The sequence below is a fragment of the Patescibacteria group bacterium genome (assembly GCA_018819405.1).
Lineage (GTDB): Bacteria > Patescibacteriota > Patescibacteriia > UBA1558 > GWA2-36-10 > XYD1-37-29.
The window spans coordinates 1-230,686 of the sequence record JAHJQF010000001.1 but is presented as its reverse complement, the minus strand read 5'-3'; the positions used below and the strand labels follow the sequence as shown (position 1 = coordinate 230,686).

The 230,686-nt window shown below is 37.0% G+C and carries 208 protein-coding genes and 14 tRNA genes (1 of these 222 cut by a window edge); 140 read left to right on the top strand and 82 right to left on the bottom strand.

Going from position 1 to position 230,686, the window contains the following annotated elements; genetic code table 11:
• From KKH39_01110 to KKH39_01100, 3 genes are all read right to left on the bottom strand, one after another.
• Positions 1 to 186, bottom strand: the 5' end (the start) of a protein-coding gene (locus KKH39_01110) for an Hsp20/alpha crystallin family protein (GenBank protein ID MBU1202631.1). 258 nt of this gene lie to the left of the window's left edge; the window shows 186 of its 444 coding nt (coding positions 1–186); the start codon lies at positions 184 to 186; its stop codon lies off the left edge, out of view.
• A 436-nt stretch (positions 187 to 622) separates the two neighbouring features.
• A tRNA-Val gene (locus KKH39_01105) sits at positions 623 to 699 on the bottom strand.
• Positions 700 to 711: 12 nt separating this feature from the next.
• A tRNA-Leu gene (locus tag KKH39_01100) sits at positions 712 to 798 on the bottom strand.
• Positions 799 to 974: 176 nt separating this feature from the next.
• Between KKH39_01100 and KKH39_01095 the strand changes: the two genes are divergently transcribed.
• A complete protein-coding gene (locus tag KKH39_01095) occupies positions 975 to 1,520 on the top strand; it encodes a hypothetical protein (GenBank protein ID MBU1202630.1) in 546 nt (181 codons plus the stop codon).
• Between the two features lie 66 nt (positions 1,521 to 1,586).
• Here KKH39_01095 and trpB read toward each other — a convergent pair whose 3' ends face one another.
• A complete protein-coding gene (gene trpB, locus KKH39_01090; protein ID MBU1202629.1) occupies positions 1,587 to 2,786 on the bottom strand; it encodes a tryptophan synthase subunit beta in 1,200 nt (399 codons plus the stop codon).
• 262 nt (positions 2,787 to 3,048) lie between these two features.
• On the opposite strand from trpB, the gene KKH39_01085 reads away from it, so the two are divergent.
• On the top strand, positions 3,049 to 3,615 hold the full coding sequence (locus KKH39_01085) for a YdcF family protein (protein MBU1202628.1): 567 nt from the start codon (positions 3,049 to 3,051) through the stop codon (positions 3,613 to 3,615).
• Here the strand turns inward: KKH39_01085 and KKH39_01080 are convergent.
• The 4 genes from KKH39_01080 to ssb form a co-directional block, all read right to left on the bottom strand.
• Entirely contained in the window at positions 3,606 to 6,098 is a 2,493-nt protein-coding gene (locus tag KKH39_01080; protein MBU1202627.1) for a lamin tail domain-containing protein, read from the bottom strand. The genes KKH39_01085 and KKH39_01080 overlap by 10 nt on opposite strands.
• Before the next feature lie 88 nt (positions 6,099 to 6,186).
• Positions 6,187 to 6,684, bottom strand: coding sequence for a hypothetical protein (locus KKH39_01075; protein ID MBU1202626.1), 498 nt, complete (start codon positions 6,682 to 6,684; stop codon positions 6,187 to 6,189).
• An 80-nt stretch (positions 6,685 to 6,764) separates the two neighbouring features.
• Positions 6,765 to 7,448: a C39 family peptidase gene (locus tag KKH39_01070; protein MBU1202625.1), complete on the bottom strand. Its 684-nt coding sequence runs from the start codon at positions 7,446 to 7,448 to the stop codon at positions 6,765 to 6,767.
• Between the two features lie 244 nt (positions 7,449 to 7,692).
• Positions 7,693 to 8,124, bottom strand: a complete 432-nt coding sequence (gene ssb, locus KKH39_01065) for a single-stranded DNA-binding protein (GenBank protein ID MBU1202624.1) — start codon at positions 8,122 to 8,124, stop codon at positions 7,693 to 7,695.
• Positions 8,125 to 8,413: 289 nt separating this feature from the next.
• Here ssb and KKH39_01060 point away from each other — a divergent pair, with 289 nt between their 5' ends.
• On the top strand, positions 8,414 to 8,758 hold the full coding sequence (locus KKH39_01060; GenBank protein MBU1202623.1) for a hypothetical protein: 345 nt from the start codon (positions 8,414 to 8,416) through the stop codon (positions 8,756 to 8,758).
• Here the strand turns inward: KKH39_01060 and KKH39_01055 are convergent.
• Positions 8,755 to 9,366, bottom strand: coding sequence for a ribonuclease HII (locus tag KKH39_01055; GenBank protein ID MBU1202622.1), 612 nt, complete (start codon positions 9,364 to 9,366; stop codon positions 8,755 to 8,757). The genes KKH39_01060 and KKH39_01055 overlap by 4 nt on opposite strands.
• Positions 9,367 to 9,400: 34 nt before the next feature.
• Between KKH39_01055 and KKH39_01050 the strand changes: the two genes are divergently transcribed.
• Entirely contained in the window at positions 9,401 to 10,024 is a 624-nt protein-coding gene (locus KKH39_01050; protein ID MBU1202621.1) for a hypothetical protein, read from the top strand.
• Positions 10,025 to 10,481: 457 nt separating this feature from the next.
• On the opposite strand, the gene KKH39_01045 is transcribed toward KKH39_01050, so the two are convergent.
• The 7 genes from KKH39_01045 to KKH39_01015 form a co-directional block, all read right to left on the bottom strand.
• Positions 10,482 to 11,711: a Glu/Leu/Phe/Val dehydrogenase gene (locus KKH39_01045; protein ID MBU1202620.1), complete on the bottom strand. Its 1,230-nt coding sequence runs from the start codon at positions 11,709 to 11,711 to the stop codon at positions 10,482 to 10,484.
• A 131-nt stretch (positions 11,712 to 11,842) separates the two neighbouring features.
• Entirely contained in the window at positions 11,843 to 12,796 is a 954-nt protein-coding gene (locus KKH39_01040) for an FAD-dependent oxidoreductase (GenBank protein ID MBU1202619.1), read from the bottom strand.
• Positions 12,797 to 12,802: 6 nt separating this feature from the next.
• Positions 12,803 to 13,126, bottom strand: a complete 324-nt coding sequence (gene trxA / locus KKH39_01035; GenBank protein MBU1202618.1) for a thioredoxin — start codon at positions 13,124 to 13,126, stop codon at positions 12,803 to 12,805.
• Between the two features lie 34 nt (positions 13,127 to 13,160).
• Positions 13,161 to 13,421 (bottom strand): metal-sensitive transcriptional regulator, encoded by a 261-nt coding sequence (locus KKH39_01030; GenBank protein ID MBU1202617.1) that lies wholly within the window; start codon positions 13,419 to 13,421, stop codon positions 13,161 to 13,163.
• Positions 13,422 to 14,146: 725 nt separating this feature from the next.
• Positions 14,147 to 15,109, bottom strand: a complete 963-nt coding sequence (locus tag KKH39_01025; GenBank protein ID MBU1202616.1) for a hemolysin family protein — start codon at positions 15,107 to 15,109, stop codon at positions 14,147 to 14,149.
• Positions 15,110 to 15,241: 132 nt separating this feature from the next.
• Positions 15,242 to 15,316, bottom strand: a tRNA-Arg gene (locus KKH39_01020).
• 85 nt (positions 15,317 to 15,401) lie between these two features.
• Positions 15,402 to 15,971: a hypothetical protein gene (locus tag KKH39_01015; GenBank protein ID MBU1202615.1), complete on the bottom strand. Its 570-nt coding sequence runs from the start codon at positions 15,969 to 15,971 to the stop codon at positions 15,402 to 15,404.
• 164 nt (positions 15,972 to 16,135) lie between these two features.
• On the opposite strand from KKH39_01015, the gene KKH39_01010 reads away from it, so the two are divergent.
• Both KKH39_01010 and KKH39_01005 read left to right on the top strand, forming a co-directional pair.
• A complete protein-coding gene (locus tag KKH39_01010; GenBank protein MBU1202614.1) occupies positions 16,136 to 16,561 on the top strand; it encodes a polymer-forming cytoskeletal protein in 426 nt (141 codons plus the stop codon).
• Between the two features lie 22 nt (positions 16,562 to 16,583).
• Positions 16,584 to 17,327, top strand: coding sequence for a hypothetical protein (locus KKH39_01005; GenBank protein MBU1202613.1), 744 nt, complete (start codon positions 16,584 to 16,586; stop codon positions 17,325 to 17,327).
• A 78-nt stretch (positions 17,328 to 17,405) separates the two neighbouring features.
• Here the strand turns inward: KKH39_01005 and KKH39_01000 are convergent, their stop codons facing one another.
• From KKH39_01000 to rpmH, 4 genes are read right to left on the bottom strand one after another with little or no spacing between them, the layout of a single operon-like run.
• Positions 17,406 to 18,149, bottom strand: coding sequence for a YidC/Oxa1 family membrane protein insertase (locus KKH39_01000; GenBank protein ID MBU1202612.1), 744 nt, complete (start codon positions 18,147 to 18,149; stop codon positions 17,406 to 17,408).
• 14 nt (positions 18,150 to 18,163) lie between these two features.
• Entirely contained in the window at positions 18,164 to 18,397 is a 234-nt protein-coding gene (gene yidD / locus KKH39_00995) for a membrane protein insertion efficiency factor YidD (protein ID MBU1202611.1), read from the bottom strand.
• Positions 18,369 to 18,749, bottom strand: a complete 381-nt coding sequence (rnpA, locus tag KKH39_00990) for a ribonuclease P protein component (GenBank protein MBU1202610.1) — start codon at positions 18,747 to 18,749, stop codon at positions 18,369 to 18,371. Before rnpA ends, yidD begins: the two co-directional genes overlap by 29 nt.
• 24 nt (positions 18,750 to 18,773) lie before the next feature.
• A complete protein-coding gene (rpmH, locus tag KKH39_00985; GenBank protein ID MBU1202609.1) occupies positions 18,774 to 18,911 on the bottom strand; it encodes a 50S ribosomal protein L34 in 138 nt (45 codons plus the stop codon).
• A gap of 208 nt (positions 18,912 to 19,119) precedes the next feature.
• On the opposite strand from rpmH, the gene dnaA reads away from it, so the two are divergent.
• The 3 genes from dnaA to KKH39_00970 all read left to right on the top strand — a co-directional run bounded on the left by dnaA (position 19,120) and on the right by KKH39_00970 (position 22,273).
• On the top strand, positions 19,120 to 20,502 hold the full coding sequence (gene dnaA, locus KKH39_00980) for a chromosomal replication initiator protein DnaA (GenBank protein ID MBU1202608.1): 1,383 nt from the start codon (positions 19,120 to 19,122) through the stop codon (positions 20,500 to 20,502).
• A 297-nt stretch (positions 20,503 to 20,799) separates the two neighbouring features.
• A complete protein-coding gene (gene dnaN / locus KKH39_00975; protein ID MBU1202607.1) occupies positions 20,800 to 21,900 on the top strand; it encodes a DNA polymerase III subunit beta in 1,101 nt (366 codons plus the stop codon).
• Positions 21,901 to 21,904: 4 nt separating this feature from the next.
• A complete protein-coding gene (locus tag KKH39_00970) occupies positions 21,905 to 22,273 on the top strand; it encodes a hypothetical protein (GenBank protein MBU1202606.1) in 369 nt (122 codons plus the stop codon).
• Between the two features lie 1,132 nt (positions 22,274 to 23,405).
• Here the strand turns inward: KKH39_00970 and KKH39_00965 are convergent.
• Positions 23,406 to 24,185 carry a hypothetical protein gene (locus KKH39_00965; protein ID MBU1202605.1) on the bottom strand — a complete coding sequence of 260 codons (780 nt, stop codon included), beginning with the start codon at positions 24,183 to 24,185 and terminating at the stop codon, positions 23,406 to 23,408.
• 137 nt (positions 24,186 to 24,322) lie between these two features.
• Between KKH39_00965 and ruvA the strand changes: the two genes are divergently transcribed.
• The 19 genes from ruvA to KKH39_00870 all read left to right on the top strand — a co-directional run bounded on the left by ruvA (position 24,323) and on the right by KKH39_00870 (position 48,295).
• On the top strand, positions 24,323 to 24,889 hold the full coding sequence (ruvA, locus tag KKH39_00960; GenBank protein MBU1202604.1) for a Holliday junction branch migration protein RuvA: 567 nt from the start codon (positions 24,323 to 24,325) through the stop codon (positions 24,887 to 24,889).
• Positions 24,886 to 25,890, top strand: a complete 1,005-nt coding sequence (locus tag KKH39_00955) for a peptidoglycan bridge formation glycyltransferase FemA/FemB family protein (GenBank protein ID MBU1202603.1) — start codon at positions 24,886 to 24,888, stop codon at positions 25,888 to 25,890. Before ruvA ends, KKH39_00955 begins: the two co-directional genes overlap by 4 nt.
• Before the next feature lie 21 nt (positions 25,891 to 25,911).
• Positions 25,912 to 26,628 carry an NTP transferase domain-containing protein gene (locus KKH39_00950; protein ID MBU1202602.1) on the top strand — a complete coding sequence of 239 codons (717 nt, stop codon included), beginning with the start codon at positions 25,912 to 25,914 and terminating at the stop codon, positions 26,626 to 26,628.
• A gap of 13 nt (positions 26,629 to 26,641) precedes the next feature.
• Positions 26,642 to 27,928 carry a UDP-N-acetylmuramoyl-L-alanyl-D-glutamate--2,6-diaminopimelate ligase gene (locus tag KKH39_00945; protein ID MBU1202601.1) on the top strand — a complete coding sequence of 429 codons (1,287 nt, stop codon included), beginning with the start codon at positions 26,642 to 26,644 and terminating at the stop codon, positions 27,926 to 27,928.
• A 169-nt stretch (positions 27,929 to 28,097) separates the two neighbouring features.
• A complete protein-coding gene (locus KKH39_00940) occupies positions 28,098 to 28,520 on the top strand; it encodes a prepilin-type N-terminal cleavage/methylation domain-containing protein (GenBank protein ID MBU1202600.1) in 423 nt (140 codons plus the stop codon).
• A 535-nt stretch (positions 28,521 to 29,055) separates the two neighbouring features.
• Complete coding sequence (locus KKH39_00935; GenBank protein MBU1202599.1) at positions 29,056 to 32,499, top strand: DNA-directed RNA polymerase subunit beta; 3,444 nt, start codon at positions 29,056 to 29,058, stop codon at positions 32,497 to 32,499.
• Between the two features lie 26 nt (positions 32,500 to 32,525).
• Complete coding sequence (rpoC, locus tag KKH39_00930; protein ID MBU1202598.1) at positions 32,526 to 36,404, top strand: DNA-directed RNA polymerase subunit beta'; 3,879 nt, start codon at positions 32,526 to 32,528, stop codon at positions 36,402 to 36,404.
• Between the two features lie 123 nt (positions 36,405 to 36,527).
• Entirely contained in the window at positions 36,528 to 38,756 is a 2,229-nt protein-coding gene (locus KKH39_00925) for a DNA translocase FtsK (protein ID MBU1202597.1), read from the top strand.
• Positions 38,757 to 38,771: 15 nt separating this feature from the next.
• Positions 38,772 to 39,449: a helix-turn-helix domain-containing protein gene (locus tag KKH39_00920; protein ID MBU1202596.1), complete on the top strand. Its 678-nt coding sequence runs from the start codon at positions 38,772 to 38,774 to the stop codon at positions 39,447 to 39,449.
• A 70-nt stretch (positions 39,450 to 39,519) separates the two neighbouring features.
• On the top strand, positions 39,520 to 40,527 hold the full coding sequence (gene recA, locus KKH39_00915; GenBank protein MBU1202595.1) for a recombinase RecA: 1,008 nt from the start codon (positions 39,520 to 39,522) through the stop codon (positions 40,525 to 40,527).
• A gap of 136 nt (positions 40,528 to 40,663) precedes the next feature.
• Positions 40,664 to 42,088: a flippase gene (locus KKH39_00910; protein ID MBU1202594.1), complete on the top strand. Its 1,425-nt coding sequence runs from the start codon at positions 40,664 to 40,666 to the stop codon at positions 42,086 to 42,088.
• A complete protein-coding gene (locus KKH39_00905; GenBank protein MBU1202593.1) occupies positions 42,089 to 43,390 on the top strand; it encodes an O-antigen ligase family protein in 1,302 nt (433 codons plus the stop codon).
• On the top strand, positions 43,365 to 44,039 hold the full coding sequence (locus KKH39_00900) for a hypothetical protein (GenBank protein ID MBU1202592.1): 675 nt from the start codon (positions 43,365 to 43,367) through the stop codon (positions 44,037 to 44,039). Before KKH39_00905 ends, KKH39_00900 begins: the two co-directional genes overlap by 26 nt.
• A 122-nt stretch (positions 44,040 to 44,161) precedes the next feature.
• Positions 44,162 to 45,034, top strand: coding sequence for a UTP--glucose-1-phosphate uridylyltransferase (locus KKH39_00895; protein MBU1202591.1), 873 nt, complete (start codon positions 44,162 to 44,164; stop codon positions 45,032 to 45,034).
• Positions 45,031 to 46,404 (top strand): extracellular solute-binding protein, encoded by a 1,374-nt coding sequence (locus KKH39_00890; GenBank protein MBU1202590.1) that lies wholly within the window; start codon positions 45,031 to 45,033, stop codon positions 46,402 to 46,404. Before KKH39_00895 ends, KKH39_00890 begins: the two co-directional genes overlap by 4 nt.
• Positions 46,401 to 47,036, top strand: a complete 636-nt coding sequence (locus KKH39_00885) for a pilin (protein ID MBU1202589.1) — start codon at positions 46,401 to 46,403, stop codon at positions 47,034 to 47,036. Before KKH39_00890 ends, KKH39_00885 begins: the two co-directional genes overlap by 4 nt.
• Positions 47,037 to 47,077: 41 nt before the next feature.
• The gene (locus KKH39_00880; protein ID MBU1202588.1) at positions 47,078 to 47,398 is read left to right on the top strand and encodes a pilin; all 321 of its coding nucleotides are present in this window, start codon (positions 47,078 to 47,080) and stop codon (positions 47,396 to 47,398) included.
• Between the two features lie 84 nt (positions 47,399 to 47,482).
• A complete protein-coding gene (locus KKH39_00875; GenBank protein MBU1202587.1) occupies positions 47,483 to 47,833 on the top strand; it encodes a pilin in 351 nt (116 codons plus the stop codon).
• Between the two features lie 66 nt (positions 47,834 to 47,899).
• On the top strand, positions 47,900 to 48,295 hold the full coding sequence (locus KKH39_00870) for a pilin (GenBank protein MBU1202586.1): 396 nt from the start codon (positions 47,900 to 47,902) through the stop codon (positions 48,293 to 48,295).
• A gap of 65 nt (positions 48,296 to 48,360) precedes the next feature.
• Here KKH39_00870 and KKH39_00865 read toward each other — a convergent pair whose 3' ends face one another.
• A complete protein-coding gene (locus KKH39_00865; GenBank protein ID MBU1202585.1) occupies positions 48,361 to 49,131 on the bottom strand; it encodes a hypothetical protein in 771 nt (256 codons plus the stop codon).
• 139 nt (positions 49,132 to 49,270) lie between these two features.
• On the opposite strand from KKH39_00865, the gene KKH39_00860 reads away from it, so the two are divergent.
• The gene (locus KKH39_00860; protein MBU1202584.1) at positions 49,271 to 51,145 is read left to right on the top strand and encodes a DUF2079 domain-containing protein; all 1,875 of its coding nucleotides are present in this window, start codon (positions 49,271 to 49,273) and stop codon (positions 51,143 to 51,145) included.
• Here the strand turns inward: KKH39_00860 and KKH39_00855 are convergent.
• A complete protein-coding gene (locus KKH39_00855; GenBank protein MBU1202583.1) occupies positions 51,140 to 52,708 on the bottom strand; it encodes a hypothetical protein in 1,569 nt (522 codons plus the stop codon). The genes KKH39_00860 and KKH39_00855 overlap by 6 nt on opposite strands.
• 262 nt (positions 52,709 to 52,970) lie before the next feature.
• Between KKH39_00855 and KKH39_00850 the strand changes: the two genes are divergently transcribed.
• The 8 genes from KKH39_00850 to galT are packed head-to-tail and all read left to right on the top strand — an operon-like array spanning position 52,971 to position 60,969.
• The gene (locus KKH39_00850; protein ID MBU1202582.1) at positions 52,971 to 53,675 is read left to right on the top strand and encodes a YebC/PmpR family DNA-binding transcriptional regulator; all 705 of its coding nucleotides are present in this window, start codon (positions 52,971 to 52,973) and stop codon (positions 53,673 to 53,675) included.
• Positions 53,675 to 54,169, top strand: a complete 495-nt coding sequence (ruvC, locus tag KKH39_00845) for a crossover junction endodeoxyribonuclease RuvC (protein MBU1202581.1) — start codon at positions 53,675 to 53,677, stop codon at positions 54,167 to 54,169. Before KKH39_00850 ends, ruvC begins: the two co-directional genes overlap by 1 nt.
• Positions 54,169 to 55,653 (top strand): glycogen synthase, encoded by a 1,485-nt coding sequence (locus tag KKH39_00840; protein MBU1202580.1) that lies wholly within the window; start codon positions 54,169 to 54,171, stop codon positions 55,651 to 55,653. Before ruvC ends, KKH39_00840 begins: the two co-directional genes overlap by 1 nt.
• A gap of 34 nt (positions 55,654 to 55,687) precedes the next feature.
• Positions 55,688 to 56,863, top strand: a complete 1,176-nt coding sequence (locus KKH39_00835; GenBank protein ID MBU1202579.1) for a polysaccharide deacetylase family protein — start codon at positions 55,688 to 55,690, stop codon at positions 56,861 to 56,863.
• 20 nt (positions 56,864 to 56,883) lie between these two features.
• Positions 56,884 to 57,966: an aminoglycoside phosphotransferase family protein gene (locus tag KKH39_00830; protein MBU1202578.1), complete on the top strand. Its 1,083-nt coding sequence runs from the start codon at positions 56,884 to 56,886 to the stop codon at positions 57,964 to 57,966.
• Positions 57,959 to 58,537 carry a hypothetical protein gene (locus KKH39_00825; protein ID MBU1202577.1) on the top strand — a complete coding sequence of 193 codons (579 nt, stop codon included), beginning with the start codon at positions 57,959 to 57,961 and terminating at the stop codon, positions 58,535 to 58,537. The genes KKH39_00830 and KKH39_00825 overlap by 8 nt, the downstream gene beginning before the upstream one ends.
• A 2-nt stretch (positions 58,538 to 58,539) precedes the next feature.
• On the top strand, positions 58,540 to 60,003 hold the full coding sequence (locus KKH39_00820; protein MBU1202576.1) for a glycogen synthase: 1,464 nt from the start codon (positions 58,540 to 58,542) through the stop codon (positions 60,001 to 60,003).
• A gap of 24 nt (positions 60,004 to 60,027) precedes the next feature.
• Positions 60,028 to 60,969, top strand: coding sequence for a galactose-1-phosphate uridylyltransferase (gene galT / locus KKH39_00815; GenBank protein MBU1202575.1), 942 nt, complete (start codon positions 60,028 to 60,030; stop codon positions 60,967 to 60,969).
• Between the two features lie 91 nt (positions 60,970 to 61,060).
• Here galT and KKH39_00810 read toward each other — a convergent pair whose 3' ends face one another.
• A complete protein-coding gene (locus tag KKH39_00810) occupies positions 61,061 to 61,411 on the bottom strand; it encodes a hypothetical protein (GenBank protein ID MBU1202574.1) in 351 nt (116 codons plus the stop codon).
• 30 nt (positions 61,412 to 61,441) lie between these two features.
• On the bottom strand, positions 61,442 to 62,638 hold the full coding sequence (locus KKH39_00805) for a tyrosine--tRNA ligase (protein MBU1202573.1): 1,197 nt from the start codon (positions 62,636 to 62,638) through the stop codon (positions 61,442 to 61,444).
• Positions 62,639 to 62,968: 330 nt separating this feature from the next.
• Between KKH39_00805 and KKH39_00800 the strand changes: the two genes are divergently transcribed.
• The 4 genes from KKH39_00800 to KKH39_00785 all read left to right on the top strand — a co-directional run bounded on the left by KKH39_00800 (position 62,969) and on the right by KKH39_00785 (position 68,366).
• Positions 62,969 to 65,902, top strand: a complete 2,934-nt coding sequence (locus KKH39_00800) for a PBP1A family penicillin-binding protein (GenBank protein MBU1202572.1) — start codon at positions 62,969 to 62,971, stop codon at positions 65,900 to 65,902.
• A gap of 5 nt (positions 65,903 to 65,907) precedes the next feature.
• A complete protein-coding gene (truB, locus tag KKH39_00795) occupies positions 65,908 to 67,011 on the top strand; it encodes a tRNA pseudouridine(55) synthase TruB (protein ID MBU1202571.1) in 1,104 nt (367 codons plus the stop codon).
• A 121-nt stretch (positions 67,012 to 67,132) separates the two neighbouring features.
• The gene (rpsT, locus tag KKH39_00790; protein MBU1202570.1) at positions 67,133 to 67,444 is read left to right on the top strand and encodes a 30S ribosomal protein S20; all 312 of its coding nucleotides are present in this window, start codon (positions 67,133 to 67,135) and stop codon (positions 67,442 to 67,444) included.
• Positions 67,445 to 67,613: 169 nt separating this feature from the next.
• Positions 67,614 to 68,366, top strand: a complete 753-nt coding sequence (locus tag KKH39_00785; GenBank protein ID MBU1202569.1) for a DNA alkylation repair protein — start codon at positions 67,614 to 67,616, stop codon at positions 68,364 to 68,366.
• Between the two features lie 335 nt (positions 68,367 to 68,701).
• On the opposite strand, the gene holA is transcribed toward KKH39_00785, so the two are convergent.
• Positions 68,702 to 69,652 carry a DNA polymerase III subunit delta gene (gene holA / locus KKH39_00780; protein ID MBU1202568.1) on the bottom strand — a complete coding sequence of 317 codons (951 nt, stop codon included), beginning with the start codon at positions 69,650 to 69,652 and terminating at the stop codon, positions 68,702 to 68,704.
• Entirely contained in the window at positions 69,653 to 72,382 is a 2,730-nt protein-coding gene (gene polA / locus KKH39_00775; protein MBU1202567.1) for a DNA polymerase I, read from the bottom strand.
• Positions 72,383 to 72,488: 106 nt separating this feature from the next.
• Here polA and KKH39_00770 point away from each other — a divergent pair.
• Both KKH39_00770 and KKH39_00765 read left to right on the top strand, forming a co-directional pair.
• Positions 72,489 to 72,565 (top strand) — tRNA-Gly (locus KKH39_00770).
• 16 nt (positions 72,566 to 72,581) lie between these two features.
• Positions 72,582 to 72,667: transfer RNA gene (locus tag KKH39_00765), tRNA-Leu, on the top strand.
• A 144-nt stretch (positions 72,668 to 72,811) separates the two neighbouring features.
• Here KKH39_00765 and KKH39_00760 read toward each other — a convergent pair.
• The 8 genes from KKH39_00760 to KKH39_00725 all read right to left on the bottom strand — a co-directional run bounded on the left by KKH39_00760 (position 72,812) and on the right by KKH39_00725 (position 80,243).
• Positions 72,812 to 72,886, bottom strand: a tRNA-Cys gene (locus tag KKH39_00760).
• Between the two features lie 31 nt (positions 72,887 to 72,917).
• Entirely contained in the window at positions 72,918 to 73,703 is a 786-nt protein-coding gene (locus tag KKH39_00755; GenBank protein MBU1202566.1) for an inositol monophosphatase, read from the bottom strand.
• A gap of 84 nt (positions 73,704 to 73,787) precedes the next feature.
• Positions 73,788 to 75,068, bottom strand: a complete 1,281-nt coding sequence (gene tig, locus KKH39_00750; GenBank protein MBU1202565.1) for a trigger factor — start codon at positions 75,066 to 75,068, stop codon at positions 73,788 to 73,790.
• A 6-nt stretch (positions 75,069 to 75,074) separates the two neighbouring features.
• On the bottom strand, positions 75,075 to 77,126 hold the full coding sequence (locus tag KKH39_00745) for a sodium-translocating pyrophosphatase (GenBank protein ID MBU1202564.1): 2,052 nt from the start codon (positions 77,124 to 77,126) through the stop codon (positions 75,075 to 75,077).
• 17 nt (positions 77,127 to 77,143) lie between these two features.
• Complete coding sequence (gene nusA, locus KKH39_00740) at positions 77,144 to 78,385, bottom strand: transcription termination factor NusA (protein ID MBU1202563.1); 1,242 nt, start codon at positions 78,383 to 78,385, stop codon at positions 77,144 to 77,146.
• A 148-nt stretch (positions 78,386 to 78,533) separates the two neighbouring features.
• Positions 78,534 to 78,878 (bottom strand): YraN family protein, encoded by a 345-nt coding sequence (locus KKH39_00735; protein MBU1202562.1) that lies wholly within the window; start codon positions 78,876 to 78,878, stop codon positions 78,534 to 78,536.
• Between the two features lie 43 nt (positions 78,879 to 78,921).
• Positions 78,922 to 79,329 carry a hypothetical protein gene (locus tag KKH39_00730; protein MBU1202561.1) on the bottom strand — a complete coding sequence of 136 codons (408 nt, stop codon included), beginning with the start codon at positions 79,327 to 79,329 and terminating at the stop codon, positions 78,922 to 78,924.
• Positions 79,330 to 79,427: 98 nt separating this feature from the next.
• Entirely contained in the window at positions 79,428 to 80,243 is an 816-nt protein-coding gene (locus KKH39_00725; GenBank protein ID MBU1202560.1) for a class I SAM-dependent methyltransferase, read from the bottom strand.
• A gap of 100 nt (positions 80,244 to 80,343) precedes the next feature.
• On the opposite strand from KKH39_00725, the gene KKH39_00720 reads away from it, so the two are divergent.
• From KKH39_00720 to KKH39_00710, 3 genes are read left to right on the top strand one after another with little or no spacing between them, the layout of a single operon-like run.
• Positions 80,344 to 80,892, top strand: coding sequence for a CDP-archaeol synthase (locus tag KKH39_00720; GenBank protein MBU1202559.1), 549 nt, complete (start codon positions 80,344 to 80,346; stop codon positions 80,890 to 80,892).
• 5 nt (positions 80,893 to 80,897) lie between these two features.
• The gene (locus KKH39_00715) at positions 80,898 to 81,842 is read left to right on the top strand and encodes a glycosyltransferase family 2 protein (GenBank protein MBU1202558.1); all 945 of its coding nucleotides are present in this window, start codon (positions 80,898 to 80,900) and stop codon (positions 81,840 to 81,842) included.
• Positions 81,839 to 83,158, top strand: coding sequence for a hypothetical protein (locus tag KKH39_00710; protein MBU1202557.1), 1,320 nt, complete (start codon positions 81,839 to 81,841; stop codon positions 83,156 to 83,158). Before KKH39_00715 ends, KKH39_00710 begins: the two co-directional genes overlap by 4 nt.
• 67 nt (positions 83,159 to 83,225) lie before the next feature.
• Here KKH39_00710 and KKH39_00705 read toward each other — a convergent pair whose 3' ends face one another.
• From KKH39_00705 to KKH39_00680, 6 genes are all read right to left on the bottom strand, one after another.
• Entirely contained in the window at positions 83,226 to 83,423 is a 198-nt protein-coding gene (locus KKH39_00705; protein ID MBU1202556.1) for a cold shock domain-containing protein, read from the bottom strand.
• 300 nt (positions 83,424 to 83,723) lie between these two features.
• Positions 83,724 to 83,798: transfer RNA gene (locus tag KKH39_00700), tRNA-Glu, on the bottom strand.
• 61 nt (positions 83,799 to 83,859) lie between these two features.
• Positions 83,860 to 84,261, bottom strand: coding sequence for a hypothetical protein (locus KKH39_00695; GenBank protein ID MBU1202555.1), 402 nt, complete (start codon positions 84,259 to 84,261; stop codon positions 83,860 to 83,862).
• 17 nt (positions 84,262 to 84,278) lie between these two features.
• Entirely contained in the window at positions 84,279 to 86,078 is a 1,800-nt protein-coding gene (gene glmS, locus KKH39_00690) for a glutamine--fructose-6-phosphate transaminase (isomerizing) (protein ID MBU1202554.1), read from the bottom strand.
• Between the two features lie 4 nt (positions 86,079 to 86,082).
• Positions 86,083 to 87,135, bottom strand: coding sequence for an acyltransferase (locus KKH39_00685; protein ID MBU1202553.1), 1,053 nt, complete (start codon positions 87,133 to 87,135; stop codon positions 86,083 to 86,085).
• Between the two features lie 7 nt (positions 87,136 to 87,142).
• Positions 87,143 to 87,766, bottom strand: coding sequence for an NAD(P)H-dependent oxidoreductase (locus KKH39_00680; GenBank protein ID MBU1202552.1), 624 nt, complete (start codon positions 87,764 to 87,766; stop codon positions 87,143 to 87,145).
• Positions 87,767 to 87,864: 98 nt separating this feature from the next.
• On the opposite strand from KKH39_00680, the gene KKH39_00675 reads away from it, so the two are divergent.
• From KKH39_00675 to KKH39_00665, 3 genes are read left to right on the top strand one after another with little or no spacing between them, the layout of a single operon-like run.
• Positions 87,865 to 88,050 carry a DUF5320 domain-containing protein gene (locus tag KKH39_00675; protein MBU1202551.1) on the top strand — a complete coding sequence of 62 codons (186 nt, stop codon included), beginning with the start codon at positions 87,865 to 87,867 and terminating at the stop codon, positions 88,048 to 88,050.
• 38 nt (positions 88,051 to 88,088) lie between these two features.
• The gene (locus KKH39_00670; protein MBU1202550.1) at positions 88,089 to 88,394 is read left to right on the top strand and encodes a DUF134 domain-containing protein; all 306 of its coding nucleotides are present in this window, start codon (positions 88,089 to 88,091) and stop codon (positions 88,392 to 88,394) included.
• Positions 88,395 to 88,398: 4 nt separating this feature from the next.
• Positions 88,399 to 89,598 carry a hypothetical protein gene (locus tag KKH39_00665; protein ID MBU1202549.1) on the top strand — a complete coding sequence of 400 codons (1,200 nt, stop codon included), beginning with the start codon at positions 88,399 to 88,401 and terminating at the stop codon, positions 89,596 to 89,598.
• A gap of 36 nt (positions 89,599 to 89,634) precedes the next feature.
• Here the strand turns inward: KKH39_00665 and KKH39_00660 are convergent, their stop codons facing one another.
• Positions 89,635 to 91,050, bottom strand: a complete 1,416-nt coding sequence (locus KKH39_00660; GenBank protein MBU1202548.1) for a fibronectin type III domain-containing protein — start codon at positions 91,048 to 91,050, stop codon at positions 89,635 to 89,637.
• A gap of 75 nt (positions 91,051 to 91,125) precedes the next feature.
• Positions 91,126 to 91,770 carry a tRNA (guanosine(46)-N7)-methyltransferase TrmB gene (gene trmB, locus KKH39_00655; GenBank protein MBU1202547.1) on the bottom strand — a complete coding sequence of 215 codons (645 nt, stop codon included), beginning with the start codon at positions 91,768 to 91,770 and terminating at the stop codon, positions 91,126 to 91,128.
• A gap of 45 nt (positions 91,771 to 91,815) precedes the next feature.
• On the opposite strand from trmB, the gene KKH39_00650 reads away from it, so the two are divergent.
• A complete protein-coding gene (locus KKH39_00650) occupies positions 91,816 to 92,097 on the top strand; it encodes a hypothetical protein (GenBank protein MBU1202546.1) in 282 nt (93 codons plus the stop codon).
• Positions 92,098 to 92,163: 66 nt separating this feature from the next.
• Here the strand turns inward: KKH39_00650 and KKH39_00645 are convergent, their stop codons facing one another.
• Both KKH39_00645 and KKH39_00640 read right to left on the bottom strand, forming a co-directional pair.
• Positions 92,164 to 92,670 carry a cupin domain-containing protein gene (locus tag KKH39_00645; GenBank protein ID MBU1202545.1) on the bottom strand — a complete coding sequence of 169 codons (507 nt, stop codon included), beginning with the start codon at positions 92,668 to 92,670 and terminating at the stop codon, positions 92,164 to 92,166.
• Positions 92,671 to 92,806: 136 nt separating this feature from the next.
• Entirely contained in the window at positions 92,807 to 94,165 is a 1,359-nt protein-coding gene (locus KKH39_00640; protein MBU1202544.1) for a hypothetical protein, read from the bottom strand.
• A 284-nt stretch (positions 94,166 to 94,449) separates the two neighbouring features.
• Here KKH39_00640 and tsaD point away from each other — a divergent pair, with 284 nt between their 5' ends.
• The 3 genes from tsaD (at position 94,450) to KKH39_00625 (ending at position 98,913) form a co-directional block, all read left to right on the top strand.
• The gene (gene tsaD / locus KKH39_00635) at positions 94,450 to 95,502 is read left to right on the top strand and encodes a tRNA (adenosine(37)-N6)-threonylcarbamoyltransferase complex transferase subunit TsaD (GenBank protein MBU1202543.1); all 1,053 of its coding nucleotides are present in this window, start codon (positions 94,450 to 94,452) and stop codon (positions 95,500 to 95,502) included.
• Between the two features lie 82 nt (positions 95,503 to 95,584).
• On the top strand, positions 95,585 to 96,076 hold the full coding sequence (gene tsaE, locus KKH39_00630; protein MBU1202542.1) for a tRNA (adenosine(37)-N6)-threonylcarbamoyltransferase complex ATPase subunit type 1 TsaE: 492 nt from the start codon (positions 95,585 to 95,587) through the stop codon (positions 96,074 to 96,076).
• The gene (locus tag KKH39_00625; GenBank protein ID MBU1202541.1) at positions 96,061 to 98,913 is read left to right on the top strand and encodes a class I tRNA ligase family protein; all 2,853 of its coding nucleotides are present in this window, start codon (positions 96,061 to 96,063) and stop codon (positions 98,911 to 98,913) included. The genes tsaE and KKH39_00625 overlap by 16 nt, the downstream gene beginning before the upstream one ends.
• Positions 98,914 to 98,955: 42 nt before the next feature.
• Here the strand turns inward: KKH39_00625 and KKH39_00620 are convergent, their stop codons facing one another.
• The 4 genes from KKH39_00620 to KKH39_00605 all read right to left on the bottom strand — a co-directional run bounded on the left by KKH39_00620 (position 98,956) and on the right by KKH39_00605 (position 105,036).
• Positions 98,956 to 100,689, bottom strand: coding sequence for a GspE/PulE family protein (locus KKH39_00620; GenBank protein MBU1202540.1), 1,734 nt, complete (start codon positions 100,687 to 100,689; stop codon positions 98,956 to 98,958).
• Positions 100,690 to 100,819: 130 nt separating this feature from the next.
• Positions 100,820 to 101,779 carry a hypothetical protein gene (locus tag KKH39_00615; GenBank protein ID MBU1202539.1) on the bottom strand — a complete coding sequence of 320 codons (960 nt, stop codon included), beginning with the start codon at positions 101,777 to 101,779 and terminating at the stop codon, positions 100,820 to 100,822.
• Positions 101,780 to 101,885: 106 nt separating this feature from the next.
• Complete coding sequence (ftsH, locus tag KKH39_00610) at positions 101,886 to 103,694, bottom strand: ATP-dependent zinc metalloprotease FtsH (GenBank protein MBU1202538.1); 1,809 nt, start codon at positions 103,692 to 103,694, stop codon at positions 101,886 to 101,888.
• Between the two features lie 52 nt (positions 103,695 to 103,746).
• Positions 103,747 to 105,036 (bottom strand): S1 RNA-binding domain-containing protein, encoded by a 1,290-nt coding sequence (locus KKH39_00605; protein MBU1202537.1) that lies wholly within the window; start codon positions 105,034 to 105,036, stop codon positions 103,747 to 103,749.
• A gap of 375 nt (positions 105,037 to 105,411) precedes the next feature.
• Between KKH39_00605 and KKH39_00600 the strand changes: the two genes are divergently transcribed.
• The 6 genes from KKH39_00600 (at position 105,412) to queA (ending at position 112,272) form a co-directional block, all read left to right on the top strand.
• A complete protein-coding gene (locus KKH39_00600) occupies positions 105,412 to 106,017 on the top strand; it encodes an MBL fold metallo-hydrolase (protein MBU1202536.1) in 606 nt (201 codons plus the stop codon).
• The gene (locus tag KKH39_00595; protein MBU1202535.1) at positions 106,014 to 106,718 is read left to right on the top strand and encodes a hypothetical protein; all 705 of its coding nucleotides are present in this window, start codon (positions 106,014 to 106,016) and stop codon (positions 106,716 to 106,718) included. Before KKH39_00600 ends, KKH39_00595 begins: the two co-directional genes overlap by 4 nt.
• Before the next feature lie 24 nt (positions 106,719 to 106,742).
• Positions 106,743 to 109,268 (top strand): DNA gyrase subunit A, encoded by a 2,526-nt coding sequence (gene gyrA / locus KKH39_00590; GenBank protein ID MBU1202534.1) that lies wholly within the window; start codon positions 106,743 to 106,745, stop codon positions 109,266 to 109,268.
• Positions 109,269 to 109,277: 9 nt separating this feature from the next.
• A complete protein-coding gene (gene ruvB, locus KKH39_00585; protein ID MBU1202533.1) occupies positions 109,278 to 110,294 on the top strand; it encodes a Holliday junction branch migration DNA helicase RuvB in 1,017 nt (338 codons plus the stop codon).
• A gap of 1 nt (position 110,295) precedes the next feature.
• Positions 110,296 to 110,832: an epoxyqueuosine reductase QueH gene (locus tag KKH39_00580; protein MBU1202532.1), complete on the top strand. Its 537-nt coding sequence runs from the start codon at positions 110,296 to 110,298 to the stop codon at positions 110,830 to 110,832.
• 402 nt (positions 110,833 to 111,234) lie between these two features.
• The gene (gene queA / locus KKH39_00575; GenBank protein ID MBU1202531.1) at positions 111,235 to 112,272 is read left to right on the top strand and encodes a tRNA preQ1(34) S-adenosylmethionine ribosyltransferase-isomerase QueA; all 1,038 of its coding nucleotides are present in this window, start codon (positions 111,235 to 111,237) and stop codon (positions 112,270 to 112,272) included.
• 110 nt (positions 112,273 to 112,382) lie between these two features.
• Here queA and KKH39_00570 read toward each other — a convergent pair whose 3' ends face one another.
• Positions 112,383 to 114,260, bottom strand: a complete 1,878-nt coding sequence (locus KKH39_00570; GenBank protein MBU1202530.1) for a hypothetical protein — start codon at positions 114,258 to 114,260, stop codon at positions 112,383 to 112,385.
• A gap of 565 nt (positions 114,261 to 114,825) precedes the next feature.
• Between KKH39_00570 and KKH39_00565 the strand changes: the two genes are divergently transcribed.
• The gene (locus KKH39_00565; GenBank protein MBU1202529.1) at positions 114,826 to 115,908 is read left to right on the top strand and encodes a UDP-N-acetylglucosamine 2-epimerase; all 1,083 of its coding nucleotides are present in this window, start codon (positions 114,826 to 114,828) and stop codon (positions 115,906 to 115,908) included.
• Here KKH39_00565 and KKH39_00560 read toward each other — a convergent pair.
• Positions 115,880 to 116,860, bottom strand: coding sequence for a glycosyltransferase family 2 protein (locus KKH39_00560; protein ID MBU1202528.1), 981 nt, complete (start codon positions 116,858 to 116,860; stop codon positions 115,880 to 115,882). The two genes, KKH39_00565 and KKH39_00560, sit on opposite strands and share 29 nt — an antisense overlap.
• Positions 116,861 to 116,972: 112 nt before the next feature.
• Between KKH39_00560 and KKH39_00555 the strand changes: the two genes are divergently transcribed.
• Entirely contained in the window at positions 116,973 to 118,694 is a 1,722-nt protein-coding gene (locus KKH39_00555; protein ID MBU1202527.1) for a hypothetical protein, read from the top strand.
• Between the two features lie 24 nt (positions 118,695 to 118,718).
• On the top strand, positions 118,719 to 120,431 hold the full coding sequence (locus KKH39_00550; GenBank protein ID MBU1202526.1) for a hypothetical protein: 1,713 nt from the start codon (positions 118,719 to 118,721) through the stop codon (positions 120,429 to 120,431).
• A gap of 2 nt (positions 120,432 to 120,433) precedes the next feature.
• On the opposite strand, the gene ychF is transcribed toward KKH39_00550, so the two are convergent.
• Positions 120,434 to 121,495, bottom strand: coding sequence for a redox-regulated ATPase YchF (ychF, locus tag KKH39_00545; protein MBU1202525.1), 1,062 nt, complete (start codon positions 121,493 to 121,495; stop codon positions 120,434 to 120,436).
• Positions 121,496 to 121,570: 75 nt separating this feature from the next.
• Between ychF and KKH39_00540 the strand changes: the two genes are divergently transcribed.
• Both KKH39_00540 and KKH39_00535 read left to right on the top strand, forming a co-directional pair.
• A complete protein-coding gene (locus tag KKH39_00540) occupies positions 121,571 to 123,571 on the top strand; it encodes an ATP-dependent helicase (GenBank protein ID MBU1202524.1) in 2,001 nt (666 codons plus the stop codon).
• A 123-nt stretch (positions 123,572 to 123,694) separates the two neighbouring features.
• Positions 123,695 to 124,486, top strand: a complete 792-nt coding sequence (locus KKH39_00535) for a ribonuclease H-like domain-containing protein (GenBank protein MBU1202523.1) — start codon at positions 123,695 to 123,697, stop codon at positions 124,484 to 124,486.
• A 49-nt stretch (positions 124,487 to 124,535) separates the two neighbouring features.
• On the opposite strand, the gene KKH39_00530 is transcribed toward KKH39_00535, so the two are convergent.
• Positions 124,536 to 125,291 (bottom strand): helix-turn-helix domain-containing protein, encoded by a 756-nt coding sequence (locus KKH39_00530; GenBank protein MBU1202522.1) that lies wholly within the window; start codon positions 125,289 to 125,291, stop codon positions 124,536 to 124,538.
• 183 nt (positions 125,292 to 125,474) lie between these two features.
• Between KKH39_00530 and KKH39_00525 the strand changes: the two genes are divergently transcribed.
• Positions 125,475 to 126,101, top strand: a complete 627-nt coding sequence (locus KKH39_00525; protein MBU1202521.1) for a hypothetical protein — start codon at positions 125,475 to 125,477, stop codon at positions 126,099 to 126,101.
• A gap of 63 nt (positions 126,102 to 126,164) precedes the next feature.
• Here KKH39_00525 and KKH39_00520 read toward each other — a convergent pair whose 3' ends face one another.
• The 5 genes from KKH39_00520 to KKH39_00500 form a co-directional block, all read right to left on the bottom strand.
• Positions 126,165 to 126,998: a bifunctional 5,10-methylenetetrahydrofolate dehydrogenase/5,10-methenyltetrahydrofolate cyclohydrolase gene (locus KKH39_00520; GenBank protein ID MBU1202520.1), complete on the bottom strand. Its 834-nt coding sequence runs from the start codon at positions 126,996 to 126,998 to the stop codon at positions 126,165 to 126,167.
• Positions 126,999 to 127,095: 97 nt separating this feature from the next.
• Positions 127,096 to 128,358, bottom strand: coding sequence for a serine hydroxymethyltransferase (locus KKH39_00515; protein MBU1202519.1), 1,263 nt, complete (start codon positions 128,356 to 128,358; stop codon positions 127,096 to 127,098).
• A gap of 241 nt (positions 128,359 to 128,599) precedes the next feature.
• Positions 128,600 to 129,049 carry a hypothetical protein gene (locus KKH39_00510; GenBank protein MBU1202518.1) on the bottom strand — a complete coding sequence of 150 codons (450 nt, stop codon included), beginning with the start codon at positions 129,047 to 129,049 and terminating at the stop codon, positions 128,600 to 128,602.
• A gap of 1 nt (position 129,050) precedes the next feature.
• Positions 129,051 to 129,338: a hypothetical protein gene (locus tag KKH39_00505; GenBank protein MBU1202517.1), complete on the bottom strand. Its 288-nt coding sequence runs from the start codon at positions 129,336 to 129,338 to the stop codon at positions 129,051 to 129,053.
• A gap of 68 nt (positions 129,339 to 129,406) precedes the next feature.
• On the bottom strand, positions 129,407 to 131,047 hold the full coding sequence (locus tag KKH39_00500) for a tRNA uridine(34) 5-carboxymethylaminomethyl modification radical SAM/GNAT enzyme Elp3 (protein ID MBU1202516.1): 1,641 nt from the start codon (positions 131,045 to 131,047) through the stop codon (positions 129,407 to 129,409).
• Between KKH39_00500 and KKH39_00495 the strand changes: the two genes are divergently transcribed.
• From KKH39_00495 to KKH39_00465, 7 genes are all read left to right on the top strand, one after another.
• A complete protein-coding gene (locus tag KKH39_00495) occupies positions 131,046 to 131,720 on the top strand; it encodes a class I SAM-dependent methyltransferase (protein ID MBU1202515.1) in 675 nt (224 codons plus the stop codon). The two genes, KKH39_00500 and KKH39_00495, sit on opposite strands and share 2 nt — an antisense overlap.
• A gap of 108 nt (positions 131,721 to 131,828) precedes the next feature.
• Positions 131,829 to 132,965: a hypothetical protein gene (locus tag KKH39_00490; GenBank protein ID MBU1202514.1), complete on the top strand. Its 1,137-nt coding sequence runs from the start codon at positions 131,829 to 131,831 to the stop codon at positions 132,963 to 132,965.
• A complete protein-coding gene (locus KKH39_00485) occupies positions 132,966 to 134,369 on the top strand; it encodes a phosphomannomutase/phosphoglucomutase (GenBank protein ID MBU1202513.1) in 1,404 nt (467 codons plus the stop codon).
• Between the two features lie 18 nt (positions 134,370 to 134,387).
• A complete protein-coding gene (locus KKH39_00480) occupies positions 134,388 to 135,137 on the top strand; it encodes a slipin family protein (GenBank protein MBU1202512.1) in 750 nt (249 codons plus the stop codon).
• A gap of 3 nt (positions 135,138 to 135,140) precedes the next feature.
• Entirely contained in the window at positions 135,141 to 135,944 is an 804-nt protein-coding gene (gene murI, locus KKH39_00475) for a glutamate racemase (protein ID MBU1202511.1), read from the top strand.
• An 18-nt stretch (positions 135,945 to 135,962) separates the two neighbouring features.
• A complete protein-coding gene (locus KKH39_00470) occupies positions 135,963 to 136,883 on the top strand; it encodes an L-lactate dehydrogenase (GenBank protein ID MBU1202510.1) in 921 nt (306 codons plus the stop codon).
• A 208-nt stretch (positions 136,884 to 137,091) separates the two neighbouring features.
• Positions 137,092 to 137,781 carry a hypothetical protein gene (locus tag KKH39_00465; GenBank protein ID MBU1202509.1) on the top strand — a complete coding sequence of 230 codons (690 nt, stop codon included), beginning with the start codon at positions 137,092 to 137,094 and terminating at the stop codon, positions 137,779 to 137,781.
• 144 nt (positions 137,782 to 137,925) lie between these two features.
• Here KKH39_00465 and trpS (KKH39_00460) read toward each other — a convergent pair whose 3' ends face one another.
• The 5 genes from trpS (KKH39_00460) to secG form a co-directional block, all read right to left on the bottom strand.
• Positions 137,926 to 138,879 (bottom strand): tryptophan--tRNA ligase, encoded by a 954-nt coding sequence (gene trpS / locus KKH39_00460; GenBank protein ID MBU1202508.1) that lies wholly within the window; start codon positions 138,877 to 138,879, stop codon positions 137,926 to 137,928.
• 170 nt (positions 138,880 to 139,049) lie between these two features.
• Positions 139,050 to 139,640, bottom strand: coding sequence for a hypothetical protein (locus KKH39_00455; GenBank protein MBU1202507.1), 591 nt, complete (start codon positions 139,638 to 139,640; stop codon positions 139,050 to 139,052).
• A 154-nt stretch (positions 139,641 to 139,794) separates the two neighbouring features.
• Positions 139,795 to 141,717 (bottom strand): ribonuclease J, encoded by a 1,923-nt coding sequence (locus KKH39_00450; protein ID MBU1202506.1) that lies wholly within the window; start codon positions 141,715 to 141,717, stop codon positions 139,795 to 139,797.
• Positions 141,718 to 141,741: 24 nt separating this feature from the next.
• Positions 141,742 to 143,595 carry an ABC transporter substrate-binding protein gene (locus KKH39_00445; protein ID MBU1202505.1) on the bottom strand — a complete coding sequence of 618 codons (1,854 nt, stop codon included), beginning with the start codon at positions 143,593 to 143,595 and terminating at the stop codon, positions 141,742 to 141,744.
• Positions 143,596 to 143,802: 207 nt separating this feature from the next.
• Positions 143,803 to 144,021: a preprotein translocase subunit SecG gene (secG, locus tag KKH39_00440; protein MBU1202504.1), complete on the bottom strand. Its 219-nt coding sequence runs from the start codon at positions 144,019 to 144,021 to the stop codon at positions 143,803 to 143,805.
• A 165-nt stretch (positions 144,022 to 144,186) separates the two neighbouring features.
• Here secG and uvrA point away from each other — a divergent pair, with 165 nt between their 5' ends.
• From uvrA to KKH39_00350, 18 genes are all read left to right on the top strand, one after another.
• The gene (gene uvrA, locus KKH39_00435; protein ID MBU1202503.1) at positions 144,187 to 147,033 is read left to right on the top strand and encodes an excinuclease ABC subunit UvrA; all 2,847 of its coding nucleotides are present in this window, start codon (positions 144,187 to 144,189) and stop codon (positions 147,031 to 147,033) included.
• A gap of 134 nt (positions 147,034 to 147,167) precedes the next feature.
• Positions 147,168 to 148,127 (top strand): hypothetical protein, encoded by a 960-nt coding sequence (locus KKH39_00430; protein ID MBU1202502.1) that lies wholly within the window; start codon positions 147,168 to 147,170, stop codon positions 148,125 to 148,127.
• Positions 148,108 to 149,406 carry an O-antigen ligase family protein gene (locus KKH39_00425; GenBank protein ID MBU1202501.1) on the top strand — a complete coding sequence of 433 codons (1,299 nt, stop codon included), beginning with the start codon at positions 148,108 to 148,110 and terminating at the stop codon, positions 149,404 to 149,406. The genes KKH39_00430 and KKH39_00425 overlap by 20 nt, the downstream gene beginning before the upstream one ends.
• Positions 149,407 to 149,513: 107 nt before the next feature.
• Positions 149,514 to 149,789, top strand: a complete 276-nt coding sequence (locus KKH39_00420) for a co-chaperone GroES (GenBank protein ID MBU1202500.1) — start codon at positions 149,514 to 149,516, stop codon at positions 149,787 to 149,789.
• A 111-nt stretch (positions 149,790 to 149,900) separates the two neighbouring features.
• A complete protein-coding gene (groL, locus tag KKH39_00415; GenBank protein ID MBU1202499.1) occupies positions 149,901 to 151,532 on the top strand; it encodes a chaperonin GroEL in 1,632 nt (543 codons plus the stop codon).
• Positions 151,533 to 151,627: 95 nt separating this feature from the next.
• Positions 151,628 to 153,529 carry a hypothetical protein gene (locus tag KKH39_00410; protein ID MBU1202498.1) on the top strand — a complete coding sequence of 634 codons (1,902 nt, stop codon included), beginning with the start codon at positions 151,628 to 151,630 and terminating at the stop codon, positions 153,527 to 153,529.
• Between the two features lie 92 nt (positions 153,530 to 153,621).
• On the top strand, positions 153,622 to 155,403 hold the full coding sequence (locus KKH39_00405; protein MBU1202497.1) for a hypothetical protein: 1,782 nt from the start codon (positions 153,622 to 153,624) through the stop codon (positions 155,401 to 155,403).
• A 102-nt stretch (positions 155,404 to 155,505) separates the two neighbouring features.
• Positions 155,506 to 156,042: a hypothetical protein gene (locus KKH39_00400; protein MBU1202496.1), complete on the top strand. Its 537-nt coding sequence runs from the start codon at positions 155,506 to 155,508 to the stop codon at positions 156,040 to 156,042.
• Positions 156,043 to 156,054: 12 nt separating this feature from the next.
• Complete coding sequence (locus KKH39_00395) at positions 156,055 to 156,363, top strand: hypothetical protein (GenBank protein MBU1202495.1); 309 nt, start codon at positions 156,055 to 156,057, stop codon at positions 156,361 to 156,363.
• 77 nt (positions 156,364 to 156,440) lie between these two features.
• Entirely contained in the window at positions 156,441 to 158,849 is a 2,409-nt protein-coding gene (gene ppsA, locus KKH39_00390; protein MBU1202494.1) for a phosphoenolpyruvate synthase, read from the top strand.
• Between the two features lie 330 nt (positions 158,850 to 159,179).
• Positions 159,180 to 159,270, top strand: a tRNA-Ser gene (locus tag KKH39_00385).
• A 234-nt stretch (positions 159,271 to 159,504) separates the two neighbouring features.
• Positions 159,505 to 160,524, top strand: a complete 1,020-nt coding sequence (gene trpS, locus KKH39_00380; protein MBU1202493.1) for a tryptophan--tRNA ligase — start codon at positions 159,505 to 159,507, stop codon at positions 160,522 to 160,524.
• Positions 160,525 to 160,535: 11 nt separating this feature from the next.
• Positions 160,536 to 161,624 carry a hypothetical protein gene (locus KKH39_00375; GenBank protein ID MBU1202492.1) on the top strand — a complete coding sequence of 363 codons (1,089 nt, stop codon included), beginning with the start codon at positions 160,536 to 160,538 and terminating at the stop codon, positions 161,622 to 161,624.
• Between the two features lie 19 nt (positions 161,625 to 161,643).
• Positions 161,644 to 162,444: a hypothetical protein gene (locus KKH39_00370; protein MBU1202491.1), complete on the top strand. Its 801-nt coding sequence runs from the start codon at positions 161,644 to 161,646 to the stop codon at positions 162,442 to 162,444.
• Positions 162,445 to 162,463: 19 nt separating this feature from the next.
• Complete coding sequence (locus tag KKH39_00365; GenBank protein ID MBU1202490.1) at positions 162,464 to 163,510, top strand: hypothetical protein; 1,047 nt, start codon at positions 162,464 to 162,466, stop codon at positions 163,508 to 163,510.
• A gap of 82 nt (positions 163,511 to 163,592) precedes the next feature.
• Positions 163,593 to 164,222 (top strand): hypothetical protein, encoded by a 630-nt coding sequence (locus KKH39_00360; GenBank protein ID MBU1202489.1) that lies wholly within the window; start codon positions 163,593 to 163,595, stop codon positions 164,220 to 164,222.
• 94 nt (positions 164,223 to 164,316) lie between these two features.
• Entirely contained in the window at positions 164,317 to 164,907 is a 591-nt protein-coding gene (locus KKH39_00355; protein ID MBU1202488.1) for a Type 1 glutamine amidotransferase-like domain-containing protein, read from the top strand.
• A gap of 424 nt (positions 164,908 to 165,331) precedes the next feature.
• Entirely contained in the window at positions 165,332 to 165,850 is a 519-nt protein-coding gene (locus KKH39_00350) for a hypothetical protein (GenBank protein MBU1202487.1), read from the top strand.
• Here KKH39_00350 and KKH39_00345 read toward each other — a convergent pair.
• Both KKH39_00345 and KKH39_00340 read right to left on the bottom strand, forming a co-directional pair.
• Positions 165,795 to 167,669, bottom strand: a complete 1,875-nt coding sequence (locus tag KKH39_00345) for a M23 family metallopeptidase (protein ID MBU1202486.1) — start codon at positions 167,667 to 167,669, stop codon at positions 165,795 to 165,797. The genes KKH39_00350 and KKH39_00345 overlap by 56 nt on opposite strands.
• Positions 167,670 to 167,899: 230 nt before the next feature.
• Positions 167,900 to 168,565 (bottom strand): hypothetical protein, encoded by a 666-nt coding sequence (locus KKH39_00340; protein ID MBU1202485.1) that lies wholly within the window; start codon positions 168,563 to 168,565, stop codon positions 167,900 to 167,902.
• 323 nt (positions 168,566 to 168,888) lie between these two features.
• On the opposite strand from KKH39_00340, the gene KKH39_00335 reads away from it, so the two are divergent.
• From KKH39_00335 to KKH39_00215, 25 genes are all read left to right on the top strand, one after another.
• A complete protein-coding gene (locus KKH39_00335; GenBank protein MBU1202484.1) occupies positions 168,889 to 169,464 on the top strand; it encodes a hypothetical protein in 576 nt (191 codons plus the stop codon).
• A gap of 8 nt (positions 169,465 to 169,472) precedes the next feature.
• Positions 169,473 to 169,970 (top strand): cysteine hydrolase, encoded by a 498-nt coding sequence (locus KKH39_00330; GenBank protein MBU1202483.1) that lies wholly within the window; start codon positions 169,473 to 169,475, stop codon positions 169,968 to 169,970.
• Positions 169,971 to 170,178: 208 nt separating this feature from the next.
• Complete coding sequence (locus tag KKH39_00325) at positions 170,179 to 170,922, top strand: SDR family oxidoreductase (GenBank protein ID MBU1202482.1); 744 nt, start codon at positions 170,179 to 170,181, stop codon at positions 170,920 to 170,922.
• Between the two features lie 9 nt (positions 170,923 to 170,931).
• Positions 170,932 to 171,906: an HD domain-containing protein gene (locus KKH39_00320; protein MBU1202481.1), complete on the top strand. Its 975-nt coding sequence runs from the start codon at positions 170,932 to 170,934 to the stop codon at positions 171,904 to 171,906.
• Positions 171,907 to 171,945: 39 nt separating this feature from the next.
• Positions 171,946 to 172,344 carry a cupin domain-containing protein gene (locus KKH39_00315; GenBank protein ID MBU1202480.1) on the top strand — a complete coding sequence of 133 codons (399 nt, stop codon included), beginning with the start codon at positions 171,946 to 171,948 and terminating at the stop codon, positions 172,342 to 172,344.
• 44 nt (positions 172,345 to 172,388) lie between these two features.
• Positions 172,389 to 172,799 (top strand): peptide-methionine (R)-S-oxide reductase MsrB, encoded by a 411-nt coding sequence (gene msrB, locus KKH39_00310; protein ID MBU1202479.1) that lies wholly within the window; start codon positions 172,389 to 172,391, stop codon positions 172,797 to 172,799.
• A 253-nt stretch (positions 172,800 to 173,052) separates the two neighbouring features.
• Positions 173,053 to 173,997 (top strand): carbohydrate kinase family protein, encoded by a 945-nt coding sequence (locus KKH39_00305; GenBank protein ID MBU1202478.1) that lies wholly within the window; start codon positions 173,053 to 173,055, stop codon positions 173,995 to 173,997.
• Between the two features lie 2 nt (positions 173,998 to 173,999).
• Positions 174,000 to 175,256, top strand: a complete 1,257-nt coding sequence (gene ahcY, locus KKH39_00300; protein MBU1202477.1) for an adenosylhomocysteinase — start codon at positions 174,000 to 174,002, stop codon at positions 175,254 to 175,256.
• A gap of 3 nt (positions 175,257 to 175,259) precedes the next feature.
• The gene (locus KKH39_00295) at positions 175,260 to 175,976 is read left to right on the top strand and encodes a VIT1/CCC1 transporter family protein (GenBank protein MBU1202476.1); all 717 of its coding nucleotides are present in this window, start codon (positions 175,260 to 175,262) and stop codon (positions 175,974 to 175,976) included.
• 4 nt (positions 175,977 to 175,980) lie between these two features.
• Positions 175,981 to 176,211, top strand: a complete 231-nt coding sequence (locus KKH39_00290; GenBank protein ID MBU1202475.1) for a hypothetical protein — start codon at positions 175,981 to 175,983, stop codon at positions 176,209 to 176,211.
• An 11-nt stretch (positions 176,212 to 176,222) separates the two neighbouring features.
• Positions 176,223 to 177,164, top strand: a complete 942-nt coding sequence (locus KKH39_00285; protein MBU1202474.1) for a hypothetical protein — start codon at positions 176,223 to 176,225, stop codon at positions 177,162 to 177,164.
• Complete coding sequence (locus tag KKH39_00280) at positions 177,165 to 177,623, top strand: methylated-DNA--[protein]-cysteine S-methyltransferase (protein MBU1202473.1); 459 nt, start codon at positions 177,165 to 177,167, stop codon at positions 177,621 to 177,623.
• A gap of 349 nt (positions 177,624 to 177,972) precedes the next feature.
• Positions 177,973 to 179,763, top strand: coding sequence for a DNA primase (dnaG, locus tag KKH39_00275; protein MBU1202472.1), 1,791 nt, complete (start codon positions 177,973 to 177,975; stop codon positions 179,761 to 179,763).
• Positions 179,764 to 179,766: 3 nt separating this feature from the next.
• Positions 179,767 to 181,080, top strand: coding sequence for an RNA polymerase sigma factor RpoD (rpoD, locus tag KKH39_00270; protein ID MBU1202471.1), 1,314 nt, complete (start codon positions 179,767 to 179,769; stop codon positions 181,078 to 181,080).
• A gap of 27 nt (positions 181,081 to 181,107) precedes the next feature.
• A complete protein-coding gene (locus tag KKH39_00265) occupies positions 181,108 to 181,563 on the top strand; it encodes a hypothetical protein (protein MBU1202470.1) in 456 nt (151 codons plus the stop codon).
• A gap of 3 nt (positions 181,564 to 181,566) precedes the next feature.
• Entirely contained in the window at positions 181,567 to 183,219 is a 1,653-nt protein-coding gene (locus tag KKH39_00260) for a glucosyltransferase domain-containing protein (protein MBU1202469.1), read from the top strand.
• Positions 183,220 to 183,693: 474 nt separating this feature from the next.
• Positions 183,694 to 183,780: transfer RNA gene (locus tag KKH39_00255), tRNA-Leu, on the top strand.
• A gap of 93 nt (positions 183,781 to 183,873) precedes the next feature.
• Positions 183,874 to 183,950, top strand: a tRNA-Ala gene (locus KKH39_00250).
• A 48-nt stretch (positions 183,951 to 183,998) separates the two neighbouring features.
• Positions 183,999 to 184,075, top strand: a tRNA-Pro gene (locus KKH39_00245).
• Positions 184,076 to 184,098: 23 nt separating this feature from the next.
• A tRNA-Met gene (locus KKH39_00240) sits at positions 184,099 to 184,174 on the top strand.
• A 20-nt stretch (positions 184,175 to 184,194) separates the two neighbouring features.
• Positions 184,195 to 184,271: transfer RNA gene (locus KKH39_00235), tRNA-Met, on the top strand.
• Between the two features lie 19 nt (positions 184,272 to 184,290).
• Positions 184,291 to 184,542 carry a GIY-YIG nuclease family protein gene (locus tag KKH39_00230; protein ID MBU1202468.1) on the top strand — a complete coding sequence of 84 codons (252 nt, stop codon included), beginning with the start codon at positions 184,291 to 184,293 and terminating at the stop codon, positions 184,540 to 184,542.
• A gap of 66 nt (positions 184,543 to 184,608) precedes the next feature.
• Complete coding sequence (locus tag KKH39_00225) at positions 184,609 to 184,857, top strand: GIY-YIG nuclease family protein (protein ID MBU1202467.1); 249 nt, start codon at positions 184,609 to 184,611, stop codon at positions 184,855 to 184,857.
• Positions 184,848 to 184,922: transfer RNA gene (locus KKH39_00220), tRNA-Asn, on the top strand. The genes KKH39_00225 and KKH39_00220 overlap by 10 nt, the downstream gene beginning before the upstream one ends.
• A 133-nt stretch (positions 184,923 to 185,055) precedes the next feature.
• A complete protein-coding gene (locus tag KKH39_00215) occupies positions 185,056 to 185,466 on the top strand; it encodes a hypothetical protein (protein ID MBU1202466.1) in 411 nt (136 codons plus the stop codon).
• Positions 185,467 to 185,574: 108 nt separating this feature from the next.
• Here the strand turns inward: KKH39_00215 and KKH39_00210 are convergent, their stop codons facing one another.
• Entirely contained in the window at positions 185,575 to 186,516 is a 942-nt protein-coding gene (locus KKH39_00210; protein ID MBU1202465.1) for a hypothetical protein, read from the bottom strand.
• 6 nt (positions 186,517 to 186,522) lie between these two features.
• A complete protein-coding gene (locus tag KKH39_00205; GenBank protein MBU1202464.1) occupies positions 186,523 to 186,741 on the bottom strand; it encodes a hypothetical protein in 219 nt (72 codons plus the stop codon).
• 97 nt (positions 186,742 to 186,838) lie between these two features.
• Between KKH39_00205 and KKH39_00200 the strand changes: the two genes are divergently transcribed.
• The gene (locus tag KKH39_00200) at positions 186,839 to 187,012 is read left to right on the top strand and encodes a hypothetical protein (GenBank protein ID MBU1202463.1); all 174 of its coding nucleotides are present in this window, start codon (positions 186,839 to 186,841) and stop codon (positions 187,010 to 187,012) included.
• Positions 187,013 to 187,061: 49 nt separating this feature from the next.
• Here the strand turns inward: KKH39_00200 and KKH39_00195 are convergent, their stop codons facing one another.
• Complete coding sequence (locus KKH39_00195) at positions 187,062 to 187,826, bottom strand: C39 family peptidase (protein ID MBU1202462.1); 765 nt, start codon at positions 187,824 to 187,826, stop codon at positions 187,062 to 187,064.
• Between the two features lie 106 nt (positions 187,827 to 187,932).
• Between KKH39_00195 and KKH39_00190 the strand changes: the two genes are divergently transcribed.
• The 3 genes from KKH39_00190 to KKH39_00180 all read left to right on the top strand — a co-directional run bounded on the left by KKH39_00190 (position 187,933) and on the right by KKH39_00180 (position 192,824).
• Positions 187,933 to 190,416 (top strand): DUF3160 domain-containing protein, encoded by a 2,484-nt coding sequence (locus KKH39_00190; protein ID MBU1202461.1) that lies wholly within the window; start codon positions 187,933 to 187,935, stop codon positions 190,414 to 190,416.
• A complete protein-coding gene (amrB, locus tag KKH39_00185; GenBank protein ID MBU1202460.1) occupies positions 190,417 to 192,171 on the top strand; it encodes an AmmeMemoRadiSam system protein B in 1,755 nt (584 codons plus the stop codon).
• 131 nt (positions 192,172 to 192,302) lie between these two features.
• The gene (locus tag KKH39_00180) at positions 192,303 to 192,824 is read left to right on the top strand and encodes a hypothetical protein (GenBank protein ID MBU1202459.1); all 522 of its coding nucleotides are present in this window, start codon (positions 192,303 to 192,305) and stop codon (positions 192,822 to 192,824) included.
• 54 nt (positions 192,825 to 192,878) lie between these two features.
• Here KKH39_00180 and KKH39_00175 read toward each other — a convergent pair whose 3' ends face one another.
• From KKH39_00175 to KKH39_00160, 4 genes are read right to left on the bottom strand one after another with little or no spacing between them, the layout of a single operon-like run.
• Positions 192,879 to 193,628, bottom strand: a complete 750-nt coding sequence (locus tag KKH39_00175) for a site-specific DNA-methyltransferase (GenBank protein MBU1202458.1) — start codon at positions 193,626 to 193,628, stop codon at positions 192,879 to 192,881.
• Between the two features lie 4 nt (positions 193,629 to 193,632).
• Positions 193,633 to 194,169: a hypothetical protein gene (locus KKH39_00170; GenBank protein ID MBU1202457.1), complete on the bottom strand. Its 537-nt coding sequence runs from the start codon at positions 194,167 to 194,169 to the stop codon at positions 193,633 to 193,635.
• Positions 194,166 to 195,794, bottom strand: a complete 1,629-nt coding sequence (locus KKH39_00165) for a DUF262 domain-containing HNH endonuclease family protein (protein ID MBU1202456.1) — start codon at positions 195,792 to 195,794, stop codon at positions 194,166 to 194,168. The genes KKH39_00170 and KKH39_00165 overlap by 4 nt, the downstream gene beginning before the upstream one ends.
• A gap of 4 nt (positions 195,795 to 195,798) precedes the next feature.
• On the bottom strand, positions 195,799 to 196,758 hold the full coding sequence (locus KKH39_00160) for a DNA adenine methylase (protein ID MBU1202455.1): 960 nt from the start codon (positions 196,756 to 196,758) through the stop codon (positions 195,799 to 195,801).
• A gap of 278 nt (positions 196,759 to 197,036) precedes the next feature.
• On the opposite strand from KKH39_00160, the gene KKH39_00155 reads away from it, so the two are divergent.
• On the top strand, positions 197,037 to 197,237 hold the full coding sequence (locus tag KKH39_00155) for an HNH endonuclease (GenBank protein MBU1202454.1): 201 nt from the start codon (positions 197,037 to 197,039) through the stop codon (positions 197,235 to 197,237).
• A gap of 19 nt (positions 197,238 to 197,256) precedes the next feature.
• On the opposite strand, the gene KKH39_00150 is transcribed toward KKH39_00155, so the two are convergent.
• The gene (locus KKH39_00150) at positions 197,257 to 198,117 is read right to left on the bottom strand and encodes a transglutaminase-like domain-containing protein (protein MBU1202453.1); all 861 of its coding nucleotides are present in this window, start codon (positions 198,115 to 198,117) and stop codon (positions 197,257 to 197,259) included.
• Positions 198,118 to 198,198: 81 nt separating this feature from the next.
• Between KKH39_00150 and typA the strand changes: the two genes are divergently transcribed.
• Both typA and msrA read left to right on the top strand, forming a co-directional pair.
• Positions 198,199 to 199,995 carry a translational GTPase TypA gene (typA, locus tag KKH39_00145; protein ID MBU1202452.1) on the top strand — a complete coding sequence of 599 codons (1,797 nt, stop codon included), beginning with the start codon at positions 198,199 to 198,201 and terminating at the stop codon, positions 199,993 to 199,995.
• Positions 199,996 to 200,037: 42 nt separating this feature from the next.
• Positions 200,038 to 200,571 (top strand): peptide-methionine (S)-S-oxide reductase MsrA, encoded by a 534-nt coding sequence (gene msrA / locus KKH39_00140; protein ID MBU1202451.1) that lies wholly within the window; start codon positions 200,038 to 200,040, stop codon positions 200,569 to 200,571.
• A gap of 58 nt (positions 200,572 to 200,629) precedes the next feature.
• On the opposite strand, the gene KKH39_00135 is transcribed toward msrA, so the two are convergent.
• Entirely contained in the window at positions 200,630 to 200,827 is a 198-nt protein-coding gene (locus tag KKH39_00135) for a hypothetical protein (GenBank protein ID MBU1202450.1), read from the bottom strand.
• Between the two features lie 182 nt (positions 200,828 to 201,009).
• Here KKH39_00135 and KKH39_00130 point away from each other — a divergent pair, with 182 nt between their 5' ends.
• Entirely contained in the window at positions 201,010 to 202,194 is a 1,185-nt protein-coding gene (locus KKH39_00130) for an MFS transporter (GenBank protein MBU1202449.1), read from the top strand.
• A gap of 80 nt (positions 202,195 to 202,274) precedes the next feature.
• Here KKH39_00130 and KKH39_00125 read toward each other — a convergent pair whose 3' ends face one another.
• Positions 202,275 to 202,496: a hypothetical protein gene (locus KKH39_00125; protein ID MBU1202448.1), complete on the bottom strand. Its 222-nt coding sequence runs from the start codon at positions 202,494 to 202,496 to the stop codon at positions 202,275 to 202,277.
• Positions 202,497 to 202,704: 208 nt separating this feature from the next.
• Between KKH39_00125 and KKH39_00120 the strand changes: the two genes are divergently transcribed.
• The 3 genes from KKH39_00120 to xth are packed head-to-tail and all read left to right on the top strand — an operon-like array spanning position 202,705 to position 204,851.
• A complete protein-coding gene (locus KKH39_00120) occupies positions 202,705 to 202,974 on the top strand; it encodes an acylphosphatase (protein MBU1202447.1) in 270 nt (89 codons plus the stop codon).
• Positions 202,975 to 203,018: 44 nt separating this feature from the next.
• Positions 203,019 to 204,086: a mechanosensitive ion channel family protein gene (locus KKH39_00115; GenBank protein ID MBU1202446.1), complete on the top strand. Its 1,068-nt coding sequence runs from the start codon at positions 203,019 to 203,021 to the stop codon at positions 204,084 to 204,086.
• A gap of 3 nt (positions 204,087 to 204,089) precedes the next feature.
• Positions 204,090 to 204,851, top strand: a complete 762-nt coding sequence (gene xth, locus KKH39_00110; GenBank protein MBU1202445.1) for an exodeoxyribonuclease III — start codon at positions 204,090 to 204,092, stop codon at positions 204,849 to 204,851.
• Between the two features lie 55 nt (positions 204,852 to 204,906).
• Here xth and KKH39_00105 read toward each other — a convergent pair whose 3' ends face one another.
• Positions 204,907 to 205,227 carry a hypothetical protein gene (locus KKH39_00105; protein ID MBU1202444.1) on the bottom strand — a complete coding sequence of 107 codons (321 nt, stop codon included), beginning with the start codon at positions 205,225 to 205,227 and terminating at the stop codon, positions 204,907 to 204,909.
• A 75-nt stretch (positions 205,228 to 205,302) separates the two neighbouring features.
• On the bottom strand, positions 205,303 to 206,448 hold the full coding sequence (locus KKH39_00100) for a putative glycoside hydrolase (protein ID MBU1202443.1): 1,146 nt from the start codon (positions 206,446 to 206,448) through the stop codon (positions 205,303 to 205,305).
• 71 nt (positions 206,449 to 206,519) lie between these two features.
• Between KKH39_00100 and KKH39_00095 the strand changes: the two genes are divergently transcribed.
• The 4 genes from KKH39_00095 to KKH39_00080 all read left to right on the top strand — a co-directional run bounded on the left by KKH39_00095 (position 206,520) and on the right by KKH39_00080 (position 209,720).
• Positions 206,520 to 207,749 (top strand): M23 family metallopeptidase, encoded by a 1,230-nt coding sequence (locus KKH39_00095; GenBank protein ID MBU1202442.1) that lies wholly within the window; start codon positions 206,520 to 206,522, stop codon positions 207,747 to 207,749.
• An 18-nt stretch (positions 207,750 to 207,767) separates the two neighbouring features.
• A complete protein-coding gene (locus tag KKH39_00090; protein ID MBU1202441.1) occupies positions 207,768 to 208,007 on the top strand; it encodes a hypothetical protein in 240 nt (79 codons plus the stop codon).
• A 24-nt stretch (positions 208,008 to 208,031) separates the two neighbouring features.
• Positions 208,032 to 208,793: an AAA family ATPase gene (locus tag KKH39_00085; GenBank protein MBU1202440.1), complete on the top strand. Its 762-nt coding sequence runs from the start codon at positions 208,032 to 208,034 to the stop codon at positions 208,791 to 208,793.
• A 72-nt stretch (positions 208,794 to 208,865) separates the two neighbouring features.
• Positions 208,866 to 209,720, top strand: coding sequence for a ParB/RepB/Spo0J family partition protein (locus KKH39_00080; GenBank protein MBU1202439.1), 855 nt, complete (start codon positions 208,866 to 208,868; stop codon positions 209,718 to 209,720).
• A 47-nt stretch (positions 209,721 to 209,767) separates the two neighbouring features.
• Here KKH39_00080 and KKH39_00075 read toward each other — a convergent pair whose 3' ends face one another.
• The 5 genes from KKH39_00075 to dprA all read right to left on the bottom strand — a co-directional run bounded on the left by KKH39_00075 (position 209,768) and on the right by dprA (position 216,683).
• Positions 209,768 to 211,165, bottom strand: coding sequence for a RelA/SpoT family protein (locus tag KKH39_00075; protein ID MBU1202438.1), 1,398 nt, complete (start codon positions 211,163 to 211,165; stop codon positions 209,768 to 209,770).
• A 190-nt stretch (positions 211,166 to 211,355) separates the two neighbouring features.
• A complete protein-coding gene (gene topA, locus KKH39_00070; protein MBU1202437.1) occupies positions 211,356 to 213,578 on the bottom strand; it encodes a type I DNA topoisomerase in 2,223 nt (740 codons plus the stop codon).
• Positions 213,579 to 213,626: 48 nt separating this feature from the next.
• Positions 213,627 to 214,931, bottom strand: a complete 1,305-nt coding sequence (locus KKH39_00065) for a hypothetical protein (GenBank protein MBU1202436.1) — start codon at positions 214,929 to 214,931, stop codon at positions 213,627 to 213,629.
• Complete coding sequence (locus KKH39_00060) at positions 214,924 to 215,616, bottom strand: queuosine precursor transporter (GenBank protein MBU1202435.1); 693 nt, start codon at positions 215,614 to 215,616, stop codon at positions 214,924 to 214,926. Before KKH39_00060 ends, KKH39_00065 begins: the two co-directional genes overlap by 8 nt.
• Positions 215,607 to 216,683 (bottom strand): DNA-processing protein DprA, encoded by a 1,077-nt coding sequence (gene dprA, locus KKH39_00055; protein MBU1202434.1) that lies wholly within the window; start codon positions 216,681 to 216,683, stop codon positions 215,607 to 215,609. Before dprA ends, KKH39_00060 begins: the two co-directional genes overlap by 10 nt.
• A gap of 128 nt (positions 216,684 to 216,811) precedes the next feature.
• On the opposite strand from dprA, the gene KKH39_00050 reads away from it, so the two are divergent.
• The 10 genes from KKH39_00050 to KKH39_00005 form a co-directional block, all read left to right on the top strand.
• Positions 216,812 to 217,339 (top strand): hypothetical protein, encoded by a 528-nt coding sequence (locus KKH39_00050; GenBank protein ID MBU1202433.1) that lies wholly within the window; start codon positions 216,812 to 216,814, stop codon positions 217,337 to 217,339.
• Between the two features lie 145 nt (positions 217,340 to 217,484).
• Positions 217,485 to 218,138 carry a hypothetical protein gene (locus KKH39_00045; GenBank protein ID MBU1202432.1) on the top strand — a complete coding sequence of 218 codons (654 nt, stop codon included), beginning with the start codon at positions 217,485 to 217,487 and terminating at the stop codon, positions 218,136 to 218,138.
• 366 nt (positions 218,139 to 218,504) lie between these two features.
• Positions 218,505 to 219,143 (top strand): hypothetical protein, encoded by a 639-nt coding sequence (locus KKH39_00040; protein MBU1202431.1) that lies wholly within the window; start codon positions 218,505 to 218,507, stop codon positions 219,141 to 219,143.
• Positions 219,144 to 219,389: 246 nt separating this feature from the next.
• The gene (locus KKH39_00035) at positions 219,390 to 222,734 is read left to right on the top strand and encodes a PKD domain-containing protein (protein ID MBU1202430.1); all 3,345 of its coding nucleotides are present in this window, start codon (positions 219,390 to 219,392) and stop codon (positions 222,732 to 222,734) included.
• A 143-nt stretch (positions 222,735 to 222,877) separates the two neighbouring features.
• The gene (locus KKH39_00030; protein MBU1202429.1) at positions 222,878 to 223,117 is read left to right on the top strand and encodes a MerR family transcriptional regulator; all 240 of its coding nucleotides are present in this window, start codon (positions 222,878 to 222,880) and stop codon (positions 223,115 to 223,117) included.
• 233 nt (positions 223,118 to 223,350) lie between these two features.
• Positions 223,351 to 226,314 carry an isoleucine--tRNA ligase gene (gene ileS / locus KKH39_00025; protein MBU1202428.1) on the top strand — a complete coding sequence of 988 codons (2,964 nt, stop codon included), beginning with the start codon at positions 223,351 to 223,353 and terminating at the stop codon, positions 226,312 to 226,314.
• A gap of 3 nt (positions 226,315 to 226,317) precedes the next feature.
• Entirely contained in the window at positions 226,318 to 227,016 is a 699-nt protein-coding gene (gene recO / locus KKH39_00020) for a DNA repair protein RecO (protein MBU1202427.1), read from the top strand.
• Positions 227,009 to 228,850 (top strand): hypothetical protein, encoded by a 1,842-nt coding sequence (locus tag KKH39_00015; GenBank protein ID MBU1202426.1) that lies wholly within the window; start codon positions 227,009 to 227,011, stop codon positions 228,848 to 228,850. The genes recO and KKH39_00015 overlap by 8 nt, the downstream gene beginning before the upstream one ends.
• 7 nt (positions 228,851 to 228,857) lie before the next feature.
• Positions 228,858 to 230,027, top strand: a complete 1,170-nt coding sequence (gene tgt / locus KKH39_00010) for a tRNA guanosine(34) transglycosylase Tgt (GenBank protein MBU1202425.1) — start codon at positions 228,858 to 228,860, stop codon at positions 230,025 to 230,027.
• Between the two features lie 3 nt (positions 230,028 to 230,030).
• Positions 230,031 to 230,686: hypothetical protein (locus KKH39_00005; GenBank protein MBU1202424.1), on the top strand; the 656-nt coding region annotated here is incomplete at its 3' end.

The following is a 230,686-nucleotide window of genomic DNA, read 5'->3' as shown; positions in this document are numbered from 1 at the left end:
CACACCAGCAATTGTAGATTTGATGTAAATATTATTTCTATCTTGATAGACATCTACTGAAAGCTGTCCTTCTTCCTCCAACTCATCATCATAAACATCTTCCACATCTTCAAAATCAGCATCGTCCTCTTCAAGCTCCTGGTTTTCCAAAATTTCCACTTCTTTTTTATTTTTCTTTTTTAGCATCTTTTTATTTTTAAGCTATTAAAAGTACTTATATTATATGATTTATAAGGATGTTTGTAAAGAAAGAGCCCTTTACAAAATAACAAAATAATTATATATTATGCTATACTAAAAATATAAGCGTACAATCCACAACACCAATCCAAAATATAGATTCAAAGCGCAATGGTGCGCTTGATTATAAAAAAGGAGCGGGGTATCAGATGAAGGGGTGACCTAACAGGGAAATAGCAAATCTCTTCGAGACAAAGAGCTCTAGCCAGGGAATGTCATTTACTGGCTGGAGCTTTTCTTTTTGTAAACAAAAAACAGACTGCCTAATATCTGCTATATATAATCCCCCAACTACGATCGGAGCATTTGACCTTGGCTTTTTCTATGCATTATTATGGTCGAAGACCATAAGCGAAGTTCTGCAAAGTAGAACGGAGTCGAATGGTGGGTATGAGAGGACTCGAACCTCTGACCTCTACAATGTCAATGTAGCGCTCTAACCAGCTGAGCTACACACCCAATATTTCAATATGGTACCGGGGAGAGGACTCGAACCTCCACACCCTTTCGGATACTAGCTCCTAAGGCTAGCGTGTCTACCAATTCCACCACCCCGGCACAAAAAATAAATTATATAATAATAACAAAGCTGATTTTACAATAATATATCTATTTAGTCAATAATTTTATATCATTATAATATTGATAATTTAGTTATTTTGTGATATAATACTATGATATATTTTTCTGATTTCCCCCGTGTCACTGTCCACTCTCTCAGGAGGAAATGTCCAATGAAGTCGCTCTTTTTCATCACTGTCGTCTGCTTACTGCTGACCGCCCTGCCGACCCTAGCTCAGTCAGGACAACCTGGCCAGCCCAAGCTGAGCAACCTGCCCGATGAAAATTTCATCAGCGAATGCGAAGACTGGTTCCTCGGCCGTTACGGCGAGGACTTCTCGCAGGCCTTTGCCGCCCGCTTCGGCTACGGCACTGGTACACTGACCGACCCCGGCGGAGAGCAACACTCCTTCACCTGGTTTGCCTTCACCAACACCGACGCCTACCTGCAGTTCTACGTGAACTGCAACATCAACCAGGCGGTGGCCAGGGAGCTGCGTAGCATTATCGACGACTTGGGACGCAAATGGGAAACTATTTGCTTCGGAGAAAACAACTGCTGGATTAGCACCAGCAACTGTTGGATGCTAAACGATGCTGACGAGGCTCGTTCGAAAAATTACCACTACATGCACGTCAGTCTAGGCTTGACCATCGCCAAGATGGTCGAGAACACCAACTTCATCAACAACATGACCGTCGTCGGCTACTACCAGTAGCCAAGCTGCTAGGATAGTAGAGTTGCTCAATAGCAATTCTACTATCCTATATTTTTTATTCAAAAATTAAATGCCCAACTTTTTAACTACAAAATCTATATCTTTATCTCCCCGACCAGAAAGATTAACCAAAATATTTTTTCCTTTACCTAGCTGCTTGGACAGCTTCCTGGCAAAAGCCACGGCGTGAGCGCTTTCTAGAGCCGGAATAATTCCTTCTAATTTTGACAGCTCCATAAAAGAATCTAGACATTCTTTATCACTAGCCAATTCATATTTTATCCTTTTGATATCTTTCAAAAAACTATGTTGTGGACCAACACCGGGATAATCAAGTCCCGAAGCAATTGAGTAAACTGGCTCTGGTTGTCTTTTTTTATCTTGAAGCAAATAAGTATACATGCCATGGATATTTCCCGGCTTGCCCAGAGTCAAGGTAGCAGCATGATCGCCAGGATTGAGAGAGCGACCGCTTGGCTCTACTCCATAAATATCAATTTTTTCATCTTCTAGATAGGCCGAAAAAAGACCAATAGCATTACTACCTCCTCCCACGCAAGCAACCAGAGCATCGGGATCCTTGCCGACTAAATCTTGAAATTGTTCTTTGGCTTCCTCTCCTACTATTCTCTGAAAATCTCTGACCATCATTGGAAAAGGATGAGGACCTACTACCGAACCAATACCAAAAAATGTATTTTGTGGATCTTTAACAAATTCATTAAAAGCGCTGTCTACTGCATCTTTGAGTGTCTTGGTGCCCATCTTAACTGGCACAACTTTTGCTCCCAAAATTTTCATTCGGATTACATTGGGAGCTTGTTTGGCAATATCAATTTCCCCCATATGTATTTCACAAGGAATACCAAGCACTGCCGCGGCAGTGGCTAGTGCCACTCCATGCTGGCCAGCTCCAGTCTCGGCTAATAGTTTTTTCTTGCCCATGCGTTTGGCAATGAGCGCCTCTCCCAAAGTATGATTTATCTTGTGCGCACCAGTGTGATTGAGATCTTCTCTTTTAAAGTAAATTTGGGCGCCACCTATTTTTTTAGTCAGATTTTTAGCATAGTAAATTGGGCTAGGACGACCCACATAATTTTTTAAAAGATATTTTAATTCATCCTGAAAATCTTTTTCATCTTTTATCTTTAAATAAAAATCAGCTATTTCATCAAAAATTGGCTTAAGCTCTGGAGGAATTATCTGACCACCATACTCGCCAAAATACCCATTTTTATCGGGATTAATATCATATTTTTTATTCATATTATTATAATTTAAATTAATAAAAAAATCGCCTGTGAAACCGACGATATCAAAAACTTTTTAAATACACAAAAAATCAACTGATACGCCAGCTTCTAAAATCTTTCCACCAAGCTAAATTGTGCATTAAATAATTACTCATATTTTCATATTAAAAGTTATTGGCTTTTTTGTCAAACTAGTTGACTTATTAAATATTTTGATTTAGTATAAGCAGTTCGCTATTTGATATTTTCCCAGACCTCGAAAGGAGGTGAAAGACATGAAATTCTGGAAGTGGTTTGAAAGACGTTTTGCTGTTACCGACGACGTACTACCCCCTACACCGGCCGATGTAATCATCTGCATCGGAATCGATGTATTCAAAGACGGCTACAGTGCCAGCCCCTCATCCAGAGAAGTGGCCTACAAAGGTCGTGAACTTTTTTCCCAAGGCTACGGCCGCAACATCCTTGTTTCAGGAGGCTACCACTTCAAGGGGCTCAGTGAAGCCAGAGCTATAGCCGTCATTCTGGAAAAAGGTGTGCCTACTGGTAACGTTTTCCTAGATGAAATTGCTGACCGTACTTGGTTCAACGCTTCAGAATCTCTCAAGCACATGCAAGCTCACGACTGGCAAACAGCCGTGGTTGTTGCCCACCCCTGGCACGCCCGTCGTGTCAAAGCCACTTTCAAGAAACGTTGGAAAAACAGCGACTACAGTTTCGCTGTTGTCAAAGCCCGATCCGCCTATGGAAACGGATCACAAAAAAGGCTGGACAATTTCTGGCTCTTTCTTTTCTGGGACACTCTAGCCTTTGTCTTTTCCAAATTCAAAGGCTACGTGTGAGAGCGTTCGGTCAGACCGGACGCTCTTTTCTTTTTGACAAAAGCTATCAAACCCAAAATAAAAATAGCTACTATTAATAAAAATAAAATATTTTTTACACTCTTGCCTCTATTATCAACTACCGCCTGATTTGTCGAGCTGACAATTCTCATTTCTTCGTCTACACTCTCGGATATTTTTTCTCCCAAGACCTCTTGCGATACCAAAATATCGTCAATAGTAAAAGGCGTCATCTTAAAACCACTGTCTGTTTCTGACAATATCCCCGAGGCTATTACTTCACTGCCTTTTTTTATTTCCAAATCCGCTAGAGAAAAAGTAGTATATACTCTGATGTTTGACTCGCCACCTTCTTCTGTTGACAAATAAATATTTTTACCACTTTTTTTGACCACTATTCCTTTGACGCTGACAAAACTACCCAAAAAATCACTGTCCAAATCATCTGTACTAATTGGCTCTGGTTTTTTAAAGTTTATTTTTTGATCATTGGACCAGATCTGATCAGCTGATTTTATTTTTATCCGTGGCAAATCATCAAGATTGGATATTTGTCCTCTTAGTGTAGCCACTTGACCAGCTGATAAGGCTGGCCAGTCTTTATAATAATTATAAATTTCTACAAGCTCAGCAAAATTAATTTTTTCTCCGTCAAAATCTGCCAGATAAACACTGCGCGTATTTTTATCCGCCTTATTTAATACCACACCCTGTATCAAAACATCATTATTTTTTTCCAAATTTTTTATTTCCAAAACCTGGTACATTATTTCCGGTTCTGGGATATTTAAGTTTGGACTAGCTGGTGTGGGGCTAGCTACAAACCATTCGCTGTTTTCCATGTCCCAGGCATAAGTTTTATCTTCCGGTATTTTTTCATACATTACTTCCTGCCAAATTTTTCCGTCCGGCCTTATCAAACGGACAGAGTCCGAAGAATTGTTCAAAGTTATTTTACTATCTTGTCTGTAAACAATTAAAAAGCTATTAGCCTTTATGGTTGTGGTAGCAAATTGATATGGCTTGGACCCTCCCTCTGCATCGTCTATGCTCCAGTCAAACAAATTTATATCATTATCCGTAGCATTGTACAGCTCAATCCATTCATTATCATCACTGCCTTTGGGATTGGGCATTATTTCTGAAATTATCAAATCATCCTCAACCAAATTTGTTTCAAAAATTTTTTCTTCACTTTGTACCTTCTCTACTTCCGTAATATCCTGACTTGTCTCATTTATAGGATAAATATCTATGACAAATTCTGCCCTATCACCAAGTCCCTCAGGATCAGTTACGGTCAATACTATTGTATAATGTCCAGCTTGTTCAAATTTGTGAGTCAAGCTGGCCTTGGAGCTGGTCTGACCATCCCCAAAATCCCAGAAATAGTCCAAATCTTCCCCTTCTGGGTCACTAGAGTTTTCCCCCGAAAAACTAATCTTTTGGCTAATATTAAAAGTTCCTTCTGCCAAAATCTGGGCAATTGGAGCCTGATTTTCTACTATTTGATTGGCTTGGCCAGGAGTAGGATTTTTGGTCCAGACAAAACCACTATCACTTCTGGCATAGCTTCTATTTTCCAAAGCCGGACCATTATACTCTACTCTTTCTTGTAGTATTTCTTCTGGCGTATATAGCCTGACCGAGTCTGTACCAGAATTATTCAAAGATATGCCACTTATATTTTTATAAACCACTAAATAGCTATTTGGTAACAGCCCTAAATCAATACCCGCGTCTTGATCTAATGTAAAGCGCCGGCTAGAATCATCGCCTAGTACAAAGCCAGATAGGTCAATTATTTCTGGGCCTAGATTATACAATTCAATCCATTCATTGTCGTCGCTACCTTCTGGATTAGGTAAAAATTCTGAAATTACAATCTGCGACCAATAATTTATTTCTGGTTCACTATCCTGACTAGGCTCATCTGTTTCACATTCTTGGTTGGCAACACCAGGACTACCTCCTAACAAACAGGATTGTTGCCATGTCTCTAAAATTTTCTCCAGAGAAAAGCCATCGCCCCCTCCCCAACTAGCATCATAAAAACTTTCTATTAAATACGACTGACCATTGTCAAAACTCAGCCCAATAGTAGAACTACTATTTGGCAAACTCATCACTGTATCAAAAACAGTACCATTAAAATCTGGATAATCAACTAAAAAATTCTCAGCGTTGTCGGCCAAAACAAAATATTCTTGAGAAGCAATAGTAGTGGTGCCTTGATATAGATTAATATTATGATTAGCCCCATCAAAAAATCTCCAGGTACTGCTAGCTACCACATCTTCCTGTCCAGAATTAAAAATTTCAATCCACTCATGACCACTATCAGCACCAGAGGCGTCATACATTATCTCTGAAAATAGCAAATCGCTTTCACTGGCTTCAACTTTTAAAGTCAGCGTGAAAAAACAAATTAGAATCGTCCAAAGGACGGCCCCGATAAACGGGAAAATCACTTTTCTTTGCATATTTAGTTTTTAATTATAATTATTACACAAATTTTAAAGTCACTAACATATTATTAAGAATTTCTCTATTTTCTTCACTATGCTATTTCTATTTAAAAAAATTTATAATTGTTTCTTCTGTTTCTATACACTTCATAAACTCCTGATAATTTGGGGCGTCTGGCTCGGGCATCGCGCCAGTGCTACAACCTTGCTTCCACAATAGCTTATCTTTATAAGCGTGAAGTGGATAAGTCCCGCCAGCATTACAAAATGCCTCTGGCTCAATAGTATTAAAACTCAAAAATTTTTTGTTACTCCAATTATAATAATTTGGTGTTATTATTGTCAGTAGTCCGCCCGGCAACTTCAAACTCTTTATACTACCCTGCTCCGTCAGTAAAAGAAATTTATTAAATTCTTCATTGGGACAAGATTTGTCAAATGATTTTTCATTTGGATCAATTATTTCTTGATACAAAGTAAAATTTTCTACCATCTCTATTGTATTGTTTTTCTTTTTCTTGACTAACAAAAAATAAATAATAACTAAAATAATTATTATCAAAAAAATTATTAAAATTTTTAGTGCTTTTTTTCTACTCATAAAATATATTTAAACTATAAATAATTATATCATAATAAAGATATGGGGGGCGAGTTAAAAATTTGACTCGCCCCACTAGGCTAACGCGAGACAGAAAAATATGTTCTGCCTTGAGTTGCCCAAGAGGCATCAAAAGCGGCTATGGAATAGCTGCGATGATTGCCACGGGAAGAGCCCGGATCATTGATGATCACGTTGCCATTCCAGCCAACTACAATGGCCCAATGAGGATACCCACCGCTTGAAACCAAGTTGCCGCTCTTGATCATCACCCCGACTACACAAGGTTTACCGCTAGCAACTATATTGATCAGTTGCTCTAGCGTACTGCAAGCGGGATATGAAGTGCGCAATTTATGTTTCTGTTCCAGTAGCGTTTTCAATCGATAAATTGAGGTATCGCAACCATTGGCCCGATTATAGCAAGAATTGCCAGTATAGTTTGCCAACCAGACATTCTGAGCTGTAATTTGACTTGAGTTGACTGGGCTATTATTAAAATAGCCACCCAACATGACAGCACAAGTCTGCCCACAGTTTTTGGTGTTGAGCCAATCTCCAGGCGGAACCTGCGTGAGAAACGGAACCCTGAGCGAGAATGAATAGGGTGGATAAGCTTTCTCCGCCTGCTCACTTGGGCTGGCAACGACTTGCTCCACCTCAACGGGAGACACCACTCCCGCTTCCTCGCGATCACAGCCAATAAGCCAAAAAGTGACCATGGCCATAATCAACAAGCTGAGCCAACACACTTTACCTTTCATGACCCTCTCCTTTTGTTTTGTGGGAACCGGTGACCAAAAACTAGAATGGACTAGTGCTGTTTTCCTCCTTTGGTTTTGTCAATGAACATCGTGGTTAGCTTTTTGCACGAACACAAAAAACTAACCTAGGACAATTTAGCTCTCCCACCAAAAAGATGCTCCCTGAGACAGAAAAATCGCTTTCTTCTAATTGTCTTATTGAAGGCCTGAAGATACAGGCAAACTTCAGACCTTGAAAAGACAATTAATTATCGTCTAGCTCTATAGTCTGTACATCAACATCCTCTCTAGCTGTTTCGTCACCAGTAACAGTTTTTTTGTTGCTGCCACCTAGCATTATCAAATCACTAGCCACAATCTCTGTGGTATATCTTTTGTTTTTATTTTTATCTTCCCAAGAACGATTTTGCAAACGCCCTTCCAAAAAAACCTTGGAGCCTTTTTTTAGGTAGGTATTGATAATATCTGCCAAGTGCCCCCAAGCCACAGCCCGGTGAAAATCAGCCCTGGTCTTTTTTTCTTTGCTTTGCTGATCACGCCAAACATAATTGGTCGCAATCTTAAATACTGCTAGATTTTGCCCGGAGGGCAATGTCCTGGCCTCTGGATCGGCTACTAAATTGCCGATTAGACTTACTTTGTTTAAGTCCATAATCACTTTTCCTTTCCTATCCACATATTGTGGAATTACTAATAAATATTGACAAATCTCTCAATTTGTCGTATGATTCTGTTGAGACTAACCTAGTTAGCTCTCAAAATCGCTTTTCTTCGCAAAAGCCCCCACAATGTGGGGGCTTTTGTATGTATAGCCGTCTCTCAAAAAATAGACGGCTTTATTTGTTCTTCTATCTTACAACAAATTTATTTTGTCTGTCAAGAACTTGCTCAAATATTTTTTCTATGTTAATAAATATTAGTGTCCTGCCCACTTCGTACAACAAACTTTCAGACAGGAGAAAAACATGCACCGTCTAGTAATAATAGAAAGCCCCTTTGCCGGCACTCCCGAGGAAGTACAAGCCAACATTCGCTACGCTAGAGCTTGTGTCCTTGATTGTCTCAAACGCGGTGAAGCTCCTTATGCCTCGCACCTACTCTATACCCAAGAAGGCATCTTAGACGATACTGTACCCGAACAAAGAAGACTTGGTATTGAAGCCGGCTTGGCTTGGGGACACCAAGCTCAAGCCACTGTAGTCTATATTGATCGAGGTATTTCCGACGGTATGATCCAAGGTATCATCCGAGCAATCAAAGAAGGTCGCGTAGTAGAACCTCGCTCTCTCAACGGAGCAGGCTCCAACTAAATCTTAGCCCTTGTAGTATCAAAATACGCAAGGGCTGAATTTTTTAGAAAGCTTTTTCTATGAATTGGTGACAAGCCATGTCTAGAGATTGCTTCAAAATGTCTTCGAGTACCATAGCCTTTGTGCAGCCCAAATTCATAATGCGGATAATTTTTATCTATATCCATCATCAATCTATCACGATATACCTTAGCCAATATCGAAGCAGCAGCAATTTCTTTGAATTGACTTTCACCAGACTTAAAAAAATTTATATTTTTCAAAACTGTTTCCCCTCCCCCCACATAATCAGCCACCACATCATTTGTTTTACCAAAATATTTTCCTAAATCTTCTACAATATCGTGAAATAAAAGTATATTGGCTCTTTGAATGCCATATTTATCTATAAAATTATTATCATACATCCTGACTGACCAAATAAAATTTTTGATAATTGGTAAAAATAAATCCTCTCGCCTCTTGAGGCTAAGTTTTTTACTATCATCTACTAAATCCAAAATTTGCTTTTCCCTTTTTGAGCCACGAAAGATTATACCAGCCGCTACTATTGGTCCAGCCAGTGGCCCGCGACCAGCCTCGTCTATTCCGATGATATATTTTGACATAATAAAATTATATAATTTTTGACAGAAAAAAGAAATGCTGGGTATAATTAAGATGGAAGTCGCGAACATTGACACCAAGGAGGGAATGATGGCTCAACTGGACAAAAATTACCTTATAATCTTGCCCCTGACTGACGGTTACGATCACCTCAGAGAACTAGACCAGGAGGAAACACTTGTTTTTTCTGATGAAGAAAAAACTACCCAAGATACTAGCTGCCCGCCAGACTGGTTTGACCTGGAAGAATGCGGTCTACCGATTTTTCCGGAAGACACTTATGACCGTAATCTAAACGGTCTAGACGACCTCATTGCTATAGAACCCAGTATGGATGAGGTATTGGAAATGTTTGTAGAGTCCATAAGTGATCCCGAAACAAAATCGGAAATGACTGCTCAAATAATGGCCAGAGATTATTTGCTAGAAATATACCAACCCCCAAGCGAGCTAGACTTTCTCTACGAATTTGACCTTGGCCAAGCCTTTGCCAACTGTCCCAAAGTTGTCTGCCTCAAAAGCTACCTTATATTTCACTGTCTAGACGATCTGCCGGAGACCAGTGAAAACGGATTCCACTTATTGCAAGGTTTTGATCTAGATAAGGTGCTGACCAGCAATCCATTTGCTGTCACTTGTCGGCAAGACCTACCATCATAAAAACACCGAACCTCTCCACGGAAGCTCGGTGTTTTACTTTTGACAAAAAATATAAGGCTGGTTATAATCTTATAACTGACTACCACTATTATCTTTAAGGAGGTGCCCTATGGGCGGTTGTTTTGGAACCGGCGATTGGTACGAAACCGAAGGCAGAGATGATCTCGCCGGCATTCCAATCATGGGATCTAATGGACTTCATCACCCAATCCCGAGGAGGCTCCCCATGAGCAGGTGCCAGTGTGGCAAGGAAAGTTGCAACGAAAGTTGCGGATGTTTCCAGTCGAAGAAAGAGCCTCTCTATGAGGCTGCCCCACCGCAGCAGGATCCCCGTGATCCCCGCCCCCGCCAGGATCCCGAGCCCGAACCGGACAACAACTAGGCGCCACCACAAGCGCCGCAACAAAAAAGCACCCCTTGCCATGTCTTGGGGTGCTTCTTCTTTTTATATAAAAATTTAATTTCTTACTTTACTAGCTGCTTCTATGCGACGAAGAGCCGAAATAAAAGCGGCTGTCCTTAAATCAGTTTTATATTCTTTGGACATCTCTAGTATTGTCTGAAAAGACGGAATCATCCTTTCTTTGAGTTCACTATCTACTTCTTCTTCGCTCCAGTAGTTGTTAGAAATATTTTGTAACCATTCAAAATAAGATACTGTCACCCCACCAGCATTAGCTAGTACATCTGGAATCAACATAATACCTTTTTCAAACATTATTTCATCAGCTTCAGGAGTAGTCGGACCATTAGCCAATTCCAACACAATCTTGGCTTTGATGTCGTTGGCATTATCTTTGCTGATTTGGTTTTCAAGTGCAGCTGGCACTATCACATCAACATCCAGTGCAAAGAATTCTTTGATATTTATATCTTTGGTACCAGCTAATCCAGCCAAAGAACCTTTGTCTTTTTTATAATTTTCAGCTTCATCAATATCAATGCCTTTGTCATTGTAGACAATGGACTTGGAATCAGCCAAAGCTACTACCTTATATCCTGCCTCATGCAAAAGATGAGCCATAGTTGCTCCGGCATTACCAAAACCCTGGATAGCTACTTTAGTTTTTTTTGCTTCCAAGCCAAGTTCTTTTATTGCTTCCGTCAGGACATAGAATCCACCCATAGCCGTAGAAGTACCGCGTCCTTTTGAGCCGCCATATTCTAGAGGCTTGCCAGTTACTACGCCTAGACTGGCCTTGCCTTCCAATTGAGAAAATTCATCAGCCATCCAAGCCATAATTTGTGGAGTGGTATAAACATCTGGAGCAGGCACATCTTTTTCTGGCCCAATCACTGAGCGAAAGGCTCTAATCCAAGCCCGAGATAATCTTTCAATTTCTGAAACTGACAAAGATTTTGGATCTACTATCACTCCCCCTTTGCCACCGCCCATAGGGATGCCAACTACCGAAGTCTTAATAGTCATCCAAAAAGCCAATGCTTTTACTTCGTCCAAATCAACTTGGGGATGAAAGCGAATTCCTCCTTTGTATGGTCCGCGAGCAGAATTGTACTGTACTCTATAGGCCTGAAAAATTCTAAGACTTCCGTCATCCATTTTGACAGGTAAAGAAGCCATTACTACCCTTTCTGGAGAAGACAATCTCGACAACACGTCTTTGTCGAGGTTCATAAGCTTTGAGGCTTTTTCCAGTTGCCTCATTGCATTATCATAAGCATTCATAACTATACATTGTCATCCCGGACTTGATCCGGGATCTACTTAATGATTAAAATAATCGACTAAATCCTGAAGTGCCCACCTGCCACCACACTGCCATCAGGCATGTCGGGCAGGAATTCAGGATGACTTGGCTATTTCTTTGGTGTCCAGTCAGGGACTATCGGCTTATCACCCTGCAAATATTTGTAAGCTTGCAAGGCTGCTTTGGATCCTTCCCCGGCTGAAATCACCGCTTGTTTATAAGTAATATCAGTAATATCACCAGCCGCAAAAATACCTTTAATATTAGTCTCATTGTCACGGCTAATAATAATTTCTTTTCTGTTTGTCATGTCCAAACCAAGATTGTCCAACCAACCCGTCTTGGCCACATGACCAATCTCTACAAAAATACCTTCTACCTCTATTTCTTTTTGCTGACCATCTGCGGTCTCATAAACCAACTTCTCCACCCTGTCTGTGCCTTTGACTTCTTTGGCCGCGGCATTGAAAATAATTTCTACATTTTCGGCATTGTTGACGTGGTCAATCAAAACCTGCTCACCGCGAAAAGCATCTTTGCGAACCAACATATACACCTTTTTGGCTAGCTTGGAAGAATACTCCGCAGCATCAAGAGCTGAATTACCCCCACCTACTACCACTACATTTTTGCCTCTATACAATGGCCCGTCACAAGTAGCGCAGTAGCTGACACCTCGGCCGGTCAATTCTTTTTCACCCGGCACATCCAATGTACGCGGTGTAAGACCAAAACATAAAATAATTGTTCTAGCGCCAAGCTTTTTACCAGTGCTAGTTTCCAGCAAAAAATTATTGCCGTCTTTGGTTATTTTTTCTGCTCCTTCAAACAAAAATTCTACACCGGTCTTAGCCGCCTGCTCTTGAAATTTTTGTGACAATTCCAAACCGCCAATTGTATTAAAACCAGGATAGTTTTCTACATCATCAGTCAAAGCAAGCTGACCGCCAACATCTTTGGAAATGACTAGGGTCTTGAGAGCACGACGAGAAGTATAAATTGCCGCTGTCAGTCCTGCTGGGCCAGCCCCGACAATTATTACATCATAATTTTGTTCTGCCATAATTATTTATGAATGTTTTTTTATAAGATCTAGAAGGACTTCTTTGCTTTGAAGACCAACCATATTTTCTACTACTTCACCGTTTTTAAAAATTTTTAAAGTCGGGATACTCATCACGCTAAAAGCCTGAGCAGTAGCACTATTTTGATCAACATCTAATTTGGCTACTTTTACACCTTCTTTATCTTTTAGCTCATTGGCTACCTCTTCTATAATCGGTCCCTGCATTTTGCATGGTCCGCACCAAGGCGCCCAAAAATCTACTAAGACTACACCTGAAAATGATTTGACTTCTTTTTCAAAAGTCTGATCTGTAAGTTCTAATGGCATATTTTTTATTATTAATTATTTTACAATTAAATTATTATTTTAAATCAAATAAGATATTAATTAATTTGGACAATTGTTTTTTATCAATCACCTTTTTACCATCATAACATCCACTGACTTTATCGTCCACCAAAAGCTTACTTAGAGAATCCATAGACGCCCTAGCTGCTTTTACTACTCGAATGATTTCTTCAATATCACGTTTTTCATTGTACATTTTTTCTACCGACCGAATCTGGCCTTCAATCCTATGAAGTTGAGAAATTATTTTTTCTGGACAACAAGCTTTTTTCATTGATTTAGCTAAATACTTATATACCCTATGGGGGTATACTATCATATTGTCCAAAATGTGTCAAGAAAATAAGTCTGCCCCAGTTCCCCGCCTGCCGTGCCGGCTATGGCGGGCAGGCAAACACTGGAGCTTATTTATTGTCTAAGGTTAACTAAACACCACGTCCCGCCCCGTAGCGACAGACCACTGTTCTATTTCAGCCCTGATATGATACTATCCCTTCAAAACTAAACTATCCTCACCCAATACTTGATATTGAGGTCTGTCGATTATGGGGTCAAATAAAATAGCCCCACCAACCGAAGTCAGTGGGGCCAGCAGGGAAGAAGTTCCTCCGAGTATGTCCTCGGACACCCTCCGTAAAGGATGCTGGGCGCGAACCCCTTACCCTAGCTCTCTCACTCAAAAATTACCATAAAGAACTAAATTCTGACTATAAGGTCAAATTACGCTTTAGCTTTCACGGCTTTGACTTTTATAGCCACAGCAGCCAAATCAGATATCCTTTTTATCCAAACTAGACGCTAGGGCCATATTGGCCAAGATATTTCAAAGAATCCTTTTCTTATATATCTTTTTATGAGGATTGTCAAGAAAATAGCTACGCCCCAGTGTAGCTCACAAGTGTTTGTTTATTGTCTGAGAGGCCAAATAGCTCCGTAGCGGCCTATTTAATTTGGCTAATATTTGTGTATTAACTTTATTTCTCTTGGAAACGGCTATTTCTAATCATCGTCCTCATCAAAGATGTCTCCCACAATGTGCTCCAAAATATCCTCCATAGTAATCAAACCAATCAAATCATCCCCTCTTAAAACTAAGGCCATGTGGCTTTTACGGCGTCTCATTTTATTAAAAATAATGTTAATTTTGGTCTTTTCTTTTACTTTTATAACTGGTTTTACAAATTTTTCCAAGGTTTCTTCGCGTTTCTCACTATTTAAAACTCTCATTATTTCTTTGACGTGCACATAGCCAATAATATTATCCTTTTGATTATGATAAACCGGATATCTGCTGTGTCCATCTTGGGCCACAAAATAAGCTACCTGATCAACATCGGCATCATCATTTAAAACAGCCATGCGATATCGTGGTGTCATTATTTCTTTGGCACTTATATCATTGAACTCCAAAATATTCATAATCATCTCGTGCTCAGCAAAATCAAGTGCCCCTTGTTCTACTGCTAAACGACTAAAAGCCCTAAACTCCCCTTCTGAAACTATTTTTTTGCCCCTGCCTCTGGTCAAAAAATGCAACATTTTCTCTAAAATTAGCACTATTGGATACAAAATAATTTGCAGAGTATATATGGCCGGCGCAAAAAACAAGGCTACTCGCGTAGCGTGAATTTGAAAATAAGCCTTGGGATACATTTCTCCAAAAACGAGAATAAGGACTGTCATAGCTCCAGTTGCCAGACCAACCCCCAAATCACCAAAAACTTTAACAGCTGCCACAGTAGCTAAAGAAGCCGCACCAATATTTACCAAATTATTACCCAATAAAACTACTACTAACAACCTATTTTTATTTTCCAATAATTTCTGCAATAAATTCGCATTTGGTTTTTTCGCCATTACCAACTCTTTTACCTTTGATGAAGACAAAGAAAATAAAGCAATCTCCATACCAGAAAACCATGAAGATAAGATAAGTAAGATTAATAGTACAAAAAATGTCATATATTAAAAATAGCCCAAAAAAGGCTTTTAAAAATTAGCTTGTTTTAGATATTTTATTAGGACTGGGCTCGTCCAAGTTTTTCATATTTATATAATAGCAGATCTTTTCTAATAATTAAAGCCTTGACTATCTGGTGACCCCACCAGGAATCGAACCTGGATCTAGAACTTAGGAGGTTCTTGTTTTATCCATTAAACTATGGGGTCTAAATAAAAATCTTATTTTTTACTTATTCTTTTCTTTTTGTCTAATTTTAGTTTATAAAATGTGTCGTGATACGATTTTTATCCTTTACTTTTCTCTGACTTGAGCAAAGATTTTTTTAAACATTTTATAATTTTCTTCAAGCTCATTCTTACAAATTTCTAAAGACAAAATATTATATTTTTCATCCATTTTAGCCTCGACAGCGGCCAGTGTTTCTAAAAAACTAACTTGTCTTTCACTGACTAATAAATGAAAATATATAAATATGCCTCTTGGCGTCAAAAAACGATAACTATCAGCATTAGCACAGAGCTCAGCCTCCGGACAAGTGAATTCTACGTCTTTATGGTGAGCAGCCACACAATTTATAATATTTTCTTTCTTTTTCTCATCAATATTATAATTAGCCAAAAAATCTCGGCTAGCCTCAACACTCATAGCAACGTGCTCGCTGATCCTTCCTTCTGACAAGGCTTGTCCGAGCCTTATGTCCATAAGAGCTATACCGACTAAAACAGTCTCTATCTCAAGATTTAATTTTTTGGCTAACTCTAGAGCTTTTTTCTCTGATATTTCAAAAAGCTCAATAGCTGGGCTACCATATTGATTTATTTGTTCAATAGCATAATTTCTAGCATCCTTTATTAAGCCCATATTTTAACTAGTATATTTTTAAAAACGTAGTTATTCTAATATATAAGGTATAAAATGTCTATACTAAGGCTTTGATCAGGGGTTTTATCTCTTTACATTAATGCTCGAATTGGCTACTATTAAGGGACAGAAACTACCTAAAATTTAATTATAATATAAAATCTATGTTTTCTAAAAATCAATCAGTTGCCCCAAACTCAAAGAGTATTGAAACCATTATTGGCCCTTCAGTCAAAGTAGAGGGAGATTTTAAAGGCGAAGGGGATTTGGTCATAGAAGGTATTTTGGTAGGTAACTTACAAACCAAAAATAACCTAAAAATAGGCCAAAATGCTGTAGTTGATGCCAATATCAAGGCCAACAATGCCTTTATTTCCGGTAAGGTTAGAGGAAATATTAATGTTAAAGGAAAGCTGGAAATAACCGGTACGGCCATGATTTTGGGCGACATCAAGGCTCAAATTATTTCCATTGAAAGTGGCGCACTACTCAAAGGCACTCTGGATATGCCAATTGGCAATATTTCCACTGAAGAGCCCAAAGAAAATAAAAAGGCCGAGCCAATTAGAAAAGAAGAAAACGAGAAATAAAAATTTCTAGGAGCCAAGCTTTATGTATCTTTATATTTATGACTCCTTTCTGAGCGACAAAAAATATAGCGACCTTTTGGTAAAAATTGAAAAGAGATTGACTGACCTAGGCATCAAAGGAAAGATTGCTAGGTTGTCAGTTCTCAAAAATATGAAAGAGATGATTACTGATGGTGTCAAAGAGGGAGTACAAACTGTCGTAGCGATTGGAAACGCTCAAACTTTTGCCAAGGTCATCAATGTGGTGGCTGATTTGGATGTTACACTCGGACTGATACCAATTGATAACGACAACCCTATTGCCAAGACGCTGGGTATACCTCCCAAAATCTTGGCTTGTGACGTTTTGGCTTCACGCATTATAAAAAAAATAGACCTAGGAAAAATAAATAATTATTATTTTGTAAATACTGCTCAAATTGAAAGCGGTGATGTCACAATAGAGTACAATGACTATAAAGTCTCTCCCGTCACTGAAAAAAGCAAAATAACTTTATACAATTTTTCCGATGAAAAAAATTCTTATTCTTCTCCGATTGATGGAATACTAGAAGCAGTGATTACTCCCATACGCTCTGGAGTGTTTGGTAAAAAGAAAATAGAGGAGACAGTGCTACAATTTACCAAAATAAAAATCGGCTCTCTAGCCGAAGACCAAGTTGCTATTGTAACTGATGATCAGGTGATTATGAAAACTCCAGCTGAGATAAAAGTAATCCCGGAAAAATTAAAAATCATAGTCGGTAGCGACCGAACCTTTGCCTAAAAACTATCATATTACTATAAGAAAAAACCCTTTAAATAAAGGGTTTTTTATATATTTATAAAATATTGAACAAATATTTTATTCTTTTTTTTCACTAGTATTTTCGACTGTTTTTTCATCACTAGTTTTAGCTTTACGAGTGCCCAAAACAATGTATTGTTGAACAATAGAAAATATAGTTGTCAGTAACCAATAAAATGTCAAACCAGCTGGAAAACTAGAACCAATAAAAATTGTAATCACAGGAAATATATACAACATCTGTCCGCTCATACCAGCCATGACCGAGCTGCTGCCTGGTCTTTTTTTGGCCATCATCATTTTAGATTGCCAAAACTGAGCCAAACCAGCCAACACTGCCAGCAAAATACTTTTTTCTGCTAGATTAAAAAATCCAAAAGCTAAAGGATTGAGTACACCGGGGTTAGTAACAAAAGAATACAAGACATCTGTGGCGTGCTCATCAGTCAGGCCATTGAAGAAAACTCTATAGATGGCAAAAAGAAATGGCAACTGAATGACCATTGGCAGACAAGACGAAAGGGGATTGACTCCTCTTTTTTTGTAAAGTGCCATCAGCTCCGGACCCATCTTTTCTTTGTCCGCTTTATATTTTTCTTTGAGCTCTTCTATCTCCGGTTGTAAGGTGGCCAATTCTTTTTGAGCTTTGATAGATTTTTTGGAAGGGATATAAAGAAGCAGTCTGATGATCAAAGTCAAAATAATAATTGCCAGACCCAAATCATGGCCAGGAATACTATTGTATATATAAACCAAAAGATTGAAAATTGGTTCGTAGAAAAATTTGTTAAAAATCCACATGAAAGTTATTTTAATTATTTTACTGGATCATGGCCACCGCTTGATAAGGGATTGCATCTTATAACCCGCCAAACAGCTTTTGATCCACCTTTTAAAAGTCCATATTTATCTATAGCCTGATAGCCATATTCGCTACAATGCGGGTAAAATCGGCAATAACCATGAGGATAAAACACCTTAAACCAGCCCGTGTCCGGAGATAAAGTCTTTTGATAAAGCCTAATTAGTTTTAAAACTAGTTTTTTTATCATTTTGACCTTGATTATAAAGGCTTATTTTTTTAAAAGCAAAGTCTAGTTGCCGACCCAAAGTGCTAAAATCCAACTCCAAGGCAGATTTTTTGGCTATTATTAGCACAACATACCCTGTCTTAAGCTTTGGTAGCGCTATCCGGACAATTTCACGCATTTGTCTTTGCAATCTATTTCTGATTACTGCCCGCTTATCAACCTTAGTAGAAACCACAAAAGCAAAACGACTAGGCCCCTCTTGATTTTTTTTATACTTAATCACTAGTTGCGGCAAAAAAAAGCTTTGGCCATTCTTAACCAAGTCTTTTATTTCCTTATCTTGATGAAGTCTAAAAATTTTAGGCAACATAGTTTTTGCCTAATATTAGGTAAATTAAACAGCCAGGCTTTTTCTGCCTTTTTTTCTGCGGCTAGACAATACTTGGCGACCGCTTTTGCTAGACATGCGGGCACGAAAACCATGAGTCTTGGCTCTTTTTCTGGTTTTTGGCTGATAGGTTCTTTTGGTCATATAAAATACCTAGCTATCTTTAATAATTATAACGTCTGAACAATAACATATTCCACCCTATTTATCAAGACTAACAGAGTCTTGAAAGTTATCCACAATTATCCACAAGCTGTTCACATTTTTTCAACTAAAGTCTGTATTTTGGTAAAGTTTTATTTGTGCTATAGTAATATAGACTAAGTTTTCGGGCTAAAACAAAGCTAAAAATATGGAAAATTACGATAAAATCTGGGAAAATACCCTGGGTGAATTAGAACTTTTAATCAGTAAAGCAAACTTTACTACTTGGTTTAAAAATACCTTTATTGCCAGTGTTGAATCAGACCAAGTGGTGGTTGGAGTGCCCAATGCCTTTACCAAAGTATGGTTGGAAAAGAAGTACCACGACAAAATTATATCAGCTCTGGAAAATGTGTTATCAAAAAATAATCTACAGGTTATCTACAGGGTCATAACAAAGGAAAAGATGGCTGACATTAGCGAAAATGTTGAAAATATTAATAAAGAAAAAACCTCCTATGTGCATAACTCCAGCAATCCTTCTAATGGCCAAAGTGTCAGTAAATTTGGCCTAAATCCTCACTATAAGTTTGAAACCTTTGTTGTTGGACCAGGCAATGAGTTGGCCCAAGCGGCTGCTCATGCGGCTGCTCAAAAACCTGGTGAAATCTACAATCCTTTATTTATATATGGTGGTGTAGGTTTGGGAAAAACTCACCTAGTCCAAGCTGTTGGTAATTATATATTAGCCAAAGATCCTAGTAAAAGGGTCCTTTATATTAATAGCGAAAAATTTACCAATGACTTTATTTTTGCTATAAAATCGGGACAAACTGACAAATTTAAGCAAATGTATAGAAATATTGACGTGCTTTTGATTGATGATATCCAGTTTATAGCCGGAAAAGAACAAACTCAAGAGGAATTTTTCCATACTTTCAATGCCCTTCACCAAAACAATAAACAAATAGTTATATCTTCTGATAGACCACCAAAAGCTATCCAAGAAGTAGAGAACAGGTTGATTTCCCGTTTTGAGTGGGGGATGATTGCCGATATTTCTTCTCCTGATCTAGAAACTAGAGTGGCTATTTTAGAAATTAAGGCCCAAGAAAAAAAATATAATCTTGACCCAAAGATAGTTCAATATATTGCTGAAACTATTCAAGAAAATATCCGCGAGTTAGAAGGCGCTCTAAATAGAATTATTGCTTTTCATCAACTCAACAACACCACTCCTAGTTTAGAGAGCGTAAAATCCATTTTGGGAGGTATTGCTGCCAATCCTAGAAAGGCGGGACTGACCCCCAAAAGACTTTTGACAGTCATTTCAGAATTTTACGACATTAGCATGGAAAATCTCTTGGGCGCCAGCCGCAAAAAAGAATTGGTAGTGCCCCGACAAATTGCTATGTTTTTGATGAGAGAAGAGCTTAAAGCCTCTTACCCAAACATCGGGCAAGAAATAGGCGGACGAGATCACACCACTGCCATGCACGCCTGTGTCAAAGTAACCACCTTAATTGAATCTGATGATAGAATTAAAAATGACATCTTAGTTTTAAAGACAAAAATCTATGAACGCAATTAAAGATTCACAAAAATTGCGTGAATAAATTGTTTATAAGTTTTTTATAACCTTGTGTAAAGTTTTATAACTAACTGTGTATAAACACCAGCTTATCCACCGATCAAAATAAAGTCTCAAAACTTATTCACAAAAAAACCTCTTATCAACATTTTTGTGAACTGATTGTCCACCAGCTAAAATCCAAAATAAAAACAAATTTTCCTAGGCTTTACCAAAATTTTTCTCCACTTATAAACATATCCACCGTGCCTATAACTACTACTAAATTTTATATATAAATAATTAAACAATAATAATATGAAAATTGTTTGCACTCAGGAAAATTTGAATAAAGGATTATCTTTGGTATCAAACATTGCCAACAAAAGTTCCAACTTGCCAATTTTGAATAATGTATTATTGAAAGCAGAAAAAAACGATCTCACTTTGATCACTACTGATTTGGAAATTGGTATCAAAGCATCAATTAGAGGAAAAATAGAAAAGTCAGGCGAGTTTACAGTAGATGCTAAATTGATTCACAACTTTGTTTCTTTTCTTCCCAGAGAAAATATTGAAATCAACTTGGACGGAGATAACCTAGAAATAAAAAGTGCCAACCAAGAAACCTCTATCAAAGGCATGCTTGCTGAAGACTTTCCTCTGATACCAGAAATAGAAAAACATAACATGGTAGAAATCTCAATCGCTGACTTGAAAAAAAGTCTTTCTCAAGTGCTACTAGCCGCGTCACTAGATGTCTCAAGGATTGAAATAAATGCTGTAAACTTCAACTTTCAAAAAAATGAACTTACTCTAGCAGCTACTGATAGCTACCGTTTGGCTGAAAAGAAAATCCCAGTAGAAAACGGGGAAAACAAAAACCTAATAATTCCTCTCAAAACTTTACAAGAATTAGCTAGGATTCTAAATGACCAGCAGGACAAAAAACTCAAAATATTTTTTAATGAAAATCAGATAATGTTTGAGCTTGATGGAGTAGAGCTCATATCGCGTGTAATAGATGGTAAATACCCAGATTATAGTCAAATTATTCCAGCTGAATTCAAAACTGAAGCCAAGTGCAATATTAGTAAGCTTGTCCCAGCTATAAAATCAGTGGCTCTGTTTTGCAAACAAGGTATTAATGATATAAGACTTAGTTTTGATGCCAAGTCTCAAAAAATAATTATCGCTACTGCTTCATCAAATACTGGTACTTCAATTGCCAATGTCTCAGCAGAAATAAAAGGAGAAGAAAATGATATTGTCTTTAACTACCGCTATTTACTAGATGGCCTTAATCAGCTGGGTACCAGTGAAGTAAATATGAAGATAAACAATAATTCATCACCAGGGCTACTTCAGCCAGTTGGTAATGACAAATATATTTATTTGGTAATGCCTATTAGGCAATAAATTTATGGGTGGTTTTATAAAAATAAATGATACCTTACAAATAACTTCAGAACAGGGTTTTCCAAAGGAACTGAATTATCAAGAACACCTGAAAAATAAGATCAAGGCCGAGGATTTTGAAGGAAAAATATTTGATTTTAAAGATAAAGAGGATATTAGAATATATCATAGACCCCCTGTTAGAAATTTTTTAGTGCAGAATATAAACGGTAAATGGTTGTATTGGGGATTGATACATATTTTGGAAATTTTCCATGATCATGAAAAAAATACCACCTCTGGAAAATACAAAATTATTTATATAAACACACCCGAAGAAATGAAGAAGGCTTATGAGTTGATTGATAGAAGAAAAGACTTTAGTTATTTATAAAAGATAAAAGCCCCGCCGAAGCGGGGTTTTTTGAATTGACAAAATATTTTAATAATGTTATCTTACAGCGTTAAACGTACGAACAATTCACTCTTTTTAGGAGGTAGGTGGTAATGCGCTTTGTGCTCTTTGTCGTTAGTTTGGTGCTTTTTTACGGTGTCTGTCTGTTGGCCTGTGTAGGTCTGTGGGGGCTCGGTCTTTTGCCGAGTTTTCAGGCAGCTGCTCAGTGGGCTGCTTATGTTGTGGCGTTTTTCTACGTCACCTACATCCTGCTCATACCCATTGGTCTTGGGTTGGTGAGTCTACTGAGCTGGCCCGGTCGGGCTATCTACAAAAGGGTTCGTAGTCTGCAGGCGCGGAATTACGAATCCGAAGAGACCTTTGACGAGTAGCCGATTTCGGCTTGAGAACTTCGCGCCCCCTTGTCTGGTTCATAACCAGACAAGGGGGCTTTTTTGTATTAAATAAAAAAAATAACCCTGCATCATTATGGTAAATGGTTTAAAATTTTTATAAAAAAAGAGGGAGGGGAGGTTTGTCGGACTATTAGTGTCCGGCACACTCTCCCCTCCGCGGGCAAATTGGCGAGGTCGCCTCCCACCGCTGACGCGGTTTGAAACGTTAGGAGGTTTATCTCCCTTGCCTTTTGCCCGAGTTGGTGGGGCTGCGCTACGCAGTGTCGGTTATCAACGGCTTCCATTATCAGCTGGAAGAAGCACTCTTAGGACGCGTTGATGGTGCACCTAAACCGACTTGCCCAGCATGGATGCTGATCGCGTAGCGTGTGGCGTTTGCCACGCAGCCCCACAAAGATTTTATATTATTCTTTTTCGGCTGTCAATTGAGTATATATAAAACTTTTAAAATTTTTCTAGTTTTAGCCATTTTTTGCGGATAAATAGCTATTTTATTCACAGGGGTCTTTTCAAGCTTTTTTAAATTTGCTATAATATCAATACCTTCAGATGCCCTAGTCGAGAGGGTCTTTGCTAGGTATCTGTCACATAGGACAGCCGAAAAACTCCCTTGCGCGATGGGGCGTTTTTTGGTTTAGGCAAATTTTGATTTTTAAAATAAAAAATTCCCCCGCCCGATTCTGTTTTACAGAATCGGGCGGGGGCAGACCAGTCTCCTAGTAGGAGTAGTCGGGAAAGAGCCAATGCCAAGTAGGCTTGATGAGGTGTTCTTTGATTTGGTAAGGGAGTTCAAAGATGATTAGGAAAATCATGATGCCAATCAGCAACATGAAAAGGCCGATTATTTCCTCGCTTTCATCCAGATTGTTGTCCCAGCTGTTTTTGATTTTTTGCCCGAACAAGTAAAGGCCGCTGGCAATGTAGACCAAGGCCAGGAGACCGAGGATGGGGAGGCTGACTACCTTCAAGCAAGTCCAAAGCAGGATGGTCTGCTTGCTTAGCAGAGTGAGCGGCTTGCCCCAGCCAAGTAGACTGACATCATGCATCAGGCGCAGAGCCATCAGGTAGACGACAAAGACAGTTGGCAAGTGCCAGTAGATGTCTTGGCCGATTTTCCTGATAGCTAGGTAGGTGATGAGAGTGAATACGACCACAAAACTAGTGATCATCAGGGTATTAAGCGACAGCACCGGGCCAAAGAGCAGCCAAACAACCTTGGCCATAGCCAGCCAGAGCAGATGGTAGAGCCAGTGGTTGTAGGCGCCGGCAATCCAGACGCTGAAGCGGTTGGTGATCAGCCAGACCAGCGTGGCGACAAAGAGCGCCAGATTGAGTGGCCAGATGAGCCAGTCGGGGGTTATCTGGGGCAGAATCAGCGAATAGCTACTTGTTGGTTGGAAATGCAGTGTTGGGATGAGGGTGGTGACTAGGGCGAGGATAAGAGTGGTTACAAACCAGCGACCAAGTAGAGGGTTGCGTAGTTCATAGTGGATCATGGATCCTTCCTTTCTGTGAGGGTACAGACTCACTGGGCAGAAGTATAGTAGTAAAGCAAGTTGCAAAAATAATTTAATATATAAGATATTTTTTGTCAATTGAAAAAGAGGGCTAAGTCTGGTAGAATAAGATTATTATGATAGCCTATTTAAAAGGTAAGATAATCAAAAAAGCTACTAGATCCGCCATTGTTTTGGTTGGTGGGATAGGTTATGATGTTTTTTTGCCAACCAAAACTCTAGAAAAATGCCGTGAGCAGGATGAGGTGGATTTTTTTATTCATTCTTATATCAAAGAGGATGCTTTTGATCTTTATGGTTTTTCCAGTTTAGAGGAGTTGGATTTTTTCAAAAAACTTATTTCTGTGTCAGGCGTCGGACCAAAGAGTGCTTTAAATGTCTTGGCTCTAGCCTCACTTGATGATCTCAAGCGGGCTATTACTAGTGGAGATTCTACTATGCTACAAAAAGTGTCTGGTATTGGTAAGAAGACTGCTGAGAGACTAGTGGTAGACCTCAAAGAAAAATTTATTGTGGACTTGAGCCAACCATCTATGACCAGTGATAGCGACAAGCAAGTAGCCGAAGCTTTGATGTCACTGGGCTACAAACAAAGTGAGGCTCAAGAAGTATTAAAGACTTTGCCCAAGAGTGATGATCTGGCCACGCGTATCAAAGAAGCTCTTAAATATATAAACAAATGAAGTTAGTTTGTAATAAAGAAAATTATGATGATTTTTTAACTACCAGATTTGTCTCTGGTAATTTTTTACAGTCTAGTGTTTGGAGAAATTTTTTATCTAGACAGGGCAAAAGATATTGGCAAGCAGCGGTCTTAGAAGAGGATAAATTAATAGGTCTTTGTCTTTTGTATGAAAACAAATTACCTTTTGACAGGACTTATCTTTATAGTCCCAAGGGACCGGTCATTAGTCAGGGTATAAGCGAAGAAAAAAGAAAGGATGTTTTAAGATTTATTTTGTCACAAGCACGAGAGATTACTATTGAAACCAAAAAAAAGGAAGAAATATTTTTTAAGTTAGAACCAGAAAATAGTAATTTGATTTTGCCAGAACTACAAAAGTGTCCAGATGTCCAACCGCGTGATACTTGGATTCTTGATATCAAAGATGAAGAAAAAAAATTACTAGCCAATATGCACACTAAGACCAGATACAATATTGCTTTGGCCAAGAAAAAAGGAGTGTCAGTATTTTTTTCTCAAGACGAAAAAGATATAGAAATTTTTTTGGCGTTGAATAGAAAAACAGCCGATAGAAAAGAAATAAAAATTCATGACGATGATTATTATCGTTTACTTTTTAAAACCTTACTTGATCATAAAGTTGCTCATCTAGCTATAGCCACAGTAAACGGTCAGCCGGTAGCGGCCAATATTTTGATTTATTTTGGTCAAGCTATGACCTATTTGCATGGTGCTTCAGATTATGAATTCAGAAATTATATGGCACCACATCTTTTGCAGTGGGAGAGTATAAAAAAAGCCAAAACTCTGGGCGCGGAGATTTATGATTTTTGGGGTATTGCCCCAGAAGACGGATCCAAACCAAAATGGGTTGGTATTAGTCGTTTTAAAAAAGGTTTTGGCGGTCAGGTGGTATATTCACCAGGGGCCTACAACTTGATTTATAACAATAGCTGGTATAGCATATATAAACTTGCCAAAATTATTTTAAGAAAATAGTTATATTAAATTTATTGAAATATGATTAGAAAAGTACTTATTTCAGCTGCTGGACGCGGTACTAGGATGCTAGAGTTGTCCAAAGACAAACCAAAACATCTCATAGAGGCTAATGGTCGTCCCTTTCTTTATTATCTTTTATCAAATCTAAAAGCCGCTGGTTTTGAAGAAATTATAATGGTCGTTGGTTACAAAAAAGAATTTATGGAAGAATTTTTGACCAAATATCCAGAATTTAAAATCCAGCTAGTTAATCAATTTGAAATACTCGGTGAAGAGAAGTATGGCACAGCTTGTCCTCTGGAGTGTGTCAAAGATATTTTGAAAGGTCAAAGTTTTTTGGCAGTCTACGGAGATAATCTATATTCGGTTGAAGATTTGAAAAGATTAAATATTGATGATGATTACAATTATATAGCTGGCTTAGCCCACCAGCACCCAGAAAATTATGGTGTGCTAGCAGTGGATAAAAATAGTTTTTTGAAACAAATAGTAGAAAAACCTGCTCAGCCAGTTGGTAATTTGATTAATACTGGATTATACAAATTTACTCCAGAAGTTTTTGATTATTTAGATAAGATAGATATTTCTCCTCGCGGTGAATATGAGCTGACAGATGTCATAAATCTTTTAGCCAAACAGGGCAAGGTAAAAGTAATTGACCTCAAAGGTGTCTGGCTTGATTTTGGCAAGCCGGAAGATGTCCAGAGAGTAGAAGATTATTTAAATAATAATTAGCAACCATATTAGGATGCTTAAAAAGTTAATAAAAAAAATATTGGGCAAAAAAATCATCTTGGCTTATCATCACACTTTGGCCAAGTTGGCGGCTTTTGTTTTTGGAAACCCTAGTGACAAATTGATTGTGATAGGCGTGACCGGCACCAATGGTAAGACAGCGACTGTTAATTTTGTAGCTCAGTTTTTGCAGTCCCAAAATCAAAAAGTTGGTTTGGCTTCAACTGCTAATTTTAAAGTCGCTAAAAAAGAATGGCTCAATGACAAAAAAATGACAATGCTTGGGCGCATGCAAACACAAAGACTTTTATCTGATATGGTCAAAGCTGGTTGTAAATATGCGGTGATTGAAACATCGTCTCAAGGTGTAGAACAATTTCGTCATGCGGGGATAAATTATGATACAGTTATTTTTACCAATCTGACACCCGAGCATATCGAGGCTCATGGTAGTTTTGAAAATTATCGAATGTATAAAGAAAAACTTTTTAAACACCTATCAACTAGCAAGATAAAAATAATAGATGGTGAGAAAATAATCAAAATAGTTGTGTCCAATAATGATGATATGGAAACAGAGAGGCTCAAAAAAATAAAAGTTGATAAATTTGTCACTTACTCTATTGATAAACAATCTGATTATCAGGCACAGGATATTGATTTGGAAAACGGAGTGTCATTTTCTGTGCATGGTAATAGGATAGATACAAAATTTATTGCTAAATTTAATGTTTATAATGTTTTGTCAGCTATGGTAGCAATAGCAGAGTTAGGTTTTGATCTCAAAAATTTAGTACAAACAAAATTAAAAAATGTACCAGGTCGTCAGGAATGGATTGATGAGGGACAGGATTTTAAAGTATTAGTTGATTATGCTCCTGAGCCAGAGGGTTTAGGCCAACTTTATCAGACTTTGAAAAAAATAAAAAAAAATAGATTGATTCATATCTTGGGATCATGCGGTGGAGGAAGAGATAAAGCTCGTCAACCAGTACTTGGTAAAATGGCGGGAGAGAACGCTGATATAGTAATTGTAACAAACGAAGACCCATATGATGATGATCCAATAGAAATTATAAACAATGTTGCCCGTGGAGCTATTGAGGTTGGCAAAACACTGGATAAAGATTTGTTTAAAGTAGAAGATAGACGTGAGGCTATTCAAAAATCAATAGAATTGGCTCAAGTTAACGACCTAATACTTATTACTGGTAAAGGTTCAGAACAATTTATATGTGTGGCAAATGGTCAAAAAATTCCTTGGGATGATAGACGAGTTTTTAAAGAATTGTTGAAATAACTAATAAAAGAGCTAGTTTTGTGTAAATAAGTCTTGACAAAAGACTTATTTTGTGATAAGATGATATGATTCGCTTTTAGCGTTTGTTCTATATACAATGCCGAAATTGGCTAAAAATAGATTGTTTCGTTGTTCTTGGCAGTTTCACCCTTTCTAGGAGGAATGTCTAATGTTCAATCGCAAGGGCTTTACTCTCATCGAGCTGATGATCGTTGTGGTCATCCTCGGTCTCCTGGCGGCCATCGCCATCCCCAACTTCATCAGCATGCAGAACCGGGCCATGGAGGCCAAGACCAAGGGCGTCTGCCACACCGTGCAGCTGGCCGTCGAGGACTACGTCGTCAGAAACGACGGTCGCTACCCCGAGAAGGTGGTCTATTTCCTGTATTTGCTGCCCGCTGAGCAACTGCTGGAAAACGCCTTCACTAACCAAGTGACCGAGCCGCGTGACGCGATCATGACCGACGAGGTTCCCGGTCCGGGTCAGGTCTTTTACCAGCCCATCAAGCAAGGGAACATCAACATCGGATATGTCATCACCGGCTACGGAGCTGACAGTCAGCAGATTGTCGAGCTCACCAGTGGCTCCTAGTACCAGCAGGTACTAGGAGAAAGGACGGGAAGTCACACGTGCATCGTGTGACCCCCGTCCTATTTTTTTACCCCGCACCATTTTTTAATACTCAAAAATGGTGCGGGATTTATCTAAAATCAGTCAAAAATAAAGACGCTTGCACCGTAGACCGAGCGTAGCGAGGTTGTACGGTGTGGATAAAGTGTAGGTAAATGACTATATATGTGTATATATAGCCTTTATTTATTGGTAAAACATATAAAATTTGACAAATTTTTTCTTTTATATATAGCAACTTTTTATCTAATATTAGATAAAAAAACTTAAAAATAGCCTGTTGTTTCTGAGTGATGAGGACAAGACCTTGACAATAGGTGTCAAATTTGATACCATTGGGCTATGCAATTTTTGGCCCCAAGCCTATTTTAAATGAAAATTAATGTAAATAACTGACCCAAAATCGGGTGAGTTCTTTTTTGTGACTGCAAACTTTCTATAATATAAAGCCCTTATACTATAAGGCTAATTAAACAATCTAGTTAGCACTATCTTTATGCCCCAAGTAAAAACTTCTACTTCGCGCAAGTATTTTACTGATCTGCGTGAAGCCATTCCTTTGACGGACCTTATTGAGGTTCAGAAAAAGTCCTATGACTGGTTTTTTAGAGAAGGACTAAAAGAACTTTTTGAGGAAATCTCTCCAATCAAAGATTTTATTGGTCGTGATCTTGAGCTTTATTTTCAAGACTACTATTTGGACGAGCCAAAATTTGACGAAGTCAAAGCCAAAGATAAAAATATTACTTTTGAGGCTCCACTGCGAGTCAACATAAGGCTGGTCAACAAAAGAACCAGCGAAGTCAAAGAACAAGAAATATATTTGGGAGATTTTCCATTGATGACTGATCGCGGTACTTTTATTATCAATGGTGTAGAACGTGTAGTTGTTTCTCAGCTTATCAGAAGTGCTGGTGTGTTTTTTACATCTTCGGTCATGCGTGGTCGCAAATACTATGGAGCCAAGCTTATACCAAATCGTGGTGCTTGGTTGGAAATTGAGACTGATGTCAACAATGTCATTTACGTAAAGATAGATAGAAAAAGAAAAGTACCTATCACCGCACTCTTGCGCGCCTTTGGGTATTTTACCGATGAAGAAATAACAGATTTATTTAAAGATGTTGACACTCACCCAGAGGTAAAATTTATCAAGGCTACAATCAACAAAGATATTTCTACAAACGAAGCCGAGGGCTTAAAAGAAATTTATCGTCGTATTAGGCCGGGCGATTTGGCTACTACTGAAAATGCCAGATCTCTTATTCATTCTATGTTTTTTGATTTTGATCGTTATGATTTTGGTCGGGTTGGTAGATACAAAATCAATTCTAGATTTGCACTAGACATTCCAAATAATAAAAATACCAGAGTCTTACGAAAAGAAGATTTGATTTTGGTGGTCAAAGAAATTATCAAATTAAATCTTAGCCAAGAAGATGCTGATGACATTGATCACTTGGGCAACAGGCGGGTCAGAGCTATCGGAGAACTTGTCCAAAACAGGTTTAGGATTGGCTTGGCTCGTATGGAGCGCATTGTCAAAGACAGGATGAGCACTTTGGACATGACAAGTATTACTCCAAATCAGCTTATCAATGCCCGTCCAGTGATTGGTGTGATCAAAGAATTTTTTATGAGCTCACAACTTTCTCAATTCATGGACCAGGTAAATCCTTTGGCTGAGCTAGAGCACAAACGTCGTTTGTCAGCTATGGGACCAGGTGGTCTATCTCGTGAAAGAGCGGGCTTTGAAGTCCGTGATGTACATCGTACTCACTATGGTCGTATTTGTCCGATTGCCACTCCCGAAGGTCCAAATATCGGACTAGTCGGGCATTTGGCATCTTACGCCAAAGTAAATGATTTTGGTTTTATTGAAACTCCTTTTAGGCGAGTACTTCATGATATAGATAATGATCCAAAGGTAACCACTGATAAAATAGCCAGAGAAGACATCAAAACCCCAGATGGCAAAAAAACAATTGTTGGCGCTGGACAAACTATCACCGCTAGCGTAGCTAAAGAATTGGCCAAGCATACAGAAATTGAAATAGTCCCCATCAAACCATTGGTGACCAATGAAATAGTTTATTTTGATGCTTTTGAAGAGGAAAGATATAACACCGCCGCGGCCACTACACCGATTGATGAAAAAGGTTATTTTATAAATGATTATTCTGAAATTAGAGTTAAGGGAAATCCTACTTATGATAAAGTAGAAAGAATTGATTTGTTGGATGTTGCTCCAAATCAAATTATTTCCATTGCTACATCTTTAATTCCATTTTTGGAACATGACGATGCGGTCAGAGCGCTTATGGGCACAAACATGCAACGTCAGGCAGTTTCGGTTATTCGTCCGCAAGCTCCTGTAGTTGGTACTGGTGTTGAGGCTAAGGCAGCTATGGATTCTGGACAGGTGATTGTAGTCAAAGATGACGGTGAGGTTACTTATGTTGATAGTCGCCGTATTGAAGTAAGCAATAAAAAAGGAGAAACAATAATTTATAACTTAAATAAATTTTCTCGTTCCAATACTTCTACTAGTATGAATCAGCACCCGATAGTTGATAAAGGACAAAAAGTCAAAAAGGGTGAGGTAATTGCTGATGGAGCAGCTACTGATCAAGGAGAGTTGGCTCTAGGCCAAAACATGTTGGTTGCTTATATGACTTGGGATGGAGGAAATTATGAGGATGCTATTTTGATATCAGAAAGAGTTGTAAAAAATGATAATTATACTTCTATTAGTATTGAGGATTACTCTATTGATATCCGTGATACCAAGCTTGGTCCAGAAGTGGTCACTCGTGATATTCCAAATGTCAGCGAAGAAAAATTAAAAGACCTTGATCGTGAAGGAGTAGTCAGAATTGGGGCCAATGTCTCATCGGGAGATATTCTGGTAGGTAAAATTACTCCTAAAGGTGAAACCGAATTGTCAGCTGAAGAAAAACTTTTGCGAGCTATCTTTGGTGAAAAAGCCAAAGACGTCAGAGACACATCTCTTTATTTGAAGCATGGAGAACGAGGTAAGGTAATCGGAGTTAAGGTATTTTCTCGTGATAAGGGTGATAAACTACCGGCCGGAGTAATCAAGACTATTCAGATTACTATTGCTCAACTCAGAAGAGTGCAAGTCGGTGACAAGATGGCCGGCCGACATGGAAATAAAGGTGTAATATCCCGTGTAGTACCAATAGAAGATATGCCATTTTTGGCTGATGGTACACCAGTTGATATTATTTTGAATCCGCTGGGTGTTATTTCTCGTATGAACCTGGGGCAGCTACTAGAAACTCATTTAGGTTTGGCGGCTAGAACCGCTGGCTATAAAGTGGCTAGTCCGGCTCTAAACGGAGTGTCCGAAGAAATCATCAGAGGGGAGCTAGCCAAAGCTGGTTGGCCGGAAGATGGTAAATTGCAATTATATGATGGCCGCACTGGTCAGCCATTTGACAACAAGACAACTGTTGGCGTGGCTTATATGTTGAAACTAAATCATTTGGTAGAAGACAAAATTCATCAGAGGTCTATCGGACCATACTCTCTTGTTACTCAACAACCGTTGGGTGGTAAGGCTCAGTTTGGTGGTCAGCGTTTTGGTGAGATGGAAGTCTGGGCTTTAGAAGCTTATGGTGCTGCCAGCACTTTGCAGGAAATGATAACTATCAAATCTGATGATGTGCCAGGTAGATCCAAGGCTTATGAGTCAATCATCAAAGGTGAACCTATCAAGCGTTTAAATATACCTGAATCATTCAATGTTTTGGTTCGAGAGCTAAAAGGCCTTGGATTGGAAGTAGAGCTCGTCGGAGAAAGAGAGGCCAAGATTGAAGACGTTGACCGGGAAACTCAAGAAATACTCAAAGAAGAAGCTCCTGTTGTAGCTGACTTGAGTTTGTCAGAAGAAGTAGCGTCTGAGTCAGAAAAATAATTTTTGTAAATTATAAATTTAAAAATATGCCTACTCCATCATCAACAAAAACTACCTTTATGTCACAGGAAAAAAATACCGTCTTAGAATTTGATGCTATCAAACTAAGATTGGCTTCTCCTGAAGACATACACAACTGGTCACACGGTGAGGTTTTGAAACCAGAAACTATAAACTACCGAACGCAAAAACCAGAAAAAGACGGTTTGTTTTGTGAAAAGATTTTTGGACCAACCAAAGACTGGGAGTGTTATTGTGGTAAATATAAAAGAATTCGTTACAAAGGAATTGTTTGTGATAAGTGTGGTGTAGAAGTGACTCGTGCTATTGTTCGTCGTGAAAGAATGGGACACATTGATTTGGCCGCTCCTGTATCTCATATTTGGTTTTTACGTGGTATTCCATCCAAGATCGGTTTGGTTTTGGATTTGAGTATTCAGTCTCTAGAAAAAGTTATTTATTTTGCTAGTTTTATTATTACCAATGTTGATGATGTTGCTCGTAAAGAAACCATAGAACAGATAAAGGGTGAATTAAAAAACAAGCGCAAGCAGATTGATAATGAATTTAATCAAAGAACTCAGGAAGCCAATAATCGTAAAACCAAACTCATCGCTGATGGCCAGCCAAAAGATAAAGTAGAAAAACAGATTGAGCAGGATTTGATGAATTTAAATGTTGCTAAGATTGATAAAATTAAAACCTTGGAAGAAGCCGCTGATGTGGCTCTAAAGGAATTGCGTGAGTTAAGAGAATTGCAAATAATTTCTGAGACTAAATATCAGGAGTTAGCCTTGCGTTATGGTCATGTGTTTGAGGCCAGTATTGGGGCTGAGGCTGTCAGGGAATTACTCAAGAGGATTGATCTAAAAGAACTCTATAATTCTTTGGAAAAAGAAATAGAAGACTCCATAGCGTCTAAGAGAAAAAAACTTATTAGAAGGTCACGACTGGTCAAGAACTTGATTATAAATAAAATTAGACCCGAGTGGATGATTATGACCACTATTCCAGTCATTCCTCCAGATTTGAGACCAATGGTTCAGCTTGATGGTGGGCGTTTTGCTTCATCTGATTTGAATGACTTGTATCGTCGTGTCATCAATAGAAATAATCGTCTAAAAAGACTCAAAGAGCTCAATGCTCCAGAAGTAATTCAAAGAAATGAAAAAAGAATGCTTCAGGAGGCAGTGGATGCTTTGATTGATAATAATGCCCGTCATGGTAAGACAGTTACTGCTTCTACTGGTCAAAAGAGAACTCTCAAGAGTATTGCGGACATGCTAAAAGGTAAGCAAGGACGTTTTAGACAAAATTTGCTTGGTAAACGTGTTGATTATTCTGGACGTAGTGTTATTGTCATTGGTCCGCATTTAAAACTTTATCAGTGTGGTTTGCCAAAGACTATGGCCTTGGAACTTTTTAGACCATTTGTAATTTCTCAACTTATAAAACAAGAATTGGTTCATAATGTCCGTAGTGCCAATCGTTATATTGAGGCTGGGCACCAGGAGGTATGGGCAATTCTGGAAGATATTATCAAAGATGCTCATGTATTATTGAATCGTGCTCCAACCCTTCATCGTTTGGGTATTCAGGCTTTCCAGCCGACTCTTATAGAAGGTAAAGCTATCCAGCTTCATCCTTTAGTTTGTACGGCTTTTAATGCTGACTTTGATGGAGATCAAATGGCTGTTCATGTTCCTTTGACTGAAGAAGCCAAAGAAGAAGCTAGTACTATTATGCTATCATCAAACAACCTACTGAAGCCGGCTACCGGTGATCCAGTAACTGTGCCAAGTCAGGATATTGTTTGGGGATGTTATTATTTGACTTATATTCATCCAGAGTCAAAATTGACCAAGGCTTTTGGTGATGAAGATGAGGCAGAAAAAGCTTTTGCCTTGGGAGTGATTGGTCTTCAGGATGTTATCAAAGTTAGAATTGCCAAAGAAAAGAATCAGATTTTGGAAACATCGGTTGGTAGGATTATATTTAATAGAATACTGCCGGATAAGATGGGTTATGTGAACAAGACACTCGATAAAAAAGGAATGAAAAATATTGTAGCCGATGCTTTTCGTACTTTGCCCCACGACCAGACAGTCAAGCTACTTGATGATATCAAAGAAGTAGCCTTTAAAAATATTACTGCTTCCGGTCTTTCTTGGGGGATGGATGATATTCCAAAATTAAAAATCAAAAAAGAATTGATTGAAGAAGGAGAAAGAAGAGTAGAAGAAATTAAGGAACAATATAATCAAGGACTTTTGACTAATAATGAAAGATATATCAAGGTCATTGAAGTTTGGAATGAAATAAAAAATCGTATTTATGATAGGGTTCAAGAAGTTTTGGATCCAAAAAATTCCGTAGCGTCTATTATTGAGTCAGGCGCTAGAGGATCTTTGTCACAAATGATTCAGATCATGGGCATCAAAGGCTTGGTGATTAATCCAGCTGGTGATATTATCGAATTGCCTATCAAGGCCAACTTTCAAGAGGGTCTGGATGTGCTGGAATACTTTATCTCTACTCATGGTACTAGAAAAGGTCTATCAGATACTGCTCTTCGTACGGCTAATGCCGGATATTTGACTAGGCGTTTGGTGGACGTTTCTCAGGATATGGTAATTTTGGAAGATGATTGTAAAGACAAAGAGGGTTTGGTGATTACTAAAGAAGAAAGTGATGCTATAAACGAGACCTTGGCCGAAAGAGCTACAGGTAGAGTTCTAATAGAAGATATCAAAGACGCTAAAGGTAAAGTAGTTGTCAAAAAAGGCACTTTGGTGGATAAAGAGGCTTCCGAATTAGTAGCCAAAGCCAATCCCGATCAGATAAAAATAAGATCAATATTGACTTGTAAATCTATCCGCGGAGCTTGTAAAAAATGTTATGGTTTTGATTTGGGTTATAATGAGTTAGTCAAACAAGGAACAGCTGTTGGTATTGTGGCTGCTCAAAGTATTGGTGAACCCGGCACACAGCTTACTATGAGAACTTTTCATACTGGCGGTGTAGCCGAAGGAGATATTACTCAAGGTTTGCCTCGTGTAGAGGAGTTATTTGAAGCTAGGCCGCCTAAAAAATCAGCTATCTTGGCGCCACTTTCAGGTGTAGTATATATTGAGGATGATCAAAAACTTATTTCCAAAGATCAGAGAATCATCAAAATCAAACCACAGGAAATCAGAGTAGAAGAATATGAAATTAAAGATAATACCGATCTTAAAGTAAAAGATGGTCAAGAAGTAGAAGTTGATCAGGTCATCATGCTTGATAATAAAGACAAAGTCAGGACTAAGCTAGATGGTGTTATAAAGATTAAAGACAAAACCCTTAAGGTCATTAGTAAAGAAGGAAGTATGCAGGAAGTCATAATACCGGCTGGATATAATCTCTGGATTAAAAATAAGGATCTAGTAGAAGAAGGTCAGCAGATTACCGAAGGAAGCATTGACTTGCAAGAGCTCTATGATCTCAAAGATATGCTCAGTGTTCAAAAATATATTATTAGTGAGATCAAACATATTTATTCTTCACAAGGCCAGAATCTAAATGATAAACACGTTGAGCTTATTGTCAGACAGATGTTTTCTAGAATCTTGGTCAAAGATGTGGGAGATACTGAACTATTGCCAGGTGAGGTGATAACCTATACTCAATTCCAAGAGGCCAATATTAATTCTAAGGGTAAGAAAGCAACTGGAGACACTCTACTTTTGGGCATTACCAAAGCCGCTCTTACCTCAGACTCATTCTTATCAGCAGCGTCTTTCCAAGAAACAGCTAGGGTGCTCATTGATGCGGCAATTTCCGGTAAAGTAGATCATCTAAAGGGTCTAAAGGAGAATGTAATTATTGGTCGCAAGATTCCAGCGGGCACGGGTTTTATAAAATAATAAAAGAATATTTTTTCGCAAAAGCCCCCTATTTTTGGGGGTTTTTGATTTGTTGGGGGGATTTTATTTTATTCTTATATATGGTAAAATATAGGTATTATAAACTGATAATTTTCACCAAAAATGGCTAGAAGAAAAAGACGAGTCTATCAAAATGAAGAAGAGGGTTTTAGTATAAACCCAGAAACTAAAGGGGCTATTTTTACAATACTTATTTTTACAGTAGCCTTTTTAAGTATTTTATCAATTTTTGATTTAGCTGGCGCTTTTGGCCGCTATCTAAATTTTGGCCTATCTTATGCTTTTGGTTGGGCTGATTGGATATTTATTTTGATTTTACTCTGGTTGGGCTATTTGTTGGTTAGAAGTGGTCGTTATGCTATTAAAATATCGGGATATATTGGGTTAGTTTTGATGATGCTGGCTTTTTCCGGCTTATTTCATTTTTTTGTTTCAGAATTTAGCCTAAAAGAAATAATTTCTGCTGGTAAAGGCGGCGGGGCCTTGGGATTTTTTATAGGGCAGACACTTCAAAGCTTTTTAGGTTTTTGGGGTTCAATGGTAATACTTTTTGCACTTTTATTTATTGGAATATTTTTGGCTTTCAACACTTCTTTTAAGGATATGATTGAGAAGGGTAAAGTCTTGGGTATAATAAAAGAAAAATTTTTGCCCGAGGCAGATTTGTCTGAGCAAGAAGAGGAAGAAAATGATGATAAAGAAGAGTTTTCTCCTGATGAAGACATGATAGAAAACAAAGAAGAGTTTTCTCCTGATGAAGAAATGGAAGAGAGTAAAGAAGAGGTGGCCGAAGATTTTGTTGATGAAGAAACGGAAGAAAAGCCTCAAGTCAGAAAGGCTAGGCCCAAGATTGTAGTGCCAATTGAGCTTTTATCAAAATCAAATTCCAAGCCTGATTCCGGAGATATCAACGCTAATATGAATAAGATTCAAAAGACTTTGGAAAATTTTGGGATTGACGTGACAATGGGAGAGGTAAATGTTGGACCAACAGTCACTCAATATACTTTGCGTCCGGCGGAAGGGGTCAGGCTTTCTCAGATGCTTACTTTGCAAAATGATTTGGCCTTGTCTTTGGCGGCTCATCCTTTGCGTATGGAAGCACCTATTCCAGGCAAATCTTTGGTGGGTATAGAAGTACCAAATCAAACTGTCTCTACAGTTAAACTCAGGGAAATTTTAGAAAGCAGCGCTTATAGAAAAAGAAAAAACAGTCTACAGCTGTCTTTGGGTAAAGATGTAGCTGGTAGTGCAATTTTGGCCAACTTAGCTACTATGCCCCATCTTTTGGTAGCCGGCTCTACTGGTAGTGGCAAGTCAGTTTGTATTAATAACATAATATTAAGTTTGATCTATCAAAATTCTCCTGATGAATTAAAATTTATTTTAATTGATCCTAAACGAGTAGAACTTTCATCATACAACAATATACCACATTTACTGACCCCAGTTATCAACGAAACAGATAAAGCTATCAATGCTCTCCGTTGGGTAGTAAAGGAGATGCATGAAAGGTACAAATTACTTCAAGCCGCCGGCAAAAGGAACATTGATAGTTATAATAGTGCCGTTATTGTTAATCGTTTACCTTATATAGTGGTGATTGTTGATGAATTTGCGGCTCTGATGTCTTTGGCAGCCAAAGAAATAGAAGCAGCCGTTGTTTCTTTGGCTCAGATGGCTAGGGCGGTTGGTATACATCTGGTTTTGGCCACCCAAAGACCGTCAGTAGATGTTATTACTGGTCTTATCAAAGCCAATATTACTTCCCGTATTGCTTTTGCCGTAGCCTCGGCCATGGACTCCCGTACTATTATTGATACTTCCGGAGCAGAAAAGCTTTTGGGCAAAGGTGATATGTTGTTTATGACAGCCGAGCTTTCCAAACCTCGCCGTATTCAGGGAGCCTATGTATCCGATGAAGAAATAAACGATGTAGTGGATTTCTTAAAAGATCAGGCTGAGCCAGAGTATAATGATGATGTGACAGAAAAGCCAAGCGGTCATGTGGCTGGTTTTGGTGGTGGCGGAGACTATGAAGATGATTTATCTTTGGAGGCTAAAGAAGTTGTTATAAAAGCCGGCAAGGCTTCAGCTACTTTGCTGCAGAGGAGATTAAGGATTGGCTATGCTAGAGCAGCTAGGCTCTTGGATATATTAGAAGAAATGGGTGTAGTTGGGCCGTCAGAAGGATCTAAGCCTCGTGAGGTTATGGTCTCACAAGAAGATCTGGAGGAGAATTTTGAATCACCGCTTGATGAAGAAGATATTGATGAGGAGGTTGAAGGTGAGACAGATGAGGAAGAAGATGAAGAAAGGGACAGATATTAAACCCTGTAAATTTATATGGCCAGCTTTAGACAAAAGAAAATAAGCCGAGGTCAGACTTTGTCTGACAAATTAAAACAAGCTAGAATCAGCCAAGAGGTTTCTTTGGAGGAAATGAGTCAGGCAACTAAAATACAGATAAAGTATTTGGAGATTTTAGAAGAAGGAGATTACCAAAAGTTGCCGGGCGATATTTATGCCAAAGCATGGCTAAAACTTTATGCCGATTTTTTGTCTTTAGATATTAGCGAGCTTTTGGCAGATTATAAAATAGAGAAATCAGTCAGAGATAAATTAATAAAAGTTTCTAAACCAAATGACTCAAAAAGCATCCCCAATTATAATATTTTGAAACCAAATTTTTTGAAAATTTTATCTATTGGTTTTTTGGTATTAATTCTCTTGGGATATTTGGCTTGGGAGATAAATAATATTGTATCACCACCGCAAGTTATTATTAGCGAGCCAAACAACAATTTTCGTACCAGCGAAAGCAGCGTCTTTATCAAGGGGCAGACAAAGCCGGAAGTTCAGCTAACTATCAATAATGAAACAGTTCTTTTAGATAGTGATGGTAATTTTATCAAAGAAGTAAATCTTGTCAGCGGCTTGAATAATTTGCAAATAAATGCTAAAAAGAAACATAGTAAAATCAATAATTTAGAATTGATAATATTTAGGGATATTATAGACTAGTTTAAAGATTAATAAGTAAGAAAAGCAAGCAAAACAGGCTAGTTTGCTAAACTAAGAAAGGAATTGTGATATGGCTAAAAAAGAAAAAGAAGGCCTAGATCAAGCTACTAAAAACGCTATTGATCAAATAAGATCGCGTTTTGGTGAGGGCTCCATAATGAATTTAGGAGAGGCCAAAGCTATGAATGTAGAGGCGGTTAGCACGGGCTGTTTGTCTTTGGACATTGCTTTGGGAGTTGGTGGAGTGCCGCGCGGCAGGATTATTGAAATTTATGGTCCTGAAGCATCAGGCAAAACCACTTTGGCTCAGCATGTGGTAGCTGAGGTACAAAGATTGGGAGGCGTAGCGGCTTTTGTTGATGCTGAGCACGCTTTGGATCCTGATTATGCCAAAAAAATAGGCGTTGATATTGATAAGTTACTCATTTCTCAGCCAGACACTGGTGAACAGGCTTTGGAAATTGTAGAAACACTAGTTCGCTCGGGTGGTATAGATGTGATAGTTATTGACTCAGTAGCTGCCTTAGTCCCAAAAGCTGAAATAGAGGGAGAAATGGGTGATAGTCATATGGGACTGCAGGCCAGATTGATGAGCCAGGCTTTGAGAAAATTGGCTGGTATTGTGCACAAGAGCAAAACCATTGTCATTTTTATCAATCAAATAAGAATGAAGATTGGTGTATTTTTCGGCAATCCCGAAACTACTACTGGCGGTAATGCTCTAAAATTTTATTCATCTCTTAGGATTGAGGTGCGTCGCAGTGCCCAAATAAAACAGGGTGAGAAGATAATTGGTAACCAAGTCAAGGCCAAAGTAGTAAAAAATAAAGTAGCGGCCCCATTTAAGAGTACAGTTTTTGATATTATGTATAATGAAGGAATATCGGTAGCTGGAGATGTTTTGGATACGGCCTTAGCTTTTGGTATTATTTCAAAATCAGGCAATTCTTATACATATGGAGAAGAAAAATTGGGCGTAGGGCGTGAAAATGCTAAATCGTATTTGAGGGCAAACCCAAAACTTATAAAGGAGATAAAAGATAAGGTTTGGAAAGAATACCGCTCCTCAGAACAATAATTATAATTTGTTTATACAAAAGAGTCTCGTAGCTTGCTAGGGGCTCTTTTTATTAGTATAATTTGATATATGCCTCGTTAGAAATCAAGCTGTTCTATCGGGGATATAATAGATTATTTAATATTTCTAACGGAGCATGTCGATTGCTAATAAGATTTTTCAAAATACCCTGTGGCAGGTTATTATCAGGGCTTTAAATATTTTTATAGGTGTTTTGTCCTTGGCACTTATCACTAGGATATTGGGTCAAGCTGGTTTTGGATATTATACCACTGCTTTTGCTTTTGTTCAGATGTTTATGATTTTGGTGGATCTGGGACTCTACCTTACTTTGCTCAGGGAAATTTCGGCAGCCAAAGAACGTAAAGATGAGAATAGAATTGTAAATAATATTTTTACTATCAGAATAGTTTCGGCTGTTCTGGTTTTGATTTTGATACCCTTGGTTGTTCAATTTTTCCCTTATACTAAAGAAGTAAAAATAGGTGTAACTATTTTTATGTTTTGTTATTTTTTCCAAAGTATAATTTCTACTTTGACCGCGGTTTTTTCCAAAAATTTGGCTATGCCAAAAGTAGCTATTACAGATTTGGTCAATAAAACACTATACGCTTTAGCCTTGATTTATCTTTTTAAAACTTCCGGCAACCTCAATCAAATATTATTTTTTAATGTGATTACACAAGGCACGGCTTTTATTTTACTTTTGGTATTTTTGAAAAAATATGTGAGTCTACAACTGGCTTGGGATTTTGTATATTGGAAGCAGGTATTTCATCGTACTTGGCCACTAGCTATTACAGTGGTATTGAATTTGGTTTATTTCAAGGCTGATACTTTAATTTTATCAGCTTATCACAGCCCAGAAGATGTAGCTATATATGGAGCGCCTTATAGAGTTTTGGAAGTTTTATCTACTTTTCCCCATATGTTTATGAGTCTTATATTGCCCATTTTTACAGCCGCTTGGGTGACTCAGAATAAAGAAAAATTAAAAAATAGTCTACAACATAGTTTTGATTTTTTTAGTATTATTAGTGTGGCTATGATTTTTGTCACCTGGCTTATTAGCAGCCCATTGATGACTCTGTTGGCGGGGCAAGAATTTGTCAAATCTGGGCCAATATTAAATATTTTGATAATAGCGACAGCTGCTATATTTTTTGGAACATTATTTACTTATTTAGTAGTAGCTCTTAATTTGCAAAAGCAGATGGTCAAATATTTTTTGATTACAGCTGGCATAGGAATTTTGGGTTATTTTACCCTTATCCCCCGTTTTTCTTATTGGGGAGCAGCGTATATGACTTTGTTGGTGGAGATTTTGATAGTCGTCTTTGCTTTTGTGGTAGTAAAAAAGAATGTTTCGCTTAATTTAAATTTCAAAGTATTAATAAAAAGTATCATAGCAGCAGTCATTGCTTCTTTTGTAGCTAGCTTGCTAGAGGATAAAAATATTATACTAGTGACAATCCTTGCCGGTTTAATTTATATCTTGGTTTTATTTTTTACTAAAGCAATCAATCAGTCGCTTATTAAAGAAATATTTAATAAAAAATAAATGAGCATTGATTTGCTACTAAATTTTATTTTCACTGCTTCGCTTTTGGTTTTTATTTTCACTGCTTATAAAAAAACTATCTGGGCAATAGCAGCAATAATAACTCTTTTACCTAGTTATTTGTGGCGCTTCAATATTTTGGGAATGCCAACTACTTTTTTGGAATTAATGATTGTTTTGTTATTTATAATTTGGTTGATAAAAGAGAAAAGATATAAAAAGATAAATTTTTTCTTAAAAAGGAAATCCGAAAATCAGGTTCCTTATAAACTTAGGCTACTTTTATCTGTTTGGATTTTAGCTAGCGTCTTAGCTTGGTTGGTAAATCCTACGTATAGTGCTCTTGGACTCTGGCGGGCATATTTTTTGGAGCCAATTATGTTTTTTTTGGTTTTTATCTATACTGTCAAGGATAAAGAAGATATAAAAATTATTATAAATGGGCTAGGCTTACTATTGGCTTGGTTGTTTGTAGTGGCTATGTATCAAAATTTTACAGACTGGAACTATATTGCCGCATATAATTTCCCACACGCAAAAAGACTGACCGCCGTTTTTTCTTATCCTAATGCCTTAGCACTTATTAGCGCTCCTATCTCAATATTCTTCTTATCTCTCTGGCTAATGATAAAAAATAAGGGGCGCAATTGGCATTATTTATTGTTGGGAATTTTGGGAGTTAGTTTATCTTATTTTGCGGTCAGCGAGGGGGCAATGCTGGCTATGCTAGCAGCTATATTTATATGGCTTATATTAGCCAAAAAAACAAGAAAATGGGGTATCTTACTAGCTTGTCTAGCTCTATCAGTAATTATATTATTTTTACCAAATAGTTTTTATCAACTTTTTTCACCAGGTAAAGGACTGGACATTAGCTCATTGGAAATCAGGAGCTGGCAATGGCGAGAGACTCTAGCTATGCTAAAAGATAATTTTGTTTTAGGTAGTGGTCTAAATGGCTATCAAGTGGCTATGAATAATTATCACCGTATAGATTGGATAGAAATATATCTTTATCCTCATAATATATTTTTAAATTTTTGGACAGAAATGGGCCTCCTTGGTTTATTTGGATTTTTAGGATTGTTGGCTTATATATATTATATTTTAAAAAAGATTTTGGCTGATAAAAATATTTTTGCTTGGCCGCTAATCTTGGCCTGGCTTACTTGGTTCATACACGGTTTGGTAGATGTACCCTATTTTAAAAATGATTTAAGCATCTTATTTTTTATACTATTAGCTTTTAGTTTATTTGTTTATAAAAATAAAAAAGATGGCGGATTTGAAAAAATATTTTAGTTATTTGGCTTATCCGACAGTTTTGTCTCTGTTTTTAGTAAACTTAATTCCTATTTTTGGAGTTTTGTTTTTTGGTTGGGATATTTTCACAATATTGATTTTGTATTGGCTAGAAAGTACAGTCGTAGGATTTTTTAATGTTTTGAAAATGCAACATATAAAAGATATTGGTTTGACCAAGAAAAATAGGCAGAGTAAAACAGATAAAATATCTGAGCCGACTAAGATATTTTTTATTGTTTTTTTTATTATTCATTATTCTATGTTTATGTTTGGGCATTTATTTTTTATTGTTACTTTCTTCAAGCCCGATTTGCCAAAGACGACATATACAGACGTGGCTTTTATCACGGTATTTTCTTATTTAAAAACTCTATTTATATCTTTATCTTTTTTATTTTTGAGTCACGCCATATCTTATATTTATAATTTTATAAAAAAACAAGAATATCTAAAGACCACCATAAATAAACAGATGTTTGCCCCATATAAAAGAATAGTAACTATGCATTTGACTATTATTTTTGGGGGATTTTTTGCCACGGCGCTTGGTTTTGGTATGTCAGCAGTTATTATTTTGGTATTTTTGAAGATAGTTATGGATTTTTCCGCTCATATTACTGAACACAAAGGCCTTATTTTAAAGTAAAAACAATTTACATTTAGGTCAAATTTTAGTATAATAAAAGCATTAATCCCGTCAGAAATTCACGATTTTTTGCGGGGAACAAAAAAATAAGATAGTTGTAAATATTTTAGAATAATAACGGGATGAAAAAAAATCAAAAAATCCGAAAAGCTGTAGTTGCTGTAGCTGGATCAGGTACTAGGCTTTTGCCGGCTACCAAAACCATGCCCAAGGAAATGTTGCCAATAGTAGATAAGCCGGTTATTCAGCTAGTAGTTGAAGAATTGGTGGCAGCTGGCATAGAGGACATTATACTTGTGACCAAGTGGGACAAAAAACCTCTTGAGGATCATTTTGATCATTCTTGGGCTCTAGAAAATGAACTGGCCAAAGCCGGAAAAAAAGATAAGCTAGCGGCAGTTAAAAAAATCTCAGAAATGGCCAATTTTGTTTATATAAGACAAAAAGGGCCATATGGTAATGGCACACCAGTTCTTTCGGCAGCTAGCTTGGTTGATGATGAGCCTTTTATGTACGTCTGGGGTGATGATTTAGTAAAATCAAAAATACCTTTTGCCAAGCAAATGGTAGATGATTACAACAAAACCGGACATTTGATGATTGGGGTTCAAGAAGTGCCGCGTGATCAGGTGGATAGATATGGTATTGTCAGTTTGAAAAACACAAAGACAATGCAGCTAAATGACATTATAGAAAAACCATCTATCAAAGATGCTCCTTCTAATCTGGCTGATTTTGGTCGTATGATTTTGAATCAGGACATAGTCGATGTTTTACAAAAAACACGATTGGGAAAAGGCAACGAACTATGGATAGTTGATGCTATCAGAAATTATATAAAATCCGGCGGAAAGTTTTATGCCAAAGAAATAAAAGATGGAGAGTGGCTGACTACTGGGGATCCTTTGAATTTATTGCGCGCCACACTGGAGTACGCCATGGAAAGAAAAGAGCTCAGAGAATTTTTGAAAGATTATTTTAAAAAAGTAAAATGAGAAGGTTTAGAATTTTTACAATTTTATTATTATTTACCCTTGTTTTAAACAGTGGCTTTGGTTGCAAGTGGAATCCTTTTCGATCAGATAAGGAGCTTTACCAGCCGGTTACTTTGGAATACTGGGGTGTTTGGGATACAGAGGCTCAATTGAAAACATTGATTGCAGATTATGAAAAAACCCATCCGACTGTAAAAGTAAATTATAGACGTTTTCGTTATGAAGAATACGAACGCGAGCTTTTGGAAGCTTGGGCTGATGACAGAGGACCGGATATTTTTGCGATTCCAGCCAATTGGATAAAAGCTTATCAACATAGGATAGTAGTTATGCCCTCAGCTCACAAAATTCCAATATATGAAATACAGGGCTCTATAAAATCAGAAACTGTGATAGTGATGCGACAATTTGCCGGCTTGTCTCCTCAAGATATAAAGATTAAGTATGTTCCAGCAGTTTATGACAATATAATAGTTGATGAAAAAATATATGGTTTGCCGTATTCATTAGATACGCTAGTTACTTTTTATAATCTAGACATGATTACCAAAGCAGGTATAGCGGAACCAATTACTGACTTTTTTGATTTAGTGGATCAGACTCCAAAGCTGACTAAAGCAACAGAGGGCAATCAAATAATTCAATCAGCAGTTGCTCTTGGTGGTACTGATAATATACCTAGGTTTTTTGATATTTTTTCTTCTATCATGATGCAAAATGGGGTAAACGCTAAATCAGAGACGGCCTTTTCACCTTTAGACGATAAAGACTCTGCACAGAGACTTGCTCAAGCCTTTGCTTTTTATACAGATTTTGCCAAGCCGGGCAAAGCTAGTTATAGCTGGAATAGTGATTTGGAAAATGCCTTTGAGATGTTTGCTGGTGGCAAACTAGCTTATTTTTTTGGCTATAGTTATCATGCTGATGAATTAAGGCGTAGAAAGACTCAATTTGATTGGGGTATTACAAACTTTCCTCAAACTAGAGGCGCAGAAATTACCAAATATTATGCTAATTTTTGGGTTAATGTGGTTGCCAAAAAATCAAAAAATCAGGATGCAGCCTGGAATTTTGTCCAGACAACAGCTTCAGAGGATTTGGTATCAAAATATTTAACTGAAAATAAAAAGCCAACAGCTTTACGTTCTTTGATTGACAAGCAGATTGCTAATTATGATACTTCAATATTTGCTTCTCAGGTTTTGACTGCTGATACTTGGTATAGAGGTTACAATATTAATCTGGCTGAACAATACTTAGGAGATTTTATTGACAAGCTTTTATCAGGAGAATATGTTTTGGATGATAAAAACGCAAGCCTAGGTTTATTGGTTGGTCAGATAAATCAAACATATAAAGAACCGCAATGATAAAATTTTTTGTTAGCTTAATTTTTTTAACTAGTCCTCTAATAGCCAGGGCGGGATTTTTGGATGGATTAGGATGTATAGAATATGGAAATTGTGGCCTTGAAGATATTGCTACAGGTTTTCTTTTGTTGATCAAGTTGATGTTGGGGGCTATGGGAGCGGTAGCTTTGGTCTATTTTGTTTATGGAGGTGTTCAATGGTTGATATCATCCGGTAATGCTGAGAGAGTAAAAAAAGGCAAAGATATAATGACAAACACTATTTTTGCTATTATTGTTGCTTTTGGCGGCTATCTAATTTTGGATTTTTTTGTTAATCAGGTTTTAAATGTTAAAGAACCATATCGTATCACTACAATTTCTTGCCAAGGAAAGGGGCCTGGATCTCCATGTGGAGAGCCAGGGAGTTTAATGGTGTGCTCGGGGACGTTTTCGCAAGCAGAGTTAGTAGTTTATAATGAAATTTGTATATCACAATGTGTTTATGCTGGTCTAAAAAATAATTATAAAACAGCTTGTTTGCCAGAAAATTATAATCCGCAAGATTATAATGGTGCTTATGCTGTCTCTGGTTGTACGTCATGCTGTCCAGGTGAACAGGTTTGTGCTACCGATGGTTCTAAAATATACTAACCTTAGTATTTTATATATTCAACAAATATTAAAAATTAGATATGAAAAAAATAGTTTTATTTTCGTTGTTACTATTACCACTATCAGCTAAAGCAGCAGTAGAAGTACCAAATCCATTAAGTGCTGACAGTATTCCAGAATTAGCTGGACAAATGATCAGAGGCCTACTTGGTATATCGGGTGCTTTGGCTTTATTTTTTCTAGTCTGGGGTGGCATTTTGTGGATGACTTCATCTGGTAACTCTGAGAGAGTAAAAAAAGGCAAGGATAGTATTGTTTGGGCCATATTAGGTTTGGTAGTAATATTTTTAAGTTATATTGTCATAAACTTTGTGTTTGACATTTTACGGGGCACTACTTAAAAGTATTGACAAATCGTTGAAAAAAAAGCTATTTTAGTATATACTTTAAGTAATATTTTTCTAAAATAGAAAGGGGGTGAAAAAATGAAAAAATTCTTGATTTCTTTACTAGCATTTTTCCCAGCAGTGGCATCAGCTTCAGATGATCAATGGGGTATTAATGATTTTACCTCTACCAATATTGCTTTGGGTTCAAAACCCTTAAGAGATACTATTGGTGGAGTAGTAAATATTGTGCTAGGTTTTTTGGGCATTTTAGCTACTTTGATTATTTTGTTGGGTGGATTCAAATGGATGACTTCTCAGGGTAATACTGAAAAAGTTGACGAAGCTAAAAAGCTTATCGGTGCGGGTATTGTCGGTTTGGTTATAATTTTGACCGCTTATGCGATATCTAGATTCGTATTGCAGTCACTTTATAATGAGACCATATAACGACCTATGTAGTCTAGACTATAGTGGGTCATTTATCATGATGACCTACTAAAGCTTATATTGCATATGAAATCTATAAAAAATACAATTTTCTTATTAGTTGCATTACTGCCTTTGGCAGTATCAGCTTCTGATTATGCCGCTCAAACCGGATTGGAAGAAGCGGCTAATGCCAGCAATCTTATAAAAGGTGTCAGCCCTCAACAAATGATAGCCAGAATTATAAACGCGTTACTTTCTCTTTTGGGCATGCTTTTTACGGTTTTGATTATTTGGGGAGGATTTAAGTGGATGACTTCCCAAGGAAACTCCCAACAAGTTGATGAAGCTAAAAGCATTATAAAAAACTCAGTGATTGGTCTAGTAATAGTTGTCATGGCTTATGCAATTGCCAGTTTTGTTTTGAGAGCTCTAGCTGATAATGCTGGTACTGGTACCGGTGGTGGTGAAGCTACTGGTTAGTGTAAAATATTTATATAAAAAAATTCCCCCGCCTTGTTCTGTGTTGCAGAACAAGGCGGGGGTTTTTAGTACTCGGCCCAATGCCGTCTTTCCCGCCAGAAGCGCGGAATTTCATCGGCACCGATGATGCGTTTGGCGCCGATATAAATGGGTTGACCGTTCTGGTCAGTCCACAAGGCATTGCGTCGCCGGTCAATAATCAACGGCTTGTCGGAACTTACTTGTCCCAGCTTTACCGGTGCGGCTGCTTCGTACTTGAGTCTGATGACAGGCTCAACCCAGAAGTTGTAGGGTCCGGAGAGTACCAGTAGCCTCCAGGCTTGCCCATGTTTTATCACGAAGTCGTTGCCGCGATTGTCGTAGTAGTGCAAGTCAACACCCGTCATGTTCTTGACAGCCATCTCTTGGAGGGCATCGCCCATAAGCATGGCATCGGTGACAATCAGTGTATCGGTCGGCATGGTGGCCAGACCGGGCAGCTCGAACTCGATCATCTCTTCGGTAGTGCCCAGGACATCCTGACAACCCTTGCACCAGAAGTAGGCGCGAAATTTGTCGCTGGTGTAGCTCTGGTGTATTTCCAGAGATCCAGAGTAGCCAGGGTCAATCTGGTAGTAGGGGTCGGTCCAAGACCAGGCGTCTTTGCCCTCCAGAGTGAAGAAGATTGTGTAACTGGAGAGGTTGTAAACCGCCTGCTGAAAGGGTTGCTTGTCGAGCTGGATGTATTCCTTGCTTTGGCGATCGTAGCCGTACCACTTTTTGCCGGGAGTAGTACAGCCAGAGACTAGGGCAGCCACCAGCGCCAACAAAATGGCGCAGAACAGCAGTTTTTTCATGACTTGTCCTTTCGAAAGGGAACAAAGGTTAAAGCCCTAGTAAGGGCATTGTTGACCATCATATTTTTATATCATAATATAGCTATTTTGTCAATCTTAATAAAGATAAAAATGTGATTATTTATGATATAATATATTTATGTATAAAGTTTTAAAAAGATATATTGATAGCAAAGCAGCTATTTTTTTGACTGGTTTTATTATTTTATATATTTTATTATTCTCTTTTTTGAGTTTAAAAAAATATTATAATTTTGCTTATAATGTTTTTGATTTGGCGATTTTTAACCAAGTATTTTTTAATACCTTACAGGGGCGTTGGTTTGATCTGACTATCAATCTAAACAATTACTTGGCAGATCATTTTGCTTTGGCTATTATTTTTTTAATTCCTTTTTATGCCATACACCCCGGTCCGGAAATATTACTGGTCATTCAGAGTTTTATTCTTGCCCTTTGCGCCTGGCCAATTTATTTGATTGCCGAATTGGCTATAGGAAAGAAACATTTAGCTTTATTTATATCTTTGCTTTGGCTCATCAATCCTTTTGTCCATAATGCTAATCTTTTTGAATTTCATATGTTGCCTTTGGCAATATTTTTTATATTTTTTGCTTTTTATTTTTATTATAAGAAATTTTTTGGGCTGTTTATATTGTTTATGATTTTATCTTTATTAGTAAGAGAAGATATTGCCTTGATGCTTTTGGGATTTTTGCCTTTGGCTATTTTAGATAAGCGTAGTCTCAAGTGGAAAATGGCTGCATTTTTTGTACCAATTTTATATTTTATTTTAGCAATGTTGGCTATTGGTCATATAGCCGATGGCCAAGGGTATAAGTTTGTAGTTTATTATAGTTGGATAATAGAAGCCTGGAAAAATCCCTGGACCTGGCTGCTAGAAGTTTTTGCTCATATTTTTACTATACAAAATATAGGAAGCATTTTCGTTTTATTGATAACCTTATTTTTTATTCCAATTTTAAAACCAAAATATTTTTGGTTGGCTTTTGTGCCTCTGATTCAATTTGTATTAGCAGCCCAAGGCTTTAATTCTATAGTCTATTCTCTACACTATGTTTTGGTTTTTTTGCCGGCCATTTTTATTGCTTTTATTTTTTCAGTCAGGTTACTTTTGGAAAAAAAAATTTTTTTGGCTAGCAATTTTATTTATAAAAATAAAGATATTTTTGTAGGTATGTTTTTGGTAGCCGTAGTCTATTTTTCCATATTTTTATCTCCCGTCAAAGATGTCCTAGCTGCAAATTTTGATAAAAATATCAATAATGTACGTTATGATATGTTAAAGACTGTTGGTCGTGATAGTAGTGTGATTGCTAGTTTAAATCTTTTACCCCAACTAAGCCAAAGACAGGTAGTCTATCCATTTAGCTACGCTTATATCGGCCGTAGTCAATTTTATATAAATAGCTTTGACTGGCCCTTGGTGGATTATATAATACTTGACTATGGAGAATCTATAGATATTTTGCAAGATTCCAAGTGGCTATTGGCCAAAGATAAGGTAGAGATAAATTTGCCAGAGCCTTTTCGAAAGAAGCTAGAAAATTATAATTTAGTGGAAGTAAAAGCCAATATATTATTGTGGCAAAAACGGGATATTAATCCTCAGCTAGAAAATAAAATACTGTATCAGACAGGCCAAAAGAGCTCAAAAACACAGGGACAATTAGTTTTTAAAAAATCAGAATTTATTCAGGATAAGGGAAAGAAATTAGCCTTAACTTTTAAACCAACAAATCTAAATAAACAATATTATATAATACGTTTTTATACAGACGATGATAGCTATGACCTGCCTATTGACTATGGATTATTTCCGGACAGTCAATGGCAGGACAGAGAGATGATATTTTTTTATTATCTAGAAGATCGTATAAAATCTTTTCAGATATTTGCTTTTGACGGTGTAAGTGTTCTAGACAAAAAGAGGTCGTCCTTCTTTGATATGAAGACCGAAGCACTTAGTAAAATAATATACCTAGATTTATAGATTTATTTTATAGATTGAACTATCGTTATCGTTGAACATAAGCTCTACATCTTTATCTCGGGAAAGATTATCAATAAAGGCCTGATGGCCGTTTTTATCTACAAAAATATAATTAGCACCAAAATAATTTTTTATTTGTTTGGCCACAGAAAATTTAGTTTCACCGTTTGTAATATCTCGGTATGTTTTGTGTAGCTGGCTATTATAATTTTCCATAAAAGTTGGGTCTAGGCCTATCAAATAATAATTGTGGTCATTGTGATAGAATAAAACAGGCCATTCATCCCAATCACTGTGAAAAACTATAGAATCAGGTGGGGTATTCTCAGCTAGCCAGTTGGTGGCAGGCAAAAATTTGTCCATTGTCCAGCTATCGGATAATTTTACATTTAAAATACGGTCATAGATAGAGGGCATTACCATAGTAAAAAAGACCATGGCAACTACTGATAAATATATTTTTAAGTTAAGACCAAGTTTTTCCCAGATAGATATAACTTTGTCCAATTTTATAAAATCTTTTAAGTCAGTAATTGAGCTAGCGGTAAATAGTAAAGCAAAGGGCATATAATATTCTACATATCGCCTAGATTTTATAGTTAGTATCATAAAACCAAAAACTAATATAAAACTAAACCAACTAAGTCGCGAGGCTTTCTTTACATTAAAAAATAAGGTCAGAAAAGATAGGCAGGCTAGGACAAAAACATGAGGAGCTGATGATATGATATTCATTATACTGGTACCATACCACTCTCCGCCCACGACAAAATTTTGTCCCTGATTTATCAATCCGATCTGGATGACTTGTTGATAATAGAAGTAAAGGTTCTGTGGCCAATATGGATTAATGATTACACCCAAGGCTAATCCAGTCAGTAGAGCTGTAGATATTTTTAGGGTTTTGTGCTTACTGTCTGTTTCAAAAAAATGAATAGCTTTATCCCAAAATATTTTGACTCTATTACTATGAATGCGCGTGTATATTTTTTCACTTACTATATAAGTAATTAATATCAAGATAGCCAAAGGCCAGCCACCATATAACCAGACAAAGAGCCAACTCAAAAGCATACTCAACCATATTTTTTTGTTGAACAGGGCATAGATTAAAAGCCATATTATGAGCAGCGATAGACTATTTGCTTTGACCAAAGATATCCTAAAGTTAAGTCCATTTAAAGTAAGAAAGGCCAAAGCAAAAGCTATTGGCCAGATAATTTTCATTCTTTTTAGTAGCCAATAAAAAGTCATGACCATCAAAACGGCAAAAACAACCGTGGCGATTTTTACACCCACCAGGGGGTTGGGTATATAAGTAAATGGAGCCAGTAATATATGATAGAGTAGATGATGGTCAGTAAATGAATCACGTAGTGTGGAAAATTGCATCCAAGGCAAGGATTGTATAAAATGACCCTGTCTTAACCAAATGGCCAGTTTGGCGTGATAAAATCCGTCTGGATCCCCTATAAAATTATTCCATTGTATCCAGGAGTAATAGACAGACATTAGGATAAATAGAAATAGATAATCAATTTTCCAAGCGGTTATTTTTTTCATTAATTTAGTCATAGCTATATTTTACCCCGCGTCATTTTTTCCGTCAAAAAATGACGCGGGTAGTAGTAATTATGTAAAACAAAAATCCCCGCCAGGCACGGACGCGGGGATTCTTGATCAATGGTGATATTAGTAGCTTATTATTTATTTGCTTTTCCGTCAAGTGGAAAAAATGACTTAATTTGTCTGTGTTATTTACCATTGATTTTTTACTTTAAAATTGGTAAGATAATACAAGAAAAAGGGCTAATTTTTATTTTTTATGAGTGGACACAGCAAGTGGGCGACAACTAAGAGAGCTAAGGAGACTAAGGATGCCAAAAGGAGTAATCTTTTTACTAAGCTTTCCAAAAATATTAGCGTAGCGGCTAGAGCTGGTGCTGACCCAGACAGCAATTTTAAGCTAAGGATGGCCATTGATAAGGCCAAGGCTTATTCTATGCCAAAAGAAAATATAGAAAGAGCGGTCAAAAAAGGCAGCGGTGATGGTGAGGGTGCCCAGATTGAGAGTTTGTTGTATGAAGGTTTTGGACCAGGAGGAGTAGCCTTGATAATAGAAGTATTAACTGACAATAAAAATAGGACTGTATCAAATATAAAGCACATTTTATCCAAACACGGAGGTAATTTGGGTAGCAGTGGTAGTGTCCAATGGATGTTTGAGATAAAAGGGGAAATAATTTTGGATAAAGAAAAGTTGAGCGAGGAAGAAGAACTCAAGGTGATAGAAGCTGGTGCAGAAGATATTGTGGTAGAGGATAAAGTAAAGGTTATTTGTCCCATTGATGATTTGGAAAATGTCAAAAATAAACTCCAGACGAATTTTTTTACAATACAGTCGTCAGACATGGTATATCTAGCCAAAGAAAAAATAGACCCAGAAGACGATGAAAAACTCATCAAGTTATTTGATGATTTAGACGATGATGATGATGTAAACAATATTTATACTAACGCAAGTATCTAATGGCTCAGGTTGAAAAAATTATTTTAGGGCTTGATCCAGGAATTGCTGATACGGGATTTGGGGTGATTTCAAAAAATGGCAATCAGCTAAAATTTTTGACTACGGGTAGCATCCAGACAGATAAAAGAAAAAAATTACCTGAACGCTTGGATGATATTTATAAAGAAGTCTCAAAATTAATAAAAAAGTATAAGCCGGATATAATAGCCGTAGAAAAATTATATTTTGCCAAAAATGCCAAGACAGCGTTAGATGTTGGCCAGGCCAGAGGAGTATTGATGTTGGCTATTTATCAAAATAAAAGAGAAATATTGGAGTTTACCCCTTTGCAGGTAAAACAAGCCGTTTGCTCAAATGGCAGTGCCAGCAAACAGCAAGTAGGGTTGATGGTCAAAACTATTTTAAGCTTAAGTGCAGTACCGCGTTCCGATGATGCTGCCGATGCTTTGGCTATTGCTATCTGCGCTTCATTTTTTAATAAAAAATTAGCCTAATGTCTAAAAGCTTAAAAATTGTATCAATTGCTTCAGAAGTTGATCCATATTCCAAGACAGGTGGATTGGCCGATGTTGCTAGGTCACTGCCCAAATCACTTTTTCGTTTGGGTCATGATGTTATTATAATTACCCCATTTTATAAAAAGATAATAGATAGAGAAAAGTATAAACTGGAAAAAATATATAATGATGTCAATCTTTATATTGATAAAGAAAATGAACTAAAGGTTAGCTATTATCGTACTGAGCTTTTGCCCGGTTTGAAAGTTTATTTTGTCAGGAATGACAAATATTTTTCCAGACGTAGCACTGTCTATGGATCCAATCATGAAAATACTCGTTTTTATCTTTTCCAAGTTGCAGCCCTCAAGCTTATTTCTCTTTTAAAATTCAAAGCAGATATTATACATTGTCATGATTGGCAGACAGGACTGATCCCACTTTTAAAAAATACTAGATTCAAAAAAAGTCAGACTTTGGTCAATGCCGCTACAGTCTATACTATTCATAATTTGGTATTTCAGCTTGGTATGAATTGGTGGGAAGTACCACTAAAGCATAAAGATAACGGCAAGGGAGCCTTGCCTTTGTTTAATGACCCTGATATTGAATACATAAATTTTGCCAAAAGAGGTATATTAAGCGCCGATGTCATCAATACGGTTTCAGAAACTTATGCAGAAGAAATATTAAATAAAAATTTTGGCCAAGATTTGCATAGGATTCTCACCAACCGAAAGCACAAGCTATATGGTGTGGTAAATGGCATTGATAATAAAGAATTCAATCCAAAAAACGACAAGAGTATTTTTAAAAATTATGATCATCGCAATATAAAAAGAAAGAAAGAAAATAAAAAATTTGTCCAAAAGCTTTTTAAGTTGCCAATTAATGAAGAGATCCCTTTACTGTGTACTACTTCACGCGTAGCTTTTCAAAAAGGTTTTGATTTATTGATAAAAATAATACCTCAGTTGATGCATTTTGATATGCAACTAGTGGTAATTGGTAGTGGCGATAAGGATTTTATCAAAGAGCTTAAAAAAGTAGCCAAAAAATATCCGGAAAAGCTGGCTGTAATTCCCTCTCATGAAAAGAATCAAAAATACGAGACACAGGTTTACGCTGGAGCAGACATGCTTCTTTTGCCATCTCATCATGAGCCATGCGGTATTAATCAGATGAAGAGCTTTCGTTATGGTTGTGTGCCGATTGTCAGGTCTACGGGCGGTTTGAGTGATACAGTGGATAATTTTGAACCAGAGACAAATACTGGCAATGGTTTTACTTTCAAAAATTATAATGCCAATGAGTTTTTGGTGGCAATCACTAGAGCTCTTGAAACATACAAGTACAAAAAAGTCTGGCGAGATTTGGTCTGTCGTGGTATGAAACCATCTTTTTCTTGGGACTTGCCGGCTAGACGTTATGAGGATTTGTACAAAGAAGCAATAAAATTTAAGAAAAAAAATATCAAATAAATCCAACGCCTTCTTGGTGTTGGGAAGTGGATTTATGAATAAAATTAATAATAAAAAGTTGCCGGGTAAAATAAATTGGGTAAATTTTCTCCATATTTATCAACCACCCTGGCAAGATAAAGGTATTTTAGAGCAAGTGTCTAATGAAAGCTATGAGTATTTGCTTTCTTTGTTTGAAAAATATTCAAAATTCAAAGCTAGTTTGAATATTTCTGGTAATTTGGTGGAGCAGTTGGAAGACGCCCATCCTGATATTTTAAAACGTCTGCAAGCTTTGGTAAAAAATAATCAAATTGAGCTGACTGGTAGTTCAAAATATCATGCTCTTTTGCCAATGTTGTCAGAAAAAGAAATAAGAAGACAGATTGAACTGAACAAACAAATACTTTCTCAGTATTTTGATAAAAAAAAGATTAAAGGTTTTTATATGCCAGAAATGGCTTACTCTGATACGGTGGCTAAAGTAGTAAAAAAACAAGGATTTGAGTGGATTATTTTGGATCCGATTTGCTACAAAGCTAAAGTAGATAATAATTTTCTTTATATACATCATAAGACAGGCTTAAAGGTTGTTTTTAGAGATAGGCAAATATCAAAAAGCTACCCAGCTGAAATAATTTTTCATAAATTAAATAATCTAGAAAAAGGCACTATTATTACGGGTACAGATGGAGAAATATATGGGCACTTTCATCAGGATTGGCAGGGACATATTGAAAAAATAATGGCCAACAAAAATTTGAGAGTAGAAACCGTTGGTCAGTATTTAAAAAAATTAAAAGAAAAGAAAAGGATAGAGCTCAGAGCGGGCTCTTGGGAGAGTAGTGAGGAGGAGTTGAAAAAGAAAAATCCTTATGCTTTGTGGAATAGTCCAAAAAATAAAATACATAAGTCATTGTGGAGTCTGGTTGATTTGGCTACTGAGCTGGTAAATAAATATAAAAAAGACAAAAATTGGAATTGGGCCAGAAGACATTTAGACAGAGGACAATCATCTTGTACTTTTTGGTGGGCATCAGCTCAGAGACCGTCTGATTTTTCTCCACTGACCTGGAACCCAGATATGATAGACAATGGATCAGAGGAGCTTATTAAGGCTGTCAGATCCCTATCTAAGGCTAGTTATCAGGAAAAGATACGGGCAGAAAAAATTTATATTGATATAAAAAAGAATACTTGGCTGGATCACTGGCGTAAGTATCATAAATAATACTTTAGAGTAGTAAAGATATGAAAAGAAGAGCATTATCAGAAAAATCCAAGGCAAAAATTGCCAGATTAGTGGATCATGATTTTGTCGAAGGAATATTTAGGCAGCACTTACCAAAATATTATCCTGATTTCAAAACAATGTTGAGTATCAGTTCAGATCCTTATAAAAGACATCTGGGGGTAACTAGCGCAGTTTTTGTGGTAGAGTTCAAAATAAAATATTTGGATAAACATGGCAAAACGAAAAATTTAGATATTTTCGCCTCAGCGCATTCTGACGGATCTAGAAAAGGAGCCTACCAAAAAACAAAGGCTTTGTACAAGCATGGGTTTGATAAAGGCCAATTTCGAGTGACTAAACCTTTGTTTTTCTTGTCAGAACAAAAAGCATTTTTTTATGAGTCATCACCAGGTAGAAGTTTTTTTTATTTTTTTACTGAAAATCCTAAAGCTGATTTATCTCATTCGCTCAAACTCATTGCTGGTTGGGCTAAAAAACTCCACCAGACAGAATTTAAGGCAAATTTTAAATGGCCGATTTTTGATATTTATGACATGGTACCATCACCAAATCATTTTGTGGGCGATTTTTTATTGACTGACAAGCGTCAGGGCAAGCTGGTTGATAAGCTGGTAAAGGATATGGCCAAAACAAAAAAAGCCTATGATAAAACCATAAAAAAGACAATTATTTATGGAGATTACCACCCAGAAAATGTAGTGATAAAGAGTTTAGAGGCCAAGGATTTGGAGATGATAGATTTTACTGATATTGCTTTGGGAGATCCAATGATGGACTTGGGTACTTTTTTGCAGCAGCTGGATTTTATGGGGCATAATTTTTTGTCCCGTAAGGAAATGAATGAATATAAAAAATATTTTGTAGAAAGTTATTTTGAGCAGGATTTTGAGCAGATTGATATACAATTTATAAATCGTATCAATCTATATCAGAGTTGGACGGCTCTTCGTACGGCGGTATTTCTTTTTTATATGAAAGATATTGAAAATCCGATTGATGATTTGTTGGAGGATTCAATAAATCATTTGAAGCTGGCCAGAGAAAACAATAGAAATATTAATTTGTATCACCATGGATAAACCAAAACATAATATAATATTTGAGGGACCAGAATTGGCCGGCAAAAGCTATCTGATGAGCCGGGTTTACAATTTTTTGGAGCCAAAGTATAACAGTGGCGGTAAAATATTAGATGGTTGTCATTGGTTTAATTGTGATGTCGGATTGTATGGTACCCGTTTTGGTAAAAGTGTTATACTTAAGTACCTAGAGCTTTTGGAAGAAATAAATAATACCAATGTAATGGTAGAAAAATTCCATCTGACAGAAGCGGTCTATCAAAAAATATATAATAATCAGGATTTTGATTTTTCAGATATTGAAAAAAGATTAGAAAATATAAAGGCCAAGATTGTTTTAGTTACTTTTGATGAAGATCAAGATTTGATAAAAAAGAGATTGACCGACAGACTTAATCTTTATCCTCATTATAATAAAATTGCTCAAAAGCCAATAGATTATATTAGGCAACAGCAGGCTTATATGGAAATAATCAAAAAAAGCCGATTGGAATACCTGATTGTAAATGCTTCAGTCTTACCTGATGATAAATTGACGGAGAAAATACTAAAATTTTTAAAAGAAAAATAAAAATGCCAAAAAATAAAATGCAAGTTATTTTTATGGCCGCCGAAATGGCGCCATTTGTAAAAGTAGGAGGATTGGCTGATGTGGTTGGTTCATTGCCACAGGCGTTAGTTAAGCTTTCAGTGGATGTAAAAACATTTTTACCTTTTTATGGTTTGATAAATAAAAGAAAATATAATATTAAGTTATATAAAAAGGATATTGCTCTCAAAATAAACGAACGTGAGCACAAGTTCGATTTATATAAATGTCTTTTACCTGGTTCCAAAGTACCTGTTTATTTGATTAAAAATAGGATTTTTGATGCCAAACAAGTTTATATTGATAGCAAGCAAAGTGCCAAGAAAAAAGTGGGCGACGTAGAACGCTTTGCTTTCTTTTCTAAGGCGGTGATTGAAACTATAAAAGTCATGAAATGGAAACCGGATATTATCCATGCTCATGATTGGCATACGGCCTTGGCCCCGACTTTTATAGATGAGTATTCTTTGAGTGACAAAGACTTTGAAAATATAAAAAGTATCCTGACTATTCACAATCTAGCTCATCAGGGTATTACCGGTTTTGATATATTGGATTACGCTGGTTTAAATGCCCACTTAACTCCGGCTTTGATGGAGGATTATTTGGATAAAGATGGCCAAAAAATTGACTCAATGAAAGTGGGTATTTTATCGGCTGATTATATAAGTACTGTCAGTCCTACCTATGCTAAAGAAATTCTTTCTAAAGAATATGGTGAAGGTCTTGAAGAATACCTCGGCCGGCGTCAAAAACACCTTTTTGGTATATTAAATGGGATTGATACCAAATTGTTTGATCCTAGTCGTGACAAAAATTTGAAGAAGAAATACAATCTGCAAAATTTTGTTTCAGCCAAGCAAATAAATAAAAAGGATTTGCAAAAGAAGCTAAAATTACCAATTAAGGATACACCAGTTTTGGGATTGGTGTCTCGTTTGGTTAGCCAAAAAGGCATTGATATTTTGGTGCCAGCTTTGGAAAAAAATCTAAAAAAATACGACTTCCAAGTAGTAGTGCTTGGCACTGGTCATCCCAAAATAGAAAACGCTTTTAAAAAACTGGCCAAAAAATATCCGGAAAAAGTAAGTAGTAATATTAGTTTTTCACTCCCCTTGGCTCAAAAGATATATGCCGGTTCAGATTTTTTCTTAATGCCGTCTCGTTTTGAGCCTTGCGGTTTGGGGCAGATGATAGCTATGAGATATGGTACCGTGCCTATTGTCAGGGCTACGGGCGGTCTCAAAGACACTGTGATAAATAATAAGTCAGGTATTGTTTTTAAAAAATATAATCCAACAGAAGCTGCCAAAGCTATAGAAATTTCTTTGCGTATTTGGCAGAATCAGGCTAAAATGAAAAAGATGATAACTTATGGCATGAAACAAGATTTTTCTTGGGACATGTCAGCCAAAAAATATCTAAGCCTTTATAAAAAGTTAAAATAATATTTCAATAAATTCAATATAATTATGTCAAAAATGACCAAACCAGAAATAAGGAAAGACTATATCCAAGAAAAGTATGTAATTATTGCTCCCAAGCGTGGTAAAAGACCACATGATACTGTCCGTCCAGGTGAACACAAGAAAAAATTGGAAGCAAGTTGTATTTTTTGTCCGTCAAATCTAAAGGATGTAAAGAGCTTATATCGCAAAGGCGGAAAAGAGGATTGGGCTATAAATATTATAAAAAATATTTATCCAGCAGTCTCTACAGACAACCCCAAAGCTTACGGTCATCAGGAAGTAGTGATAGAAACATCTGATCATACTCTAGAGTTGGAGGATTTATCAGTAAGTCAGATAGCGGATCTTTTGGAAGCTTATGCGGCTAGGACCAAAGCCATTTCCAAAGATAAAAAAATAGAATATATTTTGATTTTTAAAAATAATGGTGGCGTGGCTGGGGCTAGTTTGCAGCACTCTCATAGCCAGATATTTGCTACTCAGTTTTTACCACCACATATTTTTGATAAAAGTCAGCGTCAGCAGGCTTATAAACTTCAGCACGGACACTGCGTATACTGTGATGTAATACATAAAGAATCAAAAGGGCCGCGGCTTATTTATAGAGATAAAAATGTAGTAGCCTTTACCCCGTATGCCTCCATGTTCAATTATGAAGTTTGGATTATGCCTCTGGCTCATCGGGACAATATCACAGAGCTTACAAAGGATGAGAGAAATTCATTTGCCAAAATCCTAAAACATATTTTAATAAAAATTGGTCAGCTTGATTTGCCTTATAATTTTTATTTTCATCAGGTCATCAATGACAATGACCAACATCTTTATATGAAAATAGTACCGCGCGGTTCAGTCTGGGCCGGAGTGGAGATTGGATCTGGACTTATCATCAATCCAATAGATCCTGATGACGCTGCTGAGTTTTATAGAAAAGATTTGAAATAGTAGTATAACCTTTTAAGGGAAAGAGGTCCCTAAAAAACAAAGTGGGGCAAGAGTATTATTTCTTGTCCCATTTTTCATTTTTTTTGTATTTTTATGTATATTTTATTTTTGCTTTTTTTAAGGCCATTAGTAGTGATTTTTGAGTATTTTTTTTACCGCCGAGGGAAAAGAAAAATTTGATATTTTTGTATCTCGGGTCATTGTGTTGCACTCTAAACATAGGGTAACCAAATTGGCGATAATACAATCCTTTTTCTTTGATACTTTTTACTTGCTCTATTGCCAGTATATTTTGTTTTTTAATTTCGTAGGTTTTAAAAGGAATGATAATTTTTATTTTATCTTCTAAAATTTCAATTTTTCCAAAAAGGTATCCCATATTTATCCAAAAAAACCAGAATGGCCCAATGCGCCAAGCGGCTCTTTTTTTAAATAGTGTCATCAATATGTAGTTAATATTAAAATTACTTTTTTATTTTACTTTTCCGAATTTCCTTTTGCCGGCCTGAATTATATCTCCGGATTTTATGGTAATATCGTTTTTCCAGGAAATTATTTTTTGGTCATTTAGTTTCAAGCCACCACCATCTATCAGGCGCCTGGCATCGCTTTTGGAATTGGTTAGTTTCATTTGCAGTAGCAAATCAGCCGGATTGATTTTGCTGGCGCTTATAGCAAACTCTTCTATATCGCTTGGCTTTTCTTTTTTGCTAAAAATTTTAATAAATTCCTGACTGGCTTTTTCCGCTTCTGAGCTGGAATGATAAAAGGCGACAATTTCTTTGGCCAATTGTATTTTATAGTCGCGGGGATTTTTCCCCTCAGTCAATTCTTTTTGGTATTTATCAATAGTAGCCATTGGCAGGCGAGTGGATAGCGTAAAATATTGAATAATTAAATCATCACGCAAAGACATGATTTTGCCGTACATATCTTTGGCATTGTCCAAGAGGTTTATGGTATTGCCCCAGCTGGAGCTCATTTTGCGACCGTCCAAACCAGCGATTAGGGGATTGGTGATGATATCTTGGGGAATTTGTTGGTAGTGTCTTTGCAATTCTCTACCAGCCAAAAGATTGAATCTTTGGTCAGTGCCGCCTATTTCCACATCAGCTTTAATAGCTACCGAATCATAGCCCTGCATTAGAGGATAAAGAAGTTCGCGCAAAGAAATGCGTTTGCCGGCTTTTAATCTTTTGGCAATGTTTTCTCGGGAGATGAATTCATTGAGAGAAAAGATGTCAGCTTGCTGACCGATATTGTGGTAGTTTAATTTTTTCAGCCACTGGCTGTTGTAGCGGATTTCGCATTTTTTGATGTCTAGTATTTTTTTTACTTGATTGACATAATTTTTCATATTTTGCTGGATGGTTTTTTCGTCCAGCATTGGTCTTTCGCTTTCTTTATCGGAGGTATCACCAATGACACCAGTGAAGTCACCAATAATAAAAACTATTTTATGCCCCAGTTCTTGGAAATCTCTTAGTTTGAGTAATGGTATAGCGCGGCCAAGATGCAAATTTGGGCTAGTGGGATCAATACCAAGTTTAACGCGGAGCATTTTGCCCGACCTTAATTTTTTTTCTAAATTGTTTTTATCAATCACTTCCTCAACCCCACGGGTCAATAGCTCTTGAATTTTTTCTGTATCTGTATTAATCTTAGACATACTTTTACTCTCATTTTTAATACTTTCACCCAGCACCTTTTTTGATTTATTATATACTTTATACGAGTATTAAACTCTAAAAAGGTGTGGGGTTTGTATTCAAATTATAGCTTATTTTTGCTATAATTGAAATACTATGTCCCGTTAGAAATAAAGTCAAACAATATATGGTCTAGTCTAGTAGATAAAAAATGGTATACTGGTCTTAGTAATGATATTAATGCTAGAATAAAGAAGAATAGCTCTGGTCAAGTGTTATTTATAAAATCAGGAATGGGTAAAAAATATATAAAAAATAGATTAAAAAATTATTTAAATTTCTAACGGGATATGCCAATACCACATTTTCAGTCAAATTTCACCAAAAAAAAGATTGGTGACAATATCCCTCAGTTTGCTCACAAGCCTATAACTGATGGTATAAAAGCCAAAAAAAAGGTTTTTTCTGGGCGTTTTTTGTATAAAAAGGGTTCTGGTCCTAAAAAATCTAATGGCTCAGGCTGGATTAGGAAGCTATTTAAGAGGTTTTGGCCTCATATACTGGGTCTGATTTTCCTAGGAGGCATTGTATTTATTGGAATGGTGGCTTGGTACTCACGAGATTTACCAGAACCGGGCAAGCTACTTGATCGTTCGGTAGCACTGTCAACTAAAATATATGACAGGACCGGCGAGGTTTTACTTTATGAAGTACATGGCGCTGAAAATAGAACTCAGGTATCTATTACTGAGATTCCAGACTATGTCAAAAATGCCACCATTGCCATGGAGGACAAAAATTTTTATGACCACCAAGGTATTTCTGTTTGGGGCATTATACGAGGACAAATTGTCCCTCGCTTACAAGGCAGACGTTCTCAGGGAGGATCTACTCTCACCCAACAGTTTGTCAAAAATGCCATCCTAACGGACGAAAGAAAAATATCCAGAAAAATAAAAGAATGGATTTTGTCATATAGACTTGAACAAAAATTCAGCAAAGACCAAATATTAGAATTTTATTTTAATGAAATACCCTATGGCGGCGCAGTTTATGGAGTAGAAGCCGCTTCACAATATTATTTTGATAAACATGTTCAAGAGTTGACTTTGGCTGAGGCGGCAATACTAGCAGCTTTACCACAAGCGCCAACTCTTTATTCACCCTATGGAAATAATCGTGATTTATTGACTGGTCGTCAGCAATATATTTTGGATTTGATGGTCGATCAGGGTTACATTACAAAAGATGAGGCTGAGGCTGCCAAAAACCAGGGATTAGTATTTAAGAAAAGAGCTGAGCAAATAAAAGCACCACATTTTGTGATGTATGTGCGTGAACTTTTGGAACAAAAATATGGAGCCTCTTTGGTGCAACAAAGCGGCTGGGAGATAAAGACTTCACTTGATTGGTCAGCCCAACAAAAAGCGGAGGCAGCTATAAATGAAATTGCTCCTAGAAACAGCGAAAATTATAATGCTTCCAATGCGGCCTTAGTTTCTCTTGATACAGAGAGTGCTCAAATATTGGCTATGGTAGGCTCCAAAAACTATTTTGATGATGAGATAGATGGTCAGGTAAATGTGGTCGTTTCAGATAGACAGCCTGGTAGTTCGCTCAAACCTTTAGTTTATCTAAAAGCTTTTGAAAAGGGGTATAGGCCTGATACTATACTTTATGATGTTTTGACCAATTTTGCCTCTTCAGGGGACAAATATGAACCGCGTAACTATGATCAGGTACAACATGGCCCGGTAAGTATCAAACAAGCCTTGGCGGGGTCTCTTAATATCCCGGCAGTAAAGGCTTTATATTTAGCCGGGGTCAGAAATGTAACAGATTTAGCAGCTGATTTTGGCTATACTACTTTGACCGATCCTGATCGTTATGGTTTATCTTTGGTGTTGGGAGGAGCTGAAGTAAAACTACTGGAGCATACCAATGGTTATGCCACTTTTGCCAGAGAAGGAGTTTATAAAAATACCATAGCAGTTTTGGAAATAAAAGATTCCAAGGGCAAGATTATAGAAGAAAACGGAGAAGAAAAAGGACGCAGGGTGATTGATAAAGAATATGTCAGAATGCTCAATGATATTTTATCTGATAATGCTGCTAGAGCTTATGTATTTGGTGAGAGTAATTATCTGACTTTGCCTGATAGATCAGTGGCCGCTAAGACTGGTACTACCAATGATTATCGTGATGCTTGGACTATTGGATTTACTCCTCAGATTGCCACGGGTGTTTGGGTGGGCAACAATAATAATACTGAGATGAAACAGGGAGCCAGCGGTTCGGTGGTAGCTGCGCCAATTTGGAACAAATTTATGCGTGAAGTCACAGCTGGTATGGAGGTAAAAGATTTTAAAAAACAAGAACTTAATAGCTGCTCCAAACCAATGGTCTGCGGTAAGCTGTCTGGGGCAGAACCAGTAGAGATTGATAACATGAGTGGTAAATTAGCCACTGAATATACGCCATATACCACCAGAGAAAAAAAGAATTTTTTAGAAACTCATAGTATTTTATATTATGTAAATATAAATGATCCCTTGGGCGACCCGCTTGACGATCCAAACAACGAGCCTCAGTTCAATCTATGGGAGGGTCCTATTCTGGCTTGGGCAGAAGAGCAGGGCTTTGAGTCAGAAAGAGCCCCTACAGTATATGATGATATTCATAGGCCAGAGCTTAGACCGTCAATTTCTTGGGTTAGCCCAAGCCAAAATCAAAATATCAATGAGGCTGTATTTAATATGCAGGTAGATGCTGATGCACCTCGTGGCATCTCCAGAGTTGAATTTTTCTTGGATGACAATCTAGTCGGCAAAGTTTATGATTCCCCATATAATCTTAATTATCAAGTTAATCCTTTTGTTAGCAACGGACAGCATGCTCTAAAAGCCATTGCTTTTGATGATCTGGATAATTTCAAAGAAACTTCTATGAATATAGACATCAATCTGGATGCCGCTGATAGACAATTTAATTTAGTTTGGATTTCACCAGCTAATGGGGCTAATCTCAAACTATCTAATGCTCCCTATACTTTGGAATTAAATATTGATCAACCAACTCAAGTAAAGAAAATAGATTTTTATTATCTTGATCCGGAAAATCAATCTCATTGGTTTACCTATATTGAAAATCCTTATCAAAATAATTTGTCAGTTGTTTGGGATAAAGATCTTGGTCCAGGAATATACAAATTGTTTATGGTGGTCAAAGATCTTTCAGACAGATTGATTACCACGCCTGGTATAATAGTTAATCTGGAAGAATAATACCTATGGCCAAGCGTGTTATAATTTTTGGTAAATTTGATATATTACATCCTGGGCATATGGAACTCATCAGGTCTGCTAGGAAATTAGGGCAGGTGACAGTAGTATTAGAATCAGACCAAGCTATTGGCAAGTTTAGAAATTATTTACCCTACAACAAAGAAAGTTTGCGAAAAAATCAACTACAAAAGTTGGGTCTTGAAGTATATCTTAGAAACAAGCAAAACGCTGGAGAAATTTTAACTGATTTAAAACCGGATATTTTAGTTTTTGGTCAGGATCAGTTGATGCTCCATAAAATTTTTTCGGATTTTAAAAATAAAAAAATTATTCCCCTGGTCAGCCCAGAGATTTTTAAAAGTTCAAAATTAAGATCAGTTTTGGAAGATAGAAATACTGGTATTTATCTGGTTGATAAAAAGAAAGGCGTCAATTCTTTTAATGTGGTGACTATTTTTAGAAAAATTTTAAATATAAAAAAAGTTGGATTTTCCGGCACGCTTGATCCTCTTGCCTCTGGTCTTTTGATAGTAGCTACTGGCTCTGCTACTAGATTGCTTGATTGGTTTCATTTTTGGCCAAAAATATATATAGCTGATATTTTATTTGGTCAGACATCAGATACATTTGATTTGGAGGGTAAAATAACACAAAATAAAAAAGCTAAACCTTTTTCCCAAAATGAATTGGAAAAAGTATTACAAAAATTCGTCGGCAGACAAATTCAGTTAGCCCCTATCTATAGTGCCAAAAAAATAGGCGGACAAAAATTACACAAGCTAGCTAGACAAGGCAAGGAAGTAGCTAGACCCGCCAAGGAGATAGAAATTTATAACTTGAAAATAAAAAGTTTTAGATATCCAAATTTGAAGCTGGAAGTAAGCTGCTCAGTGGGTACTTATATCCGTAGTCTAGCTGATGATTTGGGCCAAGCTATGAAGACAGGCGCTCTTTTAGCGGATCTCAGAAGAGATAAAATAGGTGATTTTTCAGTGGACCAGGCTATTGTTTTTGACCAAATAGATAAGCCAACATTAGCCAAAAAACGTATAGAACCGCCGTATGTAATAGACAGCTTAAATAGATATTTCTTAGACTTGACGGACTAGTATTTTTATGATAATATCTTACAAGTCTTAACTTAAGAAGATAAATATTTATGCCCTTTAGAAATACTAGTATTTCTCTACGGATGGGGCAACAATAAAGACAATTAATTTCTAACGGGCTATGCCAAATCGTAAAGCACAGGAAAAACACTTGAAACAGACCAAGAAGCGCACTGAGCGTAATTCTTTGGTTAAAAGAAGTATCAAAGAAATTATCAAGAGCGGACAAAAGGCAGTTGCCGCCGGTGAAATTGATAAAAAAGCTGGTGAGCTTACTCACAAGCTGCAGAAAACAGTTGATAAGGCCGTCAGAGCTGGCATCTTGAAAGCTAACACAGCTGACCGTAAAAAAGTAAGATTTGCCAAGATGATCAAAAAGTCTGGAGCAAAACCAACTCCCGCTGTTAGCCAAAAAAACGAAGAAAAAAAATAATTTTGCTTTTTAAAACAAGCTCTAATCCACTTGTGTGTTGCCCGGATTATAGCTTGTTTTTTATTTACCAAAGTTATATATTTTTATAGTAGGCTATATATAAATTATAATTTATAAACCCCGTTAGAAATTTACAAAATTTTTTGGGGACAAAATAAATAATATAGTTATGAAAAATAATAGAATTTCTAAGGGGGCAGGAGCCAATGATTTGATAAAAGAACTAAAAAAATATTCTTCACTTGAACGGCAAAAAACCAATCAATGGTTTTTTAAAACCGGCCAAGGGCAATATGGTGAGGGTGATAAATTTATAGGTATCACAGTACCAAATACTAGGTTAGTAGCTAGGCAATTTTTGGATTTGAGTTTTATAGAGCTTGCCAAGCTTATCAAATCTCCTATTCACGAGATAAGACTCGTAGCTATTTTGATTTTGGTTGAAAAAAGCAAACAAGCTAGGAGATTCAAAGACAGTAAAAGTCAAAAAAAGATTTTAGATTTTTATCTTCAGTATAGCCATTATGTAAATAATTGGGACTTAGTTGATTTGTCGGTCCACTATATTTTGGGTCAGGCAATATTAGATGGTTTAGAGTCAAAACAAATATTGTACAAATACGCCAAAAGTGAAAATCTTTGGCAGCGTCGGATGTCTATAGTTTCTACCTGGATATTTATCAGAGAAGGTAAACTTGATGATTGTTTTAGATTATCAAAAATACTTTTGAAAGATAAAGAAGATTTGATGTACAAGGCGGTCGGCTGGATGCTCAGAGAGTCCTGGAAAAAAGATAGCGTCAGAGTAGAAAAATTTTTGCAAGTTAATTATAAAAATTTACCACGCACTACGCTACGTTATGCCATAGAGAAAATGCAAGAGAGTAAACGCAAAAAATTTTTACGAGGCGATTTTATATAAATATCATCCACTACGCCTAAAGCTTCTCAGGGTGCTAAATTTTGTAAGCGCCTACTATGTTCAGGCACAACAAAATTGGCAAAAGAAAGAGCCGCCGGAGAAGACTCTTTCGTCTCTAAGTCCGGGCAATGTATACAAGGACTAGAGCTCTCAAGGCTCGGGCTTTTGGCATTTCGTTTGCCACTACTTTGCTACTTCGCAATAGTCACCCCGATCTCCGGCGGCGGCCTGACCTATGTGCGCTTGAGCACGTGGACTAGTTTGGCCAGCAGCCAGTCCTAGGTATTTTTAGCTTAGCAAAATATAATAAAAAAATCCAGCCTATTGGCTAGATTTTATAGTTCATTTATCATTTTGGCAAAAAGTATTTTTTCTTGATTTTGGCTACTTTTGAATTTTTCATCCAGATATAAAAGTTTTTGATATATTAGCTTTAGTTGAGCCATATCATATAGCTTGCTTTGGGCTAAGGTCTTATTAGCTACTAGTGGGTGAATTTTTAGGGTACTGGATAGATGTCCAGGAGATATTATTTTATCTTCTAGAGATTTTGTTTTAATAAGTATCCTAAATTGGCGGACAATCATAGTTAGAATATATTGGTGATTTACACCCTTATTTATTTTTTCTTCGATTAATTTGAGAGCCTGAGCCTTATCTTTTTGTCCCAAGGCGTCAATCAGAGAAAAAATACTCTCGTCAGTTTTGGCCTGGACAATTTCCGAGACAGCCTGGTCATTTATTTGTCCCTGACTGTAGTTGGCTAGCTTGGCTATTTCATTGGACAATTGCCAAGGATCGTTGCCTACATAGTTTATTAGTAAGTCGGTAGCTTTATCAGATATTTCTTTATCAAATTTTTTGGCTTGATTTTTAACCCAAATAATCAACTGACGATTATTTAATTCTTTGAAATCCTCACAAAATTTTATTTTTGATAATGTCTTATATAGTTTGGTCCTAGCATCAGGCTGACCACTTTGAAAAAAAATAATATAATTTTCATCGGGAGTGTTTTTTTGTTTTTTTATATAATCTATCAAAGCATCTTGCCAGCCGGATAGTTTTTTGTTGTCAAAAATATTTTTTATGATAATCAGTTTTTTATCCGCCAAAAAACCCATGATAGAGACAGAGCGAAAAAAATCCTCGTTGGTCATATTTTCACCATCAAGGTATTCTACATTTTGGCCGATTGTGTCTATTTGTTTTTTGAACTTTTCGACAATAGCCTGTATTTTCTGGTTGGCCAGGTATGAATTGTTTCCGTAGTAGAAAAAAAGCATTTATATTTTGTAATTTTCAAGTTTGCCCCAGTTTTGACCTACTTCTATGTCAACTGTGAGCGGTATAGGTAATTTGTATACATTTTCCATGGTATTTTTGACGTATTTGGCTACCTTTTTTAAGTCATTTTTGGGGACTTCAAGGACCAGTTCATCGTGTACTTGTAGGACTATTTTAGAGCTTGGACTGATTTTTGGCAAGCCCTGATGCATATTTATCATCGCTAGTTTTATCAGATCAGCCGCCGTGCCTTGGACAGGCATATTGATAGCCATACGCTCAGCCTGGGCAATGAGCATTGGCATATTTGATTTTATATCAGGCAAATAGCGGCGGCGTCCAAAGATAGTTTGGCTATAGCCATTTTGATGGGCAAAATTTTTGGTTTTTTCAATGTAGGTTTTTATATTTTTGTAAACGGAAAAATAACGTTCAATAAATTCTTTGGCTTCTGTTTGGTTGAGATCAGTTCTTTGAGCCAGTCCGCGTGAGCCTAATCCGTATAGTATACCAAAATTTACTTCTTTGGCAGTGCGTCTTATTTCTTTACTTACTTTTTCCAGAGATATTTTGTGTATTTCGGCGGCTGTACGAGCATGAATGTCTTCACCTTTTTTAAAGGAGGTCATCATTTTGGGATCTTTGGAAAAGGCAGCCACCAAACGGAGTTCAATCTGAGAATAATCAGCTGACAAAAGATTATAATTTTTGGGAGCTACAAAAGCCTGTCTTATTTTTTTGCCAAGTTCAGTACGGATAGGTATGTTTTGTAGATTTGGGTCAGATGATGATAGTCTACCAGTAGCAGTTACAGTCTGATTGAAGCTGGTATGGATTCTATTGGTTCTTTTGTTGACCAGTTCAGGTAAGGCTTTGATATAAGTTGACTGGAGTTTGGTTAGCTCACGGTAGTCTATAATAAGAGGTATCACAGGATGGGCACTTTTCATTTTGTCTAGCTCCGCAGCGGCAGTAGATAATCCGGTCTTAGTTTTTTTGATGCCTTGTTGGCTTATTTTTAATTTTTCAAATAGGATTTCTTTTAACTGCAAAGGAGAGGATATGTTAAATTCAGTCCCAGCCAGCTTATATATTTTTTGGCTTATTTTTTTTATTTCAGTATCAAACTCTTTGGCCATTTTATTTAAAAATGGACTATCTAGACTGATACCAGTTAGCTCCATGTCAGCTAAAACTGGCACTAAAGGCAACTCCATCTTTATCAACAGATCATAGTTTTCGTTGGTTTTTATAATTGGTAAAAGTTTTTGGTAAAGACGGTAGGTGATATCAGCATCTTCAGCAGCATACCAGGCTAGTTTTTGAGGGTCAATTTCGGCCATATTTATTTGGGTTTTGCCTTTTGGAGCGACATCCAAAAGGTTGGCCAATTTGAGTTTTTTGTACCCCAAATAGCTAAAAGATAGCTCTTCCAAACGTAAACCTCTATTAGGGTTGATAAGATAAGCAGCAATCAAAGTATCAAAACTAAGACCTTTGAGGTCTATACCAAGAATTTTTAAAACTTTGTGATCAAATTTTATGTTGTGTCCAATTTTTTTGATCTCTTCATTTTCCAAAATTGGGCTTATTTTTTTTATTACAAAGTCAGTAAATTTTTTACTGATAAAAGATATATAATATGCCTCTTGGGCTTGCCAAGCAAAAGAAAAGCCCAGGGCTTTTTCATTTAGCACATCCAAGCCAGTGGTTTCGGTATCAAAAGCAAAGATTTTTTGTTTTTTTATCTGAGAATAAAATTTTTCAAATTTTTCTTCATTATCTATCAGGTGATAGACACTGCCTTGTTTTTTATTTTTGACAGAGTCGCCATTGATGTCAGATTTTTGATGAGGGATTTTATTTAAGAGTGATCTAAATTCCAACTTTTGGAAAATTTTATAAACTTTTTCTGGATCAAAATCTGAGAACCTAGCTTGTTCAAGTTTCCAATCAAGGGGCACATCAGTAACAATAGTAACCAATCCCTTACTCTCATAGGCTTGATCCTTTTGTTCCCTTAATAACTTTTTAGTGCGGTCTTTAATATCCGATATTTCAAAATTTTTGTATAGATTTTCCAGCGTTCCAAATTTTTGGATAAGATCAGAAGCTCCTTTAGTACCAATTCCTTTGACGCCTGGTATATTATCAGAACTATCTCCTTGTAGTGCCTTGAGATCTATGATTTGTTCTGGCGCCAGGCCATACCTTTCTTTGACAGCCAGCTTATCATAGGTAATAGTATCACTCAGACCGCGCTTGAGAGTAAATACCTTGACCCTGTCATTGACCAATTGCAGAGCATCTAGGTCTCCGGTCACGATAGTTGTCTGGATGTCGGGATATTTTTTATATACTTCTTGGCTAATAGTACCAATGACATCATCGGCCTCATAGCCTTCTTTGGCTAGTATAGGGATATTAAAAGCTGACAGGACTTCTTTGGCTAGAGGAAATTGATTATAAAATTCATCGGCTTGTTTTATTCTTTTAGCTTTATATTCTTTGTATTGTTCGTGGCGAAAAGTTTTACCAGCCAAGTCAAAAGAAGCTATGATGTAATCGGGCTTGAGATCCTGTATTATTTTTAACAAAAGTGAGGTATAACCAAAAACAGCATTAACTACCAGACCCTCCTTGGTCTCTAGAGGGGGTATAGCATGCCAGGCCCGATGTAAAAGGGCGTTGCTATCTATGACCACTAGTTTTTCTTGTTTTTTGCTCATTTTGTAGTGATTTTGCTTTTCTTAATGATAGCATTTTTAAGGTCTAAAACCAAGCTTTTTAAAGGTTGACTTTCTCCTTATTTATTGTATAATACTTGTGTTTTAAGCGGGCGTAGTTCAGTTGGCTAGAACATTTCCTTGCCAAGGAAAAGGTCGCCGGTTCGAGCCCGGTCGCCCGCTCCAGACTTTAATATTACAGGCCGGCGTGGTGGAATTGGTAGACACGCAGGACTTAAAATCCTGTGCCCATTGGGCGTATCGGTTCGAGTCCGATCGCCGGTACCATAGGATTAAAAAAACAGCTTTTGTAAGCTGCTTTTTTGTAAACAAAAAATGAGATAAATTATCTCACATTTGTCTCTCGGCAAGCTTTGGACACTCAACTTTTAAATCATGGTCGGAGACCACGAGCGAGCGTAGCGAGTCGAGTGGAGGCCACGGGCGGAATCGAACCGCCGAATAAAGGTTTTGCAGACCTCTGCCTTACCACTTGGCTACGTGGCCACGGATGTCTAATTTAGCAAAAAATTATATTTTAGGCAAGCCTTACTTTCTTTAGCTCTTTTAGGCACAAGGGGTGTATTTTTTTATTAGCGGCTAGGATTGTTTTGGATTCTTTATTCCAAGTTTTATTTTTCCAATCAGTGACTTTGCCACCAGCCTCTTTGATAATAATTGTCCCGGCGGATATATCCCAAATTTTAGCCCCACTAATCATATGTGCTTGAGTGTCACCCGCTGCCAACATAGCTAGCTCCAAACTTGTACAGCCAAAATGTCGGCAGTGATGGGATATATCATGGAAGTGTCTATATAGACGATAAGCTTTTTCTGTGTTTGTTTTTCCTGAGCCGTGGCAATAGGTGATAATAGATTTTTTCAAGTCTGTTTTGGCGGAAACTTTTAGCTTTTGGCCATTTTTATAAGACCCATTATTTTCAGTAGCCCAGTACATTTCATCAAGTATTGGATTATATATCACGCCCATGACAACCTTATTTTTATAAAGAAGGGCAATAGTTACAGCAAACAGGGTGTGATGAATGGTAAAATTGGTAGTGCCATCAAGTGGATCTATTATCCAGGTATAGGGGCTATCTTTATCAGTCTGACCGCTTTCTTCGGACAACACTCCATAGTCTGGGAAATTTTTACGGAGCTTGTTCAAAATTATTTTATTGGCCTCTTTGTCGTAGCGAGTGACTCTTTCATTGCCGGTTTTATAATCTATTTTTTGGTCAAAATTAAAAAATTCTTTTTTAAGAAATTTTCCGGCAGACTTCGCTGCTTGCTTGGCAATTTTTAATTCTTTTTTATACATATTTTATTTATATATAAATTATAGCATTTTTAATCAAATAAAAAAACATCCCTGCACCGTTACGATGCAGGGCTGTTTTTTTATTTATTTAACTATTTTGTCAGTAATAAAGTCTATTACTTTTTGGTTGGTCATCATATTGGCCAAGTATTGACGGTAGTTTGTGGCTTCTATGTTTTTGGTAGCTTCCTGATTGCCTTTGTATGTTTCTTTTTGCTTGGCAATTTCTTGGTCAATTTCTTTTTCTTCCACTTTTAGTTTTTCTTCTATTGATAGTTGGCGTAGAACTAAAGCAGCTTTTATTCTTTCCAGAGCTTGTGGTTTAAAATCTTTTTTTAGATCCTCTTGAGTTTTGTTGATAGATTTTAAGTATCCAGCCATATCCATACCTTGGCTGCGGATATTGTGCTCCAATTCATGAGACATTTTATGGATTTCATTTTCAATCAGATTTTCAGGTACATCACCAATAGTCGCTGATTTTACCAAGGCAGATATTAATTCGCCTTCTAAGCGTTGGCGTTCTTTGAGTTCCTTGTCTTGAGTAATATTTTGTTCAAGTTGCTCCTTGAGCTTAGTCAAGCTTTCAAAACCAATAGTTTTAGCAAAAGTGTCGTCTAGTTTTGGCATTTCTCTTTCATAAACCGCCACCACCTCTACTTTGAAAGTAGCTAATTTTCCAGCTAGATTTTTTTCAAAATATTTGTCTGGGAATTTTAACTCAAATTCTTTTTTATCTTTGGCTTTTAGACCAACAAGGTGATCTTCAAAGCCAGGAATCATTTTGTTTTCCCCCAAGACTACTGGGTATTTATGATTTTTACCGCCCTCAATTACTACTTTATCTATCAGGACTTCAAAATCCACTTCTACTTTGTCACCTTTTTTTGAAATTCTGTCTGCTACGGTTTCTTTGACATTCATAGTAGCTAATTGCTCCAAGGTCTTATCTATATCCTCTTGAGTGGCTTTGGCTTCTTGTCTTTTTACCTCTTCTTTTTGCCACTCGCCCAGAGTTACTTTTGGTAGCAATGAGACAATAGCTTTGTAAACTATCGGATTGTTGGGAGCCATTTTTTCAACATTGATTTGAGGCTGTCCGACAGCTTCTAGTTTTTCGCGGGTGATAGCTTTAAAGTATGAATCAGATATTACAAAATCTAAGGCCTCTTGAAGTAGCATCATTTCGCCAAATTTATTTTTGACCATTTCCAGGGGTGCTTTACCGGGACGAAAGCCTGGTAGTTTATGTTGGGCAGAAATTTTTTGGGCAGCTTTTTCCAGATGAGGCTTGATTTCTTCAACTGATACTTCGATAGTAAGCTCGACTTGGTTTTTCTCTAAGTCTTTTTTGGTAATTTGCATAGTTATTTAGGCGAGAAGCACAGCAATGAGAAGAAGTGCAACCACATTTAAAATTTTAATCATTGGGTTAATAGCTGGACCGGCAGTATCTTTATAAGGATCGCCGACAGTATCACCTGTCACAGCGGCTTTGTGAGCATCAGATCCTTTGCCGCCGTGGTGACCGCTTTCAATATATTTTTTGGCATTGTCCCAAGCTCCTCCCCCAGAAGTCATCGAAATAGCAAGAAATATTCCAGTGATAATAGAGCCAACCAGAGTGCCACCTAGTACTTGCCAGCCGTTGTCTCTAAAGATAAGCATGATAAGTATTGGAGATAGCACTGGGATAAGAGCTGGGATAATCATTTGTTTTAGAGCTCCTTTGGTTACTATATCTACAGCTCGGGTGTAGTCTGGTTTTTGAGTTCGGTCCATAATGCCTGGCATTTCTTTGAATTGTCTGCGCACTTCTTGGACTACATAGCCAGCAGTTTTGCCAACCGCTTCCATGGATAATGCGCCAAAGATATAAGGCAACAAGCCGCCGATAAATAATCCAGCTAGAACATAAGGCTCATCTAGGTTAAATGATATATTTTTGCCTAAAGCAGCCAGATCTTCAGTGTAAGCAGCAAACAAAACCAAGGCAGCCAAACCAGCGGAAGCAATGGCATAGCCCTTGGTTACAGCTTTGGTAGTATTACCCACGGCATCTAGAGGATCGGTAACATTCCTTACTTCCTCTGGTAATTCGGCCATTTCGGCAATACCTCCGGCATTGTCAGTGATTGGTCCATAAGCATCAATAGTAACTATAATACCAGCTAGTGATAGCATGCTCATAGCGGCAACAGCAATGCCGTAGAGGCCTGAAAAGCTATAAGCAGCTATAATACCAGCTACAATCACCAGTACTGGCCAGGCGGTGGCTTTCATACTGACGGCCAAACCTTGAATAATATTGGTGCCGTGTCCGGTCTCAGAAGCTTTGGCAATTGATTTTACAGGTTTGTATTTTGTGGATGTATAATATTCGGTTATCCAAACAATAAATGCAGTTACAACCAATCCTACCAAACTAGCATAGTATATATTTAGGTAATCAGTACTGATTAAATCAGACATCATATATTTGGTGACAAAAAAGAAAGCAACAACGGTCAGGACACCAGCAGCAATCAAGCCTTTGTAAAGAGCCTTCATGATGCCGTCATTTTTTTCTATCTCTTCAACGGACTTGTTTTTGGAAAGTCTAATAAAAAATAAACCGATTAGTGAAGTAAAGATTGCTACTGCTCCCAGAGCTAGAGGATACAAGATAGGATTTTCTAGAGGCAGTCCACTGGCATCTTTGAAAGTCAAAGATCCTAGGAGCATAGCGGCTACTAAAGTCACAGCATAAGTTTCAAAAAGATCAGCGGCCATACCAGCACAATCTCCAACGTTGTCACCCACATTATCGGCTATCACAGCTGGGTTTCTCGGGTCATCTTCTGGGATACCAGCCTCAACTTTTCCTACGAGATCTGCGCCGACATCAGCTGCTTTGGTGAAAATACCACCACCAAGTCTAGCAAATACAGAGATAAGACTGCCACCAAAACCTAGGCCAACTAGATGTTTGACAGTGATAAATGGTAGAGCAAGCATGCCGGCTACTCCCAATAGAGCTAGGCCAACTACCAGCATTCCAGTCACTGAACCACCTAATACAGCCAACCTCATAGCTGGTTGGATACCTTTTTTAGCAGCTTCGGCAGTACGGACATTGGTGCGGACTGATACATTCATACCAATGATTCCAGCTGCGGCTGATAAGACAGCGCCTACCAAAAAGGCTAGAGCAGTTCCCCAGTCTATGGCAAAGCCTAGGACAATAAATAAGACCACAGCTAGATAAGCAATGGTTTTATATTGCCTATTTAAGTATGCTTTAGCACCAGCTTGTATAGCTGATGCAATTTCTTGCATTTTTTCATCGCCACTTGGGCTTTTCAAAATTTTCTTTATTAGCAGAATTCCAAAAACTATGGAGATAAGTGAAGCTAAAATAGCCAATAAAATTACGTTGGACATAATGAGTTTATTGTTAGTTATTTTTTAGATTTTTTAGATGACTTTTCTTCTGATTTTTTGTCATCATCAGTTTTTTCTTTTTTTGCTTTTTCTTCTGATTTTTTGTCATCACCTTTAGCAGACATTTTATCTCCGTCTTCAGCAGATATAATATCTATTTTCCAGCCAGTCAATTTGGCAGCTAAACGGGCATTTTGTCCACTGCGGCCTATAGCCAAAGACAATTGATCATTAGCCACCTTTACTGAAGCGGTTTTTGCTTCTTCGTTGATTTCTATACTTTCTATTTCAGCCGGAGATAGAGAGTTGGCAATAAAGGATTTTACGTCTTCTTCCCATTCTATAATGTCTATTTTTTCTCCACCTAGTTCATTGATGACAGTCTGGACTCTTGAGCCACGTTGACCGACACATGACCCTACGGGGTCTATATTTTCTTCGGTAGCTACTACAGCTATCTTAGAGCGTGAGCCAGCTTCACGGGCAATGTTTTTAATTTCTACTGTACCGGCAGCAATTTCTGGTACCTCGGTAGCAAAAAGCTCACGGACAATTTCGGGGTGAGTACGGGACAAAATTATTTCTGGTCCTTTATTTCCCATCCTTACTTCTACAATATAAAAATTTAGACGAGTGCCAATATTATATCCTTCGGTTCTGATCTGTTCTTCAGGGGTTAGGATGGCATTGGCTTGTCCTAGGTCTACTATATAGCGTCGGCCTTCTTTTCTTTGGATAGTGCCCAAGACTAATTGGCCTTCTTTATCTTTATACTCATTGAATATGTGATCACGTTCGGCTTCTCTCAGACGCTGGACAATCACCTGTTTGGCGGTTTGGGCGGCCATGCGTCCGTATTCCTCTGGTACTTCCAGCTTAGTTTCAATAATATCACCGATTTTGTAGTCAGTATTGATTTTTTGAGCCTCAGAAAGCATCATCTCACTTCGGGGATTAAATCTCTTTATGAGCTCTTCTTCCGGAATCTCTTCACCAGCCTCTTTTCTATTTTTTTGCTCTTCTACCATTTTTTCCTCTTCTTCCAAATCTACATCTTCAACCACAGTTTTAACATCAAAAACAGCGGCTTGGCCGTTGTCAGCGTTAAATACTACTTTGATGTTTTGATTTTTGTTGCCAAATTCCTTGCGATAGGCAGCGGCTAAAGCGGCTTCTATAGCCCCAATAATAGCTTCCATAGAAAGGTTTTTTTCTTCAGCAATTAGTTTGATGGCAGCGGCAATATTGTTGTTTGCCATAATTTTTTTCTTTAATTAATTTAATTATTTGCTTATATTATATATAAACTCCTCGCCCTACGTCGTTTATAAAAAAGAGCTAGTCTACTATAGTAAACTAACTTTCATCGTAGGTAAATATAGCTTATTTTTTTTTATTAGTCAAGGACTATATTTCAAAAGTTCTTATTTTATTTTGGCCGTTTATTATTTCTACAATACAAATTTCTATTTTGTAATTTGCTTCGGTTTTATATCTTTGGCAAAAAATTTGATAGGCTTTTTGTATATTATTTATTTTTTTATTATTGATACTTTCTTCACCCCAACCAAAATTCAGGCTGGAGCGGGTTTTTACTTCTACTATCAACATTTGTTGATTTTTTTGTAAAATTAAATCAATCTCTCCATAGCGGGTATAAAAATTTTGGGCAATATATTTATAGCCTTTTGACTGATAATATTTTAGGGCAATTTTTTCACCCCGCTGGCCGAATTGTTTTTTATAAAACATAAAAACAGACTAGGGCCTGTTTTTATTTATTTGTGATAATTTATTATTTTTTCTTAGGTAGCCATTTATCAAATTCTTTTTCTTTTTGGATGATTTGTTCTTTTTGTGGAATTTTGGTCTGCCAGTATTTGATAATATATACCAGCCAGATCAATTCTATTAGTAAAAATAATAACAACCAACCGCGGGCACTGATATAAATAGCTCTGACTTCTCTAAAATAGAAAAAAGTCAGGCCTATTATTCCGGTGGTCCATCCCCAAACTTGTAATTTGTACCAGACATTTTTTAATAAGCCGGCAGATTTTTTGTATTTTAATTGGGCAAATATGGCCAGGACGATGGCTCCCAAAAAAATAATCAATAGAGTAATTCTCATCGGCCAAGAAAATCCAGCCTCAGGAAAACGGTTAAAAAGGTAAGATAAGTTAAAAAATTTTGATAAATCCATAAGTTATTTTAAAAAGTATTTATATGTTAAATTAAAAAACAGGCCTCGTCAACCCCGCTCTTCACGAAGGGCGGGGTCAAGCCCGTTTTTTGTATAGTTTATGGTTTTACAAATATCATACCAAAGTGGTATTGGCCAGCTTGGAATTCTTGCTCCAACACCAATTTGAGTTTACTGGCATGTTCTCTGATATTTGCTTGGTTTATTTGTCGGTTTTTTTGTGGTGTAAAACCTGGGGCCGTGGTACTCCAATCAATAATTAGCATTTTGCCTTCTGATTTGAGTAGGCGATGGCCCTCGGCCATCATTTCATAATGTTTGTCAGATTGAAATAGGACATTTACCAGTAGGACAAAGTCTAGGCTGGATTCTGGTATTTTGGTGGCGCCTAATATCTCAATATTACTCCAAACGGCTTTGATATTATAGAGTTTGGACATACGGGCTTTTGATTCAATATCCAATAAAGTATTTTTTATGATATCTACGGCATATACTACGCCTTGGTCGCCAACTAGTCTAGCTGCCTGCAAACTAAACATCCCGCCACCAGCGCCAAGATCGGCCACTCTCTTTCCATTGGTAATATATAAAGTTTCAGACAGTATTTTGTTGGCATCAAGCAATTCACTTTTACCAAATATTTGGGTTTGACTTTTTTTGTCTGTATAGCCAGGAGAAGTGTTAGATTGGTCTGGCGTTGCACTTTGGTCGTTTATTTTTTGCTGAGCAGCTTGAGCTAAGATTGGATTGGATGAATTTAGGGCTTCACCCTGATTGGCTATTTGATTGGCGGTCATAGGATTGCTTGGCGCTGGAGTGTTGAATGTTTGGTTGGCTATTGGAGAAACGGAATTAGGATCAGAAACATCTCTGGTCAAAATTTGATTATTAGCCTGTGTTTTTGCGTCCATAAAAGTTATTTTAGTTATTTATATTATTATTATAGCAAATTTATCTTATTTATTGAATAATAGGAGAAAACAAGGTATTATTATAGTATATAAAAAGCTTATGCTAGCGGATTTTTGGCAATATTTTTTTTCATTAGTCTGGCTATTTTTGCCAGCTGGAGCGGCCAATATGATGGCCAGTCTTTCTAGATGGATTGATTTTTTGGATTGCCCAGTTGATTTTGGTAAAAGCCTAAAAAACAAAAGAATATTTGGTAATCACAAAACTTGGCGAGGCTTATTTTTTGGCATGATAGCAGCTGTTTTGGTGGCCTATCTCCAAGTCAGGTTCTATACTCCAGATAAATTTTATTATATTTATGATTATACAAAGTTAAATTTTTTGGCTCTGGGTATTTTGTCTGCTTCGGGGGCTCTTTTGGGAGATTTATTTCGTTGTTTTATCAAGCGCCGCAAAAATATAATGCCAGGCACACTTTGGTTTCCTTATGATCAGATAGATTGGATAGCAGGAGCAATCATCACTATGTCTTTTTATATACAGATAAGCTGGCAAAATGCCATTGCGGCTGTAGCCTTATCTATTATTATCCATCCGCTTATAAACTATATTTGTTTTTTACTCAAGTTACAAAAAAATAAATTTTAAATTATATGGAAAAGCACAGTAGAAAAATTTCAATCCTTATACCAATATATAATGAAGCGCAGTCTATACTTGTACTGTATCAAAAATTGTCAGCTGTTTTGGCTAATATGGACTACGAAATTATTTTTGTAGATGACGGATCAAGAGATGATAGTATAGTTGTATTGGAAAGTATAAAAAGCCAGAACAATAAATTGAAAATAATTCAACTCAAGAGAAATTTTGGTAAGTCGGCTGCTTTGGCAGTAGGGTTTGAAGAGGTTTTGGGTGATTTGGTAATTACTATGGACGGCGACCTTCAGGATGAGCCTACAGAGATACCTCGCCTGCTGGCAGAGATTGATAAGGGTTATGATTTGGTCTCTGGTTGGAAGATAGATCGCAAAGATCCTCTGGTCAAAAAAATTTCATCTAAGATTTTTAACTTTACGGTCAGTATAATGACGGGGTTAAAATTACATGACTTCAACTGTGGATTCAAAATATATAAAAGCGAAGTAGTAAAAAGTTTGGATGTTTATGGAGACTTGCACCGTTTTTTACCAGCTTTGGCCTATCAGCAGGGATTTAAAGTTGGTGAGTTAAAAGTAAAGCATAATGAACGTCAATTCGGTGATTCAAAATACGGACGCTCTGGGCTAAAGAGAATCAGAAATTATATACTGGATCCGATAAATGTTATTTTGATTACCAAATATCAATACAAGCCAGCTCATTTTTTTGGTGGTTGGGGCTTATTGGCTATATTGTCCGGCTTAGTTATTAATATTTATCTATCAGCCTTATGGTTTCTCGGCCATGGTCCGATTGGCAATCGGCCACTTTTATTTTTGGGTATACTCTTGATAATAGTCGGTATTCAGTTGGTGTCTATGGGTTTTTTGGGGGAGTTGATTGTCAGGGCTAATTTTAAAAAAAATAAAAACTATTATATAAAAGTCAAAAAATGAGTTTTTTTAAAAAGCACAAATTAGCCTTTTTTTTGCTTGCTATTGTGGCCTTTCTTTTTATTTTTACTGATTCTGATATACCTAGCACCAATTCATCTTCGCGCTATCTGACTATAAATTCATTAGTCAAAAATGGTAGTTTTATTATCACAGAAAATAATGTAAATACAGATGACAAGATTTTTAGAGAGGGAAATTTTTATTCTTCCAAGCCGCCATTTTTGTCAGTAGTAGCGGCCGGTATATATTATCCTCTTTACCATATCTTTTCCTGGGAGCTGCCGACCAAGCCTTTTTTGAGCCATGGATTTTCTTTGCCAGCTGTTTATGTTATCAATTTATTGTTGGTTGGGGGAAGTTTTATATTACTTTTATATTACTTTTATCAAATTTTGATTTTGATAGATATTGAAAAAAAATACCGCTATCGTCTCTTGGCCGGCTTAGCGTTAGCAACTTTGTATTTGCCATACTCTACAGTTTTTAACAATCATACAATAGCCGGTTCATTTTTATTTATATCTTTTTATTATTTATGTTTATTAAAAATCCAGGGCTTTAAGAAAAAATGGATTTTTTGGTCAGGACTTTTAGCAGCTTTGGCTGCTGTTATAGACTTACCAACTGGTTTAGCATTTTTTAGTGGATTTTTTATTTATTATTTTTTTCGTTATGGGGCAAAAAATATTTTTTATTATATTTTACCAGCGATATTTTTGTTTTCTTTACATCTTTATTTAAATATTCAGATTACCGGCGATATACTACCACCCCAACTGCATAGTGAAATGTGGTCTGTCAACGGACAGATGTGGAATTTAGAAGCAAAGGGTAATATATTTAAGCATTCTTTGCTTGTCTATACATTCAATATATTTTTTGGTACGCATGGCTTGTTTTTCTATTCGCCTATTTTGCTATTATCATTTTTTGGGCTTTATAAATTATTAAAAAATAAAAACAAAGATTTTTTTTGGGAAGCTATTTTGGTGGCACTGACATTTTTGGCTATTTATATTTTTTATGCTTTTGGCTCCCGAGCCTATGCCGGCGCTGCCTATGGCTTTCGTTGGTTTTTGGCACCGACACCTATTTTATATTTTTTTATTACTTTTCTTTTTAGAGAAAAACCGGGGCATAAGCTGGTAAATTTATTTATTTATTTATTTTTAATTTCTTTTTTGATAAATATAATAGGTCTTTTTAGAGTTTGGGCTCCATATTATATTTATGATATAGGTGGCATAGAATATCTTTGGCCGTTTCTTACCAATGCCAAAAAAATTGTAGAATTATACTTACCATTTTTATTATAACAACAAAAAACAACCCTGCACCGTTATGGTGCAGGGTTGTTTTTATTTTTAAAAAGTATGAATACTTTTAGGCTTTGCTAACTGAAGTAGCAGCTGGGCCTTTTGGAGTATCAGATACTTCAAAAGTGACGTTATCGCCTTCACGTAGCTCGTCAAAAGAGACACCGCTAAGTTCGTTGGCGTGGAAAAATAGATCTTTTCCGCCGTCTTCTGGGCTGATAAAACCGAAGTTTTTGTCAGTCAGTTTTTTGATAATTCCTTGCATGATAAATGTAGAAATAAATGCGAATTAACTATAGTAAATTCGAAACTCGACTTCATTTCTACTCTTACTATACTTTTGAGCAATTATTATTACTCGCCAATATAATAGCACATAATAGTAAAAGTGTCAATGTGGGTCTATTTTATTCAACAAAAAAGCACTTCGTTAAAGAAGTGTCTCTTGTCTTTCGGCTCAACTGCGTTCGCTCTCCTCGAGTCCGAGCCCCAAGGCTTTTTCTTTGGAATCGAGGACACAATACTCTTTTTGGCCAAAGACCACAAGCGAATGTAGCTGGCCAAATGGTGACCCCACGGGGAATCGAACCCCGCTTGCCAGGATGAAAACCTGGTGTCCTAACCACTAGACGATGGGGCCATGGGTAAAATAACTCCGATATAATAACGAAAAATCGGCAAAATGTCAAGGTTGTCTAAGGTTATTTTTTGTATTTATTATCAAATTTTTTGGTGTCATCATAAGGAACAAATTTTTCCTGGTGTTTTGGTACAATAAATATAGAGTTTTTTTGATGCTGGATACCACACCAATAGGCCTCAGTCTCGGCGGCAATGACAGTGGCGTACCTCAAAAGTCCGTTGGCATAGCCACAGTACATACAATTTATTTTTTGAATAGGCTCCAAATAATCTAATTTTTGTCGGTCTATTTTTATATAAGCTTCTCGGGGGACCAAAGGTATGTCGTAAAGAGGAAAACAAACTCGGTGATATAGCTCTATAAAAATATCCAAAAGGATCAAGGGGAACAACAGGGCATAAATAAAAGGAATAGACAATATATGATTGAGGGCTTTATCTGGAAATTTTAAATATTCCATTTCTGTTTTTTTGTTAATTATTCTACGGTGACACTTTTGGCCAGGTTTCGGGGTTTGTCCACGTCCAGACCCTTTATATCAGCTATATAATAAGCCAAGAGCTGTAATGGTATCACATTTACAACTGGTGACAACTCATTACTTATTTTTGGTACTTCGATAATATAGTCTACCAATTTTTTTATTTCTTTGTCTAGGTCATTTACTATAGCTATGATTTGACCACCCCTAGCTTTGACTTCTTGCATATTGCTGATTATTTTTTGAGAAAGATTATTTTTGGTGGCCAAAAATATTACCGGCATGTCCTGATCAATCAGAGCTATAGGGCCGTGTTTTATCTCAGCGGCCGGATAACCCTCAGCATGGATATAGGAAATTTCTTTTAATTTGAGAGCGCCTTCTAGAGCAACCGGAAAATTGAGGCCGCGGCCTAAATACAAAAAATTGCGGCTGTTCTTAAATTCTTTGGCTATTTTTTTTATTTTGTCAGCTTGAGTCAAAACTTGGCCAATTTTTTCAGGTACCTTAGCTAGGTCAGATAATATTTTTTTATCAAAAGGTATGTTTTTTTGCTGAGCAATATATAAAGACAACATCAAAAGAGCCAACACCTGAGAAGTAAAAGCTTTGGTAGAAGCTACACCAATTTCTGGACCGACGTGTAAATATATACCAGAGTCAACCTCTCTGGTGATAGTAGAGCCTACTACATTTACTATGCCCAGAGTCTTGGCTGATTTGCTTTTAGCCTCCTTGAGGGCTGCCAAAGTATCGGCTGTTTCTCCAGATTGGGAAACAGCAATAACTAAATCCTCTTTGGATACTATTGGGTCTCGATAGCGGAATTCAGAAGCATAATCTACCTCAGTAGGCATACGAGCAATGTCTTCCAATAGATATTTGCCAATCAAAGCGCTGTGCCAGGAGGTGCCACAGGCCGTGATGACTATTCTTTTTATTTTTTTTATATCTAAATTAATAGATAGCTTAATTTGGTTTTTATTTATCCGACCGCGTAAAGTATTGGTCAGAGCTTGAGGCTGTTCAAATATTTCTTTGAGCATAAAATGCTTGTAGCCTTGTTTGGCTATTTGGTCGACACTCCATTTTATTTCATGGGTGTTTTTGTTTATTTTCTGACCACTTATATTTTTGATAATATATTTATTTTTGGATATTATAGCTATCTCATCATCATTGAGGTAAATTACTTTTTTGGTATATTTTAGTATGGCCGGCACATCAGAAGCAACAAACATCTCGCCTTTACCTACACCCAATATCAATGGTGAGCCTCGTCTGGCGACCACTATCTTATCTTCACTTTTGTGTATTATAGCCAATCCAAAAGCCCCATCTATTAGCCCTATAGCTTGGCGGGCAGCTTGCTCTAAGTTGCCCTGATAAAATTTTTCTATCAGGTGAGCCACTATTTCTGAATCAGTCTCAGATTTTATTTTATGGCCTTGTTTTATTAGAAGTTGTTTTAGGGCTTGGTGATTTTCTATGATACCGTTGTGGACGATAGCGATATCTCCATGACAGTCCAAATGAGGGTGGGCATTTATTTCATTTGGTTCGCCATGTGTTGCCCAACGAGTGTGAGCAATGCCAATCATACCAGTCAGGTTTTTTATTTTTTCCTGTTTGGCCAATTCTGAGACTTTACCTTTTTTCTTGATACTAGTAAGTTGTTTGTTGGACAGGACACATATCCCAGCACTGTCATAACCTCGGTATTCCAATTTTTCCAGACCTTCCAAAAGTATAGGGACGCTTTTTTTGTCACCAATATAGCCGATGATTCCACACATATTTTTATTTAAATAATTTTAGTACCCCTTTATATATAATATCGCAAATATAGGCAACTCCAAAACTAACGATAGTAGATAACAATAAGATTATAGAAAAATCCAGATAGATATTGTGGCTATAGTTATTTAACAGTTTGTAAAACAGCTCTACTACGAAAAAATGAAGCAAAAAAATCCAGAGACTCAGTTGGCCAGATTTAATGAGTATTTTTTGTAGCCAATTGTTTAGATTTATTTTGTCTCTTAATAAAAACAGAAAATTAAATATCGCTAGACCATAAAACAATCGGACATTGTAAAAACGATAATCAAAATTGAAGACAATCAGCCAATATATGATGATAATAGATAGCCAAAACAAAATTTGAGTTTGAAAATACTTTTTTTGATAAATAATAAAGTAATTTCTCATATAAATGCCATATTGGAAAAAGAATAGGTACTTTCCAAATAAGGGGATGCCAAATATTCTCCAGGTTTCAGGATAAAGATATGATGATAGGGTAATCAAGAAACTGATATATAGAAAAATTTTGCTATTTCTTAGTAATGAGAGGGCAGGGTATAGAAGGTAAAATTGTAAAAGTACTACTACAAAGTAATAAGGCACGGCCGCCTGGCCAGATATTAATAAATATAAAAAATGCTTTATACTTGTCCCAGTAAACATAGCTAGAGCTGAGACAATTATGATATAAGGCAAAAATATTCGGACAATTTTTTTAGTATAAAATTTAGTCAAGGCTGATTTCTTGTTTGCCAGTGGTTTTAGCAAAATACCGGAGGAAATAAAAAATATTGATATAGCAAAACGTGATAAGTTGTTTATGATATTAAAAAATGGGTGTGGCTGGCCAAAGTAAAAAGAATAGAAATAACTAACATGTATAATAATAACTGCTATAATGGACAGACCTTTGAGCCAGTCAAAAAACAAGTCTCGGCTAGTTGATATTTTTTCTTCTTTATTTTGGATATCAGAAAAATATATTTTACGAGCCAAGGGGATCGAAAATATAATTAATGAAAATATAATTAAGACTATTCCTTCCATATATTATTTATAAATAAGTAAACAAATCGTCTTCAGGGAACCTTATCTTTGGTCTTTTGGGGTCAGATTCTCTATACCCAATAGTGAGTATAGCTTGTGATTTTTGTGAGTCAGGTAGTGATAAGGTAGTATTCATTTTTATTCTATTAAATCCTTCCATAGGGCATGAATCAATTTTTAGCTCGGCACAGGCAGCTATAGCAAAACCAAAAGCAATATAAGTCTGTCGGATAGCCCAAGCTTTTAATTCATTATCAGTTTTTTTGTTTATAGTATTTTGGCTTACAGCTTCTAGATTGATTAATTCGGCGCGGTCTTGTTTTTGTAGTTGGGCGGCTATATCAACATATTTTGATACTCTATCTAGTAGCGCTTGTCGGCCGACTATAGAACAAAAAATGAGAACATATGATGCAGAATCTATTTGAGCCTGATCATTGGCTATTGGCTTCAATCTATTCTTTAATTCTGTATTTTTTATAATATAAATATGGTAGGGTTGAAGTCCACGTGAAGTGGGGGTATATTGGATGGCTGATAATATTTTATCTAAGTCGTCTTTAGTTACTTCACGTTTTGTATCAAATGATTTGGTGGCAAAGCGCCAATTTAGGTTGTCTAAAAAAGCCATATAAGATATTTATTTATTTCTTTCTTGTTATTATAACAGTATCGGCAGTAGTTTGACAAAACATATTTTTGGGTATATATTCATAATATAAACCATTGATAAGAAAAGGAGGTGATAGTATGCCAAATAGAGACGGTACAGGGCCAAATGGTCAGGGCTCAATGACAGGGCGTGGCATGGGAAACTGTGCCAATAGTGCCCTTCCAGAAGGGCAAATTGCCCCAAATAATCGTCGTGGGGCTGGTCTCAATAGGAGGCAGAGAAAGCCTCGTCTGGGTCGCTAGATATTGAATTATTACCCAAATAGTATAAAATAGTAGATATGGTAAATATTAGAAAAAGACGAGGGGCTGGTCGGCCTCGAGGCAGACGTAAAATAGCTATTGATCCTATAGTTACCTATTTTAAGCCTCGAGGCTTACCGCTAGCTACATTAAAAGAAATAGACATAAGCAAAGAAGAATTAGAGGCTTTACGTCTAAAAAATATAAAAAATCTCGATCAAATACAATGCGCCAAAGCGATGAAAACATCACAAAGTACTTTTCAGCGTATTTTATCTAGTGCTTACAAAAAAATCAGCCAAGCCATTGTAGAAGGCTATGCCATAAAGATAACAAAAGAGTAATTATATGAAAAAAATAAATTTGCTTGCCGTCTTTATATTTTTGTCACTACTATTTTTACCAAATATTTCTAAAACACAATCTGCCAATCAGGTTTATTTTTTTTATGCCAATGGCTGTCCTCACTGTGCTAAAGAAGAATTATTTTTAGATAAGATTGCTCCCAGTTATCCTAATATTGTCATTAATCGTCTGGAAGTTACTAGTAGTAAGGAGAATGCTAATCTTTTGATGGATTTTGGAAAAAAATTACAAGCTGATGTGTCAGGTGTGCCTTTCACAGTAGTAGGCGACAATTATTTTATAGGCTATTTTAATGAACAGACTACCGGTGCTCAGATTGAGCAGGCTATCAGTCAGTTAAATTCAAGGGCAGTGATTGTTGTGCCAAGACCGCTGCCTATACAAATGAAAGAAGAAATGTCGGCTGTTGATCAAATACCAGAGCCAACTGTAGAAAATAAAAATGGCTTGTTTGATGTACCAGGAATTAATTTAGACAATATGTCACTTTTGGGAATGAGTGTGGCCTTGGGTTTTCTGGATGGGTTTAATCCTTGTGCTATGTGGGCTTTGGTTTTTTTGATTACCTTATTATTGGGTATGGAAAATAAAAAAAAGATGTGGGCTCTTGGTCTGACGTTTATTGCTGTTTCGGCTTTTGTATATTTTTTATTCATGGTTGCTTGGCTAAATTTAATTTTGTTTTTGGCTTATGTAATTTTTATTAGAATACTTATTGGTCTATTGGCATTAGGTGGCGGAATTTACAATATCAAAGAGTTTTATACCAACAAAGCCGGCACTTGCAAAGTAAGTGGAGGAGAAAAAAAGAAAAAGATATTTAATAGGCTCAAAGAAATAGTCGGCCAAAAAAGTTTTGTTTTGTCACTGATGGGTATTATTATTTTAGCTTTTGCAGTCAATCTAGTAGAGCTTATTTGTTCAGCCGGACTGCCAGCTGTTTATACTCAGATATTAGCTTTAAATGATCTAAGTACATGGCAATATTATAGCTATATTTTGGTCTACATATTCTTTTTTATGATAGATGATATGTTGGTATTTTTTGTGGCTATGACTACTTTGCAGCTTACTGGCCTTAGTACCAAATATTCTCGTTGGTCAAGCTTGATAGGCGGCACAATAATGGTTATTATTGGTATTTTATTGATATTTAAACCGGATATTTTGATGTTTGGATAATAATAAAAATCCCTCGCAGAGGCGGGGGATTTTTTGTTATTTATTTATATAATTTTGATAATCAGGGCTGTTTTTCCAGAGACTCCAGGGGATAGTAGGGTGGACAGTTTTGCCACTCCATTTTATAGACTGAGATATTGCTTCTACTGGATAGCCACCGTAGACGTAGGCATTGACTATAGTGAACCAGTTTTGCTTGCTGATATAAAATTTACCTATCCTTTGCTCTAAAACATTTTTTAATTCTACAGCTTTGTTTTGTTCATAACCAAGTGAGCTGCGTTCTTTACCGTAGATAAGTTTTATCCAATGGCCAGGGCCTTTTGGGTTATAACCATTTTTTATCTCTGTGCCATCATTGTAGCCGTCACCATCAGTATCATAGTTTAGAGGATCGGTGCCAATAGCCACTTCATAAGAGTCTATCAGTCCATCTCTATCACTGTCTACTTTAGTTGAATTTATTTTTTCTCCCAACACTTCTGGACTTTGTTCGGGCAAGGTAATAAATTGATATTCAGTAGTTGATTTGCTATGTCCATAAATATCATTTTTAGTAGTAATGACATAATAGTAAGTAGTATTAGGCTTTAGATCTTTCAAAGTAATTTCATGCGTAGTCTGACGATGAGAAGTGGTGCTCGGTATATCCTTACCATATTTTTTTGATTGGGTACCAATTTTAATATAAGATTTTGTGGCAATATTAGTTTTAAATTTTATAGTTACCTGACGGCTAGATATTAAAGGGCTTCCATAACTTATAGGCTCAATATTATAAATACTCAAGGCAGTATTTTTATTTATGTCGCCTCCTGTTGTAAAAGTAAACACCTTACTGTAATAGTAGTTGCCACCCCTATCAGTGATTTTTATTTTGGCTGAGTATCTAGTATAGGCTTTGAGGCCAGTGATAGTAAGAGCATTATCATTTATATATGAGTTTACTTTTTTACTTTTATTAAAATTATTTTCTCCGATACCATAATATATTACAGATTTTACTTCTTCATTGGCAGTCCAAGCAAAGGCAGCTGCATCGCTAGTTACTTGTATCAATTGAGATGATAATATTTTTGGTTCAGTGGTATCTTTTATTTTACCGGTTTCAAAATTTAGAAGAAAAGTTTGGTTAGATATGCCATCTTTGGCTGTAGATTTTATTTTATAATAATAAGTAGTTTTACTTTCCAATCCGGTCAGAGTTACTTTATGTTGATAATCATAATTATTATAAATTAGTCTATATTGTAAATCGTCCGGGTTTTCCCCAAAATAAACTATACTTCTGGTGGCTTGATTAGTGCGCCAGCTAAGTTGGGCGGTATTGTTTTCAAAATTGCCAACATTTATCTGACTAATAATCAAATCAGCAGCCAAAGTTGAAGGAGTAAAGGCAAAAGAGGCCACTAAAACACTGATTATTAATAAGATTTTTAACCAATTTTTCATATTTTTAGCTTATTTTTTAGTTAATAGGATAATATACCATATTTTTGTAAAATTGTCAATAACTAAGGCTTTTAGCTACTTTAAAGAAAAGCTTAAATAATAAATTTTTTTGCCAGCCAATAAGTGTTTTTTTTCAAAATTGGTTTGTATTTTTAGATAATCAGGTAAATTATCTTGGCTATATATATCTTCTATTTTTTCTTTTAGCTGGCCGCCAAAGTCTTTTATACTAGTTTGACTATAATCATAGAGATTTTTGTCATCAGTTTTAAGGTTTAATAGAGATTCTTTTTTTAGTATGTTTTTATAAATTTGTAAAAATTTTGGGCTAGTAAGTCTTTTTTTGATTTGGCCTTTTCTTGGGTATGGATCAGGGAAAGTAATCCAAATTTCTTGGATAGATTTTTTTTTAAAATATTTTTCCAAGTCTTCTATTTGGATTCTCAAAAAATAGGCATTACTTATTTTGTTTTCTAGTGCATATTTGGCGCCATTCCATAAACGTTCGCCCTGGATATCTATACCAATGAAATTTTTTTTAGAATCTTTTTGGGCTAGTGCCAAAGTGTATTCTCCACGGCCGCAAGCCAGCTCCAAGATAATATCTTTTTTTGTAGATAGAATTTTTTGAAGCCTTTCCTTATGATCTTTTTGATGTAATTGAATAAGATTGGGGAAATTTTCGGCCTCGGCAAATTTTTGCATTTTTTTCCGGGACATATTAGAATATATTAAGTTAATTAAAACATAACAGATTATTATCTTATGGACAATATTACTATAAAAAATACCTATAGTAAAAATGGCAAATGGAAATTTGATGTAGAAATAGGCGACGATAGCAATAGGCAGATGTACAGCGTGGTTTTAGACAGGGACTATTATATTTATCTGACAAATGAAAAAATACCGGCCGGCCAACTAATTCAGGATGTTTTTATGTTTTTGCTTTCTCATGAATCAAAGGAAAAAATAATAAGTGATTTTGATGTCCGGCAAGTCAAAGACTATTTTCCGGATTTTGAAAAAGATATCAAAGTATATTAAAAATAAAAAGGACTTCCTCGCGGGGAAGTCCTTTTTGGGCCTGTGCGCAGGCCTTGGTGAGCTTGTTTAGCGCACCCAGTCGGCCTCAAATCTTTCAAAGGGAATTCGGGCAGTCTGGACCGTGGTGAAGGTAGCGTAGCTGTCTGTGAGGTTGGCTACGCTGTGGCGTACTCCCGGATCTTCGATCACCATGTCGTTGACACGGAGAGCGACGCCCTGGCTTCGAATGGCCTCGACATCAGCTTCGTTCAGGACGTCGGAATCGATGACTACGATTTCGCCGTCGGTGACCACCGAAAGCTCGTGTACGGCCTGATGGCTGTGGAACTTCTGGACAGTCATCGGCGGAATGTCGGTGATGATTATTTTGGTCGGAATGATCTCGCTCGCCGAGGTATGCAGATCCTTGTAGTAGTAGCGGATTTCAAAGCCATTGGTTTTGGCTGCCGCTACGATGCTGGCCAGATCTTCCAGTTCGTCTCCTTTGTAGGAGCTGTACTGGCCAGGCTGGCCGAGCTCTTTGCTGTGGTCAAGCACAGCAATGCCTTGGAGACCCTGTCTGATAATGAGCATGTTTTCCTCCTGGGTTTGGGTTTCTGTGAGGGGAGCGTAATTGCATATATTAGTAATATATTGGGATTTTGTCAATACAAAAAAAGGCACGCGTTCTGTTTCGCGTGCCCTCATGTTTCTGTGCTCAAGATGATGCTCACTTGCTGGTGGTGAAAGAAATAGTGTGTGTGCCGTCGTTGTTGTCGTGGGTCTGGAAGCCGGCTTCTTGTAAACGTCGAGCCAACTCCAACACACCGCCGATGCCGTGAAATTGTCTGGTGGCCTGTTCGACCAGTTGGTCGACAGAGTCTCCTGTTCCGTTTCCGCCAGTCAGTATGGCAAGCAAGCTATTGCTACCATTACCAGGTTTTTGTGGTGTCTTGGAAGAGGTAGGAGTATCAGGATTGTCTGTTGTCGTATTGTCATCGCCGTTTCCCTTTTTGGCAACTTTTTTTTCGACTTTCTTTGGCGGATCGGTGGCTTGATGACCGTCAATAATAGAGGTGGGCTGGCGGTAAACCTTGATGTTACCGCGCTGAGAGCCATTTTCGACCAAGCCTAGTCTGGTTAGCTGTTTGATGTAGTTGCTAATACTGCCTCTGGGAATGTCAAAGCTGGAAAGCTTGAGCAATCTGGTGGCGTAGCGACTGATTTCCACGACATTAGCAAGATCATCTCCGGCCAATCTCAAAAGGGAGTGGTAGACCATGTGTTGTCTAGCATTGAGTCTAAAGGTTTTTTCCGGCATTGTCTCAGCCTCCTTTTTGGTCTGCAAGTTTGTGGCCAATACTCCATTTGATTCCAATCTAATGCGATGGACAAGCATCCCTTTGCCGTTACGGGCACGTTCGATTATCTTGGGAGTGATTTTTAGGAGTTGACTCCAGCCGGTTTGCCACCAGAGTTTTTGTTTTCCCAAGTTGTGGGCAAATTCATCAAGAAGACGGACGGGATTGGGCAGGAGAAAAACTCCGCTTACGTCCAGAAGTGCCTGTCCGTAAGTGGGTAAAAGAAGCAGTAGAGCCAGATAGACCTCTTCGGTTTTTTCTGGCAGTTTGATTGGTTGAGGAAAGCGTCTAGAGTAGAGGATATGGCTTGGGTCTTCTGGTTGGCTGATGGCGGGGCGTGAATATTTGTTGACGAGTTGTTGTGGACCGCATTCCAGTGCTTTGACCAAGTTGATGCTAGTCTTGCCACAGATCTTGGTCAGATAGTCAGCTAAAGTTTTTAGCAAAATATCTGCCTCGACATTGTTCTGAGGCTTGAGCACAAAGATTTGTGACGCACAGCTCTTTGTTTGGCAAAAGTGCCAAAGCACTTGGTCTCCTTGCACCATAAGGCACATTTGATTCTCTTTTAGGGCTATAGCTCTGTCACACAGTCCTGATGTTCCTGATAGTTTGATTTCTCTGATACCAGCCACATTTTTGGCGACCGTACTAGTCAGCCATGAGGCTAGACGCAGACAGTCTTTTTTGTCGCCGGAAATTTTGATTCCGTTTTGATTACTAGGCATTGTAGTCCTCCTTCGTGAAAGGGTTTTTTGGCTTTTTCAAATAAACAAAAGAGGAGTTTTACCCCTCGCTAGAATTATATCTTGAGCTTGTCAATGTACACAGCTCATTAGCTTTATTTTTACATTTTTATTTTTATTGGTCAATATTGACACAAAGCATTTTTTATCTTAAATTAGCTTGATATCTAATTAGTTTATAGTAAAGGTCAAGTCTGCTATAATGTATAATATAATAGATATTAAGATAATTTTATTATTATTAATTAGCTTAAATTTCCAAGTGGATGAAAATTTTAGCAATTGAAACATCTTGCGATGAGACAGCTGTAGCCGTGATAAAAGGCAGCGGATCTTTTTTGGTTTTAGAAAAAAATATTGTTTATTCTCAAGTTGATATACACACAAAATATGGTGGGGTGGTGCCGGAAGTAGCTGCTAGAAAACATGCCGAGACCATTATACCTTTGCTAGAAGAAATAACCGGTAAAAACAAATTAGCGGGTATAGATTATCTAGCTGTTACTGCTGGACCGGGTCTTATTACTTCTTTAATTTTAGGAATTAGCGCGGCTAAAACATTAGCTTATGCTAATAATAAACCGCTCATGCCAATCAATCATATGGAAGGCCATATTTATTCCAATTGGCTTTCCAATAGTGAGTTAGTAAAAAATCCAAAGAAATATTTCCCAGCTCTCGTACTTATAGTATCGGGTGGACATACTGAGCTGGTGTTGATGAAAGGGCATGGGCAGTATTTTTTACTTGGTCAAACTTTAGATGACGCAGTTGGTGAAGCTTACGATAAAGTCGCCAAGCTTTTGAATCTGGGATATCCGGGTGGGCCGATTGTCAGTCGATTGGCTGAGTCAGGAGACGGTCAAAAATATGATTTTCCCAGACCAATGATGGACAAGAAAAATTTTGATTTTTCTTTTGCTGGTCTCAAGACGGCAGTATTATATGCTTTGGAAAAAAAGAAAAAATTGAACCAGCAGGATGTCAAAGATGTTTGTGCTTCGTTTCAAACAGCGGTTACCGATGTTTTAACTACCAAGACTTTTAAGGCTGTAAAAAAATATAAAGTCAAATCTTTACTACTAGCGGGAGGGGTGTCAGCTAATAGTTTTTTAAAAGCATCTTTGGCCAGTAGAGCCAAAGAAATAGACTTACCGTTTTTTTATCCAGAGCTGAAGTTTACTGGAGATAATGCCGCTATGATAGCCGTTGCCGCTTATTATAATATAAAAGACAAGAAAAAGGATATCTTGCCAGCTAAAAAGGTATTTAGTCTTGGTCCCCAGTCTAATTGGCAACTTACCAAAAATAAAATATAATAAATAAAATAAACCCCGTTAAAAATTATAAGGCTTATATATGAACGGGGAAAATAAAATTTAATCATTAATTTCTAACGGGGTGAAAGAATACATATCAAATAACCAAAAAGAAACGGCTCAAATAGCTAATGATTTGGCCGATAGATTAGAAGGCGGGGAGCTGATAGCTTTGAGCGGTAATCTGGGAGCCGGTAAGACGGTATTTGTAAAAGCACTAGCCAAAGCGCTCAAGATAAAAGAGCAGATTACCAGTCCGACTTTTGTTTTGATGAAAGTTTATGATATTCACTCCGTTAAATCCTCGCACATGCGAGGTGCAGCTGAGCCGCAATTTAACGGGGTAAAGCATAAAAAAGCTGATAAGTTTGTTCATGTTGATTGCTATCGTTTGCGAGGTCAAGATGATCTTTATGATATAGGTTTAGGCGATTATCTAAACTATGATAATATAATAGTAGCTATTGAATGGGCGGACAAAATTGTAAATTTACCAGAAAGAACTATAAGAGTAGATATAAAATTATTAGAAGGTGACAAAAGAAAGATAACAATATTATGGCCAAAAAATTAGAAGAATTAGCTAAGGCATATGAGCCTGGTTTATATGAGGATGATATTTATAAAATTTGGGAAGAATCGGGTTTTTTTAATCCTGACAATTTAAAAGAAAGCAAAGAATATTTTAGTATTGCTATGCCACCACCAAATGCTACTGGTGTGTTGCACCTAGGGCACGCCTCTGCTTTGGCTTATGAAGATTTGATGGTTAGGTACAACAGGTTAAAAGGTAAAAAAGTTCTATGGTTACCTGGTACGGATCACGCAGCTATTGCAACCCAGACTAAAGTAGAAAAAATATTGGCTAAAGAGGGCGCAGATAGACAGACCTTGGGTCGGGAAGTTTTTTTGCAAAGAGTAAAAGATTATGTAGCGAATTCACAAGGCACTATCAGACATCAGACTAGGAAGATGGGCTCTAGTTGTGATTGGTCAAGAGAAAGATATACATACGATGATGGTTTATCCTACGCTGTCAGCGAAGCTTTTATTAGAATGTATGAAGACTCTTTGATATACCGTGGCCATAGGATTGTAAATTGGTGCCCAAGATGTGCCTCTACTTTGGCTGATGATGAAGTAGAATACAAAGAGCAGATGGCTAAATTGTATTATATAAAATATGGCCCTTTTATAGTAGCCACTACTAGACCAGAGACCAAGCTGGCTGATACCGGAGTAGCTGTTCATCCTGATGACAAAAGGTATAAAGAATATACTGGCCAGACTTTAGAAGTAGATTTGGCAGGACACAAAATAAAAGTAAAAGTTTTTGCTGATTTGACAGTTGATAAAGATTTTGGTTCTGGTGTAATTGGTGTTACTCCGGCTCACAGTGCTATTGATTATGATTTTGCCAAAAGCCATAGTTTGGAAATTATCAAGCTGATTGATGAACAGGGTAAGATATTGGAAAGCGGCGGCAAGTATAAAGGCCTGACAGTCCTAGCGGCCAGACAAGCTTTTGTCAAAGATTTAGAGAAGGCCGGTCAAATTGATAAGATAGAAGATTTTAAAAATAATTTATCTATATGTTACCGTTGTGACACTCCAATTGAACCGCTTACATCAGAGCAGTGGTTTGTGGCAGTTGATAAAAAAATACCTGGTAGAGGCAAAAGTCTAAAAGAGTTGGCTACAGAAGCAGTATCAAGTGGCGAAATAAAAATATTACCGGAGCGTTTTTCTAAAATATATTTTCATTGGATGGAAAATTTGCACGACTGGTGCATCTCACGTCAAATATGGTGGGGTCACAGAATACCTGTTTGGTATGACGAAGAAGGCGATATCATAGTAGCCCACAATGAAGCAGAAGCTAAAGTCAAAGCCAAAGGAAAAAAAATAATTCAAGATGAAGCTACTTTGGATACTTGGTTTTCTTCATCGCTCTGGACTTTTTCAACCCTAGGCTGGCCATTAGATAAAAAATTGTCTTTTGATAAAGACTTAATAGCTATTATAAAAAGCGGAGAAAAGAAAAAAACTTATAGATTGTCTGATAAAGGTTTTTCCAAAGGCGAGACAGTAATTTTGGAAAATTCTCAGAGCAAAGAAAATTTTGGTTATGCTAGGATTATTGATGTAAAGATTATAAAATTTAAAGATTTGGATTTAAAGCAGGCGGGTCATGAAAAATATAATAATACCGATGATTTTAAAGACGTGTTCAAAAAGTATTATCCTGATAAAGATATCACCGACGATACAGACTTATGGTGCTATGAATTTATATATAGTCAAAAAGCAGACTTAGATTTATTTCATCCTACTTCTGTCCTGGAAACGGGTTATGATATTATATTTTTTTGGGTGGCCAGGATGATATTGATGAGTCAGTATATTTTAAAAGATAAACCATTTGATACAGTTTATCTCCACGGCCTTATCAGAGATAAAGAGGGTCAAAAAATGTCCAAGTCACTAGGTAATGGTATTGATCCTTTGGAAATGATAGAGAAGTTTGGCACAGATGCTTTGCGTCTATCTTTGATAATCGGCTCTTCTCCGGGAGCTGATTTGCGTATTTATGAAGAAAAAATTGCCGGCTACAGAAATTTTGTAAACAAACTTTGGAATATATCCAGATTTATATTTAATTTTGTAGAAGATATAAGACCGGTTGTCAAACAACCACCAGTCAAGACATTGGCCGACCGTTGGATCTTAGCGGAGTTAAATAAGCTAATCGGTCAAGTAAGTGATGATATGGACAATTTTAGAATATCGGCAGCTGGTGAAAAAATTTATGATTTTTCTTGGAACAAATTAGCTGACTGGTATTTGGAGATATCCAAAATAGAAAAAGAGAAAGATGATATTTTACTTTATATTTTAGAAAAACTTCTTATTTTATCTCATCCTTTTACGCCATTTGTAACAGAAAAAATTTGGCAGGAATTTGGTCAGGCTGAGCTACTGATGATTAAAAAATGGCCAGAGACAGTAAAATTTGATGATAATATTATATCGGATTTTGCTGAGCTTCAGGAGCTGGTAGTAGCCATTAGGAATTTGAAGGCCGAAAACAAAATAGCACCGACTGATTTTCCAGATTGTTATATTGAGAGCAAAATTTTAGACGATGATTATTTAATTTTGGCCTCTCAGATGGCTCGAGTTACATTGTCAGATCATAGATTGGATGTGGAGGCAAAGTATATAAACAGCAGTATAGTATATATTGACCTATCCAAAGAAATGACCGATAAAGAAAGAAAAGATTTACAAAAGTATATTGGTGGGATGGAAGCAAAACTTCAAAATGAAAGTTTTGTAAAAAATGCTCCAGTTGATGTGATTGAGGAAACAAAAAAACGGCTTCAAGAAGCCAAAAACAAATTAAAATAGTTTTAAAATCCCGCCCCGAGCAAAGTCGAGGGGCGGGATTTTTTAGTCTTTTACTTTATCAAATATTTCAGAGATTGAAGTTATGCCTTCTAAAGCTTTGAGCAGGCCATCTTGGAGCATACTTATCATTCCATTATTGATGGCTATTTTTTCTAGCTCATATTCTGAAGTATTGTCCGATAAAATTATTTTTTCTATTTCAGGGGACATCAAAAATACCTCATAAATTCCGATTCGGCCTTTATAGCCGATATTCTGACATTTTTCACAGCCTTTGGAAGTATAAAATTTCAGGTTATTTAAATCGCTTGGTTTGTGACCTGACTCAGGGCTGATTTCATTTAAGGCGTTTAAAATAACAGTCATAGTTGCATTGTCGATTTCTTGGTCCTCCTCTTTACAGTATTGGCACAACTTGCGAACCAATCTTTGACCAATTATGGCGTTCAAAGCTGGAGCCAATAGAAATGGCTTTACGCCCATAGCCAGTAGACGTGGTATAGTGCCAGCCGCTGAGTTGGTGTGTAGTGTAGAAAGCATCAAATGTCCGGTAAGAGCGGCATTGATAGCCGTGTCAGCGGTTTCTAAATCTCTAATTTCACCAACCATTACTATATCTGGGTCTTGTCTAAGTATAGCTCTCAAACCACGGGCAAAAGTGTAATGGATATTTCTTCTGGTGGTTCCTTCGTCTAATTCTTCTTGACTTGAATCAATATTTTCAACCTGACTTTGGACAATACCAGGCAACTTATATTCTATTGGATCTTCTAGAGTAATTATTTTTGTTTGTGGGTTGTTTAGTTGATTGAGAATGGCATATAAAGTAGTGGTTTTACCGCTACCAGTAGGACCAGTAGAAATGATCATGCCGTTTGGCTTACCCATTTCATTTTTTAGATCGTTATATGATTTGCCACGTAGACCAAGGCTATCAAATTGTAAGCCAACGACGGAAGCTTTGAGTAGCCTCATGACAATACTTTCACCATAAGCCGTTGGAATAGAGGATACCCTGACGTCTATTTTTTCTTTGTCCGAATGTATAGTAAAACGTCCGTCTTGTGGTTTATTGTTCAAGTTTAATTTTAATCCAGACAATAATTTTATACGAGAGTTTATTTTGTCCCAGGTATCACGGGGTAGGGAAGCCACGTCATGAAGTACGCCATCCATACGCAATCGGATTTTTACATCTTTTTCTTCGGCTTCAATATGGATATCAGATGCGCCAAAAGTAAGGCCGGCTGATATGACGATATTTAGAGTTTCAGTCAGCTGGGTTTCTTGGATTAGTTTATTGAGATCTTCAAAATTGGTGAGCTGTTTTTGGTATTTTTCCAAGTCCTCGGAAGTAATAGTAACCCCTTCCATTTGGATTATCTGGGGGATTTTGTTATATATTTGAGTGGCTTTTTGAAAACTATTTTCTGATATTAGATATACCTTTATTTGGGTGTGGTATATCTCTGATAATTCTTTTTTTAAATTGGCCACTTGAGGATTAGTGGGATTGAGAGAGCCCAGTCTCATTTCATTACCAGTGTATAAAAAACAGACAGTTTCCAAAGACTCAGATTGTTCTCTTGAGATTATTTTGATAGCTTCTTGTGAAATAGGGAATTTGTCCAAATTAATATAAGACACGCCGATTTTATCAGCTTGTTCCTGGATACGCTTTTCTTTTTCTCTTAATTCTAGCTCTGATAGTTTGCTTTGCAGCTTTCTTGTTTTCTCATCACCAGATATAGCTGCGAGGCCAGATTGGTCTGCCATATAAATTTTAGATCTTAGTTATGTATAGATATTATACTTTATTAAAAGAATATAAGTCAATTTGTTTTAGCTAACAAAAAACCATTCTAAGTTTTTGTTGGGAATGGTTTTTTAGTGTTTTAAAATATTTTTATTTTGCTAACCTAGGTAGGTGTTTATGGGCTAGTCTATGTACTTTACTCTGACTTTTGCCGGGGGAGACTAGCTCCAAAAAAATATAAGTCCAGACCATATTATATAAGGCTCCATAATAGGCCGTGCCAAATATAAAGACAAATATTGCCAAAAATACTCCAATTACCATTATAATCCAGAAGGCTAATACACTAAATGACATAAACATGGCTAGTATCATAAATGGCACAAATACAAATACCAAAGCTGTAAACATTAATACAAAGAAAAGCACAGTGATAAATAGTAATAGAAGGGCATTTTCAATAGTGATTACCCAATTGGCCTTAAATAAAACCCAGCTGTTTAGAAAGGCTTCAGAAAAATTTTGATTTTTTAAGACAACATAGGCCGCTCCATATCTAGTCACAAAAGAAAGAATGATAATCATAGGTATCAGTACAAAGAAAGTGACAATTCCCAATATAATATAAATAGACCAATCTTGGCTGTTTGATAAGAAGTAAATAAGTGGCTCAATCACTAGAGCTATAAAGAAGTAGCCTAGCAGGGTATTTATTACGTTCAATCCTAAGAGGGGCCAGAATTTTTCTACGCCAACTCTTAATCTTTCTATCATTGAGCTAGTTTTTTTCTTTTCCCCAGCAGCTTTAATTAAGGCTCCTTGTGAGGAAATGGCCAGTATAGTGGCAATAGCAAACACAACAAAAAATCCAACCAGAGTCATCAGGTTGGGTAGGTCACTAAGACCAACTTTGGCGGTGGCAAAAGTCAAAAGTATTTTGAGCCAGGATTCTATACTGGTACCCAAGAAATCGGGAGTAGTGCCGGTCAGATTAAATAAAATTTTTACTTCATGAAAGCCTAACAGAGATGCAAATATCCCGAAGAATATTACGGACATATTATTGTGTATTGCTTGCCAGGCATTTTTGTAGACTTTTCGATAGAACATATTTTTTTATTTTAATTTGTTTTTATATTTTTATTTGACGATTTTATTATACAATATTTTAGCAGAAAATAAAAGCCTCCCGTTAGGCGGGAGGCTAAAATTTTATTTAAGCCATTAGCTCTTCAAAGGTATGCTTTTCTATGGTTTCTTTTTCTATAAGTTCTTTAACTATTTTTTCCATTTTATCTTTATTAGTTTTTATCAGATCAGTGACAGTCTTTAGAGCTTGTCCAACATATTTGGAAACCTCTTCATCTATCATCTCAGCTGTTCTCTCACTATAGTCTCTTCTTTCATGTATTTCTTTTCCTAGAAATACTAATTCTTCTCTTTCTCCAAAAGTACGAGGACCCATCTTTTCATTCATACCAAATTCAGTAACCATTCGTTGAGCCACTTCAGTAACTTTTTTCAAATCATTGGAAGCCCCAGTGGTCAATTCGCCAAAAAATATTTTTTCAGCGGCATAGCCTCCTAGGAGTACAGCCATATTGTCTATAAATTCAGAATAGCTTTTTAGCATACGGTCTTCTTTTGGCAGATTGAGAGTATAGCCAGCGGCTCTTCCTCTGGATATGATAGATACTTTATGTACTCCGTCGGCATGTGGCAATAGATGTCCGGCTAGGGCGTGGCCAGCCTCATGATAGGCGGTGATCTTCTTTTCTTTATCAGATAAGATATGACTTTTTCTTTCTCGACCCAACATCACTCTTTCAATAGAATCAAGCACTGTCTTACCGTCTATTGTTTTTTGGTTGTTGCGGGCAGCAGCAATAGCAGCTTCATTTAACACATTGGCTAAATCAGCTCCGGAAAATCCAGGAGTCCTTTGGGCAACAAGTCGTAAGTCTACATCTTTATCAAATGGTTTTTTCTGGGCATGTATTTTAAGTATTGCCTCTCGGTCTTTTATATCAGGTAAGTCAATTACTACTTGTCTGTCAAAACGTCCTGGACGCAGCAATGCTGGGTCAAGTACATCAGGTCGGTTGGTGGCTGCTAGCACTATTACATTGGTCTGATTGTCAAAACCATCCATCTCTACCAGGATTTGATTGAGAGTCTGTTCCCTTTCATCATGGCTTCCGCCTAGACCAGCACCACGTTGGCGTCCGACAGCATCTATCTCATCAATAAAAACTATACAAGGAGAAGCCTTTTTAGCTTTTTTGAATAGATCACGAACACGGCTAGCACCGACTCCGACAAACATTTCTACAAACTCAGAACCGGAAATATGGAAAAATGGTACTCTAGCTTCACCAGATACTGCTCTGGCCATCAGAGTTTTACCAGTTCCAGGGGAGCCTAATAGCAGTACGCCTTTTGGAATTTTGGCGCCTATGGCAATAAATTTTTGTGGGTGTTTCAAAAAATCTACAATTTCAGTTAAATCTTCTTTAGCTTCTTTAGCTCCAGCTACATCCTTAAAGGTTATTTTTTGTTTTTGTTGGTCAGCCAGTTTAGCGCCTGATTGGCCAAAGGTCATAGCTCGGGAGTTTACTCCTTGGACTTGTCTCATCATAAACCAGAGAAGGCCGATGATAAATAAAGCTGGGATTATAAAGGGTAGTATAGTGGTTAGAAAAAATCCGGAGTTGCTATCTTCAGCTACTTTTATGTCCACGGCTGACATTTTTTCAGTGCTGACATCGTAGTTTTTTAGGAGCTCGGATAGAGACTCATTTATTTCTTTTTTACTGCTTTGTTGTGTCTCATCTTTTAATATTATATCAAGCTGAGTGCCTTTGACAGTAATGCTTTTGACCTGTTCTTGGTTTATTTCTTGCACCAGGGTGGCAATGCTCACTTCTTCTACTTGCTTTGATTTATTATCAAAAAAAGTAAAGACACTGGCGATAGCTACAAATATCAAAAAGAAGATGAGAAAATTTTTTAAAATATTTTTCATATAATTTTACCTTTGTTTTTTATTTAAACACAAAAAGCAGAAAATAGAAAGCTTATTTAGCGTCTTTTTCCTCTTTAGTTTCTGTTGGAGTGATTTTTTCGCTGGTCTTGGACTCTTCTTTAGTTTCGCCAGTTTTAGCTTTTTCCTCTTTTTTGTTGTCAGTCTTTTTTTCAGACTGTTTTTCCTCTGTAGTTTCAGGTTTTTTTTCAGAAGCTTCTTTTTTATCTTCAGATTCATCTTCAGAGTTTTTTGGGTCAACTTTTAAGGAAAGACCTAAGCGATGATTTTTTGGATCAATGGTCAATATGACAAATTCATATTCATTGTCTACTTTGATTATATCTTCCGGTTTACTTACTTTTTTATTGCTAAGTTCGGAGATATGTACCAGTCCATGAATATCATCGTCCAATTCCACAAAAGCTCCAAATGGATTAACTTTCAAAACTTTACCTTTGACCTTTTGGTCAATTGTATATTTTTTGCTTACTTCCACCCAAGGGTCTTTTTGTAGTTTTTTAATAGATAGTGAAATTTTAGTTTCTTCGATGTCAATAATTTCGGCTTTTACTTTGTCGCCGACTTTGATGATGTCGCGAGGGTTATCAATTCTTTGCCAAGCTAACTCGGAAATATGAACCAATCCTTCTAGACCATCGCCAAACTCTACAAAAGCACCAAAATCAACTACACCCGTTACTTTTCCTTCTACAATATCGCCGACTTTAAATTTGGAGATTACTTTCTTTTGTTTATCATCCCAAGCAGCTTTTTCAGAGACAATAAGCTTGTCGTCTTTTTCATCAACATCAATAACCTTGGTTTTTAAATTCTGATTTACAAAAGATTTTAAGTGAGACAATATTTTGTTTTTGTCTCCGCCCTCAATACGAGGATAATGCTCGATAGTAAGTTGTGATACTGGCAAAAATCCGACAACATTGCCTATTTTTATCATTAGACCACCTTTGTTGGCGTCAATTACTTTTGAGTCAACAATAGTTCCTACTTTTAGTAGGTCTTCCAATTTATCCCAAGCTTTTTTATGTCCAGCTTCACGTAAGGACAACTCCATGTAACCATTTTCATTGTCTAGGCCAATAACAGTGGCGGTAGCTTGGTTGTCAATTTTTAGATTTGAGGATTCATCTGACTCATCATAGATTTCACGACCACGAATAATACCGGTAGTGATACCGTCTATATCCAGATAAATTTCATTTTTTGAGACGCTAATTACAGTCCCAGTTACTAAGTCTCCAACTTGAGGAATCTTTACTGCCTTTTCATCTTTAAGCAGCTCATCCATTGGACTTAGAACTTGTGTTTTTTCTTCTGACATTAATTATTAATGATTATCCCTCCCCGCAAGCGGGTCGAGTTCTCAAGGGTTCAGGCCTTGAGAGCTTGTTAAATTAGTTTTAAATAGCCGCCTTAGATTAACACAAACTAAGAAAAAAATCAAGCCCCTGTACTAGGAGCAATCAAAGATTGAAAAAAGACCTTTTTTAGCTTATTTTTTTGGGCATTCTTATCTTTATGCCGATAGAGAGTGAACTTAATTTTATAACTTTATTTTTAAACTTAAATTAGCTTGGTAAAAATCCAATTTCGGCCTTATTTTATAGGCAAATATGATTCTCTAACGGGGTTTACTTCCAATATTATTTATGATAAAATTAGAGACGTTAATAGGTATAAAAAAGCAGTAAAAAATATGACAATTTCATGGCATGGTTTTAACTATTTTAGGCTTAAAAATGGTGAACATACTTTGGTTATAAATCCTTATGCTCTGGACAAAGCCACAAAATTCTCCAAAGCAAAAGGGGATGTAATTTTATTTTCTGATTCTAGTCAAGTTGCTAAGATAAAAATGGATAGCGATTCTTTTGTGATTGATAGCCAGGGAGAGTACGAAGTAAAAGATGTTTTTGTATATGGCAAAGCTTTAAACGGCAATATTATTTATTATATTATTTTTGAAGATATAAAAATTGCTTTTTTGGGAGAGTTTGGCCATGAAGAGTTGGCCAATAGTTATCTGGAGTTGGTGGAAGGTGCCGATATTTTAATAGTACCGGTTGGCGGTGGTGATTTGACCACAGCCAAAGAAGCGGCCAAAATCATTCGTCAAGTAGAGCCCCGAATTGTTATACCAAGCTGTCATAAAGCCGGCAGCTTTAAATTAAAGGCTGATGATGTATTGGACTTTATCAAAGAAATAAGTACTAAACCAGAGATAGAGGACAAATTCAAAATAAAGAAAAAAGATTTGCCTCAGGATGATATGAAACTAATAATACTTAATTTGCAAAAATGATTTTTTTTGGGTCAAATAAAAAAATATTTTTGATAGTTATAGTGGCACTTGGAGTAACGGGTTTTATTTTTTCTGAATGGGTAAAAAGAGAGCCTTTTGGTAGTATAGACAGAAGTAGTAATGTATTTTGGCAAAATATTTTTGAAGCCGGCGACCAGACAGTTGATAAAATTCAGGATAGCACTGTTTTGGGTATTAGTAATGCCAAGAATTTTGCTGACGAAGTTCAAAAAGAAGAGCAGCGTTCCCAATTGATTGACGAAGCCAAAAAATATTTGGAAAATAAAGTTGATGTTAATGAGTGGGAAATATATAAAAATGATAAATATAATTTTTCAATAGCTATTCCTCCCGGATATAAAAATAGAGCTGTATATGAAGATTTTGATATACCATTGAGTCCAGACCTGAGCGCTTTTTATTTGGTCTATAGTGATAAATCAATTAGTATGGATACAGAAAGCGAAGTGCTTTATGATAATACCGATACATTGGAAAATATTTTGGCACAAAGAGCAGAGGAATATGGTTATCAAATTATAAATATTAATAATGTTGTTTTGTATAAAAATAATGATTTCCCAGAAAATGGAAACACTATCTTCACAGCGATGGCGGATAGAATATTATTATTTACCTTTAGAAATATAGATAACAATACTATTGATGCGATGATAAATACATTTAAATTTACAGATTAAATATATCAAGAAATTTGAAATATTATGGCAAAAAAGAAATTAATTAAAAAATCAACTAATAAAGCTCAAGACAGCAAAGAAACAAAAGCTAGTCAGGATATACTGATAAACAATCGTGGTCGAGTAGAGCCCTTGTCTATTGTAGAAGAGATGCAAAGCTCATATATTGACTATGCTATGAGTGTTATTGTTTCTCGCGCTTTGCCAGATGTCCGAGATGGTCTAAAACCAGTACATCGACGTATACTTTATGCTATGTGGACCTTAGGGCTCCGTCATACTGCCAAATTCAGAAAATCAGCTACCGTAGTCGGTGAAGTACTAGGTAAATATCATCCGCATGGTGATGCAGCGGTTTATGATTCTATGGTCAGAATGGCTCAGGATTTTTCTATGCGTTATACATTGGTCAATGGCCAAGGAAACTTCGGCTCAATGGATGGTGACGGAGCAGCTGCTATGCGTTATACCGAGGCTAAATTGCAGGGTCTAGCTGAAGAATTGCTTTTTGATATAGATAAAAACACAGTGGACTTCATACCAAACTATGATGGTTCTCAGAAAGAGCCAAGAGTCTTGCCAGCTAAATTACCAAATCTTCTTTTAAATGGTACAACTGGTATTGCGGTTGGTATGGCTACCAATATCCCGCCACACAATCTAGGGGAATTGATTGAGGCTATAAATCTCATTATTGATAAACCAAATGTTACTATTGATGAGCTGATTGAAATTGTAAAAGGCCCTGATTTTCCAACGGGCGGTGTAATCTATGATATAGATGACATCAAGACAGCTTATGCTACTGGCCGTGGTGGTATTGTAACGCGTGGAGAAGCAGAGATTGTGGAAGACAAAGTAGGACAATACAGAATCATTATTTCCTCTATTCCTTTTCAGGTCAATAAAGCCACTTTGTTGGAAAAGATAGCTCAGTTAGTTAAAGATAAAAAAATAGATGGTGTCAAAGATTTGCGTGACGAATCAGATAAAGACGGAGTCAGGATTGTCATTGAACTCAAAAAAGATTCTTATCCAAACAAGATTTTGAACAATCTTTATAAGCATACTCAATTGCAGGAAAAGTTTCATGTAAATATGCTGGCTTTGGTGGATGGTATACAGCCTAGAGTTTTGACTCTACAGTCAATTTTGGAAGAGTATATAAAACATCGTCAAGAAGTGGTTGTCAGGCGTACTCAGTTTGATTTGGATAAAGCCAAAGACAGAGCCCATATCTTGGAAGGACTTAAAAAAGCTTTGGATAAAATTGATGCGGTTATCAAAACTATCCGCGCCTCTAAAGATAAAGAAATTGCCAAGGTTAATTTGATGAAAAAATTCAAACTGACTGAGAGACAATCAGTAGCTATCCTAGAAATGAAGCTTCAGAGTTTAGCCAATCTAGAGCGTCAAAAAATATTAGACGAACTAAAAGAAAAATTGAAGATTATCAAAGATTTGGAAGCAATACTTAAGAGTAAGTCCAAAGTTTTGAGTATTATCAAAGATGAGTTGGCCGAAATCAAAGCTAAATATGCTGATCCTAGAAAGACAAAAGTAATAAAATCAGCTATTGGCAAAATGACTACCAAGGACCTTATACCCAATGAGTCCACTGTAATTATGATGACCAAAGATGGTTATATAAAGAGACTAGCTCCGGAGACATTCCGCACGCAGAGTCGTGGCGGCAAAGGCGTGATGGGTCTTACTACCAAAGAGCAAGATGAAGTAGAAGAATTTTTTACTACTTCTACTCACTCTGATTTGATGTTTTTTACCACTCGAGGACGCGTCTTTCAACTCAAGGCTTATGAAGTACCGCAACAATCTAGGACTTCCAAAGGTCAAAACATTGTCAACTTTTTACAATTGTCTCCAGAGGAAAAAGTCTCAAGTATTTTACAGAGCGAGGACTTCAAGGCTTTCAAATATTTTGTCATGGTCACTCGTAACGGCGTGATCAAGCGTACAGAGGTAGAACAATTTACACATGTCAGAAGAAGTGGTCTGATTGCTATTACCTTGAAAAAAGATGATGTGCTTGATTGGGTCAAACCGTCATCTGGTAATGATGATATTATGTTGGTTACGGCCAGAGGGCAGTCTATAAGATTTAAAGAGAAATCAGTCCGGTCTATGGGTCGTAGTGCTTCTGGAGTAAGAGGCATCAAAATCAAGAAGGATGATGCTATGATTGGTGCCGATATTATTGCTGATGGTAAAGCCAGTAAAGACGAACAGCTTTTGGTAGTTACTGTACATGGTTTTGGCAAGCGTACGGCTTTGGGCGCTTACAAGGTGCAAGGACGTGGTGGTAGTGGCATCAAGACTGCTCAGGTGACAGCCAAGACAGGTGAGGTTGCCAGTGCTAAGATTGTTTCCAAAAATATGGAGGATGAAGATATGATTATTATATCTCGTAAAGGACAGGTAATAAGGCTAGCTATCAAATCTGTTAGTATTTTGGGACGAGCTACTCAGGGAGTGAGACTTATGAGATTTAAAGACGGTGATGATAAAGTATCGTCTGTGACTTTTATTTAAAATTTTGAAATGGAAGAGCGAATTACATCAGCCAAAGAACAAAATGAAGACCGTACTTGGGATTTGACGCTTCGTCCGCAGACTCTGAGAGAGTATGTGGGTCAGCGTCAGGTCAAAGAAAATCTAGATGTATTACTTAGCGCTGCCAAAAAAAGGAAAGAAGCCATTGACCATGTGCTTCTTTTTGGACCACCGGGCTTAGGTAAAACTACACTCGCTCATATTATTGCCAAAGAAATGGGCACAGGTATCAAGGTTACTTCCGGACCGGCCATTTCTAAAGCCGGAGATTTGGCAGCTATTATTACCAATCTGCAAGATGGCGATATTTTATTTATTGATGAGATACACCGTCTCAACAAGACCATCGAAGAGATACTCTATCCAGCTATGGAAGATTTTGCATTAGATATTGTATTGGGCAAGGGTCCTTCAGCTCAGATGCTCAGGCTGGATTTGCCGCGTTTTACTTTAATTGGAGCCACTACTAGATATAATCTTATTTCTTCACCACTTAGAGATAGATTTGGGGCGACTTTTAGGCTCAATTTTTATAATGAGGATGAAATAGCCGATATTGTCAGTCGGGCAGCTGATATTTTGGCTGTGCCAATTGAAGATCAGGCTAGACTAGAAATAGCCAAGCGTAGTCGAGCCACGCCTCGTATTGCCAATAGAGTACTCAAACGTGTCAGGGATTATGCTCAGGTCAAAGCAGACGGTAAAATATCTCGTGATTTGACCAGAAGAGCTTTGGACATGATGGCCATTGATGAGTATGGTCTAGACGATTTGGATAGAAGGTTACTTACAGTATTGGTAGAAAATTTTTCTGGTGGACCAGTAGGTTTGGGTACATTGGCCGCGTCTCTTCAGGAAGAAGCCGGGACAATAGAAGAAATATTTGAGCCTTATTTGATGCAATTGGGTTTACTTTCTCGTACTTCGCAAGGCAGGATTGCTACAGATAAGACCTATGAGTATTTAGGCAAAGAAAAAAAAGACAGTCAGAAAAAAATGTTTTAGTATGAGACCGAAATTACTTCTGCACACTTGTTGTGCGTCATGTTCAATATATGTTTTGGATCAGTTAGCTCATGAGTATGATCTAACTATATTTTTTTATGACCCAAATATTCATCCCCGCAAAGAATACAATTTGCGTCGTGATGAAATGAAAAATTATGCCAAAAAAATTGGTCTAAAATTTGAAGAAGGCGAATATAATAGCTCAGAATGGTTCAAAAAAACCAAAGGGTTAGAAAACGAACCGGAGCGCGGCAGACGTTGTGATGCATGTTTTGATCTCAGATTATCTAAAACAGCGACCAAAGCTAAAGCCGAAGGCTATGATACTTTTGCTACAGTCTTATCTATTTCTCCTCACAAGGACTACGCCAAAATTAGTATGATTGGGCAGTCTCTAGCCAATCAACTGGGCATAGAATTTTTGGACCGAGATTGGAAAAAGAAAGACGGTTTTAAGATATCAAGCAAAATGTCCAAAGAAGAAGGATTTTACCGTCAGGATTATTGTGGCTGTGTTTATTCAAAAAGAAATTGACAAATATATTGTTATTAAGATAATCTTTATTTGATTATGTTCTCTGACACCTTGGTTTGAACTAGGCTCGAAAAAGGAGGAAGGTCATGAGTTGGTACTTCTGGGTAACCCTTGTGTACGCCACCATTGGCTGTTGTTACGGAATGCTTTACAGCAGTGACATCGTGTCTCTGCTCAATCGTGCTAGGCATCAACATGGGCCGCCAAGTGATGCTTTTTGTATTATTGGCTCTAGCATTGGAGTGTTTCTTTTTGTAGTATTTTTTTGGCTACCATTGTTGTTTTTCAATGGTAGCTACTCAGTACAGAAACCACACTATTTTCGTCTCAACGAGCATAGGATCAAATAGTTCTTGCCGGCTTCGCCGAAGGCGAAGCCGGCCACTCTATTTTATAATATTTATGAATATAAAATTATTTGACTACAATTTACCTCATGAGCTAATAGCTCAAAAACAAATAAAACCACGCGATCATTCGCGCCTTTTGATTTTAGATAGCGCTAAACAAAAAATTGCCCACAAGCATTTTTATGATTTGCCAGACATTTTGACTAGCAATGATGTTTTGGTGGTCAATGAAACAAAGGTATTTCCAGCCCGTCTTTATGGGCATAAAAGTACCGGTGGTAAAGTAGAAATATTACTTATAGATCGGGTCAACCCGTCGGGTTGGCTAGCCATGATTGGTGGCCGTAATCTAAAAGTAGGAGATGCTATTTATTTTGATAAAAAATTAGAAGCCAAAATTATTAAAGATATAGATGGCAAGACTAAACAAGTCAAATTTAATAAATCAGGTAAAGAATTGGACAAGATAATTGATAATATTGGTCATACGCCGCTGCCGCCTTATATCAAGACCAAAGACAGTCAAAAAATTAAAAAAGATTATCAGACTATTTATGCTCGTAGTATTGGCTCGGCAGCGGCTCCGACTGCTGGATTGCATTTTACCGATCGTGTTTTAAAACAACTGTCAAAAAAAGGCATTAAGATTTTTAAAGTTACTTTGCATGTTGGACTTGGCACCTTTGCTCCAGTGGAAGCAGAGGAGATAGAAAAACACAAAATACACCATGAGTGGGCCAGGATTGATAAAAAGACAGCTGAAGCATTAAACAAACTAAAAAAAACAGGCAAAAATATAATAGCAGTTGGCACCACCAGCGCCCGGACGCTAGAGGCTTTTTCAGACAAAACAGGTGATTTAACCCCTGGGGTTAAATGGGTAGATATTTATATTTATCCTGGTTACAAATATAAGTTTGCAGATGATTTGATTACTAATTTTCATTTGCCCAAGAGCTCGTTACTATTTATGGTCTCAGCTTTGGCTAGTCGTGAACTAATAATCAAAACTTATCAAAAAGCTGTTGCCAAAAAATATAGATTTTTTTCTTTTGGTGACGCCATGATAATTACTAAAAATAGGCTATGATTTTTTTAAAATCTTTACAATACCCTTATCAGCATCTACTTCTGCCGATTTTGTCTAGAGCGAAGCGACTAGATGCAAAATCGAGCATCCCGCTGTATAGCGGGATCTGGTTATTTCTTATTCAAAATCTTTACAATACCCTTATCAGCATCTACTTCTACCAAGTCGCCGTCTTTTAATACTTTGGTAGCGATTTTGGTAGCAATCACACAAGGCGTTTTTAATTCACGGGCAACTATGGCAGCGTGAGAGGTGACCCCACCTTGTTCTGTTACGAAAGCGGCGGCTTTTTTCATGGCCGGTAAAAGGTCGGGTTGGGTGGAGATAGAAACGAGGATGTCGCCGGCTTGCATTTTTTGCATGTCAGCTATTACATTTATTATTTTGACCGGTCCTTTGGCATGACCACGGGCTCCGCACTGGCCTTTGATTTCAGAGACTTCTTCTATATTTTCAGTCTGGATTATTTCAGTCGCTTGTTTGGCCATGCGCCCAGTATAAAAGGCGTGTTCATTTTTGTCGGTATAATATACGGAAAAAGGTATTCTTTTTTTTATTTCTTCTTTGTTTAATTTATTTTTAAATAAAGCGTTGTATAGTTCTTCGCTTGTCATGAATTTTGTTTCTTTGATGCTGAGACCAAGTCTTTTGCCTATTTGTTCTATAATAGGCACCATTCGATAGATGGCAAAAAGCTGGGCATAGCGACGGTATATTTTCGTAATCATAAATTCACCCCACTGGTCAAAAAATATTTTATGCTGAGATGATAGTTTTAGTTTTTTTATCAAGCTGTCTCTTTTTTTTAGCTCTATTTTTGTAGCCGTGACTTCATCTTTTAGGGTTTTGCCGATGTTTGTCTCATTATTGACCAGTCGGACAAGTTTTTTTAGGTAGTGTTCAAAATTATATACACCTTGCTCTTCAGTAAATAAAAATTTTGTATAAAAATATTTTTGGTAGTGATCTTCTAGTTTTTTAGAAATCTTAGGATCAATTTTTTTGATAAGCTCTCTGACTCTTTCTTCAAATTTGGCCTCATATTCAGGAGAGTGAGTATATAAGCCAAAGAGCTTTACATCTTCCTCTTTGAATTTTTTGAAAAGCTCTTTAAATAATTTAAATTGTCTGAGGTCAGCTTGTATATCAGCGGCCATTTGTTTTATTTCATCTTCTTCTATTTTGATGAGTGACGGCTTGGCTGGCTCGGTAAGTAAAATAAGATATTCGGCCATATTATCATCGCTGACGCCCATATTTCTTAAAATTTCTTTGCCGGTTTCGGTCAGATTATTGCCAAACATATCAGCTGCTACTGGGAGCCACCCATAGCGATAGTAGTCAGTATGGACATCTTCATGTTTTTTGTAATAATCCCACAGTTTTTTGTTTGATAATTTTTCCAGATTATCCTGGGGCAGTTTTTGACAATAAGCTGTTAATTTATCAGACAGTTTTATAATATTTTGATTGACCTCTTGCATAAACCGGGGGTCTTTTTGGAATTTGTCTACTATATTTTGCCCTACTTGATAGGCGTCCTTTTTATCATAATAAAACCAAAGGTGATAATCCTTAAAAATAGCCACTACTTTTTGATAGGCGCGGCCGCTGGGGTTGGCAAATTCATCAACAAAACAATTCATCCATATTTGAGAAAAAAACGGGCACATATTTGGGATATCTTCAGCCAAAAGCCAGGGGCTATTGAATTTATCTTTGAAATCAGCGCTGCGGTTTTTTTCAAAGAGGTCTATCAACTCTTTGAAAGAGCGATAGTCATGGTTGAGAGAGTAGTATTTTTTATTAGCTTGATTTTTGGCTAGGACAAGATTGTTTTTTGTTAGCTTGTCCAGCTCGCGGGTGATATTGGCTGGATCTTTGCTAAGCTCTTTGGATAGTTGAGCCATATACCAACTTTTATCTGGGTTTTTGGTAAATAAATCAAGGATTTCATAAGAAGTTTGTGATTTAAATAGATTTTTCATATTTACCCCGTTAAATAAAATTTAAGTTTCTTAAATTTTAAATTCAATTAATTAGCTAGTTTATTGTATGTTTTTTAAAAATATACTATATGGTTTCTATTATCACCCATTAAATTGAATTTATTTAACGGGGTGAATTTGTCTATCAAACTAATTTTATTGTCTTATAAACAATTTTTATCATTATTTTCATTGTATGTCAAGAATATATATTTAAGCTACTTGGCTTTACCCCGTTTGCGCGAGGTGCTCAATTTTGTAACTACTCACTTCGTTCATAGGCAAAATTGGCAAAAATAAACTCCGTCGGCCCCAATGTCGACGGAGTTTTAGAAAACTTCCACGTTTTCCATATTCAGTTGTTAATTGTCTTCAGAGCAAGGTAGTAGTTCACTAAGATTGTTTTGTTTTTATTTCTAGCACTTTGTGCATTTGTGCGATTTTAGTGTAGCTACTATTTGCTAAAGAAGTAAAACAATGAACTACTACAAATACATTATAGCACATATTGGTTCAGGATTAAAAAGATATTTGCAGATATTTTACTATATGATAAAGTAATATCATGATTCATATCATAATAGGCACAAAAGCCCAGCTTATCAAAGTGGCTCCCTTGATGAAAGAACTTCAAGACAGGGGCGTTGATTACAATTTTATTATCAGTGGTCAGCATAAAGAGACTATGGATGATCTGATGGAAAATTTTGGAGTCAAAAAACCAGACATTGTTTTATATTCAGGTCCAGACATTGTCAAAGTCAGTCAGATGATTGCATGGGGCGGCAAAATTATTTTTAAATTTTTGAAAAACAAAAAAGAAATATTTAAAGATGATAAAAATGGAATTGTCATCAATCATGGTGATACTTTTACTACTCTCTTGGGGTCAATATTGGCCAAGCTGGCTGGATTAAAAAATAGCCATTTAGAATCAGGTCTTAGATCTTTTAATTTTTTTCACCCTTTTCCAGAAGAAATATTTAGGTATCTTACTTTTCACTTAACTGATTATTATTTTTGTCCAGGAGCTTGGGCGATGGGCAATTTAGAAAAATATAAAGGTAAAAAAATAGATACAATTTATAATACTCTTTATGATTCAGTCAAATTAGCTATAGATAGCGATACTAAACAAAATCTGGATATCCCTCAGGAAAAATTTGCCATTGTATCATTGCATCGTTTTGAAAATGTTTTCAAAAAAAATAGATTTTTGTCTTTGATTGAGCTGATAGAGGATACAGCTGATAGTATAAAGCTTTTGTTTATATTACACCCGCCTACTAAGGATAAATTAAGAAAATTTGATTTTTATAACAGGTTAAAAAATAATAAAAATATAGAACTCAGGCCACGGTATGATTATTTTGATTTTATAAAATTAATGGATAAGGCCGAATTTATTATTACTGATGGTGGGAGCAATCAAGAGGAGAGTTTTTATCTAGGTAAGCCTTGTTTGATATTGAGACAAAAAACTGAGAGGCAAGAAGGCTTGGGACAAAATGCTGTGCTTTCTGGCTATAATAAAAAAACTGTAGAAGATTTTGTAAGTAATTACTACAGCTATAAATTATACCCGAAAGACGAGGCAATTAATCCTTCCAGAATTGTGGCTAATTTTTTGATTCAGAATTTTCTCTAAATTTGTCAAATTCTTTCTTTCTCAGGTGATATAGGATTTTTTCCTGTGTTTTTTTGACTCTTTTTATCATATCGGCTAATAGCCCGAAGATAATAAGTAGGGTGCCAAAAGTCATAAAAAATACCGATACTATAAATAGAGTTTTTATGGGAGTGGTAACTAGATATATTATCCAGTAAACAAAAGAAAACAGTCCACCAGCAAAACCAAACACAAAAAGTAATAATCCCGGAACACCAAAAAAGGATAGTGGTTGAGTATCTCGAGTAGTATTGGCAATTATACCTAGACTTCTAAAACCATAAAATATTAGGTTACCGGATATTTTTGATTTTCTTTCTTTGAAGTATTTTACAGCTATTGGCACTTCAACTATTTTAATGCCTTTTTCGGCCAGGTCAATAAAAGCTTCTTGTGTGTAGGTAAATTTTCCAAACAAATTGAGTTGCAGAGCTGCTTCTTTGGAATAGGCCCTGAAACCGCATTGAGTATCGCTGAATTTTTGGCCGGTGATTTGAGAAATCAGCTTGCTAAAATATTTATTGCCCATTCTTTTCAGCCAGGGCACATTTTTGCTAGTATTTTTATCCAAAAATCTTGAGCCAGTTACCATTTGGGCTTCTTTTTCGACTATAGGTTTTACTAATTTAGGTATATCTTGAGGGTCAAATTGTCCATCACCATCTATATTTACTATTATATCGGCACCCAATTTTAGGGTGGCATCAATACCAGATTTAAAATTATTACCTAGCCCAATGTTTTTTTTGCGGCTAAATACATAATTGGCTCCCGCCTGCCGTGACAAATTAGCTGTTTGGTCACTTGAACCGTCGTCCATCACCAATATTTCTATTTTATCTATATTATCAATATTTTTTGGTATATTTTTGATAATATCGGCGATGGTTTTTTCTTCATTATAAGCTGGAATTTGGATGATTAATTTCATATTTTTTATTATATAGCAATTAAACCAGTAATCAAAAATTAAATCAAGGCTGCGTTTAATTTATCGTAGATATATGTTACTATATAGTTACATTTATAAAAAAATATAATTTGTGAAAAATTTTAGTTTAGAAAACACTATAAGTGTTATACCAAATAATATATTTATTTATATTATCTTGGTATTTTTATTTCATATTGGCTACAATTGGGGTTTTAGCGAGCCAATCGTAGTACCGGATGAGACAATATATCTTGGCCATGCTTATTATTTTTTTAGCGGGCACTCTTTTTCTTATGTCAACGCTGCTTTTGGTAGTTTTGGTTTTCCTTTATTTATTACGCCAATACTATTGTTTTTTTCCAATCCATTTTTGGTATACAAAGCGGCCTTGATTTTAAATAGTTTATTGTGTGTTTTGTTGTTTTGGCTGATATATTTATTTATAAAAGATTTGTTTAATATTGCCAAAGAAAAGGCAATGGCAATAGCTTTTGTTACTTCTTTATATCCAGCTATTTTTACTCAAGCCTCTTTAGTTATTACAGAGACTATATCTTTTGTTTTATTTGTTTTATTAATTTTGTTGTTTTGGAAAATTTTAGAGCGCAAAGAGCTCAAATATTTTATATTTTTTGGGCTAAATCTCGGCTTCCTTTATACAGTCCATGTAAGGTCGCTGGCTTTTATAGCAGCCGCTTTTTTGGTGTTAATTATATTGGCTATTTTAAGAGTAATAGAGCTCAAAAAAGTTATTTGGTCTATTATTATTTGTCTAGCATTGTTTTTTGTGACTCGACAAATAAATAGTCATTTATTATTATTGGGTTGGCAGGACTTGGTGCCATATTCTCTTAGCTATACTTTTAGCAAGCTCTTGACTTGGCGCGGTTTGGAAATATTTTTTTATAATCTCTTGGGGCAATTTTTATATCTAGGCATTTCTAGTTTTGGTCTATTTTTTGTGGCAATATTTTATTTGGTCAACTATTTGTATACTTCAATAAAATCCAAAGGCAAGAGTATTTTAGCAGATAATAAAGCGCTCGTGCTTATATTTTTATTTTTATTGTCGGGAGCAATGTTTTTTAGCTCTAGTCTTTTTATGGTTTTTTCTGAGAGATTGGATGCAGTCATATATGGCCGGCATAATGAGATATTTTTTATATTGTTTTTGGCTATAGGTATAGTAGCTTTTTATAAAAATAAGGTTAGTAGAAAAAATATAATTTTTTCTTTATTTAGTCTATTGGTTTTAGGGTTTATTATATCCATAAATAGAGGAGATTATTCCCAAGACACTATATTGATGTTTAATACTTCAGGCGTCTTTCCTCTGGCTATTATTTTACAAGGCCTAAAATTGTTTATTATTTCATTGATTAGTATAGCGCTATTTACTTTGCTTATTTTTTATTTTAAAAAAAGTTTTTACAATGGCCTGGTTGCTATTGTTATAATTTTTGTCTTAATGAACAGCATTAATCATTCTTATATGAAGGCTATGAGGGTGGCTCTTAGTAATTTTAATGATTTGGCTTATATAATAGATGAAAAAGGCATTAAAAATTTATCTTATGATATGACAAATTATGTTTGTGATGCTAAAGTGTCTGTAGCTTTGAGAGGTATGCATGATTATCCTCGTAATTTTGATCGTTGGCAATTTTTATTGTTGGGTACAAGATTTGATCCTTTTTCTAGTCAAAAAAATGAAAAACCAATAAATGAATTTGTAGTTTCTAGTGTTTGTTGGCCGCAAGCCGAAGAATTGGCAGCAAAACAAATAGCCGTTGATCAAAAAAATGGCCAGGCTTTGTGGACTGTAGAGTAATAATTAATTTTTTATAATAAAAAAATGTCAGGATTTTTCAAAAAAAGATTAGTATTTATCCTTTTTTTAATTTTGCTTTTGTTGCATATTTTTTATAATAGATCTTTTTATACTCCAAATGTTATTCCTGACGAAGTGATAGTTTTGGCTCATGCTCGTTATTTTGCCACGGGCATTAATTTTTATTTTATAGAGCATTCTTTCGGTACTTTTGGTTATGGGCTTTTACTCAGCCCATTATTTTTGATTTTTTCTAATGCTATATTGATTTATAAAATAGCCTTGTTGTTTAATGCCATTTTAGCTAGCGCTTTGGTATTTTTGTTTTATTATTTATTGAGGAATATATTTTCAGCTGATAAAAAAATAGCGGCTCTTATTTCTTTTGCGGCTTGCCTTTATCCATCATTATTTATGTATGCTAGTACCGCTACTTCAGAGTCACTGTTTGCATTTATAATGACCCTATCTTTTGTATTATTTTGGCGAGTTTTAAAAAACGAATCTTATATCAATTTTATATTTTTTAGTATATTTTTTGGTTCTCTTTATGCTATTCATCTCAGGGCTTTACCATTGGTATTTGTTGTAGTTGTGATCTTGATTATATTGGCAATTTTAAAAAGATTTGCTTGGCCTAAAACTATATTCAGTCTATTGATTATTTTAGGTTTATTTACCATGTCCTATATTTATAATGGATATATTTTAGCCAAGGCTTGGACAGATCCTAATGTGTATAGTATTTTGGATGTGTTGGTTAGGATTTTTTCTTGGTCAGAAATAAGATATATATTTTCTAAGTTTTTTGGTCAGGTATTATATTTATGTATAGCTAGTTTTGGAATATTCCCCCTGGCCTTTTTTTATGTGGTAAAAAATATTTTGAGAGGATTCAAAAAAGATAAAAAAAAGTTTTTGACTAATAATTTTTATATATTTTTCTCATTGTTTTTATTTTTATCTTTAACAATTTTTGGTGTTTCAGTTTTATTTTTTTCAGCAAGTAGCGGTAGAGCAGATATAGTGATTTATGGTAGACATAATGATCCATTTTTATTGTTGTGGATTTTGTTTGGTTTATGGGCTATCTATAAAGAGTTTTTTAGGTTAAGAAACTATATTTTTGTTTTGGTCATGTTGGCTAGTATAGCTATAATTTTGCATTTTCTAGCCGCCGATTTTTTACGTGGTCATTCGCTTTTATTTAATATACCAGGATTATTTGCCTGGATAATTACTTTTGGTGGTGTAAAAATTATTAAGATCACTTCTCTATCAATACTAGTAATAATTATTCTTTGGAGATTTTTTAGTAATAGATTTATATATGGTTTATTGATGCTGATGTTTTTTTATTTATTAATGAATTACATGTATTATTCATACAATATAGCCGTAAGAACAAACTTGTTTGAGCAGTATAATAATTTAGCGTTTCTGGTGATTAATGAAAAAATAGACAGCTTAAACTATGATATGACAAGGCGTACCTGTGTAGGGGATAAAATATTTACTACTATGGATTCGTATACTTATTCCAGAAATTTTGATCGTTGGCAATTTTTGCTTTTAAAATCTCGGTTAATTCCCTTTGATAGCTCTAATAATGAATTGCCAAATCAAAAATACGTGATAGCTAGTCTCTGCTGGCCACAAGCCGAAGAATTGAAGGCAAAACAAATAGCCGTTGATCAAAACAACAGCCAGGCTTTGTGGGAAATTGCTAGTAATTAAATTTAGTTAAAATGAAAATGGACAGTATCACCATCTTTGATAATATATTCTTTGCCTTCCATACGCATATGTCCTTTTTCTTTGGCCTGATTCCAGCCGCCATCATCTAGTAGGGTCTGCCAATTTATGACTTCGGCTCTGATAAAGCCTTTGGCAAAGTCGGTATGAATCACTCCAGCCGCTTGTGGGGCTTTGGCGCCATCTTCCACTGTCCAGGCTCTGGTTTCTTCCGGGCCGGTGGTAATAAAGGTAATGAGATTAAGTAATTTGTAACTAGCAGTAATCAGATTGTCCAAGCCGCTTTTGGCAATACCCAATTCTTTGAGATACTCTTTGGCTTCGTTTGCTTCCAAATCAGCTAGCTCAGCTTCTATTTTGGCGCAAATAGGAATAGTGTTTTCCGGCAGTCCCAAGTCGGCGGACAAATCAACTTCGTCTATATTGTATAGGTATATAATTGGCTTGGTAGTCAAAAGATTGTAGCCACGTAGTAATTTTTTTTCTTCAGGTTTAAATTCTAGAGTATTAGCCAATTGATTGTTTTCTAATACTTCTTTGACACGTTCCAAAACTATTTTTTCTGCGTCAAGTTGCTTGTCATGAGGGCCTTTTATTTTGGAGACCACTTTGTCATAAGTCTTAGTCACTGTATCAAGGTCGGCTAGAATAAGCTCTAGGTTAATTATTTGTTTGTCATATTCCGGATCAATATTGCCATGGACATGAGTGACATTTTTGTCTTCAAAGCGTCGGACCACTTGCACTATGGCGTCCACCTCTCTAATGTGAGCCAAAAACTTGTTACCTAATCCTTCTCCTTCTGACGCGCCCTTGACTAGTCCGGCAATGTCCACAAATTCAATGGTGGTGGGAATTATTTTGGCGGATTTTGACATCAAAGCCAATTTTTCCAGTCGTTCGTCTGGCACTGCCACCACGCCGACATTGGGATCAATAGTACAAAAAGGGTAGTTACTGGCTTCTACCTTGTTTCTGGTTAATGCTTGAAATAGTGTTGATTTGCCGACATTTGGTAGGCCGACAATTCCTAGGGAAAAAGACATAAATTTTGTTTAATAACTAGGGCATTAAATCATAGATTTGTATAAAAATCAATGATTAGTTATAATACTTCTACTATGAGTCAATTGGATTTCAAAAATGAACTAAACAAAGAACAATACGAGGTCGTTACTTCAGGTAAAGGGCCTCATTTAGTTTTGGCTGGCGCTGGTAGTGGCAAAACTAGAACCCTGACCTATCGGGCCGCTTGGCTGGTAGATAGTGGAGTAGATCCGGCTCGGATATTACTCCTTACTTTTACCAATAAAGCAGCCAGTGAGATGATAGCTAGAGTCAGGCATCTTTTGGGCATAAGAAAAGATGCTAAATTTCCTCTTTGGGGCGGGACATTCCACAGTGTAGCAAACAGGCTTTTGAGAATATATGGCAAAGCAATAGGAGTTGAACCAAATTTTACTATAATGGATAGTGATGACAGTGAAAGTTTGATAAAAATGATATCCAAAGAAATGCTAGTTAATATGTCAGAAAAAAATAAGCCATCAGCTAGTCTATTTAAAGAAACAATCAGCTTTGCCACCAACAGTAAACTCAGTATTGAAGAAGCCCTGGAAACCAAATTTCCCGAGTGGATGCCGCTTTTGGAAATTTTTGAAAAAATAGCTGGTGAGTATCAGCGCCGAAAAAAAGAATCCAATGTTTTGGATTTTGATGATTTGCTTATTTTTTGGAAAGCAATGACCGAACATCCAGAAGTATCAAAAAAACTTCAAGACAAGTGGGATTATATATTAGTAGATGAGTATCAGGATACCAATACTATTCAGGCTGAAATTATTTTTAATCTGGCTCAAACACACAAAAATATTTTGGCAGTCGGTGATGATGCTCAGAGTATATATTCTTTTCGAGCAGCTGATATCAGAAATATTTTGGAGTTTCCGGATAGATTTAGTAATACCAAAATATATAAACTAGAAACAAATTATCGATCTACACCGGAGATATTGGATCTGGCCAACGATATTATAAAGGCCAATAATTATCAATTTGCCAAAAATCTAAAAGCGGTCAAAGAAGCTCATGTCCGGCCAGAACTAGTAGCTTTGATGAGTCACAATCAAGAAGCTAGTTATATTGCTGACAAGATAGAGGAGTTGATTGAAAGGGGTATGAGAGAATCTGATATAGCTGTTTTATTTCGTGCCTCGTCACACAGTCGGGCTCTAGAAATGGAGCTCAATCGTCGAGGCATAAATTATGAGATGAGAGGTGGTCTTCGTTTTTTTGAAAGAGCTCACGTCAAAGATGTCTTGGCATATCTTAAAGTGCTGGGTAATTTTCGTGATGAAGTGTCCTGGATGAGAGTGCTTCATATGTACGAAGGTATTGGTGCGGTGACAGCCCAACTTATTTATCAAAAAATATCGGCTCTTGATAAATTGGAAGATATTTTGGATTTTAAAATTGAGATAGCCAGTAAAGCTGCTAAGAGCTGGAGCGAATTAATAGTCACTCTTGAGGCCTTATTGCAGCACAAAGATGAAAATCTCAGTAAGCTGTTGGCTATTATTATTAATCAGTATAGTTTTTATTTGATGAGTAAATATACAGATTATAAATATCGTCAGGATGATTTGGAGCAGCTGGCTCTTTTTGCCACTGAGTATGATTCTTTGGAACTATTTTTGAATGAAATAAGTCTGCAAGAAAGCTATTCGGCCAAACAAAATAGAGAACAAAATCAAAATGCTGTAGTACTATCTACTGTCCATCAGGCCAAAGGCCTGGAATGGCCGGCCGTATTTGTGATGTCTATGACTGACCAGTCTTTTCCTCATCCCTTATCAGTCAGTGAAGAAGAGAGAGAAGAGGAGCGTCGTCTATTTTATGTAGCTGTCACTAGGGCAGAAAAATATTTGTTTTTGACCTATCCTCTGGCGATGATTAGATATGACGGATTAAAACAAATGAAGCCATCCCCTTTTGTAGTAGATATTGATAGTCGTCTTTTGCAGTACAATGATTTGGCCAGAAGCGTGACCTTTGCGGCTGAAGACGGAGTAGAATATACACCAGAAGAAGGTAGTTTTTTGCCTAGTGTAGATGATTGGTAAAAATATGAGGATTTGTTATAATGTTAACACGTCATTACGAGCGGCAGCGAAGTAATCTAGAAGTTTTTAGATTGCCGCGTCGCTCATTTTATTCGCTCCTCGCAATGACAATAATAAAACATTATGTCAGAAAATAAAGACAAAATCGTATTAGACCTTGAAACCAAAAAAACTTTTGATGAAGTGGGTGGTCAGCACAATCGTCATCTTTTGGGCGTATCAGTGGTGGGCGTCTATTCTTATAATCGCAACGGATACAGGGCTTTCAAAGAAGAGGAATTTGGTGAGCTTTTGGAATTACTCAAAAATACCGAGTTAGTTATTGGTTTTAATAGTAAGAGTTTTGATTTTACAGTGCTTCAGCCATATTTCAAGGATTTTAATTTGAGCACTATCGGGCACCTGGACATTTTAGAAGAGGTAGTCTTTGCTCTTGGGCATCGTCTCAAGCTGGAAACAGTTGCTCAGAGTACTTTGGGTTATGGTAAGTCAGGCGCAGGATTGGATGCTATATTTTATTATAGGCAAGGTGATTGGGACAGCCTTATAAAATATTGTTTGGATGATGTGAAGGTAACCAAAGAAGTTTATGATTATGGCAAGGAGCATGGCTATATTTGGTACACCAATGCTGGGCGCAAAGAAAAAATAGTAGCTCGCTGGTCCAATGGCAATGGTAAGACAGTCCCTGACAAGATAGTAGCTGCCTTGAAAAATGGTGATCAATTAGAAATTGAATATATGGATGACAAAGGTAAAACTACTATCAGAAAAATTGATATTCAAAGAATTGATGGCAATAAGATAAAAGCGCACTGTCATCTAAGAGACGCGGTCAGAATATTTGATGTGGATAAAATAAAAACTGCCAAAGTGGCCGGCAAGATGGGTTCTTGGCAAAATACATTATTGTAGAAATATCGCCAATAGGGCGGTCGCACTCATAAGTGGTTGGCAGAAGAGTTTATTGTGATGGTTTATCAGCTGTATTCCAAAGCCACAAAAATAATTGTTTCATAAGGCCTGATAATTCTTTACTCTCAATAATAAAAGCATAATTTTCATTATGTGAGGCAACGACTGATATTTTATCAGCGTATATTTGAATTAAAGTATCGCATTTTATTTTTGGCGGCAAAAAGCGGATTTGTCGCATCAGTTTTTCATCAGAGCCGTAAAATTCCCACTCTTTGGTTTTGTCGGCTGTTGTTTCAATTGAACGCAAAGCATAGCGCCAAATTTTATTCTTTACTCTTTTTTCTGTAAAATGTTTGCTGTAGGTTTTCCCAAAAACAGTTAGGATTTCTTGGATGGGGGAAAAAGTATAGACAATGTCATTTTGTAAAGTTAAGATATCTGCAAAAACTTTTTTCTTGCCATCTAGACCCTCATAAAATTTCAGGCGAGGTTTAAATTTTGGAGAGGTAAATATTCCTAATAATTCTGGCAGAATATTTTCTGTGGCTGTTTTTTTATTTTCCAGCATTCTTATTAAGGCGCTTGGATGTAGAGCAATAAATTTTTTGACCTTGCCCTCAACATTTTCTGCTAAACCATCACTAATCAACTCTTCCAAGATTTTATAGACAGTAGATCTTACTATGCCAGATTTGGCGGCGATGGCGCCAGCTGGTGCAGTACCAAGGGATAATAAAGCCTGATATACTCTGGCTTTATTATCATCAAAACCAATATTTTTTAAAGTTGTAGCTATATTCATACAATATTATTATTTTATGTAGATATTTTATTGACTAATATTAGATAATATTTTGATAAATTATATAATTTTTGTATTTTTATGACAATTATGTTTTATAGTATAGACAAATTTATAAATTGTCAATATATTAGATAGTTAGTGTCCCTTAAACCAACACCAGCCTCATAAAGGAGAACAGCCATGCCGAAGTCACTTTTTAACCTAGTGTTGACTTTTGTTGCTGTGGTCGTGGAAAACTTACCCACGATGTCCAGTCAAGAGATGGAGGTCTACGTCAGTAAACCAGAAAAACTCCGTGCTATTTTGCGCAAAGCCTTTGGGTTTTCCCCAGTATTGTGTCGAGTAAAGCTCGGCACGGGTCTTAAGACAAGTCGTGATTTCTATCAAGCCTTTGCTGAAAAAGGCATGAAGGTTGATCGTGTAGGCGGTGCTATGTTGGACCAGACTGACATTGAGATTCTTGATCAGCCCATGGAGGTCAATGTTGTTGCTCCGACTGTGGCAGAACTCGGCTTCAAGGATGGCGCGCGCTACCCCGACATCTGCCAACGCGGTCTGGAGTTGGGTTACGGTCTATGTCCGTTTGAGCTTGGTCCCCAATTGCGTTTGCAACATTATGGACATTGGAACGAATGGCTTTACTTGGCTATGGAACCTGTCAAACTCAGAGTTAGTGGCGATCTGGTCATTTTTTGCATCCACCCTGATGCTGCATCCACCAATTTCCTTGTGGGCAAGCATATTGGCTCCAAGAATGATGAGTTTTTTGCTGGCGACAGACAAATAGTGTTTGTTTGTCATCGGTGATACTTGTCATCAGGCTTCTTCTATAGCCCCAGCAGTCTTAGTAAAGACTGGTTGGGGCTTTTTTTATCCAGCTTCAGCTAGTTTGACAGTATTATAAAGTAGCATAGCCACGGTCATTGGTCCGACGCCACCTGGTACCGGAGTGATAAATTTTACTTTATCAAACACCGCACTATAATCGACATCACCGACAACATAATTGTTGTCGATTTTATTTGTACCGATATCTATGACTATGGAATCATTTTTTACCATATCTTCTTTTATAAAAAAAGCTTTGCCACAAGAAACTATCAGAATATCAGCCTGACTGGTTTTGGCACCTAGGTTTTTGTCATCAGGCATTATTTGTTGGACTTTTATTTTTCTATCTTCCAAGATTTTTATCATTGGCCCGGCAAAGACAGTACTTTTGGAAACTATGACAGCTGTTTTGTTTTCTAGATTTTGATTAGTGTGCTCCAATATTCTCAAAACTCCCAAGGGCAATCCAGGCGTGATTAAAGCCTTGTCATTTAAAAAGTCTTTGATATTGTCTGGATGAAAACCATCTACATCTTTTTTGGGATCAATAGCTTTGATAATTGTGTCGGTATCCAAATGTTTTGGTAAGGGCAGTTGGACAAGTATGGCATCTACACTAGTGTCTTTGTTTAAAAAATCTATTACTTCCAAGACTTTTTCTTGGCTACTGTCAGCTTCCAAAAGGTATTCATGAAAATCAATACCAACATCTTGCGAGGCTTTTTTCTTTTTGGATACATAAAGCTGACTAGCTGGATCAGAACCAACTAAAATCACTGCCAAACTGGGCTTCAATTTTTTGGCGCATATTTCTTGTTTAATTTCCTGCCTAATTTTTTCTGCCAGTTTTTGGCCGTCAATTATTTTGTCCATAGTTTTTCGTATTTGTCATTGCGAGGAGAGAGCGTAGCGAACGACGAAGCAATCTAAAAGTTTGGATTACTTCACTACGTTCGTAATGACAATTGGTTTACAATTCTGGGTAAAGCTCAAATTTTTTCATCAATTCCGTGACCTTTGTTTTATTTTCCTCTCTGGCTTGTTTAGATTTTAGAGTGTCAATAATAATATCAGAGATTATCTCTATATCTTTTTCTTTTAATCCACGGGTAGTAAGAGCAGCGGTTCCTAGTCTGATGCCTGACGGATCAAAAGGTGTCCGCGGGTCGTAAGGTATCATATTTTTGTTGGTAAAAATATGGATTTTATCAAGAAGTGTTTCAGCTTCTTTGCCGCTGAGACCGACTGTGGTGACATCAATCATCAAAAGATGATTGTCAGTGCCACCTGAGACCATGCGGATATCAGCTTCACGGAATTTATTTTCTAGGACTTTACAATTTTTTAGTATTTGACTTTGGTAGTCTTTAAAAGATGGTTCTAAGGCTTCTTTGAAGGCCACAGCTTTGGCAGCAATGATATGTTCCAAGGGTCCACCTTGCATACCAGGGAAAACTGCCGAGTCAATTTTTTGGGCCAGATTCTTTTTGTCATCAGGGTGCAGTCGGTCTTCAATTTTGGAAAGTATCATCGCGCCTCTGGGACCGCGCAATGTTTTGTGAGTGGTGGTAGTCACTACATCGGCATAAGGAATTGGATCGGGATGTAATCCAACAGCTACCAGTCCGGCAATATGAGCCATGTCTACCATTAGGTAGGCGCCAACCTCATCAGCAATGTTTTTGAATTTGTCAAAATCAATTTTTCTAGAATAAGCTGAAGCTCCAGCCAAGATTATTTTTGGTTTATGTTCTCTGGCCAATTTAGTAACCTCGTCAAAATCTATTAACTCGGTTTTTTTGTCTACTCCGTAATGGACAAAATTGTAAAATTTGCCGGAAAAATTGACCGGATGCCCATGGGTCAAATGTCCGCCGTGAGCCAGTGAAAATCCTAAAATAGTATCACCCAAATCAGTCAAGGCAAAATAAGCTGCTAGATTGGCTGGACTTCCAGCATGAGGCTGGACATTGGCGTGCTCGGCTCCAAATAATTTTTTGGCTCTATCAATGGCTAGTTGTTCAGATTGATCTATAAATTCATTGCCACCATAGTATCTTTTATTCGGATAACCTTCAGAGTATTTGTTGGTCAGGACTGAACCAGCGGCTTCTAGTACAGCAGGCGAGACAAAATTTTCCGAGGCAATCATCTCAGCACCCTGTCTTTGGCGTCTCAATTCTTGTTGAAGTATTTTGGCAATTTGTGGATCGTTTTTTTCTATATTTGTCATTTTATTGGGTATTAATTACGTTATTCACCCAGCACCTTTTTTAAAAAAGGTGCTGGGTTTAGTTTACCCCGTTAAATAATTTTAAGCAACACTTAAAATTAAACTCAAATTCTTTGAGTTTATTTAACGGGGTAAAGTACATTATAAACGATAGGCAATATTTTTTTATAAAGTTTAATAGAGCCGGTCGCCCGCTTCTGCATTTGCAGAGCGAGGCGACCGGCTATTTGCTTGTGGCTGCTTATGGCCGCCACTCGCCAGTCAGGTAGGAATCGAGAGCGGCCAGAGGAACCAGCCAGCCTTTGGCGGTCTTGATCACATCATCGTTACGGCGAGCCATCCGAGCTACTAAACGTCTGGCCTGTCGTGGCGATTTGCCGATGTAGCGAGCGGCTCGCTTGGTGGGAATTGGCGTTTGAAACAGATGCCAGGCTTTCCTGATGATAGGCTCAATCTCCGAGCGACGAAATCCTCGGCTTTCAGCCAGCTGGACCAGGTCCAGACTCTCAGCAGTGATGCCATGACCCTGGCGGATAGCCCGGAGGATGGGCAGGCAGACATCAGCGGCCAGGCGTACTTCCCTGTCCGAAAACAGGTCTCTGGAGGCACGCACCTCGATGTTCTTGATCAGTCCGTCCTTTTGGTCAAGCGGGAGTTTTTCGAACCAACCTAGGTTGAGTTCATATTCCATGTCATGACTCCTTTTCTAGTTTGGGGAGTTTTTCTAAAAAGCGAGCGCGCAGAACATTGGGAATAGTGTAGTCGGTGACACCTAATCTATCGAGCAAGGCTCGAAAGTCTGGGTTGTCTCTGGGTACTACACCATTATTTTCTAAGACCGGGATCAAGTAGCTGTTTTCGGGCTTTCCTTCCTCTATTAGTATAGCCAAGAATTTGGCTAGTGTTTCAGGAGAGTCAAAGTCCACCCCTAGTTTTCCATCAGACCTGTGCAGGCTGATAGAGTGTCTGGAAGTGTTCAATTTTAGCCTCCTTGTTGTGAGAAAGACAGTTGTTTAAAGATCTTTTATTGTATTTAATTATATTTAGTTTATTTTGTCAAAGTCTTGGTCATATAGGTGCCCTCCAGACGATAGCCTAATTTGCGGTAATAATTTCTTACTCCTATTCCTGATATGACCGCTACTTTATTGAGGCCGTGGGAGTGGGTGATTTTTTCTGCTTCGGCCATCAAGCGTTTGCCCAGTCCCAGGTGTTGGGTTTGAGATATTTCTTCGTCAGATTTTTCATCATAAGTTGGTATCATTTGTCCATAGACATGTAGCTCCCTGACTAGACTGGCATTTTTTAATTCGGCAAATATATTTTTTTCTGGATTTTTATTAAACCTTAGACGCAGGAAAGCATAGACTTTTTTATGGTCTTTACTTTCAAAACTCAAAAATATTTCTTGTCCTTGGGAAGCGGCAAATTCTCTTTTTACCAAAACAGCTTTGTCTACATCTTTGGTATCACCGCGTACTTCACGGCAACGCAAACACTGACAAGATTGACCTCGCTTTTTTAGTTCCGCCTGTAGATATTGACGCAGGTTGGTGATTTTGTTGCCGGCAATAATACTTTCTTCAGGTATGTCTCTTATTAGGCGATTAATTCTTATCCAAGGAGGTGTTATTTTTTTTATTTTCAAAAGAAGATCAAGTAATTCTTTTGGGCTGTAAGGTTTGTATTTGCCTTTTTTGTACCATTGGTATAGGGGGGCATACTCATTTACTACACAAGGATATATTTTGATTTGGTCAGGTTGTAGGTCAGGAGAGTTATAGACATACTCAAACATTTTCAGATCTTTGGCTGGAGTAGAACCAGGTAAGTCGGGCATATAGTGATGGTCTACCTTGAAGCCGGCCTCTTTGAGCATACGAGTAGCCTTTATGCTTTGCTCTATTGGATGGTCGCGTTGTATGAGATCAAGTATTTTATTATCAGTGTGCTGGACACCAATTTGCATACGAGTAGCTCCGAGCATGCGTAGTCTTTTTATTTCTTGAGTAGTGATGTGGTCTGGTCTGGTTTCCAGTGTCAGGCCGATTATTTTGTAACGAGCCTTTTCATTTATTTTTTGTTCAGCTTTGAGTGAGCGAGCTTTCCTTTTATTTTTTTTGTTAACCTGTCCTGAGCTTGCCGAACGGAAAACATTGGCCGCATAAAAAAGGTCACGGATAAATGAAGTTTGATATTTTTTTGGATAAGCTGACCAGGTTTCTCCCAAGACTATTATTTCAATTTTATCTACTTGGTGGCCGTTGTTTTGCAAAGCTTGGATTCTCATGTTCACCTGTCTGATAGGATCAAAAAAATTACGTTTGGCACGTTGAGCCGCTGGTTCATTGGACAAATAGCTTTTGGGCATACCAGGCTCAAGTGGGCAATAGATGCATCTGCCTGGGCAATGGTATGGCCTGGTAAGGACGGTAATGACTGATACACCAGATAGTGTGCGGACAGCCCTCTTGGTCAGTAGTTGTTCAAGTTTTTTATTTTCTTTTATAATACCCTTTTTAATCAAATCTTTATATGTTACAATAAGTTTAGATTTTGCTTCTGGGGCAATAGAGTGTTTGGAAAAAACAGTTCTCAGGTCTCGGACAAAATCAAGATTATGGGAATAGTTTTTCTTGTTTAATTCCAGCACAACGTCTTTTAATATTTTATTTATATTTTTTGGCATGAAAAGTGAAAAAGTAAAAAGTCATCTTAAAAACGTATATAACGAAGTAGCCCGTGATTTTAATCATACTAGAGTTTATCCTTGGCAAGAGTTACAAGTCTTTATACCATATATAAAAGATAACTTCAAGATTTTAGACCTGGGTTGCGGTAATGGACGACTTTTAAAATCTATACAACCAGCCAATATAAAATTTAATTATCTAGGGGTTGATTTTAGCGAAAATTTGGTTGCGGAAGCCAGAAAACAACACCCCGACACTAGATTTATAGTAGCTGATATGGTGGATTTGAATTTTGAGCCCGGCACTTTTGATATGATTTTTATGATAGCCTCTTTTCATCACATCCCTAGTAGAAGAGAGCGCTTGGAGCTACTTTTTAAAATAAATCGTTGGCTCAAGCCGGGGGGCTATCTTTTTATGACCAATTGGAATCTATGGCAAAAAAAATATCTCAAATATTCTTTAGAAAAATTTTGGTCCAAGCATTCCTGGAATGATTTTTTTATTCCTTGGCGCTCTGATAAAAATAATATACAGTGGCGATACTATCACAGTTTTACTACCGGTGAGTTGGTTTATCTTTTAAAAGTGACTCATTTTGATCTTCAGCCAGAGGGAGTCTATAAGACCAAATATAATATAAATGCTTTTGTTCAGAAGACAAAGTAAAAGGCAGTCCTACACCGTGACGGTGTAGGACTTTTTTAAAAACTAAAAAATTGTATTTTTAGGGGCTATTTGCTAAAATGTAGGGACATAATTAGTAATAAAACAACTATGTTTAAACACGTAAAATTAGTCATTTTTTCACTGCTTTTGGCTTTGCCTTTGTCAGCCTTAGCTTTTGCCGGGCAAAGTGGTGAAGTAGTCACTCTGGCCAAAGATAAGGTCATAAACACAAACTACTATGCTGCCGGTAATTCCATAGAAATTTATGGTACTGTAAATGGTGACATTTTTGTAGCTGGTGACACAATCACTATTGATTCAGAAAATATAAATGGTGATATTTTTGTAGCTGGAAACAATATATCCATAAAAGGCAAGATAAATGGATCTATCAGAGCAGTCGGACAAAGAGTAGATGTGTCGGGTGAAGTTAGTGGCAATGCCATGGCTCTGGGACAAAATTTTAGGGTTGATAGTAATGGTAAAGTATTGGGCCATGTTACATTTTTTGGTCAGATGGTTTCTATTGTCGGAGAAATTGGTAGACTAGAAGGTGCTATGGAAAAAGCTTCTATCAGCGGCAAGGTTATAAATGATGTAGATGTATATCTTTCTGGTACGCCAGCCAACAATCCTTTGCAACTGAGTGAAGGAGCCAATGTAGGAGGAAATCTTTATTATCAGTCTTTGAGCAAATTAAATATAAATAAAGATTTTGTAGTAGGTGATATTTCTTTTAATAAAATAGTAAAAGAAAAGGATAGGTTTTTGGATAAAGCTGGAATTTTTGGCATGATAGTTAAATTTTTTGGGATGATAGTAGTCGGTATGATAGGTATTTATCTATGGCCACGTGTTTTTTCAGATGCTTACAATAGAACCAAAAAACACAGTGTCCGAACACTCTTGAAAGGTATTTTGCTTTTAGTAGTTACTCCTTTAGCTTGTTTGCTAATCGCTATTACTGTCATTGGGCTGCCTTTAGCAATGATTATAATGGGTGCTTGGTTGATTGGTCTTTATTTGGCTCAAGTAATGGGTGCTTGGCTTTTGGGTAATACAGTCAAAGAAAGATTGTTGAAAAAATATAAATGGTCGCCTTTGGGACTTATATCTTTTGGCGCCTTGCTTTATATCTTGATTGGCAAGATTCCTCTGGTTGGATTTTTCTTTATTATGATAGTTTATATTATTGCTTGGGGTAATTTTGCTTATTTATTTAAAATTAACAAAGAACACAAATAAATGTCTTATCTAGAAAACATTGATACTAGTATTTTCAAGTCATACGATTTCCGTGGTATTTATCCTTCGCAGATGAATGAACAGGCTATCAATTTGATTGCCCAGGCTTATATTAAATTTTTGTCAGATAAATTGGGCAAGCCCATAAAAGATTTGAAGATGGTGGTTTGTTATGACTGCAGAAAATCATCTCAAGCATTGTTTGATGAAGCAGTAAAAATATTTTTGGAGTATGGAGTGACTATAGATAATATTGGTATGCAGTCTATCAATGATTATTATTTTGCTGTCGGCAGGTACAAATACGACGGTGGTTTTTTTGCCACCGCTTCTCACAATCCGCCAGAATATGGCGGTTGCAAATTGGCTTATGCTAATATTGAATATGCAGATAGTATTGATTTTCTTTCGGGTAAAGAAATACTACAGTATATGCAGGAGTTGGATTTCCCGTTGGCTGATGAAAAGGTGCCAGGAAAAATTGGCAAAAAAGATATTTTGGCCGATCATTTGGCACATGTTATGTCTTTTGTAGATGTCAAAAAAATCAAGCCGCTTAAGGTGGTAGTTGATGTAGGTAATGGCATGAATGGGCAAATGGTAGAGGAGATTTTTAAACAGTTGCCTGGTGAGCTTACTTTGATGTTCAAAGAACCGGATGGAAATTTCCCCAACCGAGCGCCAAATCCACTGACTGCTGGAGCACCAGATAAGTTGGCCGCCAAGATAAAAGAAATCGGAGCAGACTTTGGTTTTATTTGTGATGTAGATGGCGATAGGGTCAATCTCCTGGATGAGAAAGGTAAACTTTATAAAGGTGATATGACACTTATCCCAATGATAAAACCGATGTTGGAAAACAATCCGGGGGCTGGTATTGTTTACAATCTTATTAGCACTCATTCGGTTAAAGATTTGATAAGTAAATGGGGCGGTAGGCCAATCAGAAGTGAGGTGGGTTATTTGAATCTGGCTCGCCATATGCGAGAAGAGCAGGGTATTATGAGTGGCGAGGTGTCAGCCCACTTTGCATTTAGAGACAATTATTATGCTGATAATGCTTTTATTGCTATGGTACTCATTTTGCAGGCAATATCACAAGACGGGCGCTTGATATCAGAAATAATGAAAGATTATAACCTATATTACAAGAGTAATGAGCTCAATTTTGTGGTAAACAATATTGAAATAGAGTTGGAAAAATTTAGAAACACCTATAAAGAAAACATTATAGATGAAATTGATGGAATTACCGTAGAATTCAAAGATTGGTGGTTCAATGTCCGTCCTTCCAATACCGAACCACTTCTTCGTCTGACAGTAGAGGCAGACTCTCCAGATATCTTGGCTGAAAAAGTAAAAGAGTTAGAGAGCTTGATAGATTTTTCAGAAAGAAAACAATAATAATTAACATAAAATATTATGCCATTTTTAATTTTTTTGATTGTCTTTGCCATATTTTTGGTATTGATTTCTATCAGGCAAGTCAATCAGTATGAAAGAGGAATAAAATTTATTTTAGGTCGATACTTATGTACTGTTGAGCCTGGGTGGCGTATTGTCTGGCCGATTTTTCAAAGCATGCATAAAGTAGATATTAGGGTAAAAGCAGTTGATGTACCTGATCAGGATGCCATTACCAAAGATAATGTCACGGTCAATGTGAATGCAGTTTTGTACTATAAAGTAATTGCTGTTGAAAAAGCTTTTTTGGAAGTAGAAGATTTTTTCTATGCCACCAGCCAATTGGCTCAAACAACTATGCGTGATGTAGTCGGCGAAGTATCCCTTGATGAGTTGCTTGGCAAACGTGATCAAATCTCTAATCGTATTCAACAGATTGTTGATGCCGCTACCGATCCTTGGGGAATCAAAATAGTTTCTGTTGATCTCAAACACATTGAATTACCAAAGGACATGCAGAGGACAATTGCTAAGCAGGCCGAAGCTGAGCGTGAAAAACGAGCGGTAATTATCAAAGCTGAGGGAGAGGTGATTGCTGCTGAAAATATGGCTAAGGCAGCCAAAACTCTAGCTGGCGCACAAGGCGCTTTACATCTGAGGACTTTGCAATCTATCAATGATTTGTCATCAGATCAATCAAACACCGTGGTATTTGCTCTACCGTTGGAAGTGTTAAGGGCTTTTGAAGGAATGGCCAATAAAAAATAATAAATGATTGGAGTATTTGATTCTGGCTACGGAGGCCTGACAATATTTAAAGATATTGAAAAAAAATTGCCTCAGTACGATTATATATATTTGGGTGATAATGCTAGGGCTCCTTATGGAGATAAAAGCCAGGCTGTGATTTTTAAATACGCCAAAGAAGCCATAGATTATTTATTTTCACAAGGTTGCAGCCTTATTATTTTTGCTTGCAATACTGCTTCTGCTATGGCGCTGCGCCGCATCCAACAGGAATATTTGCCTCAAAAATATCCTGACAAAAATGTCTTGGGAGTTATCAGGCCACTGGCAGAAGCTGTCGGCGAGCTAAGTAAAAATCGTAAAGTAGCGGTCATGGGTACCACCAGCACCATAGAATCAAAGGCTTATGTGCATGAATTTGCTAATCTTGATCCAAATATAAAAGTATTTCAACAAGCTTGCCCCTTGCTTGTGCCGTTGATAGAGGAGTCGCGTGAAGATCAGCCTGAAACCAAAATGGCTGTAACTGAATATGTCAGACCCCTGAAAAAAGAAAATCCAGATATAGTAGTTTTGGGCTGTACACATTATGGATTTTTACACGACATTATTGCCCGCAATTTTGGATTGGAAGTAAAAATATTGGACAGCGGTCAGGTAGTCGCTGACAAGCTGGCTGAGTATCTCAAACGGCACAGTCAATATGCCAAGACAAGCAAAGATCCAAAAAGAATATTTTTGACTACCAATAGTAGTGAAAAATTTAATAAGGCCGCTGAAAAATTTTTGGGTCGCAAGATAGAATCACAGACAATAAAATTAAATTAAAAGCTAAAATAAAAATATATGAAAAATAAAGTGACAATTATAGGAGCCGGTATGGTAGGCTCTACTACGGCTTATAGTCTGGTGGTCCAAGATATTGCCGAGGAGATTGCTTTGGTTGATGTCAACAAAAAATTGGCCAAAGCTCAGGTAATGGATTTGCAGCACGCCGCTCCTTTTACTAGAAATACAAATATCAAAGTGGGTACCTATAGTGACTGCAAAGATAGTGGTGTGGTTGTGATTACCTGTGGAGCTGCTCAAAAACCAGGTGAAACTCGTCTGGATTTGATTAGCAAAAATACCAAAATAATAAGAGACATAGTTCCTCAGGTTTTTAAGGCCAATCCAAAGGCCGTGATACTTATGATTACCAATCCCGTAGATGTTTTGACATATATGGCTATAAAAATGTTTCCCAACAAGAAAAATCAAATAATTGGTAGTGGTACTACTCTTGATACAGCTAGATTTAGGCATCTTTTAAGTGACAAACTCAATATAAGTACTCAGAGTATTCATGCTTATATCATGGGAGAGCATGGTGATAGTGAATTCCCAGTTTGGAGTAGTGCCAGACTTGGCAATATCAGCCTTGATACTTATAAGCGTCTTAGCACAAAAGACAAGGAGGATATATTTACCAAAGCCAAAAATGCCGCTTATGCTATTATTGCCGGTAAGCAATCTACCTATTACGGGATTGGTTCGGCTGCCGCTAATATAATCATGTCAATTTTACATGACAAGCGTATGGTCTTACCCGTGTCTCACTTGATAGAAAATGTTTATGGTGTAAAAGATGTTTGTTTGAGTACACCAGTGATATTGGGCCGGCATGGTGTGATGGGTCAGTTGCCCCTAGACCTTTCCAAAGAGGAAAAAGCTAGTTTTATCAAATCAGCCAAAGTGCTAAAAAAAGCCATTAAGTCTGTAAATTAACCCCTCCGCCCTTTGGGCACCTCCCCTTAACAGGGGAGGTTTTTAGATAACAAAAAATACCCCTCTTTAACTTTATTTAATATTAAGTAACCAATTGATATTGGTATATATTTATTATTGACAAAATTTGTAATCTGTAGCAATATTATTTATTACTTCGGAATAGGCCGGGGTAAGTACCTAAAACATCAATGAAAGGAAGCTGATCATGAGCAAGAAGCAAGTGATCGGTAGCTTACCGGGCAAGGTGCTTGGTTTGCTGGCAGACCTGATGCACAAACTACGGCATGGTGTTATAACCGTGCGTGAGCTGGAGCTTTTCCTTCAGCGTCAGGATCCTTTCGCCATCACCGATATCGGTGGCGAGTGGGAAGAGTTCTACCGCAAGTACTTCCGGCTCGTGGTGGACTTCTACGGAGTCACTATCGCTCTCAATCCCGGCGACTTTGACCGCGTCATTTTCATCCCCAAGGGATTGAAGCTCAACGATGTGCTCGAGGCCATCCGCAAGCAGTTCCCGGCCTGGAGCCACGAGGACAACCTGGACAAGGACATCGTCGAGAACATCCGCCAGTCGGATAAGAGCTACGCGATTCGTCTGCGCGAGCGGGTGGAGGCCGACGAGGAACTCAAGAGCCTTTCGGCTAACCAGCTGAAACAGCAGGGCGTCAACGCCATTACCCTGCTTGAGCGTCTGGTGCTCGAGCTCAAGTACTGGTCGGAAACTGGTCAGCATCTGGATGTCAGCAACATCACCATGTGCGCTGGTTCGTACGACCGCGATGGCGGCGTGCTGGGCGTCAGGTGGGATGCTGACGGCGGCAGGCTCCACATCATCGACTGGTTCAGTCCTAACGGTGCCGGTGGCATTGTGCGCGCCCGCCAGGTAATTTCCTAACACTTTCAACTTTCATCTCTTTCCCTTGAGCTGAAGTAGAAGTGTGCAACTCGCCCCGTGTGTCAAACATTTGACACCCGGGGCTTTCTTTTTGTATAAAAAATGACCTTCGAGGTTGAACCAACCTCGAAGGTCATTTTTATATTATCTAATACCAATTAATTTTCTGATGGTCGACATATTTTTGCTGGCGATTTTTTGAGCCCTCTTTGCTCCATCATCTAGTATTTTGTTTACCTTGGCTGGATTTTTTTCTAATATTAATATTTTTTTCTGAATAGGCTCTAGGAATTTTAGGACAGATATTGTCAGTTCATCTTTTAGCTGAGAGTTCATAAGTTTTCTAGCAGAAAAGTCTTTGGTCATTTGGGTATGTTTTTTCTTGTCGCCAAAGTAGCTATATAGTTCTAGTAGATTTTTTGTGCCCTGTTCGTCGCTAACTGCTTTTTTTATTTTTTTGCTTATTGTGTCTCGGCTATCTCTGATAGCAATATAACTGGCTTCGCCTAGAGATTTGCTCATTTTTTTGTCAGGATTATTTAAAGACATAACTCTTTTGGCGGGAGAAAGGACTGCCTGGGCTTCGGGGAAATATTGGCCAAAGCGGTTATTAAATTTTTTGGCAATGATGCGTGTCAATTCTACATGCTGTATCTGGTCTTCGCCAACCGGGACAGCCTCGGCTTTGTAAAGTAATATATCAGCTGCTTGTAAGACTGGATAATCAAATAACCCGGCATTAATATTACTAGACTGCTCTTTGGCTTTGTCTTTGAATTGAGTCATTCTTTCCAGTTCAGATACAGGCGTAATACAATTAAATATCCAAGCCAGTTCAGTGTGCTCAGCTACTTTGGACTGCTGAAATAAAATTGATTTTTTTGGGTCAATGCCCAGAGCAATTAGATCTACTGCCAAATCAAAAATGTTTTTTCGTATTTCTTGGGCTGTGATATTGGAACTCAAAGCATGCAAGTCAACAATTGAAAAAATACAGTTATATTTTTTTTGTAACTCTACCCAATTTTTGATAGCTCCTAGATAATTGCCCAAGTGCAGATTGCCAGTTGGCTGGATGCCGGAAAATAATGTTTTCATAATTGTTTGTCAGGCTGAATATGTTTCAGCGGCTAGTTTTTATTAATATGAGATTTTTACGCTATTAATTATATTTTATCTTAAATATAGCCTAAAGGCAAATATAGTTTTTGGATAAAAATAAGCGGCTCGGTGACTTGCGTCACCGAGCCGTGATGTCTGGTTGCCGTCTAGATTTCGAGAAGCCAGGCGGCCCAAACTTCGTTAGTATTGGCCAGGTTGACCGTGATAAAGATCTTGTTGGTGCCGAAGTATGCTGTCCGGCCCAAACTATAGACCGCGCCCCAAAACCAACGGGGTTTGGCACTATCGGCGAACAGGTTGTTGCCAATCACTCCCAGAGGAAAATCTCCCCAGAAGAGTTGCTCACGCAGGAGCGAATTGTCTTGCAGGCTGTTGTAGCGGGCAAGTTGTCCAAGTCGATAGCCTATCCAAGTGAGTTGACCCAGTTGGATTTTAGTGTCCAGTTCTAGGTCATAGTAAGCCCAGACTTCGTGGTCATCGACGATAGCAAAGCTCGGTCCCAGGCCAAATTCACATTTCTTGAGGATCTTGTAGGGGTTTGACCCCATACGGAAGAGCAAGTTGGTCTGGACGCCAGGCACGGCCCAGAGGTGGATCATGGAGTGGTCACTGACATACTTGTCGGCGAAGATGATGACTGGCGAATCCGCGTGCATCTCGATGCCGACCGAGTCTCCAGCCAGGGTAGGCATGGAAATGGACAGAAAGATCAGGGTAGTGAGAATCAAGAACTTCATTGTATTCCTCCAGTTTAGGGATGGTCTGACAGGTCTACGACTTATCCAATCTCAAAACAGGCTAATATAGCTTATTATATTTTTTTTGTCAATTATAATAATAAAACACCCGTCCGGTCTCCAACCCGACGGGTGTTTTTAAGTTTAAATTTGTTTAGACTTCTATGATAACTGGTAAGACCATCGGACGACGTTTTGTCTTTTGAAAAATAAATTGTCCCAACTCGTTTCTCAGAGCTTCTTTGACGTAGACATCATTTATCTTGCCGTTGGTTTTGTTGTGTTCATTTATGATGTTTTTTATTTTAGTTCGGATGGCCTCTATCATTTCTTTGTTTTCCCTCATATAGATAAAACCACGCGATATTATATCAGGCGAGTGAACTAGCTTGCCAGTTTTGCTTGAAACTGTGGCAATCACTACTACCATACCATCGGCTGCCATCATTTGACGGTCGCGTAGTACAATGTGTGATACATCACCAACTCCCAGACCGTCTACAAACACATATTCAGACGGTACTTTTTCTTTGAGTAGCTTACCATTTCTTTGGCTGTCAAATTCTATGACTTGCCCATTGTCGGGTACAAATATTCTATTTAGAGGAATGCCGGCTCTCTGGGCAATCTTAGCATGGATTTTTAAGAAAGAGTGATTTCCATAGACAGGGATATGGTACATTGGTTGGACCATCTTTATCATATCAAACAAATCTTCTTGTTTGGCATGACCACCGGCATGGACATCCATCATTTTATAGTGGATGACCTCGGCTCCTTTTCTGTATAGACTATCTTTTAATCTTTGGACAGACCTTTCGTTGCCAGGTATAACAGACGATGAAAAGACAATAGTGTCACCTTGTTCTACATGGAGTTTTTTGTGCTCACCGGTAGCAATACGCATAAGCACAGCATTGTCTTCACCCTGAGCGCCAGTACACATAATAATAATGTTATTATCCGGATAGTCTTTCATGTCCTTGAGTTGGATGATGGTGCCTTTTTTGACTTTCATATAGCCCAGTTGTTGGGCCAGCTCTACGTTTCTTTTCATAGAAAATCCTTCTATGACTACTTTTTTATTTATTTTTTCTGCAGCCCAGAGGATTTGTTGGATACGTCCGAGAAGTGAGGCAAAGGTACCAACTATGATACGTCCTTTGGCTTGTTTTAGTATCTCATCAATGTTTGTCTGGATATCTCCTTCAGTCAGCTGACGGCCAACTTCTGGGGCATTAGTTGAGTCTGCCATTAGGGCTAGGACATTTTGACGTCCCAAAGCTTTTATTTTGGCGATTTCAGTCGGAGCATCTCCTGATGCCTTGGCATCAATTTTAAAATCTCCGGTGTGTAGCACCTTGCCAATTGGAGTTTCCAAAACTACACCTACTGACCCTGGGATGTTGTGACTGACTCCAAAAAATGAAGCTTTGAATTTTCCCAAAACCAGTTTGCTGTTAGTATCAATAGATTTTAACTTGAGCGGTGGATTGCCCCTATAGTCTTCCTGTCTTTTGGCAATTATGCCTAGAGTTAGAGGAGTGGCATAGATAGTTGGGTTGCCCAATTTGGGTATCAAATGAGGTATAGCTCCAATGTGGTCATAGTGACCATGAGTAATAATGACTGCGCGGATATTTTTTTCTTTGCCTTTTAGATATTCTACATTAGGGATAATATAATCAATACCTGGCATATCTTCTTCAGGCCATTGCAATCCCATATCAACTATTACAATGTCGCTGCCATATTCAAAGACAGTCATGTTTCGTCCGACTTCTTCACAACCGCCAATAGGTATTATCCTTAGCTTGTTGCCAACAGAATGCATTGGGCTAGCTTTTTGGGTCTTTGGGTGATATTTTTTGTGGCTGCTTTTTTGGGCAGTATTCTTTCCTGGTGTATGGGTTCCCGATGCGCTCGGGTTGGCAACCAACTTTGAATTGTTTTTTGTGGTTGTTTTCTTGTTTCTGTTCTGATAATTTTTTCTAGCAGTATTTCTGCGATTAGATTTTTTTCTATTGGCAGAACTATCTGACAGTAGGCTATCAGTTGAATCTTTCATTTCTTTCATAACAGTTTTTTGTTAATTTGTTAATTAATTATTAGAATTTAGTACGCGTTTAGTTTTTACGTACCAAGAGTTAATGTTGTTAAAACGATCAGCCGGCAAGTTTATAAAGTGGACGCTTTCGGGTCCTCTTAGCTTGTTGGTTGTCGGATAAGTATAAGTAGGGTTGTATAAAAATATAGCAAAATTTAGTTCCAAAAGTTTTTCTTGAAATTTTTTAAGTGGCTCCAACTTTTCTTCATTGGTTTTGGAATTTTTGATAACATCCAAATAGTCATCAACATCTTTATTGGCTAAGACACTTAGATTCAAGCCAGGATTTTGATTTTGGGATGAATGCCAAAAAGGATAAGGACCAGAATTTATGTTTATAATTTCTCCGAATAGTAGAGCCTGATAATTACGTGAATCAATAATATCTTTTTTTATTTTATCTTTGGGGACTATATTTAATTCGGTTTTGACCCCAATAGATTGCCAATTTTCTTGGATGATAGACAATATTTTGACATTGTCTGATTGATCGATAGTAGTTAGCTGAATACTTAGCTCTTTTACTGCGGCTTCTTCATCATCTTTATCTTTTTTTATTCTAAACTGACCACTTTCTGGCATTACCCAGCCTAGCTCATCCAATATTTCTTTGGCTTTATCGATATTGAAGATTTCGGTTTGTAGCTCACTATCATAGCCAATTTGGCCTGGTAGTATAGGAGAATTTATGAGCTGGCCATCACCAGACAAGACTTCTTCCAATATTCTTTGTTTGTCTACGCCCAGAGCCAAAGCGTGTCTAAAATCATTGTTTGATAATAGCTCATTTTTTTGGGGGTTGAAAAACACAGCAGTGTACTGTGGAAATTGGAAATCGTGAAATACTATTCGGCCGGATTTTATCTCATTTTTGTATTCTTTGGGCAAATAATTTAAGCCGTCAATATTTTTATTTTGTAAAGCAGTAACTCCGGTAAAAAAGTCTGGATAAAATTTAAAATTTATTTCATTTATATAAGCTTTACTCAAGTGATAGTCTTCGTATGATTTTAGGGTATAGCTTCTAATGTTGCCACTGGAATCTCTGGTCAATGTTTTAAACATATAAGGACCAGCGCCGACTGGTCTTATATTTAAGTCAGCCAGATTTGCTCCAAAAGCGGGGATAGAATACCATAAGTGTTCTGGTATAATGCCAATTGTCAAAATTGAAAGGAATGGAGAAAAAGGTTTTTCCAATTTAAATTGAACAGTGCGGTCATTTATGGCTTGTATTTGTACGCCGATAAAACTACTCCTAAAAGGACTTTTGTATTCGGGATTTTTTATACTATTTATTGTAAAGAGTATGTCATCGACTGTGACAGGATCTCCGTCATGCCATTTGAGGCCTTCTTTTAATTCAAAGATATAAGTAGTTTGTTCGGCATCAATAGTATATCCACTAGCTAGGTCAGGGATCAATTCGCCATTTTCATCATATTTCATTAGTCCGGCAAAAAGTAATTTTACCAAATCACGGTCAGCATCAGTAGTAGCCAGTATTGGATTGACCAGGCTGGGGGCGCCTACCAGGCCTTCGCTATAACTGCCGCCATGCGCTGGTACTGGTACAGAATTTTTTATGTAATATCGCCAAGCTATAGTAAAGCTTGATAGTATTAGTATTAAAAAGGCTATTATAAACTGGAGTTTTTCCGGTTTGTTCAAAAATTTTGGTAATTGTTTTAGCTGTGACCAGCTGGGTATTTTCTTTTTGTTTAGCTGTGTTATCAATTGCTGGTTTACATCATCCTTTTCTGATGGAGCTAGTTTTTCTTTAGTTTTTTTAAAAAAAGAAAATAAAGACCCAAGAGAAGATCCACTTCTTTCTCCGAGCGAAAACAAACTTTTTTTTATTTTAGAGAAGACTCCTATATCTTTACCTCGTTAAATAAAATCAAGCAACGGCTTAATTTCAAATTTAATATTTAGATTAGTAATAAATAAATTATAGATATAATTTATTATATAATATTATTTTAAATACCCCAAATAAATTAAATTCATTTAATGGAGTGAATTTTTAATTTTTACGTAAAAAGTTTGGTTAGTTTATGATATGAATAGATTGGCCAAAGATGTCAGCAAAAATAAAGCTGCCAAAATAATGGTCAATCTAAAAATAAACTTTTCAGCACCTCTTTTGGTGCGATAAATAGAAGATTCACTGCCAAAGGCAGCACCCAAACCTGATCCTTTTTGCTGCATAAGTATAGTAGCTATTAAAAGGATAGAAATCACAATCTGAACAATATAAAGGATATTTTTCATCTGTTGAAGTTATTATAACTACTCCATACTAACAGATAAGCCTTTTTTTGTCAACTATAGTCAAATTAGAGCTTGAGTAAGCTTGTCTCTGATTCTTGACTTAGCTATAGATTCATGATACCATGGTCGGGAATATTGTTTTAAAATTTTTGTAAAAAAAATTTCATGCCACAGTTTATAACAATCAAAGGCGCTAAGGTGCACAACCTAAAAAATGTGGATGTCAAAATCCCCCGCAACAAATTTGTGGTGATTACTGGCCTCTCGGGTAGTGGAAAATCATCTTTAGCCTTTGATACTATCTATGCTGAAGGTCAGCGTCGATATGTGGAGTCACTGTCTGCTTATGCCAGGCAGTTTTTAGATTTGATGGACAAACCGGACGTGGAGCAAATTGATGGTTTGAGTCCGGCTATATCAATTGATCAGAGATCTTCTTCTAGGAATCCTCGATCAACAGTCGGCACAGTGACCGAAATTTATGATTATCTTCGTTTACTTTTTGCTAAAATAGGAACTCCTCATTGTCACAAGTGTGGCAAGTCTCTTATCAAGATGAGCCAAAAACAAATTGTAGAAAAAATTTGGCAACTACCTAAAGAAGCTGAATTTATGATCTTATCGCCTATAGTCAAAGAAAAAAAAGGTGACCATCAGCAGTCTTTGAAAAGATTCAAAGCTTCTGGCTACAAGAAAATTAGATTAGATGGAGAATTTTTGAGTATAGAAGAGGCTGATAAAATGGTTTTTGATAAAACTAAGAAGCACAATATAGATTTGGTGGTTGATCACTTACGTCTTGATGGTATGAAAAAAACCAAAGACAGGTTAAAGCAGGTAGTAGATACTGCACTTGATTTCGGAAATGGTTTTGTAATTATATATATGCCAAAGGAAGGAGAAAATTTTGTCTTTAGTGAATTTTATACTTGTCTAGAGCATCCCGAAGTAGTTTTTTCTTCTATTGAGCCTAGAAATTTTTCTTTTAACAGTCCACACGGCGCCTGCACTAAGTGTACTGGTTTGGGTACCAAGCTAACCGTTGATTCAGAGCTTGTCATACCAAACAAAAAATTAGCACTAGCTGAAGGGGCTATCAGGCCATGGTCAAGAACTGCCGCCAATCAAAATTGGTATAGCGCTATATTAGAGGCAGTAGCAAAAAAACATAAATTTTCTACGCGTACGCCGGTAGCCAAACTCACCAAAAAACAATTGGATATTATTTTATATGGAACTGGAGCTGAAAAGTATCAGGTTGATTTGGAAAATAGCCGCTTTAATAATAATCATAATGATACCTTTGAAGGAGTAATGCCAAATCTGGAAAGACGTTATCGTGAGACCGACTCGGATTATATAAGAAGTGAGATAGAGCGTTATATGCGTGTTGAGATTTGTGAAGCCTGCCTGGGCAAAAGACTCAAGCCCGAGTCTCTAAATATCAAGATAGTCGGTAGTAATATTGCCAATATTTCTGATCAAAATATAGATGATCTCAAAGTATTCTTTGCCGATTTACCCAAAGAATTATCAAAAAATGAAAATTTAATTGCCCACCAGATATTAAAAGAAATCCAGATACGTTTGGTATTTTTGGAAAATGTTGGTCTAAATTATCTGACACTGGACAGAAATGCCTCTACCCTTTCAGGTGGTGAGGCTCAGCGTATTAGACTGGCTACTCAGATTGGTTCTTCTTTGACGGGTGTTTTATATATTTTGGATGAGCCTTCAATCGGTCTGCACCAGACAGACAATGCCAAACTCATCAAGACGCTGAAAGACCTAAGAGATCTTGGTAATTCAGTTATAGTAGTTGAGCACGACGAAGAGACAATATTGGCCGCTGATCATGTCATAGATATTGGGCCAGGTGCTGGTAAGCACGGCGGTGAAATAGTAGCTGAAGGCACTCCTCAGGCCATAAAGAAAAATCCCAAGTCTTTGACCGGTCAATATATGTCCGGCAAAAAAAGTATTCCTATTCCCAAAAAATATAGAAAAGGAAACGGTAAAAATTTGGCCATTATTGGAGCCAAAGCTTTTAATCTAAAAGATTTGGATGTCAATTTTCCTTTGGGTAAATTTATATCTATCACTGGAGTATCTGGATCAGGTAAGTCAACACTTATGACCGAAATTTTGGCCAAAGCCCTAACTAAGCATTTTTATCGTTCCAAGGATAATCCGGGTGAGCATAAAGAAATCAAGGGCTTGGAAAATATTGATAAAGTAATAGATATAGATCAGTCCCCGATTGGTCGTACACCACGTTCCAATCCAGCTACTTATACAGGTGCTTTTACTTATATCAGAGATTTGTTTGCCGAGTTACAAGAAGCACAAATCAGAGGCTACAAAGCTGGGCGTTTCAGTTTTAATGTCAGAGGTGGCAGATGTGAAAATTGTCAGGGCGATGGGGTTATAAAAATAGAAATGAATTTTTTGCCAAATGTTTATGTTGAGTGCAAAGAATGCCATGGGAAAAGATATAATGATGAAGCGCTGGAGATTCATTACAAAGGTAAAGACATTTCCGAAGTATTACAAATGACTGTTGAGGAGGCTATGATTTTTTTCCGAGATGTGCCAAATATTTTTAATAAGCTAAAGACCTTGGTAGATGTTGGATTAGGTTATATCAAGCTTGGTCAGCCGGCTACTACCCTTTCAGGTGGTGAGGCTCAGCGTATAAAGTTGGCCACTGAGTTATCACGTCGTTCATCGGGTAAAACATTATATATTTTGGATGAGCCGACCACTGGTCTTCACTTTGATGATATCAAGAGACTCTTAGAAGTGTTGCATCGTTTGGTGGATAAAGGTAATACAGTACTTGTCATTGAGCATAATCTGGATGTCATAAAAAGTTCTGATTGGATAATAGATCTTGGACCAGAGGGTGGTGATAAAGGTGGTCAAATAGTTGCCGAGGGTACACCGCTTCAGGTGGCCAAAGTCAAAAACAGTTTCACTGGGCAGTATTTAGCTAAGCTTTTGAAAAAATAAATAAAACTCCGCTTAGGCGGGGTTTTAAAATTTCTTGAAAAAAAATAGTATTTTAAGTAATATTAAGATATAAGTCCCGAGCGGGATTATAAAATGTAGTTTTATTTAAGTATTTTATAGTAATTTTTAAGGGGATGACTGATTTGGAAAAATCTATTTTGAAAACATTAGCTTTTTTTGATATATTTTATTATCCACTTACTTTGACAGAAATTTGGAAATGGCTATATATGCCAAATAAAAAATATTCTATATCTGATGTTAAAAAAGCCTTGGAGACAAGCCAAACCCTGCAACAGGAGATTATCAGAAAAGAGGGCTTCTATAGTTTGGTTGGTAGAGACAGTATTTATCTCAGGCGCAAGCAAAACAATAATCTAGCGGAGAGAAAATTTCGTAGAGCCATAAACATCGCCAAGATTTATCGTTTTATTCCTTTTGTCAGGATGATAGCGGTCTGTAATTCTTTGGCTTATAGCAATGCCAGCGAAGATAGTGATATTGATCTTTTTATCATTGCCAAGAGAAAGACAATTTGGCTAGCTAGATTTTTTACTGTTTTATTTGTATCAATTTTTAGGATGAGACCAAAAGATGAAAACAAACGCGATGCATTTTGTCTGAGTTTTTTTGTAGATGAAGATCATTTAAATATTGAGTCTACTATGATAAACAGTGAGGATATTTATTATCCATATTGGGTATCACAACTTATGCCAATTTACAATCCGGACGGTTTGTATGAAAAATTTTTGGAGGCCAATCAGTGGTACAAAAATTATCTGCCCAATGCTTATAAAAATCAATTTTCCAAGACTGTCAAAGAAAGAAAGTATTCAAAAGTAGTAGCCAAGATTTTTTATGGCATTTTGCGACCGCCATTTTTCAAAAGAGCAATTTATGCTTTTATTAGAACATTGCAGCTTAGGATTATTGATCGTAATCTTAAGTCACTGATCAATATAGATACCAAAATTGTAGTAAATGAGGGTATGTTAAAATTTTATCCCAACGATAATCGAGAACTTTTTTATAAAAAGTGGAAACAGAGAGTTCATAATTTATTAAAAAATAATGAAAAAGACAAACCATAAACTGTTTAAGATTTTTTTGGCCATTTTTATTTTTTTGATTCCTTGGCAAACTAGATGGATATTTTATGATTGGCCGCTGGGAGAGGCAGTCTGGCAATATGGAAGATTGAGTCTGTATCTAAATGTATTGTTTTTATTTTTGGCCGCTGTGTTTTTTGCCTTAGCCAATAAAAAAGAGATGAGGCTTTCTCGGTCAAAGTTTTTTTATTTCGTTTTTGCTTATTCCATTATAGTTTGTTTTTTCTCGCCAGCAGTTTCGGTTTCTTTTTATTATTTATTTCTGATATATTCAGCAGCCTTATTTGCGTATTTAGTAAAATTTTTACCAAAACTTTTTGCCTATAGGATATTGTTGCTTTCAGGATTAATCCAGTCTTTTTTGGCTTTTTATCAGCTTTTGACTCAAAAAGTGACTGCCAACAAGTGGTTGGGGATGTCTGAACATTTGCCAGAAGTCCTAGGCAATTCGGTGGTGGATACTGGAGTGGGTAGGTTACTACGGGCTTATGGCTCACTGCCACATCCCAATATGCTGGGAGGATTTTTATTTGTGGTAATATTTTTGGCTATTTATCTTTGGATTGATTTATACAAAAGGAATGAAAAAAAAGGCTGGCTTAATATCTCCAAGAAAAAAAGTTTTTGGGAGTTAATTTTTGTTGTAATATCTGTGGTCATTGCTACTTATGGTTTATTTGCCAGTTTTTCTAGGAGTGCTATTTTAGCTCTTATCCTGAGTTTCTTTAGTTTGTTTTTGATAAATATTTTCAAAAAAAATTGGTTGATAGTAACTGTGATTGCCAAATATGCGGTGATTTTTGTAGCTGTGTTTTTGTCTTTCAATATGATAGTGCCCGACGCCTGGCCGGCCAGAATAGAGGCTCAGACTCAGCTGGAAGAGAAATCAATTAATGATCGGATTGATACTTTGGATCAACTTGGCTGGGACAACTACAAAAATGGATTTTTTGGTCAGGGATTGGGTATAAATACATTATATACCTTAAATAATCATGAAGGATTGTCTACATACAATGTCCAGCCGATTCATAATATATTTATTTTGATGTTAGCCGAGGTGGGTATTATAGGAATATTTTTATTGTTTAATATTTTGCGAAGAATTATAAAATCCGCCAATAAAGTAGATGTTTTATCAACTAGTTTAGTACTAGGATTGATAATAATTGGCATGTTTGATCACTACTTGTGGACTGCCTGGACTGGTTGGCTGCTAGTAGCTTTGGGGCTAGCCAATTTGTATAAACATAATAAGTAGTTTAATCAGCTTTTTGCGAAAGGCTGGGTTGACAAAAGAGGATTAGCACTCTATAATATAGAGTGCTAATTTATTTAATAAATTATAAGTAAATAAAGGAGAAACATATGAATCTAAAACCACTTGGAGACAGGGTAATTGTCAAAGCCCTACCTAAAGAAGAAACTACGAAGTCAGGTATTATTTTGCCTGATACTGCCAACCGAGAATCCCGTATGGAAGGAGAAATTATTGCTGTTGGTAATGGCGAAAAAATTGTCAAACTAAATGTAAAAGTTGGGCAAAAAGTTGTTTTCTCTGAATATGGCGGTTCAGAAATAAAAATTGACGGACAAGAGTACAAAATTTTGAATCATGATGACCTCTTAGCGGTCATAGAATAATTTTTCCCTTGTTATCCCGAACTTGATTCGGGATCTATCGGAGATGCTGAAATAAGTTCAGTATGACAGACAAGATAAAGTATAATTTTAAGATAAGAAAGGAATATAAATATGGCTAAACAAATTATTTTTAATGAAGAAGCTCGTGCCAAGATGAAAAAAGGCGTGGATATTTTGGCCGACTCAGTCAAGGTCACTTTGGGACCAAAGGGTAGAAATGTAGTGCTTGATCGTGGCTACGGCTCCCCAACCATTACCAAAGACGGTGTGACAGTTGCCAAAGAAGTAGAAGTAGAAGACAAATTTGAAAATGTTGGCGTGGAGATTGTCAAAGAAGTAGCTGCCAAGACCAATGATGTGGCCGGTGATGGTACTACTACAGCCACTGTCTTAGCCCAAAATATAATTTCTGAAGGCTTGAAAAATGTCACGGCCGGCTCTGATCCTTTGGCTCTAAAGCGCGGTATTGATAAAGCAACTGTTGCTGTAGTAGAAAATTTGAAAAAGATGAGTAAGAAAGTATCTGACCAGGGAGAAATTGAGCAAGTAGCTTCCATTTCTGCCAATGACAAAGAAATCGGAAAAATTATTGCCGAGGCCATGGAGTCAGTAGGGAAAAATGGAGTCATCACCGTAGAGGAATCACAAAGCTTTGGCATTGAAAAAGAAGTAGTAGAAGGTATGCAATTTGATAAGGGTTATGTGTCACCATATATGGTCACTGATACCGAAAAAATGCAGGCAGTCTATGATGATATCAGCATTTTAGTGACTGATCAAAAGATTTCATCCTTGCAAGAAATTTTACCTCTTTTAGAGTCTTTAGCTCAAAGCGGAAAAAAAGATTTGGTAATTATTGCCGAAGATGTAGAGGGTGAAGCACTCACTACCTTGGTTTTAAATAAAATAAGAGGAGTATTTAATACATTGGCCGTCAAAGCACCAGGTTTTGGTGACAGAAAAAAAGAAATGCTTTATGACATTGCTGCTTTAATCGGAGCCAAAGTAATATCTGAAGAAGTTGGCTTAAAGTTGTCTGCCGCCACTGTTGATATGCTAGGATCGGCTCGCAAAGTAGTTGCTACCAAAGATAATACTACTATTGTAGACGGCAAAGGTGATGAATCAATAGTAAAAGAAAGAGTGGCTCAGATTGAAAATGCCATCAAAAAAGCTGATTCTGATTTTGATAAAGAAAAACTCCAGGAAAGATTAGCTAAATTAACCGGTGGAGTAGCTGTCATCAAAGTCGGTGCTGCCACTGAAACCGAAATGAAAGAAAAAAAAGACAGGATTGAAGATGCCTTAGCTGCTACCAAGGCCGCAGTAGAAGAGGGTATTGTAGTAGGTGGTGGAGTGGCTTATTTGAGATCACTACAAGCCATAGAAGATTTGGGCTTAGAGGACGAAGAAGAACTAGGCGCCAATATTTTGAAAAAAGCTTTATTGACTCCACTAGAGCAGATTGCCGAAAATGCCGGAAAGGATGGCAGTGTGATTGTGGCGGAAGTTTTGAAAAATAAAGATAGTTTTGGCTACAATGCCAAAGATGATAAATTTGAAGACTTAATTCAGGCTGGCATTGTTGATCCAACAAAAGTTGCCAGAAGTGCTCTACAAAATGCTGCTTCAGCCGCTGGTATGTTTTTGACTACTGAGGCAGTCATCACTGATATTCCAAAAAAAGAAGAAGATCACAACCATGGTATGAATCCAGGTATGGGTGGTATGGGTATGATGTAACACATTTTAGCACCTCAGTCGTCTGAGGTGCTTTTTTATAGAAAAAATGTTACTATACTTATAGTTATTATTTAGTTATTATTTAAATTAAAATTATGAAAAAATTATTATTTCTTTTTGGGTCATTGTTGCTTTTAGGACTAGCTGATACTGCTAAAGCGGCCTCTCTGGAACTAGTATATCCCAATGGTGGAGAAAGTCTCAAAAGTGGGGAGACTTATGAATTTAGATGGGATCAGTCAGATATTAATAGCGTATTTATATACATAACTAATATTGAAGGTACTGTAATGCAGCAGGGTGTTTCAGTTAGTGTCAATCCTAGTGATACTCAGGGTGCTTATCAATATACTATTTTAGATAATCAAACTATGCAGGGCGAGGATAATTTTTTAGTAAAAATAATCGGTTATCCTGCTGGAGAAAATGGAAATCCTCAAGATCAAAGCGATGCGCCATTTACTATTTATCGTGACAAACCTGATTTGGTAATTACTGATTTTAAAATTGGTAATAGTGGTGGCTTTAGCACACCAGATTATAGTAATAGATTTGCAGACACAGTGCTAGCTTTTACTGTTTATGTAGATAATGAGGGTAATAATCTTCTAAATTATAATAATACTATCGAAATACACATAGGTGATATAGTTTGTCGGACTAGTTATGCTACAGTAGTCCCTGGTTATGCTACATGTAGCAATGCTATAAAATTAGACGCAGGCACTTATGAGGCGACGGCTATAATTGATGCTGATGACGATATAGAGGAATCAAATGAGGAAAACAACACCAAGAATGTTACTTTTGAAGTGACCAGCTATGATGATTATGTATCTCCTATAAATGAGTGCCAACCTATTATTCCACGTCCAGAGGGACATTATCATGAAAATTGTGTAGATATGATTATAGAAAATATTAGTGTTTCTCCGTCCAGTCCACAGGCAGGCGCTAATACAACCATAACTGTCACAGGTGCGGTGGATGAGACGGGCGGGACAGTGACTACGGATTCATTGAATCAATATGATCATAATTTTGAAGATTTTGTAGTTGATGATATGATGCTAGATGCGGGTGAGCCATTTACAATAATTCATGATTTTGAATATATTTTTACAGGGCATTTTACATCTACTGGCGAAAAGTCATTATATTTCAAGGTTGACCCAATGAATAGGAAAGATGAAATAAGTGAAAGCAATAATGAACTTACGAAAACAATAGCAGTGGTTTCTGATGACAGCGAAGATGATTCCGATGATAGCGACATAGATGTCAAAAAAATAATCATCTGTCATCTGACGGGGAATGGCAGTAGTAATACTTTAGAAATTGCTGAGTCAGCTTGGCCTGCCCACCAGACTCACGGTGATACACTAGGGGCTTGTATCGAATCAGATGATGATTCCGATATTGAGAATCAAAACAAGCGTCAGAAAAATTTGCAGCTTACTAATAGATTAAAAGGAAAAATTTTACTGCAGGTAGAAAATTATGGCGAAGCTTGGTATGTTCGTCCAGATAACGGTAATAGAATTTATATGAAAGATGGCGATACGGCCTATGGTATGATGAGAGATCTTGGACTAGGAATAAGTAACGCAGATTTAGCTAAAATTCCAGTAGGTATAGAAGATAGGTTTGAGTGTACAGATGATGACAATGATGGCCTGTGTAATAAATTAGAGGAAAGCATTGGTACAGATCCCAATGATAATGATTCTGATGATGATGGTTTTGATGATGGTGCAGAAGTAAAGAGCGCTTACAATCCTTTGGGTGTAGGTAAATCAGTTTATGATAATAGTTTAGTTAATAATGTAAAAGGTAAAATTGTGTTACAAGTGCAGTCTCGAGGGGAGGCTTGGTATATAAATCCAGATGATGGCAGGCGTTATTATATGACCGATGGTGAGGCAGCTTATCAAATTATGAGATATTTGTCTTTAGGTATTACTAATAAGGATTTAGAACAAATATCTACCGAATAAACAAAAATAATTCCCTTTTTGAAAAATATTCAGAGAGGGTTTTTATTTTATCTGATTTTTTGTTATAGTATAGATATATTAGAAATAAAATTATGAAAAAAATTATTCTTTTCCTGTTTTTGTTTTTGTTGTTTCTTGTTGGTAATTTTTCGGTTAATGCTACTACTACAGAACACAAAATATTACTCATATTGGTAAACTTTCAAGATACTGATGGTTTGAAAAACAATCGAGATGATGTGGTTAATATTACTTTTAATGCTAATAATAGCATAGCTAATTTTTATAATGAGAATTCCTACGGGCAAATTCATTTGTCAGGTGATGTTTTTCCTTCAGCCAACTATCAAAATAAATGGTATGAATTGGCGATGAATTATAATTGTGATCTGACAGCTATTTCTTTGGCCGCAACTCAGGCTCTTGAAACTGAAGAAGGAAATAGTGCTGTTGATTTTTTAGCTTATGATCATTTGATGATTGTGATGCCAAACGGCGATTGTGGGCGTGGCGCTAGCTATATTGGTACCAGAACCTTTGCCACTCCAGACGGCAATCATACTATGACCTTAGGCTGGGTAGCAGACAATACTATTCCTTGGCCTTATGGTATTGGCCATGAATTAGGGCACGGCTTTGGCTCTCAACATGCGGGTATGTATAAATGTAATGACATACCTTATAGTGCTAGCGGATGTGAAATTTATACAGTCCAAGATTTGAGCAACATAATGAGTGTCCCTCTATCAAGGCCAGGGCAATTTAGTGCCGTACAAAAAGATACTATTGGTTTTTTTGATAGCCAACATCAATTATTAGAAGTTGATTCTAATAGCATAGTCTCTAATGGCACTTATGAATTAACACCTTTTGAATCTAGCGATCCTGGGCTTAAGGCCATCAAAATCAAAAGAAACAATGGTAAATTTTGGTATTTAGAATTTCGTCAGCCTATTGGGTTTGATGCTAATTTAGGCGCCGCGCCTGATTTAAATGGCATACTCATTCACACCAATAATCCAGGACAATATACAGACTCTATTTTGATAGATGCTAGTCCAGTAGGAGAAGATTTTAGCTGGAATTCAGCTGTACTCAAAGAAGACACGCCAGATCTTCATACTGGGAGCACTGGTTTTTATGATCCAGAGGATCAGACCAGAGTACAAGTTTTGAATTTGGATATAAATGAGGATAATCCCGCTTTATCCAGAGCAATAATAAAAATAACATTACTTCAAGAATTCAACCCTAGTCCACCTCTTACGCCAATAGAAGAGCTCGATACACCAGTTGAAGAATTAGTTCCTTTACCGGAAATAGATTTGGAATTGAGCAACAGATTAAAAGGAAAAATTTTACTGCAGGTAGAAAATCATGGCGAAGCTTGGTATGTAAGACCGGACAATGGCAAACGAATGTATATGAAAGACGGAAGCGCTGCCTACGGTATGATGAGAAATCTTGGTTTGGGAATCAGCAATGTAGATTTAGCTAAAATCCCAGTGGGTATAGAAGACAGATTTGAGTGTGTAGATAATGATAATGATGGCCTGTGTAATAAATTGGAAGAAGGGCTGGGTACAGATCCAAATAATGATGACTCTGATAATGATGGATATAAAGACGGAGTTGAGGTGAATGGTAATTATAACCCGCTTGGTTTGGGCAACATGTCCAATGATAGCGGTTTGGTAAATAGGCTGAAAGGCCAGATAGTGTTACAAGTGCAGTCTCGTGGTGAAGCTTGGTATATAAATCCTGATGACGGTAAAAGGTATTATATGAGAGATGGTGAGGCAGCTTATCAGATTATGAGGTTCTTGAGTCTGGGTATTACCAATAATGATTTAAATCAAATTGATACTGAATAATATTTTTTAGCCCAAACAACCTCCGAGGTTAAATTAACCTCGGAGGTTGTTTTTTATGGGTGGGTTTTTAATTTAGCTCATTTTTTGTTATAATATAGACATATGATATTTAAGAGGTCACAACATAGTATTGATCCAGATACTGGGGTAGAGACCGATGAAACCACTGAGGTGTGGTTGGCTGATTTTGGCACACATGAGCTAGAAGAGGAGTTGCGTCGGGAAGTCATCAAACTCAAGCCAAAGTCAGAGGCTGGATTTTCTTGGATACTGGTCTCTATTGTACTTTTGGTTTTTATTGTTGTGACTGAGATTGCTTTGCGCGATATTGGTCTCAAGATGTATTGGTCTGAACAATTCATATTTTGGATGACCTGGGCTTGGCGTTTGGTGATCTTACTTGTTTGGTTGTCTTTAGCCCGCCTTAGATGGCTTTTGTCAACTGATAAGATGTTTATAACCACCATCTTTTCTTTTTTAGCCGCCATTATCATTTTGGGAGTTATCAAGATAGTATATATCAAATCAGCTTGGGCCTGGCTCAATCTTTTGGTCGAGCCACTTTGGATGATAATTTTGATTGCTCTATTAGGAGCTTTGTTTATCAAAGTCACAAAAAATAAATCTATTAAAAATTAAAATAAAATAACTATGTCAACACCAACACCAGAAAAAAACGATGTTGAAAAAAATCAAATTACCGCTGCCATTGGCTATATAGGCATACTTTGCTTTGTACCCTTGTTTTTGGCCAAAAAATCAAAGTTTGCCCAATTTCATGCCAAACAAGGAGTGATGCTTTTTGCTTTTGAAATAGTCGGTATGATAATCGCTTTTTTAATGCCTTTTGTTATGATCATATCTGTCATTTTAGCAGTTTTGGGTATCAAAGCCTGTTTAGATGGTAGATATTGGGAGCTGCCAGTATTGGGCAAATATGCAAAAAAGATTAATTTGTAGTTTTTGAACTTAGTTAAAAAATAAGTAAATTAAGTCTAGCGTTTCTGCTTGACTTAATTTTTCTAAAAGAAAATATTATGGCAAAGAAAAATAAATACATTTTGTGGTTTAAAGAAATTGGTATCAAAGACGTGCCAAGCGTGGGCGGCAAAAATGCATCACTAGGTGAAATGTATTCCAAACTGACCAGAAAAGGCGTGCCAATACCAAATGGTTTTGCAGTGACCGCTGAAGCCTATGATTATTTTATTACTACAACCGGTGTAAAAAAAGAGATTAGACAAATTCTCAAGACTCTCAATACTCACAATATCAAAAATTTACAGGAGCATGCCCATAAAGTCAGGCAGGCAATACTCAAGGCGGAATTTCCTGAGGATTTGAAAGAGGATATTGTAAATAATTACCACAAGCTTTCCAAAGAATTCAAAACTACCAATGTTGATGTGGCGGTACGTTCTTCAGCCACAGCTGAGGATTTGCCGGACGCTTCTTTTGCCGGTCAACAGGACACTTATCTCAATGTAGAAGGAGCTGAAGAGATTTTGGATGCTTGCAAAAGATGTATGGCCAGCTTGTTTACTGATAGGGCAGTATCATATCGTACTGACAAAGGCTTTAGTCATTTTAAGGTAAAGCTTTCGATCACTATCCAAAAAATGGTACGTTCTGATATGGCTTCATCTGGCGTTATGTTTTCTATTGATACTGAATCTGGTTTTAGAGATGCTGTGCTTATCAATTCTATATACGGATTAGGGGAATATATTGTCCAAGGCATGGTCAACCCTGATGAATACTATGTATTCAAGCCAACACTACTTAAGGGATTCAAACCTATTATTTCCAAGACTTTGGGTCACAAGGATAAAAAATTGATTTATGATAGCCAGGCCAAAAGCAACACCAAAAATATGCCTGTCTCAAAAAAGGAGCAAAATACTTTTGTGCTCAAAGACAGCGAGGTATTGCAACTGGCTAAATGGGCAGTCCAAATTGAAGAGCACTACAAAAAACCAATGGATATGGAATGGGCCAAAGATGGTAAGACTGGCAAACTCTATATTGTACAAGCCAGACCGGAGACAGTCCGCAGTCAGGATGACCCCAATACTTTGATTGAATATATTATCAAAGAACGCAGCAAGGTTTTGTCTATTGGTGCATCGGTGGGCAACAAAATTGGTCAGGGCAAGGTCCATATTATCAAAGACGCCAAAAATATTGACAAGTTCAAGCCAGGTGAGGTGCTAGTCACCGAGATGACTGATCCAGATTGGGAGCCAATTATGAAAATAGCCAGCGCTATCATTACCAATTCGGGTGGCAGGACATGTCACGCGGCTATTATTTCTCGTGAGTTGGGTATTCCTTGCGTAGTCGGCACCAAAGACGGGACAGAAAAATTGAAAAATGGACAAAATGTCACGGTCTCCTGTGCTGAAGGTGAAAAAGGATTCATTTACAACGGTTTACTAAAATACGAAATCAAAAAAACAAATTTGAAAAATTTCAAAAAATCCAAAACCAAGATAATGATGAATATTGGTAATCCAGAAATGGCCATGGCACAAAGTTTTATTCCCAATGAAGGTGTTGGTTTGGCTCGTGAAGAATTTATTATTTCCAATTACATTCGTATTCATCCTTTGGCTTTGCTCAACTTTGCCAAAATCAAAGACCCTAAGACCAAGAGAGTTATTGAAGAGCAGACCGCAGCTTACAAAAATAAACCACAATTTTTCATAGACAAATTAGCCGAAGGAATTTCCAGAATTGCGGCCGCTTTTTATCCTAAAGATGTAATTATTAGATTGTCTGATTTTAAATCAAATGAATATGCTAGTTTGATTGGTGGTACTGAGTTTGAGCCGGAAGAAAGAAATCCAATGATTGGCTGGCGTGGGGCTAGTAGATATTATAGTCCAAAATATCTAGCTGCTTTTGAGCTGGAGTGCAAAGCATTGGTCAAAGTACGCAAAGAAATGGGTCTAAAGAATTTGAAAATCATGGTACCATTTTGTCGGACAGTAGAAGAGGGCAAAAAAGTATTGCGTATTATGGCTGAGCATGGTCTCAAGCGTGGTGTAGACGGCTTGGAGGTGTATGTGATGTGTGAAATTCCGTCCAATGTAATACTAGCCGAAGAGTTCTGCCAAATTTTTGACGGATTTTCAATCGGGTCAAACGACCTTACTCAGCTTACTCTAGGCGTAGATCGTGACAGCGAATTGGTCGCTCATGTCTATGATGAAAGAAATGAATCAGTCAAACAGTTGATAAGACAAGTGATAGCTATTGCCAAAAAGAACAAAAGAAAAATCGGTATCTGCGGTCAGGCTCCCTCTGATTTTCCGGACTTTGCTCAATTTTTGGTAGGCGAGGGTATTGATTCTATTTCACTCAATCCAGACACGGTAATCAAAACCATTATTGCTATCAAGAAAACTGAAAAAACTAGAAGTCGTAAAAAGTCTAAAAAATAATTTACAGACCCTCGCTTTTTGGCGGGGGTTTTTGTATTGACTAAAATTATGATAAAATCTATACTGTTTAGGCATATTTTGGAGAGGTCGGCCCATAGCACATCCAAGCATAGCTTGTCTGGCTACGGGCTAAACATAGTTGGTCACTAGGAAGGTTCGCATATCCCGCGTAGCGGGACCCCGCCTTCATTTAAATTAGATATTTGTGGCGGTGGGTGGTCCCTGCCCGCCATCGCCTTCGGCGAAGCCGTGGCAGGCGGGTAGTGCACACGGCCCGTAAAATTCGCTGCGCTTATTTACGGGCTAAACTTGAAAAGCGTATTAAAACATGGAGAGGTCGCATAGTTGGTCTAGTGCGCTCGCTTGGAAAGCGAGTAGGGAGTAAAATCCCTCGCAGGTTCGAATCCTGTCCTCTCCGCCACGACAATTTAGTATCGGATGACCCGATTACCTATAAAAATACTATTTATTTTGATAGTGTTTTTTTGTTTGACCTTAGTCGGATATTGTAATAATATATGAATATATATGCTTGACAAAATGTATGTTTTATCGTAAAATAAAATGTCATACCAGTGACATTAAATTCTGGTTCGTGTTTCAGAACCTTGACAATTCAAGTCAAGCAAAATAGCTCTAAGAAAGGGGAAAACAGATGAACACAAGTACGAAGAAGGTCATCTTGACTGGTGACCGTCCTACTGGTCCACTGCATTTGGGCCATTATGTTGGCTCGTTGCGGCAGCGAGTAGAGCTTCAGCATACTCACAAGCAGTTCGTCATCATCGCTGATGCTCAGGCTCTCACGGACAACGCGGAGAATCCGGAGAAGGTTCGCAAGAACATTCTTGAGGTGGCGTTGGATTATCTCGCTGTGGGTATCGATCCGAAGGTGACGACAATCTTTATCCAATCGCTTGTGCCGGAGCTTGCCGAACTCACGGTGTACTATCTCAATCTTGTGACGGTTTCGCGCTTGCAACGCAATCCGACTGTCAAGGACGAGATCAAGCAACGCGGATTTGGAGCGAGTATTCCGGCTGGCTTTCTGGTCTATCCAGTGAGTCAAGCAGCAGATATCACCGCTTTCAAAGCGAATTTGATACCTGTAGGTGAAGATCAGTTGCCGATGATTGAGCAAACCAACGAGATCGTACGTAGCTTCAATCGCATCTACCAATCTTCAGTTCTCGTTGAAGCGAAAGCATTGCTTTCAAAAGTCTCTCGTCTTCCTGGGACTGACGGCAATGGCAAGATGTCGAAGTCGCTCGGCAACGTCATTTCGCTTTCTGATAGCGTCGATGAGGTGTGTCAGAAAGTGAAGGTGATGTACACTGATCCTATGCATCTTCGCGTGGATGACCCTGGTGCGGTAGAAGGTAATCCAGTATTCACATACTTGGATGCTTTCGATCCGGACAAGGAAGCTCTCGAGGCGATGAAGGATCATTATCGTCGTGGCGGTCTCGGAGACGTCAAGGTCAAAAAGCGGCTCCAGGAAGTTCTATTGGCGGAGCTCGATCCGATTCGCGCTCGTCGTGAAGAACTCGCCAAAAACCTGGATGCGGTGATGTGCATTCTTAAAGAAGGGACCGAAGTGGCTCGCAAAGTTGCTGCGGAAACTATCAATGAAGTGCGTAAGGCGATGCACATCGACTACTTCACAAACGATTGAAGGAGGTTGTCATGTCTGAGATCGTTCGCGTCGCGACGAAAGCGATGAGAATGATGCTTGGAGAACAAGACGACCCCGAACTCGTCATCATCTCTTTTCCCGGCAGCTCCGGTGCGAGAGTGTCTATTTTCAGACATTCTCGCACCAATTCTCTCTACGCGGTGAAGTGCGTGACTGGATCACGTGTTTCGCTTGTAGACGAGATCGGTAGAAGAGAATTGCTGGTACCATATCTGCGGAATCACCTTCCGCGAGTTTTGTGGTGCCAAGTGGTAGACGGTTTTGAGGTCATGATCTCCGAATGCAGGGGTATAAATACCTTGCATCATCTCATTGTTAATTCTGACATGCCGCATAGCCGTTTGCTCGCCGTCTGGAAAGATGTCGTGGAATCGCTTGCATGCATGTGGAAAACTTCGCAACACCAGTTTCAAGAATCACTCTGTCCACGATTCTTCCCTGCTCGCTTGCAGAGAATCAAGTATGGTGTTGTTTCTGCGGTGGTTGGAGGAGTAAAAATAGCCGACTGTTGGAACATCCCAGTTGTCGTAAATGGTAACGAGCACCATTCTATCTCGGAATCGTTCGAGGAGGTTGCTCGTGTCAGAAAGCCGACAAATGGCGTGGTGTGTCACGGAGATCCTCAGCCCAGCAACATTGTGATGGGCGAGGATGATATGTGGTACTGCGTTGACTGGGAATGGTCTGGTTCGCATCATGACTGGCGAATGATGCTTGCGCATCTCTACGGATGGTGGTCAACACGTTGTGTTGTGCTGGCTTCCGAATCAGTTGTGCGCGTGGATCGAAACCGGCTCGTTATAGAATATGATGCGTTCATTCCTAGTCATCTACAGCCTTACCAAGATGTCGCGTTATCAGTAGCCTCAATGATGTTCGGAGGATTCCCCGATGAGGAAACCGTGAATGACATTAATAGGTTTCTGTCTGCTCTCTATTTTGGAGAGTTGCGATTTCTTGGACTTTGGGGCCGTGAAGCCTTCGCGGTTTCCTTGCTCGCACAGGCAGTCATCACAGCCAATGAACTTGGTTGGAACAAAAGCAATAGCGCGTTCCAATTTTCGCAACGAAAGGAGTAGGCACGTGTACAGAACATTCATGAAGCAAGAAAACTTCGACTTTGTTGCGCGAGCGGTTGCATGTCTTGCGAGCGAAATCGGAGCACAAGAAGGTGACGGGAGCTTTTGGGTGTGCTACGGCAGCTTCGTGCTGAACCAACAAAATCCCGAGAGTGACCTTGATCTTCTCTTTATCCACACGCAACCAACCACTATTCAAAGGATTCAATCGTCCTTCGAGGGTTATCCGGTCACCATCTACTTACTTAATAGAAATGATTTTGTGAGTGATGGTAGACAGAAAACTTTCGGAGGATACTTCGCCGGCAAAGTATATAACCCTCATGTTATGTTCATGGCTTCGCAAAAAGATAGGGATGTGGTTATGGAAGTCGGTGGGGCGTTCATCGGGCCGTTTGCGGCAGCGATGGCTGTAAAGCGAGAAAGAATTTTTGCCACAAGTGTAGACTTGGTGGCAGACTCCGTACTCGCGCGCTTCCATCTATGTCCGTGGTATCGCAGTTATTTTCTGCGTTACTACATCTCTCCATCCTTTCAGCAGTTGTGGGTAAGGATGGCTGAGGCGACAACCTTGTCTTTTCTGAAAGCGGGGATCGTAACACAAAGCGGGGATATGTTTCGATACCATCATGCACTTTCCGAAGAGCAGTTGCATGAAAGTACTCTCGCGGCGGTTGCTCGTTTTTGGGCGCTGGGAAGTAGTCTTCATGGGGGTATGCCGGACTTTCCCGCATTCTACATGCAGAAAGCCGAGCAGTATGTCAGAGACAACAACCTGGAAAGTCGCTTGGAGGAGATGATTCATTTTCTCCACGCGTAATCAAGTAAAGGAGACACTAATGGCGCTTGAAAACTGGCTGGGAGAAAGAGCAATATTGGCTGCTGCTGAAGCAACCAACGTAGTTAAACAATTCTCTCTCGAGACAATAGCGGGGGCGTTGACCGACAATTTTACCGATATTTGGGAAGGCTTCGCTCGTGTCAGTGTTTGGGCTTTTCAAAACCCACTGCCTGTCTTCAAAGCAATGGTAATTGGAAAGCAGTTCTCGGTGTTAGTTGGTATGCGTCCTGGTGCGACATTCCACCTCGGTCATCTCACACTAATGCGAGAATTGTATTGGCTCGTCCAACAGGGTGGTCAACCAATTTTCGTGTTTGCTGGGTACGAGGCGGATCGGCTTCTAAGTGCCAATGACGCAAAGATTGAGATGGCGAGGTTTGGAGAGACATATCTGAAGTTTATAGGTGATTCGTTACCAGATGCTTCAGTGAGTTTCTCTGACCAAGATTGTCGGGAACTCCAAGTTCTCGACAATCGTTCAGGAGCGTGTCTGTCGGCAAGAAAGGTTTTGCAACTATATGGTTGGGACGAGGGTGTTTCTGTTACTACGCTTCGTGTTCCTGCCATCACAGCCGCAGCGTTTCTTTTGCCGACAACACTTTTTCCGAATCGTCCGACTCTTGTCCTATCGGACATCCACCAGATCACACACGCGGAAGCTACGAAGATAATTGCTCGTCAACTTAAGCTTCCGTTGCCGAGTTACTCGTATCGCCTGCTTCTTCCAAGCTTGGAAGATCCTGGACAGAGAATGAGCGTGAAGAACTCAAAATCACTCATTCTTCTAGACGAGACTCGCGAGCAGATTGAGCGTAAACTGCGACGAAGTTTTTCCGGTGGTCGTTCGACTCCAGAAGAACAGCGTCGGAAAGGTGGTAACCCACATAATTGTTCTTTCTTTAAGATCGCCGAGGTTTTACAACCTTACGACGCAACAACGCGGATGTATCAGGAATGTGTTTCCGGCACCTCGCTTTGTGGCGAGTGTAAGAAGAAATACATTCCAACACTCGTGGAGAGAATCCATGAGACATCCAAGTTGTAACCCAAGGCTCAATTGTGCTATATGCATGATTGAGCCTTATCCCTCTTAATTGTTTGATGTTCCACAAAGGAGGATTTCGTTAATGAATACAAGTAGTCAGGAACTGCTTATTGTCGATTTTGATAGAACTGTATTTGATTCCGATGCGCTTTATCGGGATCTGTACGAATTGTGTGAAGCGTGTGGAATTAGTAGGGATTTACTTGATCCATCTCTCGCTTTAGTTCCCCCAGACAACCTGCTGTTTAACTTTTTTCTGATGGTTCAAAGAAGTCAAAGAATTGAGCTAGACAGAATTAGAAAAGTTGTAGTAGAAATGCAGAAATATGTTAGAGAAAAAGGTCATTTGTACGTTTTCGATGATTCTGAGCTTTTTCTTGGTTCTGCGATAAGATCAGGTTGTGAGGTGGTTATATTAACTCATGGTGATCTAAATTTCCAGCTTGCTAAATTTGTCGGAAGCAAGCTTAGTGATCTTTGCCACAGCTTCACGGTTACATCAGGAGTTAAGTGGCGCTATATGGAAATTATAGGTACCTCGCCGATTATTTTTTTGGATGATAATCCAAAAAATATCGATGAGGTAAAGACGAGATTTCCTGAGGCGCTAGTTGTGGAGGTAAAAAGACCAAATACTAAGTACCAAAATGTTCTTTCAGCTAAAGCTGATTTTGTGGTCGGTCAATTGGATTGGCCATTAAGATTGCGTTGATCGGGGTAGGAAATTCATTCATGAATGACCTACCCCTTTTTAATAAAAATTATATATTGCTTTTTAGGCGATTTTTTCTTATACTATAAGTTATATGGTAAACATTATATTATCATCCTATGGGTTTCAAAAAAATAAGACTTTAAAAAAGAAGTTGCTAACTTTGTTACCTAAAGCATCTAAAAATTTGTCTGTGGCTATTATAACCACCGCCTCAGCAGAGTGGAAAGAAGAAAATAAGCATGCGGTTTTAGCAAAGCAGGTGCTTGAGAATATGGGTTTTAAGCAAGTCAAATTTTTTGATATTGAGTTTGAAAATCCAAATAAGTTAAAAAAGTTTGATGTTATTTATATTAATGGTGGCAATCCATTTTATCTTTTATATTATCTCAAAAAAAGCGGAGCTGACAAAGTTATCACCCATCTAGTTGATCGAGGAGTAATTATTGTAGGTATCAGTGGCGGCGGAGTTGTTTTAGGGCCAGACATTAACATCGTGGATTATTTTGATAGAAAAATAAATACCGTCAAATTAGAAGATCTAACAGGCTTGAATTTAACTGACACTATCATCTACCCTCACTATACTAAAGAGACTGAAGAAAAAATAAAAAACTATGAAAATAAGTATAAATGCAAAGTAAGACGTTTAACCGATAATCAATCGGTGATTGTAGAAAATTAAAAGTAAAACTATTAGGCACGGAAAAGTGGCATTTTTTTTAAAACAATATATTTAATAATCTTTTATACTGTCGCATTTTACTACGACCCACGTACCTAAATTAGGTTATAGATAAAATCATCAAAAACCCTTATAACATTTGCGTGTTGGTGCTACTTAACCCGAGTGCACCGCCATTCGATTCGCTTTTGCTTTGCAAAAGTTCACTCATGATCTGCGGTGCTTACAGCACCTCCGACCATTCGACCAATAGAATCGAATGTCCTGAGCGAGTGAACGAAGTGAGCGAGTCGAAGGGCACTCGTGCTAGCACTATGGTCTTAAAAAATTAGTTAATTTAAAACACCCGATTTGGGTGTTTTTTGTTGTTTGACTGGTTATCGTAATTAAGATAAGCTGTTTGTAGGAGAAGTAAAAATTATATATGGAAGTAGTGAATTTAACAGAAGTATTAGTTCAATCTAACATAGCTTATTTAGCTATATCAGTAACCATTTTGTTGGCATTTGGCGTTGCCTTTTCTTTCTTTAATCTTAACCCACTTAGAAAAAAACTTGATAAACAAGAAGAAAGCATCAATAAGCTAAACGAGGATACGCGTGCTTTGGTAGATCAAATAAGAGATGAGGTAGATTCCTCAATTGATTCATTTAGTCACGAAAATGATAAAAAATTACTAAAATCCTTCAGTGGTCAAGAAAAAAAATTATCTTTAGAAACTGAGAACAAGATTGCTGAAGCAGAAAAATTGTTACTCGAAAAAATAGAAAGTGTTTCGGAGAGCAAAAATATTAAACTGAAGGAAGTTATTTTATCAGAAACGAAGAACAAAATAAATGAAGCAGAAAAAGCAATAAATATTGAAACAAATAAATTCAAAGCTGAATTCAGTCGACTAGATGAGAGACTATTTGACTACCCTCGACATACACAGTGTGCGTAGAGAATGTCGTCCATTGCCCATCAACCAGTCCGCGAAAGCGAACAGTGTGATTGCCTGGCATATATGGATAGCATTCCATCCACTGATACCAGCCGCTTCCTGGTTGCAAAACAACGTTGTACTCGGAGTAATGGTAGGCTTCATTGCCGCTAGGGTCAATGAGCTCTATCTTTACTTCCGAGATAGTGACTGGTGATCCTCCAACGTTGTAAACTTCTCCTTCAAGATGGAGCGATTGTCCAACGTTGCCAGGATTGGGCGAAATGGTCCAATAGCCAAACTGGAGCTCTCCTACTGGGGGTGAATCGTCAATATAGATAACCATATTGCCGTTCATGGTAAAAGAGTCCATGAGTACCATGGATCCATTGACTACGGCATAGAAATCGCCGTAGCTGTTCCCTTCTACAAGCTCGAAAGCTTCACCAAAAGCGGCTACCTTAATACCAGAGTGGTAGACGCCATTAGTCAGGGATTTCGTGCTACTGTCCAAAAGTCCCATCTCTTTGAATGGGTTGTTTTCGGACATAGAACCACCGCCAGTAACCTCTTTATTACCAGTGGCCTCTTTCAACTCCGCTATGTCGGAAGCAGAGTAGTTGTTTCCACTCATTTCCAACATAGTAGAGGGACTTCCTGGTTCGACCACCAACTCCGAAAACATTACGGGGTTGTAGTATTGATCCAGGATATCAAGGCTCTGGGTGTTAGAGTCCCAACGGAAGTGGAACTCTTTGTAGTCATTGGGATTGTTCTGGTAGTTGAAGCCAGGCCGACGGAATGTCTGCCAGACTCTTCCACTATCAAGTTCCTCGTCTGTAGTGGGAAAACCAAAGGTGATCCAGCCACGACGATTCATCCAAACATCCCAGAACCCCTCTTTGAGCAAGCGGGCTTCTCGGCTCATCCAGGGATCATCGTAACGAATGATGGCCGTGTAAGGGTTGTAGTAACCATTACTTGGACCACCCTCATCACGAAGATCTTGAAAGTCCTGGATGAGCATGTTGTTAACTTCATGAACATACATAGAGCCGTACTCTGTATTTTGCCAAGGCATCCCAAGGGGATGATCATCCACAGTAGAGGCATTGTACGTGTTCATGAAGGACAACGAAACTCCATTTTCGGTCTGCCATGAAGGAGACTGTGCAAATTGTGCCAATCCAGATACCAGGGGTATCGGATTAGTAAAGTAAATTTGCATCCCAGAGTTGTTATTGTAACCTCTGAGCCACAGGCTCCCGTCTTGGGCTTTGGCGGTTGCTTCATTTGATAGACGAATTCCCAGATGCAGATGTTCAAGTCCATCACCATTTGGGTCTGGAGCAATTCCATCAGGATGACTACTATTATTTACATAACCGATTATGTCACCCTGTTGGACAATATCTCCGTATTGCCAAGGCAGTTCTGCGCCTACTCTCTCTGCACTTTTTCGTAGATGTCCATAGATTGAGAGTACGTACCTGGTCGTTCTCAGCTCGCCAGTAGCACCAAGGAAAGTTATTTCCTCTGGGAGTTCGTGTTCAATTGCTACCACTAGAGCACCATAGGATGATGCCCCGGCGTAGTAGACGATTTTACCCCTAGCTATGGCCTTGATCGCCACTCCCTCCGCCAGATCTACGTCTGCTCCGAGGTGGTTGTTGTCGACGTAGAAGCTTCTGCTGGCATAGTACTGCCAGTCATTGACCATCTCATCAGCGGGGTAGTAAAATCCGCTGATTGGTCCTTGTGCAAGGACATTGCTACTGATCGTTATGATCAGAGCCAACAGAATCAAGAATGTTCTCTTCACGATTCTACCTCTCTTCAAGTTGTTAGTTTGACTTTTGCTTAGTCCAGAATTAGACTAGCAAATTATGCTTAAACAACTCCTTTCTGTTTGTTGTTTTAGGTTGTAAGGAACTAGATTCTGGTTTTACAACCAGAGAAAAAGAATAATATTTATATTCCTCAATCTCTGGACACAAAAATCTCTGGACACAAAAAGACCAACCGTTACAAGTAAGTCTCAATTTCGCTTTTCTTATTTTTGACTATTTATTATTTTGTAAAATTGAATGTCTCTAATATCTTTTCATCAAGGGAATTATTATATTCAGTGTCTAGTATCATATTATTATTACCATTACCTACAAATGTAATTTTATATTTACTATATAAAACACCTCCATTACAACTTTTAGTATAGTCATCATCACAAGGCATATAGAAAGCAGAATCTACTGTAAATTGATAAGCCTCATTAGAATTTATATCTACTCTATTGATATCACTAAGTATTTTAACATCTGGAATATTTTCATTGAGGTTATAATAAATATCAGCGATATCTTTTATACTTAATTTTCGGCCATTGTCATAATTTGGGAAAGAATTAATAGCTTTTTCATATGACATAGCTATGCCGGAATGGCAATTTACGTATACACTATAATTGGTACCAGGGCCAGCCCAGTTTTGCCAACAGTCAGCAGGATGTTTGTAACTAATACCTAATTCTTTATCTTCGAAAGTAACCCAGTTGCTTGTATCTAGTTCCGTATTTAAATTGTCAATGTTCGCATTTTCATTGTTCACGTTCTCATTCTCATTTATATTTTCATTATTATAGAATGTATGATTTTTATTTAAACTCCAATATACTAGACCCCCTAATATTATCAGGACTACTATTATTGAGCTTGCAATTGTTGCCTGTTTTTTCATATTTTTTGATTATTATGCTAATTATAGCCAATAACTACCCCAACTTTACAATGAAAATTTTTATTTGTCAAAATATTCATTTGTTTAAAACAGCTTACATTTATATCAAAATGACTTAGATTTGTCAAATTTATAGCTAATGTTAGTTAAATTATTTATATAATTATACTCAATTTTTTATTCTTATATGTTATTCTTGATCTCAAATTACCCAACAACTCTCTTTTTTCAGACACCGCGCCTTCTTTAAGTAAATACTTAGCATAATTTCTAATATTTACTTCTTTTTGTTTTTGATGTTTATGTGATAAAATTTATTCATGATCCAATATTTAGTTTTACTAGGAGCGGCAGTCAATATTATAGGGACATCTAGCTATATCAGAGATACATTGAGAGGCTTGAACCAGCCAAATCGTGTCACTTGGCTGATGTGGTCTATAGCTCCAATGATTGCTAGTGCCGCTGGCCTGTCAGCTGGTTTTAGCTGGGTAGTGTTGCCAATTTTTATGGCCGGTTTTTGTCCATTTTTGGTTTTGTTGGCTTCTTTTGTAAACAAAAAATCATATTGGCAACTGAAAAAGCTTGATTATATCTGCGGAGGCTTATCAGCCTTGGCTCTAGTTTTGTGGCTTGTTACCAAAGAACCGATAGTAGCCATAATTTTTGCAGTTTTAAGTGATGCTTTGGCAGGATTACCGACTTTGAAAAAATCATGGCAATATCCAGAGTCAGAATCGGTCAGCGCTTATGCAGCTGGTTTATTTAATGCTCTGACTAGTTTTGCAGCCGTAAAGACCTGGGCTTTTACCGAAATAGTATTTCCATCTTATCTAGTCTTAATGTGTTCATCTATAATTTTTGCTATCAAGCGACCGAGAAAATTAAAAACAGCTTAATAAAAAATATGAAAAAAGTATTAGTAATTATTGATGTCCAAAAAGGTTTTATTTCAGAGCATACTAAAGGCCTTGCTACACGAATTAAAAAATTTGTAGAAAAAAATCATAAGAAATATTCTTTGATTTTATTTACCCAACACATAAATAATAATAAAAGTTATTTATATAGAAATCTGGGCTGGAAAGGTTTTATGAAAGAAGAGGAGTATGGACTTATGGATGAGATTGCTGAACTAGCAAAATCTAAAAAAGTCTTTATAAAAGATACTTACGGAGCTTTTGTAAATAAAAAAATAGAGAGTCTCTTAAAAAATAAAGGTATTAAAGAAGTACATTTGGCTGGAATAGATACCGAAAATTGCGTTTTGACTTTTGCTAGAGATGCTTTTGACAGAGGATTCAATGTTGTGGTATTTAAAAACCTTTGTAGAAGCCATTCAAATCCAAGTTTGCATAAAGCAGCGCTTGAAATAATCAAAGATAATATTGGGGAAGTAAGGTAGCATTGTTTTACAACAATTTTTAGATAAGTTATCATTATAGTTGATAGCTTATTTTTAAATTCAGCCCGTTAAACAAACTTAAATTTTTGATAATTTTTTATTACTATTGTATTATTAAATTAGATTAGTATAAGATGATCTTTAATAGATAATAATTAAGTTTAATATTTGAGCTTAGCTCAAATATTGTTTAACGGGGTAAAAAAATATGATAAATTTGCAAAATAAAACAGCTATAGTCACTGGTGCCAAACAGGGAATTGGCAAAGGAATTGCTTTGATGTTAGCCAAAGCTGGAGCCAATGTAGTAGTGGCCGATTTGGATATCAAAGAATGTCAAAATGTTTGTGATGAAATCACCAAGCTGGGAGTGAAGTCTTTGGCTATAGAGTGTGATGTTAGTAAAAAAGCTGATATTGATAATATGATATCTTCTACAGCCAAAGAATTTGGTGGCCTAGATATTTTGGTCAACAATGCTGGTATTTATCCATTTATTTCCTCTGACAAAATGACTGAAGCGGATTGGGACAAAGTAATTGATATTAATCTCAAAGGTACATTTTTATGTTCTCAAGCGGCAGCCGCTGTGATGGCTGAAGGTGGCAGAATTATTGATATATCTTCAATTGCTTCGGTGGTTGGTTTTGCCGGATTGGTACACTACTGTGCTTCCAAAGGCGGAGTAAATGCTATGGTTAGAGCGCTGGCACTTGAATTGGCATCAAAGAAAATTACGGTAAATGCCGTACTACCTGGTGCAATACAAACACCGGGAGCAACCGGGGCTATGGACGACAAAGTGTTACAACAGACTATATCAGCTATTCCTATGGCTCGTATGGGACAGCCCGAAGATATTGCCGGAGCAGTTTTGTATCTGGCTTCTGACTTGGCGTCTTATGTCACCGGTCAAACTATTGTGGTAGATGGCGGCTGGACATTACGATAATTTTTTTCAATGATAATTACAGATAGAGTTTACGGCAAAATAGAAATAAATGAGCCTGTGCTTTTGGAGCTTATGCAGTCTTTTCCTTTGGAGAGGCTCAAGGGTATTAATCAGGCCGGAGCATCCCAATATGCTTTGAATAAACCAATAAACCGTTATGAGCATTCGGTAGGTGTGATGATACTGCTTAAAATTTTGGGCGCTCCTCTCGAAGAGCAAATTGCCGGGCTTCTTCATGACGTGCCACATACTGCATTTTCTCACGTTATTGATTATGTTTTTGAAAATGAGGATCACGAATTTCATGAAAAATTTCATGAAGAAATAATCAAAAAATCAGATATACCTGGTATTTTGAAAAAATACAATTTTGATTTGGATAGATTGTTGGATGAAAACAACTTCCCTCTACTGGAAAGAAAATTACCAGATCTTTGTGCCGATAGGATTGATTATGCTCTGCGTGATAGAGTGGGATATTTGAAAGAGGGGGAAAGAGTGGCTAGCTATATAGCTGATTTTGTCACAGTAAATAACGAAATAGTTTTTAGTAAGCCTGATATTGCTCTATATTTTGCCAAAGATTTTTTGGATATGGACTATCGAGTTTGGTCAGCTCCGCTTGAAATTGCTCTTTTCCAAATTTTGGCCAACGCTATTAAGATTGCTTTGGCGGAAAATATTATTAGTAAAGATGATTTGTTTGAGGATGACAAGTTTGTCTATGACAAATTAAAAAATAGCGCTAATCAACAAGTGCTTGATCTCTTGGCCAAATTAAATCCAAAACTGGTGATAGATTTTGATAAAAATAATTATGACTTTTTTTCCAAAAATAAATTACGTTTTGTAGATCCCAAGTTTGTAGATACTGACGGCAACCTAAAAAGAGTAACTGAAAGATTTCCTGAGTTTATAGATGATTTGAAAAAGCACGAAGACTGGACGCTGGGCGGGCATTATATAAAGATAAAATCCTGGTAATGATGAAGCAGTATATTTAACTAATTTAAATATAAAATTATGAAAGGGTTTAGTATTAATATTGAGCGTGAGACTTTGGAAAATAGTAATTTTCGCAAAGTTCTCTATACCTCAAAACATAGCCAACTAGTCTTGATGAGTATAGCTCCAAAATCAGAAATCGGTATGGAGACCCATACTGAAAATGACCAGTTTTTTCGTTTTGAAAGTGGTCAGGGCAAAGCTATCATTGATGGCAATGAATATGAATTGTCTGATGGAGTAGCAGTTGTAGTACCAGCTGGTAGCCAGCATAATATTATAAATACTTCTGCTACTGAAGAGTTAAAGCTCTATACTATCTATTCACCGGCTCATCACAAAGACGGCATTGTCAGAAAGACCAAAGAAGAAGCCGAGGCCAATGAAGAGGACTTTGATGGTGTGACTACAGAATAAAATTTTTAGTAGTATTAAAATTATATTATTAGAATATAAGTGTTATGGATGAACTCAAAGAGAAATTAACTCCAATGCAGTACAAAGTCACCCAGCAATGTAGTACAGAACCACCATTTGACAATGAATATTGGAATGAAAAAAGAGAAGGTATATATGTAGATATAGTATCAGGGAAGCCTTTATTCTCTTCGCAGGACAAATATGATTCCAACACTGGTTGGCCAAGCTTTACTAGGCCGATTGATAAGAGCTTGGTAGTAGAAAAGCCGGAAGACGACGGTCGTATTGAAGTGCGTAGCTCTCAGGCAGATTCCCACTTGGGGCATGTCTTTGATGACGGACCTGGTTCGACTAGTCAGAGATATTGTATCAATTCGGCGGCTTTGAAATTTATACCCAGAGCTGATTTGGAAAAACAAGGCTACGGGGAATATAGTAAATTATTTGAGTAATTTTAAAAAGCCCATTAGGGCTTTTTATTTTTAGGTTGATTTTTATATAGTTAAAAGGAGTTAATTCAAACCATATTCTAAATTTATTTATAAGGCCAAAGGCAAAATTGACAAAAATAAAAAAATAATTATATCTCAAGTCTTGTCGGTAGATAAAAAATTATTATACCTAAATTAGTGCATAAATAAATAACATAATAATGTGCTGAGAGGCTTGTTTTTTTGGTGTTTTTGAGGTAAAATTGATTTACTTATGAATAATAAAGACCCTAAAAAAATATTAGTTTCAGGCTCAATTGTCTATGACCGGATTATGGATTTTCCCGGATATTTTAAAGACCACATTTTGCCAGACCAAACTCATATTTTAAATGTTAGTTTTACCCTCAGCTCCACCAAAGAAAGTTTTGGCGGTACAGGTGGAAATATTGCTTACAACTTGGCGCTTCTTCGTCAACCAGTAGTTCTCTTGGGAGTAGTAGGGCATGATTTTTCACCATATCAGCAGTGGTTACAAAAAAACAAAATTGATATCTCTTATATCAGGAAATCAAAAGACGAGGCTACAGCCAGCGCTTATATAATGACCGATCGCTCTGACAATCAGATATCTGGTTTTTATCCAGGGCCAATGGACATAGATTATTGTAATGTTGTAAAGAAAATAAAAAATGTTGGCCTAGCAATCATATCGCCGGATTTTAAACCAAGGATGATTGAGTACGCCAGACTTTATCAGGAAATGGATATACCTTATATTTTTGATCCGGGTCAGCAGATTACTTCTTTTACTGCTTCAGAAATAAAAAGTATGATCAAGGGGGCTGATATATTAGTAGGCAATGACTATGAAATAAAATTGATATTAAATAGATTATCTTTGGAATCTGAAAAACTAGAAAAAATGCTCCGAGTTTTGATAGTTACCAAAGGCGCCAAAGGATCAGAGATATATACTGAAGGCAGAAAGCTGATTATACCACCAGTCAAAGTAAAAAATATCGTAGACCCGACGGGTGCTGGTGATGCTTATCGAGCTGGATTTATAAAAGGTCTGAGTTCCAATTCCGGGCTAGTAAAGGCCGGACAACTCGGTAGTTTAATTGCTTCTTATGCAGTAGAATATCATGGTACGCAAGCGCACAAGTTTAGTTTGAAAGAATTTGTTAATAAATATAAAATTAATTTTAAAGACTAGTTATGAAATATGATGTTAAAAGCCTGAAATTGGCTGAACAAGGTAAAAAAAGAATAGAGTGGGCAGACAATGATATGCCCGTCTTGAGAAATGTAAGAGCCAAATTTGCCAAAGGCAAACCATTCAAAGGACAGAAAATGTCCGCTTGTCTACACGTCACGGCTGAGACAGCCAATTTGGTCAGAGCTCTTAAAGCCGGTGGGGCAGATATACTCTTGGTTGCCTCCAATCCGCTTTCTACTCAGGATGATGTAGCGGCCGCTTTGGTAAAATATTACAAAATCCCAGTCATGGCTATACGTGGCGAAAATAGAGATACATATTATAAGCATCTTAATGCCGCTTTAGTCAGAAAGCCGGTTATTACTATGGATGATGGAGCTGACTTGATACATTTGCTTCACAGTAAATACAAAGATTGGGCTCCAAATATCATGGGTTCTATGGAAGAGACTACCACTGGAGTCATCAGACTAAAAGCTTTGGAGGCCGAAGGTAATCTGCAATTGCCTGTCATAGCGGTCAATGATGCTCAAACCAAAAACATGTTTGACAATCGTTATGGCACTGGCCAATCCACAGTAGATGGTATTATTAGAGCTACTGATATGCTACTAGCTGGCAAATATATTGTGACAGCCGGCTATGGCTGGTGTGGTCGTGGTTTTGCTATGAGGGCTCGTGGTATGGGTGCCAAAGTGATTGTCACTGAAGTAGATAAGATTAAAGCCTTGGAAGCTGCTATGGATGGTTTTGAAGTAATGCCCATGAAAGAAGCGGCCAAAATTGGTGATTTGTTTTGCACTTTGACCGGTGATTTGCATGTTGTCAGACCAGAACACTTCCGTCTGATGAAAGACGGAGCAATGGTTTGCAATTCTGGTCACTTTGATGTAGAGATTGATATCCAGGGGCTCAAAAAAATGGCCAGTTCTGTCAGAAAAAATGTCAGAAATTTTGTAGATGAATACAAGCTAGGCAAAAAAAGAATATATGTCTTAGCTGATGGCAGACTTATCAATTTGGCTGCCGCCGAGGGGCACCCAGCCAGTGTCATGGATATGAGCTTTGCTACGCAGGCACTAGCTAGTGAGCACGTGGTCAAAAATTATAAAAAAATGGAAAATAAAGTGTATTATGTTCCTCAGGAAATAGAACAACAGGTGGCTGATTTGAAATTAAAATCTATGAATATAAATATAGATAGTTTAACTCCTGAGCAGGAAGAATATCTTTCTTCTTGGAATTTAGGTACCTAAAATATGCACGATAGATACAACCCTGATTATATCCATCACCAAAATTCAAAAATTATTTTGGCTATCAGAGAAATAGTTTTTGGTATGGAGGATGGTATGGTTTCTACCCTAGGGGCTATTACTGGCATTGCAGTTGGTAGCCAGGACAAATTCACGGTTGTTTTGGCCGGTATGGTCATTATTGCAGTGGAATCAATTTCTATGGGTATTGGTTCATATATATCTAGCGGTTCAGAAAGAGATGTGATCAAAAGAAAACTTTATGAAGAAAAAAGTGAAATAGAAGATTTTCCTCATGAAGAAAAAAAAGAGCTAAAAGATATTTATATACGTGACGGTTGGCCAATAGATATAGCTGATAAGATGTCGGAAGTAGCCTCAAAAAACAAAAAACTCATGCTCAAAGAAATGGCCGCTCATGAATTAAACATATCTATATTGGATAAAAGTCATCCCTGGCGTAACGGCCTATTTATGTTTTTTGCCTACATAATAGGGGGTATTATTCCTTTGTTTGCTTATTTTCTACTACCAATAGATAAGGCAATCTATATATCAATTGGTGCTACTTTGGCTGGTTTATTTGTCTTGGGCGTAGCTACTACAAAATACACCAAGATAAATTGGCTAAAAGCTGGATTTAGAATAATGATATTAGGTGGGGTTGCTCTTTTGGTCGGTTATCTGGTCGGACATTTTGCTGATTTATTAATCAAATAAAAATATGGATATTTACAAATTTGTAGGAATACTAGGGCTAGTTATAATATCAACCGGTGTATTTTGGCAGAAAAAATATTTGGAAGATACTTTGTATATTATTGGCGGAGTAGCTCTTTTAGTGTATAGTTATAGTATCAGAGAGTGGATTTTCGTAGTTTTACAAATTGTATTTATCTTGTCAGCATTTTCTCATTTATTTAAATTAGTAAAATCTAAAAAAATTAATAATTAAAATATAAAAATATGGCTAAACATGACTCAGCCAAATACGCTTTTCTTTATTTATTATCACTGGTAGCGTTGGTATTTATGTCAATTTCTGTTGGCATAATAGTATTTCAAATTATCAATAAACAGATTGTAGACATTATAAAAGACTATGCAATTAGTTATAATGATGGGGCTATGAAATTTGCTATTTCAGCTATTATTGTTTCGGCACCTATCTACTATCTGACTTCTCGTCAGATTTTCAAGAATCTTTTTGCCGGTATATTAGATAAAGATGCCGGAGTGCGTAAATGGCTTACTTATTTTATACTGCTTGTCTCAGTAGTAGTAATGATTGGTTTTTTGATAGCCACCATAAATAGTTTCTTAGGTGGTGATTTGACTACAAAATTTATCCTAAAGACTTTGACAGCTTTGGCTATTTCAGGCACTGTATTTTCTTTTTATTTCTATGACATTAGGAGAGAAGAAGTACAAGGTCAAAAAAATAAAACTATTAGTATGTATGCCTGGGTTTCTTTGGCAGTAGTAGCCGCAGTATTTGTGCTGTCATGGTTTTTTGTAGATTCTCCAGTTGAAACTAGGAATAAAAAAATTGATAGAGAAGTAGTAAATAATTTATACGAAATTAATTCAGCGGTTATAAACTACTATACCTTAAATGAAAAAATGCCTGAGGACTTGGCTACTTTGATGAATACAGAAACTGGCTATAGGTTGAGTGAAAAGGCCTTGCAACAACCAGATGGCAAAAAATATTATGATTATGAGGTCACTGCTGATGATGAATACAAAATTTGTGCAGATTTTTTGACTTCCAATCTTGACGGCAATGATGCTATGTATTATCCATCCGGTGATTACAAACATGACAAGGGTTATCAATGTTTCAGCCAAAAAGTATCTTCAGCCAACGGAGAAAAAACCATACCAGCTCCAGTAATGATAAAATAAATGCAATACAGAAATTATCTAGATTCACCAGTCGGTGTTTTAGAAATTGTATCTGACAAACAAAATATTTTGGCTATAAATTTTGTCAAAAAAATTGGCCAAAATAGCGACAACACACTTGGAACCAAGTGTGTTGTTCAATTAAACCAGTATTTCAAAAGTAAAAGAAAAAAATTTGATTTACCTATTAAGCTAGCGGGCACTAATTGGCAAAATAAAGTTTGGCTTGCCTTGTCCAAAATACCTTATGGCAGTGTTATTTCTTATTCTGATCTGGCCAAAATGGTAGGCAATCCTCTGGCTAGCCGAGCAATAGGTCAAGCAGTCAATAAAAATAAAATACCTATTATTATACCTTGCCACAGAGTAGTGGGTGCTACTGGTAGGCTAGTTGGTTATGCTGGTGGCCTAAAAAATAAAAAATATTTGATTAGTTTGGAAAATAGTGTTAATTTTTAATTGTCCATCAACGTTCACTCAACGAAAGGATTAGAAATGTCACAAGTAGTTGAAACCGATGGTCATTGTGTGGTTTGCGGCGCTAAGATAGTAAAGGTCATAACAACAGAGTATGATCCCAGCACAGGGCCACGTATTTTTGGCCCAGGTGGCCGTAGGCAGTACAGGGATGTTTTTAAGGGTTTCCACTGCAGTGTGTGTGGCTTGAAATATGCTTTCGTGCCACCTAAAAAGGATGATGGGTCGTAGAATTTGACCCCAAATCTATTGAGAAGGCGTCTGGCAAATCATGATTTTGTCCGGCGCCTTTTTCTTTGACTAAAGCTAAAATTTAGCCTAAGATAAGAGCATGACAAGTCCGGTAGAGGAAATAAAAAATCGTTTGGATATAGTAGAGACAGTGTCTAGTTACATCAATCTACAGCAGGTAGGCGGCAATTTTAAGGCAGTCTGTCCTTTTCATAATGAAAAAACACCTAGCTTTATGGTGTCCAAAGAAAAACAAATTTGGCATTGTTTTGGTTGCGATAAGGGTGGCGATGTAATCAGCTTTGTCCAGGAGTATGAGGGTATAGATTTTAAAGAGGCGGTTAGGATACTAGCCGAACGAGCCAATGTAGCTTTGACTGGTTTTTCAAATATAGTTACAAAAGACAACAGTCGCATTTATCAGGTCAATCAAGCAGCGGCTGATTTTTATCACAATATTTTGGAGCAAGACGGCCAGGTGTCAGACAAAGTAAAGGATTATCTAGATAAAAGAAAAATAGACAAAGGTAGTATCTCAAAATGGAAATTAGGATTATCCGGCGAGCTTTGGGATGGCCTTTATAAATATTTGATTGAAAATGGCTACAGCGAAAAAGAAATGTTTGATGCCGGTCTGATAGTCAAAAAAAAAGATAATAGCGGTTATGTGGATCGTTTTAGAAAAAGACTGATGTTTCCTCTGTTTGATAGCCAAGGCCGAGTAGTAGCTTTTACATCACGTACCTTGGCCGGCATTGCCTATGATGAAATAGAACAAGGCGGCAAGTATATCAATAGTCCTCAGACCATAGTATATGACAAGAGCAGGCTACTCTATGGTTGGCATTTGGCTAAAGATACTATCCGAAACAAAAAATATCTGATTATTGTAGAAGGTAATATGGATGTTATTGCTTCTCATCAGACTAGTGCTAAAAATTGTGTAGCAGTGTCAGGTACGGCTCTTACTATAGACCATATCAAACTGATAAAAAGATATAGCAATAATATTATTTTAGCTTTTGATGGTGATGCGGCCGGCTCTCGGGCTTCTTTTAGAAGTATTGCCTTGTGTTGGCAGGAAGATATGAATGTAAAAATTTTGGTTTTACCAAAAGGCAAGGATCCGGCTGACATGGTAAAAGACTCCGATAATGCCTGGCTGAGCGCCATCAAAGAATCTATACCAGTAATGGATTATTATTTCAAGAGGATTTTTTCAGCTATTGATCTCAATCGCGCTGACCACAAAAAACTTGCTGTCAATAAACTTCTACCCATTATAAAATATCTAGGTAGTAATGTAGAACAAGCACATTATCTGAAGATTTTGTCTGATAAGTTACAATTACCTTTTGATATGCTTAAAAATGATTTAGATCAAGCCAAGTCATTTTTGGAGAAGACAGAAACTACTGTGGTCGCAGCCACACCCAAAAGAAAAGATCAAATTCTAATGCTTTCAGAAGAGCTTTTGGCCATTGCTTTTTATAAGAAAGAATATCTAGAAAAATTGATAGCTGATTTGGAGCCGGAGTTTATTGCTGAGAGTTTAAGGCCCCTTTACAAAAAAGTAATAATTTATTATACTAAGCATCAGAATTTAGGCAATTTTGCCAACTTCTCTGAAATTGAACAATTAGAAAAAGATGACTGGATAAAACTCTCACTTTGGGGAGAAAAAAACTATAATGAATCAGACCAGTCGGATTTGGCAAATGATTTTCAACAATTGCTTAATAGGGTCAAAAAATTATATTTGGAGTCTCAAAGAGCGGAATTGATAAACAATTTACGTCAGTCGGAATTGGTAAAAGATAAAGCCAAACAAGACGAAATATCGCATAAAATAAATTTAATTAATAGAGAAATAAATAATTTACAGAGCTAGCGCATGCCTGTCAAAAAAAAGACAACTAAAAAATCGGTCACTGCAAAAAAGGTGGCCAAAAAAAGCACTGCTTCAAAAAGGAGTGTCAACAAACCTAAAAAGGCTAGTAAAGCGGCTGTCAAAAAAACAGCGCTAAAAAAGAACAAGCCGGCAGCAAAAAAATCTGTCAGCAAAACAACTAAAAAATCAGTGGTCAAAAAGACTACTGTCAAAACAAAAGCAGTCAAAGCTAAAATAGATGAAGCGGCTATTGAGCTTTTGATAAAAAAAGCCCACTCTAGGAGTTTTATCACTGAAGATGAGATTCTGAGGGTCTTTTCTAATTTGGAAGATTATATTCCAAGACTGGAAGATCTTTTAGACAAATTGGAAGATATGGCAATTTCTGTCGTAGCGACCGAAGGTAATATTTTAAATGTAGATGAGAAGACTTCGGCAATTTTGTCCAAATCAGGAGTAGGTAGTGATGAAAAGCGAGGAGATTTGACTGACATTGCCTCCGATTCTATCCAGATGTATTTGCGTGAGATTGGCAAAGTGCCGCTCTTAAATTCGGAAGAAGAAATGGCTTTGGCCAAGCGTAAAGAAAAAGGTGATTTAGAAGCCAAGAAAAAATTGATAGAAGCCAATTTACGTTTGGTAGTTTCTATTGCCAAAAAATTTACCGGCAGATCTCTGACATTGTTGGACCTCATTCAAGAAGGTAATATTGGACTTTTTAGAGCAGTAGAAAAATTTGATTATCGCAAAGGTTATAAATTTTCTACTTATGCTACTTGGTGGATTCGTCAGGCTATCACTCGTGCCTTGGCTGATCAGAGTAGGACAATCCGTATTCCTGTACACATGGTAGAAACTATCAATCGTTTCAATCAGATTGAGCGTCGTTTGGTTCAAGAATTGGGTCGGGATCCCTTGCCAGAAGAGATTGCTTCTGAAATGGGCGAGGATATTGACAAGATAAGACAGATTATCAAAATTTCTCAAGAGACAGTATCTTTGGAAGCATCAGTTGGTGACGATGAAGAAGATAGTACCCTAGGTGATTTTATTGAAGATGAAAAAAATATTGGTCCAGATCGTGTGGCGGCTCTCAAGCTACTAGGCGATCATGTGCGCAAAGTAATCAGTGATCTTACTCCTCGTGAGCAAAAGATATTAGAAATGCGTTTTGGTCTGACCGATGGCGTGGCTCATACCTTGGAAGAGGTGGGTCAAGAGTTTGGCGTCACTCGTGAGCGTATTCGTCAGATTGAGGCCAAAGCTTTGGAACGCATCAAAAAACATGAGGATATGAGGAAATTGAGGGACTATTAAATTATATTTTTATGCTATTATAGATTTATGTTTATAACCCCGCACACTTCAGCTGCTATCTGGGTCAGTACCAAAGTAAGTGACCCATTTTTAGCGTTTATTTTTAGTCTATTATCGCATTTTATTTTGGATATGGTGCCTCACGGAGATGACAATTTGGCTGAAGATAAAAAAGGTAAAGAGAAATTTCTCTACCTTTTAAATGTTGCTTCTATAGACATGGTTGTTTCTTGTGCTTTGGTTTATTTTTATGTTATTAGCCATCAGGGCATCAACCATTGGGTTTTATTTTGGGCTGTCTTTGGAGCTTGGCTTCCTGATTTGGCCTGGATAGTTATTGAGAGTTTCCGTTTGACCAGTTTATATTGGTATATAGTATATCATGCCAAGCTTCACAATATATTTAGTTGGCAGTATTCTATCGTCTATGGTGTACCTTTTCAGATATTAGTCACCCTAACTTTGGTAAAAATTTCTTTTTAGATTATGGATTGTCAAAATAGATTGAACAATATAAAATCTTGGCATATTCTATTTATATTTTTGGGATTGAGCATACTATTTTATCACCAAGCGCTGATAAATTTTTTTGTTTCTGATGATTTTCATTGGTTGGTCATTGCCCGCGATTTTCATCCTTCTTGGCATATATTTTTGACCAATTATGAGGGTCAGACTTACGGTGGATCTTACAATCCTCTTTTGGTGTTTATATTCAAATTTTTTTATAGCCTATTTGATTTGCGATATTTTGGCTATCATTTGGTGAGCTTATTGCTACACGGTGTTAACTCTTGGTTGGTTTATTTGTTGGCCAAACATACTTTTTCTTGGACAAAAATAAAAGATAAAAAACCTTGGGCCATTTTGGTGGGACTTTTATTTTTGATTTGGCCTATACAGGTGGAGATAGTTTCTTGGGTAGCCGCCTGGCCACATCTTTGGATGACATTGTTTTATTTTTTGGCACTTTTGAAATATTTTGACTTTAGAAAAAATAGCAAAAAAATAAATTTGTTTTTGTCGTTTTTATTTTTTACCGTAGCTCTACTTATAAAAGAGACAGCTATTAGCTTGCCTTTTGTTATTATGATGTTAGAAATTTATTTTTATTCTATCAAAGAAAAAAATAAATCAATACCAGCTTATACGTATTTGACAGGGTATTTTGTTTTGTTGATTTCATTTTTGGTGGTTCGATACATAGCTATTGGGCTTTTATTTGGTTATTATGGTAGTCATAGTTTGAATTTGGCAGCAGGTGACTGGGCAGGCAACTTGGCCGTCTATTTGGGAGATATGGTCACTTTTGGTTTTATTAGGCCTTTGATGTACAAAGCAATTTATTATTATCTGGCGCCAATTGTTATTATTTTGTTTTCTTTTTTGGCTTTGTATTTTTTTGTATTACTTATAAAAAAACAGTGGCTCCAATTTGTTTTGTTTGCCGGATTTTTGTTTATGCTATCACCATTTTTAATAACTGGTCTCCACCACACTACTTTTGCTGGAGAAAGATACATGTATTTGTCGGCTAGTTTTTTCTTGATGATTTTGGTCTACTTGTTGGCAGTCTTAAAATTTTCACTAAGTATAAAAAAAATAATTTTAATTTTATTTTTGATATTGTCTAGCTCTATTATTTATTACAAAAGTATTATTTGGCAGGCAGCTGGAGATCTCAGTCGTCAGATAGTAGATAGTTACAAATACATACATTCCCCTCAGACAAATTTCTATCTGTCGGTTGGCTTGCCTGATAATCTATCGGGAGCAGAAGTATTCAGAAATAATCTTGGTCAAGCTCTTGAGATATATTACAAAGACAAGGCGCCAGAGATATTGCCGACTTATGCCTATGTGGTGGTCAACAAAGAAAATAAAAACAAACATCTTTTGAACTGGCGTCGTGACAATCTAGGCTGGTTTGCCGAAAGCGTAGATGGCTCTTTTGTAGTGACTGGTATTACTTCAATTGAAGTCAATGATGTGTATTGGGAGCTTTGGAATTATAACTATCAAAATTATATGGCCAATACAATACGTTTCATTCCCAACTCAGACATGAGAAAGCGTATTGAAAATAGTGAGGTGGGAATAATTACTGTTGATGAGGGTCGTTTGAGGCTGCTCAAATAGTTGTATTGACAATTTGTTTTAATTTAGATAAATTATTATAAGTTTTGCCCCCATAACATGTGGCAACAACATAGGAGGTATGTCTTGAGCACACGTTCGTCACGTCGTGAAAGGGTCTTTGGCTGCTGCCAGACACCCGGCCAGGCCAAATCCAAGGCCAGGAAGTTTCGTGCCAAACAGGAGAAGGAGGATCGTCTCAGGGCTGAGGCAGCTCGTCGGGGTATATCGGTACATCAAGTATCCGCGCTACTCTACGCCGAGTTCGCAGAAGCGGCCAAACTCAGACGCAAGCAGGCGGCTCAGGAGGCGCAGCTCATGGACAGGCGGGACTATCGCCGCAATTGGTGGTAGTTTGCCTCCAGCTTGAGAAGAAGCATAGGCGGCCGAGCTCATTGGGTCTGGCCGCTCTTTTATTTTTAAGGGTTGACTAAAATCCATTTATATTGTAAAATCATCCGTGTTATTCGTATTTTTGCCGAGGTGGCGGAATTGGTAGACGCGCTGGACTCAAAATCCAGTGGGGGCAACCCCGTGGAGGTTCGATTCCTCTCCTCGGTACCAAATTAATAGGCTATATAGATTGATAGTATAATAGGATAATTGATAAGAACAATTAAACTATTAATCAATTAGACAATTAAGCAATTATTTATAGGGCCCATAGTTCAGTTGGCTAGAACGCTTCCATGGCATGGAAGAGGTCAGGAGTTCAAGTCTCCTTGGGTCCACCAAACTTGTAAATTGTGCCATAACCCTCTATACTTTAGTATATAATTTTGCGGGGTGTGGCGCAGTTGGCTAGCGCGTGCGCATGGGGTGCGTAAGGTCGTGGGTTCAAGTCCCACCACTCCGACCACCAAAATTATATTTATTTCACGACGCGGGGTAGAGCAGTTGGCAGCTCGTCAGGCCCATAACCTGAAGGTCGCCGGTTCGAGTCCGGCCCCCGCTACCAAAATTTTATATCTATTCTTAGGCAGGGTAGCTCAGTTGGTTAGAGCGTAGGACTCATAAGCCTGAGGTCGGGAGTTCGATTCTCCCCCCTGCTACCAATTCAACTGAGCAAAACAAATGAAAAAATATTATTGTTATCTTGCCCGTTGCAGTGATGACACAATCTATACAGGCTATACTACAAATTTAAAAGATAGAGAGCTCAAACATAATAGTGGTCAAGGTGCTAAATATACAAAACAAAGAAGGCCTGTTAAAATAATTTACTGGGAGGAGTTTGCTTCGGTTGGCAAGGCTATGAAAAGAGAAGCGGAAATAAAGACTTGGAGCAAAACAGCCAAAGAAAATTTGATAAAAAATAGTTTATAATTTTTCCGGGATAGCTCTCCGCCAGCTGGCGGAGGCAGAGCAGTTTATAAAATTTAGAAAAGCGATATGTATACTGTCTATGCTATTTATAACAAAACAGTAAATAAATTTTATATTGGTCAAACAAAAAATCTATCAGAACGTTTGACTATACACAATAAAAAAATATTTTCTGGGTATACATCTAAATTTGATGGAAATTGGGAAATCATATATTCTGAAAAAATTAAAACAAGAAAAGAAGCCCTGACCAGAGAAAAACAACTAAAAAGTTATCGGGGTAGACAATTTATTAAAAAATTCATTCCGGGATAGCTCAGTGGTAGAGCAGTTGACTGTTAATCAATTGGTCGTGGGTTCGAATCCCCCTCCCGGAGCCATTAAAAAAATCAGTAGCCTTCTGGCTAATGATTTTTTTATTTATGCGACGTCCAGAGGCGCATAAGTGCGCCGTGGGACGGAGCCAGTATCTGAAGAATCGCCCTAAAGGCTATTTTTTGGTATAATTTTGATATGAATAAAATAGATAAAATTGCAATAGTAGCTTCTTGGCTGTTAATAATTTTTTTTATTTCAGCTAGCATCGTAGAAAGGCTTGATACTCATAATAAAGATCTGATGCCAAGCGAAATGGAAACGATAACTATAGTATGGACTATTATTTTTGTCTGTCTTAACATTATACTTAGATCCCATCCAAATAAAGAAAATTTTCAACGTTCAAAAAAAATAATTTTATCTATTATTCATAGGTCTATTGCTATTTTTATAGCAATCTTTAATTTACCTTTTACTGAAAAAGATATTACAGGTAAAACTGATATAGCAAGTTTGATAAAAAAATTTATTATTCGGATTATTATAATTATAATTCCATCAATTATTACTATTATATATATTTTATTTATTGCTAAGAATGGATAGTTGATTTAACTCAGTTTTTATTCTATACCAATCCATAGTTCTAAACTCATCCAAAGTGTGGAGTTGACTTTAAAATAGCACTAAAGGCTATTTTTTGTTTCTATATTTCTATATTGATTCTTCAAAAATAATCTGTGTGACTATAAAGAGTAAATAGATAATAATTAGTATTAATCCTTCGCCTCTCTTTAAGGATCGTCCGGTTCGGTAAAACAAAAAAAGCAAAGACAACAAAACAGCTATTCCAATAATAAGTAAATAATAAGAATTATCTATTTTTATACTAAAAGGTCGCATAATTGAAAAGACTCCTACCAACAAAATATTGGCCATACCAGAACCAAGTAGATTACTAAAAGACAGCTCTTTGGCATTGTTTCGCCAAGACCTAAAAGCAATGACTATTTCTGGAAAGTTGGTACCAATAGAAAAGATGATAATTCCAACAACAAATTTGCTAAGCGGCAAATAAGACAAAAGTCCTACTGTGAGATGGACTGTAAAATTAGCTACCAATAAAACCATGACTAGCCCTAATAAAAAAAGAAAAGTATGCTTTGTTATATCTTTTCTGTCTATTATATGGGGGATATTGATAGTATGTTTTTGGCGATAATATAAAATGAATAATATAACAAAATAAGAAATAGTTATTATCAAACCATCAATAGTGCCAAAAGTTCCGTCAAGACCAAATAAAATAGGCACAAACAAAAACAGTAAGATAATACCAAAAACCCGATAGTCATAATCAGAATCTATTTTTCGTTGCAAATAAATACTAATACCCAAGACCAATCCAAACAAAACCATCAAACCGCCAAATAAGTTGCCCAATGATACATTTGGTACGCCTTCAATAATAGTATTGATCCCAATAGCTAATTCAGGAAAAGAAGTGAAAAAGCCCATTGTCAGTCCTAAAAAGAAAACACCAATGCCCAATTTTTTGGCAATGATTTTAAGATGATAAATAGCCAAATCAGCTGATTTTCCTAAAATATAAAATAGGGCTAGAAGAGCCAAGATAGTAGTAATAATAGAATTCATAATGTTTTAAAGTTTTGAGATTTCTTTTAAATCCTTATCTGGTAAATATAGGACTGCTAATCCCAAAATAATACCGCCTAGAGATGTCCAAAAATGGTTGTCTCCAAAAAATGCCTTATCTATTCCATCTAAGACATACCAAATTCCACGCCAAATAAGGACTAGTCCTACAACAATAAGAAGATTGTTGGTCAAATAACTCAAGGTCAATTTGTGTTTTGCCATAATAAAAATTAATAATTCAGATTATATTTTATCATCTAGTAAAAAAATACACAATTATTAGGTTTTTTATTATAAATAATTATGTTATACTTTTTATATGAATAAAGAAAAATACACTATTAAAATAGTATTGTTTATTCTGCTAATACCTATGGGTATATTTATGTTTGTATTTGGAGGATACGATGATAGTCCGGGAGCGCAATTGATAGGATTTGTATTGGTCACTATCGCTATCATAGGTATAGTAAAGGCAAAAAATAAAAAATAAAATATGCCAAACAAAAAATATCAATTTTCATTGGTGTTTTTTGTTTATATTATTTTTCATTAGGGTAAACTACTATCATTGCTTTTCTGCTTGTTAGTATTTCCTTTTCCAGTGCAGCGCTACTAAATTCATTTACATCTATAGGACCATCATGGATAGCATCGTAAAAAAGAGTGGCATCATAGACATAATTGTGGCCTCTTTTAGTGCCGACATCATTGGTAATAAAATTTCCATCTTTTGTCAGACCTTTGACCACCACGGTGTGATAGATTGGGCCGGGTTGTTTATAAAACTGGTTGTTGAGCAAGCGGCCAGCTACTGGCACGATGACTGGTCGGCCGGATAAAATTTGTTCTTTTATATCTTCAAAAGAAAAATCATAAATAACATCTACCCGCTGGTAGCCAAAATACTCTTTTAATAGTGTAGCTGTTTCTTGGGCGGTGGTGTCTTCGTGGTAGCCAAATCTTTTATTTTCCCAATCCACCATTTGTAATATTTCCCTTTTGACTATTTTTGGGCTGAGTTTTTCGTTTCTATAAAAATAATCCACCAAAAGAGCAGAGGTTTCCTCGCAAGCTTCCAGATATGGTAAATCCCAATCTCCATATGGCGCCTGAGAAGAAAAAGGCACTGCTAGATTGATGCCAGCTGAGCCACTTAGATTATCAATTGAATTATAGGTTATTTCATCAGGTAGTGTGATTTTTTTTAATTCAAAAAATAAATCTTTTATGTAGACACGGAGATAAAAAACTAATACTAGAATTAGTATGAAGCCAAAAATGGCAGATGTTTTTTTGATAGTCATTACTAAAATTATAGCATATTTTTATGTTATTTATAATAACTGACTACTCGCTTTTAAGCTGTTTTTTTGCTATAATATAGTCAAATAAAATAATTAATTAAAAATTATGGATTCTCAACAAAATAGCAATCCGACACCTAAAAATCCTAAGCCAGAAATCAAAAGATCTATTAGTGTTTATTTGATTTTTGGCGTGGTGTTGTTGCTTTTGGCTATAGTAGCTATCTGGTATTTTGTTTTTAGTAAAATTCAAGTGCCAGACCAGCCGGTCAATACCAACCAAAATATCAACCAGATGGAAAATAAAGTATGGAGCTTTGGTTTGATTAAGACAGCCTTTGCCCAAGACACTTATAGTAATGCTCTAGTCAAAGCTATGATACCTTTTAGCAAAATTAGTTTTGCTCAGTTGCAAAATGGAGGAGACTTTCAAGGCGTTAGCTTTTCTGACAGCCAAAAAGCAGCTTTAGAAAATGATGGTTTTTTCTTGGCCGTAAATGACATTGTTGGTCAGACTCCAGCACTGAATGATTTTGTAGATATGTATGACAAGTTTGATGGTAGTAGTAATATGTATTTGCGTGAGCCAGATGATGCTATTTTTATTTCCAGTGACCTAGCTCTTCACTTATATCATATATTGATTGATAGAAGTTTTCAGAGTATAGAGCAAAACAAATTTCAACCAAGTTTGCAAGCTATGACCAAGGCTTTATTTATTGATTCAATTAGCCATTACAATCAGGAGACAAATCCGGAATTGAAAGATTCTTACAAAAGGTTGTCAGTTTATTATTTGATACCACTAGTAGTCTTGGATGCTGGTAGTAGCTCTTTTTCAGCCCAGTTGAAACCAGAAGACTTTGAGACCTTTACCCAATATCTAGAAGCAGTAGATAATCAGCAAGTAGCCAATAGTGAGCAGGATTTGGCCTTTTCGCTAAATAGTAGGCAGTATGCCGGTCAGAATTTGGACAATGAAATATATGACTTGGCTAATCAGGAATTAATCTTAATTCAAAATGCCAAAGGTCTAGCTCCCTCGCCATTGTTTAGTCCGCTTAGACCAGAATTTACCAATGACTATTCCCAATTTAAGCCGCGCTCACACTATACCAAAAATGATGTATTAAAAAGCTATTTCATAGCCATGATGTGGTATGGTCGTATGGGCTTTCCTTTGATGAGCGAGCCTTTGACCAGAGATGCCATACTTATCACTGGACAAATAAACAATCTCAAAGTAAGTGATCAAAGTCTGGCTAAGATGTGGTCAGACATGTCCGATGTGATTGATTTTTTTGTCGGGGATGTAGATGATTTGACGGCTTATCAATATACTGATGAAATCAAAAAAGTCTATGGAGCAAATGTATCTACTGCTCAGTTATTTGATCAGGCCAAGTTGGCAGAGTTTATCACTCAAGCCAAAAAAGATTTGCCTGCCCCACGCATAGTTTCAGAAGTATTGGATGTCAATGATGACGGCGGTCAAAGAGAAGAAATGCTAAACAATCTGAAACAATTTCGTTTTATGGGTCAGCGTTTTACTCCTGATGCCTATATTATCAATAATTTGACCCAAGGGGTTGGTGTTCCTGATCCAGAGACCGGCCAAATGTTGCCGACTATGCCGACAACTTTGATGCCTCTTAGAGTCTTGGCTCCAGACAATCAAGTAGTTAGTAGCTATCTCAATGATTGGATAAATGATCCGGTGCGCATCAAAGAGCAGAATAGAGAATCTGACAAAATAATAGCCAAAGTACTTGGTAGATTGGATATGGAATTTGCCGCTTATGATCAGGATATGTGGAGAAAAAATATTTATTGGCGTTGGTTGGATATTTTTTCTAGCTTGCTTGGTGCTTATGGTGAAGGCTATCCATATTTTATGCAGACGGGTAGCTGGCAAAAGAAAAATATAGGTACAACACTAGGCTCTTATACTGAGCTCAAGCACGATACTTTGCTTTATGCCAAACAGTCCTATGCCGAGCTCGGTGGTGGAGGTGACGTGCCAAAGGATGTGCCAGAAGTGGTCAAAGGTTATGTAGAAGCTGATCTGGAATTTTGGAACAAAATTGTAGATTTGGCTACAGTCACTATGAATGGTCTCAAAGATAGAGAGGTATTTCCAGAAGAGTATGAGTATAAATATCAGAGCTTTATAGACAGTGCCATTTTCTTCAGACAGCTGGCCGAAAAAGAATTGAGCAATCAAACTATCAGCGATGATGATTTTGAAAAACTGCGCACTATCAGTACTAGCTTGTCTAGAATTGTTGAGCCTTTGCCAGGTGGAGAATTGACCGACAAAGAAAAAAGAGCCGGCATAATAGCTGATATACATACTGATGCTGTCAATGAGCAGATTCTATATCAAGCAACCGGCAAACCATATATTGTCTATGTGGCAGTCAGTGATACAAATGGCACTAGATTGACTAGAGGAGTAGTCTATAGTCATTATGAATTTGCTGATACACTTGATGAGCGCTTGTCCGATGAAGACTGGCAAGACATAGCCTACAAATCAAATGGCACTATGCCACAACAGGACAAGTGGTCCAGCGAGCTTATAAAATAAATGCAAAAAGCAAGTCTCAGATTAATATTTTCTTTAGTTTTAATAAGCCTATCATTGATAGGCTTATTAACTTCTGTTTTTGCTTATTTCAAAAGCAATGATTTGGTACTGGCTCAACTACAAAATCAAAACAGCGACGAGTTGCTAGACAAAGAATTCCAATATTCTTTTCCTAGAGACAAAGATTTTTTTGAGATTGCTTACAAATTTGTCAAAATAAAACAGCCAGCTAGCACAGAGGCCGTAGTGGCTGGTATTATTCCTCATCATCTTTTGGCCGCTGATTTGATAGCCAACTTTTTTTACAATTTGGAAGGTCAGGACTTTGATACTGTCATTCTTATTGGACCCAATCATTTTTTGGCTGGAAATAGCGATATGATAAGTTCAGCCTATGACTGGCAGACGCCATACGGAGTGTTGGCCTATGATAGTCAGACAGCCAAGAGATTGACTCAGTCAAATGACATAGCAATTGATGAAGAGGCAATCAGAAATGAACACGCCATTTTTAGTGAAGTTTCTTTTATCAAAAAGACATTTCCTAAGGCCAAGTTTTTGCCTATTATCTTAAAGCCTACTGTGGATGCTCAATCAGCCAGTCAATTGGCGCAGTCTTTGTATGATTTGAGCCAAGACAAAAAAATATTAGTTTTAGCTAGTGTAGATTTTTCTCATTACCAGACTAGTCAAGAGGCTCAAAAAGACGACAAGCTGTCTATTGCCACCATAAATAATTTTGACTTTGATAATATCTACAATATAGCAGTTGATTCACCAGCTTCTATTTATACTATTTTAAAGTTTGCTCAGTTGTCAGGCAAGAGTTTTAATCTTTTGGACAATTCCAATTCCGCTATATTAGCAGACAAGCCAGATTTGGACAGTACGACCAGCTATGTGACGGGATTTTTTAGTAGCAATAAAATTATCAGCCAACGACCTATCAAAATGCTTTTTACAGGTGACCTGATGCTAGATAGGTATGTCAAAACCTTGATTGACCAAAAAGGCTTGGACTATATTTTTGGCAATTTGGTAGCTGATGATTTTTTTGTGGGCTATGATTTAGTAAGTGCCAATCTAGAAGGCGCAGTTACCAGTAGTGGCGCTCATTATGACCCTATCAAAAATTATGATTTTGCTTTTGCGCCCAATATAGTTTCCCAGCTAGACAAATATTTTACTTTTTTTAATCTGGCTAATAATCATTTGGCTGATCAGGGTCAAAAAGGCCTAGAAGAAACCAGAAACAATCTCAGCCAGTTGGATTTTGATTTTTCTGGTTGCCAAGATGGTCAAGTGGCGGACTGTTCAGCTACTGTTTTGTCAGTAGAGGGACGCAGTGTTGCTATGATTGGTTTGAGTACAGTTGGCTCCAAAATAGATATGACCAAAGCTAGCGAGCTAATCAAAGCACTCAAAGAGCAGGCAGAGCTGGTAGTGGTCAATGTTCACTGGGGCGAGGAATATCAGCTTGATTACAATAGTAGCCAACAAAAAATGGCTCATCAATTGATTGATGTAGGCTCTGATGTCATAATTGGGCATCATCCTCATGTAGTCCAAGGCGTGGAAATATACAAAGACAGACCTATTTTTTATTCCCTGGGAAATTTTGTCTTTGATCAATATTTTTCTGAGGATACTCAAAAAGAATTGGCCGTCGCTGTCACTTGGCAAGACAATCAGATAGACTACGAGCTTTATCATATCAAGTCAGTAAATGGTCAGTTACAATTAGTAGCGGACTAGAAATATAGGTCGGCCATTGCTTTTTATTGGCCAAACAGCTAGAATGGAACTATATATTAACTAATTAGAGTTCACCCCGTTAAATCTTGCTTGGCAGGATTCGCTGGGCGAATGTTTAACGGGCTAAAATTATGGGAAATTTTAACAGGGATAGAGGCGGTAGGTCAGGTGACAGGAGAGACAGAGGCGGCTTTGATCGCCGTGGTTCAGGTGGGGGATTCAATAGAGGCGGCGGAGGTTTTGACCGTCCAAGTATGCACAAAGCAATTTGTGATGCCTGTCACAAAGAGTGCGAAGTGCCATTCAAGCCTCGTGGCGACAAGCCTATTTACTGCAGTGATTGTTTTAGCAAACAAGGCGGCGGTGATAGAGGTGCTAGAGACAGAAGACCAAGCTTTGAAGACAGGGGAGCAAAAGTAGCTCAGGATTCCAAAGAAAAAGAAATCCTCAAAGCTATCAAGACTCTAAACTACAAAGTAGACCAATTGATGAAAGTATTGGTACCAGACGCTCCTACTACAGAAGTAGAAGCTGATGAGACACCGGTGGTAGTAGAAGTCAAAGCAACTAGCAAGAAAAAAGTCGTAGCCAAAAAAGCTCCGGCCAAGAAAAAAGCAGCTCCCAAGAAAAAAGCAGTTGCTAAAAAGAAATAGATAAATTAATAAAAAACTGACCCTAGGGGTCAGTTTTTTAATAGCTTGTAAAAATTATTTCTGAAAAATAAATAGATGCTCGTGCATTATAAGTAAAAAATTATATTCTTTTGATTTTTTAGCCCAAAAACCAGTAGCCTTACAATTATGCTGTTGTTTTATAATATCCTCTTTTAGTTTAAATCCTAATTTTATAAATTCATCCATTACCTTATAAGAAATCACCTGATACATCTTTTGTCTTCTGGTGTCACCAATCAAAATTGCACAATATTTACCTGGTTTTAAAACCCTATAAATTTCTTTAGCTACAAAAGCCATCTCTTTTACAAATTCATCAATGTCATGAATATTTGATAAATCTTCTTTTATTTTTCCATCACTGTATTTTATAATATCTGCATATGGTGGGTGAGTAAGCACAAAATCAATCTCTTCATCTTTTATAAAACTCATTTGCCTAGCATCACACTTCTTTATCCTTTGTGTTGCTTGATTGTCAACTTCAAATTTTAAAACTTTTTTGGTTATTTCCAGAGCTTCTTCGTTTACGTCTACGCAGGTTATATTTCTATTTAAAATTTTGGCTTCAATGGCAGTTGTTCCCCCGCCAATCATACAATCAAGCAAATGATCGCCTTCTTTTGAATAACGTAAAATAAGATTGCGCACTACTTCTGGTGCCCAATTTCCACGCCAATCTGATTTATGCGTAGCCCATTTACCACGTCTGGGAAATGACCAAACCGTAGTACACTCTAAATCAAAATTTTCTGGGTGTAAATTAACTTCGCTTTTCTTCATATTTTTATTTTGGCACAGGCAGGCCTATTTTATGTAGTGGTAAATATTCAAAATAATATTTACAACCAACTTCTATAATATATTCTAAAGTATCTTTATAACCATCGCTCTTAAACCAATCACTAATAATATAAATATATTCCACTTCATAATTTAATTCTGAAAAAAGTTTTTTATATTGCTTCAATTTAAAATCACAAGTCTGTAATTTTTCATCTACCGAGCCACCAACTTGCTGATATTTAACTTCTATAATAAAAAGGGTATTTTCTTTAATTACGTAGATAGCATCATCTGGCAACAATTTTTTTGATAAATATTTTTTGTAATCAATTCCCTTAGAACTAAGGAACTTATAAAGCTCGTGTTTCTTAAAAGAATTTGCAACTAATTTATTTTCATAATAAATTTCTGAGCCTATGCCTACTTTTTTTACAGAATACCCTTTAACATTTTTATCTAAAAAAACTAATAAATCTATTTTATTTTCAAAATTAATTCCTGTTTGTGTGTTAGAGCCACCTGTTCCGTCTTTTTTCATATTTTTAAACTATTAATAGTGTAATTATATATTTCCTCCGCCAAAATTATCGCTCTTTGCTTACAAGCTTCTTCATCCCATTTAGAAAGTTTAACTTTTAAAAAATTTGATGTGGATTCAAATGATGTTTTTTCCATTATTTTATATGAAGATGATAAATCTTTGTTGTCTCTTTTTTTGTTAAGCTCTTTTTCCAATAAAATTAAATTGCCAATATTATGAGTCCAAACTTCATTACTGGCTTGAGGGGATAAATGATCTAACGATTCTTCTGATATATCAACATCCTTTCCTGGCGAATATTTTTTCTCTAATAATCTAAAAATATACAAAATTAAACCCTTATCTTTCGTATAACTTAATTCTTTAAATAATGAGATAAACTCCTCTTTTTCGGGGATTCTTTTAACTAATTCTTCTGTTAAACTTGAAAAAATTGAATCACTATCTTCCCCCTCAAGTCTAAGCTGTACTGCGTATTTAGAATATAAAGTGTCCAAGCCAGATGGTCTATATGAACAAACAGCATTAAATAAAAAATGAAATTTTTCAATGATACTAATCATTTTGATAATTTTATTTTGATGTATTTTTTTATTTTTTGATAATTCAAGCAAAGTGATAAGAAATGAATAATGTACTTTTATATTAAATTTATCCAATGAATAAATCATTCCTCTAATTTTAGTGCCTAATTTTTTATCATAAGGACAATATAATCCCCAATCTGTTGACTCAGAATCCAAAGCATCTCTATATACTTCTGAAAATTTTAAAAGACTTTTTAAAAGATTTTCAGCTCCTATAGAGTCTTTCTTGTTGTTAAAATTTTTATATAATTTAGGCTCACTAATTTTTTCATAATATGATGCCCAATATCTATTAAAAAAATTTTTTCTATTTATTTTTATATTTTCTAAAATATTTTTCCATGTAACCCTAGGATCATCTATCCCTTCTTGTTTTTTAAATTTTGTAACAATAAAACTCTTGACTAGATCTAAAATATCTAAATTAACACCTCTAAAATTCAGAGTTACGAAAATATTTATAGCACTTTGATCATCATCCTGAAGGACAACTATAAAATCGAGATTTAATAAAATATTTCTGATATCTTTCAATTTAACTATATCAAAAGATTTTAATTTACTACTAAAATATTCTTTTGCTTCATTTAATTTTTTAGCCTCTACGTTGCTATCATTATTTACATTATTATACAAAACAATGTCTTGAAAATATTTATGAGCATTTTGATTTTGCAATATTATATGATCTTTTGCGTTATCATCCTTAAAAAATATTCTACTCTTCAGAGCCTCTGCTAATTCATTACCTTCTTTTATATTTTCAAATCTAAATATTAATCTATTAATTAAAATTAATATTGTGGTCAACCTTTGTTGTCCATCTATGATTCTAAAGGGTCCCATACTATCAAAGTCTTTGCCAGATAACACAATTGTTCCTAAAAAATAATCACCTTCGGCAGAATTTATATCATCCCAAAATTCATCTAACTGATCTTTTCCCCACGTATATTCTCTCTGAAATTCTGGTATTATAAATTCTCTTTTTTGTAAAATAGCTGATAATTTATAACTTTTAGCAAAAAAATCCATAAAACTAATAATTAATAACCAAAACTTCTTTTATCTTGCCTCTTTTTTTAGCATCAGAATTTACATTTCTACCAGCTAACACTTTATTTACTTTTATCTTTTTATCTAAATTTGAATAAAGTTTGTTTATAAATGGGGTATCAGAATTTGATAACATTACAAAACAACCTCGTTTATGTAGCTCAAAAAAAGTATTTCTGAGCTCTGCTTGTTCTTTTTCCAAAAAATCTTGAGTAGTATAGTTGGTAAAATTTGAAGTCTTATTTACTGGATAATATGGCGGATCAAAATAAATAAAGTCACCTTTTTTGGCACGCTTTAAAACTTTTTTATAATCTTCGTTGTATATTTTTACATTTTTGAGAGCTTTGGAAATTTTATTTAGATTTTCCTCATCACAAATTAGGGGGTTGGTATATTCTCCCATGGGTACATTAAATTCTCCTTTTCTATTTACTCTATAAAGTCCATTGAAACAGGTACGATTAAGATAAATAAATCTAGCCGCTATTTGAATATCTGATAAATCTTTAATATTTTTACTCCTTACTTTGGTATAAAAATCTTTATCGTATTTATAAGATTTTAAAAGTTTTATCAATTTAGTCACGTCATTCTTAATGACTTTATAAGTAGTTATAAGCTCAATATTTAAATCTGATAGCACAGCTTTTTTTGGTAACAAATCCAAAAATACTGCCCCACCACCTACAAATGGTTCATAGTAAGTATGCTTTATTGGATCGAAACCATCAGGTGGATACAAACCCAATTCTTTGAATTGTTTTAATAATTGCCTCTTACCACCAACCCACTTTACAAATGGTTTAGGTCTCTCGGCAATAATTTTAGTGGCATCTTCTATTAAATTTTCTTTTCTGGCTAGACTAAAAACCACCCTAGAATAAATAGGATTAATACCAAATTTTTCTTGAATTTTTAATACGCCCTCAAATTCAGTCATAGTCAAATAATATAGTACTATTTTAACATTTGTGGGTTATTTTAACAAATAGTAAATTAATTAGACAAACAAAAGACCCACATGTTCTGCGGGGGCTTATTTAATAATATAATTATGCTAAATATTAGTCAAATAGTCATTTAAGCATTGACAAAATGAATATTTTATGTTATTATTATCTGTTTAATCATTAAAATTTAATCACTATGGCTAACTTCAAAAAGTGTCCCAACAGCTACCTAGATAGCAAAGGGTACCCGCGATTTAAAGGATCAAACGTGACTGTCCATAGATACGTAGCTAGCAAAAAACTAGGAAGAGATTTAAAACCGGGTGAAGTGGTACACCACATCAACCGCAACAAATCTGATAATCGTCCATCAAATTTGTGGATTTTCAAAAATCAAGCCCAGCACGACTGGGCGCACAAAAAAGATGCTTTCAAATTTGGCTGGAAAAATAGTTATAAAGGATTTTAAAAGCAATACAAAAAACTGCCTAATAAGCAGTTTTTTGTATTTTATTTTTAGAAACAAATTTATTCCTAAATCTTACTTTACTCCCACAAACTACAGGCTGCAAAACTTGCACTGACTTATTCCCTGGTTTTAGAGGTATATTATAACCATTAGTAAACACAATACGATAGTCATTTCTCTGGCCAAAATATTTGGCCTTATTTTTTTCTATAGCAGCATATTGTGGATCAAAATCCAGCCAGCCGGCTTTGCCTAGACAAGCACTGAGCCAAGCGTGTTCCAGTACTTTTTTATATTTTGGATAAATTACAAAACCGGTTTGATTTTTGGCCGGTACTCCCAATATTCTCAGCATTGCTACCATCAAGGCACTATATTCTCCACAATCACCGCGGAGATTTTTTAAATTTAGATTTTTTACCCCTCTGTTTTTGACCGGATACTGATAAGAAAAATTATCAACTACAAAATCAAAAATAGCTTTTACTTTATCAGGCAATGTTTTTTTATCTTTGGTTATTTCATTGGTCAGTTTTTTTATAGCTGGAGTTTGCTCCAAAAATAGTTCTGATTTTAGATATTTTTTATATTCAGATTTTTTGACTGTAGACCAATTTTTATTTACTAGCTTTGTATCTTTTGATAATCTTACGGATAAATCAGCAATAAAATCTTTTTTGTCTTTGATATCAAAATATAATATTTCATTTTCTTGCTTATCATTATATTTTCTATTAATACCGTGGCTTACTGAAAAATTAATAATTTTTTGATACTTATTATTTACAGGCTTAGCAAACCAAAATTTTATTTGATTATTATTTTTGTGATCAAATTTTAATTTATATGATAGATTAAATTGTTTGTCCTGTTTTTTCATAACTTAATTTTCCCATTTTCCACCAAAAAAATCAACCCCAAATCCTTGACAAAAACCCTTATTTCCAGTATTATCCGCCTTATGCAAATAAGAAATATCGCAATCATCGCTCACGTAGATCATGGTAAAACTGCTCTTACAGATGCCATTCTCAGACAAACTGGCATGCTATCTGATGATAGTGTCAGTATGGACTCCAACACTCTAGAAAAAGAGCGCGGTATTACTATTTATTCCAAAAATGCTTCGGTATTTTATAAAGATACCAAGATAAATATTGTAGACACTCCTGGTCACGCTGATTTTGGTAGCGAAGTAGAGCGCGTACTGAGATCTATTGATAGTGTCCTGTTGGTTGTAGATGCCCAAGAAGGACCAATGCCACAGACTAGATTTGTTCTCAAAAAATCATTGGAGCTGGGTCTCAAACCGATTGTAGTAATAAATAAAATTGATAAGCCAGCCGCCAACCCTAATATGGCTCATGAACAGGTTTTTGATTTGTTTTTGGACTTGGGAGCTACTGATGAGCAATTGGATTTTACGGCAGTTTATGCCATTGCCAAAAATGGTATTGCCAAACGCTATCTGACTGACAAGGACAAGGACATCACCCCACTACTGGATATAATACTAGAAAAAGTCCCGCCAGCTGATTCAGATAGTAGTCAGCCGCTTCGTTTTCAATCTTTTAATCTAGCTTATGATAATTTTTTGGGACGTATGGCTATTGGCAGGATTTATGAAGGCAAAATAAAAAGCAAAGACAATCTATTTTTGAAAAAAACAGACGGTCAAGTGCAAAATAGCCGAGTGACCAAACTATTTACTTTCAATGGACTAGAAAGAAAAGAAACTGACGAGGCCTTGGCCGGAGATATTGTGATGGTCGCTGGTTTTGCTGATATTGATATTGGTGAGACTGTCTGTAGCACAGAAAATCAAGAAGCTCTGCCAGCCATCAATGTAGATGAGCCCACTATCTCTTTGGATTTTTTGGTCAACAGTTCACCGCTAGCGGGACGAGAAGGAAAATTTGTCACCAACAAACAGCTCAAAGAAAGGCTGGCCAAAGAATTGGAAGTAAATGTCGGCTTGCGTATTGATTTTTCAGGCGATGCTTTCAAGGTTTATGGTAGAGGAGAGCTACATGTGGCCATACTTATAGAGCAGATGCGTCGGGAGGGTTATGAACTACAGGTATCTCAACCACAAGTTATAATTATAAAAAAAGATGGACAAAAGATGGAGCCTTATGAAGAAGTGACTATTGATGTGCCAGAAGTAAGCTCGGGTATTGTGATGGAAAAAATTGGCAAGCGTAAAGGCATTGCTATTGATATGAAAACCAATGGTTCACAGATGAGATTGGTATTTGAAATACCAACTCGTGGATTACTTGGTTATCGTGGTGAATTTACTATTGATACCAGAGGTGAGGGCATACTTTGCTCACGCGTGATTGGCTACAGACCTTATGTCGGCGATATCAAAAAACGTGATGTCGGTTCTATGGTGTCTATGGCTACTGGCAAAGCTTTGGGATTTTCACTTTTCAATCTGCAGGAGCGAGGTACACTATATATTGGCCCAGGAGTAGAAGTATATGAAGGTATGGTCATTGGCAATACTTCCAAAGGAATGGATATGATAGTCAATCCCACCAAAGGTAAACAGCTTAGTAATATGCGTAGCTCCGGAGCTGATGAAGCTATTGCCCTAGTGCCACCCAATATTTTGACTATCGAAAAAGGACTAGAGATAATATCAGATGATGAATATTTAGAAATTACTCCTCATAGTGTCAGACTGCGCAAACAATATCTGACCGACAATGATCGCCGTAAGGCCAACCGTCAAGCTATCATAGAAGAATAACAAAAAATCGCCCTTCGGGCGGTTTTTTGTTATAATCTAAATATGGGTACAAAAAATAAAATAATAGTTTTTGGCGGCGGTTGTTTTTGGTGTACAGAAGCTGTATTTTCTCAGCTTAAGGGCATAGTATCTGTCGAACCGGGCTACACCGGTGGTACAGTAGCCAATCCTAGTTATGAAGAGGTCTGTACTGGCAGGACTGGTCACGCTGAAGTAATCAAAATTGAGTATGACCCTAATCAGGCTAAGCTAGAAGATTTATTGACTGTATTTTTTGCTACGCATGATTCTGTCAGTCTCAATCGTCAAGGCAATGATGTGGGTACTCAGTATCGCTCAGCAATTTTTTATACTGATAATAGGCAAAATAAAATAATTCAGGAGTTTATAGATAAACTAAACAACAAAGATAGTCCACTGGTAGTTACTGAGGTCAAGGCTCTGGATAATTTTTATCCAGCCGAGAGTTACCACAAAAATTATTATCAAAAAAATCCGTCAAACGGATATTGTCAGGTAGTAATTAATCCTAAGATGGATAAGCTCAAAGATAAATTTCATTCGCTATTAAAATAAAATAAAAAAATTGAGCCCCGAACTTTCCGTTTGACGGGTTAGTTTGGGGCTCGCTTGGCTAGAAATCCAGGATCAGGGGGCTGGCGGCGGCGTGGGCCACGATCTTGGTGGCCTGATCCGGGTTGAAGTTTTCCGCGATCAGGGCGTCGTAGTGACGCTTGGTCAGCTTGGCCAGCATCTCGAGGTACTGAGGGTCTTCGATGAGTTCTTTCAACAAAAACTTGGTTTCTTGGATTCCCTGCTGGAACTGGGACATGTTGGTCCTCCTGGATTTGGGTCTTATGGAACATTCCGGCTGAATTACCAGAATCAAAGGAGTATAATATTTTCTTTATAAATTGTCAATGATAGGGGTAGTCTTTATATTATTTTTTTTGTTTATGGCCATGTGATATAATATTAGTAGATTAAAATAATTTCACTATAATTTCTAACAGGGTGAAGCAAATAAACAAAATATATTTAGCATCATTTTTGAAAAATCAGACATATTTTGTTCCGATTATAGTTTTGTTTTTTCAGGATTTGGGTCTGAGTTACAGTCAGATATTTTGGATTTTTACAGTTGGATCAATTTTTTCTTTTGTGATAGAAATCCCCACTGGTATTTTTGCGGATTTGTACGGCAAAAGAAAAAGTATTATTATATCCAAATTTTTTATATTTCTTGCTTTTATACTTTTTGGATTTTCTTTTAATTTTTTGACATTGCTGCTGGCAAACTTAATTTATGAATTGGGCAAAAGTTTTCGCTCCGGCACTGAGACAGCCTATGTTTATAATTATCTAGCAGCCAATAAAAATAATCCTAGCTATATTTATGTAAAAACCAACCAAAAATTTTATGCCAGAATTTCCGAGAGCATTGGTACAGCTTTGGGCGGATACATAGCTTATAAATTTGGGTTTAATATTGTCTTTTTTGCTGCCGCTATACCGGCTTTTATTAATTTTTTGCAGACACTTAGTTGGGAAAAGTTAGCTGAGTGTGACAAAAAAAGACCTAAATTTACAATCAAAAATGATTTGTACTTTGCCAAAGATGCTGTCAAAGAAGTCTTGTTAAAATCTGAGCTTAGAACTATAGTTTTTAATATTACTATTTTTACGGCCTCATTTATTGCTTTGGAAAAGTTCGTCCAGCCATATATGAAGAGTGTTGATATACCTTTACAATACTTTGGTTTGATATATTCAGGATTTCTGCTCTTAGTGGCTTTTTTGGCTCGTTATGCAGCCAAGTTGGAAGAAAAATTTGGGGGAGTAAGGATGATGAATTATTTGAGTCTGGTATCATTTTTACCTTTACTGATTTTGGGATTTGGACATGCCTCTTATTGGGGAGTGTTTGTTTTCTTTTTTGTGATGCTGGTGGAAAATATACGCTCACCAGTGGCCAATGCACTTTTTCATGACAATATATCATCTGACAACCGAGCTACTATGGGTTCTATTTTGCAGTTGTTTGAATCATTAGGTCAGTTGCTTGTCTTGCCTATGATTGGCTATCTGACAGATTTATATTCTATATATACCTCTATCATGATATTGGCAATTTTAATTTTGATAAATGGTATATTATTCTGGGTACCAAAACAGACAGGAAAATCTAGTTATATTTGATTTTAGTTAGGGTATTAATTTATTCAATTTGGTACAAAAAAACAGGCCAGCAGCCTGTCTTTTGATTTTTATAATTTAATTTAACGTTCTATCTTGCCAGATCTGATGGCTATTGCTTTTTCTTTGGCTATGGCAGGTTCTATATCGCCAGATTTGACGGCCGTGGCCAATTGTTCTAGCAAATCAAATTCAGAATCATTGTTGCCCAATGTGGCACATTCCTGCTTCATCATTTGGATATAATTTATAGCATCTTGCACTTCCGGTGCCAATGACATATTTTCGTTTATTTTTTCAGACATAAGTTTTTTTATTATTTATATTTATATTATATAATCAAATCTTTATTTTGTAAAATTGGACTTTATTTTATTATAAATTATGTTAATATAAAAATATGAACCATATTGGGGTCACTTAAAAGTTTAGCTTCTACGGGTTTAATGAGGTAAAATAAAAATTATTTCCATTAATTTTACAAATATGCAAGCAAAAAATATTTCTAACGGAGTGAAACACCTTGGTATTATAATTAGTGGCTTGGTCCAAGGAGTGAGTTTTCGTTATTTTGCCAAAGAGCAGGCTGATAGTTTATCAATATTTGGTTTAGTAAAAAATTTGGATAACGGTAGGGTCTATATAGAGGTTGAGGGCACAGAAGATAATCTAAAAAAATTTGTTGCTTGGTGTCAGTCTGGGCCGGGTTTAGCCAAGGTAGAAAATGTCAAAATTGTAGAAAATAAGTTGAAAAATTTTATAAATTTTAAAATTGAACATTAAGCTTATTTTTGCTATTATTAAATAAATTATTAATATATTTTAGTATGGATTTTTTGCAAACTTTAGAAGAAATTAGTATTTGGTCAAACACAGGCTATGATTATATGATAGCTATTTTTATATTTTTTGGTCTGATTATAGTATTGAAGGTTTTTCAGATTATTATCTTGTCTCATTTACAAAAATTGGCGCTACGTAGCAAGACAGATATTGACGATATGTTGATTGAGGTGTTCAAAAAAGTTAAGCCACCTTTTTATTTTTTTGTGGCACTATATTTTGGCGTAAAATTTTTGAATATCTCAGAGCTGATAGCTAGAGTTATTTATATTTTATTTTTAGTCTTTGTAGTTTGGGAAATCATACAGGTAATGTCTAGAATATTGGATTTTTCAATCAGAAAATTTTTGCAAAAAAATCAGGAAGACGGTGAGGATAATCAGCACGCTGAGTCTACAGTCAGATTGATGATGGTTATCATCAAAGCTATTTTATGGGTAATAGGCCTGTTGCTAGTTTTGTCAAATTTAGGAATAAATGTTACTTCATTGGTCGCTGGCATGGGTATTGGCGGTATTGCTATAGCTCTTGCTCTCCAGAGTGTGCTTAGTGATTTATTTTCAGCTTTTTCTATATATATAGATAAGCCTTTTCAGGTGGGTGATTTTATTATGATTGGTAGTGACAAGGGTGAGGTAGAAAAAATAGGACTAAAAACTACTAGAATCAGGACTTTGCAGGGAGAGCAACTGGTAGTTTCCAATCAAGAACTAACTAGTGCTAGAATTCAAAATTTTAGGCGTATGCAAAATAGGCGGGTGTCTTTTAATCTAGGAGTTACCTATGACACCAAGTCGGATAAGCTGGAAAAAATTCCTCATATTATAGAAGAGGTTGTTTCTCAGGTAAAATTAGCTAAATTTGATAGATGTCATTTTGTAGAATATAGTGATTCGGCTCTTATTTTTGAAGTTGTATTTTTTATAAACAACAGAGAAATGACAGATTATCTAAATGCTCGGCAGGAAATAAATCTGGGAATTTATAAAAGATTTGCCAAGGAAAAAATTGAGTTTGCTTATCCAACCCAGACAATTCATTTACAAAAATAATTTATGTCCAAATTAAATATATTATCGTGGAACGTCAATGGCATCAGAGCAGTCGTGCGTAAAGACTTTCCCGCTTGGCTAGCCAAAGCCAAACCGGACATTGTTTGTTTGCAAGAAATAAAAATTTCCGATGCAGTATTGGCTCAAAAGGATTTTGATTTTCCTGGTTATCAGGAGTTTTATAATAGTGCCAAGCGTCCGGGTTATAGTGGTACGGGTATTTTGGTAAAGGACAGCATAAAGGCAAAAGTGCTAGCAAGTATGCCTTGGGATGACGAAGGGCGAGTGCAAGTTTTGGATATTGATAAATATTATTTGATAAATATTTATTTTCCCAATGCCAAAGATGATTTGAGCAGGCTTGATTGGAAAATAAAATGGAATGACAAACTTCTAGTTTATTTAAAGAAGCTGGAAAAAAATAAACCGCTTATTATTACCGGGGACTACAATGTAGCCCATCAGGAGATAGATCTAGCCAGACCAAAAGCTAATATTGGTAATGCCGGATTCACTAACGAGGAAAGAGCTTGGATGAATAAATTTTTGTCTAGTGATTTTAAAGATACTTTTCGAGAATTACATCCGGACAAAATCCAATATTCTTGGTGGAGTTTTCGGGCCAATGCCAGAGCCAACAATGTCGGTTGGAGGATAGATTATTTTTGTGTGTCAAAAAGCATCTTAAAAAAAATATCCAAAGCTTATATTTTGGATAAAGTGACCGGCTCAGATCATGCCCCAGTTGGCATTGAAATAGTTTAGATAAAATTTAGAACCCGCGGCGCGCTTTGGCGCGCCGCGGGTTCTTCATATATACTCAAGCCGACTTTTGTCGGGGCTTGAACATAGCTGTGTCAGGATTCCAACAATTTCCGTGCTCATCAAATACCAATTCGTATTGTCCGGGCTTTATCCGAGGATGATCTTTGTAGTCAAAAGAAAATAGAATTTCCACTATACCCATATCATTGGTTTCAATATAAAGGATAGTAACCAGTAGCTCTTGTCCGTAGTGATAGACTGGGTTTGTCTCGTCTCCGCCGCTAAAGTCTACTATGGGCAGTAGACGAAAGGGTCTTTGGCCAGACAGTCTTTCAAAGACCGAGGATGTTTTATCCTCTTTGGGTGCTTCCTCCATGAAATGGAAGCCATAATAGTGGTATGACACGGCTTGTCCTCCTAGTGTTAAGGTACTTCAGTTGCTTTTGCTTGTTTAAAATATAAATTCTGGATAATAGTTGCGTGCATTCCATAGCAACCAGCCGTCAGTAGTAGTGACGTTTTCGGTGGCTATTTCTTGCGCTTCAATCAATTCTTGTGTGTAGACCGCACGGAGATTAAAAGCTTGAAGCCAAGGTCGTAACTTGGATTTTTTTGTAGCCATGGTTGAAGAACTGATATCTAATCCATAGGCAATGACGGCGCCGGGATGTTCGGCTGAATTAGCAAATCCTAGATAAGTCAGAGGATAGTGAGATGGATACATCATCGGTGAGACATAATCAAAGTGATCGGCAAGCTCAGTCAGCTTTTGTCCGATATTCAAATCATAGCCACTGTCTATATTATCCAGCACTAGGCCAAAAGTATCAATAGATGTTGGTATTTGTCCAGACAAATTTTTTTCCAAAAAAGAAAAGAAATTGTCCATCACTTGAGCTTTGGTTTGACCTTCTGTCATATCATAATCCAGGCTGCCCATATTGCCGTCACTAGGAAAGCGCATATAGTCAAAATTTATTTCATCAAAACCAAGCTCAGCTGCTTCTTTGGCAATAGCTAGATTATAATCCCAAACTTCTTTTTTATTTGGGTTCATCCAAGCTAGTCCCTTGTTGTCGTACCAAGTGTTGCCAGCGTGGGTCTTAAAGGCCAAATCAGGACGGGCTTTGGCTAGTACCGGGTCTTGAAAGACTGTCAGTCTGGCTATGACGTAAATATTAGCTTGGTGAAACTCATCTAGCACTTTTTTAACATCGGGCATCCTGGTTCGTATAGCATCAATTTCTTTCAACTCGGTCAATTGGCTATTATAGAGTATATAACCTGAGTAATCTTTGATGTCAATAACTACTGAGTTTATTTTTGTTCCGTTTTTTATATTGTTTATTATCCCCGTTCTAAAAGTATCACTACCAGCTGAGTAAGCTGTCAGATAAATACCTCTGACCACTTTTGGTTTGTAGGATTTTTTGATTGTTACTTCTTCGGGGGCTATGTTATTTTGCTCAGTTTTTATATATTTGGCAAAATGAATAAATTGGATATTATCTTTTCCGTTGTTTTTTATCAAAAATAAAAAAGAGCCGACAAAAATCAGGTATAAAATTCCATAAAAGATAGCATTTTTTGACCACATACTCATAATAACATTATAGCAAAGATTCCAGATAGTTGCCTAATTGCCATATTTTATTTACAATATATATTATGAAAAAATATTATGTCATTGGTTTATTATTTGTAGTCTTGGTTTTTGGCCTGGGAAGTGTTTTCTTATCCAAAACTCGCCAAAAAGAGGCTATTGGGCCAGTTGTCCAGGCCGAAGCAGAGGAATTGGATAGAGAGATAAATGTTGATATTGAGACAGGTATGACTTTTTCCATAGTGTGTGATGAGGCGGGGATTGATTATGCACTTATGTCCGAGATTTTGACAGCGGCTCAAGATGTCTATGATTTATCCAGTGTCAGAGCCGGTAAACAGATAAAGTTTTATTTTGATAAAGATACCAATCAGTTCAAAAAACTTATTTATCCGATTGATACAGAAGAAGAGCTTTTTGTGACGGTTTCGGAAGAAGACGGTAGTTTATTAGCAGAGCGCAAAGTAATTGATTATGAAGTAAGGATAAAAACAGTCCAAGGTACGATTGATAGTTCGCTTTATCAGTCAGCGGTTGATCAAGATATTGATATTCGGGCTATTATAGAATTGGCCGATGTCTTTGCTTGGACAGTTGACTTTGGTATGGGTATTAGAGTTGGAGATACTTACAAATTTATTTATGAAGAAAGATACAGAAATGGTGAATATATTATGCCTGGCAAAATTATTGCCGCCAAATTTGTAAATGATGGAGATATTATTGAGGGTTATTATTTTGATGGTGGTGTTGATGAAAGCGGAGAAGACATAGAGGGCTATTATCATCCGACTGGCGAATCAGTGCAAAAAATATTTTTAAAAAATCCAGTTTCTTTCAAATATATTAGCTCGGGTTTTACTACTGGACGGCGTTATGTAGAAGCTTTTAATGTATCAACTGGCCACCGGGCTATTGATTATGCTGCTGCAGCCGGTACACCTATCAGGGCGGTCGGTGATGGAACAGTGACTTTTGCTGGATGGAGTACGGCTGGCTATGGTAATTTGACCAGTGTCAGGCACAATAGTGTATTTAGTACCAACTATGCTCATCAGAGTAAAATAGCTGTATCATATGGAGAAAAAGTAAAACAAGGACAAATAATCGGTTATGTAGGTTCAACCGGCTTTTCTACTGGTCCGCATCTTCATTTTGAAATGGTCAAAAATGGCACAAAGATAAATCCGTTGACAGTAGATATCCCTTCTGATAAATCAATACCGGAAGATAAAATGCAGGATTTTCAAGCGGCTATAGCTGATTGGCAAAGACAGCTTGACCCTGTTAAATAAATTTGGGTGAGTTAATATATGGATAATTTCAAACCCGACTACATCAAAAAACAGGAGCAGTCCAAAGTAGACAAAGAGAGGTCAATGTGGGTTTTGTCTTACAACCTCAAAGGTATGGCAGCTGGCATTTTTGCCATAGCCTTATTCTGTTATGTTTATATAGGGGATTATCCGGCCAAATATTTGATTGGTGGAGGACTCTTGGGTTATTTTGTGGGTGGTCTGCTGGGAAAATTTTTTTATACCAAACCTCAATAGTGTGGTATAATTATAGATGTTTATATGGCTAGAATAATTTCTGTTGTCAATCAAAAAGGGGGAGTTGGTAAAACTACCACCTCCATTAATTTAGCAGCCTGGCTGTCATTTTTTGGTAAAAGGGTCTTGGTGGTGGATATAGACCCACAAGGCAATGCTTCTTCCGGACTGGGTATAGATTATAAAAATCTAAATAAAGGTATTTATGAAGTTTTGACCGATCCCAACACCAAGATTGGCGAGGCTATTCGGTCTCATCAGCCAAATTTTCATATTTTACCGGCGACACCTGATTTGGCAGGAGCTAGCATTGAACTGGTAGAGGTCAGTGAAAGAGAATTTGTTTTGGAAAATAATCTAAAAGATATTGCTGATTTGTATGATTTTATTATCATAGACAATCCACCCTCTTTGGGTCTTTTGACCATCAACGGTCTGGTAGCTTCTAGAGAGGTGATCATTCCGGTTCAGTGTGAATATTATGCTCTCGAGGGTCTTTCTCAGCTTTTAAATACTATTAATTTAATAAAAGAACACTTACAACCGGATTTGAATATCTTGGGAGCGGTCATGACTATGTATGACAGCAGAAATAAACTTTCCAATGACGTTTTTAATGAACTCTACAGATATTTTCCAGCCAAGATTTTTCGGAGCGTGATACCAAGGAATGTTCGAGTAGCTGAGTCACCGTCACACGGCTTAGCCCTCAAGGATTATGCACCTGATTCGGTAGGATCAAATGCTTATAAAAGGTTAGCTCAAGAAGTAATATTATCAAAATAAATCCCGCACCTTTTGGTCGGGAATTAAAATTAATCTGCGCCTTAATAATAAAAAGGTGCGGTATAAAAAATTATGCCTGCATTAGGAAAAGGACTGGGATCGCTGATACCCAGTAAAAACAAAAAAGTGTTAGTAGAAGATTTGGGTGAAGAGATAGATGTCAAAAGTATTGAAGAAGTGCCTGTAGATCAGATAGTAGCCAATCCTTGGCAACCTCGTACTCATTTTGATAGTGACAATCTGAACGAGTTGGCTGAATCCATAAAGCAGCATGGTTTTTTGCAGCCCTTGATAGTTTCCAAAGAAGGTAATAATTACCAATTGATAGCTGGTGAACGCCGTCTCAGGGCTTCACAGATTTTGGGACTTACTCATGTGCCAGTTATTGTCAGGCAAGTGAGTGATAGGGATAAACTGGAACTTTCGATAGTTGAAAATATTCAAAGAAGAGATCTCAACCCTCTAGAAACCGCCAATAGTTATAAAAGGCTTATGGAAGAATTTGGTTTGACTGTTGAAGAAGTAGCTGAACAATTGGGCAAGGGAGTCTCTACTGTCAACAATTTTTTGCGCCTTTTAAAATTACCAATTTTGATAAAAGAGGCTCTAGCCAAGGGAGAAATTACTTTTTCTCACGCCAAATTAATTTTGAGCCGTCAGAGCAAAGAAGAGCAAATAAAGCTTTTTAAAGAAATAAAAAAACATGATTTGACCGTCAGTCAGCTAGAAGAAATAAATAAAAAAGAATCACTCAAATATAAAAAAGATAAACCGCGTGATCCGGTTCTTGCTTCTTGGGAGGATAAGCTGACCAAAAATATTGGCGCCAAAGTCTCTATCAACAAGCACGGTGAAAGGGGATTTGTCAAAATAAATTTTCATTCTCATGCCGAGCTAAAAAATATTTTTGATAAATTGGAAAGTTAACATAAAAAAACAACCCGCGGGGTTAAATAAACTCGCGGGTTGTTTTTTTATTCTTTGTTTAATTGGCTCCGGATTTTACTTTTAGCCATATTGGTGGCTACCATTTTTACCCAATCAGCATTGGGTTTTTTCCTTTTTTTGTCGGTCATTATTTCTATGACGTCACCGGATTTGAGTCTAGTATCTAGAGAGGCAATCTGATTGTTGATTTTGGCACCAATACACTGATTGCCAATATCAGTGTGGATGTAATAGGCAAAATCAAGCGGAGTGGCATTTTCCGGTAGCTCTACCACGTCTCCCTTGGGAGTAAAAACAAAAATTTGGTTGAGGAAAAGGTCGTTTTTGATATGCTTTATAAATTCGGTATTATCAGTGATGGTTTTTTGGATTTCTATCAGATGCTCCAGCCATTTGGGAGGATTTTTCTTTTTACCTAGCAGGCCTATTTCTTTGTACTTGCTATGAGCGGCAATACCAAACTCAGCTTCCTCATCCATGAGTTTTGTTCTTATTTGAATTTCGGCTATTTTACCAAAGTCAGTAAAAACAGAAGTGTGTAATGATTTATAGCCATTTGGTTTTGGCTGGGCAATATAGTCTTTGACGCGGCCTTTGAGGGGTGTCCATTTTTTGTGAATAATACCCAAGACGCTGTAGCAATCAGCTATATCATCTACTATGATACGAAGGGCAATAAGATCATAAATTTTGTTTATATCTTTGCCTTTGCGAAGTAATTTGTTGTAGATGCTGTATAAACTTTTTATTCGGCCTCTGATCTGCAAAAAATCAATATGATTTTTTTCTAGTTCGTTTTGGGTTATTTTTTTTATTTTTTCAATGTATTTTGTTTCGGATTTTAATCTGTCTTCTATCAGATCGGTAGTCCAGGTATATTCTTCTGGATAAACATATGGAAAAGCCAAATCTTCCAGTTTGCTTTTTATTCGAAACATTCCCAAACGATTGGCTAGAGGGGCATATATTTCTAGAGTTTCTTGGGCAATGCGCAATCTTTTTTCTGGACGTACTCCGCGTAGAGTTTCCATGTTGTGTAGACGGTCGGCCAATTTGATGATTATAATTCTCAAATCATTACTCATTGCCAAAAACATTTTACGCAAGTTTTCGGCATATCTTTCCAGACCGCGATATTTGAAGTGACCTAGTTTGGTGACACCTTTGACTAGATAGCTAATCTCACTGCCAAAATTATTTTTTATATCATCAAATGTAAAATCAGTATCTTCTGGCACATCGTGTAGTAGCCCAGCAGCAATAGAAGGGATGTCCATTTTCATTTTGGCCAGAGTATGGGCTGTAGCAATAGCATGATATATGTAGTCTTCCCCAGTTCTTCTTTTTTGTCCTTTGTGAGCTTCTGAGGCAAAGTGAAAAGCCTTGACCACAAGATTGATATCGTTGTCGCCATAGTTTAGCATCAGTATTTTTTTCAAATCATCAAAAGTAGTCATAGTTTAGTATTTATTTCTTTATCATAATATTTCGGCCTTAAAATAGCAAGGGCTTTATTTTGTTGACAAAAAACCTTGCTGAGCTCTTTTAGCTTTCCGCTGATAGGGGAGGAATTTATGAAAATAAAAACCCCCTTGTTAAGGGGGATTTAAGGGATTAATCTTCAACTAATTTCGCTGGGTCCACTTTTTTACTATATTCGCACGATTCACATTTGATAGTAGACTTATTGGCTTGGATCAGGAGATTTTTACATTCTGGACACAGGTCGCCCGTTGGTTTACCCCAGACCAAATGTTGGCAGTCAGGGTATTTGTTGCAACCATAAAATATTTTTCCCCTTTTACTTCTTCTGGCTACCATTTCTCCTTCGCCACATTTTTGGCATTTTACGCCGGTTGATTTGGTAACTTGTTTGGTGGTTTTACACTCTGGATAATCAGAACAAGCAATGAATTTTCCAAAACGGCCGGTTTTGACAATCATATCTTTGCCACAATTTGGACATTTTTCGTCTACCTTTTCCGGTTCTTCCACTTCACCGTCGCTGTTTATTGGTTTGGTATTTTTACAATCTGGATAGTTGGTGCAGGCTAGGAATTTTCCAAAACGGCCTAGTTTGATGATCATTGGGCTGCCACATTTATCACAAATTTCATCAGTTTTTTCTTCAGTAATTTCTTTTTTGGAAAGTTCGTGTTCTTTGACTTCTAGATTTTTGGCAAATGGTGTATAGAATTCTGAAATGACTGGTTGCCATTCTTTTTTGCCCTCGGCTATTTCATCCAAATCATCTTCCATCTTGGCAGTAAAATTATAGTCAACAATATCTTGGAAATGTTCTACTAATAATTGATTTACTATTTCACCAATTTCAGTCGGAGCCAATCTTTTTTCTATTTTGTCTACGTATTTTCTATCAATGATAGTAGCAATAGTTGGGGCATAGGTAGAAGGCCTGCCAATACCCAAAGCTTCCATTGCTTTGACTAGTCCGGCTTCAGAGTAGCGGGCTGGCGGGGTAGTAAAATGCTGTAGAGCATCTATTTGTTTTATATCCAGTTTTTCACCTACTTCTAAGGCTGGCAATTCTTTTTCTTCACTATTATTATCATAGACAGTTTTGAATCCGGCAAACTTGGTGACACTACCATTAGCCTTGAGTTGCCAGGCAGTGTCTTTGGCATCAATAGCTACATTGGTGCTTTCAGTGATAGCTTCAGACATTTGCGAAGCTACAGCTCTCTGCCAAATCAGAGAATATATTTTGTATTGTTTAGAATCAAGGTGTGATTTTACACTTTCAGGATCGTTGGCTACATCAGTTGGTCGGATGGCTTCATGAGCTTCTTGAGTAAACTTGGCTTTTTTCTTAAAATGACGTCCACCGACTTTTATGTACTCTTTACCAAATTTTTCAGTGACATAACTTTCGGTAGCTTGTTTAAAGTCGTCAGACAGATTAAAAGAGTCAGTTCTCATGTAAGTTATCAAACCAGCGTGTCCTTGAGTACCGAGCTTGATACCTTCATAAAGCTGTTGGGCAATCATCATGGTTTGTTTGGCACTATAGCCAAAACGTCGGTTGGCATCCTGCTGTAAAGTAGAGGTAGTAAAAGGAGGTAGAGGAGATTTTTGGTTTTCTTTGGCAGTAACCTCTTTTATTTCCAATTGAGCTTTTTTTATTTCTTCCAAGGCTTGTTTGGCTTTGGCTTCATCAATATCAAATTTGCCTAGTACCTTATCATTTTCTTTGTGTAGGCTGATATCAAAATCTATTTTGTCCTTAGAACTCTGGCCTTCAACTGTCCAATATTCTTCAGCCTTAAATTTTTTTCTTTCCTCTTCACGTTCTACTATCAAGCGCACAGCTACGGATTGTACTCTACCAGCAGACAAGCCGCGGGCGACTTTTTTCCATAGTAGAGGAGATAGTTTATAGCCGACCAGTCTGTCTAGTATTCTTCTGGCCTGTTGGGCATGAAAAAGGTTTATATCCAAAGCACGGGGACTTTCCAGAGCTTTATTGATGGCATTTTTAGTTATTTCGTGGAAAGCAATTCTTTTTTGTTTGTTCTTAGGCATATCCAATAGTTTTTGTAGATGCCACGAGATAGCTTCTCCTTCTCGGTCCTCATCAGTAGCGAAATATACCATATCAGCTTTTTTGGCCAGACTTTTTAGTTTTGTTACTTGTTTTTTGGCCTTGACGGGCACTGTATAACTTGGTTCAAAATTATTTTCTATATCAACACCCAATTTACTTTTTGGCAAATCGCGTACGTGTCCGTATGATGATTCGACTACATAGTCTTTGCCCAAAAAGCCTTTGATTGTTTTAGCTTTGGTAGGTGACTCAACTATTACTAATTTTGACATAAAATGCTTATTAATTTTTTGATAACGGTTGTGACTATAAAAGAAGTATTATCTTTTGTCAAGTTTTAACTCTTTAATGATATATTCTTCACTTACCCATTTCTTCCTGATTTCACCAGCTAAAAAGAAAGATCCAGTAACCAGTATCAAGTCAGATTGTTTGGCTGACTTTAGGGCAGATTCTAGGGCTTGATAGGGGTCATGATAGATGTTTATGGGGGTTTTGGGAGAGATTTTTTGACTGGCGATTTTTAGTTTTTTTAGGTCGGCTGTTTTTTTGCCACTTATCAAGTACCTGGTTATATAAATTTTGTTAGCCAGAGGGATCAATTTTTTGAGCGGAACCTTATAATGTTTGGTAAACCCAAAGCCTAAAATAAGGTACATTTTTTTATATTTTTGCTTTTTGACAAATTCTATCAGATTGGACAACTTGTCTCCGTTGTGTGAGCCATCAAGGATAATCAAAGGATTTTGACTGATTATTTCTTGCCGGCAAATCAGGCCAAAAGAATTTATAACTGATTGAATATTTTTGGGCTTTATTTTTAGGACATCTAAAATATTTAAAGCTAAATCTAGATTTTTTCTTTGACGCTTAGTATCAAAATAATTACTGAGCTGATAATTTTTGCTCAATGGACTTGGTTGTATATACCAAGCTTGTTTATTTTTACAGACAGATAGAAATATTTTTAAAAGCTTAGGATTTTTTTCAGTAGTAATAAAAATACTATTTTTTTTGATGATCCCAGCTTTATCTTTGGCAATAGCAGACTTGCTGTTGCCCAAAATTTCCATATGATCCATACCAACATTAGTGATAGCTGTTACTTTTGGGTTGGCTATTACATTAGTTGCATCATGCCTGCCGCCTAAACCAGCCTCCAGTATTACCCAATTACACTTTTTATTTTTAAAATGTAAGAGTGCAATAGCTAGCCAAACTTCAAAGTAAGATATAGCTTCAGTTTTAAATTTTAAAACATATTTGTCTAGTGCTGGTTTGATATCATTTTCCAAAATTTGGTGTAGCTCCTGAGGCGATATCAATTTATTGTTGATACTTATTTTTTCAATACTGGTTGTGGCAAAGGGAGAAGTAAAAGATCCAACTTTTAGTCTGGCGTTGGCTATTAGGCTTTCCAATACTTTGACAGTTGTGCCTTTGCCACTGGTGCCAGTGACATGTATAAAATTTTGTCCTTTATGAGGAGAGCCGACTAGAGACAAAAAATTTTCCAGTCTGCTTATAAAGTGTGCTCTATCGTGGATTCCCAGTAGATAGTTTTGTCTAGGGATATTGGAAAGTCCTTCTATAAACTCAATATCTTTTTGGTAATTTTTAGGCATGTTTTTTTTCGTTAGACTCCAAGCCAGGTTGAGGTCTTAGCCATTTGACTCCCAGATATACAAAAGGAGTATCCAAGAAAGCTAATATTATCTTTAGTATATAATAAGGTATAGTAAGCTCCCAGACATAGGCGGCGTCAAATTGTGGTGTTAGCTGGTAAAAAGCCAAAAACATAAAGATAACTGTATCAATAGCTTGACTGACCATAGTAGAGAGATTGTTTCTTAGCCACAAAAACCTACCTTTAGTTTTGGCTTTCCAAAATTCAAAAGCCCATAAGTCATGAAATTGGGATATTAAAAAAGCGACTATTGAAGCCAAAAATATTCTGGCGCTGCCTGAAAATATAGTTACAAAGGCAGAGTTGGTCTCGGCAAATCTGTCAGCTGGCGCCATGATGACACTTAGTTGTATAAATAAATAGCTAAAAACTAGGGCTACTACTGTAAACCAAACTAGATTGTAGACGTGTTTCTTACCTTTTACTTCAGATAATATATCAGTTATCAAAAAACTAATTGGAACCAATATAGTACCGATAGAAGCAGCTACCGGGCCAATATTTACTATTTTTATCCCAATGACATTGGCCAGTATCATGGAAGTTATAAAGATTATTTGTAAAAGAAATATTTTTTGTTCTGAGGATAATTTCATCCCGTTGGAAATATTTTTTAATTGCATATTATTTCTACTTGGTTAAACTGATTAATTTTTACAATACCCTGAATCTCCATCTCGGAGATCAGGATACCAATTTGCGCCAAACTTATATTTGTCTGGGCGGCTAGTTTATCCAAGTTTAAAGGTTCTGTCTGTAGTGTAGAGTATATTTTAGCATGTAATTTATTTTTAAATATTATTTTTTTTGATTTATTTTTATTTTTCAAACCATAAAAATTTAATATATCATCACCTGAGGTCAGAATTTGAGCGCCATTTTTTATTAAGTTATTTGGCCCTTCGGATAGTCGGGTATTTATATTTCCCGGTAGAGCTAACACTTCTTTGCCTTCATCAATTGCTACCTGAGCAGTTATTAGTGTACCAGATTTTTTGGCTCCGGATATAACGATAGTAGCTTTACTTAATCCGGCTAGTATTCTATTTCTTCTGGGGAAATTGTGCAACTGTGGTTTGGCCAAAGCGCTGTATTCCGAAATAAGTAAGCCACCTTGGTTTATTATTTTTTTGGCCAGATGGCGATTGCCTTGTGGGTAAAGGACCTTGTCGTCCAATCCTGATCCCAAGACGGCAATAGTTGGCAGATTGTTTTCTAAGGCCAGGTTATGGGCTTGGCTATCTGTACCAATAGCCAAACCACTAGCTATGACCAAATCAGTGCCTCGGAGATTATTTATTATATTCTGGCACATCTGGTTGTGATAAGAGCTAAAGCTACGTGATCCTACTACTGTTAAAATATTTTTTTGGTTTAGTAGTTTGATATTGCCTCTATAAAAAAGAAAGAGCGGAGGATCATAGATGTTTTTTAAGTTGGCCGGATAATCTTTGTCCAGGATACTAATGTAGGGTTCTTTTATTTGGGAAAAAGATTTTTTGACACTGGATAGAAAATCTTTATCAGATAGATGTTTGTTTATCTGGTCTATTATTTTTTGAGTGGTTAATTCGCCAGATAAATATTGTCGTATTTTGGCCGGCCCTAGACCTTTGATCAATGATAAAAAGTATAGGAAAAAATTATCCCGGCCAGCAGGATTGCCCTGCGGATAAAAATCGCTTTTCATTCCGATAGAAATTAATAATCAGCTGTCAATTATGATAGTATATGTTTTTGTTTTTGTAAAATTTGTATTCTTTACATATTAGAAATTCCCTGCTATTATTTAGTTAGAAAAATTATTAAATTATAGATATGCCAAGAGCAAAATCCACTACTGTCAAGAAAATCGCCAAAGCAAAAAATGTCTCACAAGATGAGAATACTTTGATGGAATTTGAGCAGTTTATTTCCAAAAAACCCACTACTTATAATAGTAGAGGCAGAAGCTGGCTGACGGCCACATTACTTATCCTTATTATTGTTTTAGCCGGCGCTTGGATATTTGTTTCCCGTACTCCTCAAGTTCAAAAGGAATACAAATTCAAAGCAGTAAGACTTGATGATAATCAGGTATATTATGCCAAAGTAGTCAAAGAAGATTCTCTGTATATTTATCTTGACGATGTCTATTATATAATGATGCAAGATCAGACTATTCCAGCCCAAGAAGAAGGAGCTGAGGACAAGATAGTCAATGTCCCAGTGCTTATCAAACGTGGACAGGAGCTGCATCAACCACAGGGCTTTATGCAAATCAATCGTGACAAGATAGTAGAAATAGAAGAGATTGGTCCTGATTCTGAGATTATCAAAGAAATAAATCGTCAAGAGGGATTATAATGTATAAGCAAATCAATAACCTTCGAGGTTGAATAACTTCGAAGGTTATTTTAACCAGTTAGATACTTTGTTTGTAGATTTTGAAAAATAATAGATAGAATAGTAAAGTAATAGTGCTAGTCTTAGATTAATTAATGACAAAATAATGAGCAAACAAATCAAAACTTTATTAATTATTATCGTCCTGATACTTTTAGGCGGCTTGGCTTATTTGCAATATAATTCAAAACATGAGGCCAATAACGAAAACACGAATGTTGACATTGGGAATGAGCAAAACGCAGAGGAGATAGATACGAGTGAGTGGGTTACTTTTGAGGATGAAGAGTTGGGCATTAGCTACAAACATCCAGCAGAAGGATGTAGTTGGAATGGAGCTGGACCCGGTACTAGTGCTTCTAATGCCATCGGTTGTGGGGAATCTGTAATGATTTATAAACCAATTAATTATTCTTATAATAGTGATATTTTTAGCAATTTTAATAGTATGACATTGCATGAAATTACGGAATATACTAGAAAATTTAACAAGAATAAGTATGATTTTGATCAATATATAAGTGAAGTCGAACAAGTCAATATAAATAATTATAACGTTTATAAATTTTCTGTAGACAAAGCTTTTTCTATACCTTGTGATGAAAGTGATATGGGTTCGTGTTTTGGTATGGCCTTAGACAAAAAGAATGATATTATATTCATAGAGAATACATCATTAAATAAAATATTAGTAAGTATAATTCCGTATGGTGATGTTGTTTCGGAAGCTATTTTGTCTACTATTACATTTTTAGATTAGTAAATTTATATAGATTTATAAAAGCGATTTGAGAACTATTTTATGGTTAGTCTTTTTGTAGGTAGAAAATAGCAAATAAAATTTATTAGTTTGTTATTTTCTGACTGCAATTCTGTGGTCAGAGCACAGCTCTTTACAATCTAAGCAACGAACGAAAGGATGGAATCATGAAAAAGCTCAGTCTGATTCTTATAGTGCTGATCATCTTGATCAGCGGGAATGCTTGATCTTTGATCGAACCAGCGATTTCTAGTAACTATGTTTTAACCCCTTGGGTTGAATAAATTTGCTCTAACCATAGCCAATTATTTGACAAGCTAGTTTATAAAGAGTATTCTACCAGTAGAAATATTAATTAAATAGCGTATGAAAAAACAGAATTTAATTATTTATATTATCATTTTACTGCTTATAGTAGCGGGGGTTTTCTACTATTTTGATAGTCAGAAAAATATAGTTGTAAATAATAATCAAAACACGAACATTGACAATGTAAACACAAGTGAGCTTGATACAAGTGATTGGGTTGAGTATGACAATATGCCAGCTGGGTATTCTTTTAGATATTTAGATGGTATGAAGCTGATTATTAATGAAGATATGCTGAACGTTAATTTATTAACATTAAGAACAAATGATAGCGATGACAACGTTGTATCCTTTCGCGCTCATACTAAAGAGTCACACGTTCAGAGGGGACTGGGTTTTCAAGATTTTCATACATTCGAGTCTGTAGATGGTAGTTATTACGTCACTTATGGAACGGACCAAAGAATAGAAGTTCAAGTTATTGAGGTTTTAAATAATGACATAGGCAGTGTTGCCATTATTGATGGTAAAGCATTGAATGAAACTATGCCGATATTAGGAGTCAGTTCTGATTATGTGGCAATAATTAATTTGTTAGAAGGCTACCATTACTACGGAATCTCAGTTGTACCTAATGATGATATTGTTAGTTATGATGAATTCATAAGAATGATGCGAAGCATAAAAGCTATATAAATTACCAACAAATTTAATAGAAAAGCGAAATTGAGAGTTACTTGTAACGGTTGGTCTTTTTGTGTCCAGAGATTGAGGAATAGGATAGTGTAATATTCTTTTTCTCTGACCACAAAGTCAGAATTTCAGTTCATTACAATTAAAACAACAAACACAAGGGAGGTTGTTGATTCCGCTAGTTATCTTTTGCTATGGCAGTAATTCTTCTGCCAAAGTGATTCACCCAATTTCAAGGAGAAAAGAACAATGCGTCGTACAATGATGATCCTGTTGGCATTGGTGCTGTTTACCACCAATGCCTGGGCTCTGACAAAGCCCATCGATGTTCGTGACTACGACATGACATATAGTGGCGTAGTTGGTACGGGCACTCTTGATTATATCGGTACGGTCAACGGAACACTGTATCGAGACAATCAAGATGATGGCGCTACTTGCGGTTGTGGATACGGTGAAGGCAAGGGAGGCCATCCGGCTGTTGATGTCCCGTGTTCTGTTACCCCAATATTTGCTATAGCTTCCGGTGAGGTAGTCTCGGCCGGTTGGGATAGCAGAGGTTTTGGTAATACAATAGTCGTTCGTCATGATTCGGGAGACATCCCGTCACTAACAGCTCCACAAGATGTCATATACGTTTGTTATAGCCACCTGAGTTCTATTTCAGTCTCAGTTGGTAGTGTAGTATATGAGGGGCAAACAATTGGTGCAACAGGTAATTCTGGACCCTCAACCTACCATCTACATTTTCAGATAGATAGGTATAAGAGGCTTGATACGGGTCAAGTGGTATCTACCAGCAACACCAATATTTCGTCAAATACACATCCCTTCCTGCCGTCGCCTTACTTGCCAAACGTGCAGGATCCTTTGCACGAACTAGAGAATTACACCATCAACCCCATGGCTTTTCTGCAGATGGACAGCTACGATCCCTGCTATGTCCCCGTTGGCTTTGTGCTCAATGAGGACTACTCGGGCTATCCGACATGGAGAACAGACGGTCTATCTCAAGCTTTCCGGGACAAATACGATAGTTATGTGTTTGAGGGGCAAGATACTCCTCAGCATGGAGCTATTGGATTTCCTTGGGACAATGCTCCTGACTGGGTCTCCTATGGTCAAGCCGTGCACAAAGTGGACGACATGTGGATTCAAGATTTCTATGGCCCCAACAACGGCTTGACTTTGCCTTACAGCGCATTAATCAAGGGAGACGGAACAGCTGGCGTCTATCTGTTGAAGGAGGGATTTTGGGATTACTGGGTTAACAACGCCGGTTGGGAGGTCTTCGGTTATCCGGTCACGGATGAATACATGGTTGGCGAGGTGCCACACCAAACCTTTGTCAAAGATGGTCAACAGATTGTCTTTGCCTGGGAAGGTGGATCAGAGCCAGACGTTGAGTATATGTCTGGCATATCGGCCAACATGTACAATGTGACTTTCACCAGTCTGGCTAAAGTAGCAGGCGATGGAGTTTATCACTCCGGTTTGTCAGTGACGGACTTCGGTGATCCGATTGAGATGATTGAGGGCAGAACCTACGATGGTTTTTACGCTATGGTCGGCGGAGAGCAGGAGCTGATTGGTCCTTTCACGGTCAATGGCGACATGACCATCATCGTTGGTGAAATAGTGCCTACAGCTAATTTTACTGCAACACCAACCTTTGGCACAGTGCCATTAACTGTGCAGTTTACTGATACTTCAGTCAACAACCCTACTTCTTGGGTATGGACATTCGGTGAGGGTAGCACTTCAGCTAGCCAACATCCAAGTTTTACTTACAATGGCGCTGGCGATTTTACTATTTCGCTGACAGCTTCCAACGGTTCAGGAGGTGATACTATAACTAAGACGAGCTACATTCATGTGTATCCTCCTGTCCCGACTGCAAATTTCTCTGCTACTCCAACCTTTGGTGCTAATCCATTGACTGTTCAGTTTTTTGATCAGTCAACCAATAGCCCTACCTCATGGGCATGGGACTTTGGCGATGGTGCTAATTCATCAGTAGAAGATCCTGTCCACACCTACACCACAGCAGGTGTCTACACCGTTTCTCTTACAGCGTCAAACGGATCAGGTAGTGATACAGTTATAAAAACTAACTTAATCACTGTCAACGATCCCATTCCTCCTATAGCTGACTTTAGGGCTGATGTGACATCTGGCCCAGCGCCTTTGACTGTGCAATTCACTGATCAGTCAAGTGGTCAGCCATATAGCTGGTACTGGAACTTTGGAGATGGTAACGACATAACAGGAGAAGGCCCTCATAGTAATACTTATACTTCGGCCGGTGTCTATGATGTATACCTTTATGTGGCGAATCAGTATGGTTCTGATATTTTGACGCGCTATGCGTACATCACAGTGGCTGATCCTAGTGGTTGCACTGGTAACGGTGCCTACCATTTCGACGGCGTGAATCAATATCTAGCTGTCGGCGTTATGGTTGGAGGAGTGTTTGGTAGCGAAACCACCGTTGAAGCTTGGGTCAAACTGGATCGTAACAACGTAGAGCAAAATATCTACAGTTATTGGAATGTGGATCCATATAAGATGTTCAATCTTTATGTGGACAATACTGGTCATCTTGTGGGGGAGCGTTACGGCACAACCCCCTCGAGCGTGGTTGGTTCCACAGTCCTAACCGTGGACGAATGGTATTACGTTGTTATGGTTTCTAAACATGGTGAACCAACCAAGGTTTACGTGAATGGAGTGCTAGATGGTACCTCCACTACTGTTTTGGACACGCCAAATACTAGCAGTGCTTTGCTGGGAAGTATGGCCGCCCAAAATTATAATGGTACCTATATCAATTACCTGGAAGGAGTAATTGATGAAGTTCGTGTTTCTACGGTAGCACGCACAGCTACTGAAATTTCCAATTACTACTCCAGCGCTGCAGAAATGATGGCGGATGCTAACACGGCAACTTTGTGGCACATGAATGGCGAGGCAGGGACTGCTGATAAGACGGCGGGTGTTGCTGGGACTGTTCTGCTTCGGGATTTGGAAGAAAGGAATAATCCTCAAGCAACCAGTGGCTTCAATGAGTGCCTGCCACTTGTGGCGGATTTTATTGCTACTCCGATCAGCGTCTACACTGGTAATCCTGTTCAGTTTACAGACCAATCAACTGGTGAACCGACCTCATGGAACTGGAGTTTCGGCGATGGTAATACGTCCACTGTTCAGAATCCGACCTACACCTACGGTATCCATGGTATCTATACAGTGTCGCTTATTGTAGCCAACGCTGCTGAAGCAGACACCTTGGTGCGTACGGATTACATCACATCGTCCAAGCCACCTGAGGATAATGATGTGTATCCTCACAGTGAACCCAACCCTTCAAACCCGCTGGCAGTGATTGCCTTCAAGATGGAAAAAACTGGTCATGCTACAGTAGCCATTTACGACATACGAGGTCGTAAAGTACAGACACTGCTTGATCAGACTCTTAGCGCAGGTGTTCACGAAGTGATCTTTGATGGAAAGGAGTTTGTCTCTGGCACCTACTTCTATATGATATGTAGTGCCGAGGGAACTGACGTCCGAAAGATTACCCTGGTGAAGTAACCGTTTGTTGTTTTGAAACCCTAATAGAGCCCCACTTACTGTATGTGTACAGAAGCGGGGCTTATTTTATTTATATACAACTATAAAGTGCCAATAGTTACTTTACACTTTTTACTTTATGGTTTATAATAAAGACACTATTTATGCCGAAGAGGATTAGAGATACAGGACTTATCAAAATCGGGGAGCTAGCCAAAATGTTCTCTGTTTTGCCATCTACTATAAATTTTTATACCAGAGAGGGATTACTCAAGGCCGACGCTAGAAGTCAAGGTGGCTACCGTCTTTATAATCCTGAAAAAGCAATGAGGGTGCTCAATAAAATTGATGATTTACAAAATAAAAAAAGATATACAATTGAAGAAATAAAAAAATTGCTATAAGCCTCTTGGCCCTGTTCATGCTTGGGGGCCAGGAGATTTATAACAAAAAAATATTATTATGAAACAAAAACTAGACAAAATTTTCTGCCTGCCGACTAGCAAGGCCAAAGTATATCAGGCCAAAGGCGGTCGCAAAAAAGCCAAGACTTTTTGGCAAAAGATTTATTCTTTGTTTTTCTAGCTATTATTGTCAAATAGGCTATTTTGGGTTAGAATAAGCAAACATTATACTTATGGATTTTAAAGACAAAGAAAAAGAAATACTGGATTTTTGGGATAAAAATCAAATTTTTCAAAAATCAATAGACAAAGACGCGCCTCAGGGTGACTATCTTTTTTATGATGGCCCGCCTTTTGCAACAGGTACTCCTCACTACGGACATTTGGTCGCTTCTATAATGAAGGATGTGGTGCCTCGTTTTTGGACAATGCATGGTTTTAGGGTGGCTAGAAAATGGGGTTGGGATGTCCATGGCTTGCCAATTGAAAATATTGTTGAAAAAGAGCTTGGTTTTGCCACCAAAAAAGATATAGAAAAATATGGCATTGATAAATTCAATGAAAATTGCCGTAGTCGGGTGATGGAATATGCTGATATTTGGAAAGGGACTATCAGACGCCTGGGTCGCTGGGTGGATATGGAAAATGACTATAAGACCATGGACCTGGAATATATGGAAAGTATTTGGTGGGTTTTCAAGACTCTTTGGGACAAGGGCCTGATCTATGAGGATTACCGCTCTATGCATATTTGTCCAAGATGTGAGACTACACTTTCTCAGTCCGAAGTGACCGAAGGCTACAAAGATGTCAAAGATTTGTCACTGACTGCCAAGTTTGAGCTGGTAGAAGAGCCGGGCACATTTGTATTAGCTTGGACAACTACGCCTTGGACCTTGATTGGCAATGTAGCACTAGCTGTGGGCGCTGATATTGATTATGTAAAAGTTAAGATAGATACGGGAAGTGAAAAGTCGAGTATAAAAATTGGTACATTAGAAAATGTTAGCGTACCTAAATTTGAGACTTTTATTGTGGCTAAAGAGTTATTAGATAAGATTGTAGATAATAGAGCACATGAAATACTGGAAACTTTTAAAGGCCAAGATTTAGTTGGCAAAAAATACAAGCCTTTATTTGATTATTACTATAATGATAAAAATTTAGCCAATAGAGACAATGGCTGGCAAATATATACGGCAGATTTTGTGACAACTGAAGAAGGAACAGGAATTGTGCATATGGCACCAGCTTTTGGTGAAGATGATATGAATCTAGGTCGTGAAAAAAACTTGCCTTTTATTCAACACGTGGCCATGGACGGACATATCAATAAAGAGGCTATAGATTTTGCCGGCTTAAATGTCAAACCAAAAGATAATGTCCAGGCAACTGATGTAGAAATACTAAAAAATTTGGCCAAGCGTAATCTGCTTTTTTCCAAGGAGCAGTATGAACATAGCTATCCGCATTGTTGGCGTTGTGATACACCACTACTCAACTACGCTACTTCATCTTGGTTTGTAAATGTATTAAAGATAAAAGACAAATTAATTGAAGATGCCAAAAATATAAATTGGATTCCCGAGCATATCAAGGCTGGTCGTTTTGGCAAATGGCTGGAAGGAGCTCGCGATTGGTCTATTTCTCGTCAGAGATTTTGGGGCTCAGTCATACCGCTGTGGGTCTGCGACAAATGTCAGACTCAAAAAGTATTTGGCTCTATTGAGGAATTAAAAGATGCCAGTGGCATAAAAGTAGAAGACCTTCACAAACATGTGGTGGACAAAGTGACTTTTACCTGTTCGCAAAGTGGATGTGACGGCACAATGCGTCGTATTCCTGATGTCTTGGATTGTTGGTTTGAGTCAGGCTCTATGCCTTATGCTCAGTTTCATTATCCTTTTGAAAACAAAGAAAACTTTGACCAAATATTTCCAGCCAAGTTTATTGCTGAGGGATCTGATCAGACCAGAGCTTGGTTTTATTATTTGCATGTCATATCAGGCGGAATAAAATCTAGTCATGCCTTTCAAAATTGTATTGTAAATGGTATTGCCTTGGCTGAAGACGGCAAGAAGATGAGTAAAAAACTCAAGAATTATCCGGAGCCAGATGCAGTAATGGAAAAGTACGGCGCTGACGCTTTGAGAATGTATCTTTTGTCATCGCCTGTCATGTTGGCTGAGAATTTTTCTTTTGTAGAAAAAGATTTACAAACTACCTATAGAAGATTTGTGGTCATTTTGCAAAATGTTTTAAATTTTTATAATTTATTTTCTGAAAATAAAAAAGTAAAAGCTAGCTTGCCAAATAATCCTACTAGTGACCTGGACAAATGGATAATTTACAAATTGTTTCTATTACACAAGGAAGTGTCAAAATCCATGGAAGAGTACAATCTAGTCAAAGCCACTCGTCCAATATTTGATTTTGTAGATGATTTGTCAACTTGGTATGTCAGACGATCAAGGTCAAGATTTAAGGACGGCGATAGTCAGGGTATTGAGACACTGGGTTTTGTATTGTTTGAATTGTCAAAAATAATTGCTCCTTTTGCCCCGATGACAGCGGAAATTATTTATAAAAGTTTTGAGACGCAAAAAGAGTCGGTGCATTTGGAAGACTGGAGTAATTTTGATAGTGCCACATTTGACGAAAAGGTTTTGCAATATATGGACACTGTCAAATTGATTGCTGAGAATGTCCATGCTCTGCGTGCCAAAGCAGGACTCAAAGTCAGGCAGCCATTGGCAGAATTAGCTATTGAAAGACAACCAAATTTGGATGGTCAAACAAAATATCTAGAGATATTGTCTGATGAGCTTAATGTAGAAAAAATATCTATAGTTGATAAAGTATCAGCCAAAGATGGTTGGCAAACAGTGGCTATTAATAATTTTAGTGTTTCACTAGATACCAATCTAAATGATGAACTAAAAGATCGTGGTGTAGTCAGAGAGCTCATAAGATTTATCAATGCTTTGAGAAAAGAATCTGGTCTCAAGCCAAGCGACAGTCCGGTAGAAACATACCAGACAGATTCAAAATATTTGAAAGAGCTTATTTTAAAATACAAAGAAGAGTTGATAAAAAATACTTCGGCCGGTGATCTGATAGAAGTGTCTGAAAAACCCAAACATTTTAGTGAATGTAATATAAACGGCGAGGAAATTATTTTAGGATTAAAATTGTAAGTCATGTCTTTTAAGACCGATGCTTTTGTACTCAGAGTCCGTCCTTGGCGCGAAGCTGACCGTGTCTATGATTTGTTTACCCCCCAGGAAGGCATTATTAGTGCAGTTTTGAAGTCAGCTGCCAAATCAAGTAGCAAATTGTCCGGGCATCTTTTACCCTTTGCCAAAGTCAGAGTGATGATTGGTCGTGGCAAGCTAGATCATATGGCCGGTGCTAGTATCTTGGTCCATTATCCAAACCTTAGAAACAATCTCAGAAATATGTCTTTGGCGTCATCAGTAGTAGAGTTGTTTTTGTCTGATAGAAATACTGGGCAAAAATTTAGGGAATTTTCTTTGCTGGAGCATATTTTTACCATACTGGATCATCCGGCTATTGTGATGGAAAAAAAGATGATTTTGGTGCGAGCTTTTTTGTGGAAATATTTGGCTTTGGCCGGATGGCAGCCTAGATTTGAGGCTGGCCAGACAGCTGATAGTCAAGGTATAATGTATATGGAGCACGAGCAAAAAACCAATATAGAGATTAGTAGTCAGTTGTTTGATTTTTTGCAGTATATTATCGGGGCTGATTGGGCTGAGCTCATCAATCTATCTATTGATAATCAGCTTAGTCGTGAATGGCTCAAAGTATCACAAATTTATTATCAATCAATATTTGAAAGACCTTCTAATTCATTAAAATTATTTACTTATGGCTAAAATAAGCAAACGCAATCTTGATGCCGCCAAAAGAGCGCCTATCAGGAAAAAATCATATGAAGCGCCATCTTTGAACAGAAAAAGATCTGTGCCCAAGGAGTATCAGAGCTTTAATAAAGCTCCCAAGAGTAAAGGTGGTTGTCTATGGTTTTTGTTTTTGATATTTTTGGCCACTTTGGCTGGATTTTGGTATTGGAACAAGCAAAGCAACCCTGAGCCGGAAAGAAGTGCACAGTTTTCAGTAGAAGGTCCCAAAGAGATAGTTTCTGGTGATCAGGCTGTCTATATAGTCAAATATAAAAATATAGATGTGGTGCCTTTACAGAAAATGGAACTTAACGTCCGTTGGCCGTCAGGATTTTATTTTGATGAGGCGAGTGTAGAGCCTCATGATCTCAATGCTACTACTTGGTTTTTGGATGACTTGCAGCCTGGTCAGACCAAAGAAGTACAAATAAAAGGACAACTTGTCGGACAAAAAGATGAGGTATTGTCAGCTTCATTTACTCTGGGATATCAGCCAGAAAATTTCCATTCTGATTTCAAAGAAAGGGAAGTGATAGATACCACTATAAAAGAAAATAAAATAGAGATGGCTATAGAAGGTCCAGACAAGATATTGGTAGCTGATCCTGTACAGTTTAGGCTTTTATTTAAAAATCTAACTGATGAAAAAATAGAAAATCTTTATACTGATGTACTTTTCCCAGATGATTGGGCTCCGGTAGTGCTAGAGCAGACTGAAGAGGAGAAAGAAGATAATCCAGCAGCAGAAGCAGTCAATAGTGATTTTGTGCAAGAAAATAAATATTATGTATTTAGCCTGGAGCCAGGAGAAGAAAAAATAATGTATTTGGATGGCAATTTCCCTGTAGATAGTTTGACAAATCAATTATTGGTTATAGAAGTTGGTAATATGGCTGATAATAATTTTCGCCGTTTATCCAGAGTAGAAAAACAAATCACAGTAGTCAATCCAAAGTTTGATATTAGTTTGCAGGTAAATGGAAAATATGGTACGCAGGCTGTCAATTGGGATGATACTTTGAAGTATCAACTGGAAATAACAAATCAAAGTGAAGCTGATATTTCAGATGTCCAAATTTTGGCTCTGATTGATACTCCTCTTTTGAGTTGGGATACTTTAGATAGTGTTGGCAATTATGAAGAAGGTAAAATAATTTGGACTAAAGATGAGGACGAAAGCTTGTCTTCATGGCCGACTGGAGAAACCAAGACCTTTACTTGGCAGGTAAAGATCACCGGTGAACCACAAGTAGATAGGACAATAGAAAATATAGTAAAAATAAATATTCAAGGTTTATCCGATTGGGAGCAGGTCACCTCACCGCTTCTTTTGACTGTTGGCGAGAGTCTGCGATTCAACAATGGAATATATTGGGATTTGGGAGGACGAAGAGTTGGCTCCGGTGTTTTGCCACCTCAAGTAGGAGAGGATACTCAATACCTTGTTATTTGGTCTTTGCCAGAAGCAACCGGTCAATTTGATGATGTAACTGTTGAGACCACCTTGCCTCCGGAAGTAAATTTTATCAGTGAGACAGATATCCAAGCTGGAGATTTAGAATTTGATCTAGAAGGTAGAACACTTACTTGGAATATAGCTAATTTTAATGAATATATATTGCCATTAACCGCTTCATTTTTGATACAAATCACCCCAATTAGTGAGAGCCAGGGTCAAGCCGCTACATTGCTAAATCCGACTACTGTACAGGCCAAAGGTCTAGAAGAGGTAATGGTTAGATCAAAATTGTTGAAGACTTCCGATGTGATAGCTGACACGACAGATGCCATAGGCATTGTTCAATAAAAAATTAATGTTTAAGCTATTAAAAAAATCTAAAAAATCTAAAGCAAGATTAGGAGTATTAAAGACCTCCCGAGGGGAGATTAATACTCCTTTTTTTATGCCGATTGCCACCAAAGCGGCTGTCAAATCAATGGAAGCAAAGGAAATAAAAAATCTGGGAGCTCAGATAATACTATCCAACACTTATCATAATTTACTTCGTCCGGGTTTGGAAGTGATAAAAAAAATTGGATCATTGCATAAGTTTATGGACAATAGTTTACCGATTTTGACCGACAGCGGAGGCTATCAGGTATTTTCTTTGGCCAAACTGAGAAAGATAAAAGGAGATAATATCGAATTTCAATCTCATATAGATGGTAAAAAATATATTTTAAATCCCAAAAAAGTCATTGATATTCAAGTAGCATTGGGTAGTGATATTATGATGGTGCTAGATGAATGTGTCGGATTGCCCAGCTCTAGAAAAGAAGCATTACTTGCTTTGGAAAGGACTAGCCGTTGGGCCAATATTGCTATTGACTACAAAAAAAGTCTGGACAAAAAATCCAAACAAATAAAAAAACAACTTATCTTTGGTATAGTCCAAGGAGCAGATTTCAAAGACCTCAGACTGCGCTCAGCTCAAGAACTAGTGGCTATGAATTTTGATGGTTATGCTGTCGGTGGTCTGGCAGTCGGTGAGCCAACTAGTACTATGTATAAGGTGCTTGATTATACAGTTGACCAGTTGCCGGAAAACAAACCTAGATATTTGATGGGCGTAGGTTATCCGGAAAATATAGTGGAAGCTGTCAGGCGTGGCATTGATATGTTTGATTGTGTCATACCAACTCGTGAAGCGCGCCACGGAAAATTGTATATCAGAAAAGGCCCTTTGCCTGTCATTGCGAGGAACAAAGTGACGAAGCAATCTAAAAGTTCTAGATTGCTGCGCTCCGCTCGCAATGATAATTCCTCAAGCTGGTACGAAACTATCAATATCAATAATGCCAAGTTTGCCAAAGATACCAAAGCAATTAGCAGCTATTTAAAAAATTATTCAAAGAGCTATCTACATCATTTATTTAAAACTAAAGAGCCGCTGGCTCTTCGTCTAGCAACAATTAATAATTTAAAATTCTATCTTGATTTGATGGAAGATATAAGGGTAAGTATAAAAAAAGATATGTTTTAAAATATGAAGAAATGGGGATTTACATTGATAGAAGCGATAATAGTCGTATCTATTATTACAGTAGTTATGGGAGCTGTGTTTGTTTCTTTAAATCCGACAAAAAGATTTGGCCAATCCAATGATGGTAGACGCTGGGCTGATCTGGCGACTATCAGTAAGGCAGTAGATATTTATACAGCTGATAATGGTGCTGCCCCGTCTGATTTTGCTAGTTCTACTGTGGCAGTAGGTATGAAAGTAGTACTTTGTGATTCTTCGGCCACCTTGACCTGTGATGGTGATACATATGGATGTTTAGTCGTAGATGACACTTCTTTTCTGGGAACCTATTTGCCGGCTATACCAGTTGATCCTAGTAAAACTGATGCTAGCGACAGCGGATATTATATGACTAGAGAATCTAGTGGAGCTATTTCTTTTGGCTCTTGTAGTAGCTATAGCGGTGAAGATGTCAAAGTAATATCAGCTATCAATATGACTGCTTATAGTGTTACTTGTGGTGATGGTTTGACTCAGGCCACTGAAGTATGTGATGATGGTGATACATTTAGCGAAGGATGTGGTAATGGCGTAATAGAAACAAATGGTACTTATTGCAATAGTACTTGTTCGGCTGTGATAGTAGTTGGTGTGAGTGAAGTTTGTGATTCTCTTTTGAT

Excerpts from the sequence above, each read along its gene's own strand:
- KKH39_01095 (MBU1202630.1), top strand. The coding sequence starts at position 975 with ATGAAGTCGCTCTTTTTCATCACTGTCGTCTGCTTACTGCTGACCGCC.
- trpB (MBU1202629.1), bottom strand. The coding sequence starts at position 2,786 with ATGAATAAAAAATATGATATTAATCCCGATAAAAATGGGTATTTTGGC.
- KKH39_01085 (MBU1202628.1), top strand. The coding sequence starts at position 3,049 with ATGAAATTCTGGAAGTGGTTTGAAAGACGTTTTGCTGTTACCGACGAC.
- KKH39_01080 (MBU1202627.1), bottom strand. The coding sequence starts at position 6,098 with ATGCAAAGAAAAGTGATTTTCCCGTTTATCGGGGCCGTCCTTTGGACG.
- KKH39_01075 (MBU1202626.1), bottom strand. The coding sequence starts at position 6,684 with ATGAGTAGAAAAAAAGCACTAAAAATTTTAATAATTTTTTTGATAATA.
- KKH39_01070 (MBU1202625.1), bottom strand. The coding sequence starts at position 7,448 with ATGAAAGGTAAAGTGTGTTGGCTCAGCTTGTTGATTATGGCCATGGTC.
- KKH39_01060 (MBU1202623.1), top strand. The coding sequence starts at position 8,414 with ATGCACCGTCTAGTAATAATAGAAAGCCCCTTTGCCGGCACTCCCGAG.
- KKH39_01055 (MBU1202622.1), bottom strand. The coding sequence starts at position 9,366 with ATGTCAAAATATATCATCGGAATAGACGAGGCTGGTCGCGGGCCACTG.
- KKH39_01050 (MBU1202621.1), top strand. The coding sequence starts at position 9,401 with ATGCTGGGTATAATTAAGATGGAAGTCGCGAACATTGACACCAAGGAG.
- KKH39_01045 (MBU1202620.1), bottom strand. The coding sequence starts at position 11,711 with ATGAATGCTTATGATAATGCAATGAGGCAACTGGAAAAAGCCTCAAAG.
- KKH39_01040 (MBU1202619.1), bottom strand. The coding sequence starts at position 12,796 with ATGGCAGAACAAAATTATGATGTAATAATTGTCGGGGCTGGCCCAGCA.
- trxA (MBU1202618.1), bottom strand. The coding sequence starts at position 13,126 with ATGCCATTAGAACTTACAGATCAGACTTTTGAAAAAGAAGTCAAATCA.
- KKH39_01030 (MBU1202617.1), bottom strand. The coding sequence starts at position 13,421 with ATGAAAAAAGCTTGTTGTCCAGAAAAAATAATTTCTCAACTTCATAGG.
- KKH39_01025 (MBU1202616.1), bottom strand. The coding sequence starts at position 15,109 with ATGACATTTTTTGTACTATTAATCTTACTTATCTTATCTTCATGGTTT.
- KKH39_01015 (MBU1202615.1), bottom strand. The coding sequence starts at position 15,971 with ATGGGCTTAATAAAGGATGCTAGAAATTATGCTATTGAACAAATAAAT.
- KKH39_01010 (MBU1202614.1), top strand. The coding sequence starts at position 16,136 with ATGTTTTCTAAAAATCAATCAGTTGCCCCAAACTCAAAGAGTATTGAA.
- KKH39_01005 (MBU1202613.1), top strand. The coding sequence starts at position 16,584 with ATGTATCTTTATATTTATGACTCCTTTCTGAGCGACAAAAAATATAGC.
- KKH39_01000 (MBU1202612.1), bottom strand. The coding sequence starts at position 18,149 with ATGTGGATTTTTAACAAATTTTTCTACGAACCAATTTTCAATCTTTTG.
- rnpA (MBU1202610.1), bottom strand. The coding sequence starts at position 18,749 with ATGTTGCCTAAAATTTTTAGACTTCATCAAGATAAGGAAATAAAAGAC.
- rpmH (MBU1202609.1), bottom strand. The coding sequence starts at position 18,911 with ATGACCAAAAGAACCTATCAGCCAAAAACCAGAAAAAGAGCCAAGACT.
- dnaA (MBU1202608.1), top strand. The coding sequence starts at position 19,120 with ATGGAAAATTACGATAAAATCTGGGAAAATACCCTGGGTGAATTAGAA.
- dnaN (MBU1202607.1), top strand. The coding sequence starts at position 20,800 with ATGAAAATTGTTTGCACTCAGGAAAATTTGAATAAAGGATTATCTTTG.
- KKH39_00970 (MBU1202606.1), top strand. The coding sequence starts at position 21,905 with ATGGGTGGTTTTATAAAAATAAATGATACCTTACAAATAACTTCAGAA.
- KKH39_00965 (MBU1202605.1), bottom strand. The coding sequence starts at position 24,185 with ATGATCCACTATGAACTACGCAACCCTCTACTTGGTCGCTGGTTTGTA.
- ruvA (MBU1202604.1), top strand. The coding sequence starts at position 24,323 with ATGATAGCCTATTTAAAAGGTAAGATAATCAAAAAAGCTACTAGATCC.
- KKH39_00955 (MBU1202603.1), top strand. The coding sequence starts at position 24,886 with ATGAAGTTAGTTTGTAATAAAGAAAATTATGATGATTTTTTAACTACC.
- KKH39_00950 (MBU1202602.1), top strand. The coding sequence starts at position 25,912 with ATGATTAGAAAAGTACTTATTTCAGCTGCTGGACGCGGTACTAGGATG.
- KKH39_00945 (MBU1202601.1), top strand. The coding sequence starts at position 26,642 with ATGCTTAAAAAGTTAATAAAAAAAATATTGGGCAAAAAAATCATCTTG.
- KKH39_00940 (MBU1202600.1), top strand. The coding sequence starts at position 28,098 with ATGTTCAATCGCAAGGGCTTTACTCTCATCGAGCTGATGATCGTTGTG.
- KKH39_00935 (MBU1202599.1), top strand. The coding sequence starts at position 29,056 with ATGCCCCAAGTAAAAACTTCTACTTCGCGCAAGTATTTTACTGATCTG.
- rpoC (MBU1202598.1), top strand. The coding sequence starts at position 32,526 with ATGCCTACTCCATCATCAACAAAAACTACCTTTATGTCACAGGAAAAA.
- KKH39_00925 (MBU1202597.1), top strand. The coding sequence starts at position 36,528 with ATGGCTAGAAGAAAAAGACGAGTCTATCAAAATGAAGAAGAGGGTTTT.
- KKH39_00920 (MBU1202596.1), top strand. The coding sequence starts at position 38,772 with ATGGCCAGCTTTAGACAAAAGAAAATAAGCCGAGGTCAGACTTTGTCT.
- recA (MBU1202595.1), top strand. The coding sequence starts at position 39,520 with ATGGCTAAAAAAGAAAAAGAAGGCCTAGATCAAGCTACTAAAAACGCT.
- KKH39_00910 (MBU1202594.1), top strand. The coding sequence starts at position 40,664 with ATGTCGATTGCTAATAAGATTTTTCAAAATACCCTGTGGCAGGTTATT.
- KKH39_00905 (MBU1202593.1), top strand. The coding sequence starts at position 42,089 with ATGAGCATTGATTTGCTACTAAATTTTATTTTCACTGCTTCGCTTTTG.
- KKH39_00900 (MBU1202592.1), top strand. The coding sequence starts at position 43,365 with ATGGCGGATTTGAAAAAATATTTTAGTTATTTGGCTTATCCGACAGTT.
- KKH39_00895 (MBU1202591.1), top strand. The coding sequence starts at position 44,162 with ATGAAAAAAAATCAAAAAATCCGAAAAGCTGTAGTTGCTGTAGCTGGA.
- KKH39_00890 (MBU1202590.1), top strand. The coding sequence starts at position 45,031 with ATGAGAAGGTTTAGAATTTTTACAATTTTATTATTATTTACCCTTGTT.
- KKH39_00885 (MBU1202589.1), top strand. The coding sequence starts at position 46,401 with ATGATAAAATTTTTTGTTAGCTTAATTTTTTTAACTAGTCCTCTAATA.
- KKH39_00880 (MBU1202588.1), top strand. The coding sequence starts at position 47,078 with ATGAAAAAAATAGTTTTATTTTCGTTGTTACTATTACCACTATCAGCT.
- KKH39_00875 (MBU1202587.1), top strand. The coding sequence starts at position 47,483 with ATGAAAAAATTCTTGATTTCTTTACTAGCATTTTTCCCAGCAGTGGCA.
- KKH39_00870 (MBU1202586.1), top strand. The coding sequence starts at position 47,900 with ATGAAATCTATAAAAAATACAATTTTCTTATTAGTTGCATTACTGCCT.
- KKH39_00865 (MBU1202585.1), bottom strand. The coding sequence starts at position 49,131 with ATGAAAAAACTGCTGTTCTGCGCCATTTTGTTGGCGCTGGTGGCTGCC.
- KKH39_00860 (MBU1202584.1), top strand. The coding sequence starts at position 49,271 with ATGTATAAAGTTTTAAAAAGATATATTGATAGCAAAGCAGCTATTTTT.
- KKH39_00855 (MBU1202583.1), bottom strand. The coding sequence starts at position 52,708 with ATGAAAAAAATAACCGCTTGGAAAATTGATTATCTATTTCTATTTATC.
- KKH39_00850 (MBU1202582.1), top strand. The coding sequence starts at position 52,971 with ATGAGTGGACACAGCAAGTGGGCGACAACTAAGAGAGCTAAGGAGACT.
- ruvC (MBU1202581.1), top strand. The coding sequence starts at position 53,675 with ATGGCTCAGGTTGAAAAAATTATTTTAGGGCTTGATCCAGGAATTGCT.
- KKH39_00840 (MBU1202580.1), top strand. The coding sequence starts at position 54,169 with ATGTCTAAAAGCTTAAAAATTGTATCAATTGCTTCAGAAGTTGATCCA.
- KKH39_00835 (MBU1202579.1), top strand. The coding sequence starts at position 55,688 with ATGAATAAAATTAATAATAAAAAGTTGCCGGGTAAAATAAATTGGGTA.
- KKH39_00830 (MBU1202578.1), top strand. The coding sequence starts at position 56,884 with ATGAAAAGAAGAGCATTATCAGAAAAATCCAAGGCAAAAATTGCCAGA.
- KKH39_00825 (MBU1202577.1), top strand. The coding sequence starts at position 57,959 with ATGGATAAACCAAAACATAATATAATATTTGAGGGACCAGAATTGGCC.
- KKH39_00820 (MBU1202576.1), top strand. The coding sequence starts at position 58,540 with ATGCCAAAAAATAAAATGCAAGTTATTTTTATGGCCGCCGAAATGGCG.
- galT (MBU1202575.1), top strand. The coding sequence starts at position 60,028 with ATGTCAAAAATGACCAAACCAGAAATAAGGAAAGACTATATCCAAGAA.
- KKH39_00810 (MBU1202574.1), bottom strand. The coding sequence starts at position 61,411 with ATGACACTATTTAAAAAAAGAGCCGCTTGGCGCATTGGGCCATTCTGG.
- KKH39_00805 (MBU1202573.1), bottom strand. The coding sequence starts at position 62,638 with ATGTCTAAGATTAATACAGATACAGAAAAAATTCAAGAGCTATTGACC.
- KKH39_00800 (MBU1202572.1), top strand. The coding sequence starts at position 62,969 with ATGCCAATACCACATTTTCAGTCAAATTTCACCAAAAAAAAGATTGGT.
- truB (MBU1202571.1), top strand. The coding sequence starts at position 65,908 with ATGGCCAAGCGTGTTATAATTTTTGGTAAATTTGATATATTACATCCT.
- rpsT (MBU1202570.1), top strand. The coding sequence starts at position 67,133 with ATGCCAAATCGTAAAGCACAGGAAAAACACTTGAAACAGACCAAGAAG.
- KKH39_00785 (MBU1202569.1), top strand. The coding sequence starts at position 67,614 with ATGAAAAATAATAGAATTTCTAAGGGGGCAGGAGCCAATGATTTGATA.
- holA (MBU1202568.1), bottom strand. The coding sequence starts at position 69,652 with ATGCTTTTTTTCTACTACGGAAACAATTCATACCTGGCCAACCAGAAA.
- polA (MBU1202567.1), bottom strand. The coding sequence starts at position 72,382 with ATGAGCAAAAAACAAGAAAAACTAGTGGTCATAGATAGCAACGCCCTT.
- KKH39_00755 (MBU1202566.1), bottom strand. The coding sequence starts at position 73,703 with ATGTATAAAAAAGAATTAAAAATTGCCAAGCAAGCAGCGAAGTCTGCC.
- tig (MBU1202565.1), bottom strand. The coding sequence starts at position 75,068 with ATGCAAATTACCAAAAAAGACTTAGAGAAAAACCAAGTCGAGCTTACT.
- KKH39_00745 (MBU1202564.1), bottom strand. The coding sequence starts at position 77,126 with ATGTCCAACGTAATTTTATTGGCTATTTTAGCTTCACTTATCTCCATA.
- nusA (MBU1202563.1), bottom strand. The coding sequence starts at position 78,385 with ATGGCAAACAACAATATTGCCGCTGCCATCAAACTAATTGCTGAAGAA.
- KKH39_00735 (MBU1202562.1), bottom strand. The coding sequence starts at position 78,878 with ATGTTTTATAAAAAACAATTCGGCCAGCGGGGTGAAAAAATTGCCCTA.
- KKH39_00730 (MBU1202561.1), bottom strand. The coding sequence starts at position 79,329 with ATGGATTTATCAAAATTTTTTAACTTATCTTACCTTTTTAACCGTTTT.
- KKH39_00725 (MBU1202560.1), bottom strand. The coding sequence starts at position 80,243 with ATGGACGCAAAAACACAGGCTAATAATCAAATTTTGACCAGAGATGTT.
- KKH39_00720 (MBU1202559.1), top strand. The coding sequence starts at position 80,344 with ATGCTAGCGGATTTTTGGCAATATTTTTTTTCATTAGTCTGGCTATTT.
- KKH39_00715 (MBU1202558.1), top strand. The coding sequence starts at position 80,898 with ATGGAAAAGCACAGTAGAAAAATTTCAATCCTTATACCAATATATAAT.
- KKH39_00710 (MBU1202557.1), top strand. The coding sequence starts at position 81,839 with ATGAGTTTTTTTAAAAAGCACAAATTAGCCTTTTTTTTGCTTGCTATT.
- KKH39_00705 (MBU1202556.1), bottom strand. The coding sequence starts at position 83,423 with ATGCAAGGAATTATCAAAAAACTGACTGACAAAAACTTCGGTTTTATC.
- KKH39_00695 (MBU1202555.1), bottom strand. The coding sequence starts at position 84,261 with ATGGAATATTTAAAATTTCCAGATAAAGCCCTCAATCATATATTGTCT.
- glmS (MBU1202554.1), bottom strand. The coding sequence starts at position 86,078 with ATGTGTGGAATCATCGGCTATATTGGTGACAAAAAAAGCGTCCCTATA.
- KKH39_00685 (MBU1202553.1), bottom strand. The coding sequence starts at position 87,135 with ATGGAAGGAATAGTCTTAATTATATTTTCATTAATTATATTTTCGATC.
- KKH39_00680 (MBU1202552.1), bottom strand. The coding sequence starts at position 87,766 with ATGGCTTTTTTAGACAACCTAAATTGGCGCTTTGCCACCAAATCATTT.
- KKH39_00670 (MBU1202550.1), top strand. The coding sequence starts at position 88,089 with ATGGTAAATATTAGAAAAAGACGAGGGGCTGGTCGGCCTCGAGGCAGA.
- KKH39_00665 (MBU1202549.1), top strand. The coding sequence starts at position 88,399 with ATGAAAAAAATAAATTTGCTTGCCGTCTTTATATTTTTGTCACTACTA.
- KKH39_00660 (MBU1202548.1), bottom strand. The coding sequence starts at position 91,050 with ATGAAAAATTGGTTAAAAATCTTATTAATAATCAGTGTTTTAGTGGCC.
- trmB (MBU1202547.1), bottom strand. The coding sequence starts at position 91,770 with ATGTCCCGGAAAAAAATGCAAAAATTTGCCGAGGCCGAAAATTTCCCC.
- KKH39_00650 (MBU1202546.1), top strand. The coding sequence starts at position 91,816 with ATGGACAATATTACTATAAAAAATACCTATAGTAAAAATGGCAAATGG.
- KKH39_00645 (MBU1202545.1), bottom strand. The coding sequence starts at position 92,670 with ATGCTCATTATCAGACAGGGTCTCCAAGGCATTGCTGTGCTTGACCAC.
- KKH39_00640 (MBU1202544.1), bottom strand. The coding sequence starts at position 94,165 with ATGCCTAGTAATCAAAACGGAATCAAAATTTCCGGCGACAAAAAAGAC.
- tsaD (MBU1202543.1), top strand. The coding sequence starts at position 94,450 with ATGAAAATTTTAGCAATTGAAACATCTTGCGATGAGACAGCTGTAGCC.
- KKH39_00625 (MBU1202541.1), top strand. The coding sequence starts at position 96,061 with ATGGCCAAAAAATTAGAAGAATTAGCTAAGGCATATGAGCCTGGTTTA.
- KKH39_00620 (MBU1202540.1), bottom strand. The coding sequence starts at position 100,689 with ATGGCAGACCAATCTGGCCTCGCAGCTATATCTGGTGATGAGAAAACA.
- KKH39_00615 (MBU1202539.1), bottom strand. The coding sequence starts at position 101,779 with ATGTTCTATCGAAAAGTCTACAAAAATGCCTGGCAAGCAATACACAAT.
- ftsH (MBU1202538.1), bottom strand. The coding sequence starts at position 103,694 with ATGAAAAATATTTTAAAAAATTTTCTCATCTTCTTTTTGATATTTGTA.
- KKH39_00605 (MBU1202537.1), bottom strand. The coding sequence starts at position 105,036 with ATGTCAGAAGAAAAAACACAAGTTCTAAGTCCAATGGATGAGCTGCTT.
- KKH39_00600 (MBU1202536.1), top strand. The coding sequence starts at position 105,412 with ATGACAATTTCATGGCATGGTTTTAACTATTTTAGGCTTAAAAATGGT.
- KKH39_00595 (MBU1202535.1), top strand. The coding sequence starts at position 106,014 with ATGATTTTTTTTGGGTCAAATAAAAAAATATTTTTGATAGTTATAGTG.
- gyrA (MBU1202534.1), top strand. The coding sequence starts at position 106,743 with ATGGCAAAAAAGAAATTAATTAAAAAATCAACTAATAAAGCTCAAGAC.
- ruvB (MBU1202533.1), top strand. The coding sequence starts at position 109,278 with ATGGAAGAGCGAATTACATCAGCCAAAGAACAAAATGAAGACCGTACT.
- KKH39_00580 (MBU1202532.1), top strand. The coding sequence starts at position 110,296 with ATGAGACCGAAATTACTTCTGCACACTTGTTGTGCGTCATGTTCAATA.
- queA (MBU1202531.1), top strand. The coding sequence starts at position 111,235 with ATGAATATAAAATTATTTGACTACAATTTACCTCATGAGCTAATAGCT.
- KKH39_00570 (MBU1202530.1), bottom strand. The coding sequence starts at position 114,260 with ATGAAAAATCTATTTAAATCACAAACTTCTTATGAAATCCTTGATTTA.
- KKH39_00565 (MBU1202529.1), top strand. The coding sequence starts at position 114,826 with ATGATTCATATCATAATAGGCACAAAAGCCCAGCTTATCAAAGTGGCT.
- KKH39_00560 (MBU1202528.1), bottom strand. The coding sequence starts at position 116,860 with ATGAAATTAATCATCCAAATTCCAGCTTATAATGAAGAAAAAACCATC.
- KKH39_00550 (MBU1202526.1), top strand. The coding sequence starts at position 118,719 with ATGTCAGGATTTTTCAAAAAAAGATTAGTATTTATCCTTTTTTTAATT.
- ychF (MBU1202525.1), bottom strand. The coding sequence starts at position 121,495 with ATGTCTTTTTCCCTAGGAATTGTCGGCCTACCAAATGTCGGCAAATCA.
- KKH39_00540 (MBU1202524.1), top strand. The coding sequence starts at position 121,571 with ATGAGTCAATTGGATTTCAAAAATGAACTAAACAAAGAACAATACGAG.
- KKH39_00535 (MBU1202523.1), top strand. The coding sequence starts at position 123,695 with ATGTCAGAAAATAAAGACAAAATCGTATTAGACCTTGAAACCAAAAAA.
- KKH39_00530 (MBU1202522.1), bottom strand. The coding sequence starts at position 125,291 with ATGAATATAGCTACAACTTTAAAAAATATTGGTTTTGATGATAATAAA.
- KKH39_00525 (MBU1202521.1), top strand. The coding sequence starts at position 125,475 with ATGCCGAAGTCACTTTTTAACCTAGTGTTGACTTTTGTTGCTGTGGTC.
- KKH39_00520 (MBU1202520.1), bottom strand. The coding sequence starts at position 126,998 with ATGGACAAAATAATTGACGGCCAAAAACTGGCAGAAAAAATTAGGCAG.
- KKH39_00515 (MBU1202519.1), bottom strand. The coding sequence starts at position 128,358 with ATGACAAATATAGAAAAAAACGATCCACAAATTGCCAAAATACTTCAA.
- KKH39_00510 (MBU1202518.1), bottom strand. The coding sequence starts at position 129,049 with ATGGAATATGAACTCAACCTAGGTTGGTTCGAAAAACTCCCGCTTGAC.
- KKH39_00495 (MBU1202515.1), top strand. The coding sequence starts at position 131,046 with ATGAAAAGTGAAAAAGTAAAAAGTCATCTTAAAAACGTATATAACGAA.
- KKH39_00500 (MBU1202516.1), bottom strand. The coding sequence starts at position 131,047 with ATGCCAAAAAATATAAATAAAATATTAAAAGACGTTGTGCTGGAATTA.
- KKH39_00490 (MBU1202514.1), top strand. The coding sequence starts at position 131,829 with ATGTTTAAACACGTAAAATTAGTCATTTTTTCACTGCTTTTGGCTTTG.
- KKH39_00485 (MBU1202513.1), top strand. The coding sequence starts at position 132,966 with ATGTCTTATCTAGAAAACATTGATACTAGTATTTTCAAGTCATACGAT.
- KKH39_00480 (MBU1202512.1), top strand. The coding sequence starts at position 134,388 with ATGCCATTTTTAATTTTTTTGATTGTCTTTGCCATATTTTTGGTATTG.
- murI (MBU1202511.1), top strand. The coding sequence starts at position 135,141 with ATGATTGGAGTATTTGATTCTGGCTACGGAGGCCTGACAATATTTAAA.
- KKH39_00470 (MBU1202510.1), top strand. The coding sequence starts at position 135,963 with ATGAAAAATAAAGTGACAATTATAGGAGCCGGTATGGTAGGCTCTACT.
- KKH39_00465 (MBU1202509.1), top strand. The coding sequence starts at position 137,092 with ATGAGCAAGAAGCAAGTGATCGGTAGCTTACCGGGCAAGGTGCTTGGT.
- trpS (MBU1202508.1), bottom strand. The coding sequence starts at position 138,879 with ATGAAAACATTATTTTCCGGCATCCAGCCAACTGGCAATCTGCACTTG.
- KKH39_00455 (MBU1202507.1), bottom strand. The coding sequence starts at position 139,640 with ATGAAGTTCTTGATTCTCACTACCCTGATCTTTCTGTCCATTTCCATG.
- KKH39_00450 (MBU1202506.1), bottom strand. The coding sequence starts at position 141,717 with ATGAAAGAAATGAAAGATTCAACTGATAGCCTACTGTCAGATAGTTCT.
- secG (MBU1202504.1), bottom strand. The coding sequence starts at position 144,021 with ATGAAAAATATCCTTTATATTGTTCAGATTGTGATTTCTATCCTTTTA.
- uvrA (MBU1202503.1), top strand. The coding sequence starts at position 144,187 with ATGCCACAGTTTATAACAATCAAAGGCGCTAAGGTGCACAACCTAAAA.
- KKH39_00430 (MBU1202502.1), top strand. The coding sequence starts at position 147,168 with ATGACTGATTTGGAAAAATCTATTTTGAAAACATTAGCTTTTTTTGAT.
- KKH39_00425 (MBU1202501.1), top strand. The coding sequence starts at position 148,108 with ATGAAAAAGACAAACCATAAACTGTTTAAGATTTTTTTGGCCATTTTT.
- KKH39_00420 (MBU1202500.1), top strand. The coding sequence starts at position 149,514 with ATGAATCTAAAACCACTTGGAGACAGGGTAATTGTCAAAGCCCTACCT.
- groL (MBU1202499.1), top strand. The coding sequence starts at position 149,901 with ATGGCTAAACAAATTATTTTTAATGAAGAAGCTCGTGCCAAGATGAAA.
- KKH39_00410 (MBU1202498.1), top strand. The coding sequence starts at position 151,628 with ATGAAAAAATTATTATTTCTTTTTGGGTCATTGTTGCTTTTAGGACTA.
- KKH39_00405 (MBU1202497.1), top strand. The coding sequence starts at position 153,622 with ATGAAAAAAATTATTCTTTTCCTGTTTTTGTTTTTGTTGTTTCTTGTT.
- KKH39_00400 (MBU1202496.1), top strand. The coding sequence starts at position 155,506 with ATGATATTTAAGAGGTCACAACATAGTATTGATCCAGATACTGGGGTA.
- KKH39_00395 (MBU1202495.1), top strand. The coding sequence starts at position 156,055 with ATGTCAACACCAACACCAGAAAAAAACGATGTTGAAAAAAATCAAATT.
- ppsA (MBU1202494.1), top strand. The coding sequence starts at position 156,441 with ATGGCAAAGAAAAATAAATACATTTTGTGGTTTAAAGAAATTGGTATC.
- trpS (MBU1202493.1), top strand. The coding sequence starts at position 159,505 with ATGAACACAAGTACGAAGAAGGTCATCTTGACTGGTGACCGTCCTACT.
- KKH39_00375 (MBU1202492.1), top strand. The coding sequence starts at position 160,536 with ATGTCTGAGATCGTTCGCGTCGCGACGAAAGCGATGAGAATGATGCTT.
- KKH39_00370 (MBU1202491.1), top strand. The coding sequence starts at position 161,644 with ATGAAGCAAGAAAACTTCGACTTTGTTGCGCGAGCGGTTGCATGTCTT.
- KKH39_00365 (MBU1202490.1), top strand. The coding sequence starts at position 162,464 with ATGGCGCTTGAAAACTGGCTGGGAGAAAGAGCAATATTGGCTGCTGCT.
- KKH39_00360 (MBU1202489.1), top strand. The coding sequence starts at position 163,593 with ATGAATACAAGTAGTCAGGAACTGCTTATTGTCGATTTTGATAGAACT.
- KKH39_00355 (MBU1202488.1), top strand. The coding sequence starts at position 164,317 with ATGGTAAACATTATATTATCATCCTATGGGTTTCAAAAAAATAAGACT.
- KKH39_00350 (MBU1202487.1), top strand. The coding sequence starts at position 165,332 with ATGGAAGTAGTGAATTTAACAGAAGTATTAGTTCAATCTAACATAGCT.
- KKH39_00340 (MBU1202485.1), bottom strand. The coding sequence starts at position 168,565 with ATGAAAAAACAGGCAACAATTGCAAGCTCAATAATAGTAGTCCTGATA.
- KKH39_00330 (MBU1202483.1), top strand. The coding sequence starts at position 169,473 with ATGAAAAAAGTATTAGTAATTATTGATGTCCAAAAAGGTTTTATTTCA.
- KKH39_00325 (MBU1202482.1), top strand. The coding sequence starts at position 170,179 with ATGATAAATTTGCAAAATAAAACAGCTATAGTCACTGGTGCCAAACAG.
- KKH39_00320 (MBU1202481.1), top strand. The coding sequence starts at position 170,932 with ATGATAATTACAGATAGAGTTTACGGCAAAATAGAAATAAATGAGCCT.
- KKH39_00315 (MBU1202480.1), top strand. The coding sequence starts at position 171,946 with ATGAAAGGGTTTAGTATTAATATTGAGCGTGAGACTTTGGAAAATAGT.
- msrB (MBU1202479.1), top strand. The coding sequence starts at position 172,389 with ATGGATGAACTCAAAGAGAAATTAACTCCAATGCAGTACAAAGTCACC.
- KKH39_00305 (MBU1202478.1), top strand. The coding sequence starts at position 173,053 with ATGAATAATAAAGACCCTAAAAAAATATTAGTTTCAGGCTCAATTGTC.
- ahcY (MBU1202477.1), top strand. The coding sequence starts at position 174,000 with ATGAAATATGATGTTAAAAGCCTGAAATTGGCTGAACAAGGTAAAAAA.
- KKH39_00295 (MBU1202476.1), top strand. The coding sequence starts at position 175,260 with ATGCACGATAGATACAACCCTGATTATATCCATCACCAAAATTCAAAA.
- KKH39_00290 (MBU1202475.1), top strand. The coding sequence starts at position 175,981 with ATGGATATTTACAAATTTGTAGGAATACTAGGGCTAGTTATAATATCA.
- KKH39_00285 (MBU1202474.1), top strand. The coding sequence starts at position 176,223 with ATGGCTAAACATGACTCAGCCAAATACGCTTTTCTTTATTTATTATCA.
- KKH39_00280 (MBU1202473.1), top strand. The coding sequence starts at position 177,165 with ATGCAATACAGAAATTATCTAGATTCACCAGTCGGTGTTTTAGAAATT.
- dnaG (MBU1202472.1), top strand. The coding sequence starts at position 177,973 with ATGACAAGTCCGGTAGAGGAAATAAAAAATCGTTTGGATATAGTAGAG.
- rpoD (MBU1202471.1), top strand. The coding sequence starts at position 179,767 with ATGCCTGTCAAAAAAAAGACAACTAAAAAATCGGTCACTGCAAAAAAG.
- KKH39_00265 (MBU1202470.1), top strand. The coding sequence starts at position 181,108 with ATGTTTATAACCCCGCACACTTCAGCTGCTATCTGGGTCAGTACCAAA.
- KKH39_00260 (MBU1202469.1), top strand. The coding sequence starts at position 181,567 with ATGGATTGTCAAAATAGATTGAACAATATAAAATCTTGGCATATTCTA.
- KKH39_00230 (MBU1202468.1), top strand. The coding sequence starts at position 184,291 with ATGAAAAAATATTATTGTTATCTTGCCCGTTGCAGTGATGACACAATC.
- KKH39_00225 (MBU1202467.1), top strand. The coding sequence starts at position 184,609 with ATGTATACTGTCTATGCTATTTATAACAAAACAGTAAATAAATTTTAT.
- KKH39_00215 (MBU1202466.1), top strand. The coding sequence starts at position 185,056 with ATGAATAAAATAGATAAAATTGCAATAGTAGCTTCTTGGCTGTTAATA.
- KKH39_00210 (MBU1202465.1), bottom strand. The coding sequence starts at position 186,516 with ATGAATTCTATTATTACTACTATCTTGGCTCTTCTAGCCCTATTTTAT.
- KKH39_00205 (MBU1202464.1), bottom strand. The coding sequence starts at position 186,741 with ATGGCAAAACACAAATTGACCTTGAGTTATTTGACCAACAATCTTCTT.
- KKH39_00200 (MBU1202463.1), top strand. The coding sequence starts at position 186,839 with ATGAATAAAGAAAAATACACTATTAAAATAGTATTGTTTATTCTGCTA.
- KKH39_00195 (MBU1202462.1), bottom strand. The coding sequence starts at position 187,826 with ATGACTATCAAAAAAACATCTGCCATTTTTGGCTTCATACTAATTCTA.
- KKH39_00190 (MBU1202461.1), top strand. The coding sequence starts at position 187,933 with ATGGATTCTCAACAAAATAGCAATCCGACACCTAAAAATCCTAAGCCA.
- amrB (MBU1202460.1), top strand. The coding sequence starts at position 190,417 with ATGCAAAAAGCAAGTCTCAGATTAATATTTTCTTTAGTTTTAATAAGC.
- KKH39_00180 (MBU1202459.1), top strand. The coding sequence starts at position 192,303 with ATGGGAAATTTTAACAGGGATAGAGGCGGTAGGTCAGGTGACAGGAGA.
- KKH39_00175 (MBU1202458.1), bottom strand. The coding sequence starts at position 193,628 with ATGAAGAAAAGCGAAGTTAATTTACACCCAGAAAATTTTGATTTAGAG.
- KKH39_00170 (MBU1202457.1), bottom strand. The coding sequence starts at position 194,169 with ATGAAAAAAGACGGAACAGGTGGCTCTAACACACAAACAGGAATTAAT.
- KKH39_00165 (MBU1202456.1), bottom strand. The coding sequence starts at position 195,794 with ATGGATTTTTTTGCTAAAAGTTATAAATTATCAGCTATTTTACAAAAA.
- KKH39_00160 (MBU1202455.1), bottom strand. The coding sequence starts at position 196,758 with ATGACTGAATTTGAGGGCGTATTAAAAATTCAAGAAAAATTTGGTATT.
- KKH39_00150 (MBU1202453.1), bottom strand. The coding sequence starts at position 198,117 with ATGAAAAAACAGGACAAACAATTTAATCTATCATATAAATTAAAATTT.
- typA (MBU1202452.1), top strand. The coding sequence starts at position 198,199 with ATGCAAATAAGAAATATCGCAATCATCGCTCACGTAGATCATGGTAAA.
- msrA (MBU1202451.1), top strand. The coding sequence starts at position 200,038 with ATGGGTACAAAAAATAAAATAATAGTTTTTGGCGGCGGTTGTTTTTGG.
- KKH39_00135 (MBU1202450.1), bottom strand. The coding sequence starts at position 200,827 with ATGTCCCAGTTCCAGCAGGGAATCCAAGAAACCAAGTTTTTGTTGAAA.
- KKH39_00125 (MBU1202448.1), bottom strand. The coding sequence starts at position 202,496 with ATGTCTGAAAAAATAAACGAAAATATGTCATTGGCACCGGAAGTGCAA.
- KKH39_00115 (MBU1202446.1), top strand. The coding sequence starts at position 203,019 with ATGGATTTTTTGCAAACTTTAGAAGAAATTAGTATTTGGTCAAACACA.
- xth (MBU1202445.1), top strand. The coding sequence starts at position 204,090 with ATGTCCAAATTAAATATATTATCGTGGAACGTCAATGGCATCAGAGCA.
- KKH39_00105 (MBU1202444.1), bottom strand. The coding sequence starts at position 205,227 with ATGGAGGAAGCACCCAAAGAGGATAAAACATCCTCGGTCTTTGAAAGA.
- KKH39_00100 (MBU1202443.1), bottom strand. The coding sequence starts at position 206,448 with ATGTGGTCAAAAAATGCTATCTTTTATGGAATTTTATACCTGATTTTT.
- KKH39_00095 (MBU1202442.1), top strand. The coding sequence starts at position 206,520 with ATGAAAAAATATTATGTCATTGGTTTATTATTTGTAGTCTTGGTTTTT.
- KKH39_00090 (MBU1202441.1), top strand. The coding sequence starts at position 207,768 with ATGGATAATTTCAAACCCGACTACATCAAAAAACAGGAGCAGTCCAAA.
- KKH39_00085 (MBU1202440.1), top strand. The coding sequence starts at position 208,032 with ATGGCTAGAATAATTTCTGTTGTCAATCAAAAAGGGGGAGTTGGTAAA.
- KKH39_00080 (MBU1202439.1), top strand. The coding sequence starts at position 208,866 with ATGCCTGCATTAGGAAAAGGACTGGGATCGCTGATACCCAGTAAAAAC.
- KKH39_00075 (MBU1202438.1), bottom strand. The coding sequence starts at position 211,165 with ATGCTAAACTATGGCGACAACGATATCAATCTTGTGGTCAAGGCTTTT.
- topA (MBU1202437.1), bottom strand. The coding sequence starts at position 213,578 with ATGTCAAAATTAGTAATAGTTGAGTCACCTACCAAAGCTAAAACAATC.
- KKH39_00065 (MBU1202436.1), bottom strand. The coding sequence starts at position 214,931 with ATGCCTAAAAATTACCAAAAAGATATTGAGTTTATAGAAGGACTTTCC.
- KKH39_00060 (MBU1202435.1), bottom strand. The coding sequence starts at position 215,616 with ATGCAATTAAAAAATATTTCCAACGGGATGAAATTATCCTCAGAACAA.
- dprA (MBU1202434.1), bottom strand. The coding sequence starts at position 216,683 with ATGAAAAGCGATTTTTATCCGCAGGGCAATCCTGCTGGCCGGGATAAT.
- KKH39_00050 (MBU1202433.1), top strand. The coding sequence starts at position 216,812 with ATGCCAAGAGCAAAATCCACTACTGTCAAGAAAATCGCCAAAGCAAAA.
- KKH39_00045 (MBU1202432.1), top strand. The coding sequence starts at position 217,485 with ATGAGCAAACAAATCAAAACTTTATTAATTATTATCGTCCTGATACTT.
- KKH39_00040 (MBU1202431.1), top strand. The coding sequence starts at position 218,505 with ATGAAAAAACAGAATTTAATTATTTATATTATCATTTTACTGCTTATA.
- KKH39_00035 (MBU1202430.1), top strand. The coding sequence starts at position 219,390 with ATGCGTCGTACAATGATGATCCTGTTGGCATTGGTGCTGTTTACCACC.
- KKH39_00030 (MBU1202429.1), top strand. The coding sequence starts at position 222,878 with ATGCCGAAGAGGATTAGAGATACAGGACTTATCAAAATCGGGGAGCTA.
- ileS (MBU1202428.1), top strand. The coding sequence starts at position 223,351 with ATGGATTTTAAAGACAAAGAAAAAGAAATACTGGATTTTTGGGATAAA.
- recO (MBU1202427.1), top strand. The coding sequence starts at position 226,318 with ATGTCTTTTAAGACCGATGCTTTTGTACTCAGAGTCCGTCCTTGGCGC.
- KKH39_00015 (MBU1202426.1), top strand. The coding sequence starts at position 227,009 with ATGGCTAAAATAAGCAAACGCAATCTTGATGCCGCCAAAAGAGCGCCT.
- tgt (MBU1202425.1), top strand. The coding sequence starts at position 228,858 with ATGTTTAAGCTATTAAAAAAATCTAAAAAATCTAAAGCAAGATTAGGA.